The organism is Terribacillus saccharophilus, assembly GCF_000725365.1.
Classification (GTDB): Bacteria; Bacillota; Bacilli; order Bacillales; family Amphibacillaceae; genus Terribacillus; species Terribacillus saccharophilus.
Genome location: NZ_CP008876.1, coordinates 2,201,191 through 2,431,876, shown reverse-complemented (window position 1 = coordinate 2,431,876; position 230,686 = coordinate 2,201,191). Strand labels below are relative to the sequence as shown.

Below are 230,686 nucleotides of genomic sequence, written 5' to 3'. Positions count from 1 at the left end.
CTTGCTTTCTATAAGCTTGGCGGTTTTCATTTATCTCTAGTAAGGGAATAGTCCTACAAGAAAATTTTGGAGGACAGGTGATTAGATGGAGAAGAAGTACTGGAAGGAAAGTGTTATCTACGAATTGTACACTCGCAGCTTTAAAGACAGCAATGGGGATGGAATCGGCGATTTTGGCGGTATCCTAGATAAAATAGATTACTTAGAATATCTTGGTGTGGATACAGTATGGCTTCCCCCTATTTATGTATCCGCAGATGTTGACAACGGCTATGATGTAAAGGATTTCAGATCCATTCAGCCTGTGTTCGGGACAATGGAACAGTTTGAAAACATATTGGCAGAGTTTCATCGTCGCGGCATTAAGCTTGTACTCGATATCGTACCGAATCATACCTCCATTGAGCATGAATGGTTCCAGCAAGCGAGATCCTCTAAAGATAATCCTTATCATGATTATTATATTTGGGAACAAGGAAACCCCGACGGCACTCTGCCTTCGAATTGGCGCTCCCACCTTGGACGCCCTGCGTGGACGTGGAATGAGCAAACTGAGGAATATTATTTACATTTATACAGCGACAAACAGCCTGATTTGAATTGGGATAATCCGCAAGTCCGCCAAGAAATATATAACATTATGCGTTTCTGGCTGAAAAAAGGAATTGACGGCTTCCGTATTGATGCAGTAAATGTCATCTCGAAAGATCGGCGCTTCCCAGATTCTGATCAAGAGACATTACAGGCTAAAGGTGAGGAATACTTTAAAAACGGTCCACACATCCACGATTATCTCCATGAAATGAACAAAGAGCTGAAAAAGGATTTCGAATTCTTCACAGCAGGTGAAACCTCTGCCGTACATGATCATGATGTACTTCGGTATACAAAGCAAGAGCGAGAAGAATTGGATATGGTACTATCTGCAGAAGCTTCTGAGCTCGCTGATCAGGATGAAGATAAAAACAAAAGTAAGAAATGGACAGTACATGATTTTCGGGAAGTACTTCGCAAATGGCAGAAGGATGTCGGCGATGATGGCGGCTGGTTCGGCTTATACCTCAGCCACCATGATGCACCGCGAATGGTTTCTACCTTTGCCGATGATGGAGAATATAGGATTCCGTCGGCAAAGCTGCTAGCTACTATGCTGCATACTTTGAGAGGAACGCCGTTTATTTTTCAGGGAGAAGAGCTTGGTATGACCAATTATCCGCATTTCGATTCTATTGATTCAATAGATGATCAAGAGGCACTCAGCTACTATGATTTGAAAGTGAACGAGCAAGGTGCTTCTGAAACGACTATTATGGACCGGATACGCGAGAAGACCCGTGACCATGCTAGAACTCCAATGCAATGGGATACATCTGATCAAGCAGGATTCACAGATGGTACACCTTGGCTTCCGGTTAATCCAAATTATAAGGAAATAAACGTGCAGTCAGGTGTCGATAATCCAGATTCCGTTCTGCAGTTCTATCGGAAGTTGATTCGACTGCGTAAAGAAAATTCCATCATGGTGTATGGAGACTTTGAGATTATCCTAAATGACCACGAGCAAATCTTTGGATATATACGTCGTCTGGAAAATGAGGAGTGGGTTATCCTGCTGAATATGACGGATAAAGAAGCAAAATATGATATCCCCAGCGAGTGTGTGGATGATTGGGATAAAAAGCATTGTGTCATCAGCAATTATCCACATGTGGATAATGAAAATACATTACAACCATTCGAAGCAATTGTGTATAAGTATGAAAAATAATAGAACATTAAAGAGGAGTGTCTGCCAGGCACTTCTTTTTTAATATGAAGAATTTGCTAATAATGTGTCAATTTCTTGACTTATCTAGTGCAAAAGTTCATCATAAAGTTGTAGGATAATTTACCTAAACAAACTGGGGGTAACGCATATGTCAACAATCGAAGGAAAAGTAGCAATCGTTACAGGAGCAGCATCTGGTATCGGTCTTGCAACTGCAGAAGCTTATGTAAAAAAAGGCGGTAAAGTAGTTATTGCAGACTACAACGCTGAAGCAGGACAAAGAGAAACTGACAGACTGAAATCAGCTGGCGGAGACGTTCTATTCATCGAGTTCAACGCTGCTGAACAAGATTCTATTAAGAATTTGATTGATCAAACAGTTTCACACTACGGTCAAGTAGATATTCTTGTTAACAACGCTGGGATCGGCGGCATGGGCGCAACTCATGAGCTATCTTATGAAGATTACCGCAAAGTAATCGCAATCAACCAAGATGGTATTTTCTTGGCTTCCAAATATGCTATTCAAGAAATGCTGAAATCAGGCGGAGGTGTCATCATCAACACGTCTTCTGTACTAGGCTTCGTTGCACAGCCTGGCGCGTTCTCTTACAACGCCAGCAAAGGTGCTGTTAACACATTGACTAAATCTCTAGCTGTGGAATATGGCGATAAAAACATTCGTGTTAACGCTGTAAACCCAGGCTTCGTTGAATCAGGAATGGTAAACAAAGAAGCTCTTGGAGACTTCTATGACAGCCTTGTAGCGAAACATCCAATTGGCCGTCTTGGCAAAGCGGATGAAATCGCACACGCTATCGTATTCTTGACAGAAAACGACTTCGTAACAGGCGAAACGCTTGTAGTTGATGGCGGTTACCTAGCTCAGTAATATAAATAAAAGGAGAACAGCTAAGCTGTTCTCCTTTTTAATGGATTCCATTGAATTTGCTCTTTTATTAGAAAGTATATGTTTCGCCGTCTTCCGGGACTAGCACATTTGAGTCGATACCTTTTTCATGATTAAAGCTTTTCAATTCTTCTCTAGACAGCGTCCAATGATTGACCGCTTCCATATGCACTGCAATAATCTTTGCATTAGTAGCTGCTTTATACACTTCGTAGACGTCTTCTTTTCCCATTACTAGAGATCCGCCCTCTAAAAATTGATTATCACCAGCGTTAACTACAATAATCTCGGGCTTATAGGCATTAATAGTAATACTAACTTCCCCGTACCAAACTGTATCGCCAGCCACATATAATGTTTGTTCGCTCTCATGCTTAAATACAACACCACAAACAAGTCCAGCCATCTTCAATATTTCTCCTCTGCCATGTTCACCTTTTGTTTTGGTTAAATGAACACCTTCAAAGACAGTATCATTCGTAAGAACTTCAACATTTTTGAAGCCAGCTTTTCCAATTTCTTCTGCATCTTCTTCATTTTGAGAAAATACTTTTAGCTCTTTAGGTAATGCATCTTTAGCGGCATCATCCCAGTGATCTGTGTGAAGGTGCGTGACAATCACAGCATCAAGATCCTGAATTATACTCTCAATTGAAAGTGGTAAGCTTACGACAGGGTTCTTTTGATCCTGTCTTAGAGAATTTGGAAAGGGTGGAAATGTACCTTTATCTGCTAACATTGGATCTATTAGAAACTTTTTCCCTGCATATTCAACCACGATTGTCGCATTACGTATTTGGGTTATATTCATAATAGTTCGCTCCTCTTTTTTTGTACTTTCCTTGGCACTATGTATATTCTATATAATGACCTATTTAAGATACATACTCTGAGTAAAGTCTTTTGGCTAGATGACTTTATTAATGAAAGGAGTTAAACCATGTTAGATAATACGGATATTTTTATCCTAAAGGAACTTTCCAGGAACAGTCGCATTACCATGAAGGAATTAGGAGAAAAAGTCCATTTAACCGGACCCGCCACATCAGCTAGAGTGGCAAAATTAGAGGATAACGGCATTATTGAAGCTTATACAATAAAAATAAATGACGTCAAAATGGGATTTTACATACACGCTTTTATAACCATCTTTACACAAAACACGAATCACAAGCCTTATCTATCATTTTTAGGTACACAAAAAGAGTATGTTATCCAGAACTACAAAATTAGCGGGGATGGCTGCTACCTCTTAGAATGCAAATTTCAGTCTAACGAATCAATGAATACATTTTTGGATGCCTTAAATCAGCATGCTAACTATAAACTCTCTATTGTTATAAATAAAAACTCATAGTTTGCTCCCTCATGTATTGCACCCATAGAAAAAACACCTCCATGTTTGATTCGGACTTAATAAACTGTTTCCGACTTTGGAGGTGCTTTATCTGTCTCAGCTTGATGGTGGCCATCTCACCTATTTCAGTCTTTTTATTATTAAAGCATCCTTTTATGTTCTAAATAGCTTTCTTTGGTTCTCCAAAAAACTGATGGGCATATGTATTCCGAACAGACATAATAATTCCCAGCAGGATCATATTAGAAAATAAAGAGCTCCCTCCATATGTTAAAAACGGAAGAGCGATACCTTTAACTGGCAACATTCCCTCTACCATACCGATGTTCTGTACTATTTGTACAGTGAGACTCAAAGCTAAGCCTGCACATATATACGTTCCAAAGGGATCATTACTCTTAGATCCTATCTCTAGAATTCTAGTAATTAGCAGGAAAAAGAGCAAAATCACAACTGCCCCCGTCAGAAATCCTCCCTCTTCTGCAATAGAAGCAAAGATAAAATCTGTGTGCTTTTCAGGAACATACACATTTCCTCCTTCTATTCCTTTTCCCGTTAACCCTCCTGTCCCAACTGCCAAGACAGATCTTCGGCTTTGAAATGCTTGATTGCTGTTATCACTTGGATCCAGCCAACCTATGATTCTATCCTGCTGATGGGGTTTTAGCTTAGGTATTAGGTCATCATAAATAATCTCCGGCTTAAATAAGAACAGGCAAGTAATTATGCTAATAGCAAGTAAAGGCAATAGAATGCCAATACTCACTACAATCTTATTAAGCTTTACCATTCCTAACATTGCCACTATCTCAAACATGTAAAGCATAACCATACCTGTATCTGGCTGCTGATAGACAAGTAAGCTAGGAGGAACTGTCACGAGCAATATCTTACCCAATAGAAGTAAATCCTCCTGCATTGTTCTGTTTGGACGCTTTTCTTTAAGTTCTGCTATCAATTTAGCTACTATTACAATTAAGCTAATACGGAAAAACTCTGATGGCTGAATAGATCCTACGAAAGGAATACTAAACCATCTTTTCGCCCCAAGTATATTAGGCGCAATCGAGTCGGGTGCGATAGTTAGAAACAAAAGCGACGAAACTGAAATAATGTAGAATGACCAAGCTAGTAAACGAAGCTGATTTAAATCCAAGAGTCTGAACAATAACAATAAAGTAAAGCCAATTACATAATTGATAAATTGCTTCAACGCAAAATTTTGGCTACCGAATTGTCCTCCAGACTGTGTACTAAAAATAAACAAAATACTGATTCCGCTCAACAAACATAATATGATCAAGATTGGCTTATCCAGCTCGTCCAATCGTAATTTCCTTACAAACATAGTTAACGCCTTCTTTCCACGAAAGGAATGCGGATATGCTTGGCATTCCGAGATATCTGCAAAATAATTCCCATCGTAAACAAATTCACAATAAGAGAAGAACCGCCATAACTAATAAAGGGCAGTGGTATCCCCGTAATTGGCAAAAGACCGGCAACTGCTCCTAAGTTAAAAACTACTTGAACCATGATTTGAAACAAAAAACCAATCGTCAATAAAGTTCCGTATGAATTCTTTGCTCGCAATGCTATGTAAACTCCCTTTATAAGAAGCCCAAAATAAAGGAAGAACACTACAGCCAGCCCCAAAGTCCCCAGTTCCTCCAAAACGACAGCCATAATGAAATCGGTATGAGCTTCGGGGAGAAAACCGAGTTTCTGAACACTGCCTCCCACACCTTTTCCAAACACACCGCCTGAAGCAATAGCTTCATAACCATTAATCAGCTGATAGCCTTTCCCATTTGGATCACTGAATGGGTTTTGAAAGGATAGGATGCGAGCTAAACGATAAGGAGCAGATACAGCTAGATAAATAACAGCACACACACCCACTCCAGCGATTGCGAACAGATGACGTTTCTTGATTCCCGCACATAGCAAAATAAAGAAACAAGGTATTGCTATTGAAGTAGCAGTCCCTAGATCCGGCTGCATAAGAATGAGCAAGAATACAACACCTAATAGTAATAGCGGCGGTAATAATTCTTTTCTGAAACTTGTAAGTGCCTTATGTTTTTTTCCGCAAACAGATGCAAAATAGACGACCATTGTAAACTTCACGAATTCTGCCGGCTGAAGAACGAAAGGGCCTAACTGCAGCCAGCGCTGGGAGTTATTCCGAACTTCTCCAAACCAAGGTGTGAGAACAAGTATGAGTAGTATGATTGATCCTATAACAAGAAGCGGACTCCATTTTTGATATAGCTTGTAGGGCAGAAAAAAACCCATTGTCATAGCAAAGATACCGATCAAAAAAGATATCCATTGTCGATGAAAAAAGAAGTTTGAGGCATTATATTTTATTGAACCTAATGGATAGCTAGCGCTATACACCATGATCAATCCAAATAAACAAATACATATAACCAAAAAAAGTAACGTCTTATCTAGCTCTTTTATTTTCGATAACATATCGAGCATCTCCAATTAAGAAAACTAAGTCATTTAGAAAATTACCGGCTTTCGCCATGATAGCGGTAGTGTTGACGATATGTCAACACTACCGCTATATTTCTCCATTATCATTGACAAAACATCAACAATTCTATATGGTATCTTAGTGAGAAAAAAGTCAGAAACAAACAGTGAGGAAAATAATTATGGATTTTTGGATTTTGATCTTCAAATATCTCTTTTTAGGTCTTGTTCAAGGAATATCTGAACCAATTCCTATCAGTTCGAGCGGACATTTAATCATTGCCCAGCATCTATTAGGTATTGAAGTAAAGGATTTAAGCTTTGAAGTAGTCGTCAACACAGCTTCCCTTATTGCTGTGGTACTGGTTTATAAGAATCAAATAGCCAGATTATCTGTGTCCTCTTACCAATACATAGTGAAACGAGAAGAAACAAAAAAAGATGATTTTAATCTCGTCCTCTATCTTATTATTGGGACGATACCAGCCGCATTATTGGGACTATTATTTAATGATTTTATTGGGGAAAATCTGAAGAGTACATTTACAGTAGGCATCGCACTACTTTTAACTGCAATATCTTTATTCCTAATCAGAAACATCAAAGGAACGAAGGATATGAAAAAAATAGGCTGGAAAGAAGCTCTATTAGTTGGACTTGGGCAATCAATTGCGCTTATTCCTGGTGTGAGCCGCTCTGGAGCGACAGTGGTGACAGGCATGCTGACAGGGATGAATCGAGACACAGCATTAATGTTCTCCTTTTTACTATATATTCCGGTAAGCTTTGGAGCTAGTATCCTAGAGATTCCTGACATGTTCAGTCAAAATATTACTGCTGATTATTTAATCGCGTATGCTGTAGCATTTGTTGCATCTCTTATCGGTACTTATTTTGCTTTGAAATGGTTTATCGATGTTATGAAGAAAGGTAAATTAATATATTTCTCTATCTATTGCTTATTCTTAGCGATTATCACATTGTTTCTATTATAAAAATACCCCGTTCAAGCATCGCTTGAACGGGGTATTTTTTTAGATGAATATATCCAAAATCATCGTAAATACAAGACCTGAAACAGCTACAACAGTCGATAGTACCGTATAGGTTCCAAAGGCTTCTTTCAATGTCATTCCGAGGGATTCTTTTACCATCCAGAATCCAGCATCGTTGACGTGGGAAGCAATCGCACTGCCGGCGCCCGTTGCAAGAGCTACTAGCTCCAGATTTACATCCGGCATAGTACCTAGAGATGGAATAACTAGACCTGCTGTTGTCAGGGTAGCAACTGTTCCGGATCCAAGACAGATACGAAGTATTGCAGCTACCATCCAGGCGAAGAATACTGGTGACATCGAAGTGTCTGCAAAGATAGAAGCTACATAATCACCAACACCGCCATCGATAAGAACCTGCTTCAAGGCTCCGCCTCCACCGATGATCAATAGCAGCATACCAAGTGCGTTGATTGCTGATCCACAAGAATCCATCAGTGTTTTGATCGGGATATTTCTTCTTATCCCCATTGTGTATATCGCAACTAATAGGGAGATTACCATCGCTGTGGAGGAGTTACCCACAAAACGGATGATTTCTATCAACATATTGTCATTAAACTCTAGTGATGTTTGCAAGATATCCACAGCGGCACCGATTGCCATGAGGATAACTGGGAAAAGTGCAGTGAAAACACTGATACCGAAACTAGGCATTTCTTCTTCTTTGAATGTTTTCGCAACACCAAAGGATGCACTGCCTTCACGTGTCCAAGCAGATGGAACTATTTTTTTAGCTAGCTTCGGATACAAAATACCTGCAAGAATAACAGTAGGAATTGCTACAATTATTCCATAAATAAGCATAAGTCCAATATTTGCACCATATTCGGCTGCTACTGCAGTCGGACCTGGGTGCGGCGGCAGGAATGCGTGTGTTGCAAGTGCCGCTGTTACCATCGGCAAACCGAGATGCACGATAGATACTTTCAATTCTTTTGCGATTGAGAAGATGATCGGAATAAGCAAGACGATTGTTACTTCAAGGAACAAGGCAATACCAACGATGAATGAAGCAAATAAAACAGCCCACTGAATACGTTTTTCACCGAATTTATCAATAAGTGTAGTCGCAATTCTGTTAGCACCGCCAGCATCTGCAATCAGACGACCAAGCATAGCACCCATACCGAATATCAGTGCTATATGACCGAGCGTACCACCTAAACCGCTTTCAATTGAGCCAACTACATCTGACATAGGCATGCCTAGCAGCAATGCGACAATAAAGGAAACAATGATTAATGAAACAAATGTATTGAGCTTAAGTCCCATAATCATGATAAGCAATAAAAGTACACCTAAAGCTATGATCAATAATGGCATGATGATTTCCCCCAAATCTCCGTGTAAGTGTTTTCATTGTTGTCCGTTAGAAAGGAAGGACTGCTCATCCTTCCAATCATCAGGTATGTTGTTTTCTTAAAGCGTCGTACGAGTAAAGTTTGGTGCATATTGCGCTGCAACTTTGATACATTCTTCCATGCTGATGCTTTCCGCAATGTTTTTGCCAGCAATATCAAATGCTGTACCGTGGTCGACGGATGTACGCAAGAACGGCAGACCATTCGTGATGGAAACCGTACGGTGGAAGTCTGTCATCTTCGCAGCAATATGACCTTGATCATGGTACAAGGAAAGAACTGCATCGTACTTACCGTTTAGTGCTTGGAAGAAGACAGAGTCAGCAGGAACTGGTCCGACTGCATCGATACCATCTTTAACAGCAAGCTCGATACCAGGTTTGATTTGTTCTACTTCCTCCCAGCCGAACAAGCCGCCTTCACCGCTATGCGGGTTCAAACCTGCCACTGCAAAGCGGCGATTTTCTACGCCTAGACGCTGAAGTGCTCTGTCACAGCGAATCAAGTAATCTTGTACTCTTTCTTTCGTCATTTGTGCGATAGCATCTTTCAAGGAAAGGTGACGTGTAAGGAAGAAGATACGCATGCCGTTAACTTCGAACATTGTTAGTGGATCATCAGATCCTGCTAGATCTTCCAGCATTTCTGTATGTCCGATATAAGGAACTTTCGCTGCTTTCAAGGACTCTTTGTTGATTGGAGTTGTCGCAAGTGCTTGAACTTGACCATCCATTGCAAGCTCAACGGATTTTTTGATATATTCGAAAGCACCTTGGCCTCCTTGAGCGGAAACTTGGCCGTACTCTAATGCATCAATATCAATGTTGTCCAGATTGATTACATCAACTGTACCTAATTCGTATTTTCCTTCTGTCGGGGAAGATACTTCATTTACTTCCAGATTCGCTTCAACGATATCAATAGCTTTTTTGATTACTGCTGTATCACCAATTACAAGTGGTTTACATACATCGTAGATTTCCTGCTTTGTTAGTGACTTCATTGTGATTTCCGGTCCAATACCTGCTGGATCTCCCATTGGAATTGCGATAATTGCTCTTTCAGTCATTGTTTATTCCTCCTTAAAATTTAGCTTCCAAATATTTCACACTTGTATAAATAGCTTTCGTTCCGCCTGCTGTGCCACCTTTGGTTACGATTGGAATACCATCCAGGTAACCTCCCATAAATTTCCCATAAGCGATCAACGGCAGGATTTCATCCATCAGCTGAATTCCTTCTGCTCTGCTTATCGAGCACAGTGAAGCAGTTACATCTCCACCACTTGAGAAACAGCCTCCGATTTCAAACTTGCTCTCCTGGACAACCACTCTTGTAATTTTGCCCAGACCGTCAGCAATCCGTTTCGCTAACGCATCCTGACTCACGCCCTGCTGTGCTCCAAGCGTTTTCAGATCAAGAATCTCAGCTCCTGGTGCGTCGGTTGTAATCAACAGGATGTCTTGTTTCTCCATCTCCTGCTTTGCCAGTGCAATTACCCGATCTACCTCTTCATCCCAAACCCCATCTACTGTTGCCAGCTTTTTGGAGTCTACATAAATTGGTCGGAGATTCGTCTTATCCTTCAAGTATTGCAGCTGTTTCGAGCTATTCGATGTGACACTTCCAACAGTTACGATAATTTTCTTATCCTTCATTCGCTTCCGGCTGAACGCCCGAGCGAATGCTGCTGTCAGCGGACCTGGATCTGCCGGCACCATCTGGTAAGCTTCCAGCTCTGCCATGGCACCTGCAACTGCATCAATGTCTTCATTTGTGATAACATCTGGCACAAGGATTCTGGCACCAGCGTCGATTGCTTCCTGCATCTTGCTTTCGATCGCTTGCTTGCCTGCAAGGATTGTCTCAAGGCCGATGCTTGCTACAGTGAATTTACTCTGTTTTTCAACTAGTTTCGGTACATGCGATTCTGTTACTGGTTTAACTGGATCCTTACCGACATCTGACAATTGAACTGGTACGCCATGAACGAGTAAGTACCCACCAGACACGATTCGTCCGGAATCCGGGTAAGCCGGTACGACAACCGCAACTGCCTGTGTTCCCAGTTCATCGAGCAGTGTATCAATCTCAACGCCGATATTACCGCGAACTGTACTGTCGATTCGCTTGCAGACGATATCCGTTTCCCACTTCTTCAGATTCTCCGCAACCGTTTTCACACGACGGTGCGCGACCTCGCTCTTAACATACCGGCTATCGGTATCGACAATCACACCGTTAATCTGGTCTGAGGAAGGAAGATGGTCGTAGAAGACCATCGTCGCAACGTTATATCCAAGCTTCGTCAATTTAACGCCAGTTCCATTTCCACCAGTTAAATCATCTGCAATTACACCAATCTTCATCAGGCTTCCTCCTCTGCTGCTACGACCTCCAAAAGCTCCGGTAATTCTCTCGGATGATAAGCCTTAATACCGCTATCCGAAATGACACCGGATAATACTTCTAAGTCACAAACTTTCGCAAGTGCCTTCTGATCCAGCTTGCTCGAATCCGCTACCAGCCAAGTAGCCTGTGCTGATTCGACCATCAACTTCTTAATGGAAGCCTTCTCAAAAGTAGGCGCCGTTACCCCAACGTGCAGATGAACCGCATGCGCTCCCAGGAAAAACAGATCTACATGCAGGTTACGCAATGTCTGCTCTGTGAGCGGTCCAAATAGCGCCCCGATGTTATTCTGCATCTCTCCGCCAGTTAGGATCACCTTAACCTCACTGTCCATCAGCTCGGCTGCAATCTTGATATCATTCGTAACGACTGTCAAATTCTGCTTTTGTTTTAGCAGCTTCGCAATCTCAAGCGTCGTTGTTCCTGAATCAAGCAAGATTGTAAAGTGTTCCTGCACAAGCTCTACAGCTCGTTTAGCGATCTGACGCTTTTCATCAGCATGCTTGCCTTCTTTTGTCTGGAATGACGACTCCATTACGAGCTGCTTGTTGAGAATTGCACCACCCAGCGTTCGGATGATCTGCTCCTGTTCCTCCAAATAGTTCAAATCTCTTCGGATTGTCATAGCAGATACATTGAGTTCTTCGGCTAATGCATCAATATCTATCTTTTCATTCTTATTTAATTGTTCTAAAATCACATTTCTGCGTTCATTTGGCTGCATTTTGTATCACCCTTGTTAATCATGAACATCTTATGAGTTCATAATATGCTTATTGATGTTAATTGTCAACATAAATATGTTCTTAATTTTCATATACAGTATGATCTTTGTTAACAATTAACATTATACACTATCTTTCAATTCATTTATCACTACCATAAAGAAGCAACAAAAAACGCCGCCCCTTCATTAGGGCGGCGTTTCTTTAATTGGAGATGCTTTCTTCCAGCTGTTCGACCTGGGTTTGTTTGCGCATTTCCACTTCAACGATTTGATGATTCAGTGTCTCAGTTATTTCCCACTCATATCCATGAGCTTCTATTACGCTATGCTCTTCGATACTGCGAAGATTGGTGAGCATCCAGCCACCGATTGTATCGACTTCTGCTTCGTTTACGAAACGAATATTGAATTGCTCCTCAATTTCCTCAAGCAGAACGCGGCCATTGAGGCGGTACTTATTTTCTGTAACCTTTTGAATATCCGGTTTTTCATTTTCATCGAATTCGTCGCGAATTTCACCGACGATTTCTTCAAGCATATCCTCCATCGTTACGATACCAGCAGTTCCGCCGTACTCATCGACGACTAGCGCAATATGAACACGTCTTTTCTGCATTGTCAGAAGCGTATCATTCAGACTTGTTCCTTCATGAACTGTCGGGATTGGATGAATGAACGCATCCAAATTCTTATCCTCTTTTGACGTGAAGTCAGTGAGCATTTCTTTGACGTTAACAAAGCCGTAAATCCGGTCTTTATCACCGTCTTCTGTTACAGGATAGCGTGTATATTGATGCTCAACCATCACTTCCTGGATTTCTTGTCGTGTCATCGTATCAGAGATAGCAATTACCTGTGTCCGCGGGACAAGGATATCCTTGACGACGCGATCGTTGAATGTGAAGATGTTTTCCATATAATCCAGCTCAGTCTTGTTGATTTCACCGCTCTGGAAGCTTTGTGCCATGATGATCTTCAGTTCCTCTTCGGAGTGGGCCTGCTCATGCGCAACTGGCTTAACGCCAAACATGCGTAGGAATACGCGTGCAGATCCATTCAATGTGTAGATAAAAGGTGCCATCAGTTTTCCAAACCAGTACAGCGGACGCGCCAGAATGAGCGTCATCTTCTCTGTATATTGGATTGCCAATGTTTTCGGAGCCAGCTCACCGATAACGACGTGTAAGAATGTCACGACGGCAAAGGCAATGGCGAATGAAAGAATGGTAGAAAGAGATTCTGATAAACCGAAGTACTCGAATACTGGGTGTAATATCTTTTCGACAGTCGGTTCACCGAGTGCACCTAGAACCAGTGCAGTGACAGTGATACCTAGCTGGCAGGCAGATAAGTAGTAATCGAGATCACGGACAAGCTTCTGTACGACTAAGGCGGTCTTGTTCCCTTCCTCGATGAGCTGTTCGATTCGTGACATACGTACTTTCACGACTGCGAACTCGGCACCGACGAAGAATGCCGTCAGAATGATGAACAAGGCGACTAAAGCTAAATTAAGTGCTAATAATGGGTCCAAATTTTCCCCCTATACAGGGGTTCACCTCCGTATGATGTTGTATTTCTATATTGGTGTCTTCTTTCGCTGCGATAAAATGTTCAATACCTTCACCTTCCCAAGGGAATCGCCTCCTTTCAGTTTTGAAAAAAAGCCCCCATCTCGTTACCGGGATGGAGGCTTTTATCTCCGCTCTTTTATACTAGCTTATCGAGATTATAAGGTATATATGCTGTATTTTCAAATAAATCACCATGAAATATTTTAGAATTTTATTTCACTCATGTAGAATAATAGTAACCGCTAACATACAGGGGAACGATTATAGAAGCCTAGCAAGGAGGAGACGTATGAAAAAATTAAAGATTGCAAGCTTACCGGGAGATGGAGTTGGTAAAGAAGTAGTTCCAGCAGCGCAGAAAGTTTTGAAAGCGATTTCCGAGGTGCATGGCGGATTACAGTTTGAGTTCACTGAGTATCCATGGAGCTGTGAATATTATCTGGAACATAATCAAATGATGTCTGATGATGCATTGGATCGCTTACAGGATGCAGATGCTATTTTTCTTGGAGCTGTTGGGAATCAGAAGCTCGTACCAGACCATATCTCATTATGGGGAATGCTTATCAAAATACGGCGTGAATTCGAACAGGTTATCAATATTCGACCTGCCAAGCTACTAAAGGGCATCACATCTCCACTTACCAACCCTAAGGACTTTGATTTATTAGTTGTACGGGAGAATAGTGAAGGAGAATACAGTGAAGTTGGCGGCCGGATTTTCCGAGGTGAGGACGAGGTTGCAATTCAAAATGCGATATTCTCAAGACGCGGCACAGAACGCGCTATGCGCTATGCATTTGAACTTGCCGCAAAGCGCCGAAAGCATGTAACCAGCGCTACGAAGTCAAATGGAATTGTTCATTCTATGCCGTTTTGGGATGAAGTCTTTCAATCTGTGAAAAGTGATTATCCGAATATCGTAACAGACAGTCAGCACATCGATGCCCTCGCCGCTTTCTTTGTCACGCAGCCGCAGCGTTTTGATGTTATCGTCGCCAGCAATCTATTTGGTGATGTTCTTACCGATATCGGCGCTGCCATCATGGGAAGTATCGGTATTGCTCCTGCTGCCAATATCAATGTGAACGGTAAATTCCCTTCCATGTTCGAACCTGTCCACGGTTCTGCTCCAGATATCGTCGGTAAAGGTATCGCCAATCCGCTCGGGCAAATATGGACAGCGAAGTTAATGCTCGATCATTTTGGTGAGGAAGAGCTTGGAGTTAAACTGCTGGATATTATTGAAGATGTGACAGCAGCTGGGATTCTGACTCCTGATTTGGGCGGGAAATATGGTACGGCGGATGTCACGGCAGCAATTGTGGAAAGAGTACACAAACTATAGTTCAAGGAAAAAGAAGCTGCCGTCTGGCTGCTTCTTTTTTAAATATTGCTTTCGCTCTCAAATGAAACTGATTCCATGATCGTTTTGAAGACTTCTTTATCTTGTTCATAGTTCTCATCCATTGTATTAAAAGAGAAAATATATGCTGTTCCATCGTGGATGATGGTATTTTGCTGTAGTGTGAAGCCTTCCATCATGCTGATTAGTTCATTCGTTTCCATGCCATTAATCTCGTATGTTTCATCACTATTATACTCATAGCCAGTTTGCTGCTTTGCGAGTGCAATATACGTTTCCAGTGTAAGATCTGGGAATGTAGAAATATCCTCTGCTACGACACTGACCGTTGTAGAGCCATATTGATAGCCAACCATAGGTATGCCCATTTCTTCCATTTCACCTAAAGAAATATAATCTGACGGCAACTCAAATGTAACGCCTTCAAATGTTACTTTTCCATCTACAGGTTCAGCAGATGAGGTTTCAGATTCTAATGTGTCAGCTTCCAATACATCTGTACCTTCCTCTTGGACAGGAGGATCACTTTCGGGCAGTTCTGCACTATCCTCTTCTGTGGTAAAAAAATCATCTGGCTTTGCTGCTTCTTCGTCTTTGCTAGCATTTGTATCTAATTCCGCTGTTTCTTGATTCTCATTAGCAGATGATTCTGTTTCTGTTGCTTCGCTTTTAGCGTTTTCGTCGGTTGTGCTCGCCCCACAGCCACACAGGAATAGGAGTAATGCAGCAAATGGCGCAATCAGAAATTTTTTTCTCATTTCATCACCTCGGTAAGCTATACCACCAGCGATGAAGAAATAAGCAGATATTGTAATTGAATGTAAAATAAAGGTACTTTCTTCATAAATATGGATTTCCCACTGGTTCTGTTATACCAACACCTTTCCATATAACATCTGCCAATAGTCTGTGTACCCTATGTCGTCGACCTGTTCATACTTCCTTTTTACATAAAAGAAAAAGAGCGCAATATATGCGCTCTTAAACCAATTTCTGTGTAAGCTCTTTATTACGCTGCTTGAACAATACGTTATGAGAAGAAACCATACCCCAGCTGTCTGCAGCAGGCTCGATATACTGTTTCGCTTTATTGACAGCATTCGCTGCATCCTGGAAGCAGCCGGCAATCAACGTGACCTTTCCATCATGCTTCAGAATATCTCCTGCAGCAAATAGACCAGGTACAGAGGATTCACCGCTTGATGTTCCAGCGATATAGTAATTATCCAGTAACGTGATATCCACTTCACTGTTTTGGATCAGATCCATATCTCTTTCATAGCCATGATTCACAATTACCTCATCAATTGGCAAGAACGTAGTCTCATTCGTTTCATGATTCGTCAATTCAACACGTTCAATGTTTTGCTGGTTCGGACATGCCACGAGTTTCGTGATTGATGTACAAAGGAAACACTTGGCACCGCTGCACTGTAATCGCTCTACTGATGCTTCATGACCTTTCAGCGCCTCATTGCGATATGTAACGTATACCTGTTTCGCGATAGGCTCCAGCTCATTTGCCCAATCGACAGCAGAGTTACCGCCACCGGAGATGATGACAGTTTTATCCTTGAAGCGCTGCATGTCTTTCACTGTATAGTTAAGGTTCGCTACCTCAAACCGCTCACAGCCTTCGATAGACAGCTTTTGCGGATTTAGTATTCCGCCGCCAACTGCTACAATGATTGTCTTCGAATAGTGGACTGTTCCACTTGCAGCGTGAAGTTCAAAGATACCATCATCGTTCCTTTTAATGCTTGTTACTTTCTCGTTCAATACCACTTCCGGATCGAAGGTAAGCGCCTGCTCTGTCAGCTGGTCAATCAGCTTGCCTGCTGGAAGCGGCGGTAATCCGCCTACGTCCCAAATCATCTTTTCCGGATAAACATGCAGCTTCCCGCCCAAGTAAGGCTGAAACTCAATGATTTTCGTCTTCATTTGCCTTAACCCACTATAGAAAGCGGAATATAATCCCGCTGGACCTCCACCAATGATCGTTACATCATAGAGCAATTCTTCCTGCACACTGACTCCTCCTTTAATCCGATAGTGATAATCATTCTCATTCAAATATAACGGAAAAAATTCTCAAAATCAATGTTGACATACAAATTTTCTGCCTTTATGATGGAATCAAGCGAGATTGATAATCATTCTCATTCTCATCGTATAACCCTGGTGCCCTGTCCCCCTAACAGGGCACTCCCCCCTAAACATGAGGAGTGACATACATAATGAAAAAGCTATTCCCGGTATTATTTATTTTAATACTTGTATTAGCTGCTTGTGGCAGCAATACATCTAACTCTGAAGAGAAAGCGTCTTCATCCGGAAGCGAGAGCGACACCATTACGTACGAATCAGAAAATGGTTCAGTTGAGGTACCTGCTAAGCCACAGCGAGTTGTCGTTCTTTCCTCTTATGTGGGTGATTTGATTGATTTAGATGTACCAATCGTCGGAGCTGATGCTTGGTCCATGCAGAATCCACGCTTTGAGGATGCATTGAAGGATGCAGAAGAAGTAACTGAAGATGACCTGGAGAAGATCATCGAGCTCAAACCGGACTTGATCATAGGTCTTACCGGATTGAAAAATCTCGATAAGCTGAAAGAAATTGCCCCTACTGTTACGTTCACTTACGGCAAATTGGATTATCTTGATCAGCACGTTGAAATCGGTAAGCTCGTCAATAAAGAAGACGAGGCACAGACTTGGGCTGATGATTTCACAAAGCGTGCCACAGAAGCTGGTGAGCAGATTAAGGAACAAATCGGAGCTGACGCGACAGTATCTGTTGTCGAGAATTTTGATAAACAGCTGTACGTGTATGGTGATAACTGGGGACGCGGAACCGAAGTATTGTACCAGGCAATGGGCTTGAATATGCCTGAGAAAGTAAAACAGGATGCTCTGGAGGCAGGTTACTTCGCATTATCGACAGAAGTATTGCCTGAGTATATGGGTGACTATGTTATCTTCAGCAAATTCGATGATGCAGATACATCTGTCGAAGACTCCGAGTCCTTCCAGAATACGACTGCAGCAAAAAATAATCAGGTATATGAAGTCGATGGAAATGCCTTCTACTTTAACGATTCCAATACACTGGATTATCAGTTAGAATTTATCAAAGAGAGCTTCCTAGGAAAATAGGAAGCTCTTTCCCTTATCCTTACATAGAAAGATGGCTGGCCGATGAAGAACATACCTTTTGTTTTGAAACTTGTTATTGGAATCCTATTGTCTATTTCAGCATTTGCTGTGGCTTTGTCTCTTGGTGCTGCCGATATTTCCTTACGTGATATCTGGAATGCATTATTCAGCAGTCAAACCAATGAGGATATTCTAATCATCCGTGAAAACCGGCTGCCGCGTGAAGTTGGGGCCTTTTTTGTTGGAGCAGCTTTAGCTGTGGCGGGTGCCATTATGCAGGGGATGACACGTAATCCACTTGCAGATCCAGGTCTGCTCGGTTTGACAGCTGGAGCGAATGCAGCGCTGGCAGTTGCTATAGCGTTCATTCCTCAAGCAAATTACATTGTTATTATAATTGCCTGCTTTATCGGGGCTGCTGTTGGCGCCGGTCTTGTATTTGGGATTGGATCACTTCGTCTAGGCGGTCTTTCTCCGGTCAAAGTCGTACTGGCTGGTGCTGCTGTATCCGCCTTGTTATATGCAGTATCCGAAGCAATCGGCTTAAGCTTTAAGCTGTCCAAACAAGTTTCGGCTTGGACAGCCGGCGGTCTAGTCGGTGTTAACTGGACGCAGTTAAAGCTCGTTATTCCAATCATACTGGCAGGAATCATCTTGTCGTTATTTCTTTCACATCAGCTAACGCTTCTCAGCTTAAGTGATGAAGTAGCTGTAGGCCTTGGTCAGAAGACCTTTGCAATCAAGGCATTATTATTCCTTGTGACCATCCTGCTGGCAGGAGCATCTGTCGCATTGGTCGGTAATATGACATTCATCGGTCTGATGATTCCCCATATTGTCCGCTTTTTTGCTGGAACGGATTATCGATATATACTGCCATTGTCGTTTTTTGCCGGAGGAACATTCATGCTGCTAGCTGATACGGCTGCACGGACAATCAATGCACCTTATGAAACACCACTTGTGGCTATCGTCGCTGCACTTGGTCTGCCATTCTTCTTATTCATCGTCCACCGGGGAGGTCGCGCTTACTCATGAAAACAGCAAAAAAAGGCAAACAAGCGATCTTGATGATTTCTCTGGTTGCGTTGATCCTTGTTACAATCATTATCGGTATGGGACTTGGTCCTGCCTCGTTATCTTATAATCGTTTACTGCCAACATTATTTGGCAATGGAACTTTTCCTGAATCATTTGTTCTGTTTGATATTCGGCTTCCTCGTATCACAATTACACTGCTCGCAGGAATGGCACTAGCTCTGTCTGGTACAATTCTGCAAGGAATCACGAGGAATGATCTGACAGATCCCGGTATCATCGGTATAAATTCTGGGGCTGGATTAGGTATTGCAGTGTTCTTCCTATTCATGCCAATCGATGCAGGAAGCTTTGCATATGTCCTGCCGCTTGTAGGATTTGTTAGTGCACTTGCGACAGCAATGCTGATTTATCTTTTCTCCTACAGCAAACAGCACGGTCTCCAGCCGGTCCGCCTCGTATTGGTGGGTGTCGGTTTCTCTATGGCTTTATCCGGTATGATGATCGTCCTAATATCCTCTGCTGACAGGGAGAAAGTAGATTTCATCGCTAAGTGGCTGGCGGGAAATATTTGGGGCACAGACTGGCCGTTCGTCCTTGCGCTGCTGCCGTGGATCCTTATCATCCTGCCACTTACACTTTATATGGCAAATCGGCTCAATGTGTTGGCTCTAAGTGAAGAAGTCGGAGTTGGTATCGGTGTACAGCTGAATCGCGATCGTATCATTCTTATGATTGCAGCAGTAGCAATTGCTGCGGCGGCTGTTTCCGTTGCTGGGGGCATCAGCTTTGTTGGTTTGATGGCACCACATATCGCACGAGCACTTGTAGGTGCCAGACATCAATACGTGCTTCCTGTTGCCTCCTTGATCGGCGGCTGGCTCTTGCTGCTGGCAGATACAATCGGACGCAATATAACAACAGTTGATGGACTTCCTGCCGGCATTGTTGTTGCCTTCATCGGCGCTCCTTATTTTCTATATCTTTTGCTGAAAAAATAAGAGGTACTGCATATGCAGTACCTCTTTTCTTATTGAGCTGATGCCTCTTTTTCTTTTGCTTCTTTATGTTGCGTATTCAATAAGACGAGTCCGACAATAACCAATGCCAAGCCGATAAATTTCATCCAAGAAGCCGATTCTTCAAATACAGTGATACCAATCATTGCTGTCAGTGCTGTTCCTGCACCGGACCAGGTCGCATAGGCCGTAGATAATGACATGGATTTCAACGTGAAGGACAAAAATAGGAATGCGCCTAGATATCCGACTACTACTATTATTGATGGAAGCAAGATAGAAAAACCATCCGATACTTTCAGCATGGATGATGCTATCGTCTCCAGTACAATTGCTAATGCAAGAAAAATACCTGCTTTCATTTTACATCACCCTTCACTTCGATAAGTTCATCAATACAAGCCCAACCAACAGTATGGCGATGCCCAGAGCACCCTTTTTATTAACCTTCTCTTTGAAAAGCAATACACCGATCACAACAGTCAAAATGGTACCAATACCACTCCATGTCGCATAGACAACCCCCAGCGGAAGGGACTGCAATGTGATGGATAGCGCGTAGAAGCTGATGCCATACCCCACTACTATACCGATCACTGGCAGCAGACGTTTAAATCCATCTGAAAGTTTCAGCATTGTTGAACTGAAGACTTCAAAAAGAATGGATGCAGCCAAGAATAAATAAGACATATTAAACCCCCTCTTCTTTATCTATACGTTCAAGCAGCTTGTGCAATAAGTCGGCAGCGAAAGCGGATGTGCTTGTAGTTCCTGCCATTTCATTGAACCAAAGACCATCACAGACATAGCGAATAGTAGCAGCCTCTTCCCAATCCAATCCATCTTGATCAAACTGCTGCTGCCATCTCGCATAGCCTTCTTTCCAGATACCCATGATTTCCGGGTGGTCACTGAAAATAGAAATAAGTGCACTGCTGCGATGTGTGCCGCCTTTTTGGATATCTTCTATTGTTGCTAATGCATAAGCCCGGGCGTATGCTCCTCTTCCGTTTGGCTGTTCACTTAAATAACGAGATATGGCTTCTTCAAACTCTCGAATTGCGGCTGTATTCAGCTCCTGAAATAATGCTTCCTTTGTGCGGTAATGATACAGCAGACCGCCTTTGCTGATTTCTGCAAGCTTAGCTATTTTCTCAAGTGTGACGTTGCTGACGCCCTCTTCCAGAATGAGCACGGATGCTGCATCAAGGATTTTATCTTGTGTTTTCATATTTCCTCCCCTAACCGTCCAGACGGTACAGTAATAAAAATAACATTTACATTTGATCTTTGCAAATCAAATTACGAAGGAAAACAATAAGAAGACATCTTACACCATCTGCCTATCAACTTCTATATCGATTCGAAAATATGTCATAAGTCTATTAGAGACACCTGTCCTTTTTTACTTCAATAAGGACTTTTATCTAGTTAAAACAGAGACATCTATTCTACTTTCCGAAAAAATAGGTTTTTCATAGCTGTAATTTACCCACTACAAAATTACAAATCCTCATAGTCTACACTATACGAATGAAAAACTTATTAAAGAAGGAGGCTGGCCATTCATGGATGAGAATTTCAAGAAAAAGTTCATGGAAGCTGCTGGAAGCAATCCACAAGGATCCATTATGGATTTACTGCTGACGGATGTTCTAGCAAAGCATGGGGTATCCGATAATGCTCTACGTAACCTTTCCCCCGAAAGAAAAAATCAAATCAAGAAGATTTCTGATGAACTTCAGTTAGAGCTTAAACGAATACTAGATTAAGGAGGTGATATAGATGAGTGATGTTTGGCGTCCAGATAGAAACCAAAAGTGGAGTGCTCTAGATCCAAGAACAGCAGCGTCCTTTTCAGATCCAGATTTGAATCAAGAAGCTAGACAGAAATCCGTAACAGAACAGTTCTCTAAGGAAAGTATCTATGTTGTCGATTCTGTGGATGTAGAAGTATCAACAACTGACACGCAAGCGGCTCTAACTATTCAAGCGGCTTTGCAAGCAGCTATTGCAGTCATCTTGAATATCTCTATTGCTGATAGCAGCAGAGCTGATCAGATTGCCCAGGAACTATTCCAGAAAGCTACTATCAAACAGAAAAACGTTCAAAAGACTGTTGTAAAAAATTCCCGTAATGTTCGCGTAACAACAACAGATACCGATATAGCTGTAAATGTTCAATTGCTTGTTCAATTGCTAGTAGCACTACTTGTAAGAGTAGATATCTTGTAAGTCATTAAGGAGCCGGGTGCACTGCTCGGCTCTTTATCTTTACATAGTATAGAATTATTTCACATATTTTTTGTCATAAAATCCATACTTCTATTGCGATTGTTATTAATTTTCTTCAATCTTCGAAAAGAATTTCCTGCTAACATTTGCAGCAAGGCAGATATAGTTGATGTTTTTCTAGACTTATGTTCAAAGGACTTTCCAGTTATCCATTTCACTAAATAAAAAAGTGCTGCTTCTGCAGCACTCTATCGATTATTATTTATTCTTTTGATAGTGATTATTTTTTCTTATTCCTACCAGAAATAACGTTGTTGATAGCATACTTAATACGAGAAAAACTACTACTACTAAAACAAAGTCAAGGTTGCTTTCCAGCATAAAAATAAAACTGATGATAGTAACGAATTCAATAATGCCAGCAATCAAGAATATAGGCAATACACCAGGAGCAATAATGAATACCTCCTTTTTAAGCTGTTTTCACTTCTAGTTTATCAATTCCACATTATGGATAAAAGGAATAAAAGACCTATATTGCAGGAAAAGCATATAAGCTCACTAATTTGTCATGTAATTAAGATAATGCCGATTGTAATCGTTATCATTTTCCTATACTATATACCTAGATAGTTTATCCTTTCTAAGGAATAGGTGGTCCTGATGCAGATCAAGCAAGTGTTGAATAATAACGTCATCACCGTCTTGGGCGAGCAGGAGCAAGAGCTTGTCATCATGGGACGGGGAATTGCCTTTGGCTGTAAAGCTGGCGATGAAGTGGATGAAACAAGGATTGAAAAGACATTTAAGCTCGATGATAAGGAAATGAACAAACGATTGATGGAATTATTATCTGAGATTCCACTTTCCTTTGTCGAAGTATCCGAAGAGATTATCCAATATGCCAAGCAACACACAAATAAGAAGATACATGACAATATCTATGTCAGCCTGACTGATCATATCTACTACGCCGTTGAAAGATATAAGCAGGGAATCGATATAAAAAATGCACTGCTTTGGGAAACCAAACGATTTTATCCAGATGAATATCGCATCGGTCAGCATGCGCTTTCGATTATTGCGGAAAAAGTTGGCATTATTCTGCCTGAGGATGAAGCAGGCTTCATTGCCTTGCACATCGTCAATGCTCAAATGAATGAAGATATGCCAGTGATGATTAATATTACGAAGTTTATCCAAGATGTCCTTCATATCGTGAAATTCCATTTTGGTATTGAATACGATGAAGAGTCGCTGGCCTACTACCGTTTTGTTACACACTTAAAATTCTTTGCTCAAAGGATATTGAACCACCGGAAACAAAAGGACGAAGATAATAGCTTGTTTGAAATGGTAAAAACCAACTACAGTAAAGCCTATGCATGTGCACAGAAGGTTCAGTCCTATATCCAGAAAATGTACCAAGAGCAGCTGACTAATGAGGATCTGCTTTACCTGACAATCCATATTCACCGAATTGTACAGAAGAAAGAAGAATACAGATAGAGCCAGCCGTCACCGGCTGGCTCTATTGCTGTTCTTATAGATCATCGAATCCGTTCAGATCACTTGTTTTCGTATACTGACGGGATTTTTGTTCGAAGAAATCGGATTTCGTACCATTGAAGTTATCTGTGTAGGCACGAATCCATTTCATCGGATTCTTTTCGTAGCCTTCGTAAATTTCGCTCAGTCCAAGCATACGAAGCATTTTATTCGCACGATATTTCACGTAGCCTTCCATGTCATCAAGGTTGATACCATCGATACCGTCCAATACATAACGGCTCCAGCGTGTTTCTTGCTCTACTGAATGACGGAATTGATCATACACCCACTCAATGAATTCGTCGTTATTGTACTCTGGATTTTCCGCTAGTGTCGCGCGGAACAATTCACTGATAAAACGACCATGATGCAGTTCATCCCGGTTGATGTAGGAAATCATCGTAGATGTGCCGACCATTTTTTGATTACGCGCCAAATTATAGAAGAACGCGAAACCGCTGTAGAAGAATAATCCTTCCAACAATGTAGAGTACACCATTGCTTTAAGAACTGTCTCGATTGTCGGATTTTGCGCGAATTCGTTATAAACAGCTGCAATGCGTTCGTTCCGCTCTAACAAGACTTTATCCGTACGTCCTTCGTTAAAGGAAGCAATTTGGTTATCGTAATTTGTAACAGAAGCAAGTACATACGTATAGCTGTGGTTATGTTCGCTTTCCTGATCAGCAATAGTTGCTAAAATCGATTTGACACTTGGGTCTGTCGAATAAGCAGCTATTTTAGAGGCGATATCCGTTTGAGGACCGTCCAATGTCGCCAGCAAACCAATAATCTTCAGGAATGCTGTCCGCTCCTGATCGGATAAATTCGCAAATTGCTTCGTATCTGCCACCATATTCACTTCATTGGCAGTCCAGAACAAACCTCGAATTGTTTTGCGCAGTTCATAGAAATGCGGGTAAGCAACGTTATCCCAATGCAGGATTCCGCTTGCATCTCCGTTAAATAATGCAGTAGATTTATTTGGATTCGTCGGCTCCAGAACGGTAGCCTTCATCAATTTAGACATTTCAATACTCCTCTCGTCCATTCCAATACTTCTTCTTCCTGAGATCCTCTTGGTGATTGTTCTATTTTGAGCGGAGCAATTGGCGAATGATAGAACTTGGCAAGCTTGTCCGCTGCCATGCAAAACATATCATCACCGCCAAATTGCGTATCACCAGTGCCGAACACGAACACCTTCTCCGGCTTATATCCAACATCCGCCACAAAATCCTTCACATCGAATGGGGTATCACCTGATCCCCATGTATACGTACCAATCAGCATCGCATCATAATCTGGCACATGTGGAAACTGCTCATTGCCATTCATGCAATAAAGCGTTACATCCTGCTGCTTATGCGTCAGCTCTTCCGCAATAAGCTTGGCAACTTCCTTCGTATTACCGCTGACGGAAGCATAGGCGATGAGTAAGGTTTTTGTTTGGAGGGATTTCGGCATCGTCGCTAATCCTCTTTCAGAAAGTCCCATCGTATCAGTCCATTCTGTTCAATATTTTATCATATTCCGAGTCGATTCGATACTGTAAGCTGTTCCCTCTATTCTATCAGAGAAAACTATATATGGATATGATACTTCAGTTAAATTATATATGTAGTATTATTCAGTTAACTTTCTGTGTCTAATTAGAAACTAGCACACAAAAAAGCCGGACTTTGGCTGCCGGCCTATTTCTCAGACATTCTTTTCAACTTAAACCTACTCGCCCTTTAATTCCACTTCACTACTAAGGTAGCTTATAGCGACAGGAGCTCGGTTCATCTGTCGAGCCCAAATTGATAATTGCCCCATATGATGAACAGAATGAAAGATAATATGGTGCAGAATACTATCCACACTATACTTGCTGTCATCCCAACTGACGTTAATTTCTTTGTCTATTTGCAAATGTGGCAATTCCTCTCGTATGAACGTATCTGCCATCTCCATCGTTTGAGTAGAAATCTCTTCCACTGATGCTAGCGTATTATAATCTTGAATAGTTAGTGGTACATCATTCTTTCCTCTTATTGCGTTTATCCAGCTATTTTCTACGTCAATGATATGAAGTAATGTTTCCAATATACTACCTTGCCCTCCAGTACGGCTCTTGTTAAGTTCTGTAACCGGAATTGACTTACACCATTCCAGCCAACTATATCTAACATGCCAGCTGTACTGGAGGGAGGAGAGGTAATATTGTGGAAGTTCCGAACTTCTATTCATATTCATTCCTCTTTTGTTACCGAATGAATAACCCCTTCATCCACATAAGGCACGCCATTTCCAAGCAAATTCTCAATTCCGCCTGGATGATATGTCATCACTTTATCCACTTCATCATAAGACTTCCATGCAGCTTCAGATATTTTCTCCGTATCCTGTATTAGTATTTCGTCATTTAGCTGCTTAGCTTTAAACGTTACAAAGGTAGCGTGTTCATTGATAGCTTGTAATTTTGCCTCGTTTACAGCAACAATAGTCGTTACTTCTACATCCAAACCTGTTTCTTCCTTTGCTTCCCGTACTGCAGCTTCGGCCAAGGATTCACCTGCTTCGACTAAGCCGCCCGGTAATGTCCAACTGTCGTTCTTTTTGTTATGTACCATAAGAATTTGCTGTGTCTTTTCATTATGAATCAATGCGTAGGCTACTCGTACTTCTTTCATTTCCATACCTCCTCTATTCTTTATCTCCAGTATATACCAAATAGGAATTTCCCTGTTGACATCAATAAAATAAACCCATATAGTTTAGTTTAGTTAACTTAATTATGAGGTGCTTACAATGAAAGCTTTATTTAAGAACAAACAATTCAGCTGTCTGCTCTTTTCCGAGCTCTTTACGGTCTTGAGTTTCTCCATGTATATGATTACAGTGTCCTGGTATGTGGTTGATGTGCTGCATCATCCTCAGTATCTTGGCTTGGTAATGGCAGCTGCTTCGATACCACGTATGATCACAATGATAATTGGCGGCGTACTCGCTGATCGCATACAAAAATCTAAGATTTTGTTCAGCACGCAATTGCTAAAGGGTGTTTTATTAGGTATCCTGCTTTGGAGTGTAATGGACGATTCCTTAACTTTAGCTCTACTACTGATTGTGTCCTTTTTCATCGGCTGTTTGGACGGTTTTTTCTTCCCAGCTCTTTCGTCTTTAATCCCGAGCATTGTTTCTCAGAAACAACTGCAGCCTGCCAATACACTTATTCATAGCTCACAGGAATTGCTTTATTTAATTGGTCCTGTTGCTGCTGGCGCTATCTTGCATTATTACAATTTCAGTGCTACTTTTGCTGTCAGCATTGTTGCTACTTTAATAGGAGCCTGTTTTGTTTTCCCAGCTTTTATTAAGGATGCAAAGCCAGATAAGCACAAAGAAAAAACTTCATTTATTACGGAATTTAAAGAAGGATATCGTTATCTGCGATCCTCTTCTATATATATATCTGCAATAAGCATTATTATCATCGTGAATTTCTTTGTTTTCGGTCCGATGTTCCTTAGCTTGCCTATCCTGGCTGAAGAACTTGGCGGCAGCGCTTTGGATCTTAGCTTCCTAGAGGCTGGTTTCTCTATTGGTTCCCTGACGGCCACTATCTTCTTACTTTTTTTCACATTAAAAAAGAATCGTGGAAGGCTAATTCTTATATTCCTGATTGCCAGTGTTTTAGCTCTTGGAGTCTTTAGTCAAATCCCAAGTTTACATTGGCTGATCCCGGTTGCAGCAATGATTGGATTCTTCGGTTTTATAACGTACATTCCAACTGATGTCATCATTCAGGAGAAAACCGATCCGGCGATGATGGGAAGGGTCATGAGTATCGTATTCTTGGCTTCCACAGCATTCGACCCTATTTCTCAAACCCTATTCAGTTCCTTAATGAGCGTTGGTTTTTCTGCACGTATTCTTCTTGCCGCATTCGCTGGTACCGGATTACTTATGGCGGCTCTAGTATTTGCAAAAGCTAAAAAATGGCGTAATATGCAATAAAGAAGTTGTTTTGGAAGGAACGATGCACATGAGCCGTTCGTATAAGGAAATAATCCGAAGAATGAATGAAGCCTATGAGGAGTTTGGCATTCTTATCTCCCAAGAGACAAAGAAACTTGATGAGCTGGATTTAACGGTTCAGCAGGAATACATGCTGTCTTATATCCAGAGAAACAAGCAAACTACAGCCAACGATATTGCAGCAGATTTCGGCATCTCCAAAAGTGCTGTTAGCCAAGTACTATCTAAACTGGAGAAAAGAGACATGATCACAAAGCAAGCCAATCCCACAAATAAGCGGGAATACTTCTTGGCTCTTGGAAACAATGGCCGAGAGTACATGGATAGTCTCAAGCAATTAGACGAGATACTCATCGATAAATATTATTCCAAGATTGACCTTGAGGAATTGCATCAAATGACAAAAACAATGGTGCGCATTAATAACGTTATTCGGGAACAAAAGAAATAGAGGTGCAGCCAATTGGCTGCACCTCTATTTTTCTAGCTTAAACGGATGATTGTTAGTGATGCTCCAGTAGAGCCTCCGCCATTTAGCGTTGCCGTACCTACCAATCCGAATAATTGTAAAGCTACAGTATTTCCTGCTGTTAGATTGGTAATAACTTCGCCATAATAACTTGATATTGAGACAGCAGGACTTACTACTGTTCCCGCAACCTGCGCACCATTCACTACAATTCGCGAGGAGATTAAAAGCGCCGCAGTTACGTTTATTTGATAAGTGATATAATACCTTCCTGTTGCAGGTACAGTGAATGTTGCCGCTCCACCGTTATAAACAAAACCATCTAAGTTCTGCGCATTGGGAAGTGGTATATTAGTGCCTCCTAACAACACAGCTATAACGCTTCCGCTTGTATTAGCTGCATACATAGAACTGTCAGTGACGCCAGTACCAGTAGCTCCGGTTATTCCTGGTGTCCCGGTTGGGCCTGCTACTCCGGTTGCTCCCGCTGCTCCGGTTGGGCCTGCTACTCCGGTTGCTCCTACTGCTCCGGTTGGGCCTGCTATTCCCGTCGCTCCCGCTGGGCCGGTTGGACCTGCTACCCCAGTTGCTCCCGCCGCTCCGGTTGGACCCGCTATTCCTGTTGTTCCGGCTGGACCAGTTGGACCTGCTATTCCCGTCGCTCCTGCTGGACCAGTTGGACCTGCTGCTCCGGTTGGACCTGCTATTCCTGTTGCTCCTGCTACTCCAGTTGGACCTGCTATCCCGGTCGCTCCCGCTATTCCTGTTGCTCCTACTGCTCCGGTTGGGCCTGCTATTCCCGTCGCTCCCGCTGCTCCAGTTGGACCTGCTACTCCTGTTGGACCCGCTATTCCTGTTGTTCCGGCTGGACCAGTTGGACCTGCTATTCCCGTTGCTCCCGCTGCTCCGGTTGTACCCGCTATTCCTGTTGTTCCGGCTGGACCAGTTGGACCTGCTACTCCGGTCGCTCCCGCTGCTCCAGTTGGACCTGCTACTCCTGTTGCTCCCGCTGGGCCAGTTGGACCTGCTACTCCTGTTGCTCCCGCTGGGCCAGTTGGACCTACTACTCCGGTGGCTCCCGCTGCTCCAGTTGGACCTGCTACTCCTGTTGCTCCCGCTGGGCCAGTTGGACCTGCTACTCCTGTTGCTCCCGCTGGGCCAGTTGGACCTACTACTCCGGTGGCTCCTGATGGGCCAGTCGGGCCTGCTATTCCCGTCGCTCCCGCTGCTCCGGTTGGACCTACTGATCCTGTGGCTCCTGGCGCTCCAGTTGCTCCTGCTATTCCGGTCGCTCCCGCTGGGCCAGTTGGACCTGCTACTCCAGTTGGACCTGCTACTCCTGTTGCTCCCGCTGGGCCAGTTGGACCTGCTACTCCGGTGGCTCCTGATGGGCCAGTCGGGCCTGCTATTCCCGTCGCTCCCGCTGCTCCGGTTGGACCCGCTATTCCGGTTGTTCCGGCTGGACCAGTTGGACCTGCTATTCCTGTTGGGCCTGCTGGACCAGTTGGACCTGCTATTCCCGTTGCTCCCGCTGGACCAGTTGGGCCTGCTATTCCTGTTGCTCCCGCCGCTCCGGTTGGTCCTGCTATTCCTGTTGCTCCCGCTGCTCCAGTTGAACCTGCTATTCCTGTTGCTCCCGCTGGGCCGGTTGGGCCTGCTATTCCCGTCGCTCCCGCTGCTCCAGTTGGACCTACTACTCCGGTTGCTCCCGCTGGGCCAGTCGGACCCGCTACTCCGGTTGCTCCTGCTGGGCCAGTTGGACCCGCTATCCCGGTCGCTCCCGCTGCTCCAGTTGGGCCTGCTATTCCGGTCGATCCCGCTGCTCCAGTTGGACCTGCTACTCCTGTTGCTCCCGCTGGGCCAGTTGGACCCGCTACTCCGGTTGCTCCTGCTGGGCCAGTTGGACCCGCTATCCCGGTGGCTCCAGGCTCTCCGGTTGGTCCGGTGATACCAGTTAAAAGTACAGTGTAGTCTGCCGAGGTACCTGGTATTCCTGCAGGTGATGCTATATTGCTGATATATAAATCACCCTCGTAACTTACTACCTGACCCGCAGGATAGAACGGAGCAGCCGCTGCATCAAAGGGAACTATTCCTTCTAAGCCAATACCAGTCGCTCCTGTTATGCCTGTTGTACCAGTAATACCAGAGATCAAAAAGCTGTAATCCGGTGATATGCCAGGAATACCTGTTGGCGCAGCAACTTCAGTAATATAGAGTCCACCTTCGTAACTGACCACCTGATCTGCAGGATAAAATGGGGCAGCTGCTGTACTGAAAGGTACAACACCAGCCAGCCCTGCTCCGGTTGCTCCAGTCAATCCTGTTGTTCCCGTAGCTCCCGTAATGCCAGATAACAGCAAAGAATAATCAGGTGAGGCTCCCGGTAGTCCGGTTGGAGCTGCAACATTAGTTATATAAATACCGCCATCATAGCTGACAGTCTGACCTGCAGGGTAAAATGGAGCTGCTGCCGAATCGAATTCTACAATGCCGGTTAAACCGACTCCTGTAGCCCCAGTAATACCTGTTGTCCCTGTATTACCCGTTGCACCAGCCGAAACAAGTAATGTATAGTCTGGTGAACTGCCTGGTGTTCCGCTAGGCGAAGCTATATTGGCAATATAAAGACTCCCATCATAAGTAACAGCCTGACCAGCTAGATAAGACGGAGCTTCAGCTGGATCAAAAGGCAGTACACTTCCTCCACCAATACCTGTTGCACCAGTTGGTCCGGTTGGACCGATGGGCCCAGGTATGCCTGTAGCCCCTGCAGCTGCTAATAATGTGTAATCAGTTGAGCTGTCCGGCAACCCGCTTGGAGAAGGCACATTTGAAATATATAAGCTTCCGTTATACGTGACAATTTGCCAAACAGGATAAAATGGGGCAGCTGCCTCATTGAATGGGACCACCCCTTGCAACCCTACTCCTTGATCTCCTGTTGGACCTGTGGGTCCAGTCAATCCTGTAGCTCCAGTTGCTGCTGCATTAAACATATTTGGATAGAGGGTACCCTTGTTACATCCATTACCATTGTTCAAAGGAGTCAAATCTTCGCACCTCCAATTATTCGCTGCTGTCAGCATATGTTTCTAGCATCACAAAGGGAACAAACTTGAATTATATTTGGGGTGACCATATTCATAGCAGAATAATCGAATATTGCTCTTCTCCAAAATAAAAAGTATAGAGAAGAAAAATCTCTATACTTTTTCATTACGTATAGACTGCTGATCCGCAACAATATGAATGTCAATGTTGCACGTCTGTCGCATAATCGTATTTACAATAGATCCTTTCCAAATTTCTCCCCACCGTGTACGGGCAGACTGCCCCAATAGAATTTGAGTAATAAAATGTTTCTTTGCTTCCGAGACAATCGCGTTTGCTATACGCTTATTGGATTTATGCAGAAGAAAATGTGCATCGAACGTTGAGCAAAGCTGCCGAACATAGTCCACCTTCTCCTTTTCAGCCATTGCATCACGGGTCACGTGTAAAATATAAAGTTCCGCATTTAATCGATTTGCCATTCGATATCCGCGGCGTATCAGCCTTTCTGCAGTATCATTATGCTGCACGCAGATAAGTATCTTTTCATGTACACCTAAAGGTCCACGATAATCTGTTCCGTGCTGACGTTCCAGTTTCTCGTCCACTTCATCCGCAATCTCTCGAAGTGCCAATTCACGGAGCGCTGCAAGGTTGGATAGCTGAAAGTAATTTTGTAAGCTTTTCTGTATCCGATGAGACGGATAGATCTTTCCCTCCCGCAGCCGCTTTTGCAAGGTTTCAGGTGTTACATCAATCAGCTGAATTTCGTCTGCCTGCTGGACGAACAAGTCTGGCACACGTTCATTTACCCGAACTCCTGTAATCGTCTGGACGATGTCATGCACACTTTCCAAATGCTGAATGTTGACGGCAGCAAGTACATCGATGCCTTCATCCAGCAGTTCCATCACATCCTGATACCTCTTTGATTGCTTAGAACCTGGAATATTTGTATGCGCCAATTCATCTACTAAAACAACTTTTGGAGCACGTCGCAAAATCGCCTCTACATTCAACTCATAAAATGGGCGATCCTTATACACGATTTCCAACAAAGGGACTTGTTCCAAGTTTTCTATCTGCTCCGCTGTTTCCAACCTTCCATGCGTTTCAATAAAGCCGATAACAACGTCTGTCCCCTCTTTCTTCATCTGCCCGGCATCCGTCAGCATTTTATATGTCTTCCCGACACCAGGAGCGGCGCCGATGTATAACTTTAGACGTCCTCTCATATGAGTTGAAGCGGCGGCTAGGTATGCAGCTGCTTTATCATTGGTTTTCATTATTTCAACGCCCGCAGATCAATATTAAGCTGTAGTATGTTCACAGCTGGCGCTCCGAGCAGCTCTTCTACCTGTGATGTACGGTGTTGATCAATTAATTTGTATAGCTCCTCTTTTGGTATGCCACTAGCTTCCGCTATTCTCGGCACTTGAAATTCTGCTGCTTCCACCGATATATGAGGATCCAGACCAGAACCGGAATTTGTCACTAAATCCATTGGTACGATACCTCCATCTGGATTAGACGCTTGCTGTGTTCTTATTGCCTCTTCCGTTCGGGATATCAAATCTGGATTAGACGGTGCGTAGTTTGGTGTTCCAGACCCCGAAGCATCATTATCTATACTCGACACCCTGCCTTGGAATAACGCCGGATCAGTAAACGTTTGTCCTATCAGCTCTGAACCAATCACGCTGCCATTTTCACCCTCTATCAAACTGCCGTTAGCTTGATAAGGAAAGAATAGCTGACCGATACCCGTCACCGCCAAAGGGTAAAGAACACTGCACAAAACCAGGCATACTAATCCAAGCCGCAGTACAGGTACTATATTGGAAACTTGTTTATTCATATCTTTTGCCTCCTATAGAAACAGACTTAACAGCATATCAATCACTTTTATTCCGATAAACGGGACAACAACACCACCAAGTCCATATACAAACAGATTTTTCCTTAGTAGCTTATCTGCGGAAACGGGCTTATACGCAACACCTCTTACCGCCAGCGGTACTAGCGCAGGAATGATCAAGCCATTGAATAAAAGTGCTGACAGGATCGCTGTTGTCGGTGACTCGAGCTGCATAATATTTAAGACATTCATTTCCGGAATGCCAAGCACGAACAACGCTGGAATGATAGCAAAGTATTTGGCTACATCATTAGCTATACTGAAAGTTGTCAATGCTCCTCGAGTCATTAACAGCTGTTTGCCGATTGCTACTACTTCAATGATTTTCGTCGGATCAGAATCTAGATCAATCATATTGGCCGCTTCCTTCGCAGCCGTCGTTCCACTGTTCATCGCAAGCCCGACATCTGCTTGTGCCAATGCCGGAGCATCATTCGTTCCGTCTCCCGTCATCGCTACAAGCTTTCCTTGTGCTTGCTCCCGTTTGATTACGTCAATCTTGTCCTCTGGTGTGCTTTCTGCAATAAAATCATCAACACCGGCTTCTTTCGCTATGGTTGCTGCGGTAAGCGGATTGTCTCCGGTACACATAACTGTTTTGATACCCATCTTCCGCAGCTCGTCAAAGCGTTCCCTCATGCCTGGTTTGACGGTATCCTTTAAATAAATTAGTCCCAGGAGCTCCGTATCTACTGCAACGGCTAAAGGAGTGCCCCCCATTCTCGCGATATGATCGGCTTCTTCCTGCAAATCTTCCGGAATCTTACCACCGCGCTCCAGCACCCATGCTTTGACTGCTTCCACAGCACCTTTCCGATAACTGCCGCCATCAGCCAAATCCATGCCGCTCATTCTTGTTTGCGCTTGGAAAGGCACGAATGTCGCTTCTTCCCATTTCTCCCGATCCATTGCTATGCCCTGCTCTTCAGCCAAGCTAAGCACGGAACGTCCTTCTGGTGTTTCATCTTTCCAGGATGTAATAACTGCCGCTTGCATCAAAGCAGTCTTAGAGGCAGCTGCCACGGTTATGAAATCAGCGGCCATCCGGTTTCCGAAAGTAATGGTACCGGTCTTATCCAAGATGATTGTATCGATATCTCCGGCAGCTTCCACAGCTCGACCCGACATCGCCAAAACGTTAAAGCGTGTTACCCGGTCCATCCCGGCGATTCCGATTGCACTGAGCAGACCGCCAATCGTTGTTGGAATCAGACAGACAAGCAGCGCAACAAGCATGCCTGTATCAATGAAAAAGCCAATATAATTTGTGAAAAACGGCAACGTAATAACTACGAGCATGAAAATAATCGTCAAGCTAATCAACACCGTGTTTAAAGCTATTTCATTAGGTGTTTTCTTACGGTCTGCCCCTTCCACAAGTGCAATCATCCGATCAAGGAAGCTTTCCCCTGGCTGACTGGTGATTTCAATCGTAAGCTCATCACTGACTACTGTTGTACCGCCTGTTACTGAGCTAAAATCGCCTCCCGCTTCCTTTAGCACGGGAGCAGATTCACCGGTAATTGCTGATTCATCCACACTAGCCATACCTGCAATAATGGTTCCGTCCCCAGGGATGACCTCTCCTTCCTTTACAAGTACAACATCACCTTTTCGAAGATCAGCTGATGAGATGGTCTCCTCTTTTCCCCGGAGGAGACGTCTGGCAGCGGTATCCTGTTTGGTCTGCTTCAGCGTATTCGCTTGAGCCTTCCCTCTTCCTTCAGCCACCGCCTCCGCTATATTCGCGAACAGCACTGTCAGCAGCAGAATTGCTGAAACGCTCCAGTAAAACCCGCTACCCATTGTCCGGGAATGTTCGCCAGGAAAAACCGCGAGCATTAATGTCACTAAAAATCCTAGTTCAACGATGAAAAGAATCGGATTCCGAACCATATATGCAGGATGTAATTTCACTACTGCATCCACGCAAGCATCCTTCAAGATTTTCTTTGTAAATAAGCCTGTTGAGGGAATGTCATCTTTCCCTGCTGTATGTGCTAGCATATCAAGTCACTCTCCTATAAAGTTACGTATTCTGCAATCGGGCCAAGAACCAGGACAGGCAGGAATGTCAGTGCTCCGACCAGGAAGAAGGTACCGACTAATAAACTTGCGAATAGAGGGCTGTCTATCCGTAAACTTCCCTTGCTCTCTTGGACAGCTGTTTTCCTCGCTAGTGATGCTGCGACAGCGATAAGGGTGATGATAGAAATATAGCGTCCCAGAAACATAATAATCCCTGTAAGGACATTCCAGAATGTAGTAGCGTCCCCCAATCCTTCAAACCCTGAACCGTTGTTAGCTGCTGATGATGTAATCTCATACAGTACCTGCGTCAGACCATGATACCCAGGGTTTGATATTGCTTCGTTACCTGCTGGAAAGTACATTGCAATAGCTGTACCAAGCAGGATCAGTATTGGCTGGACGAGCAGTGTGATCGCTAGCAGTTTCATTTCAGCTCCCTCAAGCTTTTTACCAAGGAATGCTGGTGTGCGTCCTACCATTAAGCCAGCAATGAAGACTGCAATCATCACATAAAGGATGACATTCATAAATCCAGTCCCCCCCCCGCCGAAAACTGTATTTAATAGCATATTTCCAAGAGCGAGCATACCTGTAAGCGGGCTAAGTGTATCGTGCATCGTATTTACAGCACCGGTTTCTGCAGCGGTTGTGACAATGCTATAAAATACACTTCCGATAACTCCAAAGCGAGTTTCCTTTCCTTCCATCATCGCCCCCTGAAGCAAAGGATTGCCTTGCATCTCTGCCGCGATCCCAGCTGCAAGCATGACAAGAAATACAGCTGCCATTGCACCGAAAAGCATTACTCCCTGCTTCGGCTTTCCTGTCATTTTGCCGTATGTGAACGGCAAGGATGCGGGTAACAAAAGCATCAACCAGCATTGCAGCAGATTCGTATAGGCATTGGGATTCTCGAATGGGTGAGCAGAATTGACACCAAAGAATCCACCGCCGTTATTACCCAACTCCTTGATAGAAAGAAATGCTCCAATCGGTCCGCGCAGAATGCTTTGTTCTGCACCTGTTATCGTTGTTGCATGCACCGCTCCTGAGAATGTTTGCGGCACGCCAAGTGCAACGAATATGATTGCTGCGATGAAGGAAATCGGAAGCAGCACACGTACCAGCGCCCTTAAGAAATCCTCGAAGAAATTCCCGATCGGCTTACCTCCTAGGAGTCGGATGAATCCTATTGCGACCGCAAGCGCCGTAGAGGGTGCTGCGAACATCATGAACAAGATGGCAGTTAACTGTGAAAATAGAGATAAACCAGATTCCCCGCTATAATGCTGCAAATTAGTGTTTGTGATAAAACTGACAGCCGTATTAAAAGCTAAGGCTGGATCCATTCCCGCAATATCCAAAGGATTTAGCGGCAGAATACCTTGCAGGCGGAACACCGCATAAATGAACACTAGCAATACCATATTCAGCAAGAGCATCGAAAACACATATTGTTTCCACGTTTGCTTCTGTTTTTTGATGCCAGAAATGCTATATAAGATGTTTTCCACCGGCAGAAAAAACCGATCCAGCCGCGAATCTGAAAATACAGCGGCCATATATAAGCCCATAGGCTTCAGCGAAACTCCAATCAAAACGAGTACCAAAATCAGAGCAATTAGCGAAACGATCATCACGTGAACCTTCCTTCGTTAGAATTTTTCCGGATAAAACAAGGCGTAGACCAAATAACCGATGACCGCAACACTTAGTACAAGCAAGCCAATCTGAATCATTATCGTGTCCCTTCTTTCTCAGCAATCTGTGCGAAGGCTGCCAGTAACACAGCCATGCCTCCGAAAAGCGATAAACTCAATCCGATGTATAGTAAATCCATGCTAATCCTCCTTGATTCTCTGCTTACACCCTAAAAAAGTGCATAAAAAAGAAGTCACAGAAGAGGGCCCTCTTCTGTGACTTCTGGGCATAACGAAATAAACGTGTGCCTATCACATTTTTGGCTTCCTCTCGAACGCTTACGAAGTTAGCTGACGGATTCGGGCCAGAGAGTAGCCCTACTCTTTTCAGAGATTCACCCCATGTAACAAAAGTTACGGTTGGTTCCCCCGCTTCCTGGATTCAGGAATTAAGCGATTACGAAATCTATGCAATTTTGTTTGGTTACACTTGGAAGATGAACCTTATTCTACGCTCGTTGTGATGGATAGTAAATCTGCAGAAAATCTAAATAGCAGATGATTTGGCATCGTATTCAGTCAAACAGCCTGAAAAAGACGACTTAAAAGTAAGTTATCTTAAAAATTCACCGATTATCATCTATTTACAGGAGATATTAGATTGTAAATAATGTTTGATAATTCTGTTTATTTTAATGTCTAATCCTTTTTCTTCAAACAAAATTATTGTAATCACCTTATAAATACTTCTCTTCCAAATTACTGGCATTTAATTTTATAATGAAAGAAGAATACATAAATATAAGTAAGGAGATAGAAATGAAAACGAAAAAACTCACGCTTATGGCTATCCTAGTCGCAATCGGAGTGCTGGGAGCACAGTTTCTCTGGTTTCCGACAGGAGTTGCACGTGCTTTTCCTGTCCAGCATGCTGTTAACGTCATTACCGCTGTACTGCTCGGTCCTGGCCCCGCAGTTGTCGTTGCCTTCCTCATCGGGCTTGTCCGCAATATGCTCGGTCTTGGGAGTTTGCTAGCTTTTCCGGGAGGAATGCTAGGTGCCTTATTTGCTGGATTGTTTTACCGATTCTTCCGCCGGAAAGGTGCAGCTGCGATTGGGGAGATGATAGGCACTGGAGTACTTGGGTCATTGCTCTCGGTCCCAATCGCTAATATAATCATGGGCCAAAAAGCTGGAGCATTGGCATTTGTCCCAGGTTTTCTTGCCAGTTCCATTACTGGCTCCTTACTAGGTTGGTTAATCATCCGCCGGTTGAAAACACCTCAACAGCTCCAGAAAAAATAAGGGTCCTAATTGGACCCTTTTACAGAGAGATGAATTCTTTTTCATATACAGTTCTTACTTGGAAAAGTACTTGGGAAGCATGTTGTTTAAATTTGTACTCTGTTGGCTTGCCTTTTGTAAAATACAGCCCAGCATCATCTGGAGAACTTTCTAATCCTGCGTACAATCTGCCTGCTCCGACACTTGGATGCGGACCAAAGAGGCGGATGAATGGCTGGATAAGCAGCGGCAATCCCCCGTTTCTACCTTTTCGCATTGTATTGTTATTTCCTGGATCAACACTAACCATCGTGATGCCTTGTTTTTTCATTTCTGGCGCCAATGCATGCGTCCAAAGCGTAATAGCTAGCTTCGTTGATGTATATGGACCCGTAAGCTTCTGAAACTTTTTCGATTTTGCCAATTCGTCGGGTTCAAATGTTTTCCTGAATCTGAATGCATCTGAACTTGTCTGGATAACCATACCTGGTGATCCCTTTTTTAATAGCTCTAATAGCTCCATGGTAATAATGTATGGGACTACTGTTTGCACTTCGTAATGAAGCTCACGCCCCTGCGGTGAAAAGAGAAGCTCTGGAAAACTGCCTCCTGCATTATTGAAAAGCGCATCGAGCTTTGGTTCCTGCTCCTTTATTTGTCCCAACGAATATTTTAGCTTCGTGAAATCTGATAAATCGGTGCGATAGATCCTGATTTCACGCTGACGGATTTTCTGTTGAAGCTTTAATTCTTCTTCCGGGAATCCCGAACGAATCAATGCGACAACCTCCCAGCCATTTTCAATCAATTTCTTCGTCAGCTCCAAGCCTATCCCGCTATTTGCGCCTGTAACAAGTGCTACTTTTTTCTTTCTTTCTGTCATTTCTTTCTCCTCCATTCGTCAATGGCTGTAGTATATAAGATGGAGCTCACTCCAGGTCAACACAAAATATTTCTCTTGACCTGGAGTTAACTTCAGGTCTTACAATAAGCTTATATAAGAAGGAGGCGGACGTATGTATACGATCAAACAAGCAAGTACGCTTTCCGGTTTAAGTATCGATACAATTCGTTTTTATGAGAAAGCCGGATTACTTTCTGCGATTAATCGGCTGCCAAATGGTCATCGCTCTTTTTTGCCGACGGACATTGAACGAATGAAATTAATAATTTGTATGAAAAAAGCTGGGCTCACATTAGAAGAATTGAAATCTTATCTAGATATTGCCGAAACAAACAATATGCATGAACATCCTGAGTTAATTGCTGGTATGGTCCAACACAAGGAAAAGTTAAAAAATCAGATGGCTCAATTGCAAATTGTTTTAGACTTTATCGATCAAAAAATATCGGAGGGATCATGGCTGGAGAGGAAAGCTTAACTCCTGTATAGCAAGACTATAATACTTGGTATGTTTGATGCTTCTTCCGTCCATACTGCTTGCTAGTGAGGTGGTTAGGATGGATACAAAACCGAATCTATTATATTCCATGCTGGATGGCTATAAACCCATCCGCAATTTGCTAGGTTTAGGTGATCCGAGCGTACAAAAGATTGATGATCAGTGGTGGATGTTTTTCGGTGGGTTCCAGCGCAATTTTAAAAATAATCTATTCAGTGCAAGTCTTCCAAAAGGCGCTCCGCTGACGACAGCTAATGCCTGGAGAATTTCAACTTACCCAGGGAAGCCATACAAAGCGAAGCCCTTGCTGCCTCAGCCAAAGGAAGCCGCTTGGGATCGGTACGGATTGCATGAACCTTGTTATGTCGAGGGAGAAGTGGATGGAGAGCCTGTTCGCCGCATCTACTACACCGGTCGAAGCGCGAGCAATGTCTTAGGAAATGAATCTCCGTATTCGATCGGCTGTTTGGAAATGAGGCATGGCAGATGGTTTCGCTACCCAAAACCAGTGATGGTCGGCACTGTACGAAACGATAGTGTACTTGCCCCCAAAGTGATTTACGATGAAGGAAAATGGAAGATGTGGTTTGCGGCAACACCACATGAGCCCGGCAAAGGAGATATCCCGATGCACGAGGTATACGCTGCCGAAAGCAAGAATGGTCTTGATACATGGACGAAGCCACGTCTGTTTTTCACTCGAGAGGACGCCTTCACGCATGCAAGGCCGAAAAGAATTCATGATATGTACTACTTACTCGTCAGTCGCTGCGGCAATGCTTTTGGCGAGGATACTTATCAGCCACAGGACCTTTGGTTATTTAAAAGCAAAACAGCTAGCTTCACAAGAGCAGACTGGTCAGAAGAACCGAGGCTGCTGATTAAAGCAGACATCGGAGAATCCTGGTATCAGAATGGTATATTCGGATCCTGTCTTTGCGTAGACGATAGTGGCGAATTAGTCGTCTTTTTCTCGGCTATCAATAAATCTATCTATTGGCTCAATGAAGCGAGCACCAGGCTTAAAAGGGGAAAGAAACCTCCATTTCCGGCACCATTCTATTTTACGGTCGGTAATATGCAGGTGGATGAAACCAAAGCAAAATAAGAAGGAATGCATTATTTGCATCCCTTCTTATTTTTATTTAATTTAAATTTATAATGACTGCCATTTCTTTTCCGAATCTATCTCCGTTATCAACAAAACCAACGCTGGAGTATAAATGATGCGCAGCCTTATTATCAGGATGGTAACCGACAACCACCTTATCAGCATCTGGTAATTCTGCTATTTTTGAGATCATCAATTGTACTGCTATTTTCGCTATACCTTTGCTTTGATAGTCTTTATCGATCATTATTCGATAAATCCAATAGCCATCGAGTTCTTCCTTAACCGTATTAAACATTAGGAAACCTACGATCTTATCATTCAAACTAATGGCGTATGGACTTAACGTAGTTACAAATTTTGATTGTGCTATGGAAATTGCATTCGATTCTATGAATGCTTCCTGCTCCTCAGATACATTCAGCTGGCAGCATTCGTACCAGTTGTTTGCATCTAGTTCTGTAAGACTTACCTTATTTTGTTCCAAAATAATTCCCCTTCCAAGATTAGGGGAACGCTATGCGACTTTGTTAGTTGGACGCTCCCCTTTTTTATTTGCTCTGTCTGAATTCTTTCTAGTAATTTTCATAATGAACGCCCCCTTCAAAGTACAGCAGGAGATTTTATCCCCTTACTTTTCCATATATCTTATATTCTACCATGCTTTTAACGTTCTCTTCCGGTTAAATTACGTACTAATGCAGGGCCCCTTTTTATACCCTCTACTCCCGCCATACTGCAAATAGAAGCAATAATCACTCCTGATCCCAGTAGCTTTGCAGTCAGGTACAATCCCGTACCTGCGGCAATATCAATTATGACAAATGAATAAATAGCAGTTGCTTTCACAACAACGATTACAATTTCCCGCTTTTTTGCTGACACGAAGCAAGCCCCCTTCCTCCGTGTTCAGTTTATGTGCAAGGCAGCTTGACCCATGTTCAAATGTTCACACGATCTGCTTTTGCTTCTTTCACCTTTTGGATATACTGTTGTGCAATCGATGTAATTTTGTCATAGTCTCCCGTGCTTGCTGGTGCTACAAGATTGCCGCCGACTCCAACAGCCACCGCCCCATTCTTCAGCCAATCGCCGACATTCTCCAAGTCTACTCCGCCTGTTGGCATGATATTTGCCTGTGGAAGTGGAGCTTTGACCGCTTTGATAAAACTTGGACCAAAAGCACTTCCCGGGAAGAGCTTGATAATATCAGCTCCTGCTTCCATCGCCTGCTTTATTTCCCCGATTGTCATACACCCTGGCAAGTAAGGAACTTGATAAAGATTACATAACCTTGCAGTTTCAGCATCAAAGGTCGGACTCACAATGAAACTGGCTCCTGCGAGTATGGCTAAACGCGCTGTCGTACTATCCAGCACTGTCCCTGCACCTACGACCACATCAAGGTTTTCGCTATACTGGGCAGAGAGCTGTTTGATCACTTGATCTGCATCCTTAACAGTAAATGTCACTTCAATTCCTGTAAGACCACCCTCGATACATGCATCGGAAATTTGGATGGCCTGCTCCGGCGAATCCGCACGAACTACAGCTACGATAGCTTGATCAGTAAGCTTAGCTAAAACTTCTGCTTTCCTCATTTGGTTTCCCTCCATTTGTGTACTGAATTTACAAACTCCAGCCGTTCCCGTATCATAGAAGTAAGCAATGAATGCAATAGAAACGGAGTAATATCTATGTCTAATGTGCAATCACTCGAACGTGCCTTAACTATTTTGAATACGCTTTCCGATTATCCTGATGGCCTGCCGATTGCGAAGCTGACCAAGCTGGTAGATTTATCGAAGAGTACGACACATCGGCTTCTGGCAACACTTGTGGACATGAACTATGTGGCAAAGGATCTGGAATCAGACAAGTATAAAGTAGGTTTACAAACACTTTTTGTTGCTCGCAGTGTCTTGAATAACAACAACATCGCCAATGTAGCCAAGCCTTATCTGAAGCACCTGTGTGCAGATGTCAATGAGACTGTGCACCTTTGCATCGAAGATAAAGGTGAGATTGTCTACATTGATAAGCTTGAAAGCAACCAGACAATCCGCATGTACTCACGCATAGGCAATAGAGCGCCCATGTACTGTACAGCAGTCGGAAAGATCCTTTTATCAGGCATGGCGGCTGGCCGGCTGGAAGAAATAGCTGCTTCCACCACGTTTACACCGCGCACGCCGCGCACAATCACGTCGGCAGAAGAACTGCGTACTGAAGTGGACAAAGTCCGGCAACAGGGGTATGCACTCGACAATATCGAAAATGAAGAAGGCATTCGCTGTATTGCCGCTCCCATTTTCAGCCATGAACATCGGATTGTCGCGAGCTTCAGTATCTCCGGTCCAAGCAATCGTGTAACAATGGACAGGGTTAACACTGAATTGATAAATAAAATGAAAGCCTGCAGCCTGGAAATCTCCCATGCATTAGGCTATACCAAATAGAGGAGAAGACCTTCCGCTTGGAAGGTCTTCCTTTTTTTATCCGATCGGCTCTCGTTTCATAAAATGTATCAGCTCTTCACGATTCGGCAAGCCATCATTATCTCCAGGAGACATGACGGCAAGTGCACCGATAGCAGCTCCTCTTGCGATGCTGTCAGACAGCTCTAATCCTTCTAGCAGCCCGCTCACAACACCAACTGCAAAGCCATCCCCAGCACCAACCGTATCGACTACTTCTTTCACTGGGAATCCTTCTGTATAAAACTGCTTACCATTCATACAGCTCGTAAACGCTCCTTCTGCCCCCAGTTTCAACACAACAGTTGGCACACCAGCTTCATGATAATATGCGGCAATATCGAGCACATCGGTTTTTCCAGTCAATTGTCTTCCTTCATCTATTCCAGGGAAAATAATATCCGCTTGGCTGGCCAGTTCATTAATAACCAGAGCCATCTCCTGCTTATCAGGCCACAGACCTGGCCGAAGATTCGGGTCGAATGAGACCTGCAGTCCATTTTCCTTAGCTTCCTTCATCATCTGGTAAACCAATTCACGACAGCTTTTGGACAAAGCCGGCGGAATACCCGTCAGATGAAGATGATCGTAATCGGTCCATTTAATTTTTTTAATCAGCTTTATATCCATGTGAGAAGCTGCCGAGTTCTTCCGGGCCGAAAACACCTCCGGATCTCCGCTTTTTACTTTCTGTTTCCATTGCATTCCGGTCACAAAGGCAGGTTCATAGCTGACGTACGTCGTATCTATCTTATTTTTCCGTAAGAATTTATGAATGTTTCGACCGAATGGATCCAAGCCCAACTGGGTGACATACGTCACTTGGTGTCCAAGCCGAGACATTCCGATTGAAAAATTCACTTCTGCTCCTGCGATGAAACGAGAAAAGCGTTGGGCATCATCAAGCAGCCCTTCCTGCTCCGCAACAAACAGTGCCATCGGTTCTCCGATTGTTAAAATTCTGCTCATCTGTCAACGTCTCCTTTATGCAAAGAGAGACATACTGTATATGCCTCTCCGGTGGTTTTATACAGTATTTGAGTTGATATTTTTCGGATCGATATTTGTATCGTCTGTTTTCTGCTTTTCCTTCTTCTTCATATGCTGTGCCCAAAAAGCTGTCAGAATCGGGACGAGAATTGACGTAACAACTACAGATGCTGCAACAAGTGCAGTAGCTGCTTCTGCAATCGGCATGAATTCCGGAATCATTGTAGCAATGATCATTGGGTTGGCAACTGCTGCACCAGCAGTACTGGATGCTGCAATACCAGCAGTTCCATTTCCGCCTCCGATATATTTATCCGCAATCATTAGCGGGATACCAGTAACGACGATAACAAGTACACCAAGGATAATACCTGCAAGACCTGTCTCCAAGATGACACCCAAATCAATTGAGTTACCCAGCGCGAAACCGAAAAACGGAATCATAGTCTGTGTGGCTCTGCTGAAGAAGGCGCGAAGATCGCCATCCAAGTTACCAAGCAGGAATCCAACTAAGAATGGTAGTACTGCTCCAACAAATACTTGCGGTTCAAACGCAGCAAGGCCTGTAGAACCGAGAATGATCATCGTCATAAGCGGGCCGGATTCCAAAGACATTAGAACAAATGCCCCAGCTTCCTCCTTTGATCCGTACTGCTGCATGATCGATGCATACAAACCACCATTCGTCATATCCATGGCTGCAACGAGTGTCAGAACGGAAAAGCCTGCGAAAAGACCGGTTTGAATGCCTCCTTCAGGCAGGAATTGTGCTGCAATAATAGCTACAACCCAAGCAACAGCAATCTTCGTGATAACAAGTGTGCCGGATTTGCGCAAAATTGTACCAGTGGATTTCAGCTGGATGCCTGCACCCATACAGAAGAACCAGACTGCCAGAATCGGAATAGTGCCTGTCATGAGTCCGCCTGTGAAAGAACCAAAGTATTCCGCCGAACTCGGCGCGAAGGTATTAATGATTGCCCCTAAAAATAACGGTACAAGCATGAGCCCGCCTGGAATTCTCTCCATCGTTTTCATTATTTTCACTTTGCATCCCTTACCTTTCCTTATAGGTAATCGAGCAAAAGAAATTGAGATGTTTGAATCACTTTACGTGATATGCTATTTTTATAGTGATCGCCCAGATCATTGGAATGAGAGGGTGGCATACACAAAGATTCTCCAGATCTTTGGTCACCTTCCCAATCCTCTCAATCTCTCTTTCCCGTCAAACAACTCCGACGCAATTCTTACAACCTGCTTATCTCGCGAGCCAGCCACCATCAACAGCCAATACATGGCCATTCATATAATCAGAAGCACGACTTGCCAAAAATACGACTACTCCCATCAAATCAGACGGATCTGCCCAGCGGCCGCTTGGAATCCGAGACAAAATCTCCGCATTACGTTTTTCATCCGCACGGATCGGCGCCGTATTAGCAGTGGCTACGTACCCTGGTGCAATCGCATTCGTCTGGATATTATAAGCGCCCAGCTCGTTGGCGAAGGCTTTTGTCAACCCAGCGACAGCATGCTTGCTTGCTGTATAAGACGGGACGAATTTGCCACCCTGGAACGACAGCATCGAGGCAACATTGATTATTTTCCCTCCGCCCTGTTCTGCCATTACCTTAGCCGCTTCCTGCCCTAGCAGGTAAACAGCATGCAGGTTAACATCCATGACCTTATCCCAGTCTTCTTCCTTGTACTCAAGCAGCGGCGTCCGGATGATTGTACCAGCGTTATTCACGAGAATATCAACCTTGCCGAAGACATCCACACAGCTTGCTACAACTTGCTTCACTTTTTCTCTATCTGTCAGATCAGCTTGATGGAAATGCGCCTTGCCGCCAGCTTCCTCCACTAGTGCTTTCGTTTCCTCCCAATCATCTCGGTGTGTCACAACGAAGACATCAGCTCCTGCTTTTGCCAAAGCGACTGCATAGCCCTGGCCAAGTCCCTTGCTGCCGCCTGTCACAATCGCCACCTTGCCTGTCAAATCAAAATAACTCATGGAAAAGTCCGTTAGACTCATCTTTATCCCCCCTTAGCGAAGCTCATCCATCGACACTTGATCCATGTCGGTGTACGTCTTGTTTTCTCCAGCCATTGCCCAAATGAATGCATAGTTGCTTGTAGCACTTCCGCAATGGATTGACCAAGGCGGAGAAATGACAGCTTGTTCATTTTTCATGACAAGATGACGCGTTTCTGTCGGTTCTCCCATCAAGTGGAACATACGTGCTCTTTCATCCAAATCGATATACAGATATGCTTCCATCCGGCGGTTATGGGTATGTGTCGGCATGCTGTTCCAGACACTGCCGCTTTCCAAAATCGTGATTCCCATAGCAATCTGGCAGCTTTGAATACCTTCCAGATGAATGATGCGGCGGATCACGCGCTCATTCGCACTTTCCTTCGCACCCATCGCATCTCCAGGAACATCCTGGAATGAAACATGCTTAGTCGGATAAGTGGTATGTGCAGGTGCAGAAAACAGATAATACTTAGCTGGTTCTGTTTCATTAGTGCTGCTAAACAGTAACTCCTGATTGCCTTTGCCGATATAAATGCAATCCTTGTTCGCCATTTCGTACGTTTCTCCATCAACGGAAATTGTTCCGTTGCCGCCGATATTAAAAATCCCGACTTCTCTTCTTTCCAGGAAGTAATCCGCCTTGATTGCGTCATAGCTCTCCAAAGCGATTGAGCTGGCGGCTGGCTGAATACCGCCGATGATCGTACGGTCCTCCATGCTGTACACAAGCTTGATTTCACCGGGGACAAAAAGTTCCTCAATTAAGTAATGATTGCGCAATTCCTCAGTAGTGAATGTATTGGCGTGATCTGGATGAGTTGCGTATCGCAATTCCATTTCTATCATCTCCTTACCTTTTTTCGTGGCTCCCACAGATTAAATGAAACCCCTTACATTACTATTTAAAAATAATGGCATCCATCACCGATGCCCATACACATGTTCCACATAGTGGAACGACGTTTCATTATGTTAATTATAGCGCTTTCATTTCTATAAATCCAGCCTAATTATACATTATGACATATTATTTCCAAGCAGTATTTTTCATCAAATGAATCTATCATTTACCAATCTTTTTATAATCGCATCCATTCCCTTCCAGTCCAAATTTCTGATAAACTGTTATTACTAAAGGTGAAAGGGATTACAACTATGCATTCAACCTTGGAAATGATCATATCGATATTCGAGCGTGCTGCCTTGCTGCTCATTATCTTATTTTTCCTGACCAAAATTAAAGGTTTTAAAGAAATCCTTCAAAAAGAAAATCATTCGGTTCGGGAACTTAGCGTACTGACTGTCGTCTTCTGCAGTTTTGCCATATTCGGAACATATTCTGGGATTGAAGTAGAAGGCAGTCTCGTTAATATAAGGACAGTGGCTATCTTTTCTGGCGGTATTTTATTCGGACCATGGGTTGGTATCATTACCGGTATTGTATCCGGCTTGCATCGATATTTGATCGATATCGATGGTATCACTTCATTGCCCTGCTTGATTACTAGTATGACAGCAGGATTTGCGTCTGGATTTATCAATCGTAAGGTTAAAAAGCATCGTTGGTGGTATATCGGTATCGGCGCTGGTATTTTGAGCCAGACATTGACCATGCTGCTGATCATTGCACTTGGAGAACCAAGATCTCAAGGTATTTCGATTGTTGAACAAATAGCTGTTCCGATGATGATAGGTGAAATCAGCATCGGTTTACTCATCCTGCTCGTCCACAATATTGAAGGAGAAAAGAAACAGATTGCTGCAGCTCAGGCAAAGCTTGCGTTGGATATTGCCAATAAGACGCTTCCTTATTTCCGGTCCATCACGCCCGCTTCCTTGCAGCGTATCTGCCAAATCATTAAAGAAGAGATTGATGCAGATGCTGTTGCCATAACGGATACGAAAACCGTGGTTGCTTATTACGGTCTGGGGGCTGAGCGCTACCAGGATACATCATCGATTGTAAGCGAAATGACGAAACAAGCCATTAACAGTGGTCAAATTGTCATCCGGAATGAAGTTGATGATCATCATCTGCCGCAGATGCACTGTCTGCTTATCGTTCCTTTCCAAGAAGGCGACGAGGTAACAGGCGCATTGAAGATATATTATGAAAAGGAAAACCGGATAACAGACTCTTTGCAGACGCTTGGTATCGGACTGGCGCAGATCATCTCAAACCTAATGGAGATTTCCCGGATTGAACAGATCAAAGAGACCGCCAATAAAGCTGAGCTAAAAGCTCTGCAATCGAAGATCAACCCGCATTTCCTCTTCAACTCGCTGAATGCAATTGCATCGACTACAAGACGCGATCCGAATCGTGCCCGCGAGCTGATTCATAACTTATCTGGCTATTTGCGCTATAACTTGGAGCTACATGATGAAATGATCGCTATAGAAGAAGAACTGAAACAAGTACGAGATTATGTGGAGATTGAAAAATCCCGCTTCGGTGACAAACTCCAAATTATTTATGATATTGATCCAGTGCAGATAAAAGTGCCTAGTCTGCTGCTGCAGCCTTTGGTAGAGAATGCTATCCATCATGGTGTTCGGAAACGCAAATGGCAGGGTGCCGTCTATCTTTCTGTAAAAGCACGGGAAAAAGATATCCGCATCAGTATACGAGACACTGGAGTTGGGATCGACCCGGAGATTGTTGAAAAGCTGTATAAGGACGAAGCAAGTGTGAAAAATATTGGACTAGCCAACGTGCATCAGCGCGTCCGCCTGATTTACGGGAAGGGTCTGACCATCAATCGTCTTGATCCTGGTACGGAGATTTACTTTGATATACCAGTGAAGGAAGGAAAATAACCATGACACTACGTGCAATCATTGCAGAAGATGAATTACCTGCACAAGAGGAGCTGCAGTACTTAATTGATACATACAGTTCCATCGAGGTGACTGACCACTTCGATGATGGATTGGATGTGCTGAAGTATTTTCAGGAAAACACGACGGATGTACTGTTCCTCGATATCAACCTGCCTTCACTTGATGGCATGATGCTTGCTGGAAGCTTGGCTCAATTTAAACATAAACCAATAATCGTATTTACCACAGCTTATAAAGAACATGCAGCTAAAGCATTTGAGCTTGAAGCATTCGATTATATATTGAAGCCATACAGCGAGGAACGCGTTGCGGCAATGCTTAAGAAGCTTGAATCTCAGAAAACATCGGCAGATATTGATCGAATAGAACCGGCAGAAACACCAGCACGGCTCAATGTTTGGAAGGACGAAAAGATCTATGTAATCAATCTGAAGGAAATCGCCTATGCCGAGGCCGATGAAAAACAGACAACCGTACACACAAAAGATGAGGTATATACCTACCCCGGTTCTATCAGTACTTTCGAACAACAGCTGCCAGCAGATACATTTTTCCGCTGTCATCGTTCTTATATTGTAAACACAGAAAAAATACATGAGATTCTTCCTTGGTTTCATAATACGTATCTTGTCAAAATGAAAGGACTGGGTGAGCAAATTCCGGTCAGCCGAAGTAAAGCAAAAGAGTTTCGACAGATTATGCGCCTTTGAGGACCATTCATTCCTGAAATAGAGCAACTCATGAGAAAACGCTTTCAGATACATCTGCAACGGCTATGATAAAACTATCAAAACAACGTAGATGAAATGAGGGACAACTCATGAAAACAGGAACGAATCGCTGGCTGATTGTACTAGGTACGATCATAACCCAAATTGGTCTAGGTACTATTTATACATGGAGTCTATTTAACCAGCCATTGGCTGATGCCTATGGCTGGAGCGCATCTTCGGTAGCGATCACCTTCTCGATTACGAGTTTCGCACTGGCAGTAGCCACTCTTTTCGGCGGAAAGCTGCAGGATAAACTCGGAATTAAGAAGCTGGTCATCTTTGCTGGTATCCTGCTCGGTGCCGGGCTGATACTAAGCTCTTTTGCAACATCACTATGGCTCATCTATCTATTAGCAGGTGTAGTTGTCGGCTTTGCCAATGGTATTGCTTATATCACTACACTCTCGAACGTAATCAAATGGTTCCCGGAAAAGAAAGGCCTCATATCTGGTATATCAGTAGGTGCTTTCGGGACAGGAAGCTTAGTCTTCAAATATATTAACCAAGCATTGCTTTCATCGGCTGGAGTACAAAGCACATTCCTAATCTGGGGAATAGCTGCAATCATCCTAATCTGCGGAGGAGCCTTCTTCCTTAAGGACGCCATCCTTCCACAGGAAACTACTACTGGGGCAGCAACTAAAGACTTCAGTATCAAGGAAATGTTGCATACGAAACAAGCATACATTCTATTTGTCATCTTCCTTACTGCTTGCATGAGCGGCTTGTATTTAATCGGTATCGTTAAAGATGCCGGCATGGAACTTGCGGGTCTATCTGCCGCAACTGCAGCAAATGCCGTAGCTGTCGTAGCTATCTGTAATACGACTGGCAGAGTCGTGCTAGGTGCTCTATCCGATAAAGTGGAACGACTGTACTTGGTTGCAGCAGGACTTCTTGTCACTGCGGGTGCTGTTGGAGTATTAAGCATGGTGGAACTATCAACAACATTGTTCTTCGTCTGTGTGGCAGCCATTGCATTCTTCTTTGGCGGTAACATCACTGTCTTCCCGGCTATCGTCGCAGATTATTTCGGATTGAGAAATCAAAGTAAAAACTATGGTGTCATTTATCAGGGGTTTGGAATAGGTGCATTAGGAGGCTCATTCATCGCATCACTGCTTGGAGGTTTCCAGCCGACCTTCGTAGCCATCGCCGTACTTTGTGTCATTTCATTCTTCCTTGCGGTCACAGTCCACAGTCCGCAGCAGCCAGTTGCTGCTAAGAAGAATAATGAACGTCGGCACTCACGCCCAGTTCCATCCCAGCAGCATTAATGACTAACCCAGGAGCAATGAATGCTCCTGGGTTTTAGTTTGTGCGTGGATCAGTCGCCAGTATCGAATACTTATAATGATCCTCGAACTTGCCATCAATACGCAGCAAGTCGCGTTCCAAACCTTCTCGTTGGAACCCGCATTTCTCCAGTACCGCAACCGATCCTAGATTTCGCGGCATCACTCCCGCTTCAACCCTATGGAATTTCCCATCTCCAAAAGCAAAATCTAATACAAGCTGCACTGCTTCCGTCATATATCCTTTGCCATTATGTGCTCCATCCAGTGAATAACCGATCATGCATTTTTCTGCTGTATTCCGCTCGATAAAGAATAAAGAAGCTGTTCCAATCAGAACATCATCATGTTTAAGGAATATTCCGAATTCGTAGCGTTTATCTTCCTTCCAATCTTTCTGTGCCGCTTCAATATTCTTTTTGTATTTCTCCAGTGTATAATCCGAATCACTGCGTTCAACTGGTGAGATAGCTTCGAAAAGTTCTCTGTTTCGCATATTCAGATCGAGAAGATCACTGGCATGCTTTTTCTCTAATGGTTTGATTTGCAATCTTTCACTATCATACATACTAATCCACTCCCTTCTTACTCATTATAGCAATAAGAAAGAGGATCTGCGCATTACGCTACAGGTCCTCTCCTCGGTAAGCTGCTATCAGGTAGCTTGCACTAATCGGATGATAATCCGTTTTCGGGGAAGGGCTTTTAACCTCGTCCTCGACTTTATTATCGGCTGTGAGCCATTGATACCAAGCGCCATGTACCGGATCGATGAAATGTTCCTGTACATATTGGAAAAGCTCCTCATAATGCTCACTATATACATCATTTCCTGTCTGGCCATGCAGCAATGCTGATGCAGCTAGTGTTTCTGCTAAAACCCAATAAGATTTTCCTTTATCAATCAACTCTTTATCAGGGCTCATCACAAAGAATATGCCGCCTTGATTTTGATCGTGGTAATGATTCCAGCCAGTTTGATAAAGCTCTTCCGAACGTTCAAGCAGCCAGCTGTCTTGCTTGTGAATATATAGCCAAGCAAGGAGCTTGCTCCATTCAAATTGATGTCCTCCAACGAATCCATAAGCACGAAATTCATCCCTTGTTTCGCCATGATTGAATTGTTCATCCTTCATCCAAGCTTCATCGTAGTTCTCCCATATAAGTCCGTCACTTTGAGCCGCAAGTTTATTCGTTACTTGGACTGCAATGTTTAAAGCTTGATCCAGATATCTTTGTTGACCTGTTGTTTCATACGCAGTAATTGCTGACTCACATATGTGCATATTGCAATTCTGTCCGCGGTATTCTAAAAAGCTGGACCAATCACGAGATGCTTCATCTTTATATAGTTTTGCGGATGGTTCATAGAACCTCTCCTCCAGCACTTGATAGATGTCCGTGAGTAATTCCTCCGCCCTCTCTATCTCTGCTTCCACTGCAGCTACCGCAGCCCGGAATATGAATGCATGACCATATGTCAGCTTCTTATCATCTGTCACACTGCCATCTTTCATCTCTGTATAATAACCGCCATACTCTATATCCCGCAGAGTCTCTCGGAAAAAGGTTATACCATGTTCAGCCGCCTCTTTATATTCTGTTTTACCTGTAAGTTTGAAGCCGACACTGAAATTATACAAGTGACGCGCCTGTCCGACGATATGCTTGGTCGTATCCTCTGTGAGCGTTCCATCCATATAAAAGCCTTCATTATATCCTCCGTATGTGCTGTCTATTGCTGCAGGATAATAGAATGCAAGTGTCTCTTCCATATGCTGATAGAGTCCTTGTTTTGTATGAAAATCAAAAGTATTTTTCACGACTGCCCCTCCTTTGCATAGGTTACGTCACCTGTTTTCCCTTTTCTGACAGCTGCAAACAGTTGAAAAGCGGTTGTTTTCGTTCTATAACTGCTATATAATGAGTAACTATAAATTAACTACATATGCATTTTCCGGAGGAGCCTGCCACCCCAGGCCCCTCTGTGTCCATTTAGGCATATCCACAGTGAAAACTGGCGGATATGCCTTTTTTGCGGTCGAAAATGCATAAATACATTACAAAGGAGTAAGATATGGAATTCATTTTACACTTAGCCTTAATTTTGCTGTTCACTAAGATTGCTGGTCAGCTAGCTTTGAAGATTGGTCAGCCATCTGTACTGGGGGAGCTTCTTGCCGGTGTCATCCTCGGTCCGGCAGTTCTCGGCTGGATACAGCAAACTTCCTTCATTCATGAATTCTCCGAAATCGGAGTGCTTGTCCTCATGTTCATTGCCGGATTGGAAACAGATCTGCAGCAGCTGAAAGAAAATTGGAAATCTGCTTTTGCAGTTGCTGTTCTCGGTGTCCTGTTCCCATTCATCGGTGGTTACAGCCTTGCCCTTGCCTTTGGAATGAGTCAGGGACACGCACTGTTCTTGGCCTTACTCTTCTGCGCGACGAGTGTCAGTATTTCTGTACAGGCATTAAAGGAAATGAATAAGCTGAATTCACGAGAAGGTACAACAATCCTTGGAGCAGCTGTTGTTGACGATATTCTTGTTGTCGTCTTACTGGCAGTGCTAATGAGTGTGCTAGGTACAGGGGAATCAGTTAGTCTCGGTTCTTTAATTGGGAAGAAAGTACTCTTCTTTGGAGTCATCATTGTTGCTTGTATTTGGCTGATTCCACTTATAATGAAGTTTTTCGCTCGATTCAAAGTAAGTGAGACAATCGTTTCTGCTGGTATTCTTTTGGCGCTCGTATTTAGCTACTTTGCTGAATATATGGGCGTTGCCGGTATTATTGGCGCATTTGCAGCTGGTATTGCAATTTCCCAGACAAACTATAAAGAAACAGTGGAACATAAATTAGAGCCGATTGCATATGGTGTGTTCGTTCCTGTCTTCTTTGTCAGCATCGGTTTGAACATCAGCTTCGAAGGTGTCGGTTCACAGCTTCTGTTCATCGTGCTTATCAGCATTATGGCTATTGTGACGAAGCTATTTGGCGGAGCGCTTGGGGCAAGGATGACAGGTTTCAACGGAAGATCCTCCATGGCAATCGGAACTGGTATGATCTCCCGAGGAGAAGTGGCACTTATTATTGCCGGTACTGGCTTAAGCTCAGGCCTACTTGACCCAGAATATTATACAAGTATTATAATTATGGTTATTGTGACAACACTTGTAACACCATCCATGCTGAAATTTATCTTCTCCAAAACAGGAGATACCTCTCAGAAACGGTCTGTATCCTAAAACAAACAAAAAGAGACTGTCAGTCAAAGACAGTCTCTTCTTATTGGCTCAAAATACAGATGATGATGCAGCTGACAACCAGGGTTGAATGCTGCCTTACAGTCTGGACAATGGTCTGTGTCCATATACTGATTGATACTGAGCGTCGTTTTACATACTCCGCATAGTATCGCTTTTTCATTGAAATGGTCTTTCGGCCATACCTTAGCCTCGTGACCAGCCGTCTCTTCGTGGCATTTGTAGCAAGGATAAAATTGATTACAGCAGGCGAACTTGATTGCTATTACATCTAATGGAGAGTGATAATGCTCACATCTTGTTTCCTTATCTACTGTTTTTCCATGTACCTGACACATATTAATTACCTATGTGAAAATCAGAGAATGGATAGAAGGTCATCTTCACTTCTCCGATTACTTCTTTCTGTGAAATGAAACCGAACATGCGGCTGTCTTTACTGTTTGTGCGGTTATCACCCATGACAAACACTTCACCTTCAGGCACCTTTTCCTCACCGGTCAATTCCTTTAGTTTGAAATCACCAGTTACCATGTCTTCCGGCAAATACGACTGATCCTGCTCCTCGCCATTCACATACAGCACATTATCTATTACTTCAATTGTATCTCCAGGCAGACCAATCACCCGTTTGATATAGTGGGCATCTGCATCGGGTGCGTTAAATACTACGATATCATTTCGCTCTATTTTTGAAACTTTGCTGACAATGACGTGATCACTATCCTGGTACGTCGGCAGCATTGACTCTCCATGCACCGTTGACGGTGTAAAAAGAAAGTATCGGCAGCCAAAAGCAATAACGACGGCAATCCCAATTGCTCTCAACCAAGAAAATATCTCTTTTTTTGTATTATTATCTGACATAATTCTTTCTCCTAACCTATCTTTTTGTGAAGTATAGGGTACATGCTAAGTTTAGCAGTGTCAGAGATAGAAGCAAAGCGGAACCCCTTGCCTAGAACAGCTATCACTTTCGTTCAGCTATTATCAGCCCAGCTCTTGCAAACATCTACCCATTCTTTTCCCTTGCCATATTCAGCAAGTTCCTCACAAGTCAGTTCTATTGCCGAATTACTGCTGCCGCAGGCCGGAAACACCGTGGAAAAACGCTTTAAGGAGATATCCATATACACAGGCAAATCGTTTATTAACCCAAACGGACAAACCCCTCCAACAGCATGACCTGTTTGTTCCAACGTTTCATCAGCTGAAAGCATCCGTGCTTTTACGCCGAATAGCTCTTTAAACTTTTTATTATCAATCTTTGCATCTCCTGCAGCAACTATCAAAAGAGATTGTCCATCTTCTCTGCCTCTAAAGGCTAATGTCTTAGCAATTCGTGCAGGCTCCACACCAAGTGCTGCAGCAGCTAGATCTACAGTGGCACTAGATAAATCGAGCTCTATGATATCACTGCTTCGGTTGTAATTCGCTAGATAATCTTTTACGTTTTCGATACTCATTTTACCTACCACCTTTTTTGAGGCATTATAACATAACCATACTAAGCCGCATTTTTATTGCAGCCAAAATCTCTATCTCCATCTAGAGGTTAATCGCGGCCAGCGTGCCTTCCACCAGGAACGAGTATCCTTTTGCAGTTGAAGACCTGTTTGTCTGCCTATAGCCTCAACTACCTCGGTTATCGACATATTATCTGTTGGCACTGTATTTTCGAACATTGGATTTGAAAGACCTTGTATGCATCGCTGTATTTGCTGAACAGCCCAGGAATTCTGCTTGTTGCCCCGCTTGGCAAGCCTCACACGCAATGTTTCTTCCGAAGCGGCTAACACAAGATGATGAACTTGGTATCCATCTTTACGTAATTTTCCGATGATTTCTTCATAGTAAATTGGTTCCGTGATTGTCATCGGAACGATAATGACATCATCTGTATTTGCAGCCATATAAGCTAAATGCTCATATACGATAGTGCGCCAAAACTTATGCTGCTGGAAATCCGGTTTCTGCATGGAATCTGGTATATTACTCCTTATGTAAAACCCCGCTTTTTCCGGGTCATAAATGAAGGCATTCGGCAGCCGGTATCGTAGAGAAATTGCAGATTGCGTCTTTCCCGCACCGAATGCTCCATTAATCCAGATAATCATTTGAGCTGCTCACATACCATGACAATATTGCCATCAGGATCCTCAAAATTGAAGAATGCTACAGCTTCATCCTCCTCAAGCTCCCGGACAATCTTGCCTCCTTGTTCGTTCACACGTTTATAGGCAAGCTGAATATCTGTTGTCTCAAGCATAAAGGCCGGACGGATACCCGGCGTATTATTCCGGTTATCATCAATGACAAGCCCTCTTCCATCAGCGGTTTCCATGAACTGCACCGGTCCTGCCGTTGGCTGCGGTTCCGGTTTTCCTAAAAGATTTGCATACCAATTTGCTGCCTTATTCGCATCCTTCACATGTACAAACACACTGCCAATCTTGAAATCTGACACACTGCAGCACCTCTTCTTTTTTTGAATATTTTACCATAAGGAGTGAACTGGTAATATAGGCAATAGGTTAGAAGAGAATATAAAAAGGACAAGCACATTATATATGCTGTCCTTTCAGGCAGAACGCTATTTTTTCTGAACGAAGAGCTGAATGACGTTAATCAGCACGTCGAGCCATATCAGCTCAGTTCTTCCTCGAAGGCTAGATTAACCGGTTCATCCCGCATATGATACGTCACATCTATATTAGTAGTTGGAACGGATTCGTCCACTTCCTCAAACCGAAAACCATCCGCCCAGACCTTGCCCTTGCCGGATAAGATCACCCCAAAGGAAATGGCGGCACTATTGTCTGGTACATCTAGCACAATACGATATCGGGTCCAATTGGTCGTTCCCTGGATTGGACGGTTGCTCATATTATCGAATTGGACAATATCATCTGATGTATTGTCTACTCGCATCCACATGCTGGCAAAGCTTTGTACATTTTCCGTCTTGATGAAGCAAGTCAGCTGAAGTCTTTTACCTACGTAATTTACTGCCTTGAATTGCTGCATCATCGTGGCAAATTCATCCGCTCCTATAACCGTTTTCGACATCAGATAACCAGATGCTTTCCCTTGATGTACCTGTTTATAGTCATTTCCCATTTCGTAATTGTGGGGATCGGAACCGCTTAATATCCACCCTCTTACTTGTTTATCCTCCATCTTTTCCTCCTTCTGATGCAGCGCAGCTCGCATCATACGTCTGTATTTTCCTGGCGGAAGACTGTAATGCTTTTTGAAAGCTCTGGTAAATGCCTCTTGAGATTCAAAATGAAACATGAACGCGATATCGAGTATTCCTAGTTCAGTATGCAGCAGCGCAGATGAAGCTCCAGCCAATCTTCTTCGGCGGATATAATCAGTGAATGACAAACCGACAGAGGCCTGGAATAATCGATGGAAATGGAATTTGGAGAAACCTGCTTGACTAGCAACTTGCTCGGCCGTAAGAGGTTCATGTAAATTGTTTTCAATAAAAGAAATAGCTCTTTGTATAGTCGCTTCATGCACCTGCACTTGCTCACCTCCTTAGTTACAGCTTAACTTAAAAACATATTGTGTTTTTGATAATTTTTGCTGAGTTGTAAAAATTGCCCTGATATACTAAAAGCAAAGGAGTGATAGTAATGGATATGTTATATGAGGCAGCAATTGAGTTAATCAAGCAACGTTATCCGAGTGGCTGGGGTGGTGCTGCTGCGATGCGCACCAGTGAGGGCATTATTCTAACAAGTGTAGCTCCTGAAGTGCTGAATGCCGCGACCGAGCTATGCATGGAGGTTGGCTCTATTCTGGAAGCTCATAAATTGCAATCGTCAGTAACCCATTCCATTTGTGTTGCGCGCAATGATGAGAATAGTCCTTTTAAAATACTGACTCCATGCGGCATTTGCCAGGAGCGATTACTTTACTGGGGACGCGACGTGCAAGTAGCTGTGACACATAAAGAGGATAAGGTGAAGTATGTATCCTTACGGGAGCTGCAGCCGTTTCATTGGACTCATGCTTATCCAGAAGAAGAAATTTTCGGCAAATAAAAGAGCATACGCTGTCACGTCTGCTCTGGTCGTCTGATATAGGTTTTTACTTCCGGCGCTTCATATTGACGAAACTGCTCCAAAAGACTTTTAGGCTTCGTATCTGTTAGTGTCATCGTACGGTACTTTTCATGCATGAACTGCTCATCCGCCATGCGGTCAAATAAGCTTACCAGCAGATCATAATAGCCATTCACATTCAAAATACCGAGTGGCTTTTTATGCAATCCAAGTTGCGCCCATGTGAAGATCTCAAAAAACTCTTCCAGCGTGCCTGGTCCTCCAGGAAGTGCGATGAAGCCATCTGCCAGCTCTGCCATTTTCGCTTTTCGTTCATGCATAGAAGAAACGACGATCAGCTCAGATACATGTGAGTGAGCGATTTCCCGCTTCTCCAGAAATTCAGGCATTACCCCGATCACATGACCTCCTGCTTTCATAGCACCATTCGCAACTGCCCCCATCAAACCAACACTTGCTCCGCCATACACAAGCGTCAGTCCTTGGGTAGCTAACGTCCTCCCTAACTCTTCTGCTGCAGCGATGTATGCTGCTGATGCGCCTACGCTAGAACCGCAGAATACTGCAATACGTTTCATGTTTTCCACTCCTTTACTTGATCAGTTCCAGATCTGTATGAGCTACTGCCTTCCCATTAGCAAGCAGTACAATACGATGTATACCCGGATAATGGACCCTAGTGGTCAAGTCTTTCCAATTATGGACTCGTTCTTTCGTAACACTCTCTCCCGCTGTAAATATCCGATCCGAGAGAAGAAATTTCTTTTGGGAAATCCCTCGCTTCTTTACGAAGTCTATTGCATACTCTATACGCAGCTTCGCCTGTTTCTTTACATTAAAAGAATACGACATGGTTACCGATTCTCCAATGGTAACGCGCTGACGATCCGTGACTATCATAGCGTCAATTAGCTCAGCCGCTTCCTCATACCCGAATAAGACCATTACTTCTGGTTCTCCGCTCCGAAGCAGTGTACGACAGCCATGCCGGATAATCCAGTCTGTCTCCGGTGAAAAACCACTCCAGCGTTTTGCCGTCAAAATAACTTGTTTTGGATTATCCTTAGCAATATCATTTAAATTATTGGCAACACTTTTCCGAACATACAAAGAGGAATCTGCTTTCAATAATTCCAGGACTTCAAATATCGGATTTGGCTCTTCTTTAAACTGCCGAATTGCTTGTCCCCACGGCAGCCTCGGACGACAGCCTTCACTTGCCAGACGGCGGACATGATGATCATCTGATTGAGCCCATTCTAGCATTTTTTTCATAATCCGCTCAGGAGCCCTGATTAGAAATGGCCTGATGGCAAATTCAGCACTTGAACGCTTCGTGAATTGCTCCAATGCTTGCAGCGATATTTCTTCATGCTCTAGTTCCAGCCCGTACACCTCGACAAAGTCCGGAAAAAATAAATAAGGAAACCCTTCGCATTGGTCCTGGATAGCAAGAAGAATACCTAAAGCTTCAGGATAATTCTTCGGAAGAAAGAAACCGAGAACCTGACTGATCCGGCGTATCCGACCTTTCAATTCCAGCCCTTCCCATTCACCATCCATCACCTTATCAACGAACTCTCGTTCATCGAAATCATTATAGGCTTGTTTCACTTTGGAAGCGAAACCTTCCAGGAATTCTTTCGTATACATTGCTTTCAAGGGTTCTGCCACCACTACCGCCTCCAGGAGATTATATCTATATTCTACAGGAAAAAAGCGGTAAACTACAAATAGCCCTCGTCAGAGGATACGTTTCAAAAATTGGGTGAAGAAAAGGATTGCAAAGTAACTGAGCACTAATCCTGCTCCAATAGAAACCCATTTCACAAATGTCTCGTTGACGACCCTTCTTGTACCTGCGACGATACTCATCAAGCCGATATCATGCACTTGGATACCTGCCAGAATGCCGAGTCCAGCGACGATGAAGGAAAGCTCATTTCCTTCTGAAAAACTGCTTGATAAAAAGGTACCGAAAACACTTATCCAAAATACGAGGTTACTAGGTGAAATTGCTACAAGCAATCCGTTTTTGTAAGATGACAGCAGCTTTTTTGTCGTTTTTTCTCCGTTGATCATAATCTGCTTGTCCGCATTTTTGATACTGTCATAGGCAATATACAATAAGAAGATAGCACCAAGCAGCCACATGCCCGTTTGGATTGTAGGGGCTGCCAGGATAGGAGCAAGACCAAGAAATAGAGCGACCATCAGCAGAAAATCGATCGTCATTCCGCCAACTCCGACCATCCATCCATGTACGAAACCATTTTTTAAGCCTTGTTTGGTCATCTCAATCGTCACTGTACCAACCGGGAGAGCGATTGAGAGTCCTAAAAGCACGTTTGTCAGAAACAAAGATAACAAGAGCATCACCGCCTATCAGAATATATTAAATATACATAATATTGACTAATTATACAACGAGAGGAATATATAACTTGTCCAATCAACAACAAATTCATCTGCGTCCTATATCCGTTTCCGATGCACAAACTCTATACCATTTCTGGTCAGATCCAGATGTAACTGCTTTTATGAATATCACTCCAATGCAGACTGTAGAGCAAGCAGAAGAGATGATTTTATATATCACACAACTGGAACATGCTGATCGCTACACAATCCTGCTAGAAGATAACACGATTGTTGGTACGTGTGGGTTCAATTACATTGATGCTGTGAATCAACGTGGAGAAATTGGCTATGAGATAGGAAAGGATTTCTGGAGAAAAGGTTATATGACCCAAGCACTGCAAGCCTTGATAGAAGAAGGCTTTCAAACGTTAAATTTGAACAGAATAGAAGCAAAAGTAGAGCCAGGCAATGCACCTTCACGTCGTCTGCTCGAAAAAGCTGGCTTTCATGAAGAAGGTACTTTACGTCATTTTGAAAAATTGAATGGTGTTTTTTTAGATATGGTCATGTATAGCTTGCTTCGCTCTGACTATCCATCAATATGAAACTTTTAGATAGATTATTCGTATTAAGAATCAGAGTGAATGCATGAGGTGATGGCAGTGGCAACAGAGCAGCGTAAAGGTAAAAGAAACAGAGTATCAAAGATTTCCGTAACTCTAATTATATCCATACTACTAGGGTTTACGTTCGCATTCGTAGCTGCCCTCTACTATTTCGGATTTCTGGGTGCCTTAAGTATACTTGGTGCTGCTTATGAATCTCCCAAGCATTTGGCCGTATTTGTAGCTGTATATCTTCTTCTAAGTATTTTCGGTGAGTTATTTGCAAAAGCTTTTTATTATATTCTCACTAAGAATTTTAAAATACAGACACTTTATGATTTTATGGTTGCTTTTTCCTTGAACTTTGTAGTGAATTGGCTCGCCATCTCCATTGTGAACGGCTTATACGAACCTATACATTTAGCATGGCATATAGAGATTGTTGTCGCAGCTTTCATTGCCCTAACAGAGGTAACCTTTGATTATGAAAAGAAAAAGAAGAAAAGAAACCGCGGTAAATAACCGCGGTTTCTTTTAGCATTGCTTAGTAACCGTAGCCGCCTCCAACGTAAGAAGCACCGATGATGATCAACAAGATGAAAAGAACTACTAGAAGCGCGAAACCGCTACCGTATCCTTTACCGCCGCCGTAACTTTCAGACATGATATCCCTCCTTTTTGACTCAAGTCATTCTATGTAGGTAACAACAGATGCGTACCGAATAACATGAAAAGAAAGCACTACAAACAGTTAAAAACATTTTTGTTCCTTCATTTACTCGTACTGTTTAATTGTTTTGATGAAGGGTCACATATTTTAAAAAAAGCATAATGTTTCACATTACCTTCACTATAAATGAGGAGCACGAAAGCAAGTTACAGTGAAAAGGGCAGCACAAAAAAAAGAAGCAGGGATTGTTACAATCCTGCTTCCTTTGGAATTTATGCGGCACATTTCCAACTTTTATCGTGGCCTTTGCCTTTCCCTTTTCCTTTATCCGCACCTTTGTGTTTTCCGTTGTCAGTTTTACATGGTACCGGCTCTTCTGCTTGTGCTGACTTGACAATATTATCCGTCGCAACGGGTTTTAGCTGATACGTATCATTGAAGATAGATGAGATACCTGTAATATCAACTTTTTCTCCTTCTTGGAACTGTGCAGTGAAGGTATCGTGATTCAATCCGATTCGATTGTCGACCCGCACACGAGTCACATTACCATCAGCTGCTTGTGCATCAAACTCAAACGTACCATATGTGCCGACTGCTTCGATATTCTGGATTGTTACTTCATTAAGCTTAACAAGCTGTCCTTGATTCGTGTCATCAATCACTGAAACAGTTTTTGGTGCAGGAACCTCTGATTGTCCAATAACTTCGGACTTGATTACATCTGTAACTTCCACTTCTCCATTATAAGTAGTTTTTACAGCACTGATTTGAACAAGATCTCCAGTTTTGAAACTGTCACTGTCCTGAAAAACATAAATACCGGCAGTATCGTCTTGTACATAGAAACCTTTGCCACCAAAGCTGCCTGGAGCAGATGTAACAGTGCCCTCTATCGTAACAACTTCTCCATCCTGTACATTACGCGCTTCCTGAATAGCTACCTTCTGCGGAAGCTCCACTTCGTCTTCTGGTAAAGGCTCTGTATCAACGTTCCCGACTTGTACAGACTTCGTCAGAAGATTGCTGCCATCCTTACGAAGACGCAGGCTTGCTGTACCATCTGCAGTCGATGGATTCAATTGTGCAGGGATATCTGCTACAGCTCTTCCTGTCGCATCTGCCGTGACAGAGAAGTTACTGCTGTATCCATAGTTGCTCGGCCATGATCCGGTTGTATTGAACTTCCCGATCTGCTGTCCTCCTGGTAAATAGCTTCCCAACTGCAGCCCTGTCAGTGTCTCACCCGGCTGCAGATCTTCCACCACAACACGCACGGTAAATTCCTGCTGCGTCGGCAATGTAGCAGGTGTCACAACGTCATAAGTTGGATTTGATGCTACTTCATCGGAACCGTAAGATCCAGCTGCAAATGTACTCGGATTATACCATTGATATCCAGCTGGTGGATTTGACCAAGGCTCTGCTTCCGCTTCTGTAGTCAATTCCGGATTTTCATTGATTGTAGCTGTTTCCAGCAAAGGCGTCACTTCACTCAAAGAAATAGATGTTTCCTCAAAGCTGGAATAGCTTTCTTTTTCACTCAACCAATCCATAACATTAAGCAAATACTGACCGTTATTTCCTTCTCCTGTAAAACCATCATACGTCCGCTTAGTTCTGCCGCTGTCCTCACGAAGATACTTAGGAGTAGCATCTTCTACTGGTGAGGAATCACCAATGAACGCCGCTTTACCTTGCTCCAATTTGGATATTGCCGCAAAAGCTCCTTCATCAATGCCACCGCCAGCATACACCCCTTGGTCGACAGCATTCGGCCAAGCCGGGATATTTTCCGGGAAATAAATCAAGCCTTTGGATTTCGTCGGGTCGAGAATTGTCAATGTAGCTCCTGCATGAGATTCTACGACTTCAATACCTTCTGTGATCCCAAAAGAATCAGATGGTTCGACCACAGTTTGTCCAGATTCGATATCACCTACAGCATTGAAACGGAAACGAATACCGAAATTATCACCAAGCCAGTCGGAGCTTTCTACACCTTGCATCCGATCGGAATTCGCTTCATCAGCTGACATACCTTTGGTTGGATCTTCAAATGCACCTCGACGATAACCATTGAAGATTTCACCGGAATCCCAACGGTTGTAGTTACGATCCGCATTGTAGTGGTCACCAATGAAGAAGATACTGCCGCCTTCTTGAGTGTAGCGCAGCATTGCATCCTGCTCTGAAGTCTTGAATGGAATGTTTGGTTCTGGAATAACGAATACGTCATACTCACTTATATCCTCATATGTGATAGCAGACGTTTTCCGTAATTCCTTCACATAATAGCCTTCTTCAGCCAAGGCATCACCAAAATCAGAAAAAGCACCATCAATAACCCAGTCTGCCGCACCAGCAGTTTGTCCATGTGTATTATCAAATAAGACCTTTTTCCCGTTCGCCTCTCCCTTTGGCTGTATTTCCGGTGCAGGATCAGCTGCAGTTTCAGCCTGACTTTGAACTGCATAGCCGAAAACTGTAAAAGGAATAAGTAAAACAGCCAATACGAAGAACTTCCAATCCATCGCGCTTTTCACGAATAGATTCCTCCCTTGTTTTAATAGATAAAGCATAGCAAATACTCGTCTGTATTTGTATTCGTTTACAGAAACACTACAAAGATAAGAGAATATTTACGCAGCTGTAATCTTACTATCTAAAAGGAAGATACTTCGTCATTCCACAACCTTTAAGCAAAAAAACCTGCATGCTTAGCATGCAGGTTTTTCCTCAGTCTATTACTGCTTGTGCAGTGGTGCCTTCTTTTAAGGTGAAATCCTTACTGGAGACATCCATGTAATGCACTTCTATATATGCAGAATCCTCTTCTTGTCCGGTCGCTTCTTGATATTCCGCAAAATCGTTATATTCTTCCTGTTTCCAAACCCAGCTGTTTTCTCGGTTCTCTTCTTTATCGTAAACATTTCGTGTCATAGTATTGCTGCTATTTGATTTGAAATAATTAGATATGAAAAGTCCTGTTTTGCTGGAAGTGAACACATTATGTGAAATATCATTGCCGGTAATATCATGCTGCAGAAGGAGCTGTCCGCCATCAAGATCTTTTGTGTCATTTCGGAAGAGCACGTTATAAGTAATAGACGAATTTTTAGTGCCGCCTCGCTCCTCGTCATAACCGCCGATTGAAATACCTGTATAGTTATTTTCATACACATTGTTTTCAGTGATTTCAATGTTGTCTGCGTACTGTCCTTTGTGTTCAGACGTTGCTTCAATACCTAAATCATTTCGGAAAACTGTATTTGCTTTAATTTTAATATCCTTAGCACCATCGACGTAAATGCCACCTGCAGAATAATCTTCTCCATATGCTGGATTACCATAAGAAGAGTTATCATGCACCACATTGCCTTGAACTGTGCCGTTTCGTACATAATCTGCGTCAGGGTCTTCCGATGTACCCTCATAACCGATCAGATCAATTCCGATATTATTATTATGGCGAACGGTATTGCCCGTCACAGCAAAACCATCAATATTACCGTTCAAAACGACAGCTTCACTGAGGCCAAGGGTCAGATCCTCAACAATATTATCCATAACTCGGATCTGTTCCATTTTGCCGGTTCCATATACTGCAATACCATGGGCATTGCCTTCATCAGATGTGTTTCCTATATGGTGGATATGATTTTGAATGATATTAATATTAGAGCTGTTGCCCGTTATGAGAATTCCCATTACAGCAAAGTCTGGAGAATCTGCATTTAAATCCTGCACGGTTAGTCCTTGGATTGTAATGTATCGCTTACTGTCTACATTCACAAGTGCTGTATCTTCTTCCATTACCTTGTCTTTGCCGCTGATGACTACTTCTTCATCTTCAAAATTACGAATAATAACTGGTGCCTCTTTCGCTCCGCTATGCGCTACTTCAAATCCATCCGTATAAGTTCCGCCACGGATATAAACGGTCGTACCAGCTGTGGACTGATCCACTGCTGCTTGTATCGTACGAAGGGGTTTTTCTTTTGTTCCTTCATTCTCATCATCGCCATCTGTGGCGACAAATAGCTGTTTCGGAGCGGTTACTGCTTCCACTTCCTTCTTGTTGTTCGACGCAATCGAATAGATACCCACGCCAATCAAGCACAGTACGATTGCGGCCAGGATCGTTATTCTCATTAGCTGACTCTTTTCTATGCAATATTTGCCGTTCTTGGCTACTGCTAGTATGATACCGTTCCTCAGGCAATTTGTATAGGAGCTCTAGTGAATCTTCACAAAATCTTTATTCTCACAAAAATCGCTCTTTTAAATCGGGCGATGGCAGCATGCATTGATCTTGTCTACCGAACCACCGATAACGATTTCTAGCAACATATCGATAAATTATATCCCGAATTGGTCGCGGAATGAATAGAGCAGCAGCAGCCAGTTTCCATGCACCATCTAGATGACGAGCAATACGCAAAATTGCACTCGATTGCATATACACCTTGCCATTTTCCACAAGAATGATGCTGTCAACGTCATTCGGAATTTGCTTTGCTTCTTTCAACTGTCTGCCGAAGTCGCTTTGAAGGGAAGCGAATTTGAAGTAGGCATCTTTATCATGCCTAATGATGAATTGAACACTGTTATTACATAGATTGCAAACACCATCAAAGAGAATGATTGCCTGGTTGTCCATTCTATCCCTCCTTCTGTTATTCATTCACTCTATTGTGCAACATCATCTCATTTTCCTTCGTCAGATAGGTCGTCTTATATACTTCCTGTCTATCCAAATTCTTTTCTACCAAAGTGACATAATATGTTTCCTTTTCCCCCGGAACGTTTTCAATAACCGTTTCTCTCGTCAAATGTTCTCCGAATAGCTCCCATTCTACTACCTTATTTGTTTTCTCTGGGAAGCCGCCATTCTCTTCTTTACCATGCTGTTGTGTAACGAATGCAACAGCCTCTCTGGCAGAATAACCTGGATCAACGTCACCCACTTTATCAATCGGCGGCGGTACCGACTGCACTTGACCAATAATGTAGACTGTCAGATACGCTATAAAGGGTACACTGAGCACAAGCCATCCGATACGACCCCTCTTTGTTATATAACTCAGACCCAGTTCTATTAAAGCGAATAATATCGCCAAAAATGCACCCAATCCAGCAGTAAACAGAAAAGCTGCCGAACTTTGCGAAGAAAGACTCAATACTGCAAAAGGCAATCCACCTAAACCATGCAGTGCAATATAAAGCCCTATCTTTTCTGAATCAACTGGTTGTACTTTTCTGGTGATCAGCCAAGAAATCAAAATGCCATAGATAAAAATGAAGGGACTCATATAGATAGCGAAGACAAACGCGCCAGACATCCATATACTCCCCAACTGATTAACTGTTCCGATACCGAAGAAATCGCTGTAATAGAATCCCATACATAAAGAAAACATACTGACGAGCAAAAACCCTGCACCAAATTTATGCCCAATGCTCATTTACTTATCCTCCAAACCAAAATACTGCACGATCCGCTCGGCTGTTTTGGAGGCTGAGAGGTCATCGGTCTGAATCCGCAAATAATTTGTTTCTTTTATTTCTCCCTCTCTCGATTGAAGACGGCCAGTTTCCATCGTGCGCAGAAGATCAGCCTCAGAAAAAGCAATATTCCGTTTTGTTGGCTTATGCTCTAACCGGTTCTCGGTTACATTACGTTTCAATCGCGTATCGACACCAGCTTGCAGCTCGACGAAATAGACTGGTATATCCTGCTTTTTAAAGATTGCACACATTCTATCAACCGTCTCCCAATCCTCATGACTAGAAAAGTCCCACACGAATGTGAAGATGAAACCCGGGAGATTTGTTTTAGCAACAGATCGGTATATTTCTTCTCTAAAAAGTGTGGATAGGCGCCACATTTCATCACTAAAGCCAAAGAAAGGTACTAGCAAATCAATTGTCATATGATTGTGGAGCAGCCTATACCCCATCCGTTTCTCCAATTCCTGTCCAACTGTCATTTTCCCGACAGCCTGCGGTCCGAATAATAAGATGACGTTCATATAATCACCCCTTTTCCCTCATTGTAGCAAACCAGTTGGAATTATTGTAAATTATTGTTATAAACTTGATATTTTACCGACCGGTAAGTAAAATAATGTGTATAAACAAACTTATAAGGATGAGACCATGGCAAAAGGAGATACGTATCAGCATATAATCGATTCTGCATTAGCACTTGTAGCTGAATATGGGCTGGAGAAGGCAAGCTTATCAATGATAGCTAATAAAGCTGGTATATCAAAACCAGCCATTTATTATTATTTTTCTTCTAAAGAAGCATTGCTCGATCATTTATTTCATCTGTTGTTCGATGACTATCAATTTGATAACTATTTTCCTTTAGATACGTACACAAAGGATAATTTCTCCACCCTGCTTACAGACAATGGACTTCAGTTACTGCAGGAGTACGATGAAAATCCTGAGCTTTTGAAGATAATTAACCATTTTATTGTGTATGCCGGACAAAAACAGGCTTATGATGAAAAACTTAAACAAACACTGACAGAATTTCTCGACGGCTTTAAAAGACTGCTCATTCATGGCCAGCAGCTTGGTGTAATAAAGACTGGAGACGTAAGTGCTAAAGCTCAATTACTTGGGTTGGTTCTAGACAATATTAGCAGCTATCTTTTAATGGGTATTAAAGTGGAAAGTACTGCTGTATGGACCCAAGCTGTTTCTTATGTGATGGGAGATGATTGATTTGCGGGATATCGAATTCGGACTGACCAGAAACGAGAAATACGCTGTATACTTAGTGCCACCCATTCTTGGAGCAGTTGTTGGCTGGTATTTACCTGTTTTAGCTAGATGGATTTTAAAGCTTCCATGGCTCCCTTATCAAGGAGTCATTGAAAAAATAGCTTCTTATTCCGGAATGACGGCATCCGTCATCTTATGCATTGTGGGCATAATCGCTGGAATAGCTCTTTCTCAGTTCATTTTCTATGAAACATTAAGAGTTTTTATTAACGATGATTCCGTGACTGTTAAGATAAGAGATACAAAAGATAATTTCCGTAAAGAGGATCTTCAGTCCATCTATCTGGACGGGAAATCACTTGTATTTGTAGGGCAGCAAGAGAACGAAATGTTCAATGAAAAATATGATGGTAACAAAAAGAAAATCGCAAAAATATTTCTCTCGCTGGGTTATCCATGGTTCGACTCAGACCCATATCAAGCCGCTTACCGTCGCTGGGATGAGAATAATCACCAAATACCAGCAGCTGTGCATGCTTTATTACGAGCAAGAAAAGGTTGTTTGGAAAATAATCAGGAAACAATGGCCAGACAGTTACGATTGGATCTAGCAGGATTAGGAGTTGCAGTAAAAGATCGTAATGATAAACAATATGTCCGTCTTGACCAATCAACGATTGATCAAAAATTAAATCAATAAGAAAAAGAGCTGCAAGGAAAACCTTGCAGCTCTTCTATTTATAGGAGTTGGAATAGCTGAAATAACTTATGAGCAGCATCAAGTAGTTGGTTGCATGCAGTAGGGATGACAGTGAAGAGTGCGAGTAGAAGAGCCAGATTATCTTTTGGCTTTTTTGGATTGGTTGGGCATTCCTTCATGGCAGACATTCCTCCCTTCAAAATCTCATCGGGCAGGTCTGTTGCTGGGAAGTAAATGGGACCATTAGTACGATAAAGTTAGTATCCCTCTTATATTTTCTTTTATGCATGTTGTTGACAAATCGTCAACAACAGCGTACCTTGGAATGGTATGGGGGGTAGTACGAAAATGGAAAAACAACGTAAAACAAAACGTAAGCGTAAGCGACGAATAGGCAGGTATATCTTACTTATCCTTCTTGTCCTCGTGATTGGAGTTGGCTCCTTCCTCCTTCTTACCGCAAGGGATGTAAAACAGACAGTTGACGGTATCCAGAAGGAAACAAAAGCAATCGATGAGGGTGTGACATCTGAGAAAATCAAGAACAAAGAGAGAATAAATGTTCTTTTGCTTGGTATCGATGAAAGGGAATTTGACTCTGGGCGTTCAGATGCTTTGTTGCTTATGTCATTGGATCCATCCACTGAATCGATGGACTTGGTAAGTATTCCTCGTGATACCCGAACGGAAATCATTGGACACAATACAGTTGATAAAATCAATCATGCCTATGCTTTTGGCGGTGTTGACATGTCCTTAGAAACAGTAGAAAATCTGCTGGATGTTGATATCGATTATTTCGTAGAGATTAATATGCAAGGTCTAGCCGATCTTGTCGATGCTGTAGGCGGTGTGACGGTAGAAAACGACCTAGATTGGTATGATGAAGGCTTTTACAAAAAAGACTATCATTATAAAAAAGGGCAAATCGATTTAGATGGACAGCAAGCTTTGGGCTATGCAAGAATGCGTCACTTAGACCCTGATGGGGATTTTGGAAGAAATGCTAGACAGCGTCAAGTAATTGAAGCCGTACTCAATAAAGGCGCCAACATCAAATCTGTCGGCAAAATTGATGACTTATTAGCTGTATTGGGTAAAAACGTGCAGACAAATATAAACCTTGCTTCCATGCGTCATCTTTTAACAGATTACCGCAATGTCCGTAATTCTGTTCAAGAGCATGAAATGAGAGGTGAAGGCACGAAAATCAATGGAATTTACTACTTAGTAGTGCCTGAGGATGAGATAACTGCTATACATGATGTTATAAGCAAATAAAGAAGAAGATCCAAACGGATCTTCTTCTTTATCGTGCTCTATTTTTTTTACTTTGGAGCAATAGTACTGCCGCTAGCAACGCCACACCTATCCAAATAGTATGCAGCCCGATGAGTCTTTCACTTAAACTACCAGCCGCGGCTCCTAATAAGTAAAGGAGAATGGCACCGCCTCTAAGATAAGTATCAAGCGAAAGCTTTTGAGCATTTTTTTGCATAACCCCCATAACCCCTTCCACGAAGGCTGCAAGTGTACTCGTCAGCACCGTAGAGGAAAGACCAGCAATCTTGAGATTCCTTCCGGCTATAGTTTGCATTCCCATAGCAATACTTAAAATTAAAAGGATAATTGATGAAATGACTCCACCGACCGGTATGAGCAGAATTATTATTGCAGAAAGTAAAATCAAAATAAATTCCCAAGTTAGAATACTTCTTGATGTACCGCTCTTCCTTTGTATAAATACAGTAGCAATGATCCCTATGACGAAACCTACTAACGCTAAAGCTGCATTACTCAAAACAACCTGCCTTGCATCGCCAATACCAATACCTAGCAACACAATGTTTCCTGTCATGTTGGCAGTAAACACATGCGATAAACCAATATAACCTAATACATCAATCACTCCAGACACAGCACATAAGAGCAAGATGATAATGTGGTCACGCTTCATTTGCATTTTTCTTTCCTTCTTTCCTTCTTTCTTATTCCTTTCTACCGCATCTATTGACAAATTGTCAACATCCTTGTACGGTTAGAAAATAAAATCTAAAAGAGGAGATGTCTTCATTATGGACATTAACAAAGATAATTCCAATATAGAGAATCTTCTACGTTCCTTAATCAAAGAAAAAAAAATATCCATCCGGGAATTGAGCAGACGCACTGCTATTGATACTGCTATCATCTCCAAGATCCTGAACGGTAAACGCAAAGTGACCGTTAACCACCTTAAAAAGTTCAGTGAAGTTCTGGACGTTTCACACGAGGACTTGATGCGTTCAGCCGGTTTTCTTGATCAAACTGAAACTTTACAGACAGAGCATCATTTAGAAGCACTTTGCAAGCAGGCAGATCCTTCCTTCACAACAGAAAGAATGCTCAATCAACTTGCCGCATATGAGGAAATTTCACTTACCGATGGCGGGAAACAAATAATTGATGATAAATTCAATGAAAAAATTACATCCGTCGGAAGTGCAGGCAAATTAGTAAGCGACCTCAAGCACATGTTTTATAAATTTCAATCTGGTATCGGAACAAAACGAGAATTAATACTTTTTGGTGCAGCTTTACTTTATTTTATAAACCCTATAGATGTGCTGCCTGATTATATATTTCCATTCGGCTATCTAGATGATACCCTCGTTGTCCATACCGCTATGATGAATAGCAATAAGTAGCAAAAGGAGGCGCTAAATTGGAAACTTGGATGAATGAATTAATGGCTGCATATGGCTACCCTGCCATAGCCCTTTTAATGATGATTGAAATTATAGTTCCTCCGTTGCCTTCAGAAGTCACCCTTTTGTTCGGTGGATTCCTAGCGGCTACTACGAATTTGAACACAATATTCGTCATATTATCCGCTACACTCGGAGCGTTAATTGGCACCTCCATTTTATATTGGATTGGAACGTTATTTGATATAGACAAGCTTTCGAATTGGATAGATAAACAACCAAAATGGCTGCGGCTCAATTCAGCTCACCTGCACAAAGCAGCAGCATGGTTTGAAAAGTACGATGTGTGGGCTGTATTTATCTGCCGATTTATTCCGCTGGTCAGGAGCTTAATCTCCATTCCTGCTGGTATGGCTAAGATGAATTTTGGTGTATTCCTTTTATTTTCTTTTATCGGAACGTTAATTTGGAATTCAATAGTAGTCATGATGGGGGTATGGGTCGGAGCTTCGTGGACCCAAATGGAAGCATACCTTGATTACTACAAGTATGGTGTGCTTGGATTAATTATCATTGCGATTATCGGGGTTGTTGTCTGGAAACTCGGAAAAAGAAAAAAAGAACTTAAAGTTTAAAATTACGACAGTATATCAATTTTGGCTATTAACCGGAGAAGTATCTCCGGTTAATTGCAGCTTCTTGGTGAAATACTGTAAGCCAATAACTATGAATCTTTTAATGTATCTTGATTCTCAACGGAACCCTAATTCATCCTGCTGTTCTTCCCACCATTTTCCGGTCTTACTTTTCTTATGTTCCCGTTTCATATTCTTAATGATTTCCTTAACTGAAACAGTGTCTCCTTGATGCTTTGCCGCTGCAAGAAAAACAAAAAGCTCTTTCATTTGCGCAAACGAGAAGCCCTCAGACTTGTCCACGACCTTTTCCATTTCTTCTGCATCAAGCAGTCTCGAGAATCCAACCTTCTCTATGTATTGACTGCGCAAAGACGCATCCGGCAGTGTAATTTCATAACCACGGTCAAATCGTCCAGCGCGGTTGACCAAACCAGAATCGATTTGCTCCGGGTAGTTGGTTGTCCCGATTAGGAAGATACCTTCTTTGGACGTTGCACCGTCCAATGTATTCAAGAAATAGGAGCGTACTCCTTCCGGCATGGAGTCGATATCTTCGATGACCAGTACCATCGGTGCCAGCCTAGTAGCCGAGCTGAATACTTCCTCTATTGATTCACTGGAGGTATGTTCGGTGATCTGCCAGTAAGCAACCGGAGCTGCAACTGTATTGGCAATCGACTTTACAAGTGTCGTTTTACCGTTGCCAGGCGGTCCATACAAGAGAATGCCGCGGCGATACGGAATATCATAGGTAGTGAAGAAGGATCGATCTTCGGTGAAGAATTGATCAATCATACCGTAAATCTCTTTTTTCACAGTTTCATCTAATACTACATTTTCCCGCGTCACAGTGTTTGTCACTTGCTGCTGTTCCTGTGTGACTCCCTCCATACTATCTTTGAACACAAGAACTTCATCTCTGCTTTTCTTCCATACTCTATCTCTTAGCGTAGTCAGGAAATTCGTGATATTTTCTTTTCCGGTAGCGAGGACACATTGTATGTAGAGGATGCTCGCATCACTGAAATATGGAATCTTGGCAAAAGCCACACCAGCTTCAGGGTATGCATATACCTGGTTATTCAATGAGCGAAATACCTTATAAACAGGCACTGCTGCTTCTTCATCATATTCAAAGGAAGAGCTTTCCAATCGCTCAAATAGCTGCGCCACATGCTCAATTTCTGGATTCTCTTTTCGGATATCTTCCTCTACAATTGTCCATAATTCATAATGAACGTCATCTGTATTATAAACCGCGTAGAAATCCCCGTATTTTTCCTGAAGCTCGTCCTGCATGCCTTTCATTAAGCTCGCGAATGCAGGATACCCAGGCATTTCTTTACCAGTTTCCTTTACCATTTCTTCATATAGATAGCGCAATCAGTTTCCCCCTTATTATCACTTCCTTATCATCTTAACTGATAGCATCAACCAATAATAGATTTTTTTACCAGTTAATTCACTTTCGAATGAATCCACCTTCTGAATGTATTTCCTGACCTGTCACCCAATATCCATCTTCTCCGACTAGGAAACTAATAAGTCTCGCTGCATCATCCGGCTCCCCAATTCTCCCTTTCGGAAATTTGGGCAACAGATGCTGTCTTATATCGCCTGTCATCCATGTGCTGTCTGTCGGTCCAGGGTTTACTGCATTTACATTGATTCCAAGCGATGCTAAATCTGCTGCAAGTGATTGAGTGAAGGCGGTAATGGCACCTTTAGTTGCTATATATGCAAGTTCATCCGGCATAGGCCCTTGGCTCTGACCGGAAGTAAGATTAACGATACTCCCCCTGCTGTCAGTCTTTTTTTCTTTGAACAACCTCGCAAAACCTGTACAAAGCAAGAAAACACTTCTCATATTCACAGCATAGTGTCGGTCTAATTGAATAGCATCAAGCTCCGTATAATTGCCATTCTCGGAAAAAGCAGCGCAATTGATTAATACAGCCGGAACTCCAAGCTGCTGTTGTACTTCTTGCAGAATAGCTTCAGCTGCCTCTGATTGTTCTAAATCTGCTTCCAGTCCTTTGCACCTAACTCCCGTTTCTGTAATTTCGTTCATTAACTGATCTGGCCATGTTTCACCTGCCCGCCAATATGTAAAAAAGATATCCATTCCTTGTTCTGCTAATCGGCGGCAAACTGCCGTACCAATGGAACGAGGATACGAGACACCTGTGATAATTGCTATTTTAGCCATTTAGGAAACCTCCTATTTTTAACCATCTCCTAACATCATTCGTGTACACTTAAGGGAAATCCTATTAATAAGGAGATTTCTTTTTGAAAAAACATCTGTTGTTCACAATTGGCAGCGTCGTAATGACAATCCCTATTTACAGCCAGCTGCTTTATAAAGCTTTCTGGACTCGAACTTACGCAAAGTGATGTATGGACTTCTCTACTAGTTCCTCTTTTTGTAATGGGCTGGATGAGTAGCAAAAAGAAAGGTTACTCTGCATATGATCTCTTCTTGCTGACATCAGCAATTTGTACCGCACTTGAAATTCACTTGTCAGCTCATCCAAGTATTTTTCTCCTCACTACAACAATGATCGGAACGCTAATTCTGCCAGTGCAATATATTTGGACAACAAAAAAGCAGGAGTAATCCTCCTGCTTTACTTAATTATTTGGTACCAGATTTACGTGATCGACTTGAAGTGTCTCATCATTCACGATGAATTCCAGTTCGAAATCGCCGGTATCATATTGATATTTATGCTGGTTCGTCTGCGAGATAGAAGTAATAGCATCCGCCTTGCCAAGCTGATCCTCTAGCACAGCAGGTGTAATACTGCCTAGATTCGTCTGCCGCTCTACATTAGTTCCTAAATAACGAATTTCTTTCAACGTGCCATCTTGACTGTATGCGAAGCTGAATCCTGGATTACCCATCTCTGCATGATAGATATCAAAAGCATCGGACAGATAAGGTTCACCGAGACTATCTATGACATCCGCCCGAGTCGTTTTACCTATTAAGAAATTATCGGCCACTCCGATGGAAGACCCTTCAGATGCCTTCGTATAAATAGTTTGAAGTGTTTCAAGAGCTGCTTCATTCGTTTCGGAAGAATAGACTGCTTCCCCAGATTCGGCTTCTACTGGTGCCGCACCCGGAATCATGAAGCTTCCAGCCCCTAACACAGCTCCTGCGCAAACGACACTTAGCGCTGCCTTGTGTGCTGGATTCCTTCTTGCCATAAAGCATACCTCCTTTTGGTATAGTAATGATTACCGCGATAAAGCAGCTATTAAACATTAAGGAAATACCAGCTATTTGTTTCGAATTTCACGACTCTTGAATTCCGCAAATGCATACTTTTTTTCGACAATAACTCGAATAATTCTCAAACAGAAAAACCCCTCCCCATTTTCACAGGGAAGAAGTTTTTCTTTACTTCACTAAGCTTTCCACCGCATCGTCCACGATTTGCTCGTTTGCAATCGGGCCAGTGTACAGCCAGCTTGTATCTTTATCGTATTTATACACATTGCCATCTTTAATAGCTGGTACATTTGCAAGTAGTGGATCGTCTAGGATTTCAGATCCATCACCTTCATCACTGTTGATCAAGAATAGATGGTCGACATCCATTTCCGCCAATTGCTCTAGAGAAACTGGATTCCAGTTTGCTGTTGCGCTTTCGGAAATTTCTTTGACACCTTCTGGAACTGTGATTCCTAGGTCACCGTAAAGTACCGCACCGCTGGATAGGTTCTCACTCACGATGTAAAGCTGTCCGCCAACAAGCCAGATAGCTGCAGCGGATTCATCTCCGATTGCACCTTGAATCTGTTCTTTTGCATCGGCTGCTTTTGCATCATAATCATCCAGAACTTTTTGAGCTTCATCTTCTTTACCGAAGATTTCACCCATTGTTTGCAGTTCTTTGCGCCAGTCACCGTTTTCTTCTGTACCCATTACATAAGTAGGAGCAATCTTATTGTACTGCTCATATTTATCGCCTTCTACCATGGATGCAGAATCCATGATGATCAAGTCTGGTTTAACGCTTGCTACTGCCTCGAAAGGAAGTGTGGAATCAATCGTTTGTACATCTTTCAAGCTGTCCTGCAAGTATCCTTGTGGATCGCCATTATTGACAGACCATTGCGCTACTGGTGTAATATCTAGCGCTACAAGGTTGTCCTCCAAATAAGAAGCTAGTACATTTTTAGGATTTGCAGGAATCTCGACCTCATGACCCATTGCATCTGTCACAGTACGAGTTTCATTACTCTCCTTATCAGAAGAATTACTTTCGGCATTATCACTTGAATCGTTATTGCCGCAACCTGTTATAATGAATACAACACTGGCGAAGACTGCCAGAAGTAAAAACATACTCTTTCTTTTGAACAAGGGACTCACCTCTTGGTTTATGTTATAATCTCATATTAGATGATAACAATTCTCATTATCAATTACAAGCGTCATTTCATTATTTTGGCATAGATAGAGCGTAGAAAGCGGGATAACGATGCAAGCACGCAGACTCATTGGTACAATCATACTTATCGCAGGTATCGCCCTGCTGATTTTTTCGATAGGACTATCCATTGCATTCGGTGTAGCGGATATTTCACTCAGCACTGTCTGGAATAGTATTTTCCATTATGATGCTACAAATACATCTCACCAGATTATTCATCGGCTTCGTATGCCTCGTACTGTAGCGGCAGTTCTAATTGGCGCAATGCTTGCTGCATCCGGATCGATCATGCAAGGGATGACTCGTAACCCGCTTGCTTCTCCGCAAATCATGGGAGTAACTTCTGGTGCGACGTTTATGATTGCGATTGCACTTGTCTTCCTGCCTGGCATCTCCAATGTGAATCTGCTTCTATTCTCATTTCTGGGTGCAGGACTTGGCCTAGGTCTTGTTTTCGGAATCGGCCTGTTAGCAAGAACCGGATTAACACCAGTGAAGCTGGCATTGGCAGGAACTGCTATCACTGCTCTGCTCGGAGCCTTCTCCAACGCAATGGCAATTCATTTTGATGTAGCACGGGATTTGAGCTTCTGGTACGCAGGCGGTGTTGCAAATGTACAATGGGATACAGTGAAGCTGTTATTTCCTGCTGCCGCAATCGGCTTGGTACTGGCATTATTCATCAGCGGATCTATTACGACACTTAGTCTCGGAGAAGATGTGGCAACTGGACTTGGTTTGAAGACTGGCCTGGTGAAAGCAGCAGGAGTGCTTGTTGTGCTGATTTTAACGGGAGCTGCTGTTTCGGTCGGCGGTACAATCGGATTTGTAGGATTGGTTATTCCACATATCACCCGGTTCCTCGTCGGACCAGATTATCGCTGGATCATTCCATGTTCAGCTGTATTGGGCGGTATTCTGCTTAATTTTGCGGATATCGCATCCCGGATGATCAATCCGCCCTTCGAAACACCTGTTGGCGCCCTCACAGCTTTAATCGGCGTTCCATTCTTTATTTATCTAGCTCGCCGGGAGGGTAAAAACATATGATACACTCTGCGAAAAAGACAAGTCTGGTAGCTATCGGATTAATAGTTGCTATTCTCATTATATTTTTCATCAGCTTGAATACAGGAACAATCCCGATTGGACCTTCAGATGTTGTGAAAACTTTGCTTGGTACAGGCGATGGATCGTTTGATGTGATTCTGTTTGATTTCCGTCTGCCACGTATGGTGATTGCGCTACTGATAGGTATCGGTATGGGTATCGCTGGCGCCATTTTGCAAGGTGTATCCCAAAATGGACTGGCCGACCCAGGTATATTAGGAATTAATGCCGGTGCAGGTTTCGCTGTAGTTCTTTATATTTTCTTCCTGCAGGACAAGCTAGCTGGTACCGGCAGCCTGCAAGTATTCATCATGCCACTGTTCGCATTCGCTGGGGCATTCCTAGCAGCAAGCCTTATCTATGCACTGGCATGGAAGAAGGGTGTCACTCCAGTCCGGTTGATCCTTGTCGGTATTGGTGTTAACGCCGCTTTCGGCGGTCTGATTATCGTCTTTCAGCTTATGATGGAGCCTAAGGATTTCACGCAGGCTACCATCTGGCTGAACGGCAGCATCTGGCAGACAAGCTGGAATTATGTATTGGCACTTCTGCCTTGGATTATTCTACTCGTCCCATATGCTATCTTTAAGGCAAAAGCGTTGAACGTTTTAACACTTGGCGACCAAATCGCGGTTGGTGTTGGGGCTCCGGTGCAAAAAGAGCGCACAATCCTGCTGCTCCTTGCTGTTGCACTGGCGGGAGCTTGCGTAGCCGCTGGGGGAGCAATCACATTCCTCGGACTTGTCGCACCTCACTTAGCCCGCCGCATCGTCGGACCGAATCATAAGCATCTGCTTCCGATTTGTGCACTTATCGGAGCACTAATCATGCTCGTAGCAGACACTTTGTCTCGGACGATTCTGGCACCATCAGAAATTCCGATTGGTTTGGTTGTTTCAGCAATCGGCGCGCCATATTTTATCTATTTGTTGATTAAAGAATGAACCCTCGCATTAGCGAGGGTTCATTTGCTTACTATACCGATTATGAATTTAAAGGATTTCCGGTTCTTTTTTGTTTCTTCCATCCATCCTTTGTATCTAAAATGAATACAGATTGATTTATCCAAATAGGAAGATAAAGAGAGTAGAAATATATCGGAAAGTCTATCCCCTTCTTTTCATGCTCTGTACCATCTTCATTTTCATATTCTGTCCGGATCAGCCAGTGATTCCCCAAACCAAACTCTATGTATTTCACGTAAGTGCCATGTTCGTTTGTTCATCATTGAATTCCTTTAAGCAATCTACAATGCTCTGTTCGCAAACATCATCCAAAGGAATGGCTCTATGTGCATAGCGCGCTAATTCTTCATGGTCTCCAATCATCACCGCATACTTGGCATTGCGAAACATCTCAATATCATTCGCATCATTGCCAAAAGCAATATAATCATTTTCCCTGATTCCAATTTCTTGTATTGCACTCCATTTATCGATACCTGGCGGACTAATATCTACAATATCCTCACCGCGATGACGATGAACCCGCAGCCCTAATTTTTCTGCCTCTGAAGCTATTTTTTCCTGATCAGCTGAATGAAGGATAAGGACTTTTACTACCTGTCCCAAATCCTCCAATAGCACTTTTTCAGCCAGTCCATTTGGATCAAGGTTGGACCTTATCGGGTGCTCTGGATCTCCTGTATATGCATAGTTCCATTCTCCGTCTATTAAGTAAGCAGCGTTGTATATATCTATTAGATTTTTCATGGCGGCTAATTGGATGGATGAAAATGCTTTAGAGAAAATCACCTTTCCATTACTGGAAATGAGTGAGCCATTGCCTCCAATAAGAGTGGTGGAATGAAAGTGCTCATCAATAACAGGCAGCAGATCACGGATTGGGCGAGCTGAAGCAAAGATTACTTGATGGCCATTCTGCTCCAGTTCTTTCAATGTGTCGATTATATTCTTTGTAACAGGTCTGCCTTTGAAACAAAGGGTACCATCCAAATCAAAAATGAAATTCATCTGCTCTCCTCCAAAATCAAAGCCATATGTATTTCTGATATATATGTATCTCCAATCTTCAATGCATGCTTTTCTACACCAAACTGCTTGAACCCAGCTTGTTCGTAAACATGCTTGGCAACCGGATTTGTCACAGCGACAGCAAGATTTAGCTTCTCGATGCCTTTCCTGTTTTTAGCCACTTGGATCATATGCTCTATCAGCATTTTCCCATACCCTTTTCCACGTGTTTCTGGTGCCAGATAAACCGCCACTAAATTAGCTCGGTGACGGAGTTTTGCTGGTGTTTCGTAACTTAATGTCGCATTTCCTGCAAGCGCATCATCCATAAATATTCCATAGGTCTCAGCATCCGAACTCTCAAAATTTCCCCTTATCCGCTCTATCGGGTTTCTCTGTTTCACCGCATCCTCATAGGAGGTACCAAATGCGTCAGGATGTGCCTGCAAGGCTTGTAGTCTTAGTTCCCAGTATGCTTCTGCATCAGCTGCTGTCAATTTTCTTATTTTCATAGATTTCTCCCCCCTCAACCCAAGTAATATCCTTCGAATAGGCGACCACCGAATGGCTCCAAGCAATCATCTGCAAGCTGCACGATAGGTCGCTTATTGTGTTGCTTATAAAATGCTTCTAAGCTTTGTTCAAATTGATGTGCAAGATTTGAGTCCATGCTCCTTAATTCCCGGAACATCCATTTACCAGAACCAATCCAATGCTGTCTGGAGCGCAGCGAAAAGATAGCCAGATCATTGATGAGTGTATTTGCCAGGAAATATGCTTCCCCGCCAATCTCTTTATCCAGAAAATCATCGATCAGATTCGTAATCATATACCGATAATGATCGATCTTTTGTTTGTTCCAAGGTGAAGGTCCAGCAGCGAATATACTGCTTGCTTCGGATTTCATTTTGGTAACAACCGGCGCCTCTTTCAGTACAATCGCTTCACTCACCATCCTTGGCATGGAAGGGATTCCGCGTTCTGCGTCACTTGCAAAGAAATTTTGGTAAGCTTCTCCTGTGTATACAAACACCTCTACCGGCCAACCTTCAAAAAACAACGATTCTCTGTACGCACGATCTTCTCCTGTATACAAAATAATGATATCCAAATCTGAAGTTACTGTTGCTTCCCCTCTGGCACAGCTTCCTGCAAGCATTGCTCCTTCACATTCCGGATGATTGGTCTCAATGAATCTTTTAGCAGTATCTTTTGGGTCTCTCAAAAAAATCCCTCATTTCCATTTGACGGATATATCCAGCATCTGTATACTGAGCATACAACAAAACAAAAGCATTGATAAGGACAAGATGCGCGCGCCTCTTTCTTTCAGAGAGTGAAGGAATTGCTGGAACCTTCGCAGATAAGCACATGCATTACCGCCTTTGAGCTATTACGGGGAAACTCAAGTATCCGTAATCGGGAAGACCGTTATCGTATTTTGGAGCGTCAGCTGTATGCTGATGGAATTAGGGTGGAACCACGACCGCAATCGTCCCTTTAGGGAGATGAGTGCGGTCTTTTTGTTTACAATTTTATATCTTAAAAGCGATGCGAAGGACATGATTCAGATCATCCCTCTCCTGACAGAAAGCAGGGTCACCGGCTGAGAGCCCTGCAGGAGAAAGATTTGGATTACCACCTTCAAGCTATAGCGGGGAACTAGCAGTATCCGCTATCGGGAAATCCGTTATCACGAATGAAGCGCCAGCATTGGCGGAATTTTGGGTGGAACCACGACCACAATCGTCCCTATCACGGGAGGATTGTGGTCTTTTTTATATATAAAAGGAGGAATTATCATGAACAAACAAGCAGAAGCAGAAAAACGAAACCATCGGAAACTTGGTCAGCAGCTCGAACTTTTTCTTAGCATGGAGGAAGCACCAGGTATGCCTTTCTTCTTGCCAAAAGGAATGGTGTTACGCAATAAACTGGAGGAGCTGTGGAAAGAAAAACATGCACAGGCTGGATATGATGAAATCAAGACTCCGATCATGATGAAGCAGCAGCTCTGGGAGCAGTCCGGCCACTGGGATCACTATCACGAAAATATGTATTTCTCAGAAGTGGATGATCAGCGTTATGCTATTAAACCGATGAGCTGCCCAGGAGCAGTCCTCATCTACAACAGCAAGCTACGCAGTTATCGCGACCTTCCTTTACGTTATGCAGAATTAGGACTGGTACATCGGCACGAATTGTCCGGATCTCTAAACGGACTGCTGCGCGTCCGTTCATTCACACAAGATGACGCGCATCTGTTCGTTCGGGAAGATCAAATTGAACAAGAAGTGGAGAAAGTATTGCAGCTAATCGATACATTTTACAGCCTATTCGGCTTTTCTTATGAAGTAGAGCTTTCCACTCGTCCAGAGGACTTCATGGGTTCGCCAGCTGTTTGGGATAAAGCGGAGGCAGCCTTAGAGAATGTCCTAAAACGACAGGGAATTGCTTATAAAGTTAACGCTGGTGATGGTGCTTTCTACGGACCGAAAATTGATTTCCACATACTCGACAGCCTTGGCCGCAGCTGGCAATGCGGGACTGTTCAGCTAGATTTCCAGATGCCGGAGAAATTCGACTGCAGCTATATCGATCAAGAGAACAGCCGCAAACAGCCGATTATGATTCACCGGGCAATCTACGGTTCAATCGAGCGTTTTATGGCCATTCTCATCGAGCATTACGCAGGAGACTTCCCATTCTGGTTAGCACCAGTTCAAGCAAGCGTTCTTCCTATTAGCGACGCACATGCTGATTACGCACATGCAGTTTGTGAGGAATTGCGGAAGGCAGGGTACCGTGTGTCAGTGGATGACCGTTCAGAGAAAATAGGATTGAAGATACGGGAAGGGTCACAGCAGAAGATGCCTTATCTGTTAATAGTCGGAGACAGTGAGAAAGAAAACAAAACAGTTGCTGTCCGGAAACGGCCGGAAGGAAATATTGGAGAGATGTCTTTGGAAAGTCTTATCAAAGAGTTTGAAGGATAAGAGAAAAGCGGATGCTCCTCGGGTGCATCCGCTTAAAATATGCTGATCAATTCTTTCGTATATGCATGTCGGCTATTATCATAAATATCTTCCTTCTGAAAAATATCCAGCAGCTCGCCATCTTTCATGACTGCAATGCGCTGACAAAGCTGATAAACAGCTGCCAAATCATGTGAGATGAACAGATAGGACATGCCCAGCGTCTTTTGCAGGGACGAGAGAAGTTCGAGAACGGCTCCTTGGGAAAGTACATCAAGACTTGCTGTCGGTTCATCCAAAATAATGAGTTTTGGCTCGATGCTAATTGCGCGCGCAATGGTTACGCGTTGCTTTTGTCCGCCACTCAGCTCATGTGGATAACGGTCGCCAAGTTCTTTCGGCAGTTCCACCGCTTCGAGCAACTGCTCCACAAAACCTTGTTTTGAAGAGAATGTAAAGTGCTCCAGTTCAAGCTCCCACTGAAACTGTAAGTAAGGATCCAGCAAGGAGTCCTTGATTTTCAGTTTTGGATTAAGTGCTGCAGTTGGATTTTGAAAAACTGTCTGAACGTTTCGGCGATAGTCTCGAAACTCCTTACGATTTGCATTGGCTAGGGGCGTACTATTATAAATGATAGATCCGCCATCAATCTTTTCTACACCTAGCAGACAGCGAGCCAACGTACTTTTACCACATCCGCTTTCGCCTACTAATCCCAAGCTTTCCCCTTGTTGAATGGAAATTGAAACATCATTCACAGCCAGCTTGCCAGGAGTATAGCTCTTTTTCAAATTACTGATTTCCATAACAGTCATGACTTGCTCGCCTCCTTGATGCGCATTGGAAGCGTTGGTGCAGCTTGTATAAGCTGTTTGGTATACGCATGTTCAGGCTGATGGATGAGCTTCTGTTTTGATCCAGATTCAATGATTTTTCCATCTTTCATGACAGCGATCTTATCTGCATAACGCGCAACATGTCGCCAATCATGTGTGATGAAAAGAATCGCACAGCCTGTTTTTTGCTGGAGCTCTTGAAGCAAGGAAAGAATCCTATGCGCAGATACGCTATCAAGTGCAGTTGTTGCTTCATCTGCAATCAGAATATCAGGTTCTAAAAGAAGTGCTAGCGCGATAGACGCACGCTGCAGCTGGCCTCCGCTCAGCTGGAATGGGTATCTCTTAACTAAAGACGCATCCAGACCAACCGATTCAAATGCTTCTTTTATCATGTTTTTACGCTTCTTCTTCTCTTTCACTCCATGCGTTTGCAAATACTCATCCATATGCTGCTGAATCATCAGAAATGGGGTGAAAGAACCGTGATAATCTTGGAAAATGTAACTGATCGCTTTCCCTCTCAATTGGTTCATTTCTGTTTTTGGATGTTCGAGGATATTGCTGCCTTGGTAGCTTACGCTGCCAGAAGCTCTTAAATTAGGTCCAAGCAACTGTCCGATTGCTTGTGATAGCATCGTTTTCCCGCTGCCGCTTTGACCTACGAGGGCAAACCATTCTCCTTTATCGATTGTCAGACTGACACGGTCAACAATCATTTTCTCTCCATGTGATACGGTTAGATCATTAATCGATAAAATCATGGCTGCACCTCCTTTTTCACATCGAATTTATCTCGTAAATAGTCACCAAGAATATTTGCCACCAACACTACCACCACGATGGCCAGTCCAGGATAAATCATCATTTCCGGATTCGCTTGGAAATATGGTCTGGATTCGTTCAGCATAGCGCCCCACTCCGGAGTCGGAGGCTGTGCGCCAAGGCCAATATACGATAGCGAGGAAATGAGCAAGATGATCTTACCAAAATCCAAACTCGCTAAAACGAGTACATTTCCGATAATGTGAGGCATCAGATGTTTGCGCATGATCGTAAATGTGGAAAGACCATTGATTCTTGCAATGGTGATGTAGTCTTTTTGCACTTCTGTCAGCACTGTACTGCGTACCATACGGGCATAGTTAACCCACTTCACCAGCACGATGGCAAACAGCAAGTTACCAATACCTGGCCCTAGCAAACCACTAAGCACAATTGCAATCACTGTATCCGGGAAGGCAAGAAAGCCATCGGCAATTCGCATGAATAGCCGATCAACCCAGCCTCCTCTCAATCCAGCAAGCAAACCGAATGGAACACCAATGATAACTGCTGCTAGCAAAGCAATCATACTGTAGCCAACAGTCAGACGGAAGCCAAGTAAGAGCCGCGTCATTACATCCCGCCCTAAATGATCCGTCCCCATCGGATGCTCCCAGGACGGAGATGCCAGCCGGTTCCCAACATCAGTCATCGCAGCATCGTGCTTCAAGTAAAGAAACGTATATGCCACTGCTGCTAGCACAACAAGCAATAGTGCACTGATCAGCCAGAGCTTGGCTTTCTTTATTTTTTTAGGAGAAAAAGCCATAACACTCATCTAGCTGATGTTCCTTTCTTTAAACGAAGTTCAGGATTTACGTATCGATAAGATAAATCTACTAATGTATTCACGACAAAGACGATAGCCGCCATCAGAACGATATAGCCTTGAATCAACGGATAATCACGCTGACGGATAGAGTCAACGACAAGTTTTCCTACACCGGGATAAGCAAATAATACTTCCACCACAACTACGCCGCCAATCAAACTGCCGAGACTGACACCGAATACGGTGATGACTGGAGGCAGACTGTAACGGAAAGCATGCGAGAAAAAGATGCGTCTTTCCGCAATGCCGCGTGCTCTTGCCGCGCGGACGAATTCCTGCCCTAATGAGTCCAATAGACTGGAACGGAGCAGCCGAACGTAAACACCGGCAATAGCAAGTCCTAATGTTACAGCTGGCAACACAAGGGACAGCAAACTGTCACGTCCCATTGTCGGGAACCAGCTTAATTTCACCGCAAACACATCAATCAAGATTAGCCCGAGCCAAAAGCTTGGAACCGCAGCACCAATGATGGAGAAGTAACGTCCGATATGATCGATTAAGCTGCCTTTATATAATGCCGAAAGCGATCCTAAGGGTATAGCAATCAAAAGCATAACGATTAAGGAGCCGATTGTCAGTTCCAGCGTAGCCGGAAGTCCAGTCAGCAGCATCTCCGAAACAGGCTGGCTTGTAATATAGGAGTTACCGAAATCAAGTTGAATAAAATCTAACAGCCATTTTCCATATTGAACAAGCAATGGATCGTTGAAGCCCATGTCCTCCCTAAGTGCCTCAACCTGTTCTTGACTTACATTTAGCTCATCCACATTCAGTATCGTGAGCGCCGGATCCCCTGGCGCAAGGCGAAGGAAAAGGAAACTGAAGAAGGTGACGAATAAGATGAATAGCACAACCTCCAGCAGCCGTCTCCCGATAATACGAAACATCACTTCACATCCAATTGATTTGTAATCATATAATACTCACTTCTTGTCGTAACCCAATTCTTTACTTTCGTTTCATCATACGCAACGAGCGTGTCTGGATAAATCACAAACGAATTGATTTGATTTTCATCCACATAATTGGCAGCCGCTTCGGCGAGTTCTGCACGCTTGTCTGTATCTACTGTTACATTTAATTCATCGATGATCTTAGTCAGCTCTGGTTCATCTGCACCGCTGAAGTTTAAAGCTCCATCTGGATGATACGTAGCATTCAAGTAATACCCTGCATCACCACGAGGTGCTGTCAGGTTGCTGTATGTAGCCAGATCCCAATCACGATTTGCTGCCATGTATTCTTCCGGTATCTCAATTTGACGCAGTTCAACGTCAATGCCAAGTTTTTTTGCATCGGATTGGAATATCTGTGCAATCAGTGGAAGGTCAGCTCTGGCAGAGTACGTCAGCATTGTGAGTTCAAGAGGTACCCCGTCTTTTTGCATCTTGCCGTCCACCAGCGAATAACCGGCTTTCTCAAGATAGTCCTTTGCCACATCTTCTCCCGTTTCATGATCACTATAGCTTGGCGCAAATGGCAAGGAGTCAGGAAACGGTCCTTTTGCCGGCTGTGCATAGCCAAGCAATACAGATTTGGCAATTTCTACTCGATTAATCAAAGCATCCAATGCTTTACGGACATTCACATCTTTCAAGGCTTCCCTCTGCATATTCATAGTCAGCTGGTGAACACGGAAGGTCTCCGTTGATTCGACCTTCACACCATCTTTGGCTTCCAAACTTTCAATACTTTCTGTTTCCGGACGGAATACAACATCCGCGTTACCAGATTCCAATGCCAGAGAGCGTGCATTCGCATCTTCATTAAAGGAGAACGTCACAGAATCAAGTTTTGCTTTTTCATCCCAATAATCCTCATTACGCACAAGTTCCAATTTGCTGCCCGGGGTGAATGACTCCAGCTTGAAAGGGCCTGTCCCAATTGGATTATTTACAAAGTCTCCTGCTTCCACATCAATGATTGATACATTTGGGTTTACAAGTTCTGAAACGAATTCAGGAAACGCCTGTGTATTCGTGATATGCAATGTCCTATCATCTGTTGCTTCGATAGAATCAATTTTTAATGCGTTCTGGATGGCTACGTTATCCTTCAAAGATCTCTCCAACGATGCCTTCACCGCATCTGCATCCATCGGTTCACCATTTTGGAAGCTAATGCCTTCGCGGAGTGTGATAGTCCAATCTCTTCCTTCGTCTTTGCCTTCCCAACTCTCAGCCAGCCATGGTTCAATCGTTAATGTATCTTCATTCAATCGTACTAGTGTTTCTGTAATACCTGCACGTAAAGGTACATAGCTTGAATCTACATTCGGGTCCAAGGAATTTGTCGCGAAATTATAAACAAAGGTCAGATGCTTCTTGTCACCCTCTGAATCTGCATTATTCGTACAAGCTGCAAGCAGAAGTAACAATCCTGCTACCCCTAAAACCTTCATCCATAATTTCCTCATCCTTCTTCCTCCTCAAATTCTATATGTATGCGATAATTTCGTAATCATTACGTTTTGTATGTTATCGTAACCATTACGTTTTGTAAAGTTAAATTTTTATAAAAAAATAGCCCCACTATGGAGCTATTCTCTTAACTGTGCCAATTCTTCTTCCGTTAGCCACTTATGGTTTTTCACTTCTTCACCAGTTGCTATCGAAGTGTAGTCGACCATATATACTGTTGTATCCTCTACTTTTTCCACAATCGCGGTCGCGCCCTTCATCCCTTCCATATGGTCTGCCTCGAGCGTAGCTTCAATTCCAGGCTCAAGTGGATGCTCATTTGCTTCTTTCAATTCTTCCTGGATAACCCATCGATGATGATCAACATGCTTGCCACCGTTCGTTGGTGTATATGTCACTTCATATGCGTATGTATCGAATGCACCGACAATAGTCGCTTCGGCACCTTTCATTCCTTCCATATGGTCGGCCTGGATAATCGCTTTGCTACCTGGCGGAAATTCCGGATCATCTGCCTCTTGCAGACCCTCTGGTAATTTTCCGGATGCATCATGCTGCATATGTTCCGTATCATTAGCACCTTGGTTATCTTGCGTTTGCGATTCATCATTTCCGCATGCACTAAGCACGAAAACTGCTGTAAGCAGAATCATAAGTATTCTCATTTTGATTCTCCTCCTTTTCTAGCACTAGTATGTATCACACTCTCCTCTCCCTATACCCTTTCAACTTTCCCGTTAACGTAAGAATGCGACACGCAAAAAGGACAGTCTGTTGACTGTCCTTAAATATCTTTGCCATTATAAAGGGCTGCTGAGCAGCCCCGTAGTTTAAAGCGATTGTTTGATTACCTTGTTGTAATGGACTACAGAAAGAATGCCAAAGATCGAATACAAGAGTGTATAGATCACCATAACGACAATCATTGGTGTCAGCATGACGGATCCAAACAAGAACCAGCCAGATTGGACAGCAAAGTAGCTGTGCAAAAGTCCGATGACAAGTGGAATACCGAAGTTGAACAGTTGCTTACGCTGGATACCGCGGCGAAGATCCGTTGTTGTAAAGCCAAGCTTGCGTAGGATGGTGTAATTCGGTTTCTCACTTTCTGCTTCATCCATCTGCTTGAAGTAAAGAATGCAGCCTGATGTGATCAAAAATGTCAGACCTAGGAAACCGACGATAAATAACGTTAATCCGATTGTTGATTTCTGATCTTCAAGAATATCGATTCTAGATTCACTGTTATCTCTTGCTTCTAGATCCAGTCCATTGAATAAATAATTTGCTCTTTGCAGTTGAGCATCATCATCAATGGTATAACCAAAATACCAATGATAACCTTGATTCAAATCAGGATTGATATCCTGCTTCAGCTCTTGGAATAGAGCATCATCGACGATCATTGTCGGCAGACCGCCCATGGTGTAATAGTTAGAGATTGGATATTCGTCCTCTAGCCCTGTGTAATGCAGAGCTGTTTCTGTTTCTTTCCCATGAACAGTAACATCGCCTTCGTCCTTTAGTGACATAAAACGCTGTAGCAGCTCATTATATCCAGTCAATTTCAGTTCATCTGGGGCTACATCCACTCCTGCTGCTTTCTCGCTGATTACAGCTGTATCCATCATTGAGGCATTAAAGTTTAGTTCCAGCTCCGTTTGTAGAATGTCATCAATATTGAGCTGTACTGTGTACACTTCCGCTTTGTCTTCCGTAAAAGCGATATTATTATCATCCATTGCTTGACGGAAGGTATCAGCATCGCTTTCTGTCAGCAAGGAGAAATCTTCTCCTCCTGTATAGTTATAAGCTGTATCCTCCGCAGAATAAAACGTAATATAGCTCAAGGAAAGCAATCCTATTGCCAACGCAGATACAGTGGTGATGATCGTAAGCAGCATCGCGTTCGACTTCATGCGGAACATGATGGATGAAAGAGACAGTACCTGCTTGATATTTAGATAACCGCCTTTTTGCTTCCTAATAAGACTTACCAGGAACGCAACGGATCCTTTATAGAACAAGTAAGTACCCAAGATGACGCAAAACAGGATAAAGAACATAGCTCCGAACAATTCAATCATCGATGAGAAGTCACCATCGAACAACTTGCCCGAGACGACATATCCTACTGCAATGAGAGCTATCCCGAAAACCCCAATGATAACTTGGAAAACAGACAACTTTCGCGCAGTCATTTCTGTTTTTGATTTCACGTGAAACAATGAAAGAATCGTCTGGCGTTTGATGAACAGTATATTCATAAGCATGATGAGTGCATAGATACATACGAATACAATTAAAGTTTGAAGTAATGCCCTTGATGAAAAGGATAGTGATGCGATCCCTTCGACACCTGTTACTTTGAACAAAATCATGATTAATAGCTTTGAACCGGCAAATCCTAATGCAACGCCGATGATAAGACTGCCAAAATAAAGGATGGCATTTTCTGCACTTAATAATCTGAAAATCTTGTTTTTCGTCATACCAATCAGCTGAAACAAACCGATCTCCTTGCTGCGCTGTTTGATAAAAATTGTATTGGCATACAACAGGAACACAGCGACGATAAAAAGTAATAGAATGGAAGCCGTCGAAATTGCTGCTCCACCTTTTATCGAGCCTTCTACCGGGTCCATCGCCTTGTCATACCGCAAGGTAACAAAGGCGAAGTACAGACCCGAGCTAAAAATCAGAGCAAACACATACAGATAATAGTTGCGAAGATTTTTCTTTAGATTGCGGAGTATCAGACTATTAATGCTCATTTTGCACCCCGCTGAGTACACCTTGTGTGGACATGATGTCTTTGAAGAAGGCTTGGCGCTCTTGCTGACCTTTGTTCAGCTGTGTATAAATCTGACCGTCCTTTATGAAAATGACGCGGCTGCAATAGCTGGCTGCTGCCGGATCATGTGTGACCATGACGATTGTTGCTTTTCGATTTGCATTCAAGGAGCTAAGCTTATTCAACAAATCAGATGCTGATTTCGAATCAAGCGCACCTGTTGGCTCATCGGCGAAGATGATGCTTGGCTCGTGAATGAACGCACGTGCAGCTGATGTCCGCTGCTTTTGTCCGCCAGAGATTTCGCTTGGATATTTGTTCTGCAGTTCCATAATGCCCAGCTGACTAGCTACTTCTTCAAATTTGCGATCAGCTTCCTTTTTCGGTACTTTCTTTATGGATAACGGGAGCAGTATGTTCTCTTTCACTGTCAGCGTATCAAGCAGGTTATAGTCTTGGAACACAAAGCCAAGATGGTTCTTACGAAATTCGGCTAGCTGATTCTCTTTCATGTTTGTGATTTCGTTGTTTTGAATCAGGATTGTTCCGCCGCTTGCTCGGTCGATGGAAGAAAGCACGTTCAGCAGCGTCGTTTTACCGGATCCGGAAGAACCCATGATACCGACGAACTCGCCCTCTTCGATACTGAGATCCACACCCCGCAGCACTTCTTGTTTATTGAATTTATTTCCGTAATTCTTCTGGATTCTTGTCGCTTCTAGAATACCCATTGTTTCGCACCTCTTTGTCTGATTTGTTACCTCAAGTATACGGATGCTTCAGGATATGCTCCTGCTTTTCAGCTAACAAACGAATAAAAGCGTGTGACAATCCTGTCACACGCCAGTCATGCCGACCATATCGTTTCGTTTCGGGAAAGTGAGTGTAAAGCATGTGCCCTTACCAGGTTCGGAAGCTACATCCACTTTGATTTTCAGAGGTATTGCCGCCTTCTTGGTCAAATAAAGCCCCATTCCGGTGGCAGCTTTATTATGCTGGATAGTCGATGTGAACCCCTGATCAAATATACGCGGCAAGTCTTTTACATCAATTCCAATACCATTATCCTGAATACGAATCTGCACATGGCCATCGATATTCGCACTAGAAATATAAATATCACTGTTCTCACTATACTTTACTGCATTAGATAACAGCTGACGCAGGATGAAAGTGAGCCATTTTGTATCGCTCAGCACTAGCTCTGTTTGCAAATCCAGGTCGAATCCAATTCCCTTTTGCATACACCAAGAACGCAAGTTGCGGATTTCCTGACTGATGACAGTTTGTAGTTCGATTTCTTCTATATATAAATCATTCTCAATGAAGGTGATACGCTTCTGATGGATTTGTGTATCCAACAGCATGTGTACACGCAGCCATTCATATGTCAGCTGCTGCTTCAGTACATCATCTTCAATACGTTCAATAATTAGCTGCATAGCAGTCAGCGGTGTCTTTACTTCATGAATCCAGGAGAGCAGTTCATCCTTCTCCCGCTCTAATGACTCACGGCGATCAGAAGAAGTTCGATTCAAGAAATTGACCTGTTCTTGAAGACTCTCATGAACGATATATTCGTATGGCCGATCTGGTTCTGGTAATGTTGATGCGTCTAAACTCTTCTCCCAATCATTCAAACCACGGTAATAACGCGTTTCCCGGTGATAACGGAAGAAAAGGAATACCGCAAGCAGCAGCCAGAACAGCAAAAGTACATAGAAAATGGAATCAAATGGAATCGTCGTATCCACATACGCCACTAATAGCAGCAAACCAGAAAGCAGGACAAACATACCTATCCAGCTTGCTTTATCCCGAAGATACTTTCGGATCATAGCTGACTTGCCTCCAGCGCACAGTAGCCTTGCCCTACTTTTGTTTCAATCTGCTGCCCGAGTCCGATATCATCCAGCTTTTTCCTCAGTCTATTTACGTTAACAGTCAAAGTATTATCGCTGATGAAACGCTCGTCATCCCATAGACTTGTAATCAGCTTTTCTCGAGAAACAATTTTGTTTTTCTGTTCTACTAAAAGTTTCAGGATATACATTTCGTTCTTCGTCAACTCTACTTTACCCGTATCATTTTCCACTTCATTTTTCTCATAATCAACCGTTGCACCATTCCATGTTTTCAATGTAACGTTATCGGTATTATAGTTATAAACACGGCGAAGAATAGCCTGTATTTTTGCAATCAGCACTTCAAAATGAAACGGTTTTTGGACAAAATCATCTCCGCCAAGCTGCATTGCCATGACCATATCCATTGGATGGTCCCGAGACGACAGAAAGATGATCGGAACATTGGAATGTGCCCGTATCATACGGCACCAATGGAATCCGTCGTAGCTGGGGAGCTGGATATCAATCAGCACAAGCTCCGGCTGCACACTTGAGAACTCTTCCATCACCTGTCCAAAGTTTTCTATCCCATGCACTTCATAAGACCATTGCGTCAATCGCGTCCTGATTTCTTCGAACAGACTTTTGTCATCTTCGATTAATAGTATCTTAAACACGTTCGTCACCTCATTTGTCTTCCATAAAATTGTAACGAATATGCACTGTTTTTACTAGCATCCCAGGGTAAAGATTGTTTCTATATCAGCCTTGTGCTAGAGTTTTCTCATATAAACAAAGCGAGGTCCTGCACGATGTTCGATCCTACTGTATTCGATAACTTGAAAGTGGCTTTCGAGAATCAGCTTTACGATTTGGATAACTTAGACAAGGAAATCACCATTGTATCCCGCCATGACCGCATGGATTTGGCCTCCATGTCACGTGAATTCCGTCTCGGATTCACGTTGCAGGCAAATGCGAATGTGACCGCTGAAATCTGTCTGGAAGCTTCCTTACGTGATTTGGCAGATGAGATTTTGGAAGAGCCGGACAAAACTCCGGGCTGTACATTACGCCTCTTCTTCTATACGACAGTAGAAGATCCTGATACAGAATGTCCTCTGATCGAGTCTATCCTGACTCAGATTTGGACGCCGCCTAGCCGACCGGAACAAACGCTGCAATATACGTATGATAAACAGCAAAAGCACTATCAAAATACTGCTGAAGTCCGCTTTGACAGGAAAGTGAATGAAAATCAGATGGAGGATCTGCCGAATCTGATTGATCATATTCTGGACTCTCTTGAAGCACTGACAACTGAATAAGAACAGCCCGCAGTATTAGCTGCGGGCTGTTCTTTATTTTTTTTGTAGCTTTATGTGATCGACATTCAGCCAAGCGTTCGCTTGAGCTTTGTTGTAGATGCCAATCTCTATTTTACCGTCTGTGACTTTGACATTATCAAGTGTTATTTTTGTCCAATCCGAAGCAACACCAGGTATTGTCTGCTTCAGCTGTGTACTGCCATTCTTCGTATAGATCTCAGAAGTTGTATGTGTGCCGCCAGACTTTACCCAAGCAGATAGTTTATACGTACCATTCTGCAAACCAGTCAGCTGCTGGTAGACAGAAGCTTCATATGCTTTTGAATCCCAGAACGATAACTTGTAATTCCCATCAAGTGCATCGGCTTCTGTTTTGACAGCTGTGCTTGTTGTTCCAGAAGCAGTCCATTTTGTCCAATCCGCCGGAGTTCCAGAGGATCCGCCTGATTCAAAACTGGGATTCTTCGCATAATTTGTCTGGGCACCCGCATTTGGAGTACCAAAGATCTTCACAGCATCCAATGCATTTCCATTGAAATCAAAGATTGCTTGGTTATCCCACTCATTACCCGGTTCATCTGTAACACCAAGATAATTCATACCTGCGGTCGTTGCCCAGGATACTTTTCCATTATTCCATAGCGGCTCCCAATAGAAGAATCCTGTTCCCTTCTTATTCGGCACTTGCTGTATTGACGTTACCAGATCCTGCATGAAATTATGTTGTCCTTTCGGGGTTGCTGGATAACCGGCAGTTGCAGCTTCTTCCTGACCAAATGCATTTTCCTTTGCATCGGCGTTACCCGTAGTATGACCATAAGCTGTTTCGACAACAATGACATCTTTTCCGTAGCGCTTGGATATATTATTCATATTTGTTTCCAAGTCATCCAGCGTACCGTGCCAATAAGGATAATAGGAAATTCCAATTGTATCGTATTCCACATTGCGGGCTGTAATTTCATCGAACCACCATTTAAAGGTTTCATAATTACCGCCCTCTGCCAAGTGCAGCATCAAGGTAGTATCTTTCGGCTCTGTATCCTTCACCGCTTTAATACCGGACTTGAGGAAAGCTGCCAATCTGTCGAATTCACCGCCCCCTTCCCCCCCAGCTCTTACCATGAGGCCACAGCATGCCGCTATTTAATTCATTCCCTATCTGAACCATATCCGGGTAGACATTTTGTTTCTTCATTTCCGCAAGTACACTGTACGTATAATCATATACCTTCGTGTTTAGCTGTTCGAAGGATAATCCCTGCCAGCTTTTCGGCAGATTTTGCTTGCCAGGATCAACCCAGAAATCGCTGTAATGGAAATCAAGCAATACCTTCATGCCTTTCGCTTTAGCACGCTTGGCCAAATCGATTGTCGTTTTCAAATCATTTGTGCCTGCTCCATACGTATTGCCCGCAACATCTTTCGGATCATTCCAAATGCGCAGTCGGACATAGTTAGCTCCATTGTCCTTCAAGATTTGCAAGGGATCTTTCTGCACACCATCCTCATAATACTTCGCACCAGCCTTCTCCATATCCGCCAGCGTCGAAATATCTGCACCACGGATGAAGGAGCTGTCATAGCCAGCCGCCTCAGCTGGTTGAACTACTGCAAATACACCCGAGAAACTTAACAGTAAAACAAACAGCAATATGAGATTCTTTTTCAAAGGTTTCTCCCCCTGTTTATTTAAGCTGACCGATAACATAATCCACTGCTTTCTTCGGATCACGCGTCAAACTGATATATTCTGCCCCTTTTGTTGCAGCTAATTTAATACCGAGACGATCAGTATCTTCTTTTATATCCTCGAAGTAGGACCCTACCTGAGGTGCCAGGATGACCATATCGTAGTCTTGCATGATTTCATAATGCGAGCCGTATGCTCCAGCAGATGCAGAGATCGGTACGCTGAATTGTTCGGCTCCTTCTGTTAAAGCATTGGCTAGCATAGCACTTGTACCTGCACCAGCACAAAGGACGAGGACGTTTGTTGGTTTTACTTCATTCGAAACAGATTCTGTTTCTTCCAATTCTACTGCTGCTTGCGTTGCTGCAAAGCCGCTTACTGCTGAAGCCATTGCTGGCTGTGTTTTTGCCGCAGCTGCTTCCAGCTGGGCATTGCTTGCTTCCTGCATGACGAGCTCTTTGTCGTATACCTTACAGAACGGCAGATAAATCAAGAAGTCTACAACAATCAAGGTCAACACTAGCACGAACGACCATAATCCCATTCCGGTTCCGAGAACAAGACCGATTGGTGCTGGTGTGGCCCAAGGCAGGACATACATGAAACTATTCATGCCTATCACATCAACGAAGAATTTAAAGATACATACGTTGATCATCGGTGTTAGTAAGAAAGGAATGAAGAAATACGGATTCAGGATAATCGGCGCAGAGAATAATAATGGCTCGTTCACCGCAAAGCTAACTGGGATGAAAGACGCCTTACCAACTGCCTTCAGCTGCTTGGATTTTGCCAAGAGCATGAAGATGAACGGTACTACAAGCGTGGCACCTGTACCACCCATCGTACCTACAAAGTTACCAAGACCTACTGTCAAGACATTGGATGCCTGCTCCCCTGCATTATATAGCTGCAGATTGGCTTCTACATTGACATAGATGATGGCTGCAATCGCCGGTTCAACGATAGACGGTCCATGTACACCGACAAACCAGAAGAATGCCATCATACCCCAGATGATCATGATACCAAGATAGCCGTCTGCTGCAGTAAATAATGGGGAAAGCAGTTTGACGAGTGCTTCCGCAAATGGCACATTCAGCGTAGTACGAACAATCAAGTCGATTATGACCATAGCAAGAACCGAGAATGCGAATGGGAAAATATCCTTGAAGGTCTGAGAAATCGTTCCTGGCACTTCTTTTGGCATTTTAATCGTAATATTTTTCAGTACACAGAAACGATAGACATTAACCGTTATGAAAGCGGATACAAATGATGCCAGTAAACCTTTGGTTCCCATGTATTCGGCAGAGAAACCACCGTCGATCTGCGAAACACTTAGTAGCATGAATCCAACAATGGATGCAAGCATTGCCGATGTCGAGTTGATCACTTTGTTCTTCGGCATTTTTCGGTTAACCGATTCACTTAGACTTCTGGCTGTAGTAGCGGAAACCAGTAAGCCTACCACACCCATAGAATAGTTATATACTTTCCACAGCCATGTCGAAACACTTTCCGGCCAGGCGAATCCTAGTACTTCCGGCAAAGCTGCCAGAAGGATGAAAATACTTGCGAACAGAATTGCAGGCATTGCCGTCAGGAAACCATCACGGACTGCCCCAAGATAGATATTTCGGGAAACCTTTTCAAAGAACGGTTTCCCTTTCTCAATTTGTCCAATAATCCCTTTCATCCTACATCCTCCTCATTAACTCGTTTTGCGGTAGAGCTCGACGAAGTCCTGTACGAGCTCCCGAAGAAGCAATGTTGTCATCAGATGATCCTGGCCATGGATGAAAATGAAGCCGATATCCATATCCTTGCCGGCTGCTTCATCTGCCAATATCTGCGTTTGTGCATTGTGAGCCATTTTTAGGTTCTCATCCGCATTTTTCAGCTCTTCTTCTACATTCTCGAAGTTACCTGTACGTACTTCCCGCAGCAGTTTCATTAGCGAGCTGCGCGCATCCCCGGCATATGCAACAATCTCAAAACCTAGCATTTGTAATGATTCTTTTGTCATAATAACCCTCCTAAAATGCTTTCATAATGGTTTTTCATAAAAGCACGGCGAGCAGGACCCACCGTGCAGGAAATCAACTGATTGTCTTTGTTTCACTTAAACGCTTGTACCAGTAAGCAGAAGCTTTTGGATAACGCTTTTGTGTTTCAAAATCGACGTAGAATAATCCGTAACGCTTGTTGTAACCATTTGTCCAAGAAAACAGATCCATTAAGGACCAGAGGAAGTAACCTTTTACATTCACTCCATCTTCTATCGCCTTGCCAATCGCTTCAAGATAGACTTTTAGATAGTCGATACGCGCCTCATCCATAATGACACCATCCTCGAACTCATCTTTGTAGCCCATTCCATTTTCCGTGATGTAGATTTTGTTGTAATGAGGATAATCCTCTTTTATACGTACAAGGATATCGTACATACCTTCCGGATAGATCAGCCAATCCCAATCTGTCCGCTTCAGTCCTTCTTTATAAATCCGCTCCCCGATCCCTTTCACTTTGTAGACAGAAGTTCCTTTATCTCCTGTTCCATTGTGATGAATCTGCGTTTCGCCATCATATGCTTTGACGAAATGGCATTGATAGTGGTTGATTCCAAGATAGTCATTCCGCTGGGATGCCTTCTTCATTATCTCGAAATCTTCCTCTAGGAATTCGTAGATTGCGTCGTTTGCTTCGGCGATTTCTTCGAGTGCCTGCATTGTCTTATCTGAATAGTATCCGAGATATGTAGCATCCAATAAGAAGCGGATGGAAAGTGCATCATCCAAGAAGGCTGCATGCTGATCTTCCGGTAAGTCCGTTGCCGGATATTTCGTTTCTAAAGAATGTACAACCCCAATTTCCCCAGGGTATTTATTGTCTTTAAACAAGTTAACTGTCCGAGCATGGGCAACCATCATATTATGCAAGCACTGTATTATCATTGAAAAATCACTTTTCACTGACGGAGGGAATGTTCCTAGCAAGTACTGGTTCGTTGCAACAGGATAAATCTCGTTGAATGTGCTCCAGTAGTGAACTTCATGAAATTCCTTGAAACAGAATTCTGCGTAGTCGACGAAGGCGTCTAAGTTGTCCCGATTCAAGAAGTCTCCTTTATCGAACAGTGTTTTTGGAGTATCAAAATGATGTAAGGTGACAAAGGCCGTGATATTCCGCTTTTGACACTCTGCAAATAGATTATGGTAGAAGTCGACACCTTCCTGATTCACTTCACCAGTACCCTCTGGGAAAATTCTTGTCCATGCTATTGAAATACGGATACCGTTAACGCCGAATTTCTCACAAAGTCTAATGTCCTCTGGATATTGATGATAGAAATCACTCGCAGGATCAGGACTGAAGCGCCCTTGTTTCTCCAGAAATTCATCCCAGGCTACTGGTCCCTTACCGCCTTCCTTCGTCGCACCCTCCGCTTGATAGGCTGCTGTTGCTCCTCCAAATATGAAATCCTCTGGCAACTTATACATGATTGGATTCCTCCTTCAAAATGTTTGTTTGAATAGTTATTAATTGTTTGTTTTTGTTATCTTTCGTTCATTGTAAACGGATACAATATACCTGTCAACGAAAATATTTCTATAATTAGGTAATTTAATATAGATTTGATCAAATAAATGTTTGTTGTTGTTTATTTATATTGACTGTATAAAGTTGCATATGATAAGTTATGTTTAAAGTTTAGAGGTGAAAATATGTTGAAAAGAGAGCGCTTATTAAAAATAGTGGACATCGTCAACAAACAAGGAATCATAACAGTCAACGATATTATCCACGAATTGAACGTTTCAGATATGACAATTCGCAGAGATCTAGATGAATTGGATAAAGCAGGGAAGCTAGTGAGGATACATGGTGGCGCACAAAGCATTACCCATGCAATGGATCAGGAGCTGTCCCATGTAGAAAAGCTAGATGTTCAAGTAGAGGAAAAAACACAGATTGCTTCATTAGCCGCCTCTATCGTAAGCGACCGAGATACAGTATTTCTTGGTCCTGGAACAACGATTGAGCTGCTTGCCCGCCACTTACTTCATAAGAAAATCAGAATTATCACGAACAGCTATCCAGTGTTTGAAATCTTGACACAGAGTGATACAGCTGAGATTATGCTGATCGGTGGTGACTTCCGCAAAAATACCGGTACGTTTGTTGGTCCACTTGTAAATAGTAGCTTACAAAAGCTCAATTTTACGAAGGCCTTCATCAGCGCGAACGGGGTTCATAATGAAGAGATTTCTACCTACAGTATTGAAGAAGGTGAGGCGCATCAAATTGCGCTGAACAATTCACGCAGTAAATACTTGCTTGTGGATCACACGAAATTCAATCGGGAAGATTTCTATGTATTTTACAACCTGCATGATATGGATTATCTACTAACGGATGACAAGATACGATCAGACGTCCAGGCGCATTACGAGCAGTATGTTGAGTTGCAATTACCACAACAGGCATAAGGGGGAATAAAAATGAAGGGCATCATTTTTGATTTCAACGGCACCATGTTCCTGGATTCCCATTTACATGAACAGGCTTGGTTCCACATGATCCGCAAGTATACTGCAACAGGCATAACAGATGAAGAAATTTTCACCAATATCCACGGTCGTACGAATAGTGAGATTTTACGACACTTCATCAACAAGGACCTCACAAAGAAAGATATCCAGAAGTTATCCGATGAAAAGGAAGGTCTTTACCGGGATCTATGCCTGAAAAATGAAAAAGACCTTGTACTGACAAAAGGTTTGGCGGAGACTTTGGATCACTTGAAAGCACAAGGCATGCCTCGTACGATAGCTACAGCAACGGTGAAAGAGAATGTTGCCTTCTACTTCGAGGTATTCAAGCTAGATAGGTGGTTCGATTTTGAAACTGTCACATTCGATGATGGCAGTTTCCCTGGGAAACCCGCTCCCGATATCTTCTTGATAGCAGCTAAAAAACTAGGTCTGCAGCCAAACGAATGTCTTGTTATCGAAGACGCCTTTTCTGGTCTTACAGCTGCGAAAAAAGCCGGAATCGGTACAATTATTGCAATCGATCCTTTCGGTAAGAATTATGAAGCCTTTGAACAAAATGAGCTTGGTGCTGGAGGCATCATTCAAGATTTCACGACTTTCCAAGAACTTTTACTAGTTAAATAGAGGGACCCCTCATCATACAGATGAGGGGTTCTTCTTATGCTCGCGCTGTCTTACCTAATTCTTCTCCAAGTCCAAAGTAATGACGGAAGTTGTAAATAAGCGGACTCCACTTACTCGGATCGATATGCTTTCCGTCTTTTATAATGCTCTCCTGAGCATGGATGGCTACAGCTTGCACCTCTATAATAGCAATACCCTCCATATAGTCCGGTTCTCTAATATGTCTTACTTCTGCTTCAATTTGTAATGGACATTCTGCAATAGCCTCGGCACTCACAACCGAAGAGATTTTTCTCGTTAGACCGGCTGTGTGGAATTTATCTTTTACAGAGATGTATCCATATGCTGCTTTATCCGAGGGAACAATATCTTTTCCTGTGCAAGCAGCAAGACTTTCGACGTGCTGCCATAAATCAGGACTGGGAATATTCAGCACACATTCCCCTCTCCGCTGTAAATTCTCATATGCTTTACCGGTTGTACCGAGACCGATGACAAGAAAATGATCCAATGCCCAGGAAGAGGATATCGGACTGATGTTCGTCGTTCCATCTTCATTCACTGTCGTGAGAAGAACAACAGGGTTGCCGTAATATAAAATTTTAGGATTGATTGTTTTTGTTTCCATCATGCTTCTCCCCTCTCCATCTTTAGCTTAAAATAAAGATATTACGAGCGTCATCGAAATATGGATGTTAGGAAAGGAGAATATATTTGCACCCTCAACACGTCGCAGCAGCTGCTAGCCTGCTTAGTGATTCGTCACGAAGTATCATGCTCACTTATATGCTTGATGGCAGATACCACACTTCCGGGGAACTAGCCCGAGCTGCCGGTATCACACCGCAGACAGCCAGCTTTCATTTAAAAAAGCTGGAAGAAGCCGGGTTCCTTGATCAAACCAAACAGGGACGTCATCGTTATTACGGACTAAAAGATCCCGCTATTGCACAAATAATCGAATCTCTGCTAACAATCACACCAGCTGCTCCAGTTTCCTCCTTCAAGCAGGCAGCTGAAGACCAAGCTATCCGCTATGCCAGAACCTGCTATGATCATTTGGCTGGCTCACTCGGCATACAAGTTGCGAAAGCTCTGATTGATAGTGGTTATGTAGTTCAAGATCACGATCAATATGTCCTCACAACAAAGGGAGAAACATTTTTCACTAGTTTTGATATCAACTTGGAAACAACGCGACGAAAAAAGCGTTCATTCTGCCACTGCTGCCTAGACTGGAGCGAGCGAAAGCATCATCTCGCTGGCGCATTGGGACATGCAATGCTGGAACGTTTTCTGGAATTGGACTGGCTGAGAAAAAAATCAGATTCACGGGCACTCCTTCTTACTGAGGAAGGGAAATATGGGTTTACTGAGGTTTTCGGGTTAGACTTTTCAGACGTACATAAAACACATGACAACAAGGTTTATTTACGATAGAATGTGCATAAGATAAATAACGAAAAAAGACCGCCTGGTGCTGGTAACATCAAACGGTCAAGCAATAGCAAGGATTCCTCAAAGGAATCGACCCACAGAAGAGCGAAAAAATAACCTACCCATCATGAGCTGTCACTCAAGGGTGGTTATTTTTTTTGGTTTTTATCAGACATAATCGCAACAACCAGCGTACCGAAAGAAATCATCAGCGTCAGCGTTTCGAATACTGTCAGAGGCATCACCTCCCTCCCTGGAGGGATAAGTGAGCCGACCACCCTTGAGTCATCTATGCTATTGTCTGTCCATTATATCAAGCTCGTCTCTTGGCCACATCTTACTTTCGGTGGAATTTTTCATGCAACGCCCCTGCTCTATTGCTATAATTAGGAAAAAATGCACGTAAGGTGGGATGAGATATGAAATTACTAGACGTACCTTACATCAAACAGCGACCCGAGCTGCCTTCCGGCTGTGAAGTGACTGCGCTGGCAATGGCTCTTTCTTATTATGGAGAAGCTGCCGACAAACTATTATTAGCCCGTGAAATGCCTATGGATGATACGTCTGTAGAACGCAATGAAGATGGAACGATCCGCATATGGGGCGACCCAGAAGATGGATTTGTCGGTGATCCATTCGATAATGGCATTACAATTAATCCTAATCCCCTGAAACAAGTAGCAGATAAGTACCGGTCCGGCAGTCTGGCACTTTACGGAGAAGCATTTGACGTCATTGAAACCCATGTTGCAAATAAATGCCCTGTATTAGTCTGGTTTACAATTCATCACGAGATGCCCACTCCACGTATTTGGCACACTCCAGCCGGGAAGGTCGTTCAAGCACCCCGCCCGCTGCATTGCATCATTGTCACCGGCATGGATGACGACTACGTTTATTTTCATGACTGTGAATCAACTGATAAAAGCGGAGAGCATATAAAGATTGAAAAAGCCCATTTTACTAGAATTTATGATGCGATGGGAAGACGCGCACTCGTTATCACATGAAAAAACACGGTCTATGACCGTGTTTTATTTCATTGCCTCATATATTGCCTGGACAACTGGTCCATAATCTCCTGTTGCATATTCGTCACCAGCAAACAGATTACTGTTTTCTGCCGGATTGAGCACAGGCGTGTGCTTTTTGTTTGTCAGCAAAACAATACCAAGGTCATATTCTGGGTCGAGGATCGTAACTGTGCCGGTCCAGCCCGTATGACCATAAGCTGTGTCACTTGCTAACGAACCAAACATCCAATCCATCGTCCCTTCATCGCCATTTCTGCGCCAGCCAAGGCCATACGTTTCATTTGTAGGGGAAGCCTCTATAAATTCATCAATTACATCTTCATCGAAAAATTCCTGTCTGCCATACCCTCCGCCATTCAGCATGACTTGCAGCAAAACAGCCATATCATTCGTTGTTGAGAAAAGTCCCGCATGGCCGGATATTCCATCCATTGCATAATAGCTCTTCTCATCATGTACTTCTCCAATAATTGTTTCCGTCCTGATATTCGGGAAAGAGAAATACCCATCTCTTGTGTTCCCGAGCCGCTCGGTGGCAGCCACATCTTTCACCTTCACACCATTTTCCAATGGATTGAACATCGTATTCTTCAGACGGAGCGGCTCATAGAAGGTCTCGTCCACATAAGCATCCAGTCTTTCTCCTGTCACACGTTCCACTATGACACCCAAGAGCATATAATCGATGTCGCTATACAGATGGTCTGTTCTAGGTTCATATTGAAGCGGAACCTTAGGCAATAGTTCGATTGTACGCTCTCGATCCTGCGAATAAAATGCTCCTGCTGTATCTGGATTGTGAAACTCGATACTCGCCGGAAAACCTGCCTGGTGCTGCAACAGATCTTGTATCAAAATAGTATCCTTCCCTTTTATCTCTGCATTTGCCTCATCCTTGAATTCAGGAATAAAATCACTGACTTTATCCGTCAACCTGATTTCTCCCTCACTGACCAGATACTGCAGTGCAAAATTGGTGGCGTACATCTTTGTATTGGAAGCCAGATCATATAATGTATCTTTCTTCACTTTCTTAGGATGCTTCATCTCCTCCAGTCCGTCATACACCTGGCGGTAACCATACCGGGAATCCTTCACAATCTTTCCGTCTTTTATAATGATTAGTGATGCTCCTGGAAACCCATTTACAATATCAGTTTCAATTAATTCATCCACTTTCGCTAAACCTTTTTTCGTGAATCCAGCTTCTTCAACTTTCTTCACCTTTTCCAATGTTGGGTATTCATGGGTGTGTGCCAATGTTTCGGTAGGGACAAATAATAACAAGAACATAAGTGGGAAAATAGCAAGCTGCTGGCCAATACGTTTCATCCGTACTCCTCCTTTGTCTTGTCTACTGTTTCCCTTCAGCAAAAACAAATTCCTTTCTCTACCCAAAAAACACGAAAAAAGCACTGCGAGATGCAGTGCTTAGACAGGTAAATGATCTGGTCAGTCAATCAGTTCTCGGTTTTTCTGGTAGGACCTTTTTAGTGATACATAATTAGTTAAGAATAGCAGTAATGCTGCAATGAAGGTTACGATTAGACCCTCTATTAGAGGGACTGACATCGAGCCAAATGCATAGAATGACGACATGCTTACACACATAATAAGAAGAAATGACGTTGATTTAATTACAATTACTTTCCTCTCTCGTCGGTAAGCTTTTTCTGTCATGATTTCAGCAAACTCCATACCAGACAGTATGTAACGAATCCAGATGTAAGCTATTGTCCCGAAGAGCAAACACAACAATGCAATCTCACTATCTATAAGGGAAGGCTTGAGGCGAGAAGTAACAAGCAACACAATCATAGCTATCAGCTGCAGAATAGCCGCTTCCGCAAAATAAACAAGCATATTCCTCCGCTTATATTCATCATCCGGCAGCAAAAAACGAATCCATGTTTTCTCCATTCAGTCTACCTCCCAGAATAATTCATCCAATGTCTTCCCTAACGCCTTTGCGATTGCAACACAAAGCTGAAGCGTGGGATTGTACTCTCCTTTTTCGATCAAACCAATAGTCTGCCTGGTGACCCTCACTTGCCTGGCCAGTTGCTCCTGCGTCATTTTCTGTTCCATTCTTGTAAACTTCACTTTGTTTTTCATAAATAGGATTCTCCTATGCAATATATAAATTGCATTTGTTAGGTATATATTACATGCAAATCATTTTCCAGTCAATAAAAAAACGCATGCCACAGCATGCGTTAATCTTCTTTTTTATTTTGTATAAAGTACCATATCGTCATCGAAAGAGACAGAATAATAAAGATCGACATTAAAATGAAAAACTTACTTTCCTCATTTATATTAGTGTATCGCAAAATTATCTGAGGAATATAGAGAACTGCCGGTACTACGACAGAAATCCACGCTTTCCAGTATAATGCTGCAGCAATAAAAATGAGGCAAGCAGCAATGATTACAACTGTATTCATGAGCGGACTGATTGTTATCGCTGGTGTCTCTATAAAAAGATCTGTTAATAGTATTCCAATGAACATTGCAGTAGGCACTGTTCCCATTAGCAAATATAGAAATAATGTCACTTTCTTGGATACCTTATTTGCCGCTATGAACCGATATAAACTAAACAGTAATAGTATTGTGATCACAAATACGGCGGGACTTCCAATTAGAGCCAACAAGGAATAACTCCGATCATCTGCTATTGCTTTATTCATGATAAGATACGCAAAGCCATTCAACATGATTAGCGGAACAAATATAAGCCAAAACCGACTATCCTTTTCTACTTCTACTTCGATTTCCTTCATGTATGCTTTTGGTGACTTACCAATGATATGCTCGACACTTTTGCCATCTTGCTCTGCTTCATACAAGTGGTCCTCCAGTTCTTCCATTATCTCAATTACTTCTGCTTCCTTCCTGCTGCTGGCAAATAAATAAATCCGCAAGTTATCAAGAAACGTCTGACTTTCTTTAGATAATGTCACGATTGATGCCTCCTCAGAATATTATCTACACTGGACGAGACTGCCGCCCACCTTTCTTTAAAACCTTCTAATTCTGCTTGACCTTCTGTGGTTAACTGATAATACTTCCGCTTTGGTCCGCCTGATGGCAGTACTTTACTCGTCGTCGAGACAAGACCTTCTTTCTTCATGCGGAGCAATAGCGGATAAATACTGCCCTCACTAACCATGGTAAAGCCATATGAAGCTAGTTTTTCTACCATCTCATAACCGTACGTTTCACGCTCAGCAATGATGGCAAGCAGACAACCCTCCAGGATGCCTTTTAATAATTGGCTGGTTGACAAAGTTGACTTCCTCCTCAACTATATTGTTTTACAAGATAGTTGGACAAAAAAAGAACCCCACTACTTTGTTTTGCAAGATAGTTACACTTTAACATGTACTCCTCAAAATAACAACCATACTTTTCCATTAATGTATGGTATGCTCAATGCAGCACGAGACATATACATTAGAAAAAACGCTGGGGGACAAATATGTGATTGATAATCGTACTCTAAAACAGGATGCACTAGACAGTCTTAGCGGCAATTGGGGAAAAGGTGTACTTGCAGTCCTCCTCTTCTCCGTCATTTCATTTATCATAAAGATAATAACAGACTCTTGGTTTGGCTTTTCTACTGTAATTGGAGAAGAAATCACCGTAAAGAATGAGTCGCTCAGTTTTGTACGAGATACTCTTCTGGATTATGTGTTGCTTATGCCACTTTTTGTAGGAACAACTTGGCTATTTCAAAGCTTTGTTCAAGGAGATCGACCTTCGTTCAGTTTCATCTTTACACCTTTCAGACGTTTCTGGCGGTACATGCTGACAGGTTTAATTTTGACTGTCTTGCTGACTTTTTGGACCTTGTTATTGATTGTACCTGGTATCATCAAATATTTAAGTTATTCCCAGACGCTTTACATCTTGCGGGAGAATCCACACTATTCTATTTTCGAAGCTATTCGGGAAAGTAAAGAAAAAATGCGCGGCAATAAGGGCAGGTTATTCTTGCTACAGCTCAGCTTTATCGGATGGGCCTTATTAACAATATTAACTTTAGGCATCGGTGCATTTTGGCTGGAACCATACTTCCGGACAACTATGGCCAGTTTCTATGAACTAAAAATAAAGCAGGCATCCTGAAAATGCCTGCTTTTATTCTTACATAAAATCTCTAGTAATTTTTTCATTCCATTCCTTTGTAAATACTTCTTTTTCTCCCTCAAAGGCGTTAAGTTTATGCTTCAGATAAAAGTACTTCTCATCACACCACATATGACAGGACAAATCCAAATGCGTCTGCCAATCATCGCTCCCTATATCCATTGTCCAATCACATTGGACACTAGCAGAAAGCGGATCTCCTTCTTTAATTGTATAAACGTTGCGGTTTGTACTGCCATATTCCATTCCGTTATCCGCAAGCTTACGCGCACCTTCATCTGAATAATCATCCAGAATCCATGTTTTCTCCACCATGTCGTACTGTATCTGCCGCTTTCGACTTTCAGGTCGCAATACTTCCTTCTTCAACACCGGCGCTGTTTCAGGCTGCTGGAATGCTGGCAGCTGATCATCGATAGATTGTACTTTCCTGGTTGGCAGTATCAGTTTTGTCTTTTCACCAGGATAGATGGTAAGGGTTGCTTCTTTCGGGGAAGGCCAAGCATGCGGCCAATATGTCGGTGCAACGGCTACTTGCCAGCTGTGCCCCGCAGGAATAGCATGTGCAATATCATTAAGCTGTACGGTTACTTGTATCTTCTCTCCTGGTGTTATCTTTTCCGGAAATTCGTGACTGTTCCGGTGCGTTAAATTGAGCATTCCCCATGTTACACGGGTAACACTTCCATCAGGGGCAACATCATTTAATCGAACTGCCAACAGCGCCTGCTCCTGATCACTTGCTATCTCTACATGCAGTTTCGGAGCCCCGAGGATTTCCATTCTTTCTTCTAATGGTGCACTGGTGAATACTGTAGAAAATCCATTTTCTAAGCGTTGATCCGATGGCATATCCCCCGGCTGTCCAAATGGACAAAACACGCCCGCATAAAGTCCATGCTGCTGCATGCTTGAAACATTTATAGGCAACCCGCTTCTAGCTTCTTCCCCTAGTTCTTGATTGAACAAGTACAGTTGCTTCTGCTTGATAACTGGTGAGGGCCATTGTGTTTCTGCTATCCATCTGCCTGGTCTCTCTTCATATTCGACTTGCGGAGGTACACTTTCCTGCATCCAGGCTCGAAGCATCGGCTCTTTCATAATGCCTGTATCTTTCCCTTTCAGCCAGTGATCCCACCAACGCAAGCATTCTTGTAAGAATCCGATTGATGGCCCTGGTATGGCAACCTCCGGATATTCATGCGCCCAAGGTCCAATCAGCCCTTTTTTCGGTGATTTTAAACCTTCCAAAAGCCGAGGAATAGCATTTGTATAACCGTCTGCCCATCCTCCAACAGCAAATACAGGTACTTCTATATCCTGATAATCCTCATTTACGGAACCATGTTTCCAATATTCATCCCGTCGCTGGTGCCGGACCCATTCTTCTGCAAATGGCGGTGTCTCTTCCATGCGGCGAATCCAGTCCTCCCGCCACTTTTCCCCAACGATCTCGGGATCAGCAGGTCTTGCATTATACGCAAACATCGTTGACGCCCACCAAAGCATATCCGATGCGAGCAGTGCCCCGCCTTTATAATGGACATCATCTGCATAACGATCATCGGTCGAACAAAGTGTAATAACCGCTTGCAGCTCTGGAGGTCTTCTGGCAGCTACCTGCAGTCCATTGAATCCTCCCCATGATTTCCCGATCATACCTACTTTGCCCGTTGACCATGGCTGTTCAGCTATCCATTTTAGAACATCTTCAGCATCATCTTGCTCTTGCGGCAAATACTCATCATAAAGAATACCTTCTGAATCTCCGCTTCCGCGGATGTCTACTCGCACACTAGCATATCCATGACCTGCGAAGTAAGGATGGCGAATGCTATCACGCAACGCAGTAAAATCATCTTTTCGATACGGGATATATTCCAATATACCTGGTACCGGTGTTTCTTCTGCATCTTCAGGAAGCCAGATTCTCGCCGATAATTTCACACCATCTCTCATTGGAATCCAAACATGGGGTATTTCTTTTACCTGATGCGGATAAGTCGTCTTAATTTGCAGTTGATTATCACGTACATTGAATACCATCTCTATCTTCCCTCCTAGGTAAATTTGCATTGTTAAGCTTCTATGCTATACTTTATAATCATGATTACTTTTTAATCGAGATTATAATAACATACGCGATTACGACTTAACAACCATAGGGAGGCGAGCACGAACGCGTATGTAAAGGAGAAAAAAGCACTATGAACAAAAAGGAAATCCAAAAAAGCCGGATGTGGAAATATTTCGTGGAAGCGACAGCGGATATTATTCGCGAAGAGGGATTAGAAAAAGTAACAATCCGTAAAGTAGCGGATCGTGCGGGCTACAACAGTGCCACGATATACAATTACTTTTCTGATCTATCTCATCTCGTCTTCTTTGCATCCATGACATTCCTTAAAGATTACACCGACGAAGTCGTCGTCTATATGAACCGTTCCGATAAACCGTTAGAAAAGTATTTGCTGGCCTGGGAATGCTTTTGCACGTATTCCTTCCGTCATCCAAAGCTATTCCATGCGATTTTTATCATGGACCTAGGTGATAGTCCGGAAAATATGCTGGAGCGATATTACGCGAAGTTTCCCAGGGACTTAATTAACATTCCAGAGGAGCTACAGCCGACATTACTGGAACGCAATATGTCCAAGCGCGGCCGTTCTGCACTAGAGCTGGCATTGGAAGCTGGTGAAATCAGCGAGAGGAATGTAGATGCGATAAACGAATTGACTATCCTCATTTGGCAAGGGATGTTCAACAATGTGCTTAACCATCGCAGGACCTATGATCCTGAAATTGCGATGCAGAAAACGATGCGATATATTACGGAAATTGTCCGTAATGAAACATCATTTGATTTCACAGACAATAAATTTGCACCTTAAATAGGAGGTTATTTTTGTGCTGACGTTCGAGAATGTTACGAAAATCTACAGTGGCAGCAAGAAGGCTGTGAACAACCTAAACTTGCAGATCGAGAAAGGCGAATTCATTTGCTTTATCGGTCCAAGTGGCTGCGGTAAAACAACAAGTATGAAAATGGTCAATCGTCTTATCGAACCATCAGAAGGAAGAATTTTGATTGATGGCAAGGATATTATGAAGCAGAATCGAGTTCAGATGCGCAGAGAAATTGGCTATGTCATCCAACAAATCGGACTTTTCCCGCATATGACAATTAGTGAAAATATCACACTCGTCCCGAAACTGTTGCAATGGTCCAAGGAAAAGCGGCGTGAGCGAGCTGTAGAACTGATTAAATTGGTCAATTTGCCTGAGGAATATCTTGATCGTTATCCGCAGGAGCTAAGTGGCGGTCAGCAGCAGCGGATTGGTGTACTACGAGCTTTGGCATCCAATCCTCCTCTCATTCTGATGGATGAACCCTTCGGTGCATTAGATCCTATTACGAGAGATGGCTTACAAGAAGAGTTCAAAGATCTTCAAAAAAGATTAGGGAAGACGATTGTTTTCGTTACCCACGACATGGACGAAGCTATCAAACTCGCAGACCGTATTGTCATCATGAAGGATGGAGAAATCGTTCAAGTAGATACGCCAGATGAGATTCTGCGCAATCCTGCTAACGAATTCGTAGAATCCTTCATCGGAAAAGAACGGCTTATCCAGACAAAACCAGATGTCACGACAGTTGGTCAGATCATGAACAAGATACCTGCTACAGTTCATAAAGAAGAGACATTATCGACAGCGATTCAGCGCATGAAGGAAAAACGAGTGGATTCCTTACTTGTAATCGGGGACGACCAAACACTTGAAGGATACATTGACGTAGAGGACATAGAAGAGAATAGGAAGAAATCAACACTCGTTGGTGAAATCTATGAAACAGAACTTTACAAGGTGAAAGAAGACAGCCTCATACGTGACACAATCCAGAAAATGCTGCGAAGACATACTAAATATGTACCTGTCGTAGATGATCAAAACAAACTTAAAGGTATCGTTACGAGAGCAACACTCGCAGACCTTGTTTATGATTCTATTTGGGGTGATGAGGATGACAATTAAGAAGGAGGTCCAATTCACATGGATACATTGATTCAATTCTTCCAGGAACAAGGCAGCACACTTGCCCTGAAAACGTGGGAGCATTTATATATATCATTGATTGCCGTTTTGCTCGGCATCCTTGTCGCTGTACCGGTGGGCATCCTGCTAACGCGGATCAATCGGGCAGCAGATACAGTCATTCGTATTGTCAGTATCATTCAAACCTTTCCAAGCCTCGCCATCCTGGCATTCTTCATTCCAATCTTAGGTGTTGGCAAGGTCCCGGCAATTGTTGCATTATTCTTCTATTCCATGCTTCCAATTCTACGTAACACTTACATCGGTATCAAAAACACCGATAAAAATCTACTGGAAGCCGGCCGTGGGATGGGTATGACAAATACACAGCTTATCTTCAGCGTGGAACTGCCGCTCGCCATTCCCATCATCATGGCAGGAATCCGCGTTTCTACCGTCTACCTGATCGGCTGGGCCACACTTGCATCATTCGTAGGAGCTGGCGGTCTTGGTGATTTCATTTTTGATGGGTTAAATCTATATCAGCCTGAACTGATTTTAGCAGGAGCAATTCCTTCTACAATCCTAGCACTGCTTGCTGATTTCATCTTGGGCAAGGTAGAGAAGAAGCTTACTCCTACTACAAAGAGCACTCATTATGAAACAGCATAGAAAGGGGCGACAACAGGTATGAAAAAGCGAATCAAACTGGTCTTGGTTGGTATGATGACAGCCTTTCTTCTCGCTGGCTGTTCGCTTCCCGGCCTTGGTGGCGGCTCTGCCGATACGATAAAAATCGGAACCGTGACAACATCAGAAACACAGACTTTAGGCTATATTCAAAAATACATGATTGAGCATTATACCGATCTGCACGCAGAAATCGTCGGCAACTTGGGCTCCTCCATCGTGATGCATCAAGCAATGGTCAATGGTGATGTAGATATATCTGCAGCAAGATATACAGGTACTGATCTTAGCGGTGCCCTCCACATGGATCTGGTAAATGATCCAGATGAAGCGATGGAGATTGTGCAGCGTGAATTCAAGGAGCAATTCGACCAGAAATGGTATGACACTTACGGATTCGACAACACCTACGTTCTGTCTGTACGCCAGGATGTAGCTGACGAAGAAGGACTGGAGAAAGTCTCCGATCTTGAATCTGTCGCAGATAAATATCAATTTGGTGTGGATAATAGCTGGATTAATCGTGAAGGAATCGGCTATGACGAATTCATAAAAGAATATGGATTTGAATTTAACAAGATCTTCCCGATGCAGATTGGCCTTGTATACTCTGCCTTGAATAGCGGAAAAATGGACGCCGTATTAGCTTACTCCACAGATGCACGATTGAAGCAATTCAACTTAGCAACATTGGAAGATGATAAACATTTCTTCCCGCCTTACGACGCTTCTCCGGTAGCAACGAATAAAGTGCTGCAGCAGCATCCGGAGATTGATGATATTTTGCAAAAGTTAGTAGGAAAATTCGATAACGAAACGATCATTGAACTGAACTACCAGGCAGATATCGAGAAAAAGGAACCTAGTACAGTAGCAAGAGAATATTTAGAGGAACATAACTATTTTGAGGACAAATAAGGAGGTGCAGAGACAATGGATATTTTAAAAGAACTAATGACATATTATAGCGAAAACGGCGCTTACGTCTGGACAGAGTTCTATCGGCACTTCCTTATGTCTGCATACGGTGTATTGTTTGCTGGTATCGTGGGCATCCCTGTCGGTATATTGATTGCCCGCTACAGCAAGCTCAGTCCTTGGGTCATTTCCTTTGTAAATGTCATCCAAACAGTACCTGCACTTGCATTGCTAGCTGTTCTCATGCTGGTGATGGGTTTAGGGACAAACACAGTCATCCTTGCGTTATTCCTTTATTCACTTCTCCCGATTATTAAAAATACGTATACAGGAATACTTGGTGTGGATAAGACATTGAAAGAAGCAGGAAATGCGATGGGAATGACAAGATTCCAGATCTTGCGTATGGTTGAACTCCCTCTCTCACTATCTGTCATTATGGCCGGGATGCGTACTGCGCTTGTTATTGCGATTGGTATCGCAACAATCGGAACATTCATCGGCGCTGGCGGGTTAGGCTCTATTATCGTCCGAGGTACGAATGCAGCAGAAGGGGGCGCCATTATATTAGCAGGCGCTATTCCGACTGCACTCATGGCTGTAATGGCCGACTTTGTTATGGGTTGGTTCGAGAGATTGCTTTCTCCGGCCAACAGCAGAAAATTGAGTTAAACAGCAAAAATGCTCCGGTAGTCTCCGGAGCATTTTTTTTATTCAAAGCTAAAGCTTATTTCCCATTGTTTCCGAAGCTGATCCATAATCTTCATAACATCTTTTGTATAAGGCAATGTTACATGTGGAACATCCTTTTGAATGAGTTCCTTCATAGCTTTTACTTCATACTGCAATGCCTTCTCTGTCTCTCCAGCTTCTATTGTTTCTGTTTTATCTTGCTCTACATAACAAACAGTGGCATGTTGGGCCCGTGAGAATTTCTCAATATCAATAAATCCTTTTGTACCCATGACAGTAGCACGTTCTGGAGATTCCACCATAAAGGATAGTGTGATGGTAGCAAGCTGCCCTTGCTTGTTTTTCAGAATGATTCCTGCCTGCTGGTCTACCCCTGTTTCATGCTTCGTAACAGTACTGATCACTTCACTCGGCTCATCCTGGATAAACATCCGAACAAATGACAAGGCATAAACGCCTATATCCAATAGTGCTCCTCCCGCCAGATCGGGATTAAAGAAACGATTTTTCGGATCATTTTCTTTGATGCTGTTAAAGTTCACACTTAATGTCTGGATGTCCCCAATCTTCCCAGCATCGATCAACTGCTGTAGTTCTTTATAAATCGGCATATGATAAATAGTCATTGCTTCTGCCACAATCAGCTGCTTCTCTGCCGCCAACGCAGTGATTTCATCAAGCTGCTTGGAGTTTACTGTAATCGCCTTCTCAGCTAACACATGTTTTCCATGCTTCAAGGCTTCTATGATTGTTTCATAATGAAAGGCATGCGGCGTCGCTATGTATACAACATCTACTTCAGTATCATCCAGCACACCCTGGAATCCTTCATACACTCTAGGTATATCGAATTGCTCTGCAAATGCTTGTCCCTTTTCTTTGTTCCTCGCACCAACCGCCAGGATGGATTCTCCTTCATTCTGCAATGCTTCCGCAAAGTGATGGGCAATCGAGCCTGGTCCTAGAATTCCCCACTTAATCATTTGTTTCTCCCCATTTCTCTATTATGTTTAATTAGGTATACCCGAAAAAGCCATGGATGCAGCATACTTCCATGGCTTCTTTCTTAGTTGTATATTTTATTAGGTATTTTGATAACTTGATTACCGGAGACATATGGTGCAATATCGTATTGCTGGAAGACAAGCGCTATACCTTCATCTGTAAAAAAGAAGGCCGTATTTTCATTTAGGTGTATGTCCTCTTTTTTCAGATCAGGATAGAATATTTCTGGCCTTGCCTTAGCGTAGGTGAAGACGTAGTGCTGGACTTTCTTCACCTGACTGGGTGTTTGCAGGATATCTGTTAAATAAACGCGTTTCTTTTCTTTCAAATCGTAATTAAAGGATTCTACCGCAGTAGAACCATGCGCTCCACCGGTAAAAATATAGCTGCTCATCAGGATACTGAGCTTGCGATCTGTATTATATTTGACTTCAAAATCAGTTTGAAAATCCGGGTCATAATTATACTTTTTGCCAGCTTCAATATTCTCTTTGCGTGCTGCTGCAGCTTTCTCGATATACGCCTTGAAGTCTTTATTGATCAATCTCGTAAGCTTCGGTGTTCCGGCATGCTTCACTTGCGGGTATTTCAGCTCTTCGATGCCATCGTAGTACTCTGTTTCCACAATCACGTTCTTTTTAGGCTGTGCTTGCACTGGGTGCGTCAAAGCAGAAAAGACAAGCAGTAACGCAAACAATATTATCGCTTTTTTCATCAGTTTCCCTCCACTGTATCTTCTTGTCTACAGTGTGTGCAGGACACCAATTATTTATGAGCGATAAACCTTACAGCAAATTCCTCACATACAACAAGCATGTCAGGTGAAAAATCACGTCCGATTTCTACCATTTCCTTTGTAAAGAAAGGCTCGTGAACAGAACGCCAATAAGTAAGCGTACGATCGCCTTCTCCTTCTTTGAAGGCAAAGGTCTCATCAACCTCTTTATACGGTTTTACTTCTACTTGTATAATTTCAATCACCGCACGAGGATTTCCTGCTCTATCGAGAACAATACTATGAAGACCAGGTTCTGGGACAGGCTCATTTTCCAGTTCATATAGCAGATGATTAGAAGTTGTTGCTGTTTTAATTCCCTGAACGACCAGTTCAGCCAGTTCATCCGCTAACGCATCATCGCCGCCAAAGCTCCATGCTGTATAAGTTTGTGGTGCCTGTGGGTTTTGCTCTAAATACGCTCGATAAAAAGCTTTTATTTGTTCATTATAATTTGTCACTTGGCATCAATCCTTCCTCTGAAACATCTATTGTCCAGCAAACAAATGTACAGCTATCCCGCACAAAATGAGATTTCAAATCGGAAAGCAGCCGCTGCACAAACACATCATCATCCATTCTGGATAACAGATCATATAGTTTTTGACCATTCATATTCAATCCGGGACATTCCAGCAGCCCATCTGTCGTCATAAAAAGTCGATTCTTTCCTTTTCTTAGCTGCCGCGTACCAGTTGTATAGGAGGGGACTTGTAATGACCAAGCGTTCTGCTGACCAATCCATTCATAAAAATGTCGGGTATTTTGTTCAAACTCACCCATTTCCGCTAATTCATTATGGAAAAGATAAAAGAGACAATCTCCCGTGGATAGCCACCAGATGTACTCATCTTTACGAAAGACAAAAAGACATGCCGTCTCTCCTTTAACATCTCGGCATGCTTCCAGAAAAGAAGGTTGGGATAATTGATCTATAACGAATGCGGGTACTTGTCCAAATGCTGATGCTGCCTCGCAAGCTTTTCGTAACTCAGGCTCGGCCTGCAGAAAAGTTTCGGCAACCAGTCTAGCACTATCTGCTGAATGATGTGCATCCATCAGAAGGAGGAACTCCCAGTTCTCTCCGGTCAACAACACTGCCCCATCTTCGTTCTTCGTTTGTCCGGATTGGCTCATCCCGCCAAGTCTTCCTAACACAAGACCCCCTATTTGCGTAACATCGGGTGAATCCAAGAATGCGTGTTGATCGCCTGTCCAGCTAAACGTTTGCATGAAAATTCTCTTTCATAAAGCATTGTAGTTTTGCTGTGACTTCTTTTATTTCCGACTCTCCGCCAAAAGGTGCATCAGGCCAATCGTAAACATCCATCGGTCCCCAGTATGTTTCAGGAGTTCCTGTATACCTAGGAATGATATGCATGTGAACATGGGGCACAGCATTTCCGGAGACAAGTGTGTACACATGCTCTGCTTGCAGCGTTTCCTGCAATGCGAGTGCAGCTCTTTTCATCGCTATACCGAATGCAGCCGCTTCCTCTTCTGACATATCTCCGATTTGAGGAGCATGACGTTTCAGATCGAGCATGATATGACCTAAATATGTCGGTTTTCCCTTTTTATCGATGTGACTAAAATAAATATAATCATCTTCAATAATACAATCGCCGCTTACTTGTAAACGTCCAGCATGTTTGTCACAGATAAAGCAATCTTCCACAGTGCACTCCTCCTTATAAAAAAAATGCCCATCATCTCCTAAAGAGACAATGGACATTGTGGTACCACTCTTTTTCGGCCCCTCAAAAGCTGATAACGGCCGCCAGCCGACCAGGCATTTCCTCCTGGGCACTCCCAGATGAGTTCGGATGTTTCCCTGGCTGCCTTGCACCACCCGGCAGCTCGCTATAACAGTTCTCCATCCTACTACTTCTGTTCCCTGCGTCTATCTATTCCAACAATTGCTTGCGGTTGAACGTATTCCGGAACAAGAGATCACGCTGATGATTGTTAACGAACATCCTGACGATATCACTTACACCCTTGAGATGGATCAGACGATGGCTTGTTACATATTTTATATCTCCATTATTCATATGGATAGACAATTCGCCTTCCCCTGTACCTTCTGTATAAAGGATATAGTCGATGCTGTCGTAGCTCGTCGTATCCAGATAAGCTGGTTTCATCAACGGTTTGTGCGTAAACAGGATTCGGTTCTGCGTAACACCAAGGATGCCATTCCTCTCGTCGAGCTTACTTTGTACGTAGAGAAAAATCCGTTCGTCTTCTTCTAGGTACATGGACAATTCCTTCAGATCTCTTCTTTGCCCCATTTTCCGCGTTCTCCTCACTTAATGTACTTGCTTCCAATCCTGATTCATACTTTCTAAATATATATCGCACTTCGGAATTTATGCAATAAAAAAATGCGGCAGAGATAACTCTTTTCTGTTTGTTATAAATTTCTCACACTCTCCTACATTTTACCAGCCAAAAGGAAGAAATGATACCTCCCATCTCCAATTTTTCCAGCCCTTCCTAGACTTTCTTCTAGGAAATTAGGCTCTTTTCATTTCATTCCATATAGGGTTACGGTATGATATTTATGTCTTTATTTACTTATTTTCTAGAAGACGATCTCGTTAAAAGAGAGGATGAAAGAAGTATATGAAACTGTTCCGTATTCCAGCTGCAGCATTGTTGTTCGCGATTGTATTAACTTTATCAGCCTGCAGTAAGGACGAAAAAGCAGCCGAAGAGCCAAAAACACCGACGGCACAAGCAGCAGTTACAGAAGGAAACGAAGATACAGATCCATTGTCTGCCGATTTGACGGACACTGTGACAGCAGAGAACCCCTACTTCCCGGACCGCCTGACGAAAGATGCGGTTGCAGAAAAGGAAATGCTGGCTGAGCAGAACTTTGATCAGTCCAAAACTGATGACAAGCTGGAAGTGACCCTGAAAGGGATTCAATATACAAAGCTGAAACCAGCAGATTCCTATGAGGAATCCTTTACTGGTTTCAAGGATCCGGAGAAAATCGTTGCAGCGACAGCGAAGCTGGAAGTGAAAAATGATGGGGAAAGTGCGGTACCATTGAAGGAAATGGGTGCTTTTCTTGAAACTCCAACATACCGAATCCTGAACCATAATGTTTTGGAAGCAGATTCTGGTGTGATCGAACCCGGCCAGACTTCCACCAAATATGTTGTCTTCCTTATGGATCAGGCAGATTTCAAAGAAGAAGATTCCTTCTCATTGCGTATCTCCAGTATCACTGATAAAAAAGAAGACTTGCTAGCAGCTGATTTAACATTTGATCTGCCCGAAGAATAAAAGAAGGAGCACTCGCCTCAAGGCTTGTGCTCCTTCTTTTATTTATGATGCATGCAGATTTGAGATGAAACTGTAGAACCGGTTTATATCTGTTAGATTTCGATTACACTTGGCGCTATCTCTGCACACATAGTTCCCGCGTTTTACATACGTCCCTTGGCCGCGGCCAATTGGATCTGCCATGAATAATCCTACACTTTCTAGCTTATTGCAGATAGTGCAAATTCCTGGCTGAGAGGATGGCGTCATAGTGCCGCGAGCGGCCAGCATTCCGTCCTCATGAGGGGCGACCATGTATTTTGCCTGCTGACCAGAATCATTCCACCCTAGATAGGATGTCTTTTCCCAATCGACTTCATCAAGTTTCGGTACATGTAATTGCTTCACTTTCGGGAATAGCTTGCGCAGCTGCTGCTCCGTTAACGCAGGAAACGGCTTGATGGATGGACGCAGCTGAGCCAAAAAGAGCTCTGCATCGATTTCATCCTGCACACCCTGAATTCTTTTAAGCATCTCTGCCTCTTCCTCTGAGAGCTTCTCGAATCGATTCATGATCTTCTCTTCAGCTAATGAGCGGAGTCCAAAAATGATGTCTATATCTTTGACAGCAGCAGAACTATTCACGAGCTGCTGCACCTGTTCTTTAATATTGTTATATTGGTCGTTCCGGATAAAGGCTTGCATGTGGACATCCCTCCGTTTTGATTGCTTCCTCTCATTTTAGCAGATATCGAGCAGGAAACAAAAAACCAGATCAGCTGAAGAAATAGCGGAAGGCGCGACTCAGCGTGGCAGGAACGACTGACGCATGATTCTCCTCATCTGCAACATAGTATGCAGTCTTTTCATCCATAGCACTCGGTAAACGATGATAGAGTGCAAGCGAATCTTCCACCATGAAGCCTTCTTCTTCTCCTACAGCAATGAAGAGCTTAGAATCCTTGGCATCCTTCAAAAAGGAATAAATATGTTTCTCATTCCACCAAATCGAAGGACTGATAGCTAAATAGCATTGGAAAGCTTCTGGACACTTGAACATGCTGTACAATGCAAACAAACCACTCAAGGAATGACCGTACAGACATTGCTTATCCCGCTGAACTTGGTAGTTCTCCAAGATTTTAGGCTGAAGCTCATCTATGAGCCAATCCAGGAAAATTTCTGCTCCTCCATGCTTCCCAGTCGTTTTCCATTTCATTCTATCTGGAAATTTATAAGCTGATGCTGGCGGTGTGAAATCATAGAAACGTCTTTCTCTGATAACCGACTCCTCTGCATCTAGTGATATCCCTACAACTATTGCTGGATCCACTCCTGTTTTGAGCATGTTATGCGATTGATTACGTATGACATCTTTACCCAATCCAAAATAAGCATTTCCATCCAGCATATAGATAACCGGATAGCCTTCTTCTGATTGCGGGGGCTGATCTGGTATATATATTTGAACACGATAATTCACTCCCGGCTCTTTCCCCGAAAGAATCCATTCCTCTGACATATGTCAACCTCCTCTATTTGCTTTTACCAGTAAGTACAAGAAATAAGGTACACCTATTATTGATACAACAATACCTACCGCCAGTTCTGCCGGAGCAAAAACAGTTTTAGCAATATAATCTGAAAAGACGAGCAGTACCATGCCGGTTAATGCACTGATTGGCATGTTATAGCGGTAATCATTTCCGACAAGACGCCTGCTAATATGTGGTGCAATCAAGCCTACAAACGCAATCCCTCCAGAAACAGACACGCAGGCACTCACTAGACCAATACTTGCCAGCAGCAGTATCGCCTTTTCGCGTTCATTTCGGATACCTAAGCTCCGAATGGAGTCATCGCTTAACTGAAAATAATTGAGCAGATAAGATTTCCGGTAAAGCAAGGCACCAAGGATGATGATCCATGGCAGCATCGCATAGATATAAATCCAATTCGCATTATAAATGCTGCCTGTCGTCCATACAGTGGCCATTTCAAAATCATTTGCATTCATTTTCAACGATATGTACAGTGACAACGCTCCAAATCCTGTTCCAAGGGCAATACCCGTCAGGATTAGTCGTTGCATATCAAGTGTACCCTGCCGCCAGGAGAAAGCAAAAATGAGCAACGCCACCAGCAGACCACCAATGAAGCCGAATATCGGCATCATCAAGACGGCCAGCCAACCGCCAATCGACTCGGATTGAATCATCCCCTGGAAAAAGAAGATATATATAACAATGGCGGTTCCAGCACCAGCATTGATGCCGAGTATTCCTGGATCGGCTAGTCCATTGCGCGTGACTCCCTGCATAACTGCTCCAGCTATGCCCAAGCCTGCACCTACCAATGCTCCGATTACAATCCGAGGCAGGCGAAACTGAAAGATGACCAGTTCAAGCTTGCGACCATCATTTAATCCAAATAATGTTCGGGCAATGTCTCCCACAGTCATGGTATAGCTGCCATTCGTTAAATGCAGGTAGATAGAAAGCAACAGCAGCAAGCTAATAATCAATCCACTTAGAATTAATTTGGAACCGATTCTAAGCCGCATATTGCTTTCCTCCCTTTCTCCAAATGAGATACAGGAAGAATGGAACACCAATAAAAGCTGTCACAACGCCAATTGGAGTTTCGAACGGTGTGTTGATAAAGCGGCTGACCACATCTGATAAGCAAAGGAAGATTCCGCCAATCACTGCAGAGCAAGGAATGAGCAGACGGTAATCAACCCCGATTAGAAACCGGGTGATATGCGGGACAACAAGTCCGACAAAAGCTATCTTTCCGACAAGGGCGACAGCCGTACCAGTCAGACAGACAACACTGAGCATACTGATTAGTTTAATATAAACTGTCTTTTGCCCAAGACCCGCAGCAACTTCCTCACCTAGCGCCATGACTGTAACTGACTTAGAAACGGACATAGCCAGAATTAAACCAATCAGGCCAATCGGCACAGCCAATTTCAGCATATGGACATCCACACTGTCCATTCTCGCGTTATACCAAATGCTTACGTGCTGTGACACCTGATAATAGGAGGCGAAAGCCGCTGCACAACCGCTGAGGAAGGTTCCGATGACTGTCCCGATAATAGCCAATTGAACAGGCGCCATCCCATTTTTCAACAGTGACGCGAAGCCGAACACAATACCGGCACCGACTGCAGAACCTGCCATGGAGTAAAGAATCATCATATGACCAGATAGACCGGGAGCAAGCACCATGCACAATGTAATTACTAGTGCAGAACCATCATTGACCCCCATGATAGATGGAGAGGCGAGATAATTACGTGTGATTCCCTGCATAATTGACCCAGCTATAGCTAGGAACGCACCTACCAGCAAGGCCGCCAAAGCTCTTGGCAGTCTCGCAGTCAGCAAGATGGTATGGTCTACATTGGCAGAGTCATAATGAAAAATCGCATCCCAAATCGTACTGACTGGCATATCCTTCACGCCATACAAGACTGAAATCAATACAACAATCACTCCTGTCAAAGGAGCAGTAAGCAGCACTATCCAAGCAATTCTATTCCTCGTGCCATACATTGCTTATTCAGCCAGCTTTTCAGTTGCTGCTTTCAGGAATTCTGTCTTACTCCATGCCGTTCCGCCCTGTGCCAATGGATCAATAGCATTCACGAATACATGATCTTCCTTAGCTGCATTAGTAGACTTGAATATGTCGTTATTTTGCAGGTCTTCCAAAGCACTAGCATTTTCAGGATTTTCAGTTGTTTCAAATTGAAGGAACAGGTAATCTGGATTTACTTCTGCCAGCTTCTCCAAGGAAATTTCTGCCTGTGCTTCTGCTTCGTTGATAACGTCAGGTACCTGCAAGCCTAGATCTCCGTATAATACCGGATTCAAATATACATTTTGTGGATACACGTACAAACTGCCTGCCCGGATTCTGACTACTAACACCTGCTTGTCCTCAAGCTTTTCACCAAGTTCCGTTTTAGCTTCTTCCGAATCCAGTTCATAACCTGAAATGATCTGTTCTGCTTCGTCCTCTTTACCTGTCAAAGAACCGAGCAGCTCCAAATTCGCTTCCCAGTTCTCTGAAATATGGGAGTATGGAATAGTCGCAGCTATGTCATTCAGTGATTTGCTTACATCCTCAGGAAACTTAGAGGATCCTAGAATCACATCTGGTTCCAGCGAGAGAATTGTTTCATAATTTGGCTGCATTTTCTCGCCGATCAATTCCACCCCTGATAAATCCTCTTCTAAATATGCAGGAGTTTCACCACCAACAGATAATGCCCCCGCAGGCTTCACTCCCAATGCAGCTGCATCCTCCATTGACTCAAGACTTGCTGCCACGATTGTATCCGTCTCTTTTGGAAGTGTGTATTCCTTATCCAAATATGTAATCTGCTGTTCCTTCTTATCTGAAGATTCACCAGATGCTGTATCCTCGCTATTTCCGCAAGCTGCCAAAGAAAAGCTCAAGGCTGCTGCAAGACCAATACCACTCACTGTTTTCCACTTCATTTTGCTCTTCTCCTTTTCGTACTTTAGCGTGATCAGGACTAAAGCAATCTTCTAATTGATAATGATTATCATAATCAACTATAACAAAACAGGGATTTTATGCAATAAAAAAATGGAAATTAGCTGTATAGAAAAACTGAATAGGCTGCAGAAAACTCAAGCTGCAACCTTGATAAATACGAATCTATTCTGTCTCATATCAGTAACAAAAAAAGCCCATCCATCAGGATGAGCTTTCTGTTATCTTGTTTGGCCATTGCCTTTCATAACGTACTTATACGTTGTTAACGCAGGTAACCCCATAGGTCCGCGAGCATGAAGTTTCTGTGTTGAAATACCGATCTCAGCTCCGAATCCAAGAGCATGACCATCTGTAAAACGTGTCGATGCATTATGGTAAATTGCTGCTGCGTCGACCGCCTTCATGAATTTGTTTACTGCTTCGTCATCTTCAGAAATGATTGCCTCTGAATGCTTTGTACCATAACGGTCGATGTGGTCAATTGCTTCTTCTACGGAATCAACGACACGCACTGCAACGTCCAGGCTTAGATATTCATTAGCCCAGTCCGCTTCTACAGCAGGTTTACAATCAGGTAAAAGCTGAACCGCAATGTCATCTCCATGTGTTTGAATACCATTTTCACGTAATGCTTGTACTAGTGCATCTTTATTTGTCTCCAGCCATTCCCGCTGAACAATTAATGTCTCCAATGCGTTACATACTGCCGGACGATCTGTCTTGGCGTTCAAAAATGTCGAGATTGCCATATCAACTTGTGCAGTATTATCCACGTACATATGGCAGTTTCCTACACCAGTTTCCAAAACAGGAACAGTTGCAGAATCAATCACAGCTTGGATGAGTGATGCACCGCCGCGAGGAATAAGAACGTCGATGTGCTCCTTCATCGTAAAGAGCTTCGCCGTCTCCTTCCGATCAGTCGATTGGATAAGCTGCACAGCCTCAGCTGGAACTTTTGTCTGCTGAAGGGCTTTTTTGATGACCTCTACGATTGCTGTATTTGTATGAATAGCAGATGATCCGCCTTTCAGAACGATTGCATTGCCCGACTTAAGTGCCAAACCGGTCGCATCTGCTGTTACGTTAGGACGAGCTTCATAAATCATACCGATGACGCCTAATGGCACCGTGATACGGCTAACATGCAAGCCGTTTTCCAGTGTCCATTCGCTGACCACATGATCAGTTGGATCATCAAGTTCAACTACTTCCTTCAAACCATTTGCAAAATCCTCAATACGTTCGCGAGTGAGCTTCAAACGATCAAGAAAAGCAGCATCAAAGCCTTTTTCTTCACCCGCTTGCATATCTTTATCGTTCGCAGTCAGAATAACTTCATATTCCTTTTCTAAATACGCTGCGACTGCAAGCAGTGCCTCATTTTTTTCCGCTGTTGTCAGGAGTGCAAGCTTCTTAGCCGCTGCTTTTGCTGCAATTGCTTGCTCTTCTACTGTTACTACTTCTTTTATATGCTCCATGATGTTCCTCCTTCTGTCATTGAATAGGTACGGTGTGCTCCAGTTCGCAAACAAATGCTTCCTGATCGACTATCGTCTCTTCTATATTCCTTACCGGACTCGCCAAAGCCTGCCAAAGGTCGGACGCAGCTTGATTCACGATGCCTAAACCGATCCGAGCGCCTGTTTCGTCCAGAATGCGCACAACGTCGCCTTTTTTGAAATTGCCCTTGATGGTGCTGATATTCTGAAATTCAACGGAATCTGGTGTCTGTTCAGCTCTCTTCAAGATGATTTCACCTACGGGTCCTGAATTGAACGCAATCCACTGCTTCTTGCGATTCAAATAATCCATATCTTGATCCGCTTCGAAATAAGTTCCTTCTGCTTCACCCAACACAGAATGATAGATAATATCCTCTGCTGTTGCATTGCCTAGAAAACCTTTAATACCAGATGCCATCGCAATCTTGAATGCATCCAGCTTGGACTTCATGCCGCCGGTTCCGACTGCACTTCCTGCATCACCTGCAGCCGCCTCTATTTCTGGTGTGATGGCTTTTACCAACTCGATGCGTGTTGCTTCCGGATTTTTGACTGGGTTATCAGTATACAAACCATCAATATCAGAAAGGACTGCCAGAAAATCTGCACCGACCAATCCGGCTACCTTTGCTGAAAGTGTGTCATTATCTCCAAAGCGCAGTCTGTCGACTGTCACTGTATCGTTTTCGTTTATGATCGGAATGATGCCGCGATCAACTAATACATTTATTGTATTTCTAACATTATTATAGCGGGTTTCGTCCGAGAAGTCGCCACGTGTAATTAAAATCTGCGATGCTACATAGCCATGCGACAGGAACAAGTCCGAATAGGCTTCCATCAGCAGACCCTGCCCAATAGATGCAGCGGCTTGTTTTTCCGGCAGTGACTTCGGTCTTTCCAGGAAACCGAGCTTGCGATAGCCGGCTGCCACAGCTCCCGAAGATACAAGCAATACCTCATAGCCATTGTCTTTCAGCTTCACGAGCTGCTCCACTAGTTTCTCCAGCTTCTTACGGCTGATTTCTCCATGCAGGCTGGTCAATGAACTGCTTCCGATCTTGACGACAATACGTTTCGGTTTTGTTGCTTGAATAGAAATAATAACGTCCTCCAGTTTTCATTTTTTCACTATCATGCATTAGCGTGTCAAAAGCTGTTTTTTAAGCTCTTCACTGATTTCATTGGATCGTTCCGCTGCAGAAAGAATCGCTTTTGTCATCGCTTCTCCCGCTCCAGCATCATTAAGTGCTTCAAGTCCGGCTGCAGTTGTTCCATTCGGAGAGGTTACTTTCTTCCGCAGAATAGCCGGCTCTTCTTCTGTTTCCACTAGCATTCTGGCTGCTCCAAGCATAGTTTGCGTTCCAATCTTTCTTGCTGTATCTCGGTCAAAGCCTGCAGCTACACCTGTTTCCTCGAAATGCTCCATCAGCTTATAGAAATAGGCAGGTCCGCTACCAGCCATTCCTGTGAAGACATCCATCTGTTCCTCCGCAATGACAAAAGCCTCACCAAATGTCTTTACCAGCTCTGTGACAAGTGTAAGCTGTTCGACGGATACATGTGTTCCAGGTGCAATAGCCGTAGCCGATTCACCTATGGTACTGGAAGTGTTAGGCATAATACGAACAACGGGTTGGTTCTCTGGCAGATAATGCTCGATTTGTTCATTCTGGATGCCTGCAGCTACCGATATAATCAGCTGTCCTTCTTGAACCTTATCTTGCAGATCGATTAATGAAGCAGTTAGATCCTTCGGTTTCATCGCGAGTATGATAATATCCATACTGCTCCAATCCACCTCAGCCTGAGGAATTCCGGTAATAGCATAGCGCTCCTGCAGCTCATAGAGACGCTCCGAATTTGTTCGATTCGTCACGTATATCTGCTCGTGATGCATGCTATCTGACCCATCCATCCCAGCAATCATTCCTTCTGCCATCGATCCTGCTCCGACATACAAAATCCGTTTGTTAGTTAAGATACCTAATCGCTCCTTTTGAGAAAGTATTTCGTTCCTTGTTAACAGTTATCTATGCTAACACTATAGGACACCATGTCAAGGAATGTCACGACACCAAAGCCCGTCCCATCAACGTTTCATCCCCATGAGCTAAGTATTGTAAACGCTTCATAAATTATTATCCATCACGTTCAAGGAATGGTCATAATATCCTTCATTTCCCTACTTGTAAGGATGTGAAATTTGTCCTAAGCTTAGGCTTGTACTACTTCGCCTATTATTACTTTTACTATAGAAGAAAAGGAGTTGTCCTATATGGAGGCACAAAAAGAGCCGTCGGTGTCGAAGAAGAAACAACTAAAGCGTCGGTCACTTTATCAGTCTGTCTGGCGCTGGCATTTCTATGCAGGTCTTATTATCATGCCGTTTCTCATTATTTTGGCTATCACAGGCGGCGTTTACCTATTTAAACCTCAAATCGAAGCATCTCTTTACAAAGACTATTATGAAGTTACTCCGCAAACTACTATCACAACTCCATCTGAGCAAATTAATACAGTGGAAGCTGTGAACCCGAATGCAGCAGTGACGTCTTACCGTCCAAGTGACAGTCCGGACCGTTCAGCAGAGGTTGGTATTACAGAAAACGGTAAAGCTTATACCGTTTATGTTGACCCTTATGAAAATGTCATACTCGGTAAATTAGAAGACTCCTTCAAGCTCGTCAACGTTTTTGAAAAAATCCATGGTGAGCTGCTGATGGGCACCTTCGGGGATCGCGTTGTCGAGTGGGCTGCTTGCTGGGCGCTGATCTTAATCATTACTGGCGTTTACTTGGGCTGGCCTAAAATGAAAGGAAAATCGAAAATCTTTGGAGTCCTTATTCCCCGCCTGAACAAAGGGAAAAAACTGCGGGCACGTGACTTGCATGTGGTACCTGCATTCTGGATTTCGTTAGGTCTGCTGTTTCTGATTCTTACAGGATTGCCTTGGTCAGGATTATGGGGAAACAATTTCCAAACGATTACTACAAATGCAGGCGTCGGCTATCCGCCTTCTGTGTGGGTTGGTGATGCTCCTGCTTCCGACGTGAAAACAAAGGAAATCGCAGATGTGCCTTGGTCAGCGGAGAATCTACCAGTCCCTATTTCTACAAATCAGCAATATACACAGCTTTCCGTCGATGATGTTGTGTCGATAGCTGATGAAGAAGGTGTAAAACCTGGCTATAATATTATGATTCCGCAAACACAGGATGGTGTATTCACTTTATCTGCTTTCCCGCCGAATGCTCGTGATGAAGTGACGATGCATATTGATCAGTATACTGGTGCTGTTTTGGCAGATTACCGCTATGATAATTATCATACACTTGGAAAGGTAATTGCTTATGGTATTACCATTCATAAAGGAACAGAATTCGGTATCTGGAATCAGATTATCGGATTGCTTGTCTTGATTGGCATTATCGGTATTGCTGTGAGCGGCTTTATCCTATGGCTCTCCCGGAAACCAGAAGGAAAGCTGGGCTCACCGAAAGCGCCATCCGACAAAGTCATGAAGGGTGTTATTGTACTGATAATCATACTTGGCATTATCTTCCCGCTTGTCGGAATTTCGATTATACTCGTATGGCTGTTTGACCGATTCGTCATTCCGCGGGTGCCTGCACTGAAGAGGTTCTTCAATGCTTAAGAAAGGGGGGAAAACAAATGCGACTTATTAAATTTTCACCATTGTTACTGACGTTCTTCCTCCTTGCTGCATGCTCGGCGGACCCTGAAGCGGCGGATCAATATGCCCAACGGGAAGAAGTGAATGTGAACATCGAAGCTCCTGAGTCCATCGAAGCTGATTCTGCTCCGGTAATTGATGTGAAACTATCACAAGATGGAAAAGCACTTGAACAGGAAGCTACTGTTAACTTCCTTGTATGGAAAGATGAGAACAAAGCAGATGCAGAAGAAATTCCAGCAGCACTGGATGCAGATGGAACGTATCATCTAGAATATACCTTCCCATCAGATGGTGTATATTTTGTAAAAGCAGATGTGAAGGTCGATAATATCCATTTGATGCCGACAAAGCAAATTCGCGTCGGTGAATTAACTCAAGAAGAGATAGAAAAGATAGAACAGGAACAAGAACAGAAAAAACAGAATGATAGTGGAAGTCACCACCATCATTAATAGGAAAAAGCCGTATTTCTCGAGAATACGGCTTTTTTAATTGGAAATTTCTGTTACGATAGAATAGTAGCTTATACTTATGATGAAATGGTGACAAGCATGCAAAAACTGCAAACATATCTAGAAAAATTCGATTATATCTATTTCGCACTTATCATACTGCTCGGACTGGCAAGCCTAGTCAGTTTATATCAAGTACAGCTGCTGCAAGGGGAATATTTTGTCCTGCAGCAAGTCGTTTGGTATGTGATTGGTTTAGGTGGCTGTTTTGTCGTGTCTTATTTTCTTGATCTCGATATACTGAAGCGATTGTCTCTCTTTGTTTATTTGTTTTTCCTGTTGTTGTTAGTAGGTATCTTAATTGCACCTTCCAGCATCTCCAAGGAAATCAACAATGCATACGGCTGGTACACAATCGGCGGGTTTTCATTCCAGCCTGCAGAATCGATGAAAATCGGATTGATCTTATATCTGGCACAAGTTATTAGTAAAGGGACGGATAGCTCTCCTACACTAAAAGAGGAAATGCTGCTTGTCGGCAAACTGACAGTTATCACTTTAATCCCTGTTGCTGTCGTGATGCAATTTCCGGACTTCGGTAACGCGATGGTATACCTTGCTATATACGGGGCAATGCTGCTTGTTTCCCGTGTCCGAATAAAAACGATACTGCTCATCTTCTCTGTTCCATTAACGATCATTCTTGCATTAACAATTACATACTTCGTTGCAACTGACTTCTTCCTAGATCGGATACTCGGTATGCTGCCAAGCTATCAGGCAAGCCGATTTTATGGCTGGCTGCAGCCAGAGAAGTATACTATTTCCGGCTATCAGCTGAATCAATCGATCATGGCGATTGGATCTGGTAATGTGAGCGGCTATGAGCATATGCCGCATGTACCATATGCCTATTCAGACTTGATATTTGCCGTCATAGGCGGTGTTTTCGGCTTCGTCGGAACAAGTATCGTCTTGCTGTTGTACTTTATGCTCATCTATAAAATCGTCATGATTTCTCAGCGCTATCATGATTCCTTTGGTACCTTGATTGGCGCAGGAATTGCTGGTTTCCTGACCTTTCAGATATTCCAAAATGTCGGTATGAGTATTGGATTAATGCCCGTTACTGGACTGGGATTGCCGCTTATTAGCTACGGAGGCAGTGCACTCGTGATTACACTCGCTTCTCTCGGATTAATACTTAATATGCGCGTTAATACGATGACCTTTATGTTCGGAAACAAATAGCGTTTACTTCTGCGAATATGTGCGGTATATTATATCGTAATTACTACTATTAAGGTGAGTGTATGCAGCATAAACAATATTTAGCGCTGGCTCTTCCGCTGACTTTATCGACGATTACAACGCCGCTTCTTGGTGTTGTTGATACAGCGGTTGTCGGCCAGCTTTCTAATGCTTCTTTTATTGGCGGAGTCGCCATCGGTACGATCATATTTAATACGATGTACTGGCTTTTCGGATTTCTTCGGGTGAGCACCTCCGGGTTCGCTGCTCAAGCATCTGCAAGTCTTGATAAAGATGAACATGTAATGGCACTAATGCGTCCTTTCCTGGTCGCTTTTATTGTCGGCCTGCTATTCGTTCTCATACAGCAGCCGATTTTGCACTATTCCCTCTCCTTCTTAGGAGCAAGTGATGCAGTGAATAACAGTGCTTCGGCTTACTTTTCAATCCGGATTTGGGGTGCGCCATTTGCACTTGCCAACTATGTCATTCTTGGCTGGCTGATTGGCATGTCCTATATCAAAGCAACGCTTGTTCTTCAGATAAGCACGAACGTACTGAATATCATTCTTTGTATTCTTTCCGTTCATGTGTGGGATTTGGGCGTGGCTGGTGTAGGTGCTTCTACACTGATTGCTGAGATATTCTCTTGTGTATTCGGCATAGTCCTGCTGCGGAAATATGCCGGCAGCATCTGGCAGCACCCATTTCTACAGGTTTTACGACGCGCCGTCGACCCTAAACCGATGTGGCGGATGATGAAGGTAAATCGCGATTTATTCATCCGGACGATATGCTTGCTTGTTGTATTTAACTTATTTACAGCAAAGGGCGCTGCGTTTGGGGAAGATATGCTGGCAGCCAATGCCATTCTGATCCAGATTCACTATATGATGGCTTATTTCTTTGATGGCTTTGCTAATGCATCCAGTATTGTAGCTGGTCGGGCGCTTGGAGAACGCAATGAGAAACTTTTTTCGCAGTCTCTGCGTCTATCACTGCAGTGGGGGCTTGGTATCGGGGTGATACTTGCACTTCTGTTCCTTGCTGCCCAGAGGTGGATTTATCCGTTGTTCTCTGATCAGCAGCATATTATCGAGCTAACTGGCTCCTATGCCAACTGGCTTGTTCTGTTTCCGATTGTCGCTAGCCTTGGCCTTGTATACTATGGTGTTTTCACCGGTGTGACGGAAGTACGCTTTGTCCGTAACTCCATGATCCTTGCTGTCCTGCTTTACTTAGCTGCACTTTATGCGCTGCAGCCGCTCGGCAATCATGGACTCTGGATCGCTTTCCTCCTTTTCAGTCTTGGGCGGTCCGTCTTTCTTATCATGTATGTACCAAAGCTGCGCCGGCTGTTCAAACAGACGGCAGCAGCATAAGTCAGGCTTGATGGCCTCCGATTTTCGTACTGCGTTCAATTGTCATTCCGGCAGCTGTATGGCTGCTGGCACGCAGAATGGCGGTCGTACCAAAGCGCGCCCGGATCTGATCCATCGTCCGACTGAGATCCTTCTGCTTGCTTTTGTCCTCAAACAAGCTGAGCTGCGTTGCTTCTTCCTCGTATAAATTGGTCAGGGAGACAGACACCCGTCTGACTTCGTGGCCTTTTTGGTAGTGCTCATGAAATAGTTCAAGGCAAAGCTTATACATATCCGTCGTCAGATTCGAAGGGCTCGTAAAGGAACGGGACCGGCTGAATCCGCCTCCATGCTGACTGGCATACCCAACGGCCAAATGGACTGTATTGCCTTCCTTCCTATCTCGTCTTGCCCGTCTGCAGGCCTCCTCACACAGCTCTAGAATAATGGTCGGGATTTCTTCTCCCCGATAATTGCGCAGCAGTGTGATGCCGTGTCCGTAGCTTTTCTGCTCCTGCTTGACGAAATCACCGAGCACCTCACTCTCATCAATTCCCCACGCATGCCAGTATAATTGCTCACCCATCACACCATACCGTTTCTTGAGTTGTTCCAAGGAAGTGTGAGCCAGATGCCCAAGCGTAACAATACCCATTCGGTTCAAATTACGCTGCATGCGTCGGCCAATCCCCCAAATATCCTGTATCGGAACTGGCCACAATAAACGCGGCACATCCTGATAATGACAAACGGCAATACCAGAGGTCTGCTTCTTTGCATGAATATCCATCACAACCTTGGCCAGAAACTTGTTATCTCCGATTCCAATTGCTGCGGTAACACCGAATTGCTCCAAGATATCTGCCTGCAGCTTGGCCGCCGTCTCTTCCGCATTTCCGTGCAGCTTTTCTGTACCATCAAGTGTTACCCAAAATTCATCGACTGAATAAACATGGATCGCTTCCATCGGGACATACTCATGCACAAGCTCGGTAATTGCTACCGAAACCTCCAAGTAATCCTTCATATGCGCTTCGGCAATGACGATTTCCGGATCTTCCGGCAGTTCAAAATAACGGCTCACATTGCTGACACCATGCTTCTTCTTCAACGCTGGGCTTGCAGCAAGCACGATACTGCCTGGCCGCTTCGTATCCCCGACCACTGCAAGCAGTGTTGTCATCGGATCAAGGCCACGTTTCACACATTCCACACTTGCATAAAAGCTCCGCATATCCACACACAATACCTCATGCTGCTGAAATCCGCTGTAATCCATTCTCTCCACCTCCAAAGGGAACAAACGTTCTTACTTTAGATTACCCGATTTGAGGCAGTTATAGTAGCTGTAATTTTTGGATGGGGAGGAAAAATGAAAAAAGATTGCTCTAAACAAACAATTTTATTCTTTCTATTTGGTAATACAGTTATATAAAGGATACCAATTAGTTCAGAGGAGTTCATTATGAGGATTTGGTTGATTTTCATCATATAGTATGAATCTTAATACAGCACAGCTTCCTTATGATTTGGTTCTAGAGGGACATATTGATTGGTTTTACCTAGCTATATTTATTAGTCAGCTGGGTGCTATATATTCAATGAAAGAGGGTCAAAAAGACCAATCAGCACATTAACGGTTCTGTTAATAAATGAACTGCGTCCCAAGTAACCCTCAACTTTTGGGACGCAAAGAATTAACCGGTTTTTTCTAGGTTTACTACTTTTATCAAATAAAGAAATGTTGCAGCGTCGTCCGGATACCGGCTGCGTAAGGTGTTCCGCATACCTGACTATGCTTCTGTTTCGCCTCCTCTGTTGCATTAGCAACAAGGAAACCATTTCCTGCATATCGCAGCATTTCAAGGTCATTTCCACTGTCTCCAAAAGCATAGATCTGCGACGGCTCCACCATGCAATGGTTTGCCAAGAACTGAACGGCCGCTCGTTTTCCAGTCCTTAACGGAATGAAATCCACATCATATGCCCCGTCTGGGTCTCCTGCCAGTGGATTGCATGCGTTCACATTCAATCCTACCTTAGCTGCAGCGGCTGCCTGCCTTATACGATGCATTACCTCAGCCAAATCATCTTCATTAGGAAAGTAATAATAGTTCTTTTTGTATGAGCTCTGCCCATGCATCGTCTGTGGCTGTAATGCTATCCCATCCAAAGAGAGCATATGAATCAAATCCTCTACAAGCTGATTGAATTCTTCTTGAACAGGTAAATGCTTTTTCCAATCGTATATCTGCTTTAGTTCTCCACCAGCTGTTAGTTGGTACAGTTCGGTTCCCAGATTAGCTGCAATGAAATGGGGCATATAAGTCAGACGTGCACGCTCCATTTTTCCAGCCAGGGAATTACAATCACTTCCGGTAACCCATGCAATTTTCACGTGATGCTGCCTGGAAATCCGATTTAGATAAAGCTCCATAGCATGCAGATCCTCCAGCTGCCCTTTCTCGCAAGCATGAGGAAAATAAGTCTCATCAAAATCAAAACAAATAAGTGCCTTTGTGCTGTCGGTACTAGCAAAGCATTTTTTCACAATCATTATTGGAACCACCTCCCTTCCTACCATAAGAGATGGGAACGTTCCCAGGTCAACAAGAAAAGAGGTATGCTATGATAAAGCTACATTCACTGACCAAGGAGCTGGTTGAATGCCTACTATAAACGACATTGCAAAGATATGCGGTGTTTCCAAAAGTACTGTCTCTCGCGTATTAAATGGGCATCCATATGTATCTGAACAGAAGCGGCAAGAGATACTTTCTGCTATCGAGGAATCCGGATTCACCCCGAATAGCTTGGCTGTTCAATTTCGTAAGCGAAAAACCTCCGCCATAGGTATTCTCACACCTCAAGTCGATCATCCTTATTTCGCAGCACTGGTGCAATCATTATCGAATGCCTGTACAGCAAAAGGATGGAAACCCGTTATCTTTCAGACATTCGGTGATAAGAAACGTGAACTGGATGTATTCGCCAAGCTGAAACAGCGTGAACTGGACGCTATAATCGCAACTTCATCCGCACTGGAAGCTCACCTTTTAGCCCGTTGCCTAGAAAACGGTCCAATACTTATTTGCAATGAGAAATATGAAATTGACACAACTGTATGCAGTCTAGATGAAGAGAGTGCCGCCTATAAATTGACCATGCATATGCTGCAAACAGGTAAGAAGCGACTCTTATTCTGCCTCGACCACACTTCCCCATCCCAAGAAGCTAGATATAAAGGGTTTCTAAATGCCTTAGCTGCGAGAAATCTAAAGGAAGGCGGGAAACGCATAGAAGGAATGGTATCAATTGAGGATGGTATTCGTTTGGGTACTTATTTATTTCATGATAAACAATTGCTCATAGATGGCATATTTGCAGGAAGTGACTTCGTTGCCGCTGGGATTCTGCATGCTGCCAAGCAGCATCAAATCGCTGTGCCAGAAAATTGTGCAGTTACTGGGTTTGATAACCATCCTATCTCTCAGATTACCGATCCTCCGCTGACCACCTATGATAATGAGATAGAGGCCATGGCACGAAAGACTGCAGAACAATTAGATATGCAGCTATCTGGTAACATTAATGTACCCAAACTATTTCAATGGCAAGGATATCTTGTACCGAGGCATTCCACGTAAAAAAGACCCGTGCTCTCTGCACGGGTCATCTTTTTATGCTTCTATCTTTTTAAAGAACTTTGGCAAATGCTCTTTATGAGCCTCCAACATTTCATCCATTATCTTCTTCGCTATCTCATCCGAAGGTACAAGCGGGTTGATTGTCATCGCAAGCAAAGCAGTATTGTAATCACCTGTTACAGCTGCTTCTGCTCCAACACGCTCGAATGATTTGATTTGCTGCACTAGTCCGCGCACTGGTACTGGCAGATCACCGATACCGATTGGTTTTGGACCGTCTTTTGTGATGACACAATTGATCTCAATGGCAGAGTCATTCGGGATGCTCTGGATAGCGCCATTATTGATTGTGTTTACAGTCTGGATATCGCGTTTGTCGTTGTAAATAGAATTGATCAGGCTGCAAGCCGCGTCACTGTAGTACGCACCGCCACGCTTGGACAACTGCTCCGGCTTATGAGCCAAATTAGGGTCTTTGTAAAGCTCGAACAAATCACGTTCCACGCCTTGAACGACCTCGGCACGCGTACCTTCGTTATCTGCTTCCTCAAGCTCTGCTTCCAGCATTTGTGAAGTCTTGTAGTAGTAACGATGGTATGGACATGGGATAGCTTTCAAACCTTTGATAAAGTTAGGTTCCCAGTCGAGGTTCTTGATATTTCTCATCGTCATTTCTTTTTTATCGGCACTTGTCATTTTATCTAGGACAGTGTCCGTCACATTTTCTCCGTCCAAGTATACATTCAAGCCGAATACCATGTGATTCAGACCAGCAAAGTCGATGTGCACACGATCTCCATCGGCACCAAGCAGCTCTGCTACTTGCATTTTCATCATGATTGGCACGTTACACAAGCCAACTACATTTTTAATATTGGAATAACGAAGCACTGCTTCTGTTACCATACCAGCTGGGTTTGTGAAGTTTACGAGCCAAGCATTCGGGCAAAGCTCCTCCATGTCTTTACAAATATCTAAGATAACCGGAATAGTACGAAGACCTTTGAATAATCCGCCTGGTCCGTTTGTTTCCTGTCCAATTACATTATATTTCAATGGTATTCTTTCGTCTTTCGCTCGTGCATCCAATAGTCCAACACGGAATTGTGTTGTAACAAAGTCTGCATCCTTTAAAGCTTCCCGGCGATCCAACGTCAAATGCACGTCAATTGGCAGGCCTGCTTTTTCTACCATACGTTTTGCCATATTTCCTACAATTTCAAGCTTTTCTTTTCCTGCTTCTACGTCTACGAGCCAAAGCTCTGTAATTGGCAATTCATCATAGCGTTTAATGAACCCTTCAACGATTTCCGGTGTGTAACTTGATCCTCCGCCGATTGTAACGATCTTCAATTTTCCCATGATTAGTGCCTCCTATATGGTTACATTTTTGATCTACAACCACAGCTTAAATGCTGGAATGCATCCCAGGTCAAGAACAAATTCGTAAGGAATTTGTAAAGAGGAAGTCCAAAGCTTACAAAAAGTTCATTTTCCGCTAAAATAAAGGTAAGAAAGCGATTTCTAATGAGGTGATGTACATGAGTAATATTAAGCAAATTGCACAGATGGCTGGCGTTTCCCGCAGCACTGTTTCACGTGTCCTCAATCACCATCCCCACGTCCATGAAGATACTCGGCGTAAAGTTCAGCAAGTCATTGATAAGCTCGACTACATTCAAAACAGCAATGCAGTGCAGCTGAAAAAAGGCAGAACGAATACCATCGGTGTCGTTTCGCCTTCCATCAGCCATTATTTCATGCAAATTGTTCAAGGTATCGCCGAAGCTGGTACTACCTGCCATTACCAAACACTGCTTTACCAAACAAATGAGAAAGCCGATCAAGAATTGCAGGCATTGGAAATGCTGCGTCAAAAGCGCCTTGACGGATTAATCATCCTGCGCTGCGGATTAGATTGGGAGAAAGTTGCCACCTATACAAAGTACGGTCCGATTATGACATGTGAGCCCCTGCAGCATCCAAAGATCCAATCTATATATATGAATCATTACGAAGGGTTCCAGCTCGGGCTGGAGCATTTGATCGAAAAAGGCTATAACCGTATTGCCTGTACAATTGGTAGAGCTGAAAGCCGAAACAGTCTGGAACGGAAGAAGGCATTTGAGGATATATTGCAAACACATAATCTTCCCGTTCATCCTGAATGGATTTTAGATGAGACATTCACTGTCAATGACGGACGCACGGCTCTGCAGAAACTTTTAAACGGTAACCATATGCCTGATGCGGTGATCCATGCCAGTGATTATGTTGCAGCCGGCATGGCAGCCGAAGCACGGGCACAAGGAATCAGTATTCCAGACGAATTAGGATTAGTTGGATTCGAGTCCGATCAAAGCGATGTAGCTGGACTGATGGAACTCACTCATGTTCGCAATCCGCTCAAGCAGATGGGCGCAGAAGCATTCCACCGTATGTACGCAGCGCTGACGGAAACGCCTTATACAGCAGTCGATCTTTCCTTCTCTCTGACAGAGCGTCAGTCTACCGCAAGAGGTGTTAAACAAGTCCAGTTATGATCAGGCTATAAAGAAGTTTTATATAAGTAAAATCGTTCCGCATGCTAGGATAGGGCTATAGGAGTGATGAACATGTTGATTTTAAGGCGAACAGCCAATTACTCGTTATGTGCTGTCCATCTTAGTATACTCGCATTTTGGCTGGCAGCATGGGAGCAGCTTTTCACTAAAACGGGTTTTATCATTTGGGGAGGGTCTGCGATACTCGGTGTCTTATTTTTCATTTTATGGAGACGCCAGCACGAAAAAATACTCGATAAAAGTGATTGGATATTAGGTATATCCACCGTATTTATCATCGTGCTCGCACTCGTTTCTGTGCTAATTGAATATACGGTATCCTCCATGCCATGAGTAGTTAGAGTAGCAACTATCATAGTAGAAAGGAATAGCTGATTAGCTACTCCTTTTCGCTGAAATCTTTTATAAATCGGCGGTGGCTTCTGACCATCTTTTCCGGCAGTTCATCAAGAGGGAAAAAGGCCAGCTGCATAGATTCTGCTTCATCAAGTATTAGTTCTCCATAAAATTGACTCGTCTGGTAAACAATCGTCACATTATAAAATTCATCACCATTAGCAGCGACGGCAAAATTATCCTTACCCGAATACACATCGACCAGCTTCAATTCATCCACTGTCAGTCCTGTTTCTTCAAGGACTTCCCTGGCAGCAGTCTGTTCAGCTGACTCACCAAGTTCCATTAATCCCCCAGGTAAGCCCCATGTTTCGGGCGGATGAACTCGTTTCTGTAATAGGATATGCTGCTTTTCATCTAAAAGAAGGCATAATGCTCCAACTAAAATGACAGGCTGATGTCCGACGTACTTCCGAAGATTCTCTACATAGTTCACAAGCACATCCCCCTTTCTCTCAACCAGTTTACCAAATCTTCCATATAGCTGATAGAATTCTTTAATCTTAATATGATACAGTAAATATATCAGAACAAACTAGGAGTGATTATATGGAAAAAATCATGTTCATCCAAACAGGCTTTGGTGTCGATGTTCACGGTCAGGACGTCACAAAAGCAGCGGTACGCTCAGTAGTCAATGCTATACATACAAACTCCATGCCTGGTATTACGAGTGTACTGCCAGAAAACGATTTGCATAATATGAAGGTTAATGTCCGTTTGGCTGTTCCTGCAGATAAGGACAAGCTGGATATAGAGCAAGTGAAGGCCCGTATTCCTTACGGTACTGTAACAGTAGAAGTAATAGACGGCGGTATGCTGACTTCCAGCGCAATCTATTTGGAGGATAAACAGGATAAAAACGATTTGATGTATATCGTGAATGCGTCCGTCGAGACAGGATACTGATATGGTTGAGCACAAAATCTATAATATGGTGATGGTTCATAACGAAGATCAAGTGCTTCTGCTGGACCGTCAGCATGATGATTTCAGCGGCTTCATCCCGCCTGGCGGGAAGGTGGATTTCCCTGAGAGCCTCACCGCAAGTGCCATTCGCGAAGTAAAGGAAGAGACAGGACTGGACGTTTGGAATTTGGAATATAAAGGTGTACAGCATTATGTGAATGAAGAACAAAATGTCCGTTATCTGATCTTCTATTATGTAACGGACTCTTTCACTGGCACACTGCTGGCAGATTCCAGAGAAGGCAATCCATCATGGTTCCAGAAGTCCGAAGCAATGGAACTGCCGATGCAGGATGTAGTCCGAACTGTCTTTCCGTTATTCTTTCAAGAAGGTACATTTGAATTGTACCTGCATGCGGAAGTTGAAGCTTCTGATTACACGGAAGAAATACTGCATACCTAAATAAGGGGAAGCATGTCAGCTTCCTCCTCCTTTTAAAATGTACAACATTACAAAGCAAAAGCCTCCGAAAACGGCAATGCTAAATGGGTAAAGGTATAGCGATTTTGAGATAAAGATGAATTGTTCCACAACTTGCAGGGTGAATAACTGGAGAATTGCGATGATAAAAGCTATGATTCCAAGTTTAATCCACATAATTATCCTCCTTTAATATTTACAATATATATCGTTATTCCATTTATTGTAAATATATTTCTATTAAACAAGATTAATAGATAGGTCTATTCGCTCATTTTTCTAGTAATTGTAATATTTTCTGATTGTCCCCACTTTCCCAACTTTCCTCACCCTTCTACAAGTTTCCATATGTTTACGTTATTTTCCACTCTATTGTTTCCCAACTTCTTTGCCAACCTTGTCGGATTATGTGAACACATCTCACAAAAACCGCATCATTACGGGGTATATACAAATTGCTTCCTTCCAAAGTACCATTGTAAATCTAGCAGACTAGTCGCTATACTACCCTTTAAGGAAAACTTTACCTACATATCTTAATTGTTTTCCGACTATTTAAACTATTAGCACAGGGAGAGTGACTTGCTTGAAGAAGAATAAATGGATGGCTTCTGCAATGGCAGCTGTTATCGGATTTAGCACTTTTACATTATCATTTGTGCCAGCGCAGGAAGCCCATGCCGAAGCAACTGTTGAAAAAACACCAGCTGTGACGTACTCGCCGAAAGCCGCACAAAGTGGCGGACCTTTCGACAGTGCAATTGCCAATGAAGATAAATTGATTGAATTGCTTAAAGAAGAAGGAAAGATCAGTGAAGATGCTACTGAGGCTGAAGCTCAAGAAGCATTGAATGCTTACCTCAAGGAACGGGAAGAAAAAAGCGCAGAAGCTGCTAAACAGCCTCTGCCGGATGAGCTGAAAGAAGCAGCAATTGATGAGTCAGTAGTAAGTGACACTGACAAACAAAATGGCAATGCCGACAATGCAGCAAGTGCTTCTAAAGAGGCATCAAAGAAAGGCAAAGATAAGGACAAAGATAAAGGCAAGGACAAAGGAAAAGACAAGAAAAAAAATAAGAAAGTAGAGAACGTGAAAGAAGAGGAGTATGACGGAGAAGTACGCGAAGACAAAGTACTCGTTCTTGCAATTGACTTCCCTGATTACCAAAACAGCTCCATCACACCGGAAGAAACGGATATGTGGTATGAGGATTATACACATGACCACTTCCAAAACATGATCTTCGGTGAAGATGGCTATACTGGTCCGGACGGTCAGGATTTCACTTCTATGAAGCAGTACTATGAAGCGCAATCCGGTGGCAGCTATACTGTTGACGGAGAAATTGCCGGATGGTATACAGCTGATCATCCTGCAGCTTACTATGGCGCCAACGACCCTGCTCCAGACGGCAGTGATGCGGCAGCAAGGGAATTGGTGTATGAAGCCCTAACGAAAGCTGGAGAAGACCCTAATATCGACTTGAGCGAATACGATCAGTGGGATCGCGATGACTATGATGGCGACGGCGTATACAATGAGCCAGATGGTATCATTGATCACCTGATGGTCATTCATGCGGGTGTTGGTGAGGAAGCTGGCGGCGGAAGCCTTGGCGGCGATGCAATCTGGTCTCACCGCTGGAATCTTGGCGGACTTGTTGCAGTTCCGGGCGGAAGCTCCACTAGTGACCGCTTTGACGGACAGCTTGCTGCTTATGACTATACAATCGAGCCGGAAGACGGAGCTATGGGAGTATTCGCTCATGAATACGGACATGATCTAGGCTTGCCGGATGAGTATGATACAAACTATACCGGCCAAGGGGAAGCTGTTGCTTATTGGTCCATAATGGCAAGCGGAAGCTGGGCTGGTGATGTTCCTGGAACCGAGCCGTCAGGTTTTAGTGCTTATGCGAAGGAATATTTGCAAAACGCACATGGCGGTAACTGGCTGAGCGGTACGACGATTGAAGCTGAGGACTTGGATGGAGATAAAGTAGAACTGCTTTTGGATGAAGCTGTAACAAAAGGTACGAACAACGATGTAATTCGTGTAAACCTACCGGATAAAGAAACAGAAGTCACAAAGCCTGCCAGCGGCACGTATGCTTACTTCAGCGGTAAAGGCAATAATGTTGATAACAGCATGACAACGACTGTTGATTTGACCAGTGCCTCTTCTGCTGAACTGACATTCAAAACGTGGTATGATATCGAACAAGATTGGGATTATGCTTCTGTCAAAGTGAACGGGGAAACCGTTCCTGGTAGCATCACGACAACAGAAAACCCTAACGAACAAAACCCAGGTGACGGTATCACTGGTACATCTGATGGCTGGGTAGATGCTACATTCGATTTAAGTGCCTATGCAGGCCAAGAAATCGATCTGTCCTTGAACTATTGGACGGATGTAGCTGTAAACAATGCCGGGTTCTATGTGGATGACATTCAAGTATCAGCTGACGGCAGCTCTGTCCTAACGGATGATGCAGAAAGCGACAGCGCTTTTGAATTGACTGGATTCGCTCAAGATAAAGGCGTCTCCCTTTCTGAGCACTACTACTTGCTAGAATGGCGTACACATAATGGCGTTGATATCGGCCTTGACCGTATCCGCCGTGGTGACAGCTTGATGAGCTACAACACTGGTCTTCTAGTCTGGTATGTCGACAATTCTTATGACAACAACTGGACTGGCACGCATCCAGGCGAAGGCTTCCTAGGTGTGGTCGATGCTGATCGGAAGGCACTATACTGGAGCGATAAATCCGTCGCATCCACTCGTTATCAAATTCATGATGCAGCCTTCAGCAAAGATAAATCTGAGAAGATGTTCCTCGATTATCGCGCTACTAATGGCTTGACACTGAAAGATAATCACACGAAGAGCTATGATAAGTTCAAGGATGATAAAGATTATATGAACAAAGCCCTTCCTGAGGCTGGACGTAACGTTCCGGAGTATGGACTTGAGTTTGAGGTCAAAGAAGACAGCAAAGATGGTTCAGTTGGTAAGATTGAAATCTCCCGCTAAGATTAATAGCAAAGAAGGAACCCGTTCATTTACGGGTTCCTTCTTTTTTAGGTAATAACACTCGGAATATAGTTCCTTTGCCTTCTTCACTCTCTACCTCTATCGTGCCGTTGTGCGCCTTAATGATGGAATGGCTAATGGAAAGACCAAGACCAGCGCCGCCTTGCTTACGCGCTCGTGAACTATCGCTTCGATAAAATCGGTCAAATACATGTGGAAGATGAGCTTCCGGGATACCGGATCCATTATCTTTTACAATGATTTCAGCAGCATGTTCTGACCCACCAAGGATTATACCGATTTCTCCTTGCTCAGGATCTGTATGCTGGACTGCATTGTAAAATAGATTCAATAGTACTTGTTTCAATTTATCTTTATCCGCAGCTATTGTCAGATTTTCATCCACCGAAAATCGCACTTTCCTGCTGCCTGCAAGCATATCAAAATGCGGCTTCATTTCCTCCAGAACAGGACTTACTTCTAGTTCCTGCAGATGCATATCCTCGGCCTGATCCAACTTTGTGAGTAAAAGCAAATCCTCGACCAACTTCTTAATCCGCTTCGATTCCTTGAGCATGCTTTCAAGCGCTGGATAGAGCTGTGCCGGATTATCCGCAGCTCCTCGCAGCAACACTTCCAAAAATCCGTGAATGGATGTAAGCGGGGTCCGCAGTTCATGGGATGCATCCGCAATGAACTGCTGCATTTGTTCCTTTGCTTCTCTTTCTGACTGGAAAGAGCTGTCGATTCTTTCTACCATTTGGTTGAAAGCGACTGTAAGCCGTTTAATTTCAATCTGCTCTGAGTCTTCATCCATCCGTTCGGACAAATTCTCTGCACTCGTCCGCTCTACCTTCCGGATTATCCGGTGCAGTGGATCGAGCGCTTTTTTAATCACTCGTGTGTAAAGCAGGATGCCTGCAGCTAATGCAACGATAGCCAAAAGGATGAATACTTGCAGCTGCCCTTTGATGACGTCGTTAATGGATGCAGTCTCTGTTCCTGCCTGTAGGTAACCATTTATTTCACCGAACCTTCTATCAGCAACAATGACAACGAGCTGCTCTTTTCCATCTTCATCCTCCATTACAATGTACCTGGCGGACTTATCATCTCGGCTATTCATATACTTGTGAAGCTCTTCCTGGCTAAGGCGCGGACTGGAGAGTCCGTTTTCCTCTGATATATCTGTGTAGTTTCCAGACGTATCGATTCTGGCCAAGGAACGATCAAATAGCAGTGGCTGATGCATATTATCATTTTGTTCAAGCAGTGCTGGCGGAAGCGAATGCAGCTGTGACTGCATTGCATCTGCTTCATTCTGGTATAGGAAATCTTTCATCAAGAAGTATTGCAGGATACCGACGACTATCAGGATAATGGCAAGAATAAGACAGGATAAAGCAACGATCTGCTTATTTAACGTTCTCGGCTTTAATTTACGTAATCGTTTCATCTCACATCCAGGCGATAGCCCGCCCCCCGAATTGTACGGATCAGCTGACGATCTTTATCGTGGAGTTTTTCCCGTAAGGAGCGTATATACACTTCTACAATGTTTTCTTCTCCGCCAAACCCATATCCCCACACTTTATCGAGGATAAGTGCCTTACTCAGTACAATTCCTTGGTTCATAGCAAGATACTTTAACAGCTCGTACTCTGTCGGAGAAAGCTGCAGCAGCTCTTGCTCCAAGTAGATTTCCTTGCGGCGGTCATCTATTCGTAAAGGACCTGCTACAAGTGAATCGCCCAGTTCCGGAAATTGATTGCGCATCCGTGCCTGCATTCTGGCAAGCAGTTCCTCAAAACTGAACGGTTTGACTAAATAATCATCCGCACCGCCATTCAGCCCTTTAATACGATCATCTACTTGATCCCGTGCTGTTAACATAATAATAGATAGTTTCCGGCCTTTCTTTTTCAGCATCCGGCACACTTCAAAGCCATCCATCCCTGGCATCATGACATCTAATATGACGATATGAGGCTCAAACTGATCTGCTTTGGCAATAGCTTGCATACCATCAGCTGCGCTCTCAACAATATAGCCTTCGTTTTGTAAGCCAAGCATCAGGAACTGTGTGATTGTCTGTTCATCATCGACGACCAATACTTTTATGTTTTCCATCCTGTCATCCATTCTTCTTTTTTCTTTATTATGGAACAACTAGCTGAAAACCAGCTGAAGATTCCCGATTTTTTCACTTTCAGCAAATCTTCAGCTAGCTTTCAAGTGCACTTCAGCACATGCCCCCATACTAGCAATTAACCGAAGCGGGTGTGGCTCAGAAGCATTATAGCATGCCCGGAAATAGTAAAGGAGATGGCAAGATGAATTTCTTGAAACGTGCTTTCTGGAGCATGAAAGCAAAAAAAGGAAAGACCTTATTACAATTGGTGATCTTCACCGTCATATGTGTTTTCGTCCTATCAGGACTTACGATTCAATCAGCAGCCAAAGCATCAAGTGAATTGGCGAGACAGGAGCTTGGAGGATCTGTCACCTTACAAGTTGACCGAGAAGCAGCGATGGAGAAACAGCAGAGTGAGCAAAGCGAGTCAGACGGCCCGCCGCAGTTCACCAGCACGCCAATCAGCTTGGATGACGCAGAGTCTATCGCAGCTTTAGATCATGTGAAGAGCTACAACTATTCTGTATCAGCTTCTGCTAATGCGGAAGACTTCGACATTATCGAAAGCAGCACATCCACAGATGACAGCAGTGACACAGAAAGTGAGCAGGCTCCTGGCGGTGACCAAGGTCGGGGCGGAATGGTACAAGCTGACCTTACTGTAAATGGTACGTTAACTAGTGATGAAGCAGAAAGCTTCAGTGATGGAGAAGCCGAAATCGTAGACGGACGTGGCATTGAAGAATCTGATGCTGGCAGCAACGTTGCGGTTATCGAGCAGACGCTTGCTGAAGAGAATGACTTAGAAGTTGGAGATACAATCAATATCAGCTCAGCAAGTGATGAAGATACGACACAAGAGCTGGAGATTGTCGGTATTTACGAAACAAGTTCTGCTGGAAGCGACCAAGCGATGAACTTCTCCTTCCTGAATCCATATAACACGATTTATGTTCCATATACAGCAGCCAACACGCTAAAAGGTGAAGACTACACAGATACAGTTGAATCTGTGACGTACCAAATGGACGATGCAGAAAATATCGATGCATTCATTGCTGCAGCGGAGAAAACTGATGTCGACTTTGACGTGTATCAACTGGATGCAAACGATGATCTTTACCAGCAGATGGTAGGACCAATCGAAAACGTTGCTAGTTTTGCCAAAAACATCGTCTATCTTGTAACTATTGCAGGGGCGATCATTCTTGCATTGATCGTTATGCTTTCCATTCGTGAACGTAAATATGAGATGGGTGTCCTTATGGCCATCGGTGAGAAGAAATGGAAGCTAGCAGGACAATTCATTACAGAGATCGTTGTAATTGCCATTGTCGCGGTAGGATTGTCTTCGATATTCGGAAATCCGATTGCGAACGTACTAGGAAATCAGCTATTGGATCAACAAACAACAGCATCTGCTGAAACTACAACTACGTCCATGCAGCAAGGTCCTAGCGGTGGCGGTGGCGGCGGTCCAATGGGCGGCGGTGGCCCAGGACAAGCAGTGTCTGATGCGTTCAGCCAGCCAAGTGAAGCAATCAGCAGTCTGAATATTAATGTAACATGGGAGAACATCTTGATACTTGGCGGTATCGGATTAGCTGTAGCAATTATAGCAGCGCTTATCCCATCCATCTCGATTCTTCGACTGCAGCCGAAAAACATTTTGACGAAACAAGAATAGAAAGCAGGGGTAAACATGACAGCACCACTATTAGCATTCAAAAACGTTGGCTATTGGTACACCGATAAACAAAACCCGTTATTCCAATCTGTGAATATCGACTTTTATAAAAACACATTCTATACGATCACTGGTACATCTGGATCGGGCAAGACCACCTTCCTGTCTTTGGCAGGAGGGCTGGACAAAGCCAAGGAAGGCGACATCGAATATGATGGAAAATCGATCCGCAAGATGGGTCTTGGCAATTTCCGCCACGATTATGTTTCGATCATTTTCCAGTCTTATAATCTGATTCCGTACATGACAGCTTATCAAAATATTGCTTCAGCAATGGCTATCACTGGTAAAAAAGTAGAGAACCAGGAAGACTACATCTTAAAGATGCTGGCTAAAGTCGGCATCTCCGAAGAGCAAGCAAAACAGCGCGTTCTGACACTTAGTGGCGGGCAGCAGCAGCGTGTGGCTATCACAAGGGCATTCTGCTGTGACACCGATTTGATAGTAGCAGATGAGCCTACAGGTAACCTGGATGATAAGACTTCCAAGGAAATTGTAAAGCTCTTCACCGACCTCGCTCACCAGGAGAATAAATGTGTCATCATGGTTACCCATGATCCGCAAATCGCAGCACAATCTGATGTAACGATTCAGCTATCCAACGGCAGCTTCCGTATGCTGCAGCATGTGTAAAACGCAAAAAATGCGTATCCAATAAAGGATACGCATTTTTTTATTTCCGTTTCAGCTTGTAACCGATTGAAAGGATAATTACCCAAATCGGCAAGATAACAAGCGCCAATCGGTAATCCGGGATGAAGCCCATAATAACAATTACTGCTACTAAGAATAGCAAGACCACATAATTGGCAATCGGATATAACGGCATTTTGAAAGATAGCTTACTTACTGCAGTCTTTCCTATCCGCTTCCGAAAAGCTAAATGGATGATGACAATCATGATCCAGTTGATAATTACAGCAATTGTCGCAATCGCCATCAAATAACTGAACACTTTTTCAGGGAACAGGTAGTTTACGATGACTGCTATCGCTGCTACCCCTGATGATACAAAGATCGCCGCTACCGGAGCCCCTGTCCGTTTACCAACTTTACCCAGGAACTTTGGTGCATTCCCTTGCTTAGCCAAGGAGTGCAGCATACGTCCGTTACTGTAAAGACTGCTGTTATGCGCAGATACCGCGGCAGTGAGAACTACTAAATTAAGGATACCTGCAGCAGCCGGAATTCCGACACCGTCAAATATCTGTACAAACGGACTGCTTTGACCATCGATTTCATTCCAAGGAAAGACGGACATGATTACAAGCAATGCGCCTACATAAAAAATCAATATCCGATAAACAACTTGATTGATTGCTTTTGGTATCGTCTTCTTTGGTGTATCCACTTCACCTGCTGTAATTCCCACCAATTCGACTCCGCCAAAACTGAACATGACAAGGACAAGCGATAAGATCACACCAGTCCAGCCATTCGGCATGAAGCCGCCCTCATCAAACAAGTTAGAGAAGCCGGTCGGTACGCCGCCGTTCCCAATACCAGTGAAGATAATAAGCAAGCCAAGAACTATCATCCCGATAATTGCGATAACTTTGATGATGGCAAAATAAAATTCGAACTCACCATACAATTTGACACTCAAAAGATTGATAAATGTAATCAAGACCAGAAAACCGAATGCCGTGACCCAAGTAGGAATACTCGGGAACCAATACTGTACATAGATACCGACGACTGTCAGTTCCGCCATGCTTACGGCAACATAATTGAACCAATAATTCCAGCCGGAAACAAATCCGAAGAAATCGCCTAAGTTTTGATAAGCGTAATAACTGATAGATCCAGAGTTCGGTGAATCTACAGAGAGCTCACCCAGTGCACGCATAATGAAGAAAATCATAATACCGCCGACTAAGTACGCAAGTGCAATTGCAGGTCCAGCCAGTCCGATCGAGGAAGCAGAACCATAAAACAAGCCTGTTCCTATTGCTCCGCCAAGCGCAATCATCTGCACATGACGATTTTTCAAACCTTTGTGTAAATCATTAGATGCTCGATCATTTCTTGCCATGTCTTTGCCCCTTGCTAACTATCTCTTCCTTGTTCTAGTCTTTTTTTGTGAAGACTCCGAATGCTTTTCCGATCGGAAGGACGGTTTGTCCATAATGACCGTTCAGCACTGCAGCAGCAGAACCATAGAAAGATAATAGTGAAATAATTAATTCCGCAACGCCCGCAAGCGTATGTGTTATTTCATATGCTATATTAAATGAACTTAAAGATAAACCGATAAATAGAAAATCAATAGCTACGAATATAAAGAATAATACTTTATGTGTCCCCATAGCTCCAACCGTCATGAAGAGACTGAATATAAGATATCCAATAAAAGCTACACCTAATTGGCGGCTGTCTGAAGCGGCTTGTAGGTTTTCCCCGAAAGCACCAAGCTGGATGAGCCAGCTCATGCCGACACCGAACCAGAACAAACCAAAAGCACCAAAAGCTGTTGCCCCAAAGATATTATTGTGTTTGAAGTCCTGTGCGGAAGCAATCAGCTGTGCAATGCCTCCTAAGAAGAATGCCCATGGTAGAATCATGGAAAGTCCCTCTGTTAAACCAAGTTTTTGCGAAGATGCTACTAGTGTGACCATTGCAAGGCCGAATAATCCTAATGCACTAGGATCAGCAGTCAGCACCTTGACTGTCTTTGTTGTTTCCAAATCTTTTTCCCCTTTCTGGATGCTTCTGTATAAATGAAAAGTCGGGATCCCCTAGAAGTTTATTGCAAGAAAATTTAGTATAATTAATAAGTCCGACTTGTCTAAATACAGAAGATTTTCTAATCATACACATTTTACAGGGGAGAATCTAGTCTATGAATATTTTTACAATTAAAGAAATGACGATTACATCCTTACAAGCTGAATTAGCATCTGGAAACACAACATCGGTTGAGTTAGTTCAAACTTATCTAGAGCGCATTAGCGTAGCTGATTCCAATGATGGCGGGACAAATAGTGTATTGGAAATCAATCCAGATGCCTTATTTATTGCGGAACAAATGGATATAGAAAGAAAAGAAGAAAAACTGCGCGGGCCGCTTCACGGTATTCCTGTTTTGATCAAAGACAATATAGATACTGCAGATGGTATGCATACAAGTGCAGGCACAATCGTTCTTGCTGATAATTTTGCTAAACAGGATGCCTTCATCGTAAGAAAGCTGCGGGAAGCAGGTGCCATCATTTTAGGTAAAGTCAATATGACAGAATGGGCGAACTTTATGTCAGAGCCGATGCCGAATGGTTTCAGCGGCCGCGGAGGCCAAGTACGAAACCCATATGGCAGCTTTGATGTCGGTGGTTCCAGTTCCGGCACTGGTGCAGCTATCGCTAATAACTTAGCTGTGGTCGGCATCGGAACAGAAACAAGCGGCTCGATTCTCAGTCCGTCAAGCAACAATTCGCTTGTTGGAATTAAGCCTACAGTCGGACTGCTCTCCCGCAATGGAATCATTCCGATCGCTCATAGTCAGGATACTGCTGGACCAATGACAAGGACTGTCCAAGATGCAGCTACCCTGCTGCAAGTTGTGGCCGGCCGTGATGAAGCAGATCCAGCCACCCTTTCCGCTCCACCTCTTCCGGATTATACGGAATTTCTTCAAAAGGATGGACTGAACGGAAAACGGCTTGGTATAGATGCACAAACATTGAATAACCTTGCCCCTGAAAAACGCGAACTAATGGAGAAAGCTTTTACTGCATTGCGCGAGCAAGGTGCAGAACTTATCGAAGTAAAAGTCCCGGAGATTACGAGAGAATCCAGTGTGCTTTACCATGAATTCAAGCATGGTGTGAATCGATACTTACGCACAGTCGCTGCGCATCTGCCCGCTCATACATTAAAAGAAGTGATTGATTGGAACCGTATCAACACCGACACTGCTCTTTTGCACGGTCAAGATATTCTTGAAGCAGCAGAGAAGACAGATGGGACATTAAAACAGACAGATTATCTGCAGGACCGGTTAGCTGACATACGGGAATCCCGTACAGAAGGTCTTGATCAAGTCATGATAGATGCAGAACTCGATGCGATCATCTTCCCTAGCTATTATGGATGCGATATTGCTGCTAAAGCAGGCTATCCTTCCATCACAGTACCTGCAGGCTACACGGAGGCTGGTGAACCATTCGGAATCACGTTTACGGCTGGTGCTTTTGAGGAATCTACCTTAATAGAAATCGGCTACAGCTACGAGTGCGCTACACAGCACCGTAAAGCTCCAAATTAATCCATTCTAGAATACAGTTGAAATCTGCCCCCTTGTATAGTAAAGTTAGGAAGGTTTTCAATTGCATAAGAACTCATTGATTTGCATAGGCACTCATTAATCAATGAGAATAGTACGCAGCTTGTACAAAAGCTGCATCTGACCCGAATAGGTTCAGAACGATCACGTGAGCTAACATACACGTGCTGCGCTATCTTAATTATTTTAGAATGATGCTGTTGTTTATAATAAGCCGTTCAGATAGAGCAATTCTATCTGATACGGCTTTTTTTAGTAAGTCCAGAACAACATGCCATACTATAGACGAGGTGAAAGAAGTGAGCAACAAACATAACAACACAGAGCCCCGCCTGCAAAGAAAGCTAAAAGCCCGTCATTTAGGGATGATCTCCCTTGGAGGTACAATCGGTACCGGCCTGTTCCTTGCCAGTGGCGGCGCAATTAGTGAAGCTGGTCCTGGCGGTGCACTGCTGGCATACGCCCTCATCGGCTGTATGGTCTTCTTCCTAATGACCAGCCTTGCAGAAATGGCTGCCTTTATGCCTGTTTCCGGCAGCTTCAGCACATATGCGACCAAGTTTGTTGATGAATCACTTGGCTTTGCACTAGGATGGAACTATTGGTTCAGCTGGGCATCAACTATCGCAGCAGAACTAGTTGCCGTGACACTGATTATGGATTTCTGGTTCCCGAATTCTCCATCTTGGATTTGGAGTGCAATCAGTCTAGTCATCATGTTTCTCTTGAATTATATTTCAGTTAAAGGCTTCGGGGAATCTGAATACTGGTTTGCATTGATTAAAGTAATCACTGTAATTATCTTCATTATTGTTGGTCTACTTATGATTATCGGTATTTTGGGCGGGGAATCTCCGGGATTCTCGAATTTCACGACAGGTGACGCTCCATTCAATGGCGGATTTCTTGCCTTGATTGGTGTGTTCATGGCTGCCGGCTTTTCCTTCCAAGGTACAGAATTGCTTGGTGCCGCTGCTGGAGAAGCTGATAATCCGAGAGAATCCATTCCAAAAGCGATTCGATCTGTTTTCTGGCGTATCCTGTTGTTCTATATTCTGGCTATCTTCGTTATCGGGATGCTCATTCCGTATACAACAGAGAGCTTGGCAAGTGAAGATGTCCAACTTAGTCCGTTCACGCTTGTCTTTGAGAAAGCTGGTATCGCTTTTGCTGCGTCCGTTATGAATGCTGTCATCCTGACAGCTGTCTTATCTGCTGGAAACTCCGGTATGTATGCGAGCACTCGTATGCTTTGGAACCTTGCCAAAGAAGGCAAAGCTCCGCGTTTCCTTGGAAAATTGAACAAAAACGGCGTTCCTGTAAATGCCTTGATAGGTACCGCAGTTGTAGGGTGTGCAGCATTTCTTACTTCCTTCTTCGGTAACGGTGTAGTTTATACATGGCTATTGAATGTAGCTGGTATGACCGGCTTCATTATTTGGATCGGGATTGCAGTCAGTCATTATCGCTTCCGTAAAGCGTATGTAGCACAAGGCTATGATATCAAGGACTTGCCATATACAGCGAAGTTCTATCCATTTGCACCAATATTCGCACTTACATTGAGTATCATTGTTGTAGTCGGACAAAGCGTATCTGCCTTTTCCGAAGACGGCTTCGATCTTGGTGGATTCATCGCTTCTTATATCGGCATCCCGATATTCCTGCTATGCTGGCTTATCTATAAAGTGAAATATAAAACCAAGATGCATAAACTGGAGGATGTCGATTTGACTACTCCTGAACACGAAACAGCCCCGGACTGAGTCCGAGGCTGTTTTTTAATAATAATACCCTGGCATTGCCAAGATCATAGTGATTATGAAAATGAAATAGATGATGATAAATGCCTGATAGCATAAACCGATGATTCCGCATACTCTTCCTGCCAAATACAATGCCTTTGCAGCTTCTGTGTCTTCTGTTGTCTTGATACTTTTATTTGCAAATATAAGTGCAAGAATACCTGTTATAATTCCGATCACCGGAAGTGTAATCGACAGAATACCAAGTGCCAGCGTGCCTGATGGTGAATAGCGTTTTTTCTCCATCCCTTCAGCTCCTTCCTTTATTTATCATTTATATTCCCTTCCAACATGCTATTATAGCTTATTTTTTTGATATAGAAAAAGCGCGCGGAACCCGCACGCTTTTCCTTATTTGAGGACGTTCTTCACTTTTTCGACAGTATAGTGGCTGCCGCCTTTATCTTGGACACCCTCTACCATCATGCTGATCAGCATGTCCTGCTTATCGTAATCATAAGCAACGAACCAGCCATTTTCTGTGCCGTTCTTATCATCCTGGCTTTGCTTCAATTCTGCAGTACCAGTTTTACCTGCAAGAGTCAGACCATCGACTACAGGGTTATGTGCTGAGCCGCGTTCGTCTTCTACAACACCGCGCAGACCTTCGGTGATAGCATCTGCTCCATCTTTCGGAAGCACACCTTCATGCCATACGACAGCTTCCTCTGCTTCTGACTTCAGTAATGTTGGCTTGATTAAGTTACCATCATTGATGAACGGTGTATACGATGCTGCTAAATGAAGCGGAGACATAAGCACTTGCCCTTGGCCATAACCAGAATCCGCAAGAAGTGTCTCGTTATCAAGACCTTCATTGGAAATTGATGATGTTGCTGTCGGGAATGCATAATCCAATTCCTCATCAAAACCGAAAGACTTCAAGCCTTTTTCAAAGTTTTCTGCTCCTGTATCTACTGCTGTCATCGCAAAGTAGATATTATCAGATGTAATGAGTGCATCCTCGAGATCCACATCCGATAAGCTCTCAGAAACACGTGTCACACTGTAATTACCGAACTTGCCGTCATTGTCCCACTTAAGCCCTTCGATATGCTTCTTCTCATCCGGCGTAATGACTCCATTTTCCAATCCAATAGCTGCTGTAAGCGGCTTTATCGTGGAACCTGGCGCATAAGCTTTATTGAATTTAGCTGAAAACGGACTGTTTTCATCATTGGACAACTTCTCGTATTCTTCATCATCCCAGCCAAAAATGAAATTATTCGGATCATAAGATGGCGCACTCACCAATGCCAAAGTAGCTCCGGTTTTCGGATCCAAGGCAACAGAAGCACCGCTGTCATCCTTCAGCTGATCATAAATCTTCTCTTGCGTATTGATATCAATTGTTAGCTCGACATCTTCACCATTTTTTACATCTGTCTCAGCAATCACTTCTTGCTCATCGCTGTCTTCTGAAACTGTGTAGATTTTCCATCCTAATGTACCGCGAAGCTTTTCCTCATAGACTGATTCCAAGCCTGTTGAACCAACAGAGGAATTAGCATCATAATTGGAAGCATTGTCATCCTTCTCAAGGAATTCTGCATCTACTTTCTTCACATACCCGGTCAAATGTGCTGCTGCTTCTCCATATGGATAATACCTTGAAGTAGTATCAGTATTTTGCACACCTGGTAGTGCTGTTACTTCCGCAGCTAAATCACGCTGATCTGGGCGCAATGTTTTGATTGGAACATCTACTTCATCCGTCACCCAACTCTGTTCCAGCAAGCTGTCAATATCTTCTCGATCTATATCAAGAAGTTCAGCCACTTGATCCAGCGTCTCGTCCCGTGTCATCCCTTCACCTTCCAGCTGACCAGGAATGATGCCGATAGAAGGAACAGTTGCATTGAATGCAAGCTCCTCTCCATTTGTATCCAAAATCCGGCCGCGTTCTGGTTCGACAGAAGTGATACGGACACTTTCATTGTCATTAAGCTGTGCAAAGATGTAGGAAGGATCCCAATTCACTTTCCATGTTGCGCCGTCTTCTCCATCTACTTTGACAAGCTCTGCGTCTTTGTCGAAGTTAACTTCTCCAGCAACTGTCTGCATAGCTACTGATAAAGGCAGCTGCTGCGTATCCGAATCTGACTTCTCTTCATCCTCGGAAACATCACCAGCAGTGACTTTTAAATCGGACACGCCAGATTGATCATAGATATCTGTATAGCGTTTAACGAAATCTTCCTTAGATATCTCCTTCTGCGACTCTTCTGTCAGCTGCTCGTACATTTTATCGAAATCCTGCGCGTTCCAATTGTCGACAAACTGATCCAGACCATCCTTTGCTGTCTGATCATCCGAACAAGCAGAAAGCAGGAACATCATACTAAGCCCAAACAACACTGCTGCTAATCGTTTCATAGTTCACCTTTCCTGTCTTTTTAAACTGTGTCCCAATTATAGCATAGGGAAGGAAAAACTTTGCAGAAATAACCCAACTATTTCCCAGGAAATAGACGAATGCTGTCGAAAAAAAGAGCAAGTTATCACTTGCTCTTACACATGAGAAACAATCGCTTCGAGCTGTCCGTTCAATGTATAATTGTTGATGTGAACTGGCAGTACGAAATGATCTCCTTTATTCAATTGATAGGATTTACCATCCAATATAATTTCTCCGTTTCCTTCAATAATGCTCACTTGCAGAAACGACTCTGGAGCTTTCAGCTCAGTCTGACCAGATAGCTGCCAATGATAGACTGTAAAATACTCACTTTTTACGAGCTGCTGCTCTGTAAGTGCACCATTCGTCACAGGTGCTTTTTTTGTTTCAGTTGCTGCATGCGGAACAGTCGATACAGCTTTGGCGGAGTCCAGATGCAGCTCCCGATCATTCCCTTGATCATCTTTCCGTCCGTAGTCATACACACGATACGTAATGTCTGAGCTTTGCTGCGTTTCCAAAATGACGATCCCTGCTCCAATAGCGTGAATAGCACCACTTGGAACATAAACGAAATCACCTTTAGTCACTGGAATCCTTCGCAGCAGCTGATCCCATTCTCCTTGATCAATCATCTGCTCCAGCTGCTCTTTCGTTTGTGCATGGTGACCAAAAACAATTTCAGCCCCAGGCTCTGCATCGACTACATACCAGCATTCCGTCTTTCCATACGGTACGTTCTCTACTTCCTGCGCGAAAGCATCAGCAGGGTGCACTTGTACAGATAAGTCTGTTTTAGCATCGAGGAGTTTCACAAGCAATGGATAATCTTCATTTTCATGTTCCCCGAATAATTCACGATGGTTTTGCCATGCGTCTAATAATGTCTTCCCAGCTAATGCACCATTCCGTATCTTGCTCGGTCCGTTTGGATGAGCAGAAATAACCCACGCTTCACCAGTTTGATTGGAAGGCAAATGATAACCGAATACATCAGCAAGCTTAGTACCTCCCCAGATCCGCTCTTGCAAAGCGGGCTCCAGAAAGATGGGCTCTTGTTTATACATAAAGAATCTCCTCACTTTTAGACACTATCTTCTCTCCATTATTTTACCAATAGTTCCCTTCACCGACTATATATAATTGTTGTACGGCCCTACAAGTTTTTATATGATGTACGTTAACTAGCTATGAGTCTTCCTGCTGCCGAGAATTATGGCGTTTAGAATGCATGAAATAAGGAATCTATAAGAATACAATCTTATTCAGGAAGGAAAGGATATTATGGAAAAAGAAATCCACTATTCCACCAAAATAAACGATGCCTTCTTTCGTCAAGTCATCGATTATGTAGGTGCCGGCGTTGTCATTACTGACCCATCGCTGCCGGATAATCCGATCATCTATACTAATAAAGCATTCGAGAAGGTTACAGGCTACACGACAAAAGAGATCATTGGCCAGAACTGCCGGTTCCTACAAGGAGAAAAAACTTCTAGACAAGAAGTTGCCAGAGTTCGCAAGGCGATAGAAGAAGAACAATCTGTTATCGTAGAATTGCTGAATTATCGAAGAGATGGAAAGCCTTTCTGGAATGAGCTTTCCATGTATCCTATATATGTTCCAAGCGAAGACAAATTATATTTTGTTGGCGTCCAACAAGATATCTCTGACCGCAAAAACCAAGAAATTAGAGCAGATGACTATAAACATGAGGCTTCCCTGCTGTCGACTCCATTTGTTCCAATTTCCGAGAAGGTTTGCATACTCCCTCTTGTCGGAAATATCAATGCGGAACGCTGGGAAGAGATTTACCAACGAATTTCAGTCCATGTTCATGATCATGATGAGGAAACATTTATTATGGATCTGCAAGGTGTTCAGGAATTGAATGAAGACGTGCATGAGGGAATTCTGCGACTTCACCAATTGCTGCAATTGATGGGAGCTCGACTCATCGTTACAGGAATTGAACCGAGAACAGCAAAAGCAAGTGTGAAACTGGCAGATTTCCGTAAAAAGCAAATTTATTTCTACGCAAATGTTCAACAAGCATTAGAAGCAATGCGCGCCAGCCAATAAAAAATCCGCTGCATAATTTGCAGCGGATTTTTTATTGAATTTGTGCTCTAATGATTTCTGAAATTGTTTCCTTCGGCAGCGGTTCGTGCTGGCGCTCCCAATCAGAAATGAGCGCAATATATGTTTTATAAACTAAAAAGGCAAGCAGCTCAGGATCATGTTTTGTATCGATACCTTTTGCCTTCTCTTTCATGATAACTGACTTGATATAATCAAGAATCTGTCTCTCTACTTGGGTAAGAATCTCTAAAACTTCTGCTGTACCCAATTCCTTTGCTTCTTGCCCCATCTTGATCAGCAGCTGATGATTTTCACGGAATCCAAGAATCGCATCTAACATAGCTTGGATGTTTTCATGAAAAGCCGCTTCTTCCTGTATCGCTGTATCAGCTGCTTGTTGCAACTGCCTCATTGTCCGTTCAAGGATGGTGGAGAACAATGACTCTTTGCTATCAAAGAACGTATAGATCGTGCCCTTTGCTACTTTGGCTATTTTCGCAACAGAAGCCATAGTCGTCGCTTTGAAACCAAATTGACTAAAAGACAAAGCTGCTGCTTCGATGACTCGTTCTTTTTTATCTGTAATCATTGTTCTCTACCCCTTTTTCTTTTACATAGAAACTGCAGACTCTTCTTCATTATTCTTTTTGAATTTACGATTCTGCAATATATATACGAGAATTGTCAAGCTCAAGAATATCACAGAAAAGATGCTCAAGTAACCTGCTTGCTGCCATAGATAGCTCCAGTCAACCCCGATAGAAATAATTTCTCGGAACCCATTGATTGCATATGTCATCGGGACAAACTTATGAACAACTTGGAAGAATTCCGGAAGCAATGCTACCGGATAAGTTCCTGCTCCTGCACCTATCTGGATCAGCAATACAATGATACCTAAGAAGCGACCCACATTATCTAATGCAACTGTGAGCAGTTGGATTAGCAGGAAGCTTGTTATGCTGAATAGGATGGCGAATAGCAGCAGCCGCCATTCACTATGCACCTGTAAGTGAACCACATGGACGAGCATAATGACTGCAAATAGTGATTGAAGCACACTGACAAACAATACAATACTGAATTTGCTCAGGAACCAAGCAAAGCCGGATGTCGGTTTACTTGCTGGATCACGGAGCGGGAAGATATTTGTGAATACAAGCGCTCCAACAAATAGTCCAAGAGAAAGGATGTATGGCGCGAGGCCTTCTCCATAGGTATGCACAGTACTCAATTTTTCATCCTTCACATCAGTTGGACTGGCAAACATCGTATCTGTTTTATCACTTGTACTAATATTTGCATCTTCGGCACCTTTAGCCAGCTCATCATACAATTCGTTACTACCATCTGTCACACTTTGTGTACCATCAGACAGAGTTTGAGAACCTTCTGTAAGTTTCTGCGCCCCATCAGATAACTGCGGACCATTCGCGTTCAATTGATCAAGTCCAGCAGTGAGCTGCGTGCTGCCTGATTGCAGCTGATTCAATCCATCGTTTACTGATTGTGAACCTGATACTAGTGCAGGGGATCCATCAGCTAATTGACTAACCCCGTCGGTATACGAATTAATTCCATCATTTAAATCTGTCTGTCCAGATTGAATAGCTGCAGCACCAGCTGAAAGCTTGCCTGTGGCATCATTAATGCCATTCAAGGCTGTTTGCGTCTGCTGTGCACCTTCAGCCAGCTGATTGATTTGACCAAGTTGTGTGGTTACTTCTGTAAGCTGCTGCTTGATCGTTTCTGGATCGATATTCGGAATCTGTATATCTAGATCCGGTGCTGCACCCTCCAGTTGTTGTATCTGCTTTTGCAGTTCTTGCTGTTTTTCATCTGCTGAGAGGTCGTCATTTGTTAGAATATCCTCCAGCTGTTGTATTTGATTCTCTTGCTGATCCCTAATTTTCTCTTGTGACTGCTGCAGTTGTTGTGCAAAGTCACCTAGATCTGCCAAGCTATTTTGTACTGTTTCTATACCTGATTTGATTGATTGTGCCTTTTCATTTGCCGCAGCAATTCCGTTATTCAACTCTGGATAACTACCTGCCAGTTGATCGGTAGCCTGTTGCAGCTGCTCTAAACCAGACGATAAATCATTAGTGGCTGAAACCAATTGATCAGATCCGCTTGCCAGATTATCACTATTTCCATTCAATGTTTGAAGACCATCATTTACCTTAGCAATACCTTGATCAAGTTCTGGATATTGAGAAGCAAGATCCTGAACACCTTTATCTAATTCCTGCATTCCTTGATCTGCTTCACCGACCTTTTCTGTATAGGTCGCTGTGCTAGTTGAAAGGCTCGCCATGTTTTTGCTTAAGTTTTTGGCGCCTTCATTTACTTCGCTCGAACCATCTGCAAGTTCTTTGGAACCATCACTAGCCTTTTTAAGTCCATCTGCTACATCGGAAAGACTGGCAAAGACTGAATGGGCGTACTCCTCCGTTACTTGTTCAGCCACTTCTTTTTCCAACTGCTGCATCGCAGTGTCTGTTATCTTAGAGGCTGGATAGTTCTTTCCTGGGTTGGAATAGTAATCAATATTCATCTGTTTTGGGTCTTCATCTAGCAATGTAGCCGCATTTGCGGAAAAATTTTCTGGAATTTTGACAACCATATAATAATTCTCAGACTTCAGTCCATCCATTGCTTTCGATTCATCAACGAACTGCCAGTCGAATTTATCATTGTCTTTCAGATTATCCACAAAATCGTCTCCAACATGGAGCTCTTTGCCTTCAAACGTTGATCCTTTATCTTTATTCACAACAGCAACTGCTAAGTTATCAGTTTTATTATACGGATCCCAGTTGGCTGCCAGGAAAATAGTACTGTAAAGCAGCGGAACGACTAAAATACCGCAAATGGCCAGCAGCATTTTCCGGTCTTTCCATATGCGAAGCCATTCCTTTTTCAACATGTTCATTACTTTTCCTCCTATATTGTCTCACCGAGTTGTCCACACAGACCGAATGACCAAAATCGATTTATGGTCAATTTACTAGATAATAATAGCAGAAAAAGCCTATGACGGCAATGGATAGACCCAATAAAAAGTATGTAGTCGCTTACAATGTTTTATCCACTTTAATTGTGCATAACTTGTGCATAACCTCTTTATGCACAACATTCCACACGCTATGAACAACTTATCAACAAACTTATCCACATATACACAAAACCAATTCTTTATTTAGTAATAAGAATATTTGTTCGCTACAAAATAGAGTATGTTATCCTCACACGCATCCACAGGTTGTGCATAACTAAAAAAGGCAACCTATTAGGCTGCCTCATTGCTGTTCACTTAATGTTACGGTCGTTTCGTTCTTCTCACCATCGCGGTAATACGTTACCTTCATTTGATCTCCGATTTGTTTATCTTCATAAAGATGTTTTCGCAAAGATGTCATATCATCGATTGGCTGACCATCCAGCTCTGTAATCACATCCAACTCCCTTAATCCTGCATTTTCCGCAGGAGATAGGGCTTCAAGACTCCAAATATAGACACCATTTTCCATGTCATTTGGCAAACCAAGATGTTCTGTCCGTTCAGATGCCGGAATTTCATTCAATGAATAAGCTTCTACTCCTAGGTATGGACGCTCGACTTGCCCATTCTGTTCAAGCTGTTCCATGATAGGTACTGCGCTATCAACAGGTATTGCAAAACCAATTCCTTCAACAGACGATTCAGCAATTTTCATCGAATTGATACCAATCAGCTGTCCTGCCATATTAATAAGGGCGCCGCCACTGTTACCAGGGTTGATTGCAGCATCTGTCTGCATAACATCTGCCTGCCAATCCGCTCTGCCATCTCCATTAAAATCCTGGGGAACAGTACGATTGACTCCGCTGATGATACCTTGTGTCACTGATCCTGAGAACCCTAGCGGATCTCCGATTGCGATTACAGGCTCACCCGTTTTAACAGTAGAAGATGTTCCGACTTCAATTACCTGCTCCACTCGGGAAGCATCCATTTCCAAAACTGCTAAATCAGTGAAAACGTCACTGCCTAACAGCTTTGCGGAAACTTCCACCCCGTTATGGAGGATAACATCCACATCTGTAGCTCCTTCGACAACATGGTGATTGGTCACCACATAGGCTTTATCGCCTTCTTGTTTATAAATGACACCAGAACCGCTTCCTGCAGTACTCTCCTCCTGTGAGAAAAGTGCATCACCCTGCTGCAGGTTTACAACGCCAACGACTGCTGGTGCAGTTTTATCAACGATATCTGTAATGCCCGATTGAACATCCACACTAACATTCTGTAAATTGGGGTTCTGATTCGAATCCGAAGCGAGCTGCGTAGCCTCTCCTTGCTGTGACTGTGATTGGTCATTCGGCGTTAGACTGTCTCGATCAAGGCCATAAGCGACAAGCAATACGATACCGGCACCGATGATACCGCCCAATATAGCTGGCAGCAGCCAGCTTGCGCGCTTCGGTTTTTCCGGTTCCTTGTGGTGATCATCAAAATAGTCCATGTTAGCCTCCGTTCCAATTCTTTTCGATATAGCTATCTTTCCACCATTTCGGAAAATTAAACTATCTGGAAAATCGGTGTCGGTGTTTTTGGATCTGTATCGTGCAATTCAATGTGTTTATTCAAATCAAAGCCTCGCTCCTGCAGAATATTCCCTACAGCAAGCCGTGCGAGATCTTTCATGTTGTTATCGCGACTCAAATGCGCAAGATAGATGCGCTTTGTATTATTATCAATCAAGTCTGTAAGAGCAAGCGCACTGTCTTCATTGGATACGTGGCCAAGATCACCTAATATCCTTCGTTTCACATTCCATGGATAGGCGCCCATCTGCAGCATACTTACATCATGGTTTGCTTCAAAAATATAGGCATCTGCTTTCTCAACGATTTTCTTCACTCGATCGGATACATAACCAGTATCGGTCACTAAAGCTACTTTTTTACCTTCGTGATGGAAAGCATAAAACATTGGCTCCGCCGCATCATGGGATACACCAAATGATTGCACATCCATATCTCCAAATGTTTTTGTCTCTTCCATGTTAAAAATAAATTTATGATCCAAAGAAATTTTTCCGATGCTGTTCTCCATCGCTTTCCATGTCTTTTCGTTTGCATAAATCGGCAAATCAAATTTCCTTGCCGCCACGCCTAATCCTTTTATATGGTCACTATGTTCATGTGTGACTAGGATTTTCGTCAGTGACGCCGGATCAATTCCTGACTCTTCCAATAAACGCTGCAGCTCCTTGCCTGTCAAACCAGCATCAACCAGGATACGCTCTTTCTCCGTTCCGATGAAGAACGCATTCCCTGAACTGCCGGAAGCAAGTACGCTAAAGCTTAACGTCATGCTGTTTCACCTCTTATTGTGTTTCTTCTGTCTCTGGCTGTAAACTGTTTAAAAATACTGACTCGGTCGGCGCATACACATATGGATAATCCGGAAGCAGCAAATAGAAATAATGCTTTTCATTATTCACTGTTATCATGTACGCAGGTGCATAATTAGGCTTCGAAGATAGCTCAATGGTTGGGTAAAAGCCTTTTTCAACTTTTATCGTGTCATTGCTTTCGATCAGCTGTTGACTTTGCAGTGCCTTAACCGCCTGCACCTCTGAATATTCCTTCAGATCCTGATCCTCATTCTCTTCAAGCTTTTTGAAGTTTTTAATATATGTTTGTTCATATTCTACAACTTCGTAATCCTCATTTATGGTGACAAGTAATAAACTGTCCGGGCTGAAATATGTTTGTCCTTGATCTATCTTCTGGAAAAACAGTAGCTGATTACCTTGTCTGCCCCAGTACGTGTACTCTGGTCCAAACAAGACATGGTCGGCGACGAAACTATTTAAGTCTCCGATTGCCTGTTCATTGTCATCATCAATGGGGAATTCAACAGGTAATTTCTGCGGTTCCTTAAAATTCACCACAAGCTGCGTATTTGAGCTGATATCAAGGTCCATATTATCGTTATTCGGAACCTTATCCAAATCGTCTTCGGTAAAGTGCAGCTTGGTTGCTTCGTACTGCTGATTCGTTTCTGTTTTTTGATCAGACAGTTCTTTGTACCCTTTTACACTGCCCAAGACGGCATCTTGACTTTCTGTTTCCAGCACCGTCTGTTCCGTTTCTTCCTGTGGGAACAGTTGAAAAACGAGGTACACATTTAAAATTAGGAAGGCAAGGATGAACGTTAGCTTTATCTTGTTCCATTGCATCAGTCCTTCCCTCCTGTCGTACTGCTTTCAACTTCCAGCCAGTTTCCTTGATATTTCACATACCAGCATGGTTTCATATGGTACTTGAAAATTTCGGATTCTTCATATTCCTCTAATTTATAACCAATAACAACGTCATCAATATCGCGTCGACTGTATTGATTATCCTCTATCCAATCCTGTACTTCCTTGGACTCTAACGAATAATTACCTTCCGAGTTGCCTGTAGTTCCAATATTAAGCAAGGTTCTATCATAGCTAACCGGATCCGGAAGGTTGTTTTGCATTCGGATCGACATAAGCGATAGACCATTTGCTTGGAACACTGGATACCCGTTACGTACCATACGGAACTGGAAAGTATAGCTTCCTTCACCGCTTACTGCATATAAACTAAAATCATTCGTCCATCCTTTATGGGAATTGATCGTACTAATAGCTGCTTGCAGCTGATCAGCCCTTGTAACCGTCCCTATACTTGAAGAAGATGGATTTGAATAGCTATAAGAAGCAAATTGTCCACTATTACTGAATTGCACTGACTCTAATCGGTTCGTATCAATATATTGATCGGATCCTTGAATAGAGGGATCTTCCATATAGATATCAGCAAATGCATTCCTGGAAATCGTCTCGCTCCGAACAATACTGTCACTCACATTAATTTTTTCAGGTAAATAAATCTGATTCCATGCATTCGTTTCTGACAAAGGTACAGCTGCTGTTAGATACTCATTATTGAGGATCTCATCAATACTATTTGTTACAGTTGCTGTTACCACATTTTCCAACGGATTCTCCTGGTGTTCATTTAAAAAGACAAGTCCAGTTGAACCATTTTCATTAGGTGATAGATAGATCCTTGTAAACCCGCTATTACCGAGTCTGTTTGTTACGTTTTCTGCTCCTTCTACTTGGAACAAATTGTTCAGCTGGGAAAACGAAACTGCAACCGGATATACAAGCTCTATACTTGTATCAGGCAGTTCAGGCAGATCCTTTCGCTCTATTTCCGTTAAATTCCATTCAGACAATCCATTTAAAAATGTCTGTTCATTAGTCTTTGAGTAAAAGACAAAGTGATTATCATTTTTATTAACGTACGTATGTGACGGTCGGACCACATCTGCTAGTTGCTTCTCCACACCAGCCAGGGTCTTGGGTTCCTCGGTTCCAATTCCCTCCGACTTCAAGCTATTTGGCTGAAAAGTCCAGACATAAGCTGTTAAAACTAAGCTTAACGCTACAAGTATAATTAGAAGAATCGTATTAAAAGTCTCCATCTTCATCGCACCTCACCCCTTTTCCGGTTAAGCGGAATGGTGAAGAGCACGGTCGTGCCTCTTCCTTCTTTGCTTTCAGCCCAAATCACTCCATGATGTGCTTCGATAAGATCTTTGGCTATTGCCAGACCAAGACCTGTACCACCAAGTTTTCGTGTACGAGCCTTGTCCGTGCGGTAAAATCGTTCGAATATCTTATCTAGTTTTTCATATGCGATACCCATCCCCTCATCGGAGATGCTCACCAACAGCTTCTGGCTATCTTTTCGGACACGGAATCTGATCGTACCGCCGTCTGGAGAATATTTAATAGCATTACTGATCACATTATCCAGAACCTGCATAATTTTATCCTTATCAATCGTTGCGAGTGCTTCCTCCTTCGGCAAATAGCGCTCAAAGTGCATATCCTCTCTCTTGTTCATTTCAAAACGATCAATTACATGATGGAAGAAATCAACGAAATTGATTCGGTCCCATTCCATCGTATAATTGCTGCTATCCATACGAGAAAGCTGCAGCAGATCATTGACAAGACGAATCATCCTGTCTGTTTCCTGCTGGGTCACATCAAGGAAATGCGGTGCGATTGATTCATCTTTCCACGCTCCATCTGTCAGTGCCTCCAAATAACTTCGCATTGTTGTCAGCGGAGTTCGGAGCTCGTGAGATACGTTTGAGACGAATTCCCGACGTTCCTGATCTATCTGTTCCTGTTCGGTGACATCACTGATCACCGTAATAAAGCCGCTGATTTGCTCGTATTCATCCTGTACGATAGAGAAATTACAGCGCAGCAGCAAGTACTGATCATCGTCACTCATATCAATGATAATTGATCCAGTTTCCTGGATTTCCGTAATATCGACGATCTTTTCATTCAAGTTCAGTACTTCAATCAGGAATTGACCGCGTACTTCGTCAGCACTTCGACCAATCAAGCTCTCTGCTGGAGCATTCATCAATGTAATAGCACCATTTCTGTCGGTCGCGATAACACCATCTGACATGTGAGAAAGTACGGAACTCAACTTACGGCGTTCTCCTTCCGTCCTCATATGGGCTTGTCGGAGTTCATCGTTCATGTGATTGAAAGTACGGGCAAGCTGACCAATTTCATCCTCACCATAAACATTCACTCGTTTGGAGAAATCTCCTGTCGCCATGACACGGGCTTGCTTTTGCATTTCCTTGATCGGCTTCGTTATTGCCCGGGCAATGAGTATTCCTAAAATGGCAGCAAAAATAAGGGCAATGAACGTTGCTTGAAGGAAGATGATATTCGTGCTTTTCAGCTGGCTATACACTGGTTCAATAGATGTACGTACGTAGATTAAGCCAAGTAATTCACTTTCTCCATTGCTGTCTGTTCCCATGATGTTGTAAAACGATTTTAGTGTTCGGTCACCAGAATCTTCATCGATGACGATATTCGTTTTTTCAGTGGAGGGAAATCCATTGTTGGTTATAGCCTGTATGATGTTGTTGTCCGTCACACGGGCACCAACAGAGTTTTGATCACCAAGTTCGCTCGTTCCTACAAGCTGTCGCTGGGTATCTATGACTTGGATTTTTGTTTCTTCTCCCTCAGAGTAATTCTCGAGCAAATCCGCAATATCTTCCTCTAATGTTGGATCAGTTGGGGACCGTTCGTCCTCAAACTCCTGCACCAATGACTGTTCCAGCCATTCCATATTGGAAGTGAGAGAAGTTTGCGTGTTTTTAATCAGCTGATTCTCTAAACTGTTCGTAAAAAAGACACCGATCAACAAAAGAGCGATGATCAGCAGCAAAATGTAAACGACAACTAGTTTTAGGCTCACAGAACGGAAAAAGCCTATTTTATTCATAGATGTTACTCCTGTTCAGGGCTGCGAAGATAATATCCTACACCCCTTCGTGTAATGATCCAGAGCGGACTGCTCGGATTGTCTTCTATTTTTTCACGGAGACGGCGGACGGTAACATCAACTGTTCGGACATCGCCGAAGTAGTCATATCCCCATACTGTCTCTAGCAAGTGTTCACGCGTCATAACTTGTCCGCTATGACGGGCAAGATAATGAAGTAATTCAAATTCGCGATGTGTCAGTTCTACCTGTACACCATCATTTGTTACAGTATAGGCTTCTGGGTGAATGACAAGTTTACCTATTTCGATATCTTTGTTCTCTTTGCTATCATCCTCTGGAATCTGCGCTTGTCTGCGAAGATTCGCTTTAACACGTGCGATTACTTCCCGGTTGCTGAATGGCTTTGTGACATAGTCATCGGCACCGAGTTCAAGACCAAGGACCTTATCGATCTCTGCATCCTTTGCAGTCAGCATGATGATTGGCATATTATGTGTTTTCCGCACTTCACGGCAAACTTCATTGCCGTCTTTATTTGGCAGCATAATATCCAAAAGAATCAAATCAGGGTTCTCTTGCTGCACTAATTCGACAGCTGCATCTCCGTCATAGGCACAGATTACCTCATATCCTTCTTTTTCTAAGTTGAATTTCAATATATCAGCGATTGGTTTTTCGTCGTCCACCACTAAGATCTTATGGTTCATCGTATTCCCACGCTTTCTAGTGTTTTTTATCTAAAGTGTTTTATTTTTATATTACTAGATCAGTATTTGCATACCCTTCCTATTTTACAGCAATTTCGGTCAAATGTCTTTGGAAGGGGTATATTCGGTATTTTTTGGAAGATAAAAGAAAAAATCGCCCATATGGACGATTTTTTACTTATTGGCTGTATACGCTTCTTACTTCGTTTGTTTGTGTACGATCTGGCCCAACGGAGAAGATGCTCAAAGGAATTCCTGTCAGCTGGGAAATACGCTCAAGATAGTGGCGCGCATTCGCTGGTAGTTCACTCAAGTTGCGAACACCTGTGATGTCTTCTGTCCAGCCTGGCAGTTCTTCATAAACTGGCTCACATTGTGCCAATTCTTTCAGGCTTGCTGGGAAATGCTCCATGATTTCACCGTTGTAACGGTAAGCAACACAGATTTTCAATGTTTCGATACCTGTCAGTACATCGATCGAGTTCAAGGAAAGATCTGTAATACCGCTCACGCGCTGCGCGTGACGGACAACAACGCTATCGAACCAGCCCACACGGCGCGGACGGCCTGTCGTTGTACCATATTCACGGCCAACTTCACGAATCTGATCCCCAATCTCATCATGCAATTCTGTTGGGAATGGACCATCACCAACACGTGTAGTGTACGCCTTGGAAACACCAACAACGTGATTGATTTTCGTCGGTCCTACACCGGAACCGATCGTAACTCCGCCTGCAATCGGGTTAGAGCTTGTAACGAATGGGTACGTACCTTGGTCGATATCAAGCATAACACCTTGCGCACCTTCGAATAATACGCGACGACCTTGATCCAATGCATTGTTCAGCTCAACGGATGTATCAGTTACATACTTCGCAATTTGCTGCCCATATTCATAATACTCCTCAAGGATTTCTTCTACTGTGAAGGATTTGCTTTCATATACTTTTTCGAACAGACGGTTTTTCTCTTCCAAGTTCTGCTCAAGTTTTTCACGGAAAGCATCCTTGTCCAGCAAATCAGCAATTCGGATACCCATGCGTGCTGCTTTATCCATGTAAGCAGGTCCGATACCTTTTTTAGTTGTACCGATTTTATTAACGCCTTTTGCTTCTTCCTGAAGCTCATCCAATTTCAGATGATATGGAAGAATGACGTGTGCACGGTTGGAAATGACAAGATTATCTGTGCTGACATTACGTTCGTGCAAATATTCCAATTCTTCAAGCAATGCTTTCGGATCAATTACCATACCATTGCCTAATACACATTTCTTTTCCGGGAAGAAAATACCGGATGGAATCAAATGAAGCTTATATGTGACATTATCGAATTTAATTGTGTGGCCAGCATTGTTCCCGCCTTGATAACGAGCAACAACCTCGGCATTTTGTGAAAGGAAATCAGTGATCTTCCCTTTACCTTCATCTCCCCATTGGGTTCCTACTACTACTACTGAGGACATCTGTGTGGCACCTCCGCCAAATAAACTATTTTTAACACCTCTAAAGTGTATCAATCCCCAAAACACATGTCAATGATACAACCGAACATTTAATGATGAAGTCCTATATTTGTTCGTTAAAAAACACCCTATCAATTGATAGGGTGCTTTTATCATGCTGGCGGAACATCGCTTTCCGAATATCTATGATCCAAATCTACGAATTTATTATACTCTTTCACGAACGCAAGCTCGACTGTTCCTACCGGGCCGTTACGCTGCTTAGCCAGAATGATCTCAATGATATTCTGTTTTTCCGATTCTTTATCGTAATAATCATCACGATATAGGAAGCCGACGATATCGGCATCCTGCTCGATACTTCCTGATTCACGTAAATCGGACATCATCGGGCGTTTGTCCTGTCGTTGCTCTACTCCACGAGAAAGCTGTGATAGAGCGATAACTGGCACTTCCAGTTCACGGGCTAATGCTTTTAAGGAACGAGAGATTTCCGATACTTCTTGCTGACGGTTTTCTCCTTTTCCCGAGCTTGAACCCATAATGAGCTGCAGGTAATCAATCAAAATCATTCCTAATCCGCCTTCTTGCTTCAGACGGCGGCATTTGGAACGAATATCACTTACGCGGATACCTGGTGTATCGTCGATATAAACCCCTGCATTAGACAAGCTGCCCATCGCCATCGTAAGCTTAGCCCAGTCTTCCGCTTGAAGACTTCCTGTCCGCAGACGCTGTGCATCGATATTCCCCTCTGCACAAAGCATACGCGAGACAAGCTGTGAGGCACCCATCTCCAAACTGAAGATAGCTACATTTTCCCCTGCATGTATCGATACATTTTGAGCAATGTTCAAGGCAAATGCCGTCTTCCCTACAGAAGGACGGGCAGCAATGATAATCAAATCATTACGCTGGAATCCGGAGGTCATTTTATCTAAATCACGATAACCAGTCGGAATACCCGTAATAGAAGCATTTTGATGATGTAATTTCTCGATATTATCGTAGACATCGATCAAAACGTCCTTTATGTTCTGAAAAGCTCCGGAATTTTTACGTCCGGATACTTCCATAATTGATTTCTCTGCTTCATTGAGCACATCATCCACAGCATCTTCTTTAGCGAAGCTCGATGTGACAATATCCGTAGCAGAACGTATAAGTCGGCGCAGCAGCGCCTTTTCAGCTACGATTTTACTGTAGTATTCAATATTTGCTGCAGTTGGAACGGCGTTAGCAAGATCGCTCAAATACGAAACGCCACCGACCTCCTCCAACAGTTTTGCATTAGCAAGTGCCGTGGTGACGGTTACCAGGTCAACTGGTTCTCCTCTATCGGATAGGCGCATCATCGCATCAAAGATACGCTGGTGGCTTGCTCGGTAGAAATCGTCAGCTATTACCTGTTCCGATGCTCTCGATAATGCTTCAGGCTCCAGGAAAATAGCACCAATTACAGCTTGCTCTGCTTCTATATTATGTGGAGGGGTCCGATCATTCCAGACTTCTTCCATCATGATTCCCCCATTTCTGGCATACTGCTACCATTGTACCGAAATATCCCCCTTTTGTGTCAAAAGGGGGATGGAAAACTGCTAGTATTTTGTTGGAAAAAAATTATTGCTCGCTGATATGGACTTTCACCTTACCCGTTACTTCTGGATGCAGCTTCACATCCAAGTCACGGTAGCCAAGTGCCCGAATCGGTTCGCTCAATTCAATTTTCCGTTTATCCAACTTAATTTTATGCGTTTTTTTCAGCTCATCAGCGATTTGTTTGCTTGTGATCGAACCGAAAAGACGGCCGCCTTCTCCGGATTTCGCTTTCACTTCTACTGTAAGATTAGCAAGCGTGTCACGCAATTTCTTCGCATCCTCCACTTCTTGGAGTTCAAGCTGATGCTGCTTATTATCTTTTGCTTCCTGTACCTTCACATTACCAGTTGTAGCTGGTACAGCTAATTTATTTTTAAGTAAGTAATTCCGTGCATAACCATCTGGCACTTCTTTAACTTGTCCTTTTTTCCCTTTACCTTTTACATCTTCCGTAAAAATTACTTTCATTCTTCTTTTCTCCCTTCAACATATTCATCAATGATCTGCTGCAGCTCTTGTTTGGCTGCCTCTACAGTTGTATCAGAAATCTGCGTCGCGGCATTGGTCAAATGACCGCCGCCGTTCATTCTCTCCATGACCACCTGCACATTGACTTGCCCAAGTGATCTGGCACTGATTCCGATACGGCCATCTTCCCGCTCAGATATGACAAAGCTTGCACTCACACCATCCATCGTCAGCAGCGTATCTGCCGCCTGGGCGATGACAACCGGACCGAATACCTGCCCCTTTTCCCCCGCAGATATTGCGATGCCTTCCCGGTAAATCTCTGTATGTTCAATTAAGTGTGCCCGTTTCACATACGTATCCAGATCCTCTTTCATAAAACGCTGTACAAGGACGGTATCGGCACCTTTGGAGCGTAGATAAGATGCCGCATCGAATGTTCGAGAACCAGTACGAAGCGTGAAGCTTTTCGTATCCACGATGATGCCTGCAAGCAAGGCACTTGCTTCCAAGGTGGACAATCGCAGCTTCTTAGGCTGATAGTCCAATAGCTCTGTCACAAGCTCTGCTGTCGAAGAAGCATATGGCTCCATATAGACGAGCGTCGGCTTTTCAATGAATTCCTCTGCCCGGCGATGGTGATCGATCACCACAACATGCTCCGTTTTACTGAGCAGTCTATCATCAGCTACCATTGCAGGCTTGTGTGTATCGACAACGACAACAAGTGTGTTTTTCGTTACCCGATCGAGCGCTTCTTCCGGACTGATGAATTGCTCCCAAAGCTCTTCTTCCTTTTGGATGGCGGACATCAGCTTAGAAACTCCTGTAATATCCTGCTTATCAAGCACGATATGCCCGACAATATCATTTGCTTCTGCTATTTTCAAGATTCCGATGGCAGCTCCGACAGAATCCATATCCGGTGTTTTATGCCCCATGATGAGCACCTGCTCACTCTGCTTGACCAATTCCTTCAATGCATGTGATATAACACGCGCCCGAACCCTGGTCCGTTTCTCCATTGGATTCGTCTTGCCGCCATAGAAACGCACCTTGCCCGCTTCACCTTTGATCGCAACCTGGTCTCCGCCGCGACCTAGTGCCAAATCTAGACTGGATTGCGCAAGTTCTCCGAGCTCCGGTAATGTCTGCCCGCCAGCGCCGACACCAATACTAAGTGTGATCGGTATATTTTGATCTGTTATCAATCCACGAATCTCGTCAAGAATCTCAAATTTTGTCTTCTCAAGTTCTTTCAAAATGCGCTGATTGAGTACCGCTAGAAATCTTTCCTGAGATGTACGCTTTAAGTAAAGACCTTTTTGGCGTGACCAATCATTTAATTGAGCTGTTACGCGGGAATTGATCTGACTCTTCGCTGTGTCATCAAGATTCTGGGTCATTTCTTCATAGTTATCTAGAAAAATGATAGCTAGAACTGTTTGTTCTTCATTATATAGGTTCTGGATTTCCAGCTGCTTCGTCCGATCGAATAAATATAGAAGCCGCTCTTCTTTTTTGATTACAGTCAGGAAATCAAAATCATCAAGCGTAATCCAAACCTCGTTTTTTTCATCTTTGATTGCTGGTATCAAAGCACCAGACAAGTCATCCAGCGGGGCACCAACAAGTGTGTCCTCTGCAAACCTGTTCATATAAGGTGTTGTCCATTCAATCTGGTAATTTTCGCTGTACAGTACGATCCCGATCGGCATCTCCAAGAGCGCTTCCTCGCCGACCTTCTTCACACGGTGGGACATTGTTGAAATGTACTCCTCCGTCTGGTCCTGCATCTTCTGTTCAGTGAGTATACTGTAGAAGAAAGACAGAGCCAGTAGCACTGTCAGCGGCAGCCCAAGCTTCCATTCATAAAACCACACACAAATAAGCAGGATCACAGCAAGTACATATGTCACGATCAAATGCTTACTTAATGCTGGTTTCTTAAATATCTCTGGCATATATGTCAGCTCCTAAACCTAAATTCCGCGACCATGCTACTTTTTGCTGCTCATCCGTTCCCGCAGCCTGAATCCTACATCAATTATACCCAAAATACGCACAAGATACAGCAGTACTGTCCCGAAAAGGATCGATAGTACGACTGCAAGAATCGGCAGTACCTTCGGCAACTTCCGGTGATGAGCAAAATAGAAGAAGAATGAAAATCCTTGCAGTACAAGCAGGATTCCGGCAAGCTCCGTGACATTGGCAACAATCGGATAGAACCATCCATTCGGATCTATATCGAACCAGCGAGCGAAAGAACCGATAAAATAGATGAACAATACGATAACCGGCAGGTTGAACCGGCGGAATGGCGGATAAAGGATCTTATCTTTACTCTGACGATTATGGATCTTCTGGGCCAGCCACTGCGTGATAAAAGCATACAATAGAGAGAAGACAGCGATCATTGTCGGGATCAGCACCATGATATAATCAAACATAGCATTGACCTGTTCCCACTGAGCATCAGTTACGCCTACTCCAACTGTATCCATCTCGGATTGGAGCGACTGAAGCGTAGCCTGATAGCTGTTTTGAATTTCATCAATCATGTTTATTCCTGAAACAAATTGCGTCCCAGCTAAGAATATAGTGAATCCAAGTGCATATCCTGCTGCTCCTTTTAACAAAGCTTCATATGTCGATTGCTTATGATGAAGGGAATAACCCGTCGCTGCCGCTCCAATCACGATTGAAATCGTTAAGAAGAAGCCAGCAAGCGTTCCTATGAAGGATAGGAGCAGGATGACGATAGAAAAGTAAATACCTGGCTTAAAACCATGGCGAATCCAATAGAGGATAATCGGCACCGGCATTGCAAGCATCGCCAGCAAGCTGATTACTGGTGCAAATATTGCGATAAGCAGAAGAACCAGATAAATCCCAGCTAACATAGCCCCTTCCGTCAATTGTCGAGCATTGTTCATGAATCGTGACACCCCATTTAAATATGTAATCTTGCACTTGTAGAAAAAGCACAGCTGCATAGGCTGTGCTTTTAGTTCGTTTGTAATAGATGAAGGCGTATAAAAAGCCATACATCTGAAAAATTGCTACCCCACGATTATACCCGAAAGAAAGTCTTCAAACAAATGATTCGCCATGAAGATAGTCCCATCAGCTGCTTAGTTTGTGAATATCTTAATTTACCTGTTTATTTTTCTGAAATGAGCCTTTATAATAGTGAGACAACCTTACAACAGGTTTAGCACTACATACTACATACCTCATTATCCACTAATGAGACGAACCTCAAAATCGGCTGCATCGCGATAAGCATGCAGTCGATTTTTCTATTCCACACTTTTTACACAATTTTTCTACTGAATCATGAAGAAGTACAAGAATCCTGCATGCTATGATTAATCCAAGATCAGAACAGGTTATAAACACAACGAAACGGGTAAATAAACAACAATTCAATCTACGGAAAGGACAGGAACACCATGAAAAATAGTCACTTCAATGCGATTCTCGCAGCAACTCTTTTAATCAGCAGCATCGGCGGTTACTTGCACTCTATCTTCTAATCCCATATCCCAGGCAAGCTCTTCCTGTAAAGGCGGAGCTTTTTTTATTTTGCAAAAGTTCAAGGATAAGCCCTCTAGAATGCAGGGTGTGAAATCTTTTCTTGGAACATTCTGCAGAATATGTCACACTATTTTTAACTTTAACTGTTAGGAGTGGGACGTTATGTTGACAGATTATCATGTACATATGGCAGAAACAGGTTCGTTCACTTTGGACTATATCCGCGAATATCTGGGTGTGGCTAAAGAAAAAGGAATACAGGAATTCGGCATTTCTGAGCATGCTTACTTCTTTCAGGAAACAAATAAAATCCTATCCAATCCGTGGGTAGAAAACCGCAGGACACTTCATTTCAAGGATTATCTCGCTTTTTTCAATGAAATCAAACAAGCTGGGCTACCCGTCAAGATGGGGATCGAAATGGATTATACACCTGGTAAGGAAGCCGAAATGGCTGAATTCCTTAATCAGCATCCTTTCGACTATGTTGTCGGTTCCGTGCACTGGATTCGTGAGTGGGGAATCGATCTGGATATTTTCAAAGATGAATATGAAAAACGTGATTTAAAGCAGGCATATCGTGATTATTACGACCAAATCATTACACTCGCTCAGTCCAAGCTATTCAGCTTTGTCGGCCATATTGATTTGATTAAGATTTTCGGCTATAAACCTGACGATCAAGCATTTGTCGAAGGAGAATATGATCGAGTTGTCAAAGCGCTCGCTGAGAATGATACGTGTATCGAAATTAGTACAGCTGGACTGCGGAAGCCGGTCGGAGAAATATATCCGGATCCTGTTTTATTGCAGAAATGCTATGATGCTGGTGTTGGCATTGTGATAAACTCTGATGCTCATGCACCAAAGCATGTAGGTTATGCATACCAACAGGCAGTCGAGCTTGCCAAACAGGTCGGCTACACAGAGATTCAAACGTTCGAAAAGTGCCAGCGCAAAGCAATGCCGCTAGGCTGAACAATCGTATAATTACCCATCAAATGAAGATACTATCCAAAGGAGCTGCAGATTGCTGCAAGCTCCTTATTTTTATGATAAAACCCTTACAAGTCAGAATACTTTTTCTAGTTTCTATTTGCAGGCACATTTCCTATAATGAACTACATATCTTCATTACTACACTAAAGGAATGCAGTATGCTGCGTCGATAAGGAGTGACATCATGAAACAACCAGAGAACACAGCATTAAAGAAAGAAATCGGACTATTTCTAGGTTTATCCATTGTAGTAGGAACCATCATCGGCTCTGGAGTGTTTATGAAACCAGGACCTGTGCTGAGTCATGCTGGCAGTTCTGAAATTGCCATGCTCGCTTGGTTAATCGGCGGTCTGCTGACACTTGCAGGTGGTCTGACCATTGCTGAAGTAGGTGTACAAATTCCAAAGACTGGTGGTTTGTACGCATATTTAGAGGAAACATACGGCGAACTATGGGGCTTCTTATGCGGCTGGGTGCAAACGATTCTTTATGGACCAGCCATCATCGGAGCGCTCGGACTTTACTTCGGAACGCTCATGGTTAATTTGTTCGGCTGGAACACAAAATGGACAGCTGCAGTTGGTATCGCAAGTGTCGTGTTCCTTTGTATCATTAATATACTAGGCACAAAACTAGGCGGTGCTGTACAGCTTGTTACAACAATCGGCAAGCTGCTTCCAATTCTGCTTATTGTTGTCTTTGGTTTTTGGAAAGGCGATGCAGACTTTTTCAGTGCAGTACCAGAAGCAATTTCCGATATAAACTTTGGTGCTGCCATACTCGCCACCTTGTTCGCTTATGATGGCTGGATCATGCTTGCTTCCATGGGCGGCGAAATGAAGAATCCGGAAAAGACATTACCTAAAGCGATGATCGGCGGAATCTTGATCGTGACAGCTTGTTATCTGTTTATCAACGCTGCCATGCTTTATATTCTGCCAGCAGCAGAGATTGTCAGCCTAAACACAAATGCAGCAAGTACAGCTGCTAAGCTTGTTCTAGGTGATGCTGGTGAAATCATCGTAAGCTTGGGTATCATCGTCAGTATTTTTGGCTGCCTAAATGGTAAGATCCTGACGTTCCCGCGTATTCCATTTGCGATGGCTGAACGCGGACAGCTGCCGTTTTCTAACCTGCTCAAAAAAGTACATCCTACCTTGCATACACCTTGGGTAGCAGTCATTTTGCAGCTTGTGCTTTCTGTCATCTTCATGCTTGTCAGCAATCCTGATAAGCTGTCGGAAATCAGTATTTTCACGATCTACATGTTCTATGTTCTCGCTTTTTATGCTGTTTTCATCTTACGAAAACGTAATAAAGGAAAAGAACGCGCTTATAGTGTGCCGCTTTATCCATTCATCCCGATTGCAGCGATTGCAGGCTCTCTGTTTGTCTTGATCAGTACATTGTTCACAGACTTCCTAAGCTGCCTCCTCTCAATTGGAATAGCAGTCATCGGACTTCCGATATTTTATATGTTGAAAGCTAAACGGCGCTAAAAAAAGCGAGCAGACTATATCTGCTCGCTTTTTTATTATATCGTGATAGCTGTCACATCAAAGATGTCATCCAGCTGTTTTAACCCTTCTACTTCTTCTTTCTGCGGCTCTTTATCGACCGTAAGCATCATGATCGCGTCGCCGCCCTCATTTGAGCGTCCTACCTGCATCGTTGCGATATTGACTTCGTATTTGGCAAGTAATGTACCTACACGACCTATTGCCCCTGGCTGGTCTTTATGTCGGACAAGCAGCATGTGACCGGCAGGTGTAACATCGACATAATAGTCATCCACCTTCACAATTCGGGCTCCTAACCCATTAACAAGTGTTCCTGCTACTTGATGTGTCACAGTCGCCGATTTTGCTTCTACTGTTACCAAACTAGTAAAGCCTCGTGTTGTAGATGTTTTTTGCTCATTAATCGTAATACCGCGTTTTTTGGCTAAATGCGTCGCGTTGACGTCATTCACATTGCCTAAGTAACGCTGCAGCAGTCCTTTGACCGTATTTCGAGTCAATGGAGCAACCTCCTGGTCTGCCAAGTCACCTGCATAATAGACGGTCAATTCCTCGATTGCATCAGGCATTGTCCGAGCCAGGAAGGCTCCGAGCTTTTCAGCAAGATCAAAGTAAGGCTGAATTTTTCGCATGACTTCTGGAGAAATGGAGGAGAAGTTAACCGGATGTATCGCCTGCCCTCCCTGAAGAATCTGCATCACGTCCTTGCTTACATCGATCGCAACGTTTTCCTGTGCTTCCACTGTGCTTGCGCCTAGATGTGGTGTGGCAATAACCTGCGGCAGCTCCAGCAGCTTATGATGAACGGCAGGCTCTTCTTCGAAAACATCCAATGCTGCACCAGCAACTTTACCGCTGATAATTGCTTCATACAAAGCATCTTCATCAATGATTCCGCCTCTGGCACAGTTCATGATTTGCACACCATCTTTCATCTGAGCAAACGCCTCAGTGGAGATCATATGATGCGTTTCTTTCAGCAACGGTGTATGAACTGTCAGGAAATCACTCGCAGCGAAAACCTCTTCCAATGTTCCATAGCCAATTCCCATCTTATCCGCACGGTCTTTCGTCAGGAATGGATCATAGGCGATCACATTCATTCGCTGACCCTTCGCCCGATAAGCCACCTCTGCTCCAATTCGACCCATGCCGACAATTCCTAAAGTTTTGCCCTTCAATTCCACACCGATATGCTGTTTGCGCTCCCAGCGTTCATCCTTTAAAGCTAGGAAAGCCTGTGGGATGTTGCGCGCAAGTGACATCATCATTGCCACTGTATGTTCCGCAGCCGAGTTTGTATTCCCATCTGGTGCGTTGACAACGACTATGCCAAGCTCTGTCGCTGCTTCCAAATCGATATTATCAACTCCAACACCGGCACGCCCGATTACTTTAAGATTCGGTGCTGCTTCCATGATCGCCCGTGTAACAGTTGTTTGGCTGCGAACAAGCAGTGCATGAAATTTACCGATTTTTTGGATTACCTCTGCTTCGGTCAGGCCAGTATCTACTGTGACAGCAAAGTCATCTGCTTGTGTTAATGGTGCCATGCCTTCTTCACTTAACGGATCACTGATTAGTACGTGGTAAGTCATGTTCAATTCGCTCCTTGTTCCAAGTAGATTTGCTGTGCTGCTGCCGTTCCTGCACCTAATGTTATTTGTTTGCCAATCTTCACAAGACCGATTTCTACTGCGCCAATCACTTGCAGCACATCTGCCGGAGAGCAATATCCCATATGACCGATCCGGAAAATTTCACCCTTCATATGCGCTTGGCCGCCTGCAAATGCCAAGTTGAAGTCCTGCTTCACTTGCTTACGCAGCTGTTCGGCATCAAAATCTGCTGGTTTGATAGCCGTAACTGTCGGAGAAGCATACGCATCCTCTACAAGCAGCGGTATATCTAAAGCACGGAAAGCAGCTCGTGTCATATCCCGCATCAGACGATGTCTTGCATACACCTGCTCCAGACCTTCTTCCTCAAGCAATGTGAGTACTTGTTCCAGTCCGAACAAAATAGATAGGGCTGGCGTGAAAGGCGTGCTGTCTTTTTCCAGACCATCACGATATTTTGTCAGATCCAGATAGAATTTTGGCTGCGTATTGGCTTCAATCACTTTCCATGCCCGGTCACTTACTACTGCAAAGAACATACCCCCAGGCAGCATGAATGCCTTCTGTGTGCCTGTCACCAAAATATCAATTCCCCATTTATCAAATTCGGTCTCCACACCTGCAACACAGGATACGCCATCAACAATGACCAAAGCTTCCGATACTTCATGCACCGCTTCAGCGATTTCTTTGATTGGGTTCAGCACTCCTGTGGATGTTTCACAATACGTAACAAAGACAGAACTGATTTCCGGATGTTCTTTCAAGAATGTCTTAATATCCTCCGGATTTGCTGCTTCTCCCCATGTCACATCTAAGCGATGGACTTGAAGCTGATATGCTTGGGCTATCTTTACAAACCGATCACCAAATGCTCCTACAACTACAATCAGCACTTCATCTCCTGGCTTGGAAGTGTTGGCAACTGCTGCCTCCAGTCCAGCAGTTCCACTGCCAGTCACAAGCAGTACGTCCTGTTCTGTTCCGAATACGGGCTTCAATTTTGGCTTAATACGCTGCAGCAAAGCAGTTGTCTCCGCACCGCGATGGCCGATCATTGGCTGGCTCATTGCGCGCTGTACACTTGGCGGAATTGGTGATGGTCCTGGAATCCGTAGTAAAAGTTGATCTGGTAACATAATTTCTTTTCCTCCTTGGATTGTAAGATATCTTCACAGGTAAAAGAGCCCATAAGAAAAGCCTTCCGCTCCCTTACCTGATAAGTAAGGGGCGAAAAGCTTGGATCTACTCACGCGGTGCCACCCTTTTTCACTGTCTGCTTACACACGACAGCCTTCGTTGAAGCTATGCATAACGGGCATATGCCGGACAAACCTACTCAATTCAGTCTGCCTATTCAGAAGTGCTGCCCTTTGATGAATTATGCTAGTTCACACCAGCCACTAGCTCTCTTGGATAATCACAATCAAAGGTATGATCTTCATCAATATAGTTGTGTTTTGGTTCAATTTTTTATTTATCATAGCAGACACACAGCTATTGTCAATATGTTTTCTAATAATTATAGCAAATCCGATTGTTCGGTTTTCGCTGTAATCTGCTTCCTTCTGGCTTTTTTGCTATACTTGAAAAAATAATAATTTTGCTGGAGGTATGAACTATGCATTTGGAAACAGCCGCCAAAATGATCGCAGATGCCTCGTCGGTTGCAGTCCTGACCGGAGCCGGCGTATCCACCGCCAGCGGTATTCCTGACTTCCGCTCCACCACAGGTCTTTGGACTGCTGATGAAGCCCGAGAATACTATATTTCCAATCACTATTTTTATAAGGATCCGGTAGATTTCTGGCAAAAATACAAGGATATTTTCCGAGTGAAGCTGCTTAAGGATTATGGTCCGAACCATGTACATCGCTATCTCAAAGAATTAGAGGTACACGGAAAACAAATCACTGTCATCACCCAGAATGTTGATGGTCTTCATACCATTGCCGGCAACGAGCATGTCATTGAATACCATGGCACGCTGAATAGCGCCACATGCCCAAACTGCGGCAGTTCTTATGACTTGCCTTACTTATTGGCAGCAGAAACCCCTGTTTGCGAGAAATGCGAGCATGTGCTGAAGCCAGACGTTGTCTTATTTGGTGATCCGATTACCGAGCATGACAAAGCAGAACACGCGATTCATCAAAGCGAGCTTGTTCTAGTACTAGGAACGTCCCTGCTCGTCAGTCCATTCAACATTCTTCCTGAATACAGCAACTCACTAGGAAAGCCATCTATCCTGATTAACCGGGAACCTACGGTGATGGATGATCTATTTGATATTGTCATTCATGATGATCTTTCCAAAATCGTACAGCAGCTGCAAAAATAGCGAGCCCCTTTAAGGAGCTCGCTATTTTTTATTCGTATTGATAATGGTGAATAGGCTTGGATTGTTTGACTAACAGTACGAATACGACCGCTGCTACAGCGAAAGCTCCAGCAATGGTAAATGCAAACTGTAAACCAGCTGTCATCGCCTGATCGGCACTATGAGAAGTTACAGCTTGGCTGCCACCGCTCATCAAGGTGATAAACAATGCTGGACCAATTGCACCAGAAATTTGGTTGAAAGCATTCAGAGAAGCACTGCCGTGCGAATAGAGTTCCTCCGTCAATTGGTTTAGTCCCAGTGTCGTCATCGGTGTCAAAATTAACCCAATTGCAAACGTAAAGCCAACATACAGCAACGTGAATTGCAGCATCGTCGTATCAGTTGAAATTGTCGTCATCAACCCGATCATTGCTACTAAAAGTACTGTTCCTGTGATAGCAAATGGCTTCGGTCCGAATCGATCGGAAAGCCGGCCAGTGAGCAAGGCCATTATTGCGATCATGATACCGCCCGGGAACAGCACAATACCAGAATCAAATGCACTAATTCCTAATGCGTCCTGCATGAATATAGGCAGAAGAATCATCGCTGCAAAGAAACACATCATAACTGTAATTGTCACAAGAATCGCCATCAAGAAATTTTTATTTTTGTATGGACGCAGATCTAGCATCGGCGTCTCCAAGTTGAATTGACGATAAGCGAAATATGCAATCGCAGCAAGTCCAATTATTAAAGCACCTAGCACTAGAGGGCTTGTCCATCCTTCTGCGCCAGCACTGCTGAATCCAATAACGATTGAGCCAAAACCGATCACTGCCAATACAACAGATAGAATATCGATTTTTGTACGTTTCGTCTCCAGCACATTGCGGACAAAATAAGCAGCAAAGCCAAGTAAAACGAGTGTTACTGGCAATACACTGATAAATACATATCGCCAAGAAGCCTGTTCTACAACAAGACCAGAAAATACAGGACCAATCGCCGGTGCAAACAGAATTACCACCATTAGCAAACCGAGCATTGACCCGCGCTTAGCTAGTGGTGTGATCGTAATGATCACCGTTGTTACAAGCGGGATAATAATCCCTGAACCAGAAGCTTGAATCACACGTCCGAGCAACAGAATTGGGAAGTTAGGAGCAAAACCGGCAATCAGCGTTCCTATAAAGAAAAACGATAGTGCAGTAAGCAATAATTGACGCGTTGTAAAACGCTGCATTAGATAAGCACTGATCGGAATAAGAATACCAATCGTCAGCATATACCCTGTAGAAAGCCAATGCGCAGTCGTCGTTTGGATTCCAAGGGTTTCTTCTATATTGGGCAACGCGACATTCATAACAGTTTCATTAATCAATGCAATGAAATTCCCCACCATTAAGACGATGATCAACGGAATACGGTTTTCCACTTGCACGTGCTTGTCGATTGTTTGTGTAGTAGCAGCCATATAGATGCTCCTTTCCTTCTGTCAGATTAAGAATCAACTTTTTCCATTATAGAAGTTCTGCTATGAGATTCAAGCATCTTGTTCGTAATAGGCGCATATTATCAAATTAATTTAATTCTGAAAACTTAACATAAAAAAAGACCCTTTATTTAGGGTCTCTTGATATTTATATAACTATTAAAATATATAAAAAAGGCATCATCCATCAGGATGATGCCTTCTTCCTTATTACTCGCTCACGTATGGCAATAGAGCCATTTGACGAGAACGTTTGATAGCGATTGTCAATTTACGTTGGTATTTTGCAGAAGTTCCAGTCACACGGCGAGGAAGAATTTTTCCACGCTCGGAGATGAAACGTCTAAGCAAATCAACGTCTTTGTAATCGATGTAAGTGATGCCATTTGCTGTGAAATAACATACTTTTCTGCGCTTAGCGCGACCACGACGTGCTGCCATATCAGATTGCCTCCCTTAGATTAGAATGGTAGATCATCATCAGAAATATCGATCGGTTCACCTTTATCACGGAAAGGATCTTGGTCGTTATTTCGATTATTATTGTTGTTGCTATTGAAGTTATTGTTATTGTTGTTGTTGAAGTTCGAGTTCTGATTTTGGTATCCAGAAGAACCTTGTCCGCCTCCTTGAGAGCCACCTTTGGTCTCGAGGAATTGTACGCTATCCGCAACAATTTCCGTTATATATACACGGTTACCCTCTTGATTATCGAAGCTTCTCGTTTGGACACGGCCATCTACGCCAACCAGACTTCCTTTGCTCATGAAGTTCGCCAGATTTTCAGCTGGACGTCTCCATACAACACAGTTGATGAAATCTGCCTCACGTTCGCCTGACTGATTAGAGAAAGGACGGTTTACTGCTAAGGTAAAGTTGGCAACTGCCACTCCATTTGGTGTGTAACGCAGGTCCGGATCCTTGGTTAATCTGCCGACAAGTACGACACGATTTAACATCAGAACCCCTCCTTATTTCTCGTCTAGACGAATAGCCATCTGACGAATAATATCATCAGAGAACTTCGCTTGACGGTCGAATTCATTAATAGCGGCTTCATTGCCTTTTAGATTAATGATGAAGTAGTAGCCATCACGGTAATCGTTGATTTCGTAAGCAAGGCGTTTCTTGCCTTTCTCGTCAACTTTCACGATTTCCGCACCGTTATCAGTTAGGATTCCGTTGAAACGCTCAACTAGAGCAGTTTTAGCTTCTTCCTCGATATCTGGGCGGACGATGTACATAATTTCGTATTCTCTCATCCGTTTGCACCTCCTTTTGGACTTAACGGCTCTTATCTTTCATAAGAGCAAGGAGTAATCTTAATTACTCACAATGATGAATTATAGCAAATTATCTGTCGTTAAGCAAGTTTATTCCGCATATTTACAAATTGAGGATCCGACCTTACACGTTGAAACGGAAATGCATAACATCTCCATCTTTCACCAAATACTCTTTTCCTTCTAAGCGAACTTTCCCTCGTTCTTTTGCAACACTCATAGAACCAGCATCAACCAGATCATCGTAGGAAACAGTTTCAGCGCGAATGAATCCTTTTTCAAAGTCACTATGGATGATACCAGCTGTCTGAGGAGCTTTATAGCCCATAGGGAACGTCCAAGCACGAACTTCCTGTTCACCAGCCGTAAAGTAAGTTGCTAGTCCAAGCAGGCTGTATGACGCCTTAATCAGCTGATCCAAACCAGACTCAGGAATACCTAGCTCTTCGAGGAACATTTCTTTTTCCTCTCCATCAAGTTCTGCAATTTCAGATTCAATCTTCGCACAAACAACAATAACCTGCGCACCTTCGTTTGCCGCGAACTCCTGTACTTTTACAAGGTTTTCGTTTGCAGATGGATCTGCTACTTCTTCTTCGCTCACGTTAGCAGCATACAAAACTGGTTTGCTTGTCAACAAATGCAAGCCTTTCACAATCTTACTTTGTTCATCTGTGAATTCCAGCGCACGTGCTGGTTGTTCATTCTCTAGTCCATCCTTGATTTTGGACAGTATTTCTTGCTCTACAACAGCTTCTTTGTCTTTCTGACGCGCAAGCTTTTCTACACGCTGCAGACGCTTGTTGACAGAATCAAGATCTGCAAAAATCAATTCTAGATTGATTGTCTCAATGTCATCGATAGGATCTACTTTACCGGATACATGCGTAATATTTTCATCATCAAAGCAACGCACTACATGAACGATTGCATCTACTTGTCTGATGTGTGATAGGAACTGGTTTCCTAGTCCTTCCCCTTTACTTGCACCTTTCACGATACCAGCGATATCCGTGAACTCAAATGCTGTAGGGATAGTTTTTTTCGGTTTGACCAGTTCAGTCAATTTATTTAAACGTGAATCCGGAACTTCTACAATGCCGACATTCGGATCAATCGTACAGAACGGATAGTTTGCAGATTCCGCTCCTGCCTGTGTGATCGCATTGAACAATGTGGATTTACCGACGTTTGGTAATCCAACAATACCTGCTGTTAAAGCCATGTAATCTTCCACTCCTTAAGTGTCCTGGCCGCTTTTATCGTACAGCCGGCCAAAATAGATCTGCTTACTGAACACTCCGCCCAAAGGCTGGGAAGATGGGGCAGTACCGGTAACTGACTTACATAAAATCATGCCAGCTTGCCCTTACTTTGTCCAAGTAAACATACGTACTTCTAGAGTACACTATTCTCTATAAAACAGCAAAATTATGTGTGTATTTCTACCATTTCTATACTTTATTTGTATTTAAAAATTGATTTCTCACATAAAAAAAAGAAGCCCTACTGATGACAACATCAGACAGACTTCTATGTTTCACGTGAAACGCATATTTTAGTTTGTCGGTTCTTCAGCATGCTCCAAAACTTTTTTCATTTTTGTCTCGAATTTTTTCCGAGGAATAAGCACGCTATGACCGCAGCCTTCACATTTGATCCGGATATCCATTCCTAACCGGATAATCCTCCAGCGATTCTCGCCACATGGATGGGCTTTTTTCATTTGTACCACATCATTAAGCTGATAGACTTTGTCACTCACGAGCATTCCCCCTTACAACACTTTCCTGCATAAGCTCTTCTGCTTCTTGTTTATTATACATGACAAGCCTTGGAGCTGGAATACTGATATTACGTTCTAATAGTTTTGTTTTAATACGATTTCTAGCTTCCCTTGCTACACCAAAATGCTGCATTGGTAAAGTCTCGATGATAGCTCGCAAAACGATGTGGGAAGTCGATAATGTCTCGACGCCTAACAGCTGCGGAGTTGCTTGTATCTCAGGATATTCAGCTGGCATCTCCAGCAGCACCTGCATGATGACCTCTTCTGCTACTTGCAAATTCGCTTCGTAAGGTACATTGATATCCAATACTCCCAAACTGTTGTGCACAGAAAAGTTAGTTACTTGTGTAATATTTCCATTCGGTATAATGTGCAGTTCACCTGTCCAGTTACGAATCTTACATGTGCGTAATCCAATCTCTTCTACATCTCCTCGTACTCCAGCTGTCTGAACATTATCTCCTACTGAGAACTGGTTTTCGAAAATGATGAAGAAACCGCTGATAACATCCTTCACTAAGTTTTGCGCTCCGAAGCCGATAGCTAAGCCAGCAACTCCGGCACTCGCAATCAATGCTCCAATGTTTAATCCCAGCTGCGATAACACCATTACCACAGCAGTGAAATACACCACATATGTGATTACATTTTGGATTAGCTTTTTCAGCGTATTCTCCCGGCGTTCTGATACAATGGGAGACTTGATTTTCGCCTTCTCCCTAAAGGAATTATTGAAAGTCCTTTCCACTATATTATTGGCTACACGAGCAACAACCATTGATAATATTATGATCATAACAATTTTAAAAGCTGCTAATCCGAGGCCGGTCCAAAGCTCGGCACTTGTCAAAAAGTCATAAATACTGGTCCACTGCTCCTCTACATTCATGATGTGCGTATCTCCTCGTCCACTTGTTTTCTTTTTATATTATCAAATTTCTATTTCATTTTGTAACGATTTAGTATTGGATATACAAGAATAGCGGAGAGGATATAAAGATTAGCAAAGCCGAAAATCGGGTACATCAAAGCTATCAAGTCTGTAAAACCAAGCTGTGTGAGCGGCAGCATAAGTAATACAAGCACAGCAGCTTGCAGCCAAAGCGGTCCCTTCCATTTTGTTTGAAATCGTGAAACAATGCCCAGAACCCCGGAAACAGCTGAAGTATAGATAGCAAGCCACAACACAATACTGATGCCGATAAGCACAATAGAGGGATAGTTCTTCAATATATAGAACAATGGGATATCATAATGTGGAATTGCATGACTGATATGCATCAAATCATTATTGTATAAGTACGTAAGCGCACCGATGATAAGTCCGCTTCCGATACTCGCAATCCATAACTCCCCTTTCCCTTTCATTTGCTTCCCAATCGCACCGATTACTGCGACAACAGGAAGAATGTTCAGTGCAGTAAACGGAAATGCCGATTGCCAATTTGCTTGTTCACGCCAATCCTGCAGCAGATTTATCTGTTCATGCCGTGTATAGATGACAAGAACAAGAACAAGACCTCCGACTAAGATAGGAAGAATATAACTATTCATCGAAACGACACCTTCTACATTGGATGTGAAAATTAGAATAATCATTAACGTAATGAAGAGGATGCCCAACCAATTTGGAATCTGGTACATCGTTCCGGTAGCACCGCCAGCTGCAATCATAACAACTGTAACTGTAAATAAATAGAAAACAATCAGCACATCATACACAGCAGCTAACTTTTTGCCGACAAGCCGTTCCAATACCGGAAAGTAATGCGTACTTCTTTCGGTGAAGCTAATATGCAGGATTACATAACTGCATATTGTAAATAGAATGGTGAAAATGATGATAGCCAGTCCACTTTCATAGCCGAAAAATTGCCAGATCTCTCTTCCCGAAGCATATCCAGCTCCTATTAATGTCGCCAATATTAAAAACATCCATTTCAGCCCTGCAGCCCACATCACAGTCCCTCCAATTTCATATGAACACGTATAGAAAAAGTAGAAAAGCTATATACTATTACCAATATGTGTATGGAGGATAAGCTATGAGCCTGAAGAGAATATTTACGAAAAAAAAGGAGTTCCGCTGCGACTATCAAGACCCCCTTCTTATGAGTAAAGCCTATGAAACAATCAGCTCATGGATTCCTGATGACCGAGAGATTGTTGTCCTTTGCATCGGTACGGACCGTTCGACTGGTGATGCTTTAGGACCTATTATAGGTTCATTTTTGACGGAGAAACCATTAAATAGGCTTCATGTTTATGGGACGCTGGAATCGCCTGTGCATGCAGTCAATCTGGTTGAACGTATGCAAATGATAGCGGAAAAACATCCGAATGCTTATATAATTGCTATTGATGCCTGCTTAGGCAGGACCACTTCTATAGGTTCCATTATCGTTTCTCCTACACCTCTTCGTCCGGGTGCTGCATTGAAAAAAAATCTTCCAGCAGTTGGAGATGCCCAAATAACTGGAATAGTAAATGCCAGCGGTGATATGGAGTATTTTGTGTTACAAAATACTCGCTTGCATCTTGTGATGCAAATTGCTTATAAAATCAGTGCCCTATTGCTAGCCGTCGACCGCAAACAAGTTCCTATACTATCACCCGACACAACAGCTGCTGAAAATTGACATGTTTCACGTGGAACAAACAAAAAAGCCAACAGAAGCATAAGCTTCCGTTGGCTTTTATTTATTTAATACATTTAATATTCTCTCTAAGTCTTCATCAGAAAAGAATTGTATTTCAATCTTGCCTTTTCGCTTACCACGATGAATTGTTACATCTGTTCCAAATTGGTTCCGCAGCTGCGATTCCGTCTGAACAAGAAAGATATCCTTTATAGCTTTCTTTTTCTCAGGTTCCGGAAGGTTATTGTTCATCTTGATAATGAGCTGCTCTACTTGCCGGACATTCAGCGATTCATTGCGTATTTTCTCGACTAGCGGCTGCAATCTCTTTTTATCTTTTAATCCCAATAAGGCGCGTCCGTGCCCCATTGATAGTTCACCGTAATTGATTAAATCACTTATTTCAGGAGGCAGCGTCAATAGACGAACAAGATTCGCTATGTGAGAGCGGCTCTTTCCTAAGCGTTTCGCTAAGATTTCCTGTGTAATATCTAATTCCTTCATCAGATTGGAATAAGCTTGTGCTTCTTCAATCGGCGTGAGATCTTCTCTCTGAAGGTTTTCCAGCAGAGCAAGCTCCATCATCTTTTCATCATCTAATGACTTAACGATGACAGGTACTTTTTTCAGACCCGCTGCTTTTGCGGCACGGAATCTTCTTTCTCCCGCTACAATTTCATAGCCTTTTATACTCTTACGGACGATGAGTGGCTGCAGGATGCCATATTCCTGAATCGATTGCGACAATTCCTCAATTGCATCTGCAGAAAAGACTTTGCGCGGTTGATATGGATTCGCCCGGCATTCCTTGATTGCAATTTCCTGAATCTGATCTTCTTCCTTCATTTCCAATTCTGGAAAGAAAGCATTAAGACCTTTCCCCAACCCTTTGGCCATGCGCCATCACTTCCTTTGCTAAGTCTAAATAAACTTCTGCACCACGCGACTTCGGATCGTAAATAATGATTGGCTGACCATAACTAGGTGCTTCTCCCAACCGAACATTTCTTGGAATGATCGACTGGTACACTTTATCTTGAAAATATTTCTTTACTTCTTCAATAACTTGAATACCAAGATTCGTACGGGCATCCAGCATCGTTAGCAATACGCCTTCAATCATTAGATGCTTGTTCAAATGCTTTTGTACAAGGCGAATTGTATTCAATAGCTGACTTAGTCCTTCTAATGCATAATATTCGCATTGAACTGGAATAAGGACAGTATCTGCCGCTGTCAGCGAATTCAAAGTCAACAATCCTAAAGAAGGCGGACAATCGATGATGACATAATCATAATTGTCTTTTACACTATCAATTGCCTTTTTCAGACGGACTTCTCTTGAGATCGTAGGTACTAGCTCGATCTCGGCTCCTGCAAGCTGAATAGTAGCCGGAATAACATCCAAATTATCAACAGCAGTTGATACAAGGACTTTTTCGGCTTCCATATCTTCAACTAGGACGTTATATACACAATTTTCGACATCTGCTTTGTTTACACCAACACCGCTTGTAGCATTTCCTTGCGGATCAATGTCTACTAGCAAAACTTTATTTCCTAAAAAAGCCAGGCAAGCACTCAAATTGACGCTGGAAGTTGTCTTCCCTACGCCGCCTTTTTGATTTGCTATTGCGATTACTTTGCCCATGGTGTCACCTACCTCAAACTCAATACATTTATTCTATCATTTTTTCATAGAAACCGACGGATAAATTCAAGATTTTGAAAAGTTAGCTCCCTTTTCCTATATAAAAACCCATCTTTGTACAAGATGGGGATACTATTAGAGCTTTATTTAAGATTTTTTCGGTATTTTGATCGTAATTTGGTAGTAATCGTCTTTATCCTCTTCCTCTGTTTCCAAGTTGATACCGGTATCGGAAACCATGGAAAGTGATTGACGGATTGTATTCATGGCAATGCGCATATCCTTGTTGATACCCTTCAGCTTCGGACGTTTCTTTTTCGGCTGGGCGTTCACAATACGGGCGATGCGTGCCTCTGTCTCTTTTACATTTAATTCTTTATCTATGATTTCCTGCAAAATCAATTCTTGTTTCTCTGCATCTTTTAAAGCAATAAGCGCACGAGCATGCCTCTCTGTGATCTTCTTTGCCAATAATGCTTGCTGCACAGATTCTGGCAGTTTTAATAGTCGCATCTTATTGGCGATAGTTGATTGGCTTTTTCCGAGACGCTGCGCCAATGCTTCCTGAGTCAAAGAATGCAACTCTAATAAACGCTCATATGCGAGTGCTTCTTCGATAACAGTCAGCTCTTCACGCTGCAGATTTTCAATCAATGCTACAGAAGCCGTCTCTGTATCCGACATTTCACGGATGATGGCAGGGACTGTTTCCCATTCTAATGACTGCACTGCACGCCAGCGACGCTCTCCTGCAATCAATTCATAGCTGCCTTCAGAATTTTTTCGTACAACAATTGGCTGGATGATGCCATGTGTGCGAATTGTCTGTGCGAGCTCTTTGATTTTATCCTCTTGGAAAACAGTTCTTGGTTGGTATTGGTTCGGGACAATATCCTGTACCCGAAGGTTTAATACTTCATCCTGATGCGCATCGTTTTCCGTTTCTGTTGAATCAGATTTATCACCTAGCCCAAAAATACGGCTGAACGGGTGTAACATCCTCAGACACCACCTTTTTTTACAATCCTAATCTAGCAAGCAGGTACATAAGGAATAGTAAATGTTTCACGTGAAACATGTATAAAAAGGCGCAGCAGTTCTACAGTAGAAGCTGCTGCGCTTACATAAGCCGAGCCAGTTCCTTATCTACTATTTTATCATAGATTGGTTGAGAATGGTAAGCTTGTATGGTACTTCATTCACTAATTTTCTTCTGTTTTAAACGATCGGCTCGCGGTTTGGAACCCCTGCTTTACGTGGATATTTCTTCGGTGTCTTTCGACGTTTGGCAATAATGGCTATATTTCGCTCTCCGCCTTCTTCTGGCAGATCGAAGGTAAAGCTTTCAACCAATTCACCGCCCAGCAATTGAATTGCTGGTTCCGCATCTCGAAGCTCTGTTTCCAGATTAGGTCCTTTCATAGCGATAAAATGACCTTTTGTCCGGCAAAGCGGCAGACACAACTCTGACAGTACGGACATCCGAGCTACTGCTCTCGCCGTGACCAAATCATAAGATTCTCGGAAAGCATCATTTTTCCCGAAATTCTCTGCTCGGTCATGATAAAAAGCGACATTGGATAAGCCAAGCTTCTTTGCCAGCTCATTGAGGAAGGTAATTCTCTTTTTCAATGAGTCGACAATCGTCACTTTCAGCTCCGGAAAGACAATTTTTAGCGGGATAGATGGAAATCCAGCTCCTGCTCCGACATCACAAATACTTTCATCTCCTTTGAAATCAAAGAAGAAAGCAGCGGAAATGGAATCATAGAAGTGCTTTAAATACACTTCTCCCTTTTCCGTAATTGCTGTTAAATTCATCTTTTCATTCCATTCAACCAATAGATGGAAATAATCCTCCAGCTGCTTTAGCTGCTTATCAGATAATGTAATTCCTTGCTCATCCAATTGTTGTAGAAAATCTGCTTGGTTCATCCTGTACCTCTTTTCGACAGATTATTGATTTGCTGCTTTCGTGTGACCACCTTGTTCAATAAATACGAGCAGGATGGAAACATCCGCTGGGTTTACACCGGAAATTCGGGAAGCTTGACCAACAGATAGCGGGCGAACTTTTTTCAGTTTCTCACGTGCTTCTGTTGCAAGTCCGCTGACATCATCATAATTGATGATATCTGGTATTTTCTTATCTTCCATACGCTTCATACGTTCTACTTGCTGCATGGATTTCTTAATATAGCCTTCATACTTCGTTTGGATTTCAACTTGCTCTTTTACATCTGCAGGCAGTTCTTTATCTGCAGGAACGATTTTCTCCAGCAAGCTGTATTTAATCTCAGGACGCTTCAAAAGATCAGATGCACGCTGTGCTTCCTTCATGACAGATTCTGCTTCTTCCATCAGCTCTAGCACATGTGGCTCTGTTTTAATAATGATTCCTTCTAAGCGGTTCCGTTCTTCTTCAATCAGGCGTTTTTTCTCTAGGAAGCGCGCGTAGCGTTCTTCATTGATCATGCCGATTTGATGTCCAATTTCAGTTAGACGCATATCTGCATTATCATGACGAAGCAGCAAACGATATTCCGCACGTGATGTTAGCAGACGGTAAGGTTCATTTGTTCCTTTTGTTACCAAGTCATCAATCATAACACCGATGTAAGCTTGGGAACGGTCCAGGATGACTGGTTCTTTGCCTAATGCTTTCGCAGCGGCATTGATACCTGCCATGATACCTTGTCCAGATGCTTCTTCATAGCCGGATGTACCGTTTATTTGTCCCGCTGTGTAAAGACCAGGAATTTTTTTCGTTTCCAGTGTAGGCCATAGCTGTGTTGGTACCATTGCATCATACTCGATTGCGTAGCCGGCACGCATGATTTCAGCGTTTTCCAAACCAGGGATCGTTTGAAGCATTTTCTTTTGAACGTATTCTGGTAAGGAAGTAGATAAACCTTGTACGTAAACCTCTTCTGTATTGCGTCCTTCTGGCTCCAAGAAAATCTGGTGGCGCGGCTTATCATTGAAACGGACAACTTTATCCTCGATAGAAGGACAGTAGCGCGGTCCAGTTCCTTTGATCATACCGGAATACATAGCAGATAGACCTAAGTTTTCGTTGATAATATTGTGTGTAAATTCGTTTGTATAAGTCAGCCAGCAAGGGATCTGATCGGTAATGAATTCTGTTGTTTCATAAGAGAACCCAAGCGGTTCTTCGTCTCCTGGCTGAATTTCTGTTTTGGAATAATCAATAGAACGGCTGTTTACACGTGGCGGTGTGCCAGTTTTGAACCGTACCATTTCCAAACCAAGTTCTTCAAGATGCTCTGACAACGTAACAGATGCACGCTGGTTGTTCGGGCCGCTTTCATAGGAAACATCTCCGATGATAACGCGTCCGCGCATGAATGTTCCAGTCGTGATTACTACTGTTTTTGCGTAGTAAGCTGCTTTCGTTTCAGTGATAACGCCTTTACAGACTCCATCTTCAATGATTAAACGGTCTACCATTGCTTGACGCATCGTCAGGTTTTCTTGGCTTTCCAATGTTTTTTTCATTTCTGTAATATATAGCGGTTTATCCGCTTGAGCTCGCAATGCACGAACGGCAGGACCTTTTCCTGTGTTTAGCATACGCATTTGAATATACGTTTTATCAATTACTTTTCCCATCACGCCGCCAAGTGCATCGATTTCGCGTACAACGACACCTTTTGCAGGTCCGCCGACGGATGGATTACATGGCATGAATCCTGTCATGTCTAGGTTCATGGACAGCATTAAGGTATTAGCACCCATTTTCGCTGCTGCTACACCAGCTTCACAGCCGGCGTGTCCTGCACCTATGACGATGACATCATAATGCCCAGCATCGTATGTCATGTTCATTCTCTCCTTTTTTATTTTCCTAAGCAAAACTGTGAAAACAGTTGGTCGATTAAACTTTCGTGCACAGTATCTCCGATGATTTCACCGAGCAATTCCCATGTTCTTGTTACATCTATTTGGACGATATCCATCGGCATCTGCATTTCAATGCCATTCATCGCTTCACGAAGCGATGACAATGACTGCTTCAAAAGCTGGATATGCCGTACATTTGATATATAGCTCAAGTCGCCGCCATCAATCTCCCCTGCAAAGAAGGTATCCTTGATAGCAAGCTCCAATTCGTCGATTCCTTTTTCTTCAATCAAAGCAGTCGTAATTACCGGACGGCCGCTTGCAAGCTTATGAACTTCTTCCAAATCAATTTGTTGGGAGAGATCCGTTTTGTTGACGATGACAATGACATCAAGGCCGGAAACTGCCTCGAATAATTGACGATCCTCGTCAGACAATGCTTCTCCATAGTTCAGCACAAGCAAAATAAGGTCACTTTGCTTCAAAACCTGACGGGAGCGCTCCACTCCGATTCGTTCTACGATATCTTCCGTTTCACGAATTCCGGCTGTATCCACCAGCTTCAATGGTACGCCGCGTACATTGACATATTCCTCAATAATATCGCGTGTTGTACCTGCTATTTCGGTAACAATAGCTTTATTTTCATGCACAAGTGCATTCATCAAGGAAGATTTTCCGACGTTCGGACGGCCGATAATTGCTGTAGCCAGCCCTTCCCGCAGGATTTTTCCTTGCTTAGCCATTTCGAGCAGCTTCTCTATTTCTTCATATACATATTGTGTCTTCTCGATCATCATATTGTGGGACATCTCTTCCACATCATCATACTCTGGGTAATCGATGTTCACTTCCACATGCGCTACAGTTTCTAATAATTCCTGACGCAGCTTTTGAATTAAACGGGATAGTCTGCCTTCCATCTGATTGAGAGCAACATTCATTGCTCGATCAGTTTTAGCACGGATCAAATCCATAACAGCTTCTGCTTGTGAAAGGTCGATCCGTCCATTAAGAAAGGCTCTCTTAGTGAACTCACCAGGCTCTGCCAAACGCGCACCCTCCTGCAATGCTAATTCCAGTACACGGTTCACGGAGACAAGACCGCCGTGGCAATTTATTTCAACAACGTCTTCCCGTGTGAATGTTTTCGGTGCCTTCATAACAGACACCATCACTTCCTCTGCAACCTCATTAGTTGTCGGGTCGATGAGTTTACCATAATGGATTGTATGACTTGGTACATCTGTCAGCTTTTTCCCATCAAAAAGGCTTGCAGCGATTTCCACCGCTTCAGCCCCACTAAGTCGAACAATGGCAATCGCTCCTTCTCCAACAGGAGTCGATATTGCGGCTATTGTATCGTTCTGCATTTCTTCACCTCTTTCTATCTTTTTTTATCTATTTATCCACAGCATATCGCTATGATTAAGTTTGTACTCACTAACTTATAAGAATAGCACAGGTATCTATCAAAAAGAAAGATATCCACATGAAAATTTAGTGACAACTAATAGGTTAGGGTTATCCACATGTGCATAGAGAGCACAAAAAAAGTCTTGGCATCATTGCCAAGACTTTTCCTTTACTGGTTGGATGACTATATACCGATTCGGTTCTTTACCTTTCGAAACGGTTTCAACATCCTTTTGCTTTTGAGCTGCAGCATGGATGATTTTCCGTTCGCTAGCCGGCATTGGATCAAGAGGAATTGCTTTTTGCAGCGCTAATGCCTTGCTGGCAGCCTGGACAGCTAGCATTTCAAGCGTTTCCCGTCTTCTTGACCGATATCCTTCCGCATCGACGGTAACGGTAAAGTGATATGCTTTTTGCTGATGCAGAAATTGTTCGACCAGCTGTTCCAGCGCATTGAGCGTTTGTCCTCTTTTTCCAATCAACATGCCGAGATTTTCTCCGCTAAGTGTAAACATCACATGCTTTTTCTTACGGGCAGTGATCTCCACCTCTGTACCTGGGTGCAGATGGCGAATGACACTTTCCAAATAATCTTTTGCTGCTTGTACATTATCGGTCTTCACGACCACTTTAACTACTGCCGGTTTAGCACCGAACAGATTGAGGAAGCCTTTGCTTCCTTCATCGATTACAGTGACTTCGACTTTTTCCTTAGAAATACGTAACTGCTGTAAAGCTGATTGAATCGCATCATCTACGGTTTTGCCGCGAGCAGTCAGCTGTTTCATTATTTCTTGCTGTCTGCCTGTGCTTTGTTTTTCGACATCATCGGTTTATTGATAAGTAATGTCTGTGCCACCATGAAGATGTTACCGACTACCCAATACAATGCCAAAGCTGAAGGAAGGAATAGCGCAAATACAGTAATCATGACCGGCATGATATATAGCATCATTGTCATTTGCGGATTAGCAGCCATAGCTGTGTTTCCTGCCATCATCAGTTTCTGCTGCAGGAATGTTGCAAGACCTGCTACGATTGGCAAAATGAAGTATGGATCCGGAGCTCCAAGCTGTACCCAAAGGAAGTTATGTTCCTTGATTGCTTCTGTACGGCTGATCGCTTGATAGAAAGCAAGCAAAATCGGCATCTGTACGATGATCGGCAGACATCCTGCCAACGGATTCACACCGTGACGCTGGAAGAGCTGCATTGTTTCCTGCTGTAATTTCTGTTGTGTGTTTGCATCTTTGGAGCTGTATTTCTTCTGAAGTTCTTTCAATTCAGGCTGAACTTCCTGCATTGCACGAGAACTTCTCAGCTGCTTGATGTTCAATGGCAGCAATACTAAACGGATGATCACTGTTACGATGATGATCCCAAGACCAAAGTTCTCGCCTGTAAGATCAGCGAAATACGCAATCAACCAAGATAGCGGGTAGATGAAATACTGATTCCAGAACCCAGTACTTTCCGAAGTGATTGGATCGGTGTTCGGCGCACAGCCTGCTAAGGCAGCGACGAGCAGCACGAGTGCCAATACTAATAAACCTTTTTTACGCACCATGTTTCCTCCTTAACTTCCTTGCATAAGACTTTCCCTATTGCTTCTCTTTATTTTTCCTGTTTGGCTGTTTCAGCAGATGTGATTTCCAAAGCACATGAATCAAGCTTTTTTTCAGTTCCTGGTAAGCCATATCCTTCGCTGGCTGTCTGGCAATGACGATAAAGTCGTAGCCTGGAGCAACCTGCTCATCAAGTTCATGGAAAGCTTGTCTCAAGTAGCGCTTTATCTTGTTCCGCATAACAGCGTTTCCAAGTTTCTTGCTGACAGAAAGACCGATACGAAAATGCGCATCAGCTGCATCCTGCTTCTTATAATATAGAACGAGTTGACGGTTCGCAAAAGAGTTCCCCTTTTGGAAAACTTCCTGGAATGCCTCATTCTTTTTGATTCGGTATTCTTTCTTCATAGAGGGTCCCCTCAAGCATGCCTATTTGCAGAAATAGTCTTTAATTTGAAAGAAGGAGAATAAACGCGGCATTTAAGCTTGTAGTTTATTCTCCTTCTCCACTCATGTAAAAGCACAACGTAAACGCTGTGTCAGTACACTGATCAAGTATATAAAGTCAAAAAGACCACTACATACGTAAGTGGCCTTATGCAGACAATACTTTTCTTCCTTTACGACGACGACGAGCTAGAACATTACGTCCGTTGCTTGTGCTCATACGTTGACGGAAGCCGTGTACTTTTTTTCTTTTACGGTTATTAGGTTGGAATGTACGTTTCATATATAAAACACCTCCCTTGAGGATATATCAAAAATATAGCGAAAGGTCATAGACAGTCTTGAACATTATACGTATAGAAAGGCCAACATGTCAACCTATCATTTTTTGCTGGATCATCTCTTTCTTTTATCCACAGCCCATGTTAATCTAATAACCCTGTGCATAACTTTTTCCACACAGGTTTTCGACAACTTACTCACATAACCGCATGCTGTGGATATTTTTTGTCTACACACGCCGGCATTTGTGGATAACTGTCGATTAAGCATTGCAAGACAAGGATTATTCTGGTATCATATCTGTGTTTTACTGATTGGATAACATCATCACTAAAATCCTTTATCCACAGAGTGTGGATAAGCTGTGGACATCTATTCACAGGTCTGTAGATGCAGTTATCAACAGCAACGTGGACAACTGAAGAAGTCGCTTCATTGCCCTTTATTATGCGGATTTTCTATCCACATCCATATATATATGTGCACGGTCTTTTTGCATGCGTGATCCTTTTTTCGTATGTTTCGAAAAGGCCTTTTAATACCTATCATGATGCAGTTCTTAGAGAAAGTGACTGCTTCTTTCATTTTTTCAGAAAGGGGGATGCCTGTTGGAGAATATTCAGGATTTATGGAAAAAAACATTACAAGCAATTGAGAAACGAATCAGTAAGCCGAGCTTCGATACTTGGCTGAAAAATACACAAGCCTATGCAATTGAAGAAGATACACTTGTGATTGAAGCCCCCAACGAATTCGCCAGAGATTGGCTGGAAAGCAGCTACTCCTCTTTGATCGGAGATACACTTTATGAAGTGACTGGCAATCGGCTGCAGACGAAATTCATCATTCCAGAATTTCAGCAGGAAGAAGAAGTCATCCGCCAGCCGATGCCTAAGAAAGCTGCCGCAAAGGATGCGTTGGCAGAATCACCAAAAAGCATGCTAAATAGCAAGTACACATTTGATACATTCGTTATCGGCTCAGGTAACCGGTTCGCACACGCTGCTTCACTTGCTGTTGCAGAAGCACCGGCTAAAGCCTATAACCCGCTATTCATCTATGGTGGTGTCGGGCTCGGTAAAACCCATTTAATGCATGGAATCGGACATTATGTCTTGGATCATAATCCGAATGCAAAAGTCGTTTACTTATCCTCCGAAAAGTTCACGAATGAATTCATCAATGCCATTAGGGATAATAAGACAGCGGAATTTCGGGCTAAATACCGTAATATCGACGTCCTTCTTATAGATGATATTCAATTCTTGGCTGGAAAAGAACAAACGCAGGAAGAGTTCTTCCATACATTTAATGCATTACATGAAGAAAATAAACAAATCATCATCTCCAGTGACCGTCCGCCAAAAGAAATACCTACATTGGAGGATCGGCTGAGGTCCCGCTTTGAATGGGGATTGATTACAGATATTACGCCTCCGGATCTGGAGACGCGGATTGCCATCCTTCGCAAGAAAGCAAAAGCAGAAGGCCTGGACATCCCAAATGAAGTCATGCTGTACATTGCCAATCAAATAGACACCAATATCCGAGAGCTGGAAGGTGCTCTTATACGTGTTGTTGCTTATTCATCCCTTATCAACTCGGATATTGATGCTTCCTTAGCAGCAGATGCACTGAAAAATATCATTCCTAGCTCAAAGCCAAAGGTTATTACGATCCATGCGATCCAGGAACAAGTCGGCGAGCGCTACAATGTCCGCTTGGAAGAATTCACTGCGAAGAAACGTACGAAGGCTATCGCTTTCCCTCGCCAAATCGCTATGTTCCTATCACGGGAACTGACTGATTTCTCTTTACCGAAAATTGGAGAAGAATTCGGCGGCAGAGACCATACAACCGTTATTCACGCGCATGAAAAAATCTCTAAGCTATTAAGTGTAGATCAGGATTTACAGCGCGACATCGATGACATAAAAGAAAGACTCAAATCTTTCTGACGATTGGACCCTGTTGATAAACGTGCATAAAGTCTTTTTTTATTCACATATTATCCACAGGGTATTTTTATTGGTATTACTGGTCTTTTTCGTACTTATCCACATAATCACAGGCCCTATTACTACTACTGTATTTTTATAAATAATAATTAATAAGAAGAACCCCCCATAGGAGGAACGCAATTATCATGAAATTTGTCATACAACGTGATCGGCTTTTAGCAAGTATCCAGGATGTTGTGAAAGCAATCTCTTCCAGAACAGCAATTCCAATCCTTACAGGGATGAAAATCGAAGCAAAAGAAGATGGCATTACCTTAACAGGAAGTGATTCTGATATTTCTATCGAATCTTTCATTCCAAAAGAAGAAGATGGTATTGTCTATGTAGAACAGATAGAACCAGGCAGCATTGTACTGCAAGCAAAGTATTTCCCGGAAATCGTTAGAAAAGTTCCGATGAATGCAGTAGAGATTGAATCTGATGCACAATTGAACGTAACAATCCGATCCGGAAGTGCAGAATTTAAATTAAATGGCCAAGATGCAGAGGAATATCCACAGCTGCCGAAGCTTCATAGTGAAGATAGCTTTGAACTTCCTGCTGATCTATTGAAAAATGTCATCAAAGAAACAGTATTTGCTGTATCAACTCAAGAAACTCGACCGCTTCTAACTGGAGTAAATGTTCGTGTTCAGGAAGATCAGCTGCATTTTGTTGCGACAGATAGTCATCGTTTAGCATCCCGTCAGATTCCAGTTTCGACAAATGAAACTGCGTTAGGATTCCAAAATGTTGTCATCCCTGGGAAAAGCTTGACTGAATTGAACAAAATCCTTGATGAAAATCAAGATCCTGTCGAAATCCGGATCACAAATAACCAAATTTTGTTCCGTACTAAGCATTTATACTTCCTATCCCGTTTGCTAGAAGGAAATTATCCGGATACATCCCGTTTGATTCCATCAGAAAGCAAGACATCATTGCAGATCGACACGAAGGAACTGCTCCGCTCTATCGACCGGGCATCCTTATTGGCGAAAGAAAATAGAAATAATGTCGTGAAACTGGTAACTCAGGATTCTGGCCAGCTGGAAATCAGCAGTAATTCCCCTGAAGTTGGACGTGTAGTAGAAGAAGTGACTGTTCAGGAAATTTCAGGAGAAGAATTGCGAATCAGCTTTAGTGCGAAATATATGATGGATGCACTGAAGGTCATTGAAAGTGAGCAAGTGAAGATTGAATTCACAGGAGCGATGCGTCCATTCCTTATCCGTCCAACTGATGATGAGGACTTGCTGCAGCTGATTACACCAGTCCGTACGTACTAAGTTATACACATGTGGATAAAGGCACTGCCCATACGGCGGTGCTTTTTTTCTGTGCATAACATGACGGCATGGAGGATTGGGCATAATGAAAATAACTTTCAAAGTTGTGGATACTTTAGTAAAATAATAAGAAGGCAACATAAAGTAAGGAGAGCGGAAATGAACGAAGAAATTCAAATCAACACCGAATATATTCAGCTTGGGAAATTCCTGAAGCTAGTAAATGCTGTCGAGAGCGGCGGAATGGTCAAGCTGTATTTAGCTGATTATCCAGTGCTGGTCAATGGCGAGGAAGAAAACAGACGCGGCAGGAAGCTGTATCCGGAGGATCGTGTAGAGCTGCCGGCGACATCCGAAGCATTCATTGTCAAAAAGGCATAGCAGTCTGCCGGATACAGAAAGGACCTGAGCATGCATATCCAAGAGCTAACGCTTACGCATTATCGGAATTACGATAAGCTGCAGCTTCAATTCGACGATAAAGTGAATGTAATCATCGGTGAGAATGCACAAGGAAAGACGAACCTGATGGAAGCCATCTACGTGTTAGCCTTCTCCAAATCGCATCGAACTCCTAAAGATAAAGAACTTATCCAATGGGATCAAGATTATGCTAAAATAGAAGGGAACATCCTCAAGCGGAAACAGCGGTTTCCGCTTGAGATCGTCCTATCGTCCAAAGGGAAAAAAGCAAAACTGAATCATCTGGAACAAAAACGCCTAAGTGATTATATCGGGGCGCTCAATGTCGTCATGTTCGCTCCTGAGGATCTGAACTTGGTGAAAGGCAGTCCGCAAATTCGCAGGCGTTTTATTGATATGGAGATCGGCCAGATTCAGCCGGTCTATATTTACCACCTTGGACAATACCAAAAAGTTTTGAAGCAGCGGAATCATCTGCTGAAGCTTATGCAGCGGCGCCAGGCTGATCCGACAATGCTTGATGTGCTGACGGAGCAGCTGATTGAGCATGCTGCCATCATATTAGAGAAACGTTTCCTCTTCCTCGGACTGCTCCGCAAATGGGCACAGCCCATCCACCAGAGCATCACGACGAAGCTTGAGACGCTTGATATAGAATATCTTTCCAACTTGCACGTATCAGAAGAATCCGATAAGGAAACGCTGAAAGTAGCTTATGAGGAGAAATTCTCTGAATTACGGACACGTGAAGTGGAAAGAGGGACAACTTTAGCAGGCCCCCATCGTGATGACCTGTCTTTTTATGTGAACGGGAAAGATGTACAAGCTTTCGGTTCACAAGGTCAGCAGCGTACGACAGCTTTGTCACTGAAGCTGGCTGAGATAGAACTAATCTATAACGAGGTCGGAGATTATCCGATTCTATTGCTGGATGATGTCTTAAGCGAGCTGGATGACAGCAGGCAATCGCATCTGCTTGAAACGATACAGGGGAAAGTTCAAACCTTTGTCTCGACGACGAATGTATCAGGTATCCAGCATGAAACTCTGAAACAGGCAGAACTGTTCACAATAAAATCAGGGAAGCTTGTCAGTGAGTCAGGAGGATCCTGATGTTCATCTCGATCGGTTGGAATAATGTCGTCAGAGCTGAAGAAGTTGTGGCCATCTTGGAATACGATCAAGCTGCTAAAACAGTTGATCCCACTTTGGCAGAAAACGATGAAGCGGATCATGTATCAGCCAAATCTATCATTGTCACCACTGATCGGATTTATTCTAGTCCTTTATCAGTGCAGACATTGAAGAAACGGGCTGATAGCACGGTTCCGAGAATGATAGAAGAAGATAACCTTTAGAGAAATGCAGGTGATTTAAATGGCAATGGAAGATAAAATGCCTGAAGAACAGTTGTATGATGCAGATCAGATACAGGTACTGGAAGGATTGGAAGCAGTCCGAAAACGTCCAGGAATGTACATCGGGTCTACGAGTGAACGCGGTCTGCACCATCTTGTATGGGAGATTGTCGATAATAGTATCGATGAGGCGCTTGCTGGCTATTGTGACCATATCCAAGTAATCATCGAAAAAGATAACAGCATCACTGTTGAAGATAATGGACGTGGAATCCCGGTAGGCACACATGAGAAGACTGGCCGCCCAGCGGTGGAAGTTATCATGACAGTACTTCATGCCGGCGGTAAATTCGGTGGCGGAGGCTATAAAGTATCCGGCGGATTGCACGGGGTAGGTGCGTCAGTTGTAAATGCTTTGTCCACGCAGCTTGATGTCATGGTACACCGTGATGGTAAGATTCACGAACAAAGCTTCCAGCGAGGAATTCCAACAGGAGACTTACAAGTCACTGGGGAATCCGATAGAACTGGTACAATTACACACTTCAAGCCGGATCCGGAGATTTTCACGGAAACGACTGAATATAACAAAGAGACATTACTAGTCCGTATCCGGGAACTTGCTTTCTTGAACAAAGGATTGGCAATCAGCCTGGAAGATAGACGTGAAGAGAATCCAGAGCCTGTCACTTTCCATTACGAAGGTGGTATCCGTTCTTATGTAGAGCATCTCAATCGCTCCAAGGAAGTACTGCATGAGCCGTTTTATGCAGAGAATACGGATTCTGAAATTACTGTGGAAGTCGCTTTGCAATACAATGATGGCTACACAAGCAGTATCTACTCTTTTGCGAATAATATCCACACGTATGAAGGCGGAACGCACGAAGCTGGATTCAAATCCGGTCTGACACGTGTTATCAATGACTATGCCCGTAAAAACAATATGTTCAAAGAGGCAGATCCAAATCTTTCTGGGGATGATGTACGCGAAGGATTGACTGCAATCATTTCCATCAAGCATCCGGACCCGCAGTTCGAAGGTCAGACGAAGACGAAGCTTGGTAACAGTGAAGCGCGTCAAGTAACTGATGCAGCGTTCACAGAGCTATTTTCCAAGTTCTTATTTGAAAACCCTGATACTGCACGAATCGTCGTTGAAAAAGGTTTAATGGCATCCCGTGCTCGTATCGCAGCCAAACGTGCGCGTGAACTAACTCGCCGTAAGGGTGCACTGGAAGTGAGCAGCTTACCTGGTAAATTGGCTGACTGTTCTTCCAAGGACGCTACGATTAGTGAATTGTACGTCGTAGAGGGAGACTCTGCCGGCGGTTCTGCCAAACAGGGACGCGATCGACATTTCCAAGCAATCTTGCCTTTGCGCGGAAAGATCATCAACGTGGAAAAAGCGAGATTGGATAAGATTTTAGCTAATAACGAAATCCGTGCCATGATTACAGCACTTGGTACCGGTATTGGCGAAGACTTTGATATTTCCAAAGCTCGCTATCATAAACTGGTCATCATGACTGATGCGGATGTCGACGGCGCTCATATTCGGACATTGCTGTTGACGTTCTTCTATCGTTACATGCGTCCATTGATCGAGAATGGCTACGTTTATATTGCACAGCCACCACTCTACAAAGTACAGCAAGGGAAAGCTGCTTATTACGCTTATAATGATCGGGAACTTGAGCGTGTAATGAGTGAGATTCCTAAAATACCAAAACCGGGTCTGCAGCGTTATAAAGGTCTTGGAGAAATGAATGCAGCACAGCTTTGGGAGACGACAATGGATCCAGAGAACCGTACACTGCTTCAAGTCAGCTTGGCTGATGCAATCGATGCGGACCAGATTTTTGATATCCTGATGGGCGACAAAGTTGAGCCAAGACGGAATTTCATTCAAGATAACGCTGAGAATGTACAGAATTTAGATATCTAACCAATAGAGTATTGGTTCCGGCAATTTGACAGGAGGTTTTCGCATGGCGGATGAATTACGTCCAAGTGTGCAAGAAAGAGATATAAGTCAGGAAATGCGTACCTCATTCCTTGACTATGCAATGAGCGTTATCGTAGCGCGTGCATTGCCTGATGCAAGAGACGGCTTGAAGCCGGTGCATCGCAGAATCCTTTATGCTTTGCATGATTTGGGTATGCATGCTGATAAGGCATATAAGAAATCAGCCCGTATCGTCGGGGAAGTAATCGGTAAGTATCACCCGCATGGTGACACAGCTGTGTACGAAGCGATGGTTCGTATGGCGCAGGATTTCAGCTATCGTTATATGCTCGTAGACGGACATGGAAACTTCGGTTCTGTGGACGGCGATTCAGCAGCAGCAATGCGTTATACAGAAGCACGGATGTCCAAGATATCCATGGAGCTATTGCGTGATATCAACAAGGACACGATTGATTATGGCGACAACTATGACGGCTCTGAGAAACAGCCGCTTGTAATGCCAGCTCGATTCCCGAACTTGCTTGTGAATGGAGCTTCGGGTATTGCGGTAGGTATGGCGACGAATATCCCGCCTCATAACCTGAATGAAACAATAAATGCGGTTTTGGCACTTAGTAAAAATCCGGATATTACTATCGAGGAATTGATGGATGATTATATATTCGGTCCGGATTTCCCTACTGCTGCTGAAATTTTAGGTCGAAGCGGTATTCGGAAAGCGTATGAAACTGGCCGCGGTTCGATTACGATTCGCGCTAAGACTGAAATTATCGAGCATGATAACGGCAAATCGACTATTCTTGTGCACGAATTGCCATATCAGGTGAATAAGGCACGTCTTGTCGAGAAAATAGCAGAACTAGTTCGTGATAAGCGTATTGAAGGAATTACTGACCTGCGGGATGAATCCGACCGTAACGGTATGCGCGTCGTTGTCGAAGTTCGCCGTGATGCGAACCCGAATGTCATTCTTAACAATTTGTACAAGCATACTGCTCTGCAGACAAGTTTCGGAATCAATATGCTTGCCCTTGTGGATGATAAACCGCAGATTCTGAACTTAAAACAGGCATTGTCACATTATCTTGATCACCAGCAAGTCGTCATCCGCCGTAGAACAGAATTCGAATTGCGTAAAGCAGAAGCAAGAGCACATATCCTGGAAGGTTTACGGATTGCCCTGGATAATCTCGATGAGATCATCAGCTTGATCCGTGGCTCTCAGACAACAGATATTGCTCGTGAAGGATTGATGGAGCGCTTCAAGCTTTCTGACAAGCAAGCACAAGCCATTCTGGATATGCGTCTGCAGCGTCTGACAGGACTTGAGCGTGACAAGATCGAAGATGAGTACCAGGAACTTGTCAAAGTGATCGCGGAGCTTAAGGCAATTCTTGCGGATGAAGAGAAGGTGCTTGAAATCATTCGAGAAGAATTGACTGAGATTAAGGAACGTTTCGGTGATGAACGCCGTACGGAAATCGTTATTGGCGGTATTGACTTCATAGAGGATGAAGCACTTATTCCTGTAGAGAATGTCGTTATCACATTGACGCACCAAGGTTATATCAAACGCCTGCCTTCAAACACTTACCGCAGTCAAGGACGCGGCGGCCGAGGAATTCAAGGTATGGGAACGAACGAAGATGACTTCGTCGAACATCTTATTTCTACCAGCACACATGATACGATTCTGTTCTTTACGAACAAAGGAAAAGTATATCGTGCGAAAGGGTATGAGGTACCGGAATTTAGCCGTACAGCGAAAGGTATTCCGATCATCAATATGCTTGAAATAGAAAAAGGCGAATGGATTAATGCTTTGATTCCAGTCAAAGAGTTCGCAGATGATTGGTATTTGATATTCACTACCAAACAAGGGGTTTCCAAACGGACGACTCTATCTCAATTCGCCAATATTCGTAAGGGCGGTCTTATCGCATTGAACTTGCGTGAGGACGATGAATTGATTTCAGTTCGTATGACAGATGGTCATAAACATATCATGATCGCGACGAAGAATGGTTATCTGATTCGATTCCCAGAGGAGCAAATTCGACCAATGGGCCGTACAGCTGCTGGGGTTAAAGGGATAACACTGCGCGGAGACGATGATTCGGTCGTGTCCATGGATATAATCGATGAAGGTGTCGATATCCTGAATGTTACCGAAAAAGGATTCGGAAAACGGACACCAGAGTCAGAGTATCGCATCACGAACCGTGGCGGTAAGGGAATTCTTACATCCAAGATCACGGATAAAACAGGACAGATGGTATCAGCTAAGCCGGTTACCGGTGAAGAAGATATTATGATCATTACAGTCTCTGGTGTATTGATTCGGATGCCTGTTTCAAGTATTTCGTCTACTGGCCGGAATACACAGGGTGTTATTCTGATTCGTATTCAGGAGAATGAAGCGGTAGCTACTGTTGCTCGTATTGATAAAGAGCAAGAGGAAGAAATCGAGGATGTTTCAGATGATATGCTGGAAGAACCAGTAGTATCAGAGACAGATAATACAGAAGAAGATTGATGATTGTTATAGAGCATTCCCGCTCCCATAGTGGGAATGCTTTTTTTACATAACCTTTGGATGAAAGGATGCAGGATATGATCGTCTCAGCCAATCAGCTCGTCGCTGGCTGTATCGTAACAGCCGATGTTATCGGTAAAAGCGGTATGCCGCTCGTAAAAAGCAAGACAGTACTCACAGATACGGAGATCTTTTATTTGCAAAAGATGCTCGTAAAAGAAGTAACAGTTGCCGGTCATTTAGAAGATGGCAGCAGTTTTGTTCCTGAAAAGGATTCTGTAAGTGTTCGACCTGCCATCATACAAGTGCATTTCCTGGATGCTTATGCAGCAGCAGCTGAAGGTTACCAAAAGCAATTCAATGCATGGCAGCATGGCTCCACTGTTGATATAGCTGTACTTCGCAAACATATTCTTCCTGTACTGGAGAAGGTCAGTGAATGGGAAGGAAATGTGTTCAATTTGCCTGCATACCGTAGACAGATTGATTATTTGCCGGAACACGCAGCAGGTACGGCTGCACTTGTAGCTGCTGTCTTACAAAAAGCAGGTTTTTCTGAGGCGGACATCAAGCAAATTGGTTTGGCTGCTTACCTGGCAGATTGCGGAATGGCCAAACTGAAGCAGCCGTATCACATCCAGAAACGCCGTTTACATGATAGTGAATGGGAAGATGTCCAAAAGCATCCTACCTTCTCCTATCGTATGGTTGAGCAGGCTCCTCTCCTTTCTTCAAAAGCGAAGCTTGCCATCCTCCAGCATCATGAACGGGCAGATGGAGCTGGTTACCCACTGCGATTACCGAAGGAAAAGATTCATTCATTTGCGAGTCTCCTCTCCATTTGTGATACTTATCATGCTTTGATATCCGAACGTGCTTATCGAGCTGCTGTATCACCATATGAAGCAGTGGACATCATCCTGGAGGAGCAATTCAGACGATTTGACCCAGCAATGATTCAGCACTTTATCCAGGCATTTGTCGATGCTCAGCAAAACACAAAAGTCAGATTATCATCTGGGGATATTGCTGAGGTTGTCTTTACTGATACTAACCATCCAACCAGGCCGATGGTACGTGAGCAAGAATCAGGGCAAGTGAAAGCATTGACTGAAATACCACATATACGCATTGAACAGATCATCTATGAAGCACGCTAATCAGCGTGCTTTTTTTATATCCTGAAAATGCTTTAGCATGTAAGATCCAATCAATAAAGGGAATTTTTCAGCAGTAATCTCCAAAAATCGGACAATGAGCGGATATTCGTTACGCCGGTTAACATGGAGCAGATCTGTCCACCACTCTGCTTCATAGCGGCAAATCATGCTTAAGTTATATAGCAGGGCATAATGAGCCATGCATTCATGAAAGCTGCTCCAATAGCTTTGCCGAACAAAATAGTGTTTTTGGGTTAATGGATTACAATAAAGCGGTCCGGCTGTTTGCCACAGCGAATCAGGAAGCTGAATTGCAAGCTTATCTTGCTCCATTATGTTAAAAGAGAAAGATTGCAGGAATTCTAAAAAGCGGCGTTTTGTATATTGAAATTCGTCTAGTAAGCACTCCGGCAGAATAAGCGCATCTTTTTTTCGGCTTGCTTCTGTTAGATTACGCTTCCCCTGCTGCATTGAAAGAAGATTATGAAGCTCTGGGACTAATCCGAACATATCCCCCATAGAAACTTTTTTAATGCTATGAAGTTCCCTTTTACAAACGTGACGTGAAAAATACGGGAATAAGCCGCGCTGCTGGGATAATACTTCATCCGAGCAGAATTGATAGTCACGTTTCTTACGCTTGCGAGTCGACAAACCATGTGCAAGATCAGCTGTGGATTCTGGGTAATCAGGACGTGTCAGCAGCAAACTCGCCTTCATAAAATGGGTCATTCCGTAAAATAATAAGACAGGCTTCATTAATAGCGGGGCATCTTTGCCATAGGAATAATAAGACTTACCATGTTCCAGATAAGCAAGAAAGGCGGAAATGTTTTGATAGCTCCGTGTTTCTGCATCAAGAATACCGAGATGCTGGTAGCTTTTTTGCAGGAAGGAAAGAGCTGCATCCTCTGCTTCAAGGAAGGAAAGAAAGGTGGATACGTTTTCATCATGCATACAGAATCCTCCAATGATTTTTACGTGCTCATATAGTTGAAAAACCGCGCATCTTGGCGTATTGTAAGTAACAATAGGTTTTAATAGCAGTATTTTAACCATATATAAACATTTCATGATAAAAGGAGGATAAACATGCGGGAAGATAAGTTTACAAAAGAGGGTTTAACATTTGATGATGTCTTGCTTGTGCCAGCAAAATCAGAGGTTCTGCCACGTGATGTGAAATTCCAAACAGCATTGACGAAAAATATCACTTTGAACATTCCATTGATCAGTGCAGGAATGGACACAGTAACAGAAGCAAGCATGGCGATTGCAATGGCTAGACAGGGTGGACTTGGTATTATCCACAAAAATATGTCCATTGAAGAGCAAGCAGAGCAGGTGGATCGCGTCAAACGTTCGGAAAGCGGCGTTATCACAGACCCATTCTTCTTATGCCCGGAAAACCAAGTGTTCGATGCAGAGCATCTGATGGGTAAATTCCGCATTTCAGGTGTACCAATCGTTAACAACAGAGAAGAGCAGAAACTGATCGGTATCCTGACAAATCGCGATCTTCGTTTCGTACAGGATTATTCCATCGCGATCTCCGATGTCATGACAAAAGAAAACTTGGTGACAGCACCTGTTGGAACTACATTGGATGATGCAGAGAAAATCCTTCAGAAACATAAAATCGAAAAGCTGCCGCTTGTCGATGAAAATGGTGTGCTGAAAGGCTTGATCACGATCAAAGATATCGAGAAAGTGATTGAGTTCCCGAATTCTGCTAAAGATAAACATGGACGTTTGTTAGTAGGAGCTGCTGTTGGGGTCACTGGTGATGCAATGACTCGTATCAGTAAGTTGGTAGACGCAGGTGTGGACGTACTTGTTGTTGATACAGCTCATGGTCACTCCAAAGGCGTTTTAGAGCAGGTTAAAGCGATCAAAGACAAGTTCCCTGAAGTTGACTTGATTGCTGGTAACGTAGCGACAGCAGAAGGTACGCGTGCGTTGATTGAAGCTGGTGCTGACGTCGTAAAAGTTGGTATTGGACCAGGTTCTATTTGTACAACACGTGTTGTAGCTGGTGTAGGTGTACCGCAAATCACTGCTGTGCACGATTGTGCAGCGGAAGCAGAAAAGCATGGCGTCTCCATCATTGCTGACGGCGGAATCAAGTATTCCGGTGATATCGCTAAAGCGATCGCAGCAGGCGGACATGCTGTTATGCTCGGCAGTATGTTTGCAGGTACAACAGAAAGCCCTGGTGAGACTGAAATCTTCCAAGGACGTCAATATAAAGTGTATCGCGGTATGGGATCTGTCGGTGCAATGAAATCTGGCTCCAAAGACCGCTACTTCCAAGGTGAAACAGAAGAAGCGAAGAAACTGGTTCCAGAAGGTATCGAAGGCCGTGTTGCATATAAAGGATCACTTTCTGATACAGTTCACCAGCTGCTTGGCGGCTTGCGCGCGAGCATGGGCTACTGTGGTGCTCCTGATATTGATTACTTCCGTGAGAATGCACAGTTCATTCGTATGACTGGTGCAGGATTGCGTGAGAGCCATCCGCATGATATTCAAATTACAAAAGAAGCACCGAACTATTCCGTTAACTAATTATATTTTGAAACGACGCCAAATTCGGCGTCGTTTCTTTTTTATAGTACATAATCTAACAAATAAACAGATTTTTTGCAATATAAATAATATTGTAAATATGGAAAGGGTTTGCTAACGTTATGGAGAATTATTAATCTCAAGGGGGAGATGAACGAATGAAAATGAAAAAATCACTTTCAGCAGTAGTCCTTATGACGTTGTTAGCACTCATACTCAGCGCTTGCGGAGGAGGAACAACCGGGGGATCAGGGGATTCCGGCGGTGATGAAGAAGGCGGACAGCAATTCATCACGTTGCTCACAGGAGGAACGGAGGGTACATATTATCCACTTGGCGGAAGTATTGCGGAAATTCTCAATTCCAATGTGGATGATGTAAAAGCGACAGCTACTTCGACTGGTGCATCAGTCGAGAATATGAATACATTGAGCGAAGGAAATGATGACATCGTTGCTTTTACTCAGACTGATATCGCTGCCTATGCAACAGACGGTAAGCTGATGTTTGATGGCAAATCGATCGATAGCATCCGTGCCATCGGCTCTCTTTACCCAGAAACAATTCAAATCGTAGCGACAGAATCAAGCGGAATTAAAACAGTGGAAGACTTGAAAGGAAAGACGGTTTCCATTGGCGCGCCTGGTTCCGGAACGAATGCCAGTGCCGAGGATATCCTCAAGCTTTACGGTATGACAGTGGATGATGTGGATGTACAGAATCTCGATTTCGGAGAATCCACAGCTGGAATGCAGGATGGAAACATCGATGCAGCATTCATCACAGCAGGTACACCAACAGGTGCAATCGAGAGCTTAGCAGCTACAACGCCGGTAACAATTGTAGGACTTGAACAGGATAAAATCGATCAGTTATTAGAGGAATTACCTTACTATGCGGCCTATACGATCGAGGCAGGAACTTATGATCTAGAAGAGCCGGTAGAAACGGTCTCCGTCAATGCAATGCTTGTCACGTCAGAAGGTATGGATGAAGAGCTTGTCTATAACATGACAAAGGCATTGTATGAGAATACAGGAGATATTGGCCATCAAAAAGCAGAGTTCATCAAAGCTGAAACAGCTGCCGATGGTGTTAGTATCCCGTTCCATCCAGGTGCCCAGAGATATTTGGAGGAAGCAGGAGTAGAACTGCCTTCTTCCTGATATATTACGGAAACGCCGGTAGCTTGGTTACCGGCGTTTTTTACAAAAAGCAGGTGTGCAGATTTGCGGTTTCGCATCATTCTTTTAATCGGTCTTCTGGTCATGACACTGATTACGTTGTACATATTTGTTCCCTTCCGGCATATACTCGCCTGTAAAGATTTGCAGAGTGATCGTCTTCTTGCTTATTTGCCTGTCGAGGATGAATCACATGTGAGTATCCGATACACCCATTCCATCCATCGTTCTGATGTGATGGAAGAATACACAATCAAACAAATGAAATTATACCCGTATCAGCTTGTTTACGAAGATACTGCAGTCGGCATGCCAGCAAATGCAAAACCAGGTGAAACATTCGAGATGAAGGATGGAAAATATTATATACGGAATATGAAGGGCTATCAGGATAGCCTTAATCTGACTATCGGAGAAGTGGTGGCAAATCACCAACTGGTCTATCAGAAGCATAGCTATTCTCTCCAAGACAACATCGGACCAGGTGTCTCCATTAGAATCCAATTAGAATACACGAGTTTATGGAACTTATGGAAAGGAGAGCTGCTGGAATGAATGAAAAAGCTACGAAGTTAGATATCATGTCAGAACAGGAACAACAGCAGCTGATTGAGAAATATGATAGTGAATCAAATTTCAGGAAACTTGCAGGCATCATGGGTGCCATCGTCTTTTTCCTTCTGCTTGCGTTTTCCTTATACCAGCTGTATACCGCTACTTTTGGAAATGTACCTACCCAGATTCACAGATCTATCCATTTGGGATTCGGTCTGGTCCTGATTTATCTGTTGTTCCCGGCTAATCGGAAAAGCAAAGATAAAAAAATTGCCTGGTATGATTATCTATTAGCCACACTCGGGTTTTATGTGGGTGCTTATTGGCCGGTCATGTACGACAATATCATTGCTCAAGGCGGACAGATGACGACCATGGATTTCATTACTGGAGCTATAGCTGTTCTTCTCGTTTTGGAAGCAACAAGACGTACTGTCGGTCTGCCGATTGTCATTATTGCCATTCTATTTATGGCATACGCTTACTGGGGCCGCCAGTTGCCTGATTTCATTGTCCATCCAGGTGTGGATGTGGATACACTCGTATACTCGCTGTTCTTTACAACAGAAGGTATGCTAGGTACACCAATCGGAGTTTCATCCACGTACATCTTCTTATTCCTTCTGTTTGGTGCCTTTTTGGTGAAGACAGGAGTGGGGCAGTATTTCAATGATCTTGCCTTGCTCGTTGCCGGAAGAAGAATCGGAGGTCCAGCGAAAGTGGCCATCTTCTCCAGTGCGCTGCAAGGAACAGTAAGCGGCAGCTCTGTGGCAAACGTGGTGACGTCAGGATCATTCACTATTCCAATGATGAAGAGACTTGGCTATTCTAAGAATTTCGCAGGAGCTGTAGAGGCGTCATCTTCTACCGGAGGTCAGATTATGCCACCGGTCATGGGCGCTGCCGCCTTCTTAATGGTTGAATTCATCGGGGTTAGCTACTGGACGATTGCCAAAGCAGCCATCATCCCAGCCATCCTTTATTTTGCCGGCATTTGGATCATGACTCATTTCGAGGCGAAGCGAACTGGATTGAGAGGACTCAAAAAAGAAGAACTTCCAAATAAGAAAGAAGTACTTAGCAAACTGTATCTGCTGCTTCCGATACTCGCTATGGTGTTTTATTTGAGTTCGGGGCTCAGCATTATGCGAGCAGCATTATATGGGATCGTCACATGTGTGCTTGTTGCGTTAATCAGAAAGGAAGTTTACCGTCATCTCTATCCAATCACATTCGGAGTTGTACTGGTTGCTTATTTGATTTACAGCGGTGTAACAGGCAGTATGTCCATTCAAAATGGATTGATCATCGCAGCCATTGCTACGGTAATTGTCAGCTATTTCTTTGACCGTAACTTCCTTGAGACGATCGAAGCAATGGTAGACGGTGCAAGGTCGGCTCTCGCTGTAATCGCAGCGACTGCGGCAGCCGGAATCATCGTCGCAGTCGTTACCAAAACAGGACTTGGTCTAAGCCTTGCTAACAGCTTGGTTGGCCTTGCAAATGAACAATTGTTTTGGACGTTGTTCTTTACGATGATTGCATCCCTGATCCTTGGTATGGGTGCACCAACAACAGCCAACTATATCATTACATCGACGATTGCAGCACCGGCAATCATATTGCTTGGAATCAGTGATCTGCAAGCGCATATGTTTGTTTTTTATTTCGGTATCATGGCTGATATTACGCCTCCAGTTGCTTTGGCTGCATTTGCAGCAGCTGGTATGTCAGGAGGCCGGCCAATCGCTACGGGGGTTATATCGACGAAGCTGGCAATTGCGGCTTTCGTCATCCCGTATATGTTCGTCTTCGCTCCAGAACTGCTGCTGGTTGGCACAAGCAATTATCTGCAAATGGCTTGGATATTCGTTACAGCCTTCCTAGGGATGATTGCCATTGGAGCTGGAATGATCGGCTATTGGTTCCGCAGACTGTACTGGCCAGAGCGTTTTGTGGCACTGGCTGCTGGTCTTGCTTTGATTTACCCTGGAGTTTGGACCAGTATTGCTGGTATAGTTGTTTTCGCAGCTCTAATCGCATTCCAATACATGTATAAGAGATCTGAAATGAATCAGCCGGTTACAAGCTGATTTAGAAGCTGCCCTTTTCATAAGGGTGGCTTTTTTTCGTTATTCATAACGGGTATAGGTCTGATACAATGTCCTGGAGGTGGAGTAGTATGGCTAAACAACTAATTGATAATGACTGGCAGGATATTCTGCAGGATGAATTCGACAAGGACTATTACAAAGAACTGCGAAGCTTTTTAAAAGAAGCATATCAGGAACGGACAATCTATCCGGAGATGCACCACATTTACGAAGCATTGCAAGTAACATCATTTGCGAATACAAAGGTGGTCATATTAGGACAAGATCCTTATCATGGACCAAATCAGGCACATGGTCTTAGTTTTTCGGTACAGCCCGAGGTGGCTATTCCGAGATCACTAGTCAATATCTACAAAGAGCTGGCAGATGATATTGGCTGCTCGATTCCGAAACATGGTTATTTGAAGCGCTGGGCTGAACAAGGTGTGCTGCTTTTGAATACAGCTTTGACTGTAGAAGCTCATCAGGCAGCATCTCATCGAGGCAAAGGCTGGGAGCACTTCACGGACCGTGTCATTGAATCATTGAATGAGAAGCAGGATCCTGTTGTATTCATTCTTTGGGGAAAGCATGCGCAAGAAAAGCAAAAGCTGATTGATACGGAGAAGCACTATACACTTACTTCTGTCCATCCAAGTCCTTTATCAGCAAGGCGTGGATTCTTTGGCAGCAAGCCATTTTCCAAGACAAACGAGATATTAGAAAATAATGGATTGAAGCCAATTGACTGGTGTCTTCCAGACCTGTGAACAAAATGTAGAATCGGTACAAAGTACGTTCCCCTCTGCCTATCGTCTATGGTAAAATAGCGGGGATGCACAGTAACGATTCTATTTTTTGTGGAGGTAGGAAGACTTTGAAACATCTTTTTAAAGCATCGATGATCGGTTTGCTCGCGATGCTGATTACGTTTAACACTTTTCTAGCGAAGCCACTAGACACACAAGCTGCGGAAGGCTTGGATATTGAAGCGGAATCCGCAATTCTAATAGACGCCAACTCTGGTGAAATATTATATGCGAAGCAGGCAGATCTCACTTTACCTCCAGCAAGTATGACGAAGATGATGTCCGAATATCTCATCTTGGATGCAATTGCAGCAGGGGATATCTCCTGGGATACGACAACACAAGTAAGCGACTATGCGTACAGCATTTCCTCTAATACGGATTTTTCCGGTACAGGACTCACGCAAAACAAAGATTATACGGTTCGCGATCTTTATAATGGAATGGCTATTAACTCCGACAACGCCGCAACAATAGTACTTGCAGAACTTGTCGGCGGCAGTGAGACAGAATTCGTCAAGATGATGAATGAAAAAGCTGAAGAAATCGGAATGAAGGATTATAAATTCGTTAACTCATCCGGTCTTTCCAACTCTGACTTAGGCGATAACCGAGCAGAGGGAACGAACATCAACGACGAAAACCTGATGACTGCAAAGTCTACTGGTATCCTGGCTTATAACTTGATTAAGGATCACCCAGAAGCACTTGAGGTTTCCAGCGTTACACAAACAGATTTCGACGGTAAACAAATCACGAACTGGAACTGGATGCTACCAAACATGCCTGGATACTTAGAAGCATATGGCTATGAAGGCATGGATGGCTTGAAAACAGGTCATACAGACGTAGCAGGCTACTGCTTCACAGGTACTGCTGAACGTGATGGACAGCGTTATATAACTGTTATCATGAAGTCAGCTAGTGAAGAAGCACGCTTCCAGGAAACAGCAAAATTGCTTGATTACGGTTTCAATCAATTCGAGCAAGCTGAACTTTACAAAGCAGGAACAGAAATCAAGGACCATGCTTCTGTACCAGTTGCAAAAGGAAAAGAAGATAGTGTAGCCATCTCAACAAAAGATGCAGTTACTACTTCTGTAAAGAATGGTGAAGAAGATAAATACCACTTGGAATACAAAGTCGACAAGGACAAGCTGGATGCAGATGGCGAACTGGTTGCTCCTGTGAAAAAAGGCGACAAAGTAGGAACTGCGACACTCGTCTATGACGGAGATGACCAAGGCAACATCAACGGCGGCTCCTATACTGTTGACGTTGTAGCATCCGAAGACGTAGAAAAATCAAACTGGTTCATGCTCTCCCTAGGCGCAATCGGAGATTTCTTCGCAGGAATCTTCACTAGCGTCTCTGATACAGTTAAAGGCTGGTTTTAATTAAGAAAGGCGGAAAAGAACGCTTAGAAACGTAGGAATAGGTGAGAAAGCCCGGAATGAGGTGCATTTCCTCGTGCAGGGATTTCTCGCCTATACCGCAGTTTCTGTTCTTTGGAGCTAGACAACAAAGAAAAGCGGAGAAAGCCGTTTAGGAACGTAAGGATAAGCAAGGGAGCCCGGAGTGGGATGCTTTTCCCCACGCAGGGATTCATTGCTTATCCTCTAGTTCCTGGCTTTCGCAGCTAGACAACATCGAACCAGAACCTACAAAACCGGAAAAGACCCAGTCTTCTCCGGTTTTTTTGTATAAAATCCTATAAGGATGTAGAAGCTAGAGCTGGAATTGCATATCATACTTGCATATTTACCTGGAATTAGCTATTCTGTAGGAAGAATAACAACAACGTGATGATAGGAACTAGTAACTTACAGCATGCTTAAGAGAGTCGATGGCTGGTGAAAATCGATGCAGCGCTGTGAGTGAATCCATCCTGGAATGGTATGGAAACATACCCGGTACAAACCGTTACCTTGCCGAGCCGGAAGACTTCTTTGTCTTCAACCAGGGTGGTATCGCGGGTGAAACATCTCGTCCCTTTTTCTATAGGGATGGGATGTTTTTTTGTTTAAGAAAAAAGGAGGAAGCACATATGCTGGATTTAAAATATTTACGTTCAAATTTTGAAGAAGTAAAGCAGAAGCTGAACAATCTCGGTGCAGATTTGACTGTCTTAGATAAATTTGGAGATTTAGATGATCGCCGCCGAAAGCTGATTAATGAAACAGAGGAAATGAAAGCAAAACGTAATGAGGCTTCCAAGCAAATTGCTGTTCTTAAAAAAGAAAAGCAAGATGCTGACGCCCAAATCAAAGAAATGCGCGAAGTAGGCGATCAAATCAAAGCCAATGATGAGGAGCTGCGTGACGTAGAGGTTGAACTGGATACGCTATTGCTCTCTATCCCTAATCTTGCGCATGAGAGCGTGCCTGTAGGTAATTCCGAGGACGATAATGTTGAAGCTCGTAAATGGGGAGAAGTGCAGCAGAAAGACTTTGAGGAAAAAGCCCATTGGGATATTGCAGCTGACCTAGGAATTCTCGATTTTGAACGTGCTGCGAAAGTAACAGGAAGCCGTTTCGTATTTTACACAGGATTGGGAGCTCGCCTGGAACGTGCTTTAATCAACTTTATGATGGATCTTCACGCTGATGAACATGGTTATCAGGAAATGCTGCCTCCTTATATGGTGAACAGAGCAAGTATGACTGGAACTGGTCAGCTGCCGAAGTTTGAAGAAGATGCCTTCAAGGTTGAGGGCTGGGATTACTTCCTTGTTCCGACGGCTGAGGTTCCTGTAACAAACTATTACCGTGAAGAAATATTAAAAGATGAACAGCTGCCGCAGAAATTCACTGCATTCAGCGCTTCCTTCCGTTCTGAAGCAGGATCTGCCGGTCGTGACACACGTGGTTTGATTCGTCAGCATCAATTCAACAAAGTAGAGCTTGTACAATTTGTTAAGCCAGAAGAATCTTATAACGTACTGGAAGAAATCACAGGACATGCAGAGAAAGTCCTGCAGCTTCTTAATCTTCCACACCGTGTAGTTACACTATGTACAGGAGATCTTGGTTTCTCATCTGCAAAAACATATGATATCGAGGTGTGGCTACCTAGCGGCGGTACGTATCGTGAAATTTCTTCTGTATCCAACTTCGAAGATTTCCAAGCGCGTCGTGCTGGCATCCGTTTCAGACGCGATGACAAGAGCAAGCCTGAATTTGTTCATACGTTGAATGGATCTGGTTTGGCACTTGGCCGTACAGTTGCTGCTATCTTAGAGAACTATCAGCAGGCCGATGGTTCTGTGAAGGTTCCAGAAGTATTGGTACCTTACATGGGCGGTAAGACAGAAATTCGCTAAAGCTGACAGTAGGCTTGTGATATGGTGAAAAAGTATGGAGGGGTATCCAAGTCCGGTGGAAGGGATAAGTCTCGAAAACCGACAGGGGTTTAACGGCTCGTGGGGGTTCGAATTCCCCCTCCTTCACTTTTTTTTATATTCTGTTGACATATGGACATAGTACATGATATATTAGTACTTGTCTTACGGAGGAATACCCAAGTTTGGCTGAAGGGATCGGTCTTGAAAACCGACAGGGGCTTCATCGCTCGCGGGGGTTCGAATCCCTCTTCCTCCTCCATTTTTACAAACATATAAAATTAAAATACATAAATCGTTACGGTTAACCCGTAACGATTTTTTTATTGACTTCTGAAAAGAAGCATCAGATAATACTACAAACTTGTTTCACGTGGAACGGAGGCATTTATGAAGAAAATAGCATTTGTAGGTGCAGGTGCAATGGCGGAAGCGCTCGTTAAAGGATTAATCGCAGCAGAGCATCTCCCAGCGAAAGGTATATGGCTGACGAATCATGCTAATGATGCGAGGCTACAAGAATTGCATGATGCATATGGAGTAACAATTACGCGGAATCAGACAGCTCTCTTGAAAGATGCAGATGTCATCATCTTATCGATGAAACCGAAAGATGCTGAAGTAGCGTTAACTTCTTTGAAGGCATCCAAGCTGGAGCCAGGACAAATTGTCGTATCTATATTGGCTGGGATCCATACTTCTTTTCTGGAAAGCTATTTGCCATCCAATCAGCCGGTAGTTCGGGCGATGCCTAATACGTCCGCTACGATTCTTGAGGCAGCGACAGCTGTCGCGGCAGGAGTACATGCAGGCAGTGAGGATATGAAGGTCGTTAGCAGTTTGTTCAAGACCGTTGGAGAGTCTGTAGAGGTAGATGAAGAGGATATGGATGCAGTGACTGCCATTTCAGGCAGCGGGCCTGCTTATCTTTATTACATGATGGAAGCGTTGGAGGAAGCAAGCTCTCAAGTCGGTCTTGATGAGACTGTTGGCAAACAACTGTTGATTCAGACTTTCAAAGGAGCTGCACGAATGCTGGAACAGTCAGAGCTAACCCCGGCTCAGCTTCGCGCGAACATCACCAGTGCTGGTGGCACGACTGCAGCAGGTATCAGTGTGCTCGAAGAACGAGGTGTAAAAGCTGCCATTCAAGCATGTGTAAAAGCTGCAGCAGCCCGATCGAAAGAAATGGGACAAGCATTCAGCAAATAAAAAAACCGCCTATGATGGCGGTTTTTTTATTTGGAAGGCTGGCGGGAGGTCCATTTACGGGAATGCTCGATAAAATGGCCAACCTTCTCTAAGATCGGTTCAATTGATGTATTCGGGTTGTATAAATCATAGTCAGCTATATTTACTCGCAGCACAGGACAAGCATTAAAGTCGTTAATCCATTTCTCATAGCGATGGAACATCTCTTCCCAATAGCTGATTGGTGTTTGCTGTTCCATCTCCCGGCCGCGCTGTTTAATGCGGCTGATGATATGATCAAAGGATCCTTCCAAGTAGATCAATAAATCAGGATGAGGGAAGTAAGGCGTCATAACCATCGCATCAAAGAGAGAACGATATGTTTCATAATCTACTTTGGACATATTACCTTCTTCAAACGCCATTTTAGCAAAAATTCCTGTATCTTCATAAATAGAACGGTCCTGGATGAATCCGCCGCCGTATTCGAAGATTCGTTTTTGTTCCTTGAAGCGTTCTGCTAGGAAGTAAACTTGAAGGTGGAAACTCCAGCGTTCAAAGTCAGCGTAATATTTATCCAAGTAAGGATTTCCGTCCACTTTCTCGAAGCTTGTACGAAAGTCCAGTGCCTCTGCTAATGCATTCGTCATTGTCGATTTTCCGACACCTACTGTACCTGCGATGGTAATCACACTGTCCGCAGGTATATGGTATTTCTCTCTAAAATTCATGATGATGTTACTCCTTTATCCAAGTGAGAGGAGATCCTGTCACAAATATACTTCCAATCCTGCTCGTTCTTTACAAAATCCAACTCGTCTCCGCTTAATCGAAGTACAGGTATGTCTGGATTGTCTTGTTCGAAAAGATCCATAAATGTCTGGTAATCAGCAGACAATTGCTTTAGATAATCCGGCTGGATATGCTGTTCTGCTTTTCGGTCACGCATTTCGATCCGTTCAAGCAATGTTTCCAAACTGGCATCCAAATAGATGACCATATTAGGTAGCGCGATATCCTCTGTCAAAATTGAGAAGATCTTGCTGTATTTATCAAACTCCGGTTCAGCAAGTGTACGCTGGGCAAAAATCATATTCTTTGCGATATGATAATCTGCGACTACCGGCTGATTCTGGGAAAGATAATCCTTGCGAATATCATTCAGCTGTTTGTAACGGTTCGTCAAAAAGAACATTTCCAGCTGAAAGCTCCATTCCTCGATATTCTCATAGAACTTGCCTAGGAATGGGTTTTCTTCTACGATCTCTTTTAGCAGCGCATACTGAAAGTGATCCGCTATTTTCTTAGCCAATGATGTCTTTCCGACACCAATCGGACCTTCCACTGCAATAAAGGGCAGCTCGTGCATGATGTATCCTCCAAACTCAAACGTTGTATGGCAAATAAATATAGTTTACCATAGAAGGACATTTGCTTCGATATAGTGACGGAAGAAACTAGTGGAAAAAGCGACAGACTTTGCAAGCTTTATCGATTCAGTTATAATATAGTATGTCGTGGCTCCGTAGCTCAGGGGATAGAGCATCGGTTTCCTAAACCGTGTGTCGCAAGTTCGAATCTTGCCGGGGCCGCTTTGATTAAAAACCCACAGCCTGGAGGCTGTGGGTTTTTACGTTAAGTAAAGTATGATAGAGCTTGTAATTAGGATGATGATCAAACAAACAACAGCTATCATCCCTTTTTTATTGCTATCTTTATGAAGGGAGTAAGCGAATAATCCAGAATAAATGGAAATGGCTAAGTTCAGCAGGACTAAATAAAACATTGGCATTAGTCTCGTACCTTTCCTATGTTGGATTGACGCAGCGTTTTACCAAATTCAATACTTTTCACATCAACGTGCAGATGTACATCAGCATTCGGATAAATTTTATTGGACCAGTCTGCTTTTTCATAATCCTTAATGGTTAGGAACTTACTACGTATGTGCAAAGACCAATAGAAGGGGTCCGCTTTATATTTCTCTTGTGATTTTCTCACTATTTCTTCGGCGTTCTGATACATCTGCTTTTGAATAGAAGCATACAGAATTCTTCTTTTCTTCGGATTAAGCATGTAGTCTTCTGTGCTTGGAATGGCGAATACATTCAAATGAGCATTAACATGAACATCAATGACTGATCTGCCGTGTTTCTTGTAATCGATTTTCACTTTAACTCTGTCGATCTGCACTTTGGCTGAGATCTCGAATTCGGGTCTTAACGGATCCTTATAGGTGGCAAGTATATCTTGCTGAGGAAGTGTTGTATCCAGCATAAGCACATAACGGGTTTCTTGACCTGTCAGGGTGTCAATCATTTGCCCTTCTTTGAATACAGCAGCTCCTATAAATTGAGTGGGATTTCCGCCGTTGATATCGATTTCCCCTGCTTTATATTTATCCTCTGCTCCATATTTATCCGTGGGCTCTCTTTCTGTACTAGCAAAAGGGGCTATAAACAAATCAGCATCGCCTTCCGTAATTTGAAAGAAGCGGACCAAAGGTGCATCTGGAATTACGCCAGTCTCTCTGGCGCGGTCGAGCATGTACTGAAAATATTTATGCGGTCTTGATTCCAGTCTTGGTTTATTATGCCGGATGAAGTCTTCAGCCTTCTCTTTGCTAATAACCATCTGTGCGTTTAATTTTAAATCTACGGTACTAGGTGCTGCTTGTATAACATGTATGAATTCTTTGGAGCGAGCTAATTTTTCTGAAAAAATAACAACTCTTACTTGATCCAAGGTGATTTCCTTTGCGACTGCAGTATTAGCGGTACTAGTCGCGGAAAGGAAGTCGGTACCTAATACACTAACAACTTCTTGAGCTGGCTCCTTTGTGGAGACATTGGATACGGAGCTGCCTACTTCCGGATTTGCAATCTCGAAAGTAAACCGGAAGATATTATCTTTGTCTGTCTTATCAACTCCGATACTTATGACATATGCTTGTTCTTCCAACTCTTTCCGGTCAAAACATCCTGTCAGAATAAGAGCGATTTGCAAAAACAATAAAACTAGAATAAGCCTTCTCATGTTTTCCCTCTATTCTTCCAGCCATATGTACCCCATAACAAGAATGGAAAGATGAGAAACAAAGGAGTAATAATCTGCAAACTTGTTTCCCTTATGACGAGTTCATTTAAAGAGAAACTAGGGGGAATGAGTGACAGAATCATGGACAAGACACCTATAGGGAGAAGCAACCCTTCAAATCGCTTAATTTCAAATATAGCTCCAAAAATCCAGCATAAAATATAAAGAAAAATGATGAATCGGAGGAAGGTCGAAAATAGCCAGCCAATCATGAAGAATGTACTTATATTTGTAAAGAAATGACCAAGTGACACAATCTCCGTCGATTCTTGATAAAGAAAAGCTATGTTATTGATGGTGTTGTAGTCGAATACCATTGCATATATAGCATAAAAAGTAACGATTAAGATACAAGAAAGTATCCCGCCTGTGTATATTCCAATGCGAAAGTCTTTAGTCTGGTGAAATGCCTGATAGGCAATTGTAAGTAAAAATATTTCTAAGAAAGCGGAAGATTTACTGATGCCGTCTACAAGGATAGTTTTCGGTCCGTCTCCTAAAATAGGGAAGATACGCTGCCAAACGGCGTCTCTTAAATCCACCGTCATCACTGCCAGGATGGTAAGGATGATAATAGGGATGAGCGCCCAGGTCAGGCTTCCAATCGTTTCAAGACCCTTGTTAGCTATGATGATACAAATACCTAGAAAGATGGCATAAATCATAATAGTGGGAGATTCCGGGAAGTACAGATAATTGAGTTCTTCCATAACATTACGCATGTCTACAGACATGGAAACAAATCCACCTATGAAAAGTAATAAGCTAAGTACTGTACCTAATTTCTTGCCTAATAAGTGAAAAATCAGCTCAACCAAATTATATTTCTCATGCTTTTTTAGCAGATACATTAAAATTAAAAAGGGAGGCAGCAGGCAAAGAAAAGAAACAACGGGTACAAGCCAAATGGCATTTTGGGCATGATCCGCAAAAAGTGCTGGAGTCGTGTCTCCGCCCTTGAGTCCAATAACCATGAAAACAATAACGACCATTTCACGAATACGCAAAGGTTTCTTTGTCAATTGCATGTTTGTCACTCCTTTATTTTTTATCCCAGTCCTTCGGATTTATAAAGCCTGGTCTCCACCGTTCTTTTTTCAAAATCATCCTAAAGAATGTATCATGTGATGATTTCGTAGACGGTGTAGCAGGGGAAAAGTAGCTGACGCCAAAAGATGATATGGATACTACATATGCAGCCCATAACAATATGGCTCCTAGCAGGCTAAGCAGCCCATAAAAGCTTGCTGCCACAATGAAAATGAAACGGGAAATACGCAAAGTATGGTTGATACTATAGTTTGCGGCTGCAAATGAAGACAAGCCGCTTAAAGCTACAATAATGACGACGATAGGACTTACAATATTTGCTTCAACGGCTGCCTGTCCAAGTATCAATGCACCGACAATACCAATTGTTGGTCCGAGTGGAGATGGTATTCGTACTCCAGCTTCACGTATTAACTCAAAGGCTATTTCCATAAGCAGAACCTCAAAAATTATAGGCAGGGGAACACGCTCTCTGCTGCTTGCAATAGCCAGCAGCAAATCAATTGGAATCAACTGGCTGTGATAATTCGTGACAGCTACATAGGTTGCAGATACGAAAAGAGTAATAAAATAGGCAAGGGCTCGTATCAATCTGCTGAAGTTAGCAAAAGCCCAACGTAAATATCGATCCTCTGGTGAATGGAAGAAAGACCAAATCGTGATTGGAGCAATCAAGCATGATGAGGAATTGTCCATCATAATAGCTATATAGCCTTCTGATACAAAGTTGGACACATTGTCTGGTCTTTCCGTATAAAGCAGCGTCGGAAAGAGCGACCTTGGTCGTTCTTCGATGAACTGTTCCAATATCTCGATATTTCGGATGTTATCGACTGTGATACTGCTGATACGATTCTTGATATTTTCCAGTACTTTCTCATTTGCTAAATCTCTTTCATAGATGAGGGTGACAGGTACTGCAGGCCGAGTTCCCACGCTGATATTTTCGGCTATCAAGTCTTTTGAGGGGATTTTCTTCCGCAGCATAGAGATATTTGTCGGCAAAGACTCTGTAAAAGATTCCTTCGGTCCTTTTACTGTTTTCTCATTTTCTGCTTTTTCCACTGCACGATGTTTAAAATCTTGAAGATTTACCTCAAATCCTTCAGCGATGCCTTGTTTGAAAATGATTACACTGCCATCATTTAACCCTTTCTCTACATCCCCCATATTCGTGATAGGGCTGATGTTCGGCACGGAAACGATTCGATCAACTGGAATATCCTTTTTCATTTCTAATAATGGTGCAACAATATGGTCACTTAATTGCTTTGTATCGACTGTGGTGGAATAAAAGAAAAGATGATATCTGCCTGAAGGTCCTTGGATTGTTCTCGACTCAAAATCGTAGTTTAATCCATAAGAGTACTGTTCTTCTATATACTTGACATTATCTTTTAAGTTCTTCGATATCTTTCTAGCTTTCCGCTTTTCTATCGCTTCTGTTTTTTGTTTCTGCCAAGGAAACATAGCCGTTCACCTCTTCTGTCGTTCTCTTAGTGTGGCTAACTGACTAACTTTTATGACACGAATCATCTCTATCCTTCGATACTAATTTCAGAATGGGTTGTGAAATAGTGACACCAACCGCTTTTATCTAGTACAAGGCTGCATAAGGTACTATAAGCAGTCAAAAAAAGAAAGGGAGATGGTCGAATGGTGAAAATTTATGTAGATCCAGGTCACGGAGGGTCAGATCCAGGGGCATCAGCAAATGGAATTCAGGAGAAGAATGTGGTGTTGGCAATTGGAACATCGATTCGGAATATCCTGCAGCTGGAATATGAAAATGCAGAGGTACGTATGTCTCGTACGGGGGATACGTTCCCATCTCTTACGCAGCGTACAAATGATGCTAACGCTTGGGGAGCCGATTTCTTCCTCAGCATCCATATCAATGCTGGTGGTGGGACTGGATACGAGGATTTCATTTATTCCACTTTATCTGATAGCTCTGCAACAGGAGTAATGCGAGCACGTATTCACGAGGAAGTAATGAAGCTGAATGGAATGTCGGATCGCGGCAGGAAAAAGGCGAATTTCCACGTACTTCGGGAGACAAATATGCCTGCTGTCCTGACGGAGAATGGCTTTATTGATAATAGTGCTGATGCGGCGAAGATGAAATCTAATTCATGGATTCAGAATGTGGCGCGAGGTCATGTAAATGGTTTGGAAAAAGCACTTGGATTAACGAAGAAATCGGGTTCAGGTTCAACCTTTTTGATTCGAGTAAAGGCAGCATCTCTATACTATTATGATGCACCAGATTGGAATGCACGCGCTGGTACAGTCAGCCAAGGAGAAGTATTCACTGTAGTGGAGACACTAACTGTCGATGGTTCTACTATGTATAAGCTGAAGAGCGGAAACTATATTACAGCAAATCCGCAATATGTAGAAATTGTCTAAAACAAAAATGGCTGCCATTTGGCAGCCATTTTGCGTTAGAAATTTAGGGGAAATCTTGAATTAAGTGTAGCACGAAATTTGCCGAAATTGGGTGCTGTTCTTACTTTCCCAAGTCCCCCTCGTTTCCTGTCAGTTTATCTGACAATTGATTGTGTTCTTTCTTAACAACGGTCAGGATCCTCTTTCAATTTACCTGCAGTATCTTGAAGATTTCCTTTTGCTTTATCTTTTTTACCGTCTGCTTGCATACCTTTATCATTTTTCGCATTACCGATTTGATCTTTTGCTTCACCTTTTGCTTTTGATACGGCACCTTTTACTTTGTCACCTAAACTTTGTTTGTTTTCAGCCATTTGTAATCCACTCCTTAAATGAAATTTGCTATACTATGCTGTTCCCGCTATAAAAAAGTTATAAACTTTTTCATAATAATGTTTATATAATGTGTGGCTGGGTATATTGATGTTAGGTATCCCCCATACCACTAATCTGCTAAGTGTAAGAAAAGGCCTGCTCTTTAAAAGAGCGGGCCTTTTTGTGTTTGTATCTTCCTTTATGGTGGAAAACAACTACCAGGAATGAAAAAAGAGGAGGATGATTGTGGAGACACATCAGCTTTATATCAACGGACGTTTTATTACTTCACAGGCAGAAGAAACAATCGATATCTTGAATCCAGCGACAGAAGAGGTCATATCTAAGATTCCTAAATCGACAGAGGATGAAGTGAACCAAGCAGTGGATGGTGCTGCTGCAGCTCAAAAAGAGTGGGAGCAGACACCGGCGATTGAGCGGGCTAAAATTGTGCGCCAGCTTGGTGATGAACTGGAAAAACGAAAAGATACTTTCGTTTCCTTGCTGCAGGAAGAGCAAGGAAAGAATTATGAGCTTGCCACAGGCGAAGTGGATATGGCGATTGATTTCTTCCGCTACACATCTGAATGGGCACGTCGCATTGAAGGTGACATCGTCCCGAGTGATCGTCCAAATGAAAATATCTTTATCTATAAGAAGCCGATCGGGGTTGTAGCAGGTATTGTACCGTGGAACTTCCCTGTCTTTATTTTGGCACGGAAGGTTGCCCAGGCGCTCACCACAGGCTGTACACTTATACTGAAGCCAAGTCAGCAGACACCGAATACAGCTTACGAATTTACCAAGATGGTTGATGAACTGGGTATCTTACCAGACGGCGTCTATCAGTATGTTACAGGGACAGGGTCTGCTCTCGGAAATCAGCTTGCTTCCCATCCAAAAGTGGACATGATCTCTATTACGGGCAGTGTGACAGCAGGAACAAAAGTAATGGAAGCTGCGGCACAAAATATTACCAAAGTAAATCTAGAGCTTGGCGGCAAGGCACCTGCCATTGTAACAGCAAACGCAGATTTAGATTTGGCAGTGGAGCAGATCAAAGCATCCCGCCTGCTGAACAACGGGCAAACTTGTACGAATGCTGAGCGCGTTTATGTACATGAAAGTGTAGCCGAAACGTTCACAGAAAAACTCAAGCAGTCGTTTGAAGGAGTCTCTTATGGGGATCCTGCGAAAGACCATAATGTAGAGATGGGACCGCTTGTCAGCAAGGATCGTTTAGAAACTGTCGAAGAAATGGTAGCGGCGGCTAAAGAGGAAGGTGCCAATTGTATTATTGGTGGTAAAAGACCAGATGCAGAGTCTGGCTACTTCTATGAGCCAACCATCCTGACAAATGTTCAGCACGACTCGTCCATTATTAAAGAAGAGATTTTTGGTCCGGTCGTTCCTATCGTTACATTTACTAATTTAGAAGAAGCCATCGAGATGGGTAATGACACAGAGTATGGACTTTCTTCTTCTATCTATACAGAAGATCTAAATGAAGCGATGAAAGTAATCAATGAACTTAAGTTCGGGGAAACATATGTGAACCGTGAGAATCAGGAAGCCGTCCAAGGATATCACGCCGGCATCCGTAAGTCAGGACTTGGCGGTACAGACGGTAAGTATGGGGTTGAGGACTTCTTAGTTACACAGGCAGTATATATGCAATATAAAAAATAACAACCATGAACACCCGTGTATATAGCGGGTGTTCATTTTTATGATTTCACTTTGATTGGTAAGGAAAACAAGGTACAATGGAAATAACCTACTTGCTTTGCTGATGCAGACAGAGGCTTTTTTATTCGTATTTATTGTAAACGCTTACAAATTAAAGGGAAGGATGTCGAATCATGAAAATGTTAGCACCTCTCAGTGGAAAGCACAATGTAACGGATTTTGAAGCACTACGTCAATCGTTTGAGTGGAGTCAGATGGAGCGTGATTTTTCCTGGTTCCATACGGGCAAATTGAATGCTGCTTATGAAGCAGTGGACCGCCATGCAGAAAACCCAGCTAAAGCAAATCAGCTTGCTCTAATTTATCAGGATAGCCAAACAGAGGAGAAGTGGACATTCACTCAACTGAAGGAACGCAGCAATCAGGCCGCCAATATGCTGAAAGCTCTCGGAGCAGCAAAAGGAGACCGTATCTTTTTGTTCATGCCCCGCTGTCCTGATTTTTACGCAAGCTTTTTTGGTATTCTCAAAATTGGCGCTGTAGCTGGACCCTTATTCGAGGCATTCATGGAACAGGCAGTAGAAGATCGGCTAAAGGACAGCGGTGCTAGTATATTGATTACCACTGCAGAACTGCTGCCCCGTGTTAATAGAGACAATCTGCCTGAATTGAAGGAAGTCATTGTACTGAAATCCGAAACAGATGGAGTACATGACTATACAGAACTGATGGACCAGGCATCATCCGAGTTCGAGCCTGTATGGCTGGATAAAGAGGATGGTATGCTGCTGCATTATACCTCTGGATCCACTGGTAAACCAAAAGGTGTCTATCACGCGCATCGAGCAATGATACAGCATTATGCTACTGGTAAATGGATTTTAGATTTGCAGGAGGATGATGTGTACTGGTGTACAGCTGATCCAGGCTGGGTGACAGGTACAAGTTATGGCATATTCGGACCATGGCTGAATGGTGCAACTAATGTGATTGCTGGCGGCCGTTTCACTCCGGAAGCTTGGTATAAGATCATTGAGAAGCATAAGGTAACGGTCTGGTATACAGCTCCAACTGCATTGCGGAAGCTGGCAGCTGCTGGTGATGAAGTTGCTCATGCACATGATTTGTCCTCGCTTCGCCATGTCCTCAGTGTCGGGGAGCCTCTGAACCCGGAGATCATTTATTGGGCGGAAGAAGTTTACGGCAAACGCATCCATGATACATGGTGGATGACTGAAACTGGCGCGATGCTCATCGTCAATCATCCAACGCTGTCGATCAAACCGGGAGCAATGGGTAAACCAATACCAGGTGTCGAAGCTGCTATTATTGATGATGCGGGGAATGTACTGCCAACGCATACGAGCGGGAACCTTGCGGTAAGAGCGGGATGGCCATCGATGATGAAAACAATTTGGGGCAATCAAGAGAAGTTCGATAGCTACTTTATCAACGGCTGGTACGTATCAGGTGATAGCGCCAAAATGGATGAAGAAGGCTATTTCTGGTTTGAAGGGCGTTTGGACGATGTGATAAACACTTCTGGGAAATTGGTCGGACCATTTGAAGTGGAAAGCAAGCTGATTGAGCATTATGCAGTTACCGAGGCGGCGGTGATTGGGAAACCGGATGAAGAGCGTGGGGAAATCATTAAAGCTTTCATCACCTTAGATAAAGGGCATAAAGATTCCATAGAGTTGCGTGAAGAAATTCGCCAGTTTATTAAAAAAGGACTAAGTGCGCATGCTGCACCAAGGGAAATTGAGATTGTCACCTCGATTCCAAAGACAAGAAGCGGCAAGATCATGCGCCGTCTGCTTCGTGCCAAAGAGCTTGGACTGCCGCTGGG

The 230,686-nt window shown here is 43.3% G+C and carries 226 protein-coding genes, 2 tRNA genes, 2 pseudogenes, 1 riboswitch and 4 other annotated features (1 of these 235 cut by a window edge); of the genes and pseudogenes, 84 read left to right on the top strand and 146 right to left on the bottom strand.

The genetic code is table 11. From position 1 onward, the window contains the following. Window positions 1-85: 85 nt before the first annotated feature. A complete protein-coding gene (locus GZ22_RS12320; protein ID WP_038562977.1) occupies window positions 86-1,768 on the top strand; it encodes a glycoside hydrolase family 13 protein in 1,683 nt (560 codons plus the stop codon). A gap of 148 nt (window positions 1,769-1,916) precedes the next feature. After that, the gene (locus GZ22_RS12315; protein WP_038562974.1) at window positions 1,917-2,660 is read left to right on the top strand and encodes an SDR family NAD(P)-dependent oxidoreductase; all 744 of its coding nucleotides are present in this window, start codon (window positions 1,917-1,919) and stop codon (window positions 2,658-2,660) included. Window positions 2,661-2,727: 67 nt separating this feature from the next. Here GZ22_RS12315 and GZ22_RS12310 read toward each other — a convergent pair whose 3' ends face one another. Then, window positions 2,728-3,489, bottom strand: coding sequence for an MBL fold metallo-hydrolase (locus GZ22_RS12310; protein WP_038562971.1), 762 nt, complete (start codon window positions 3,487-3,489; stop codon window positions 2,728-2,730). A gap of 129 nt (window positions 3,490-3,618) precedes the next feature. Here GZ22_RS12310 and GZ22_RS12305 point away from each other — a divergent pair, with 129 nt between their 5' ends. Next, complete coding sequence (locus GZ22_RS12305) at window positions 3,619-4,035, top strand: Lrp/AsnC family transcriptional regulator (RefSeq protein ID WP_038562968.1); 417 nt, start codon at window positions 3,619-3,621, stop codon at window positions 4,033-4,035. 160 nt (window positions 4,036-4,195) lie between these two features. Here the strand turns inward: GZ22_RS12305 and GZ22_RS12300 are convergent, their stop codons facing one another. Both GZ22_RS12300 and ftsW read right to left on the bottom strand, forming a co-directional pair. After that, window positions 4,196-5,383: an FtsW/RodA/SpoVE family cell cycle protein gene (locus GZ22_RS12300; RefSeq protein WP_038562966.1), complete on the bottom strand. Its 1,188-nt coding sequence runs from the start codon at window positions 5,381-5,383 to the stop codon at window positions 4,196-4,198. Window positions 5,384-5,385: 2 nt separating this feature from the next. After that, a complete protein-coding gene (gene ftsW, locus GZ22_RS12295; protein ID WP_038562964.1) occupies window positions 5,386-6,516 on the bottom strand; it encodes a putative lipid II flippase FtsW in 1,131 nt (376 codons plus the stop codon). A 188-nt stretch (window positions 6,517-6,704) separates the two neighbouring features. Here ftsW and GZ22_RS12290 point away from each other — a divergent pair, with 188 nt between their 5' ends. Then, window positions 6,705-7,517, top strand: coding sequence for an undecaprenyl-diphosphate phosphatase (locus tag GZ22_RS12290; protein ID WP_038562961.1), 813 nt, complete (start codon window positions 6,705-6,707; stop codon window positions 7,515-7,517). 39 nt (window positions 7,518-7,556) lie between these two features. Here GZ22_RS12290 and GZ22_RS12285 read toward each other — a convergent pair whose 3' ends face one another. The 5 genes from GZ22_RS12285 to GZ22_RS12265 all read right to left on the bottom strand — a co-directional run bounded on the left by GZ22_RS12285 (window position 7,557) and on the right by GZ22_RS12265 (window position 13,614). Next, window positions 7,557-8,903, bottom strand: coding sequence for a gluconate:H+ symporter (locus GZ22_RS12285; protein WP_038562958.1), 1,347 nt, complete (start codon window positions 8,901-8,903; stop codon window positions 7,557-7,559). 96 nt (window positions 8,904-8,999) lie between these two features. Next, window positions 9,000-10,010 carry a 4-hydroxythreonine-4-phosphate dehydrogenase PdxA gene (gene pdxA, locus GZ22_RS12280; RefSeq protein ID WP_038562955.1) on the bottom strand — a complete coding sequence of 337 codons (1,011 nt, stop codon included), beginning with the start codon at window positions 10,008-10,010 and terminating at the stop codon, window positions 9,000-9,002. Window positions 10,011-10,023: 13 nt separating this feature from the next. Further along, window positions 10,024-11,310 (bottom strand): four-carbon acid sugar kinase family protein, encoded by a 1,287-nt coding sequence (locus tag GZ22_RS12275; protein ID WP_038562952.1) that lies wholly within the window; start codon window positions 11,308-11,310, stop codon window positions 10,024-10,026. Then, window positions 11,310-12,077 carry a DeoR/GlpR family DNA-binding transcription regulator gene (locus GZ22_RS12270; RefSeq protein ID WP_038562950.1) on the bottom strand — a complete coding sequence of 256 codons (768 nt, stop codon included), beginning with the start codon at window positions 12,075-12,077 and terminating at the stop codon, window positions 11,310-11,312. The genes GZ22_RS12275 and GZ22_RS12270 overlap by 1 nt, the downstream gene beginning before the upstream one ends. A 205-nt stretch (window positions 12,078-12,282) precedes the next feature. Continuing rightward, a complete protein-coding gene (locus GZ22_RS12265) occupies window positions 12,283-13,614 on the bottom strand; it encodes a hemolysin family protein (protein ID WP_038562947.1) in 1,332 nt (443 codons plus the stop codon). A 329-nt stretch (window positions 13,615-13,943) separates the two neighbouring features. Here GZ22_RS12265 and GZ22_RS12260 point away from each other — a divergent pair, with 329 nt between their 5' ends. Further along, the gene (locus GZ22_RS12260; protein ID WP_038562944.1) at window positions 13,944-15,002 is read left to right on the top strand and encodes a tartrate dehydrogenase; all 1,059 of its coding nucleotides are present in this window, start codon (window positions 13,944-13,946) and stop codon (window positions 15,000-15,002) included. 38 nt (window positions 15,003-15,040) lie between these two features. Here GZ22_RS12260 and GZ22_RS12255 read toward each other — a convergent pair whose 3' ends face one another. Further along, the gene (locus GZ22_RS12255) at window positions 15,041-15,778 is read right to left on the bottom strand and encodes a hypothetical protein (protein WP_038562941.1); all 738 of its coding nucleotides are present in this window, start codon (window positions 15,776-15,778) and stop codon (window positions 15,041-15,043) included. Between the two features lie 223 nt (window positions 15,779-16,001). Further along, on the bottom strand, window positions 16,002-17,048 hold the full coding sequence (locus GZ22_RS12250) for an NAD(P)/FAD-dependent oxidoreductase (RefSeq protein WP_038562938.1): 1,047 nt from the start codon (window positions 17,046-17,048) through the stop codon (window positions 16,002-16,004). 209 nt (window positions 17,049-17,257) lie between these two features. Here GZ22_RS12250 and GZ22_RS12245 point away from each other — a divergent pair, with 209 nt between their 5' ends. The 3 genes from GZ22_RS12245 to GZ22_RS12235 are packed head-to-tail and all read left to right on the top strand — an operon-like array spanning window position 17,258 to window position 20,217. After that, window positions 17,258-18,178, top strand: coding sequence for an iron-hydroxamate ABC transporter substrate-binding protein (locus GZ22_RS12245; RefSeq protein WP_038562935.1), 921 nt, complete (start codon window positions 17,258-17,260; stop codon window positions 18,176-18,178). 42 nt (window positions 18,179-18,220) lie between these two features. Then, window positions 18,221-19,216, top strand: coding sequence for a FecCD family ABC transporter permease (locus GZ22_RS12240; protein WP_038562933.1), 996 nt, complete (start codon window positions 18,221-18,223; stop codon window positions 19,214-19,216). Continuing rightward, window positions 19,213-20,217: a FecCD family ABC transporter permease gene (locus GZ22_RS12235; RefSeq protein WP_038562930.1), complete on the top strand. Its 1,005-nt coding sequence runs from the start codon at window positions 19,213-19,215 to the stop codon at window positions 20,215-20,217. The genes GZ22_RS12240 and GZ22_RS12235 overlap by 4 nt, the downstream gene beginning before the upstream one ends. Window positions 20,218-20,246: 29 nt before the next feature. Here the strand turns inward: GZ22_RS12235 and GZ22_RS12230 are convergent, their stop codons facing one another. The 3 genes from GZ22_RS12230 to GZ22_RS12220 are packed head-to-tail and all read right to left on the bottom strand — an operon-like array spanning window position 20,247 to window position 21,466. Then, window positions 20,247-20,597 (bottom strand): DMT family transporter, encoded by a 351-nt coding sequence (locus GZ22_RS12230; RefSeq protein WP_038562927.1) that lies wholly within the window; start codon window positions 20,595-20,597, stop codon window positions 20,247-20,249. Between the two features lie 13 nt (window positions 20,598-20,610). Beyond that, window positions 20,611-20,925 (bottom strand): DMT family transporter, encoded by a 315-nt coding sequence (locus GZ22_RS12225; protein ID WP_038562925.1) that lies wholly within the window; start codon window positions 20,923-20,925, stop codon window positions 20,611-20,613. Window position 20,926: 1 nt separating this feature from the next. Then, complete coding sequence (locus GZ22_RS12220) at window positions 20,927-21,466, bottom strand: TetR/AcrR family transcriptional regulator (RefSeq protein ID WP_038562922.1); 540 nt, start codon at window positions 21,464-21,466, stop codon at window positions 20,927-20,929. Window positions 21,467-21,803: 337 nt separating this feature from the next. Between GZ22_RS12220 and GZ22_RS12215 the strand changes: the two genes are divergently transcribed. The 3 genes from GZ22_RS12215 to licT all read left to right on the top strand — a co-directional run bounded on the left by GZ22_RS12215 (window position 21,804) and on the right by licT (window position 23,979). Continuing rightward, window positions 21,804-22,007, top strand: a complete 204-nt coding sequence (locus GZ22_RS12215) for a hypothetical protein (protein WP_038562919.1) — start codon at window positions 21,804-21,806, stop codon at window positions 22,005-22,007. Between the two features lie 13 nt (window positions 22,008-22,020). Further along, complete coding sequence (locus GZ22_RS12210) at window positions 22,021-22,470, top strand: spore coat protein (RefSeq protein WP_038562916.1); 450 nt, start codon at window positions 22,021-22,023, stop codon at window positions 22,468-22,470. Between the two features lie 663 nt (window positions 22,471-23,133). Further along, window positions 23,134-23,979, top strand: a complete 846-nt coding sequence (licT, locus tag GZ22_RS12200; protein ID WP_038562912.1) for a BglG family transcription antiterminator LicT — start codon at window positions 23,134-23,136, stop codon at window positions 23,977-23,979. Between the two features lie 34 nt (window positions 23,980-24,013). On the opposite strand, the gene GZ22_RS12195 is transcribed toward licT, so the two are convergent. The 4 genes from GZ22_RS12195 to GZ22_RS12180 form a co-directional block, all read right to left on the bottom strand. Then, a complete protein-coding gene (locus GZ22_RS12195; RefSeq protein ID WP_038562910.1) occupies window positions 24,014-25,051 on the bottom strand; it encodes a ribonucleotide-diphosphate reductase subunit beta in 1,038 nt (345 codons plus the stop codon). After that, window positions 25,039-25,488, bottom strand: a complete 450-nt coding sequence (locus GZ22_RS12190; RefSeq protein WP_038562908.1) for a flavodoxin — start codon at window positions 25,486-25,488, stop codon at window positions 25,039-25,041. The genes GZ22_RS12195 and GZ22_RS12190 overlap by 13 nt, the downstream gene beginning before the upstream one ends. Before the next feature lie 258 nt (window positions 25,489-25,746). Next, window positions 25,747-26,253 carry a DinB family protein gene (locus GZ22_RS12185; protein WP_038562906.1) on the bottom strand — a complete coding sequence of 169 codons (507 nt, stop codon included), beginning with the start codon at window positions 26,251-26,253 and terminating at the stop codon, window positions 25,747-25,749. Window positions 26,254-26,255: 2 nt separating this feature from the next. Beyond that, on the bottom strand, window positions 26,256-26,696 hold the full coding sequence (locus GZ22_RS12180) for an NUDIX hydrolase (protein ID WP_038562904.1): 441 nt from the start codon (window positions 26,694-26,696) through the stop codon (window positions 26,256-26,258). Window positions 26,697-26,814: 118 nt separating this feature from the next. On the opposite strand from GZ22_RS12180, the gene GZ22_RS12175 reads away from it, so the two are divergent. Together GZ22_RS12175 and GZ22_RS12170 are read left to right on the top strand one after the other, a co-directional pair. Then, window positions 26,815-28,023, top strand: coding sequence for an MFS transporter (locus GZ22_RS12175; protein WP_038562903.1), 1,209 nt, complete (start codon window positions 26,815-26,817; stop codon window positions 28,021-28,023). 28 nt (window positions 28,024-28,051) lie between these two features. Beyond that, on the top strand, window positions 28,052-28,495 hold the full coding sequence (locus GZ22_RS12170) for a MarR family winged helix-turn-helix transcriptional regulator (protein ID WP_038565985.1): 444 nt from the start codon (window positions 28,052-28,054) through the stop codon (window positions 28,493-28,495). A 32-nt stretch (window positions 28,496-28,527) separates the two neighbouring features. Here the strand turns inward: GZ22_RS12170 and GZ22_RS18995 are convergent, their stop codons facing one another. From GZ22_RS18995 to kdpF, 6 genes are all read right to left on the bottom strand, one after another. Then, window positions 28,528-31,566, bottom strand: a complete 3,039-nt coding sequence (locus tag GZ22_RS18995; protein ID WP_051748255.1) for a collagen-like protein — start codon at window positions 31,564-31,566, stop codon at window positions 28,528-28,530. Window positions 31,567-31,719: 153 nt separating this feature from the next. After that, window positions 31,720-32,853, bottom strand: coding sequence for a KdpD-like non-kinase potassium sensor (gene kdpDN, locus GZ22_RS12160; protein WP_051748253.1), 1,134 nt, complete (start codon window positions 32,851-32,853; stop codon window positions 31,720-31,722). Then, window positions 32,853-33,425: a potassium-transporting ATPase subunit KdpC gene (gene kdpC / locus GZ22_RS12155; protein WP_038562900.1), complete on the bottom strand. Its 573-nt coding sequence runs from the start codon at window positions 33,423-33,425 to the stop codon at window positions 32,853-32,855. Before kdpC ends, kdpDN begins: the two co-directional genes overlap by 1 nt. A 12-nt stretch (window positions 33,426-33,437) precedes the next feature. Continuing rightward, window positions 33,438-35,492, bottom strand: a complete 2,055-nt coding sequence (kdpB, locus tag GZ22_RS12150) for a potassium-transporting ATPase subunit KdpB (RefSeq protein ID WP_051748251.1) — start codon at window positions 35,490-35,492, stop codon at window positions 33,438-33,440. 14 nt (window positions 35,493-35,506) lie between these two features. Then, the gene (gene kdpA, locus GZ22_RS12145; RefSeq protein WP_038562897.1) at window positions 35,507-37,153 is read right to left on the bottom strand and encodes a potassium-transporting ATPase subunit KdpA; all 1,647 of its coding nucleotides are present in this window, start codon (window positions 37,151-37,153) and stop codon (window positions 35,507-35,509) included. 18 nt (window positions 37,154-37,171) lie between these two features. Next, the gene (gene kdpF / locus GZ22_RS19115; protein WP_084160739.1) at window positions 37,172-37,255 is read right to left on the bottom strand and encodes a K(+)-transporting ATPase subunit F; all 84 of its coding nucleotides are present in this window, start codon (window positions 37,253-37,255) and stop codon (window positions 37,172-37,174) included. A 222-nt stretch (window positions 37,256-37,477) separates the two neighbouring features. Then, a riboswitch (cyclic di-AMP (ydaO/yuaA leader) is annotated at window positions 37,478-37,622 on the bottom strand. A 353-nt stretch (window positions 37,623-37,975) separates the two neighbouring features. On the opposite strand from kdpF, the gene thiW reads away from it, so the two are divergent. Continuing rightward, on the top strand, window positions 37,976-38,461 hold the full coding sequence (gene thiW / locus GZ22_RS12140; protein ID WP_038562894.1) for an energy coupling factor transporter S component ThiW: 486 nt from the start codon (window positions 37,976-37,978) through the stop codon (window positions 38,459-38,461). Between the two features lie 19 nt (window positions 38,462-38,480). Here the strand turns inward: thiW and GZ22_RS12135 are convergent, their stop codons facing one another. Then, window positions 38,481-39,323 carry an SDR family NAD(P)-dependent oxidoreductase gene (locus tag GZ22_RS12135; protein WP_038562892.1) on the bottom strand — a complete coding sequence of 281 codons (843 nt, stop codon included), beginning with the start codon at window positions 39,321-39,323 and terminating at the stop codon, window positions 38,481-38,483. A 133-nt stretch (window positions 39,324-39,456) separates the two neighbouring features. On the opposite strand from GZ22_RS12135, the gene GZ22_RS12130 reads away from it, so the two are divergent. Both GZ22_RS12130 and GZ22_RS12125 read left to right on the top strand, forming a co-directional pair. Further along, entirely contained in the window at window positions 39,457-39,822 is a 366-nt protein-coding gene (locus GZ22_RS12130; RefSeq protein ID WP_038562890.1) for a MerR family transcriptional regulator, read from the top strand. A gap of 79 nt (window positions 39,823-39,901) precedes the next feature. Continuing rightward, window positions 39,902-40,951: a hypothetical protein gene (locus GZ22_RS12125; RefSeq protein WP_038562888.1), complete on the top strand. Its 1,050-nt coding sequence runs from the start codon at window positions 39,902-39,904 to the stop codon at window positions 40,949-40,951. Window positions 40,952-40,988: 37 nt separating this feature from the next. On the opposite strand, the gene GZ22_RS12120 is transcribed toward GZ22_RS12125, so the two are convergent. The 3 genes from GZ22_RS12120 to GZ22_RS12110 all read right to left on the bottom strand — a co-directional run bounded on the left by GZ22_RS12120 (window position 40,989) and on the right by GZ22_RS12110 (window position 42,555). Further along, window positions 40,989-41,441 (bottom strand): GNAT family N-acetyltransferase, encoded by a 453-nt coding sequence (locus GZ22_RS12120; protein ID WP_038562885.1) that lies wholly within the window; start codon window positions 41,439-41,441, stop codon window positions 40,989-40,991. Window positions 41,442-41,620: 179 nt separating this feature from the next. Next, window positions 41,621-41,839, bottom strand: coding sequence for a hypothetical protein (locus GZ22_RS12115; protein ID WP_051748250.1), 219 nt, complete (start codon window positions 41,837-41,839; stop codon window positions 41,621-41,623). 56 nt (window positions 41,840-41,895) lie between these two features. Further along, complete coding sequence (locus GZ22_RS12110; protein WP_038562882.1) at window positions 41,896-42,555, bottom strand: bifunctional 4-hydroxy-2-oxoglutarate aldolase/2-dehydro-3-deoxy-phosphogluconate aldolase; 660 nt, start codon at window positions 42,553-42,555, stop codon at window positions 41,896-41,898. A 15-nt stretch (window positions 42,556-42,570) separates the two neighbouring features. Between GZ22_RS12110 and GZ22_RS12105 the strand changes: the two genes are divergently transcribed. Continuing rightward, a complete protein-coding gene (locus tag GZ22_RS12105; protein ID WP_245609662.1) occupies window positions 42,571-43,413 on the top strand; it encodes an IclR family transcriptional regulator in 843 nt (280 codons plus the stop codon). Between the two features lie 36 nt (window positions 43,414-43,449). Here the strand turns inward: GZ22_RS12105 and GZ22_RS12100 are convergent, their stop codons facing one another. From GZ22_RS12100 to kduI, 4 genes are all read right to left on the bottom strand, one after another. Then, on the bottom strand, window positions 43,450-44,400 hold the full coding sequence (locus GZ22_RS12100; RefSeq protein ID WP_038562877.1) for a sugar kinase: 951 nt from the start codon (window positions 44,398-44,400) through the stop codon (window positions 43,450-43,452). A 57-nt stretch (window positions 44,401-44,457) separates the two neighbouring features. Continuing rightward, a complete protein-coding gene (gene kdgT / locus GZ22_RS12095; RefSeq protein WP_051748248.1) occupies window positions 44,458-45,468 on the bottom strand; it encodes a 2-keto-3-deoxygluconate transporter in 1,011 nt (336 codons plus the stop codon). A gap of 214 nt (window positions 45,469-45,682) precedes the next feature. Then, window positions 45,683-46,459: a 2-dehydro-3-deoxy-D-gluconate 5-dehydrogenase KduD gene (gene kduD / locus GZ22_RS12090; protein ID WP_038562874.1), complete on the bottom strand. Its 777-nt coding sequence runs from the start codon at window positions 46,457-46,459 to the stop codon at window positions 45,683-45,685. 12 nt (window positions 46,460-46,471) lie between these two features. Then, window positions 46,472-47,302, bottom strand: coding sequence for a 5-dehydro-4-deoxy-D-glucuronate isomerase (gene kduI / locus GZ22_RS12085; RefSeq protein WP_038562872.1), 831 nt, complete (start codon window positions 47,300-47,302; stop codon window positions 46,472-46,474). A gap of 318 nt (window positions 47,303-47,620) precedes the next feature. On the opposite strand from kduI, the gene GZ22_RS12080 reads away from it, so the two are divergent. The 3 genes from GZ22_RS12080 to GZ22_RS12070 all read left to right on the top strand — a co-directional run bounded on the left by GZ22_RS12080 (window position 47,621) and on the right by GZ22_RS12070 (window position 51,359). Beyond that, window positions 47,621-49,285, top strand: a complete 1,665-nt coding sequence (locus GZ22_RS12080; RefSeq protein ID WP_084160738.1) for a sensor histidine kinase — start codon at window positions 47,621-47,623, stop codon at window positions 49,283-49,285. Between the two features lie 2 nt (window positions 49,286-49,287). Further along, a complete protein-coding gene (locus GZ22_RS12075) occupies window positions 49,288-50,019 on the top strand; it encodes a LytR/AlgR family response regulator transcription factor (protein ID WP_038562869.1) in 732 nt (243 codons plus the stop codon). 110 nt (window positions 50,020-50,129) lie between these two features. Beyond that, window positions 50,130-51,359 (top strand): L-lactate MFS transporter, encoded by a 1,230-nt coding sequence (locus tag GZ22_RS12070; protein WP_038562866.1) that lies wholly within the window; start codon window positions 50,130-50,132, stop codon window positions 51,357-51,359. Between the two features lie 34 nt (window positions 51,360-51,393). Here the strand turns inward: GZ22_RS12070 and GZ22_RS12065 are convergent, their stop codons facing one another. Then, on the bottom strand, window positions 51,394-51,945 hold the full coding sequence (locus GZ22_RS12065; RefSeq protein ID WP_038562863.1) for a GNAT family N-acetyltransferase: 552 nt from the start codon (window positions 51,943-51,945) through the stop codon (window positions 51,394-51,396). Window positions 51,946-52,003: 58 nt separating this feature from the next. Continuing rightward, entirely contained in the window at window positions 52,004-53,200 is a 1,197-nt protein-coding gene (locus GZ22_RS12060; RefSeq protein WP_038562859.1) for an AGE family epimerase/isomerase, read from the bottom strand. Between the two features lie 254 nt (window positions 53,201-53,454). Between GZ22_RS12060 and GZ22_RS12055 the strand changes: the two genes are divergently transcribed. Then, entirely contained in the window at window positions 53,455-54,621 is a 1,167-nt protein-coding gene (locus GZ22_RS12055; protein WP_038562856.1) for a cation:proton antiporter, read from the top strand. Window positions 54,622-54,644: 23 nt separating this feature from the next. Here GZ22_RS12055 and GZ22_RS18275 read toward each other — a convergent pair whose 3' ends face one another. From GZ22_RS18275 to GZ22_RS12030, 6 genes are all read right to left on the bottom strand, one after another. Beyond that, window positions 54,645-54,977, bottom strand: a complete 333-nt coding sequence (locus GZ22_RS18275; protein WP_084160737.1) for a CHY zinc finger protein — start codon at window positions 54,975-54,977, stop codon at window positions 54,645-54,647. Between the two features lies 1 nt (window position 54,978). Continuing rightward, the gene (gene lepB / locus GZ22_RS12050) at window positions 54,979-55,506 is read right to left on the bottom strand and encodes a signal peptidase I (protein WP_038562853.1); all 528 of its coding nucleotides are present in this window, start codon (window positions 55,504-55,506) and stop codon (window positions 54,979-54,981) included. Between the two features lie 113 nt (window positions 55,507-55,619). Continuing rightward, the gene (locus tag GZ22_RS12045; protein WP_038562850.1) at window positions 55,620-56,105 is read right to left on the bottom strand and encodes a YbaK/EbsC family protein; all 486 of its coding nucleotides are present in this window, start codon (window positions 56,103-56,105) and stop codon (window positions 55,620-55,622) included. Between the two features lie 72 nt (window positions 56,106-56,177). Continuing rightward, window positions 56,178-56,756 (bottom strand): AAA family ATPase, encoded by a 579-nt coding sequence (locus GZ22_RS12040; RefSeq protein ID WP_038562847.1) that lies wholly within the window; start codon window positions 56,754-56,756, stop codon window positions 56,178-56,180. Then, window positions 56,753-57,106 (bottom strand): VOC family protein, encoded by a 354-nt coding sequence (locus GZ22_RS12035; RefSeq protein ID WP_038562843.1) that lies wholly within the window; start codon window positions 57,104-57,106, stop codon window positions 56,753-56,755. Before GZ22_RS12035 ends, GZ22_RS12040 begins: the two co-directional genes overlap by 4 nt. A 179-nt stretch (window positions 57,107-57,285) precedes the next feature. Beyond that, window positions 57,286-58,173: a helix-turn-helix domain-containing protein gene (locus GZ22_RS12030; protein WP_099046367.1), complete on the bottom strand. Its 888-nt coding sequence runs from the start codon at window positions 58,171-58,173 to the stop codon at window positions 57,286-57,288. Between the two features lie 101 nt (window positions 58,174-58,274). On the opposite strand from GZ22_RS12030, the gene GZ22_RS12025 reads away from it, so the two are divergent. Continuing rightward, window positions 58,275-58,694, top strand: coding sequence for a cytidine deaminase (locus GZ22_RS12025; protein ID WP_038562840.1), 420 nt, complete (start codon window positions 58,275-58,277; stop codon window positions 58,692-58,694). Between the two features lie 14 nt (window positions 58,695-58,708). Here the strand turns inward: GZ22_RS12025 and GZ22_RS12020 are convergent, their stop codons facing one another. The 3 genes from GZ22_RS12020 to GZ22_RS12010 form a co-directional block, all read right to left on the bottom strand. Continuing rightward, window positions 58,709-59,293 (bottom strand): LOG family protein, encoded by a 585-nt coding sequence (locus GZ22_RS12020; protein WP_038562838.1) that lies wholly within the window; start codon window positions 59,291-59,293, stop codon window positions 58,709-58,711. Between the two features lie 13 nt (window positions 59,294-59,306). Next, window positions 59,307-60,389, bottom strand: a complete 1,083-nt coding sequence (locus tag GZ22_RS12015; RefSeq protein WP_038562835.1) for a DNA alkylation repair protein — start codon at window positions 60,387-60,389, stop codon at window positions 59,307-59,309. A 69-nt stretch (window positions 60,390-60,458) separates the two neighbouring features. Beyond that, window positions 60,459-61,085 (bottom strand): LysE family translocator, encoded by a 627-nt coding sequence (locus tag GZ22_RS12010; RefSeq protein ID WP_245609661.1) that lies wholly within the window; start codon window positions 61,083-61,085, stop codon window positions 60,459-60,461. A 74-nt stretch (window positions 61,086-61,159) separates the two neighbouring features. Between GZ22_RS12010 and GZ22_RS12005 the strand changes: the two genes are divergently transcribed. Beyond that, window positions 61,160-61,681 carry a GNAT family N-acetyltransferase gene (locus GZ22_RS12005; RefSeq protein ID WP_051748246.1) on the top strand — a complete coding sequence of 174 codons (522 nt, stop codon included), beginning with the start codon at window positions 61,160-61,162 and terminating at the stop codon, window positions 61,679-61,681. Between the two features lie 57 nt (window positions 61,682-61,738). Continuing rightward, window positions 61,739-62,203 carry a YrvL family regulatory protein gene (locus tag GZ22_RS12000; protein WP_164072075.1) on the top strand — a complete coding sequence of 155 codons (465 nt, stop codon included), beginning with the start codon at window positions 61,739-61,741 and terminating at the stop codon, window positions 62,201-62,203. 22 nt (window positions 62,204-62,225) lie between these two features. On the opposite strand, the gene GZ22_RS18270 is transcribed toward GZ22_RS12000, so the two are convergent. From GZ22_RS18270 to GZ22_RS11975, 6 genes and pseudogenes are all read right to left on the bottom strand, one after another. Further along, window positions 62,226-62,345, bottom strand: a complete 120-nt coding sequence (locus GZ22_RS18270) for a YjcZ family sporulation protein (protein WP_084160736.1) — start codon at window positions 62,343-62,345, stop codon at window positions 62,226-62,228. Window positions 62,346-62,767: 422 nt separating this feature from the next. Then, a pseudogene (locus GZ22_RS11995) lies at window positions 62,768-64,885 on the bottom strand (DUF5689 domain-containing protein); the annotation flags it as partial. A 205-nt stretch (window positions 64,886-65,090) separates the two neighbouring features. After that, a complete protein-coding gene (locus GZ22_RS11990) occupies window positions 65,091-66,506 on the bottom strand; it encodes a right-handed parallel beta-helix repeat-containing protein (RefSeq protein ID WP_038562825.1) in 1,416 nt (471 codons plus the stop codon). A 112-nt stretch (window positions 66,507-66,618) separates the two neighbouring features. After that, entirely contained in the window at window positions 66,619-67,014 is a 396-nt protein-coding gene (locus tag GZ22_RS11985; RefSeq protein ID WP_038562822.1) for a thiol-disulfide oxidoreductase DCC family protein, read from the bottom strand. 16 nt (window positions 67,015-67,030) lie between these two features. Next, window positions 67,031-67,819, bottom strand: a complete 789-nt coding sequence (locus GZ22_RS11980; RefSeq protein ID WP_038562819.1) for a hypothetical protein — start codon at window positions 67,817-67,819, stop codon at window positions 67,031-67,033. Continuing rightward, window positions 67,820-68,386 carry a DEAD/DEAH box helicase family protein gene (locus GZ22_RS11975; RefSeq protein ID WP_038562817.1) on the bottom strand — a complete coding sequence of 189 codons (567 nt, stop codon included), beginning with the start codon at window positions 68,384-68,386 and terminating at the stop codon, window positions 67,820-67,822. Window positions 68,387-68,513: 127 nt separating this feature from the next. Between GZ22_RS11975 and GZ22_RS11970 the strand changes: the two genes are divergently transcribed. From GZ22_RS11970 to GZ22_RS11960, 3 genes are all read left to right on the top strand, one after another. Next, window positions 68,514-69,092 (top strand): TetR/AcrR family transcriptional regulator, encoded by a 579-nt coding sequence (locus tag GZ22_RS11970; RefSeq protein ID WP_038562813.1) that lies wholly within the window; start codon window positions 68,514-68,516, stop codon window positions 69,090-69,092. 1 nt (window position 69,093) lies between these two features. Then, window positions 69,094-69,792, top strand: a complete 699-nt coding sequence (locus GZ22_RS11965) for a YqeB family protein (RefSeq protein WP_038562811.1) — start codon at window positions 69,094-69,096, stop codon at window positions 69,790-69,792. Between the two features lie 348 nt (window positions 69,793-70,140). Next, window positions 70,141-71,073, top strand: coding sequence for an LCP family glycopolymer transferase (locus tag GZ22_RS11960; RefSeq protein WP_038562809.1), 933 nt, complete (start codon window positions 70,141-70,143; stop codon window positions 71,071-71,073). Window positions 71,074-71,101: 28 nt separating this feature from the next. Here GZ22_RS11960 and GZ22_RS11955 read toward each other — a convergent pair whose 3' ends face one another. After that, window positions 71,102-71,809, bottom strand: coding sequence for a YoaK family protein (locus GZ22_RS11955; protein WP_051748242.1), 708 nt, complete (start codon window positions 71,807-71,809; stop codon window positions 71,102-71,104). 58 nt (window positions 71,810-71,867) lie between these two features. On the opposite strand from GZ22_RS11955, the gene GZ22_RS11950 reads away from it, so the two are divergent. Together GZ22_RS11950 and GZ22_RS11945 are read left to right on the top strand one after the other, a co-directional pair. Continuing rightward, on the top strand, window positions 71,868-72,479 hold the full coding sequence (locus tag GZ22_RS11950; RefSeq protein WP_038562806.1) for a helix-turn-helix domain-containing protein: 612 nt from the start codon (window positions 71,868-71,870) through the stop codon (window positions 72,477-72,479). Between the two features lie 17 nt (window positions 72,480-72,496). Next, window positions 72,497-73,114, top strand: coding sequence for a DedA family protein (locus GZ22_RS11945; RefSeq protein ID WP_038562803.1), 618 nt, complete (start codon window positions 72,497-72,499; stop codon window positions 73,112-73,114). A 117-nt stretch (window positions 73,115-73,231) separates the two neighbouring features. Here GZ22_RS11945 and GZ22_RS11940 read toward each other — a convergent pair whose 3' ends face one another. From GZ22_RS11940 to GZ22_RS11925, 4 genes are all read right to left on the bottom strand, one after another. Continuing rightward, window positions 73,232-74,479, bottom strand: a complete 1,248-nt coding sequence (locus GZ22_RS11940) for an ATP-binding protein (RefSeq protein WP_051748516.1) — start codon at window positions 74,477-74,479, stop codon at window positions 73,232-73,234. Between the two features lie 100 nt (window positions 74,480-74,579). Continuing rightward, on the bottom strand, window positions 74,580-75,326 hold the full coding sequence (locus GZ22_RS11935; RefSeq protein ID WP_038562797.1) for an SDR family oxidoreductase: 747 nt from the start codon (window positions 75,324-75,326) through the stop codon (window positions 74,580-74,582). Between the two features lie 425 nt (window positions 75,327-75,751). Beyond that, on the bottom strand, window positions 75,752-76,333 hold the full coding sequence (locus GZ22_RS11930; RefSeq protein WP_038562795.1) for a YjgB family protein: 582 nt from the start codon (window positions 76,331-76,333) through the stop codon (window positions 75,752-75,754). A 193-nt stretch (window positions 76,334-76,526) separates the two neighbouring features. Then, on the bottom strand, window positions 76,527-77,495 hold the full coding sequence (locus tag GZ22_RS11925) for an ABC transporter substrate-binding protein (protein WP_425427772.1): 969 nt from the start codon (window positions 77,493-77,495) through the stop codon (window positions 76,527-76,529). 118 nt (window positions 77,496-77,613) lie between these two features. Between GZ22_RS11925 and GZ22_RS11920 the strand changes: the two genes are divergently transcribed. Then, a complete protein-coding gene (locus GZ22_RS11920; RefSeq protein ID WP_051748240.1) occupies window positions 77,614-78,615 on the top strand; it encodes a FecCD family ABC transporter permease in 1,002 nt (333 codons plus the stop codon). Further along, window positions 78,612-79,619: a FecCD family ABC transporter permease gene (locus GZ22_RS11915; RefSeq protein WP_051748238.1), complete on the top strand. Its 1,008-nt coding sequence runs from the start codon at window positions 78,612-78,614 to the stop codon at window positions 79,617-79,619. Before GZ22_RS11920 ends, GZ22_RS11915 begins: the two co-directional genes overlap by 4 nt. 20 nt (window positions 79,620-79,639) lie before the next feature. On the opposite strand, the pseudogene GZ22_RS11910 reads toward GZ22_RS11915, so the two are convergent. The 4 genes and pseudogenes from GZ22_RS11910 to GZ22_RS11895 all read right to left on the bottom strand — a co-directional run bounded on the left by GZ22_RS11910 (window position 79,640) and on the right by GZ22_RS11895 (window position 81,873). Continuing rightward, window positions 79,640-79,875 (bottom strand): annotated as a pseudogene (locus GZ22_RS11910) (DUF3977 family protein). Then, window positions 79,872-80,648, bottom strand: a complete 777-nt coding sequence (locus GZ22_RS11905; RefSeq protein WP_038562789.1) for an HAD-IIB family hydrolase — start codon at window positions 80,646-80,648, stop codon at window positions 79,872-79,874. The pseudogene GZ22_RS11910 and the gene GZ22_RS11905 overlap by 4 nt, the downstream one beginning before the upstream one ends. Beyond that, on the bottom strand, window positions 80,645-81,160 hold the full coding sequence (locus tag GZ22_RS11900) for a GNAT family N-acetyltransferase (RefSeq protein ID WP_038562787.1): 516 nt from the start codon (window positions 81,158-81,160) through the stop codon (window positions 80,645-80,647). Before GZ22_RS11900 ends, GZ22_RS11905 begins: the two co-directional genes overlap by 4 nt. A 14-nt stretch (window positions 81,161-81,174) precedes the next feature. After that, a complete protein-coding gene (locus GZ22_RS11895; protein ID WP_038562786.1) occupies window positions 81,175-81,873 on the bottom strand; it encodes a nucleotidyltransferase domain-containing protein in 699 nt (232 codons plus the stop codon). A gap of 62 nt (window positions 81,874-81,935) precedes the next feature. Next, window positions 81,936-82,151 (top strand) — a binding site (T-box leader). 299 nt (window positions 82,152-82,450) lie between these two features. On the opposite strand from GZ22_RS11895, the gene thrS reads away from it, so the two are divergent. Further along, window positions 82,451-83,644, top strand: a complete 1,194-nt coding sequence (gene thrS / locus GZ22_RS11890; RefSeq protein WP_051748235.1) for a threonine--tRNA ligase — start codon at window positions 82,451-82,453, stop codon at window positions 83,642-83,644. 32 nt (window positions 83,645-83,676) lie between these two features. Here thrS and GZ22_RS11885 read toward each other — a convergent pair whose 3' ends face one another. From GZ22_RS11885 to GZ22_RS11840, 10 genes are all read right to left on the bottom strand, one after another. After that, window positions 83,677-84,438 carry an ABC transporter ATP-binding protein gene (locus tag GZ22_RS11885; RefSeq protein ID WP_038562783.1) on the bottom strand — a complete coding sequence of 254 codons (762 nt, stop codon included), beginning with the start codon at window positions 84,436-84,438 and terminating at the stop codon, window positions 83,677-83,679. Continuing rightward, window positions 84,435-85,223 carry an ABC transporter ATP-binding protein gene (locus tag GZ22_RS11880; protein WP_038562781.1) on the bottom strand — a complete coding sequence of 263 codons (789 nt, stop codon included), beginning with the start codon at window positions 85,221-85,223 and terminating at the stop codon, window positions 84,435-84,437. Before GZ22_RS11880 ends, GZ22_RS11885 begins: the two co-directional genes overlap by 4 nt. Next, window positions 85,220-86,053 carry a nickel transporter permease gene (nikC, locus tag GZ22_RS11875; RefSeq protein ID WP_404819853.1) on the bottom strand — a complete coding sequence of 278 codons (834 nt, stop codon included), beginning with the start codon at window positions 86,051-86,053 and terminating at the stop codon, window positions 85,220-85,222. Before nikC ends, GZ22_RS11880 begins: the two co-directional genes overlap by 4 nt. Before the next feature lie 5 nt (window positions 86,054-86,058). Beyond that, window positions 86,059-87,006 carry a nickel ABC transporter permease gene (gene nikB / locus GZ22_RS11870; RefSeq protein ID WP_038562776.1) on the bottom strand — a complete coding sequence of 316 codons (948 nt, stop codon included), beginning with the start codon at window positions 87,004-87,006 and terminating at the stop codon, window positions 86,059-86,061. Next, a complete protein-coding gene (gene nikA / locus GZ22_RS11865; protein WP_038562775.1) occupies window positions 87,006-88,535 on the bottom strand; it encodes a nickel ABC transporter substrate-binding protein in 1,530 nt (509 codons plus the stop codon). The genes nikB and nikA overlap by 1 nt, the downstream gene beginning before the upstream one ends. Window positions 88,536-88,658: 123 nt before the next feature. Beyond that, entirely contained in the window at window positions 88,659-89,204 is a 546-nt protein-coding gene (locus GZ22_RS11860; protein WP_038562772.1) for a YdhK family protein, read from the bottom strand. Window positions 89,205-89,369: 165 nt separating this feature from the next. Next, a complete protein-coding gene (locus tag GZ22_RS11855) occupies window positions 89,370-91,313 on the bottom strand; it encodes an ABC transporter permease (RefSeq protein ID WP_038562769.1) in 1,944 nt (647 codons plus the stop codon). Beyond that, window positions 91,303-92,064, bottom strand: a complete 762-nt coding sequence (locus GZ22_RS11850) for an ABC transporter ATP-binding protein (RefSeq protein WP_038562767.1) — start codon at window positions 92,062-92,064, stop codon at window positions 91,303-91,305. Before GZ22_RS11850 ends, GZ22_RS11855 begins: the two co-directional genes overlap by 11 nt. Window positions 92,065-92,169: 105 nt before the next feature. After that, window positions 92,170-93,171, bottom strand: coding sequence for a sensor histidine kinase (locus GZ22_RS11845; RefSeq protein ID WP_038562764.1), 1,002 nt, complete (start codon window positions 93,169-93,171; stop codon window positions 92,170-92,172). Next, window positions 93,168-93,857, bottom strand: coding sequence for a response regulator transcription factor (locus GZ22_RS11840; RefSeq protein ID WP_038562762.1), 690 nt, complete (start codon window positions 93,855-93,857; stop codon window positions 93,168-93,170). Before GZ22_RS11840 ends, GZ22_RS11845 begins: the two co-directional genes overlap by 4 nt. 135 nt (window positions 93,858-93,992) lie before the next feature. On the opposite strand from GZ22_RS11840, the gene GZ22_RS11835 reads away from it, so the two are divergent. Beyond that, on the top strand, window positions 93,993-94,508 hold the full coding sequence (locus GZ22_RS11835; protein WP_038562760.1) for a hypothetical protein: 516 nt from the start codon (window positions 93,993-93,995) through the stop codon (window positions 94,506-94,508). A gap of 33 nt (window positions 94,509-94,541) precedes the next feature. Here GZ22_RS11835 and GZ22_RS11830 read toward each other — a convergent pair whose 3' ends face one another. The 5 genes from GZ22_RS11830 to lacG all read right to left on the bottom strand — a co-directional run bounded on the left by GZ22_RS11830 (window position 94,542) and on the right by lacG (window position 99,704). Further along, the gene (locus tag GZ22_RS11830; RefSeq protein ID WP_217258982.1) at window positions 94,542-95,633 is read right to left on the bottom strand and encodes a glycosyl hydrolase 53 family protein; all 1,092 of its coding nucleotides are present in this window, start codon (window positions 95,631-95,633) and stop codon (window positions 94,542-94,544) included. After that, entirely contained in the window at window positions 95,602-96,180 is a 579-nt protein-coding gene (locus GZ22_RS18775; RefSeq protein ID WP_217258981.1) for a glycosyl hydrolase 53 family protein, read from the bottom strand. Before GZ22_RS18775 ends, GZ22_RS11830 begins: the two co-directional genes overlap by 32 nt. 16 nt (window positions 96,181-96,196) lie before the next feature. Then, entirely contained in the window at window positions 96,197-97,900 is a 1,704-nt protein-coding gene (locus tag GZ22_RS11825) for a PTS lactose transporter subunit IIBC (protein WP_038562757.1), read from the bottom strand. 15 nt (window positions 97,901-97,915) lie between these two features. Further along, a complete protein-coding gene (locus tag GZ22_RS11820; RefSeq protein ID WP_038562755.1) occupies window positions 97,916-98,230 on the bottom strand; it encodes a PTS lactose/cellobiose transporter subunit IIA in 315 nt (104 codons plus the stop codon). A gap of 73 nt (window positions 98,231-98,303) precedes the next feature. Next, the gene (gene lacG, locus GZ22_RS11815; protein ID WP_038562753.1) at window positions 98,304-99,704 is read right to left on the bottom strand and encodes a 6-phospho-beta-galactosidase; all 1,401 of its coding nucleotides are present in this window, start codon (window positions 99,702-99,704) and stop codon (window positions 98,304-98,306) included. A 225-nt stretch (window positions 99,705-99,929) separates the two neighbouring features. On the opposite strand from lacG, the gene GZ22_RS11810 reads away from it, so the two are divergent. Beyond that, the gene (locus GZ22_RS11810; RefSeq protein WP_038562750.1) at window positions 99,930-100,694 is read left to right on the top strand and encodes a DeoR/GlpR family DNA-binding transcription regulator; all 765 of its coding nucleotides are present in this window, start codon (window positions 99,930-99,932) and stop codon (window positions 100,692-100,694) included. Between the two features lie 12 nt (window positions 100,695-100,706). After that, complete coding sequence (locus GZ22_RS11805) at window positions 100,707-101,384, top strand: HAD family hydrolase (protein WP_038562747.1); 678 nt, start codon at window positions 100,707-100,709, stop codon at window positions 101,382-101,384. A 34-nt stretch (window positions 101,385-101,418) separates the two neighbouring features. Here GZ22_RS11805 and GZ22_RS11800 read toward each other — a convergent pair whose 3' ends face one another. Further along, a complete protein-coding gene (locus GZ22_RS11800) occupies window positions 101,419-102,015 on the bottom strand; it encodes a flavin reductase family protein (protein WP_038562745.1) in 597 nt (198 codons plus the stop codon). Between the two features lie 83 nt (window positions 102,016-102,098). On the opposite strand from GZ22_RS11800, the gene GZ22_RS11795 reads away from it, so the two are divergent. Then, window positions 102,099-102,824, top strand: coding sequence for an ArsR/SmtB family transcription factor (locus tag GZ22_RS11795; RefSeq protein ID WP_038562744.1), 726 nt, complete (start codon window positions 102,099-102,101; stop codon window positions 102,822-102,824). A gap of 146 nt (window positions 102,825-102,970) precedes the next feature. Here GZ22_RS11795 and GZ22_RS18875 read toward each other — a convergent pair whose 3' ends face one another. Further along, complete coding sequence (locus tag GZ22_RS18875) at window positions 102,971-103,063, bottom strand: putative holin-like toxin (RefSeq protein WP_245609660.1); 93 nt, start codon at window positions 103,061-103,063, stop codon at window positions 102,971-102,973. 177 nt (window positions 103,064-103,240) lie between these two features. Between GZ22_RS18875 and GZ22_RS11790 the strand changes: the two genes are divergently transcribed. After that, the gene (locus tag GZ22_RS11790) at window positions 103,241-103,834 is read left to right on the top strand and encodes a C39 family peptidase (RefSeq protein ID WP_038562742.1); all 594 of its coding nucleotides are present in this window, start codon (window positions 103,241-103,243) and stop codon (window positions 103,832-103,834) included. A gap of 24 nt (window positions 103,835-103,858) precedes the next feature. On the opposite strand, the gene pbp4b is transcribed toward GZ22_RS11790, so the two are convergent. The 5 genes from pbp4b to GZ22_RS11765 form a co-directional block, all read right to left on the bottom strand. After that, on the bottom strand, window positions 103,859-105,151 hold the full coding sequence (gene pbp4b, locus GZ22_RS11785; RefSeq protein ID WP_281176686.1) for a penicillin binding protein PBP4B: 1,293 nt from the start codon (window positions 105,149-105,151) through the stop codon (window positions 103,859-103,861). Window positions 105,152-105,310: 159 nt separating this feature from the next. Next, window positions 105,311-105,778, bottom strand: a complete 468-nt coding sequence (locus tag GZ22_RS11780; RefSeq protein WP_038562737.1) for a hypothetical protein — start codon at window positions 105,776-105,778, stop codon at window positions 105,311-105,313. Then, entirely contained in the window at window positions 105,779-105,973 is a 195-nt protein-coding gene (locus GZ22_RS11775) for a helix-turn-helix transcriptional regulator (protein ID WP_038562735.1), read from the bottom strand. A 101-nt stretch (window positions 105,974-106,074) separates the two neighbouring features. Further along, on the bottom strand, window positions 106,075-106,824 hold the full coding sequence (locus tag GZ22_RS18045) for a DUF1129 domain-containing protein (RefSeq protein WP_051748234.1): 750 nt from the start codon (window positions 106,822-106,824) through the stop codon (window positions 106,075-106,077). Further along, window positions 106,821-107,150, bottom strand: a complete 330-nt coding sequence (locus tag GZ22_RS11765; RefSeq protein WP_038562732.1) for a PadR family transcriptional regulator — start codon at window positions 107,148-107,150, stop codon at window positions 106,821-106,823. The genes GZ22_RS18045 and GZ22_RS11765 overlap by 4 nt, the downstream gene beginning before the upstream one ends. Window positions 107,151-107,344: 194 nt before the next feature. On the opposite strand from GZ22_RS11765, the gene GZ22_RS11760 reads away from it, so the two are divergent. Further along, window positions 107,345-107,995, top strand: coding sequence for a DUF975 family protein (locus GZ22_RS11760; RefSeq protein WP_038562729.1), 651 nt, complete (start codon window positions 107,345-107,347; stop codon window positions 107,993-107,995). Window positions 107,996-108,013: 18 nt separating this feature from the next. On the opposite strand, the gene GZ22_RS11755 is transcribed toward GZ22_RS11760, so the two are convergent. Next, window positions 108,014-110,062, bottom strand: coding sequence for a CocE/NonD family hydrolase (locus GZ22_RS11755; RefSeq protein ID WP_174416615.1), 2,049 nt, complete (start codon window positions 110,060-110,062; stop codon window positions 108,014-108,016). A gap of 161 nt (window positions 110,063-110,223) precedes the next feature. On the opposite strand from GZ22_RS11755, the gene GZ22_RS11750 reads away from it, so the two are divergent. From GZ22_RS11750 to GZ22_RS11730, 5 genes are read left to right on the top strand one after another with little or no spacing between them, the layout of a single operon-like run. Further along, window positions 110,224-110,907 carry a TetR/AcrR family transcriptional regulator gene (locus GZ22_RS11750; protein WP_038562727.1) on the top strand — a complete coding sequence of 228 codons (684 nt, stop codon included), beginning with the start codon at window positions 110,224-110,226 and terminating at the stop codon, window positions 110,905-110,907. Between the two features lie 16 nt (window positions 110,908-110,923). Next, window positions 110,924-112,054 carry a betaine/proline/choline family ABC transporter ATP-binding protein gene (locus tag GZ22_RS11745; protein WP_038562725.1) on the top strand — a complete coding sequence of 377 codons (1,131 nt, stop codon included), beginning with the start codon at window positions 110,924-110,926 and terminating at the stop codon, window positions 112,052-112,054. An 18-nt stretch (window positions 112,055-112,072) separates the two neighbouring features. Continuing rightward, window positions 112,073-112,726, top strand: a complete 654-nt coding sequence (locus tag GZ22_RS11740) for an ABC transporter permease (RefSeq protein WP_038562723.1) — start codon at window positions 112,073-112,075, stop codon at window positions 112,724-112,726. An 18-nt stretch (window positions 112,727-112,744) separates the two neighbouring features. Next, on the top strand, window positions 112,745-113,662 hold the full coding sequence (locus GZ22_RS11735; protein WP_038562720.1) for an osmoprotectant ABC transporter substrate-binding protein: 918 nt from the start codon (window positions 112,745-112,747) through the stop codon (window positions 113,660-113,662). Between the two features lie 15 nt (window positions 113,663-113,677). Further along, complete coding sequence (locus GZ22_RS11730) at window positions 113,678-114,334, top strand: ABC transporter permease (protein ID WP_038562719.1); 657 nt, start codon at window positions 113,678-113,680, stop codon at window positions 114,332-114,334. Between the two features lie 38 nt (window positions 114,335-114,372). Here the strand turns inward: GZ22_RS11730 and GZ22_RS11725 are convergent, their stop codons facing one another. From GZ22_RS11725 to GZ22_RS11700, 6 genes are all read right to left on the bottom strand, one after another. After that, window positions 114,373-115,338, bottom strand: coding sequence for a Gfo/Idh/MocA family protein (locus tag GZ22_RS11725; RefSeq protein WP_038562718.1), 966 nt, complete (start codon window positions 115,336-115,338; stop codon window positions 114,373-114,375). 83 nt (window positions 115,339-115,421) lie between these two features. After that, entirely contained in the window at window positions 115,422-116,075 is a 654-nt protein-coding gene (locus GZ22_RS11720) for a DUF3298 and DUF4163 domain-containing protein (protein ID WP_038562715.1), read from the bottom strand. 50 nt (window positions 116,076-116,125) lie between these two features. Beyond that, window positions 116,126-116,596: an ASCH domain-containing protein gene (locus GZ22_RS11715; protein ID WP_038562713.1), complete on the bottom strand. Its 471-nt coding sequence runs from the start codon at window positions 116,594-116,596 to the stop codon at window positions 116,126-116,128. Beyond that, the gene (locus tag GZ22_RS11710) at window positions 116,583-117,368 is read right to left on the bottom strand and encodes a PP2C family serine/threonine-protein phosphatase (RefSeq protein ID WP_051748231.1); all 786 of its coding nucleotides are present in this window, start codon (window positions 117,366-117,368) and stop codon (window positions 116,583-116,585) included. Before GZ22_RS11710 ends, GZ22_RS11715 begins: the two co-directional genes overlap by 14 nt. After that, the gene (locus GZ22_RS11705; RefSeq protein WP_038562708.1) at window positions 117,355-117,813 is read right to left on the bottom strand and encodes an HIT family protein; all 459 of its coding nucleotides are present in this window, start codon (window positions 117,811-117,813) and stop codon (window positions 117,355-117,357) included. The genes GZ22_RS11710 and GZ22_RS11705 overlap by 14 nt, the downstream gene beginning before the upstream one ends. A 39-nt stretch (window positions 117,814-117,852) precedes the next feature. Beyond that, window positions 117,853-118,042 (bottom strand) — a binding site (T-box leader). Next, window positions 118,043-118,429 carry a PH domain-containing protein gene (locus tag GZ22_RS11700; protein WP_038562706.1) on the bottom strand — a complete coding sequence of 129 codons (387 nt, stop codon included), beginning with the start codon at window positions 118,427-118,429 and terminating at the stop codon, window positions 118,043-118,045. It abuts the feature before it with no gap. A gap of 334 nt (window positions 118,430-118,763) precedes the next feature. Here GZ22_RS11700 and GZ22_RS11695 point away from each other — a divergent pair, with 334 nt between their 5' ends. Then, window positions 118,764-119,435, top strand: a complete 672-nt coding sequence (locus GZ22_RS11695) for a hypothetical protein (protein ID WP_038562703.1) — start codon at window positions 118,764-118,766, stop codon at window positions 119,433-119,435. 42 nt (window positions 119,436-119,477) lie between these two features. On the opposite strand, the gene GZ22_RS11690 is transcribed toward GZ22_RS11695, so the two are convergent. The 8 genes from GZ22_RS11690 to proC (GZ22_RS11655) form a co-directional block, all read right to left on the bottom strand. Next, window positions 119,478-120,119, bottom strand: coding sequence for a FusB/FusC family EF-G-binding protein (locus GZ22_RS11690; protein ID WP_038562702.1), 642 nt, complete (start codon window positions 120,117-120,119; stop codon window positions 119,478-119,480). Between the two features lie 70 nt (window positions 120,120-120,189). After that, window positions 120,190-120,936: an alpha/beta hydrolase gene (locus tag GZ22_RS11685; protein ID WP_051748229.1), complete on the bottom strand. Its 747-nt coding sequence runs from the start codon at window positions 120,934-120,936 to the stop codon at window positions 120,190-120,192. Window positions 120,937-120,939: 3 nt separating this feature from the next. Further along, entirely contained in the window at window positions 120,940-121,977 is a 1,038-nt protein-coding gene (locus GZ22_RS11680; RefSeq protein WP_038562700.1) for a FecCD family ABC transporter permease, read from the bottom strand. Beyond that, entirely contained in the window at window positions 121,967-122,980 is a 1,014-nt protein-coding gene (locus GZ22_RS11675) for a FecCD family ABC transporter permease (protein WP_038562698.1), read from the bottom strand. The genes GZ22_RS11680 and GZ22_RS11675 overlap by 11 nt, the downstream gene beginning before the upstream one ends. 3 nt (window positions 122,981-122,983) lie before the next feature. Then, the gene (locus GZ22_RS11670) at window positions 122,984-123,931 is read right to left on the bottom strand and encodes an iron-hydroxamate ABC transporter substrate-binding protein (RefSeq protein ID WP_038562696.1); all 948 of its coding nucleotides are present in this window, start codon (window positions 123,929-123,931) and stop codon (window positions 122,984-122,986) included. 240 nt (window positions 123,932-124,171) lie between these two features. Then, window positions 124,172-125,434, bottom strand: coding sequence for a glutamate-5-semialdehyde dehydrogenase (locus GZ22_RS11665; protein ID WP_038562695.1), 1,263 nt, complete (start codon window positions 125,432-125,434; stop codon window positions 124,172-124,174). 16 nt (window positions 125,435-125,450) lie between these two features. Continuing rightward, window positions 125,451-126,554 carry a glutamate 5-kinase gene (gene proB / locus GZ22_RS11660; RefSeq protein ID WP_038562692.1) on the bottom strand — a complete coding sequence of 368 codons (1,104 nt, stop codon included), beginning with the start codon at window positions 126,552-126,554 and terminating at the stop codon, window positions 125,451-125,453. A 45-nt stretch (window positions 126,555-126,599) separates the two neighbouring features. Then, window positions 126,600-127,469 (bottom strand): pyrroline-5-carboxylate reductase, encoded by an 870-nt coding sequence (gene proC, locus GZ22_RS11655; RefSeq protein ID WP_425427807.1) that lies wholly within the window; start codon window positions 127,467-127,469, stop codon window positions 126,600-126,602. A gap of 267 nt (window positions 127,470-127,736) precedes the next feature. Between proC (GZ22_RS11655) and GZ22_RS11650 the strand changes: the two genes are divergently transcribed. The 4 genes from GZ22_RS11650 (at window position 127,737) to GZ22_RS11635 (ending at window position 132,243) form a co-directional block, all read left to right on the top strand. Then, complete coding sequence (locus GZ22_RS11650; RefSeq protein WP_038562688.1) at window positions 127,737-129,116, top strand: PepSY-associated TM helix domain-containing protein; 1,380 nt, start codon at window positions 127,737-127,739, stop codon at window positions 129,114-129,116. Between the two features lie 17 nt (window positions 129,117-129,133). Continuing rightward, window positions 129,134-129,610 (top strand): FixH family protein, encoded by a 477-nt coding sequence (locus GZ22_RS18040; RefSeq protein ID WP_051748227.1) that lies wholly within the window; start codon window positions 129,134-129,136, stop codon window positions 129,608-129,610. 99 nt (window positions 129,611-129,709) lie between these two features. Next, window positions 129,710-130,861 (top strand): FtsW/RodA/SpoVE family cell cycle protein, encoded by a 1,152-nt coding sequence (locus GZ22_RS11640; RefSeq protein ID WP_038562687.1) that lies wholly within the window; start codon window positions 129,710-129,712, stop codon window positions 130,859-130,861. A gap of 62 nt (window positions 130,862-130,923) precedes the next feature. Further along, window positions 130,924-132,243 carry an MATE family efflux transporter gene (locus GZ22_RS11635; protein WP_038562686.1) on the top strand — a complete coding sequence of 440 codons (1,320 nt, stop codon included), beginning with the start codon at window positions 130,924-130,926 and terminating at the stop codon, window positions 132,241-132,243. Between the two features lies 1 nt (window position 132,244). On the opposite strand, the gene GZ22_RS11630 is transcribed toward GZ22_RS11635, so the two are convergent. Beyond that, entirely contained in the window at window positions 132,245-133,501 is a 1,257-nt protein-coding gene (locus GZ22_RS11630) for a DNA polymerase IV (protein WP_038562684.1), read from the bottom strand. Between the two features lie 450 nt (window positions 133,502-133,951). Further along, window positions 133,952-134,779, bottom strand: a complete 828-nt coding sequence (locus tag GZ22_RS11625; protein WP_051748225.1) for an HAD-IIB family hydrolase — start codon at window positions 134,777-134,779, stop codon at window positions 133,952-133,954. A 109-nt stretch (window positions 134,780-134,888) separates the two neighbouring features. On the opposite strand from GZ22_RS11625, the gene GZ22_RS11620 reads away from it, so the two are divergent. Further along, window positions 134,889-135,869: a LacI family DNA-binding transcriptional regulator gene (locus GZ22_RS11620; RefSeq protein WP_038562683.1), complete on the top strand. Its 981-nt coding sequence runs from the start codon at window positions 134,889-134,891 to the stop codon at window positions 135,867-135,869. A gap of 33 nt (window positions 135,870-135,902) precedes the next feature. Here the strand turns inward: GZ22_RS11620 and GZ22_RS11615 are convergent, their stop codons facing one another. After that, window positions 135,903-137,231, bottom strand: a complete 1,329-nt coding sequence (locus tag GZ22_RS11615; RefSeq protein WP_038562681.1) for a 6-phospho-beta-glucosidase — start codon at window positions 137,229-137,231, stop codon at window positions 135,903-135,905. Between the two features lie 179 nt (window positions 137,232-137,410). Here GZ22_RS11615 and GZ22_RS11610 point away from each other — a divergent pair, with 179 nt between their 5' ends. Together GZ22_RS11610 and GZ22_RS11605 are read left to right on the top strand one after the other, a co-directional pair. Then, a complete protein-coding gene (locus GZ22_RS11610; RefSeq protein ID WP_038562680.1) occupies window positions 137,411-138,412 on the top strand; it encodes a LacI family DNA-binding transcriptional regulator in 1,002 nt (333 codons plus the stop codon). A 72-nt stretch (window positions 138,413-138,484) separates the two neighbouring features. Next, window positions 138,485-138,766, top strand: coding sequence for a hypothetical protein (locus GZ22_RS11605; protein WP_051748223.1), 282 nt, complete (start codon window positions 138,485-138,487; stop codon window positions 138,764-138,766). Between the two features lie 46 nt (window positions 138,767-138,812). Here the strand turns inward: GZ22_RS11605 and GZ22_RS11600 are convergent, their stop codons facing one another. Further along, a complete protein-coding gene (locus GZ22_RS11600; RefSeq protein ID WP_038562678.1) occupies window positions 138,813-139,265 on the bottom strand; it encodes an NUDIX hydrolase in 453 nt (150 codons plus the stop codon). Between the two features lie 113 nt (window positions 139,266-139,378). Here GZ22_RS11600 and GZ22_RS11595 point away from each other — a divergent pair, with 113 nt between their 5' ends. Next, entirely contained in the window at window positions 139,379-139,738 is a 360-nt protein-coding gene (locus tag GZ22_RS11595) for a Lin0512 family protein (RefSeq protein WP_038562677.1), read from the top strand. A gap of 1 nt (window position 139,739) precedes the next feature. Next, entirely contained in the window at window positions 139,740-140,201 is a 462-nt protein-coding gene (locus tag GZ22_RS11590) for an 8-oxo-dGTP diphosphatase (protein WP_038562675.1), read from the top strand. A 15-nt stretch (window positions 140,202-140,216) separates the two neighbouring features. Here GZ22_RS11590 and GZ22_RS11585 read toward each other — a convergent pair whose 3' ends face one another. Next, window positions 140,217-140,396, bottom strand: coding sequence for a hypothetical protein (locus GZ22_RS11585; protein WP_038562674.1), 180 nt, complete (start codon window positions 140,394-140,396; stop codon window positions 140,217-140,219). 427 nt (window positions 140,397-140,823) lie between these two features. Here GZ22_RS11585 and GZ22_RS11580 point away from each other — a divergent pair, with 427 nt between their 5' ends. Then, entirely contained in the window at window positions 140,824-143,259 is a 2,436-nt protein-coding gene (locus tag GZ22_RS11580) for an immune inhibitor A domain-containing protein (RefSeq protein WP_409373574.1), read from the top strand. A gap of 25 nt (window positions 143,260-143,284) precedes the next feature. Here the strand turns inward: GZ22_RS11580 and GZ22_RS11575 are convergent, their stop codons facing one another. Both GZ22_RS11575 and GZ22_RS11570 read right to left on the bottom strand, forming a co-directional pair. After that, window positions 143,285-144,715 carry a sensor histidine kinase gene (locus GZ22_RS11575; protein ID WP_038562671.1) on the bottom strand — a complete coding sequence of 477 codons (1,431 nt, stop codon included), beginning with the start codon at window positions 144,713-144,715 and terminating at the stop codon, window positions 143,285-143,287. Continuing rightward, a complete protein-coding gene (locus GZ22_RS11570; protein WP_217258980.1) occupies window positions 144,712-145,389 on the bottom strand; it encodes a response regulator transcription factor in 678 nt (225 codons plus the stop codon). The genes GZ22_RS11575 and GZ22_RS11570 overlap by 4 nt, the downstream gene beginning before the upstream one ends. Window positions 145,390-145,592: 203 nt before the next feature. Here GZ22_RS11570 and GZ22_RS11565 point away from each other — a divergent pair, with 203 nt between their 5' ends. Both GZ22_RS11565 and GZ22_RS11560 read left to right on the top strand, forming a co-directional pair. Then, window positions 145,593-147,080: an ABC transporter permease gene (locus tag GZ22_RS11565; protein ID WP_038562667.1), complete on the top strand. Its 1,488-nt coding sequence runs from the start codon at window positions 145,593-145,595 to the stop codon at window positions 147,078-147,080. Window positions 147,081-147,095: 15 nt separating this feature from the next. Further along, window positions 147,096-147,773, top strand: a complete 678-nt coding sequence (locus tag GZ22_RS11560; protein WP_038562666.1) for an ABC transporter ATP-binding protein — start codon at window positions 147,096-147,098, stop codon at window positions 147,771-147,773. A 40-nt stretch (window positions 147,774-147,813) separates the two neighbouring features. Here GZ22_RS11560 and GZ22_RS11555 read toward each other — a convergent pair whose 3' ends face one another. Next, on the bottom strand, window positions 147,814-149,175 hold the full coding sequence (locus GZ22_RS11555) for an amino acid permease (protein ID WP_038562664.1): 1,362 nt from the start codon (window positions 149,173-149,175) through the stop codon (window positions 147,814-147,816). A 34-nt stretch (window positions 149,176-149,209) separates the two neighbouring features. Further along, window positions 149,210-149,827 (bottom strand): acetate uptake transporter, encoded by a 618-nt coding sequence (locus GZ22_RS11550; protein WP_038562662.1) that lies wholly within the window; start codon window positions 149,825-149,827, stop codon window positions 149,210-149,212. A gap of 155 nt (window positions 149,828-149,982) precedes the next feature. On the opposite strand from GZ22_RS11550, the gene GZ22_RS11545 reads away from it, so the two are divergent. Together GZ22_RS11545 and GZ22_RS11540 are read left to right on the top strand one after the other, a co-directional pair. Further along, window positions 149,983-151,404: an amidase family protein gene (locus GZ22_RS11545; protein ID WP_038562661.1), complete on the top strand. Its 1,422-nt coding sequence runs from the start codon at window positions 149,983-149,985 to the stop codon at window positions 151,402-151,404. Between the two features lie 299 nt (window positions 151,405-151,703). After that, on the top strand, window positions 151,704-153,188 hold the full coding sequence (locus GZ22_RS11540) for an amino acid permease (protein ID WP_425427806.1): 1,485 nt from the start codon (window positions 151,704-151,706) through the stop codon (window positions 153,186-153,188). A gap of 15 nt (window positions 153,189-153,203) precedes the next feature. Here the strand turns inward: GZ22_RS11540 and GZ22_RS11535 are convergent, their stop codons facing one another. The 3 genes from GZ22_RS11535 to manA form a co-directional block, all read right to left on the bottom strand. After that, window positions 153,204-153,473: a hypothetical protein gene (locus GZ22_RS11535; RefSeq protein WP_051748222.1), complete on the bottom strand. Its 270-nt coding sequence runs from the start codon at window positions 153,471-153,473 to the stop codon at window positions 153,204-153,206. A gap of 105 nt (window positions 153,474-153,578) precedes the next feature. Beyond that, window positions 153,579-155,603, bottom strand: coding sequence for a penicillin-binding transpeptidase domain-containing protein (locus GZ22_RS11530; RefSeq protein ID WP_084160730.1), 2,025 nt, complete (start codon window positions 155,601-155,603; stop codon window positions 153,579-153,581). A 135-nt stretch (window positions 155,604-155,738) separates the two neighbouring features. Next, window positions 155,739-156,692 (bottom strand): mannose-6-phosphate isomerase, class I, encoded by a 954-nt coding sequence (gene manA, locus GZ22_RS11525; RefSeq protein ID WP_038562657.1) that lies wholly within the window; start codon window positions 156,690-156,692, stop codon window positions 155,739-155,741. Window positions 156,693-156,909: 217 nt separating this feature from the next. On the opposite strand from manA, the gene ytvA reads away from it, so the two are divergent. Continuing rightward, the gene (ytvA, locus tag GZ22_RS11520) at window positions 156,910-157,707 is read left to right on the top strand and encodes a YtvA family blue-light photoreceptor (protein WP_051748220.1); all 798 of its coding nucleotides are present in this window, start codon (window positions 156,910-156,912) and stop codon (window positions 157,705-157,707) included. A gap of 31 nt (window positions 157,708-157,738) precedes the next feature. Here ytvA and GZ22_RS11515 read toward each other — a convergent pair whose 3' ends face one another. The 13 genes from GZ22_RS11515 to GZ22_RS11455 form a co-directional block, all read right to left on the bottom strand. After that, complete coding sequence (locus GZ22_RS11515; protein ID WP_038562655.1) at window positions 157,739-158,296, bottom strand: TetR/AcrR family transcriptional regulator; 558 nt, start codon at window positions 158,294-158,296, stop codon at window positions 157,739-157,741. A gap of 21 nt (window positions 158,297-158,317) precedes the next feature. Further along, window positions 158,318-160,642: a YhgE/Pip domain-containing protein gene (locus tag GZ22_RS11510; RefSeq protein WP_038562654.1), complete on the bottom strand. Its 2,325-nt coding sequence runs from the start codon at window positions 160,640-160,642 to the stop codon at window positions 158,318-158,320. Between the two features lie 367 nt (window positions 160,643-161,009). Further along, window positions 161,010-162,218, bottom strand: a complete 1,209-nt coding sequence (locus GZ22_RS11505; RefSeq protein ID WP_038562652.1) for a S1C family serine protease — start codon at window positions 162,216-162,218, stop codon at window positions 161,010-161,012. A gap of 56 nt (window positions 162,219-162,274) precedes the next feature. Then, entirely contained in the window at window positions 162,275-163,072 is a 798-nt protein-coding gene (locus tag GZ22_RS11500; RefSeq protein ID WP_038562650.1) for an MBL fold metallo-hydrolase, read from the bottom strand. A gap of 13 nt (window positions 163,073-163,085) precedes the next feature. Next, a complete protein-coding gene (locus GZ22_RS11495; protein ID WP_038562648.1) occupies window positions 163,086-163,943 on the bottom strand; it encodes a two-component system regulatory protein YycI in 858 nt (285 codons plus the stop codon). Continuing rightward, window positions 163,943-165,232: a YycH family regulatory protein gene (locus GZ22_RS11490; RefSeq protein WP_038562647.1), complete on the bottom strand. Its 1,290-nt coding sequence runs from the start codon at window positions 165,230-165,232 to the stop codon at window positions 163,943-163,945. The genes GZ22_RS11495 and GZ22_RS11490 overlap by 1 nt, the downstream gene beginning before the upstream one ends. Beyond that, window positions 165,229-167,076 carry a cell wall metabolism sensor histidine kinase WalK gene (gene walK, locus GZ22_RS11485; protein ID WP_038562645.1) on the bottom strand — a complete coding sequence of 616 codons (1,848 nt, stop codon included), beginning with the start codon at window positions 167,074-167,076 and terminating at the stop codon, window positions 165,229-165,231. Before walK ends, GZ22_RS11490 begins: the two co-directional genes overlap by 4 nt. Before the next feature lie 5 nt (window positions 167,077-167,081). Continuing rightward, complete coding sequence (gene yycF / locus GZ22_RS11480) at window positions 167,082-167,786, bottom strand: response regulator YycF (RefSeq protein ID WP_038562644.1); 705 nt, start codon at window positions 167,784-167,786, stop codon at window positions 167,082-167,084. A gap of 178 nt (window positions 167,787-167,964) precedes the next feature. Further along, window positions 167,965-169,254, bottom strand: coding sequence for an adenylosuccinate synthase (locus tag GZ22_RS11475; protein WP_038562642.1), 1,290 nt, complete (start codon window positions 169,252-169,254; stop codon window positions 167,965-167,967). A 152-nt stretch (window positions 169,255-169,406) separates the two neighbouring features. Next, a complete protein-coding gene (gene dnaB, locus GZ22_RS11470; protein WP_038562641.1) occupies window positions 169,407-170,771 on the bottom strand; it encodes a replicative DNA helicase in 1,365 nt (454 codons plus the stop codon). A gap of 103 nt (window positions 170,772-170,874) precedes the next feature. Then, window positions 170,875-171,321: a 50S ribosomal protein L9 gene (rplI, locus tag GZ22_RS11465; protein WP_038562639.1), complete on the bottom strand. Its 447-nt coding sequence runs from the start codon at window positions 171,319-171,321 to the stop codon at window positions 170,875-170,877. Continuing rightward, window positions 171,318-173,285, bottom strand: coding sequence for a DHH family phosphoesterase (locus GZ22_RS11460; RefSeq protein ID WP_038562638.1), 1,968 nt, complete (start codon window positions 173,283-173,285; stop codon window positions 171,318-171,320). The genes rplI and GZ22_RS11460 overlap by 4 nt, the downstream gene beginning before the upstream one ends. 36 nt (window positions 173,286-173,321) lie before the next feature. Beyond that, on the bottom strand, window positions 173,322-174,260 hold the full coding sequence (locus GZ22_RS11455; protein ID WP_038562636.1) for a YybS family protein: 939 nt from the start codon (window positions 174,258-174,260) through the stop codon (window positions 173,322-173,324). A gap of 766 nt (window positions 174,261-175,026) precedes the next feature. Here GZ22_RS11455 and GZ22_RS11450 point away from each other — a divergent pair. After that, complete coding sequence (locus GZ22_RS11450; protein ID WP_038562635.1) at window positions 175,027-175,842, top strand: histidinol-phosphatase; 816 nt, start codon at window positions 175,027-175,029, stop codon at window positions 175,840-175,842. Between the two features lie 205 nt (window positions 175,843-176,047). Further along, a complete protein-coding gene (locus tag GZ22_RS11445; RefSeq protein WP_038562633.1) occupies window positions 176,048-177,364 on the top strand; it encodes an APC family permease in 1,317 nt (438 codons plus the stop codon). Window positions 177,365-177,399: 35 nt separating this feature from the next. Here the strand turns inward: GZ22_RS11445 and serA are convergent, their stop codons facing one another. Together serA and GZ22_RS11435 are read right to left on the bottom strand one after the other, a co-directional pair. Beyond that, window positions 177,400-178,983, bottom strand: coding sequence for a phosphoglycerate dehydrogenase (serA, locus tag GZ22_RS11440; protein ID WP_038562631.1), 1,584 nt, complete (start codon window positions 178,981-178,983; stop codon window positions 177,400-177,402). 2 nt (window positions 178,984-178,985) lie between these two features. Continuing rightward, window positions 178,986-180,143: a pyridoxal-phosphate-dependent aminotransferase family protein gene (locus GZ22_RS11435; RefSeq protein WP_038562629.1), complete on the bottom strand. Its 1,158-nt coding sequence runs from the start codon at window positions 180,141-180,143 to the stop codon at window positions 178,986-178,988. Between the two features lie 84 nt (window positions 180,144-180,227). Then, window positions 180,228-180,461, bottom strand: a binding site (T-box leader). A 164-nt stretch (window positions 180,462-180,625) separates the two neighbouring features. Here GZ22_RS11435 and GZ22_RS11430 point away from each other — a divergent pair. After that, on the top strand, window positions 180,626-181,345 hold the full coding sequence (locus tag GZ22_RS11430; protein WP_038562627.1) for an NAD-dependent protein deacylase: 720 nt from the start codon (window positions 180,626-180,628) through the stop codon (window positions 181,343-181,345). A gap of 28 nt (window positions 181,346-181,373) precedes the next feature. Here the strand turns inward: GZ22_RS11430 and GZ22_RS11425 are convergent, their stop codons facing one another. From GZ22_RS11425 to GZ22_RS11390, 8 genes are all read right to left on the bottom strand, one after another. Next, window positions 181,374-182,804 carry an MDR family MFS transporter gene (locus tag GZ22_RS11425; RefSeq protein WP_038562625.1) on the bottom strand — a complete coding sequence of 477 codons (1,431 nt, stop codon included), beginning with the start codon at window positions 182,802-182,804 and terminating at the stop codon, window positions 181,374-181,376. 228 nt (window positions 182,805-183,032) lie between these two features. After that, window positions 183,033-183,263, bottom strand: coding sequence for a 30S ribosomal protein S18 (rpsR, locus tag GZ22_RS11420; RefSeq protein ID WP_038562624.1), 231 nt, complete (start codon window positions 183,261-183,263; stop codon window positions 183,033-183,035). A 20-nt stretch (window positions 183,264-183,283) separates the two neighbouring features. Continuing rightward, window positions 183,284-183,781, bottom strand: coding sequence for a single-stranded DNA-binding protein (ssb, locus tag GZ22_RS11415; protein WP_038562622.1), 498 nt, complete (start codon window positions 183,779-183,781; stop codon window positions 183,284-183,286). Window positions 183,782-183,793: 12 nt separating this feature from the next. Beyond that, window positions 183,794-184,084, bottom strand: coding sequence for a 30S ribosomal protein S6 (gene rpsF / locus GZ22_RS11410; RefSeq protein WP_038562619.1), 291 nt, complete (start codon window positions 184,082-184,084; stop codon window positions 183,794-183,796). 145 nt (window positions 184,085-184,229) lie between these two features. Continuing rightward, complete coding sequence (gene ychF, locus GZ22_RS11405) at window positions 184,230-185,330, bottom strand: redox-regulated ATPase YchF (RefSeq protein ID WP_038562617.1); 1,101 nt, start codon at window positions 185,328-185,330, stop codon at window positions 184,230-184,232. Between the two features lie 333 nt (window positions 185,331-185,663). Continuing rightward, the gene (locus GZ22_RS11400) at window positions 185,664-185,870 is read right to left on the bottom strand and encodes a DUF951 domain-containing protein (RefSeq protein ID WP_038562615.1); all 207 of its coding nucleotides are present in this window, start codon (window positions 185,868-185,870) and stop codon (window positions 185,664-185,666) included. After that, window positions 185,863-186,783 carry a mechanosensitive ion channel family protein gene (locus GZ22_RS11395; protein ID WP_038562613.1) on the bottom strand — a complete coding sequence of 307 codons (921 nt, stop codon included), beginning with the start codon at window positions 186,781-186,783 and terminating at the stop codon, window positions 185,863-185,865. The genes GZ22_RS11400 and GZ22_RS11395 overlap by 8 nt, the downstream gene beginning before the upstream one ends. Before the next feature lie 50 nt (window positions 186,784-186,833). Further along, window positions 186,834-187,853: a YkvI family membrane protein gene (locus GZ22_RS11390; protein WP_038562611.1), complete on the bottom strand. Its 1,020-nt coding sequence runs from the start codon at window positions 187,851-187,853 to the stop codon at window positions 186,834-186,836. Window positions 187,854-187,939: 86 nt separating this feature from the next. Between GZ22_RS11390 and yyaC the strand changes: the two genes are divergently transcribed. Beyond that, window positions 187,940-188,533, top strand: coding sequence for a spore protease YyaC (yyaC, locus tag GZ22_RS11385; RefSeq protein WP_051748219.1), 594 nt, complete (start codon window positions 187,940-187,942; stop codon window positions 188,531-188,533). A gap of 57 nt (window positions 188,534-188,590) precedes the next feature. Here yyaC and GZ22_RS11380 read toward each other — a convergent pair whose 3' ends face one another. From GZ22_RS11380 to rpmH, 10 genes are all read right to left on the bottom strand, one after another. Continuing rightward, complete coding sequence (locus GZ22_RS11380; RefSeq protein ID WP_038562609.1) at window positions 188,591-189,430, bottom strand: ParB/RepB/Spo0J family partition protein; 840 nt, start codon at window positions 189,428-189,430, stop codon at window positions 188,591-188,593. Beyond that, complete coding sequence (locus GZ22_RS11375) at window positions 189,402-190,184, bottom strand: ParA family protein (protein ID WP_038562607.1); 783 nt, start codon at window positions 190,182-190,184, stop codon at window positions 189,402-189,404. The genes GZ22_RS11380 and GZ22_RS11375 overlap by 29 nt, the downstream gene beginning before the upstream one ends. A 147-nt stretch (window positions 190,185-190,331) precedes the next feature. Further along, window positions 190,332-191,183 (bottom strand): nucleoid occlusion protein, encoded by an 852-nt coding sequence (noc, locus tag GZ22_RS11370; RefSeq protein WP_038562605.1) that lies wholly within the window; start codon window positions 191,181-191,183, stop codon window positions 190,332-190,334. A gap of 219 nt (window positions 191,184-191,402) precedes the next feature. Further along, entirely contained in the window at window positions 191,403-192,119 is a 717-nt protein-coding gene (gene rsmG, locus GZ22_RS11365; protein WP_038562603.1) for a 16S rRNA (guanine(527)-N(7))-methyltransferase RsmG, read from the bottom strand. Window positions 192,120-192,140: 21 nt separating this feature from the next. Next, window positions 192,141-194,027: a tRNA uridine-5-carboxymethylaminomethyl(34) synthesis enzyme MnmG gene (mnmG, locus tag GZ22_RS11360; protein WP_038562601.1), complete on the bottom strand. Its 1,887-nt coding sequence runs from the start codon at window positions 194,025-194,027 to the stop codon at window positions 192,141-192,143. 17 nt (window positions 194,028-194,044) lie between these two features. Further along, entirely contained in the window at window positions 194,045-195,421 is a 1,377-nt protein-coding gene (mnmE, locus tag GZ22_RS11355; protein WP_038562599.1) for a tRNA uridine-5-carboxymethylaminomethyl(34) synthesis GTPase MnmE, read from the bottom strand. Window positions 195,422-195,613: 192 nt separating this feature from the next. Beyond that, entirely contained in the window at window positions 195,614-196,252 is a 639-nt protein-coding gene (gene jag / locus GZ22_RS11350; RefSeq protein ID WP_038562597.1) for an RNA-binding cell elongation regulator Jag/EloR, read from the bottom strand. Next, window positions 196,252-197,028, bottom strand: coding sequence for a YidC family membrane integrase SpoIIIJ (spoIIIJ, locus tag GZ22_RS11345; protein WP_038565936.1), 777 nt, complete (start codon window positions 197,026-197,028; stop codon window positions 196,252-196,254). Before spoIIIJ ends, jag begins: the two co-directional genes overlap by 1 nt. 37 nt (window positions 197,029-197,065) lie before the next feature. After that, window positions 197,066-197,437: a ribonuclease P protein component gene (gene rnpA / locus GZ22_RS11340; protein WP_038562595.1), complete on the bottom strand. Its 372-nt coding sequence runs from the start codon at window positions 197,435-197,437 to the stop codon at window positions 197,066-197,068. Between the two features lie 187 nt (window positions 197,438-197,624). Then, window positions 197,625-197,759: a 50S ribosomal protein L34 gene (gene rpmH, locus GZ22_RS11335; RefSeq protein ID WP_038562594.1), complete on the bottom strand. Its 135-nt coding sequence runs from the start codon at window positions 197,757-197,759 to the stop codon at window positions 197,625-197,627. A gap of 607 nt (window positions 197,760-198,366) precedes the next feature. Here rpmH and dnaA point away from each other — a divergent pair. The 8 genes from dnaA to GZ22_RS11295 all read left to right on the top strand — a co-directional run bounded on the left by dnaA (window position 198,367) and on the right by GZ22_RS11295 (window position 208,496). Further along, entirely contained in the window at window positions 198,367-199,716 is a 1,350-nt protein-coding gene (gene dnaA, locus GZ22_RS11330; RefSeq protein WP_038562593.1) for a chromosomal replication initiator protein DnaA, read from the top strand. Window positions 199,717-199,904: 188 nt separating this feature from the next. Beyond that, entirely contained in the window at window positions 199,905-201,047 is a 1,143-nt protein-coding gene (dnaN, locus tag GZ22_RS11325; RefSeq protein ID WP_038562591.1) for a DNA polymerase III subunit beta, read from the top strand. A gap of 159 nt (window positions 201,048-201,206) precedes the next feature. Further along, complete coding sequence (gene yaaA / locus GZ22_RS11320; protein ID WP_038562590.1) at window positions 201,207-201,428, top strand: S4 domain-containing protein YaaA; 222 nt, start codon at window positions 201,207-201,209, stop codon at window positions 201,426-201,428. 30 nt (window positions 201,429-201,458) lie between these two features. After that, window positions 201,459-202,583 (top strand): DNA replication/repair protein RecF, encoded by a 1,125-nt coding sequence (recF, locus tag GZ22_RS11315; RefSeq protein ID WP_038562588.1) that lies wholly within the window; start codon window positions 201,459-201,461, stop codon window positions 202,581-202,583. After that, complete coding sequence (gene remB, locus GZ22_RS11310) at window positions 202,583-202,828, top strand: extracellular matrix regulator RemB (RefSeq protein WP_051748216.1); 246 nt, start codon at window positions 202,583-202,585, stop codon at window positions 202,826-202,828. Before recF ends, remB begins: the two co-directional genes overlap by 1 nt. Before the next feature lie 19 nt (window positions 202,829-202,847). Beyond that, window positions 202,848-204,776, top strand: a complete 1,929-nt coding sequence (gyrB, locus tag GZ22_RS11305) for a DNA topoisomerase (ATP-hydrolyzing) subunit B (RefSeq protein ID WP_038562587.1) — start codon at window positions 202,848-202,850, stop codon at window positions 204,774-204,776. 43 nt (window positions 204,777-204,819) lie between these two features. Continuing rightward, entirely contained in the window at window positions 204,820-207,336 is a 2,517-nt protein-coding gene (gyrA, locus tag GZ22_RS11300) for a DNA gyrase subunit A (protein ID WP_038562585.1), read from the top strand. A 68-nt stretch (window positions 207,337-207,404) separates the two neighbouring features. After that, window positions 207,405-208,496, top strand: coding sequence for an HD-GYP domain-containing protein (locus GZ22_RS11295; protein ID WP_084160728.1), 1,092 nt, complete (start codon window positions 207,405-207,407; stop codon window positions 208,494-208,496). Here GZ22_RS11295 and GZ22_RS11290 read toward each other — a convergent pair whose 3' ends face one another. After that, window positions 208,497-209,453, bottom strand: a complete 957-nt coding sequence (locus tag GZ22_RS11290) for a YaaC family protein (RefSeq protein WP_038562583.1) — start codon at window positions 209,451-209,453, stop codon at window positions 208,497-208,499. 135 nt (window positions 209,454-209,588) lie between these two features. Here GZ22_RS11290 and guaB point away from each other — a divergent pair, with 135 nt between their 5' ends. The 9 genes from guaB to proC (GZ22_RS11240) all read left to right on the top strand — a co-directional run bounded on the left by guaB (window position 209,589) and on the right by proC (GZ22_RS11240) (window position 220,257). After that, complete coding sequence (guaB, locus tag GZ22_RS11285) at window positions 209,589-211,064, top strand: IMP dehydrogenase (RefSeq protein ID WP_038562581.1); 1,476 nt, start codon at window positions 209,589-209,591, stop codon at window positions 211,062-211,064. Between the two features lie 158 nt (window positions 211,065-211,222). Next, window positions 211,223-212,230: a TAXI family TRAP transporter solute-binding subunit gene (locus GZ22_RS11280; RefSeq protein WP_038562580.1), complete on the top strand. Its 1,008-nt coding sequence runs from the start codon at window positions 211,223-211,225 to the stop codon at window positions 212,228-212,230. Between the two features lie 63 nt (window positions 212,231-212,293). Then, entirely contained in the window at window positions 212,294-212,803 is a 510-nt protein-coding gene (locus GZ22_RS11275) for a DUF1850 domain-containing protein (RefSeq protein WP_038562578.1), read from the top strand. After that, window positions 212,800-214,896: a TRAP transporter permease gene (locus tag GZ22_RS18035; protein ID WP_084160726.1), complete on the top strand. Its 2,097-nt coding sequence runs from the start codon at window positions 212,800-212,802 to the stop codon at window positions 214,894-214,896. Before GZ22_RS11275 ends, GZ22_RS18035 begins: the two co-directional genes overlap by 4 nt. Before the next feature lie 89 nt (window positions 214,897-214,985). Next, on the top strand, window positions 214,986-215,666 hold the full coding sequence (locus GZ22_RS11265) for a uracil-DNA glycosylase (RefSeq protein WP_038562577.1): 681 nt from the start codon (window positions 214,986-214,988) through the stop codon (window positions 215,664-215,666). A gap of 107 nt (window positions 215,667-215,773) precedes the next feature. Beyond that, complete coding sequence (locus tag GZ22_RS11260) at window positions 215,774-217,102, top strand: serine hydrolase (RefSeq protein WP_245609659.1); 1,329 nt, start codon at window positions 215,774-215,776, stop codon at window positions 217,100-217,102. A 399-nt stretch (window positions 217,103-217,501) separates the two neighbouring features. Continuing rightward, window positions 217,502-217,702 (top strand) — a binding site (T-box leader). 50 nt (window positions 217,703-217,752) lie between these two features. Continuing rightward, window positions 217,753-219,027 carry a serine--tRNA ligase gene (gene serS, locus GZ22_RS11255; RefSeq protein ID WP_038565927.1) on the top strand — a complete coding sequence of 425 codons (1,275 nt, stop codon included), beginning with the start codon at window positions 217,753-217,755 and terminating at the stop codon, window positions 219,025-219,027. Window positions 219,028-219,214: 187 nt separating this feature from the next. Then, window positions 219,215-219,307, top strand: a tRNA-Ser gene (locus GZ22_RS11245). A gap of 128 nt (window positions 219,308-219,435) precedes the next feature. After that, entirely contained in the window at window positions 219,436-220,257 is an 822-nt protein-coding gene (gene proC / locus GZ22_RS11240; protein WP_038562575.1) for a pyrroline-5-carboxylate reductase, read from the top strand. Window positions 220,258-220,283: 26 nt separating this feature from the next. Here proC (GZ22_RS11240) and GZ22_RS11235 read toward each other — a convergent pair whose 3' ends face one another. Both GZ22_RS11235 and GZ22_RS11230 read right to left on the bottom strand, forming a co-directional pair. Further along, window positions 220,284-220,967 carry a deoxynucleoside kinase gene (locus tag GZ22_RS11235; RefSeq protein WP_038562574.1) on the bottom strand — a complete coding sequence of 228 codons (684 nt, stop codon included), beginning with the start codon at window positions 220,965-220,967 and terminating at the stop codon, window positions 220,284-220,286. After that, the gene (locus GZ22_RS11230; protein ID WP_038562572.1) at window positions 220,964-221,605 is read right to left on the bottom strand and encodes a deoxynucleoside kinase; all 642 of its coding nucleotides are present in this window, start codon (window positions 221,603-221,605) and stop codon (window positions 220,964-220,966) included. The genes GZ22_RS11235 and GZ22_RS11230 overlap by 4 nt, the downstream gene beginning before the upstream one ends. Window positions 221,606-221,755: 150 nt before the next feature. On the opposite strand from GZ22_RS11230, the gene GZ22_RS11225 reads away from it, so the two are divergent. Continuing rightward, window positions 221,756-221,828 (top strand) — tRNA-Arg (locus GZ22_RS11225). Between the two features lie 199 nt (window positions 221,829-222,027). Here the strand turns inward: GZ22_RS11225 and GZ22_RS11220 are convergent. The 3 genes from GZ22_RS11220 to GZ22_RS11210 are packed head-to-tail and all read right to left on the bottom strand — an operon-like array spanning window position 222,028 to window position 225,852. Then, a complete protein-coding gene (locus GZ22_RS11220) occupies window positions 222,028-223,272 on the bottom strand; it encodes a Ger(x)C family spore germination protein (protein ID WP_038562570.1) in 1,245 nt (414 codons plus the stop codon). Beyond that, window positions 223,269-224,360, bottom strand: a complete 1,092-nt coding sequence (locus GZ22_RS11215) for a GerAB/ArcD/ProY family transporter (protein ID WP_038562567.1) — start codon at window positions 224,358-224,360, stop codon at window positions 223,269-223,271. The genes GZ22_RS11220 and GZ22_RS11215 overlap by 4 nt, the downstream gene beginning before the upstream one ends. A 13-nt stretch (window positions 224,361-224,373) precedes the next feature. After that, window positions 224,374-225,852 carry a spore germination protein gene (locus GZ22_RS11210; RefSeq protein ID WP_038562564.1) on the bottom strand — a complete coding sequence of 493 codons (1,479 nt, stop codon included), beginning with the start codon at window positions 225,850-225,852 and terminating at the stop codon, window positions 224,374-224,376. Window positions 225,853-226,038: 186 nt separating this feature from the next. Here GZ22_RS11210 and GZ22_RS11205 point away from each other — a divergent pair, with 186 nt between their 5' ends. After that, window positions 226,039-226,794 (top strand): N-acetylmuramoyl-L-alanine amidase, encoded by a 756-nt coding sequence (locus GZ22_RS11205; RefSeq protein ID WP_038562561.1) that lies wholly within the window; start codon window positions 226,039-226,041, stop codon window positions 226,792-226,794. 161 nt (window positions 226,795-226,955) lie between these two features. Here the strand turns inward: GZ22_RS11205 and GZ22_RS11200 are convergent, their stop codons facing one another. After that, window positions 226,956-227,147: a CsbD family protein gene (locus tag GZ22_RS11200; protein WP_038562557.1), complete on the bottom strand. Its 192-nt coding sequence runs from the start codon at window positions 227,145-227,147 to the stop codon at window positions 226,956-226,958. A 247-nt stretch (window positions 227,148-227,394) separates the two neighbouring features. On the opposite strand from GZ22_RS11200, the gene aldA reads away from it, so the two are divergent. Both aldA and acsA read left to right on the top strand, forming a co-directional pair. Continuing rightward, window positions 227,395-228,837, top strand: coding sequence for an aldehyde dehydrogenase (aldA, locus tag GZ22_RS11195; RefSeq protein ID WP_038562554.1), 1,443 nt, complete (start codon window positions 227,395-227,397; stop codon window positions 228,835-228,837). Between the two features lie 173 nt (window positions 228,838-229,010). Next, window positions 229,011-230,686: the 5' portion of an acetate--CoA ligase gene (gene acsA / locus GZ22_RS11190; protein ID WP_038562551.1), read on the top strand. It continues 25 nt past the right edge of the window; only the first 1,676 of its 1,701 coding nucleotides appear in the window; it begins with the start codon at window positions 229,011-229,013; its stop codon lies beyond the right edge, outside the window.

What these genes read in the sequence shown, in the direction of transcription:
- GZ22_RS12320 (WP_038562977.1), top strand. Translation starts at nt 86, where the DNA reads ATGGAGAAGAAGTACTGGAAGGAAAGTGTTATCTACGAATTGTACACT.
- GZ22_RS12315 (WP_038562974.1), top strand. Translation starts at nt 1,917, where the DNA reads ATGTCAACAATCGAAGGAAAAGTAGCAATCGTTACAGGAGCAGCATCT.
- GZ22_RS12310 (WP_038562971.1), bottom strand. Translation starts at nt 3,489, where the DNA reads ATGAATATAACCCAAATACGTAATGCGACAATCGTGGTTGAATATGCA.
- GZ22_RS12305 (WP_038562968.1), top strand. Translation starts at nt 3,619, where the DNA reads ATGTTAGATAATACGGATATTTTTATCCTAAAGGAACTTTCCAGGAAC.
- GZ22_RS12300 (WP_038562966.1), bottom strand. Translation starts at nt 5,383, where the DNA reads ATGTTTGTAAGGAAATTACGATTGGACGAGCTGGATAAGCCAATCTTG.
- ftsW (WP_038562964.1), bottom strand. Translation starts at nt 6,516, where the DNA reads ATGTTATCGAAAATAAAAGAGCTAGATAAGACGTTACTTTTTTTGGTT.
- GZ22_RS12290 (WP_038562961.1), top strand. Translation starts at nt 6,705, where the DNA reads ATGGATTTTTGGATTTTGATCTTCAAATATCTCTTTTTAGGTCTTGTT.
- GZ22_RS12285 (WP_038562958.1), bottom strand. Translation starts at nt 8,903, where the DNA reads ATGCCATTATTGATCATAGCTTTAGGTGTACTTTTATTGCTTATCATG.
- pdxA (WP_038562955.1), bottom strand. Translation starts at nt 10,010, where the DNA reads ATGACTGAAAGAGCAATTATCGCAATTCCAATGGGAGATCCAGCAGGT.
- GZ22_RS12275 (WP_038562952.1), bottom strand. Translation starts at nt 11,310, where the DNA reads ATGAAGATTGGTGTAATTGCAGATGATTTAACTGGTGGAAATGGAACT.
- GZ22_RS12270 (WP_038562950.1), bottom strand. Translation starts at nt 12,077, where the DNA reads ATGCAGCCAAATGAACGCAGAAATGTGATTTTAGAACAATTAAATAAG.
- GZ22_RS12260 (WP_038562944.1), top strand. Translation starts at nt 13,944, where the DNA reads ATGAAAAAATTAAAGATTGCAAGCTTACCGGGAGATGGAGTTGGTAAA.
- GZ22_RS12255 (WP_038562941.1), bottom strand. Translation starts at nt 15,778, where the DNA reads ATGAGAAAAAAATTTCTGATTGCGCCATTTGCTGCATTACTCCTATTC.
- GZ22_RS12245 (WP_038562935.1), top strand. Translation starts at nt 17,258, where the DNA reads ATGAAAAAGCTATTCCCGGTATTATTTATTTTAATACTTGTATTAGCT.
- GZ22_RS12240 (WP_038562933.1), top strand. Translation starts at nt 18,221, where the DNA reads ATGAAGAACATACCTTTTGTTTTGAAACTTGTTATTGGAATCCTATTG.
- GZ22_RS12235 (WP_038562930.1), top strand. Translation starts at nt 19,213, where the DNA reads ATGAAAACAGCAAAAAAAGGCAAACAAGCGATCTTGATGATTTCTCTG.
- GZ22_RS12230 (WP_038562927.1), bottom strand. Translation starts at nt 20,597, where the DNA reads ATGAAAGCAGGTATTTTTCTTGCATTAGCAATTGTACTGGAGACGATA.
- GZ22_RS12225 (WP_038562925.1), bottom strand. Translation starts at nt 20,925, where the DNA reads ATGTCTTATTTATTCTTGGCTGCATCCATTCTTTTTGAAGTCTTCAGT.
- GZ22_RS12220 (WP_038562922.1), bottom strand. Translation starts at nt 21,466, where the DNA reads ATGAAAACACAAGATAAAATCCTTGATGCAGCATCCGTGCTCATTCTG.
- GZ22_RS12215 (WP_038562919.1), top strand. Translation starts at nt 21,804, where the DNA reads ATGGATGAGAATTTCAAGAAAAAGTTCATGGAAGCTGCTGGAAGCAAT.
- GZ22_RS12210 (WP_038562916.1), top strand. Translation starts at nt 22,021, where the DNA reads ATGAGTGATGTTTGGCGTCCAGATAGAAACCAAAAGTGGAGTGCTCTA.
- licT (WP_038562912.1), top strand. Translation starts at nt 23,134, where the DNA reads ATGCAGATCAAGCAAGTGTTGAATAATAACGTCATCACCGTCTTGGGC.
- GZ22_RS12195 (WP_038562910.1), bottom strand. Translation starts at nt 25,051, where the DNA reads ATGTCTAAATTGATGAAGGCTACCGTTCTGGAGCCGACGAATCCAAAT.
- GZ22_RS12190 (WP_038562908.1), bottom strand. Translation starts at nt 25,488, where the DNA reads ATGCCGAAATCCCTCCAAACAAAAACCTTACTCATCGCCTATGCTTCC.
- GZ22_RS12185 (WP_038562906.1), bottom strand. Translation starts at nt 26,253, where the DNA reads ATGAATAGAAGTTCGGAACTTCCACAATATTACCTCTCCTCCCTCCAG.
- GZ22_RS12180 (WP_038562904.1), bottom strand. Translation starts at nt 26,696, where the DNA reads ATGAAAGAAGTACGAGTAGCCTACGCATTGATTCATAATGAAAAGACA.
- GZ22_RS12175 (WP_038562903.1), top strand. Translation starts at nt 26,815, where the DNA reads ATGAAAGCTTTATTTAAGAACAAACAATTCAGCTGTCTGCTCTTTTCC.
- GZ22_RS12170 (WP_038565985.1), top strand. Translation starts at nt 28,052, where the DNA reads ATGAGCCGTTCGTATAAGGAAATAATCCGAAGAATGAATGAAGCCTAT.
- kdpDN (WP_051748253.1), bottom strand. Translation starts at nt 32,853, where the DNA reads ATGAAAACCAATGATAAAGCAGCTGCATACCTAGCCGCCGCTTCAACT.
- kdpC (WP_038562900.1), bottom strand. Translation starts at nt 33,425, where the DNA reads ATGAATAAACAAGTTTCCAATATAGTACCTGTACTGCGGCTTGGATTA.
- kdpB (WP_051748251.1), bottom strand. Translation starts at nt 35,492, where the DNA reads ATGCTAGCACATACAGCAGGGAAAGATGACATTCCCTCAACAGGCTTA.
- kdpA (WP_038562897.1), bottom strand. Translation starts at nt 37,153, where the DNA reads ATGATCGTTTCGCTAATTGCTCTGATTTTGGTACTCGTTTTGATTGGA.
- kdpF (WP_084160739.1), bottom strand. Translation starts at nt 37,255, where the DNA reads ATGATTCAGATTGGCTTGCTTGTACTAAGTGTTGCGGTCATCGGTTAT.
- thiW (WP_038562894.1), top strand. Translation starts at nt 37,976, where the DNA reads ATGAAAACGAAAAAACTCACGCTTATGGCTATCCTAGTCGCAATCGGA.
- GZ22_RS12135 (WP_038562892.1), bottom strand. Translation starts at nt 39,323, where the DNA reads ATGACAGAAAGAAAGAAAAAAGTAGCACTTGTTACAGGCGCAAATAGC.
- GZ22_RS12130 (WP_038562890.1), top strand. Translation starts at nt 39,457, where the DNA reads ATGTATACGATCAAACAAGCAAGTACGCTTTCCGGTTTAAGTATCGAT.
- GZ22_RS12125 (WP_038562888.1), top strand. Translation starts at nt 39,902, where the DNA reads ATGGATACAAAACCGAATCTATTATATTCCATGCTGGATGGCTATAAA.
- GZ22_RS12110 (WP_038562882.1), bottom strand. Translation starts at nt 42,555, where the DNA reads ATGAGGAAAGCAGAAGTTTTAGCTAAGCTTACTGATCAAGCTATCGTA.
- GZ22_RS12100 (WP_038562877.1), bottom strand. Translation starts at nt 44,400, where the DNA reads ATGAGCAGAATTTTAACAATCGGAGAACCGATGGCACTGTTTGTTGCG.
- kduD (WP_038562874.1), bottom strand. Translation starts at nt 46,459, where the DNA reads ATGAGTCTAACGGACTTTTCCATGAGTTATTTTGATTTGACAGGCAAG.
- kduI (WP_038562872.1), bottom strand. Translation starts at nt 47,302, where the DNA reads ATGGAATTGCGATACGCAACTCATCCAGATCACGCCAATACATTCACT.
- GZ22_RS12080 (WP_084160738.1), top strand. Translation starts at nt 47,621, where the DNA reads ATGCATTCAACCTTGGAAATGATCATATCGATATTCGAGCGTGCTGCC.
- GZ22_RS12075 (WP_038562869.1), top strand. Translation starts at nt 49,288, where the DNA reads ATGACACTACGTGCAATCATTGCAGAAGATGAATTACCTGCACAAGAG.
- GZ22_RS12070 (WP_038562866.1), top strand. Translation starts at nt 50,130, where the DNA reads ATGAAAACAGGAACGAATCGCTGGCTGATTGTACTAGGTACGATCATA.
- GZ22_RS12065 (WP_038562863.1), bottom strand. Translation starts at nt 51,945, where the DNA reads ATGTATGATAGTGAAAGATTGCAAATCAAACCATTAGAGAAAAAGCAT.
- GZ22_RS12055 (WP_038562856.1), top strand. Translation starts at nt 53,455, where the DNA reads ATGGAATTCATTTTACACTTAGCCTTAATTTTGCTGTTCACTAAGATT.
- GZ22_RS18275 (WP_084160737.1), bottom strand. Translation starts at nt 54,977, where the DNA reads ATGTGTCAGGTACATGGAAAAACAGTAGATAAGGAAACAAGATGTGAG.
- lepB (WP_038562853.1), bottom strand. Translation starts at nt 55,506, where the DNA reads ATGTCAGATAATAATACAAAAAAAGAGATATTTTCTTGGTTGAGAGCA.
- GZ22_RS12045 (WP_038562850.1), bottom strand. Translation starts at nt 56,105, where the DNA reads ATGAGTATCGAAAACGTAAAAGATTATCTAGCGAATTACAACCGAAGC.
- GZ22_RS12040 (WP_038562847.1), bottom strand. Translation starts at nt 56,756, where the DNA reads ATGATTATCTGGATTAATGGAGCATTCGGTGCGGGAAAGACGCAATCT.
- GZ22_RS12020 (WP_038562838.1), bottom strand. Translation starts at nt 59,293, where the DNA reads ATGAAACGTATTGCAGTATTCTGCGGTTCTAGCGTAGGCGCATCAGCA.
- GZ22_RS18270 (WP_084160736.1), bottom strand. Translation starts at nt 62,345, where the DNA reads ATGTCTGAAAGTTACGGCGGCGGTAAAGGATACGGTAGCGGTTTCGCG.
- GZ22_RS11990 (WP_038562825.1), bottom strand. Translation starts at nt 66,506, where the DNA reads ATGAGAATAACGATCCTGGCCGCAATCGTACTGTGCTTGATTGGCGTG.
- GZ22_RS11985 (WP_038562822.1), bottom strand. Translation starts at nt 67,014, where the DNA reads ATGGACAACCAGGCAATCATTCTCTTTGATGGTGTTTGCAATCTATGT.
- GZ22_RS11980 (WP_038562819.1), bottom strand. Translation starts at nt 67,819, where the DNA reads ATGAGCATTGGGCATAAATTTGGTGCAGGGTTTTTGCTCGTCAGTATG.
- GZ22_RS11975 (WP_038562817.1), bottom strand. Translation starts at nt 68,386, where the DNA reads ATGAACGTCATCTTATTATTCGGACCGCAGGCTGTCGGGAAAATGACA.
- GZ22_RS11970 (WP_038562813.1), top strand. Translation starts at nt 68,514, where the DNA reads ATGGCAAAAGGAGATACGTATCAGCATATAATCGATTCTGCATTAGCA.
- GZ22_RS11960 (WP_038562809.1), top strand. Translation starts at nt 70,141, where the DNA reads ATGGAAAAACAACGTAAAACAAAACGTAAGCGTAAGCGACGAATAGGC.
- GZ22_RS11950 (WP_038562806.1), top strand. Translation starts at nt 71,868, where the DNA reads ATGGACATTAACAAAGATAATTCCAATATAGAGAATCTTCTACGTTCC.
- GZ22_RS11940 (WP_051748516.1), bottom strand. Translation starts at nt 74,479, where the DNA reads ATGGTAAAGGAAACTGGTAAAGAAATGCCTGGGTATCCTGCATTCGCG.
- GZ22_RS11935 (WP_038562797.1), bottom strand. Translation starts at nt 75,326, where the DNA reads ATGGCTAAAATAGCAATTATCACAGGTGTCTCGTATCCTCGTTCCATT.
- GZ22_RS11930 (WP_038562795.1), bottom strand. Translation starts at nt 76,333, where the DNA reads ATGGCAAGAAGGAATCCAGCACACAAGGCAGCGCTAAGTGTCGTTTGC.
- GZ22_RS11920 (WP_051748240.1), top strand. Translation starts at nt 77,614, where the DNA reads ATGCAAGCACGCAGACTCATTGGTACAATCATACTTATCGCAGGTATC.
- GZ22_RS11915 (WP_051748238.1), top strand. Translation starts at nt 78,612, where the DNA reads ATGATACACTCTGCGAAAAAGACAAGTCTGGTAGCTATCGGATTAATA.
- GZ22_RS11905 (WP_038562789.1), bottom strand. Translation starts at nt 80,648, where the DNA reads ATGAATTTCATTTTTGATTTGGATGGTACCCTTTGTTTCAAAGGCAGA.
- GZ22_RS11900 (WP_038562787.1), bottom strand. Translation starts at nt 81,160, where the DNA reads ATGAAAATAAGAAAATTGACAGCAGCTGATGCAGAAGCATACTGGGAA.
- thrS (WP_051748235.1), top strand. Translation starts at nt 82,451, where the DNA reads ATGAACAAACAAGCAGAAGCAGAAAAACGAAACCATCGGAAACTTGGT.
- GZ22_RS11885 (WP_038562783.1), bottom strand. Translation starts at nt 84,438, where the DNA reads ATGACTGTTATGGAAATCAGTAATTTGAAAAAGAGCTATACTCCTGGC.
- GZ22_RS11880 (WP_038562781.1), bottom strand. Translation starts at nt 85,223, where the DNA reads ATGATTTTATCGATTAATGATCTAACCGTATCACATGGAGAGAAAATG.
- nikC (WP_404819853.1), bottom strand. Translation starts at nt 86,053, where the DNA reads ATGGCTTTTTCTCCTAAAAAAATAAAGAAAGCCAAGCTCTGGCTGATC.
- nikB (WP_038562776.1), bottom strand. Translation starts at nt 87,006, where the DNA reads ATGTTTCGTATTATCGGGAGACGGCTGCTGGAGGTTGTGCTATTCATC.
- nikA (WP_038562775.1), bottom strand. Translation starts at nt 88,535, where the DNA reads ATGAGGAAATTATGGATGAAGGTTTTAGGGGTAGCAGGATTGTTACTT.
- GZ22_RS11860 (WP_038562772.1), bottom strand. Translation starts at nt 89,204, where the DNA reads ATGAGAATACTTATGATTCTGCTTACAGCAGTTTTCGTGCTTAGTGCA.
- GZ22_RS11855 (WP_038562769.1), bottom strand. Translation starts at nt 91,313, where the DNA reads ATGAGCATTAATAGTCTGATACTCCGCAATCTAAAGAAAAATCTTCGC.
- GZ22_RS11850 (WP_038562767.1), bottom strand. Translation starts at nt 92,064, where the DNA reads ATGGGTATTCTAGAAGCGACAAGAATCCAGAAGAATTACGGAAATAAA.
- GZ22_RS11845 (WP_038562764.1), bottom strand. Translation starts at nt 93,171, where the DNA reads ATGATCCGAAAGTATCTTCGGGATAAAGCAAGCTGGATAGGTATGTTT.
- GZ22_RS11835 (WP_038562760.1), top strand. Translation starts at nt 93,993, where the DNA reads ATGTTCGATCCTACTGTATTCGATAACTTGAAAGTGGCTTTCGAGAAT.
- GZ22_RS11830 (WP_217258982.1), bottom strand. Translation starts at nt 95,633, where the DNA reads ATGGTAAGAGCTGGGGGGGAAGGGGGCGGTGAATTCGACAGATTGGCA.
- GZ22_RS11825 (WP_038562757.1), bottom strand. Translation starts at nt 97,900, where the DNA reads ATGAAAGGGATTATTGGACAAATTGAGAAAGGGAAACCGTTCTTTGAA.
- GZ22_RS11820 (WP_038562755.1), bottom strand. Translation starts at nt 98,230, where the DNA reads ATGACAAAAGAATCATTACAAATGCTAGGTTTTGAGATTGTTGCATAT.
- lacG (WP_038562753.1), bottom strand. Translation starts at nt 99,704, where the DNA reads ATGTATAAGTTGCCAGAGGATTTCATATTTGGAGGAGCAACAGCAGCC.
- GZ22_RS11810 (WP_038562750.1), top strand. Translation starts at nt 99,930, where the DNA reads ATGTTGAAAAGAGAGCGCTTATTAAAAATAGTGGACATCGTCAACAAA.
- GZ22_RS11805 (WP_038562747.1), top strand. Translation starts at nt 100,707, where the DNA reads ATGAAGGGCATCATTTTTGATTTCAACGGCACCATGTTCCTGGATTCC.
- GZ22_RS11800 (WP_038562745.1), bottom strand. Translation starts at nt 102,015, where the DNA reads ATGATGGAAACAAAAACAATCAATCCTAAAATTTTATATTACGGCAAC.
- GZ22_RS18875 (WP_245609660.1), bottom strand. Translation starts at nt 103,063, where the DNA reads ATGCCTCTGACAGTATTCGAAACGCTGACGCTGATGATTTCTTTCGGT.
- GZ22_RS11790 (WP_038562742.1), top strand. Translation starts at nt 103,241, where the DNA reads ATGAAATTACTAGACGTACCTTACATCAAACAGCGACCCGAGCTGCCT.
- pbp4b (WP_281176686.1), bottom strand. Translation starts at nt 105,151, where the DNA reads ATGTTCTTGTTATTATTTGTCCCTACCGAAACATTGGCACACACCCAT.
- GZ22_RS11780 (WP_038562737.1), bottom strand. Translation starts at nt 105,778, where the DNA reads ATGGAGAAAACATGGATTCGTTTTTTGCTGCCGGATGATGAATATAAG.
- GZ22_RS11775 (WP_038562735.1), bottom strand. Translation starts at nt 105,973, where the DNA reads ATGAAAAACAAAGTGAAGTTTACAAGAATGGAACAGAAAATGACGCAG.
- GZ22_RS11755 (WP_174416615.1), bottom strand. Translation starts at nt 110,062, where the DNA reads ATGGTATTCAATGTACGTGATAATCAACTGCAAATTAAGACGACTTAT.
- GZ22_RS11750 (WP_038562727.1), top strand. Translation starts at nt 110,224, where the DNA reads ATGAACAAAAAGGAAATCCAAAAAAGCCGGATGTGGAAATATTTCGTG.
- GZ22_RS11740 (WP_038562723.1), top strand. Translation starts at nt 112,073, where the DNA reads ATGGATACATTGATTCAATTCTTCCAGGAACAAGGCAGCACACTTGCC.
- GZ22_RS11735 (WP_038562720.1), top strand. Translation starts at nt 112,745, where the DNA reads ATGAAAAAGCGAATCAAACTGGTCTTGGTTGGTATGATGACAGCCTTT.
- GZ22_RS11730 (WP_038562719.1), top strand. Translation starts at nt 113,678, where the DNA reads ATGGATATTTTAAAAGAACTAATGACATATTATAGCGAAAACGGCGCT.
- GZ22_RS11725 (WP_038562718.1), bottom strand. Translation starts at nt 115,338, where the DNA reads ATGATTAAGTGGGGAATTCTAGGACCAGGCTCGATTGCCCATCACTTT.
- GZ22_RS11720 (WP_038562715.1), bottom strand. Translation starts at nt 116,075, where the DNA reads ATGAAAAAAGCGATAATATTGTTTGCGTTACTGCTTGTCTTTTCTGCT.
- GZ22_RS11710 (WP_051748231.1), bottom strand. Translation starts at nt 117,368, where the DNA reads ATGCAAACGTTTAGCTGGACAGGCGATCAACACGCATTCTTGGATTCA.
- GZ22_RS11700 (WP_038562706.1), bottom strand. Translation starts at nt 118,429, where the DNA reads ATGGGGCAAAGAAGAGATCTGAAGGAATTGTCCATGTACCTAGAAGAA.
- GZ22_RS11695 (WP_038562703.1), top strand. Translation starts at nt 118,764, where the DNA reads ATGAAACTGTTCCGTATTCCAGCTGCAGCATTGTTGTTCGCGATTGTA.
- GZ22_RS11690 (WP_038562702.1), bottom strand. Translation starts at nt 120,119, where the DNA reads ATGCAAGCCTTTATCCGGAACGACCAATATAACAATATTAAAGAACAG.
- GZ22_RS11685 (WP_051748229.1), bottom strand. Translation starts at nt 120,936, where the DNA reads ATGTCAGAGGAATGGATTCTTTCGGGGAAAGAGCCGGGAGTGAATTAT.
- GZ22_RS11680 (WP_038562700.1), bottom strand. Translation starts at nt 121,977, where the DNA reads ATGCGGCTTAGAATCGGTTCCAAATTAATTCTAAGTGGATTGATTATT.
- GZ22_RS11675 (WP_038562698.1), bottom strand. Translation starts at nt 122,980, where the DNA reads ATGTATGGCACGAGGAATAGAATTGCTTGGATAGTGCTGCTTACTGCT.
- GZ22_RS11670 (WP_038562696.1), bottom strand. Translation starts at nt 123,931, where the DNA reads ATGAAGTGGAAAACAGTGAGTGGTATTGGTCTTGCAGCAGCCTTGAGC.
- GZ22_RS11665 (WP_038562695.1), bottom strand. Translation starts at nt 125,434, where the DNA reads ATGGAGCATATAAAAGAAGTAGTAACAGTAGAAGAGCAAGCAATTGCA.
- GZ22_RS11650 (WP_038562688.1), top strand. Translation starts at nt 127,737, where the DNA reads ATGGAGGCACAAAAAGAGCCGTCGGTGTCGAAGAAGAAACAACTAAAG.
- GZ22_RS18040 (WP_051748227.1), top strand. Translation starts at nt 129,134, where the DNA reads ATGCGACTTATTAAATTTTCACCATTGTTACTGACGTTCTTCCTCCTT.
- GZ22_RS11640 (WP_038562687.1), top strand. Translation starts at nt 129,710, where the DNA reads ATGCAAAAACTGCAAACATATCTAGAAAAATTCGATTATATCTATTTC.
- GZ22_RS11635 (WP_038562686.1), top strand. Translation starts at nt 130,924, where the DNA reads ATGCAGCATAAACAATATTTAGCGCTGGCTCTTCCGCTGACTTTATCG.
- GZ22_RS11630 (WP_038562684.1), bottom strand. Translation starts at nt 133,501, where the DNA reads ATGGATTACAGCGGATTTCAGCAGCATGAGGTATTGTGTGTGGATATG.
- GZ22_RS11625 (WP_051748225.1), bottom strand. Translation starts at nt 134,779, where the DNA reads ATGATTGTGAAAAAATGCTTTGCTAGTACCGACAGCACAAAGGCACTT.
- GZ22_RS11620 (WP_038562683.1), top strand. Translation starts at nt 134,889, where the DNA reads ATGCCTACTATAAACGACATTGCAAAGATATGCGGTGTTTCCAAAAGT.
- GZ22_RS11615 (WP_038562681.1), bottom strand. Translation starts at nt 137,231, where the DNA reads ATGGGAAAATTGAAGATCGTTACAATCGGCGGAGGATCAAGTTACACA.
- GZ22_RS11610 (WP_038562680.1), top strand. Translation starts at nt 137,411, where the DNA reads ATGAGTAATATTAAGCAAATTGCACAGATGGCTGGCGTTTCCCGCAGC.
- GZ22_RS11605 (WP_051748223.1), top strand. Translation starts at nt 138,485, where the DNA reads ATGTTGATTTTAAGGCGAACAGCCAATTACTCGTTATGTGCTGTCCAT.
- GZ22_RS11595 (WP_038562677.1), top strand. Translation starts at nt 139,379, where the DNA reads ATGGAAAAAATCATGTTCATCCAAACAGGCTTTGGTGTCGATGTTCAC.
- GZ22_RS11590 (WP_038562675.1), top strand. Translation starts at nt 139,740, where the DNA reads ATGGTTGAGCACAAAATCTATAATATGGTGATGGTTCATAACGAAGAT.
- GZ22_RS11585 (WP_038562674.1), bottom strand. Translation starts at nt 140,396, where the DNA reads ATGTGGATTAAACTTGGAATCATAGCTTTTATCATCGCAATTCTCCAG.
- GZ22_RS11580 (WP_409373574.1), top strand. Translation starts at nt 140,824, where the DNA reads ATGGCTTCTGCAATGGCAGCTGTTATCGGATTTAGCACTTTTACATTA.
- GZ22_RS11575 (WP_038562671.1), bottom strand. Translation starts at nt 144,715, where the DNA reads ATGAAACGATTACGTAAATTAAAGCCGAGAACGTTAAATAAGCAGATC.
- GZ22_RS11570 (WP_217258980.1), bottom strand. Translation starts at nt 145,389, where the DNA reads ATGGAAAACATAAAAGTATTGGTCGTCGATGATGAACAGACAATCACA.
- GZ22_RS11565 (WP_038562667.1), top strand. Translation starts at nt 145,593, where the DNA reads ATGAATTTCTTGAAACGTGCTTTCTGGAGCATGAAAGCAAAAAAAGGA.
- GZ22_RS11560 (WP_038562666.1), top strand. Translation starts at nt 147,096, where the DNA reads ATGACAGCACCACTATTAGCATTCAAAAACGTTGGCTATTGGTACACC.
- GZ22_RS11555 (WP_038562664.1), bottom strand. Translation starts at nt 149,175, where the DNA reads ATGGCAAGAAATGATCGAGCATCTAATGATTTACACAAAGGTTTGAAA.
- GZ22_RS11545 (WP_038562661.1), top strand. Translation starts at nt 149,983, where the DNA reads ATGAATATTTTTACAATTAAAGAAATGACGATTACATCCTTACAAGCT.
- GZ22_RS11535 (WP_051748222.1), bottom strand. Translation starts at nt 153,473, where the DNA reads ATGGAGAAAAAACGCTATTCACCATCAGGCACGCTGGCACTTGGTATT.
- GZ22_RS11530 (WP_084160730.1), bottom strand. Translation starts at nt 155,603, where the DNA reads ATGAAACGATTAGCAGCAGTGTTGTTTGGGCTTAGTATGATGTTCCTG.
- manA (WP_038562657.1), bottom strand. Translation starts at nt 156,692, where the DNA reads ATGTATAAACAAGAGCCCATCTTTCTGGAGCCCGCTTTGCAAGAGCGG.
- ytvA (WP_051748220.1), top strand. Translation starts at nt 156,910, where the DNA reads ATGGAAAAAGAAATCCACTATTCCACCAAAATAAACGATGCCTTCTTT.
- GZ22_RS11515 (WP_038562655.1), bottom strand. Translation starts at nt 158,296, where the DNA reads ATGATTACAGATAAAAAAGAACGAGTCATCGAAGCAGCAGCTTTGTCT.
- GZ22_RS11510 (WP_038562654.1), bottom strand. Translation starts at nt 160,642, where the DNA reads ATGAACATGTTGAAAAAGGAATGGCTTCGCATATGGAAAGACCGGAAA.
- GZ22_RS11505 (WP_038562652.1), bottom strand. Translation starts at nt 162,218, where the DNA reads ATGGACTATTTTGATGATCACCACAAGGAACCGGAAAAACCGAAGCGC.
- GZ22_RS11500 (WP_038562650.1), bottom strand. Translation starts at nt 163,072, where the DNA reads ATGACGTTAAGCTTTAGCGTACTTGCTTCCGGCAGTTCAGGGAATGCG.
- GZ22_RS11495 (WP_038562648.1), bottom strand. Translation starts at nt 163,943, where the DNA reads ATGCAATGGAACAAGATAAAGCTAACGTTCATCCTTGCCTTCCTAATT.
- GZ22_RS11490 (WP_038562647.1), bottom strand. Translation starts at nt 165,232, where the DNA reads ATGAAGATGGAGACTTTTAATACGATTCTTCTAATTATACTTGTAGCG.
- walK (WP_038562645.1), bottom strand. Translation starts at nt 167,076, where the DNA reads ATGAATAAAATAGGCTTTTTCCGTTCTGTGAGCCTAAAACTAGTTGTC.
- yycF (WP_038562644.1), bottom strand. Translation starts at nt 167,786, where the DNA reads ATGAACCATAAGATCTTAGTGGTGGACGACGAAAAACCAATCGCTGAT.
- GZ22_RS11475 (WP_038562642.1), bottom strand. Translation starts at nt 169,254, where the DNA reads ATGTCCTCAGTAGTAGTAGTAGGAACCCAATGGGGAGATGAAGGTAAA.
- dnaB (WP_038562641.1), bottom strand. Translation starts at nt 170,771, where the DNA reads ATGGAAGAAGTCTGGAATGATCGGACCCCTCCACATAATATAGAAGCA.
- rplI (WP_038562639.1), bottom strand. Translation starts at nt 171,321, where the DNA reads ATGAAAGTAATTTTTACGGAAGATGTAAAAGGTAAAGGGAAAAAAGGA.
- GZ22_RS11460 (WP_038562638.1), bottom strand. Translation starts at nt 173,285, where the DNA reads ATGCCAGAGATATTTAAGAAACCAGCATTAAGTAAGCATTTGATCGTG.
- GZ22_RS11455 (WP_038562636.1), bottom strand. Translation starts at nt 174,260, where the DNA reads ATGAACAATGCTCGACAATTGACGGAAGGGGCTATGTTAGCTGGGATT.
- GZ22_RS11450 (WP_038562635.1), top strand. Translation starts at nt 175,027, where the DNA reads ATGTTGACAGATTATCATGTACATATGGCAGAAACAGGTTCGTTCACT.
- GZ22_RS11445 (WP_038562633.1), top strand. Translation starts at nt 176,048, where the DNA reads ATGAAACAACCAGAGAACACAGCATTAAAGAAAGAAATCGGACTATTT.
- serA (WP_038562631.1), bottom strand. Translation starts at nt 178,983, where the DNA reads ATGACTTACCACGTACTAATCAGTGATCCGTTAAGTGAAGAAGGCATG.
- GZ22_RS11435 (WP_038562629.1), bottom strand. Translation starts at nt 180,143, where the DNA reads ATGTTACCAGATCAACTTTTACTACGGATTCCAGGACCATCACCAATT.
- GZ22_RS11430 (WP_038562627.1), top strand. Translation starts at nt 180,626, where the DNA reads ATGCATTTGGAAACAGCCGCCAAAATGATCGCAGATGCCTCGTCGGTT.
- GZ22_RS11425 (WP_038562625.1), bottom strand. Translation starts at nt 182,804, where the DNA reads ATGGCTGCTACTACACAAACAATCGACAAGCACGTGCAAGTGGAAAAC.
- rpsR (WP_038562624.1), bottom strand. Translation starts at nt 183,263, where the DNA reads ATGGCAGCACGTCGTGGTCGCGCTAAGCGCAGAAAAGTATGTTATTTC.
- ssb (WP_038562622.1), bottom strand. Translation starts at nt 183,781, where the DNA reads ATGTTAAATCGTGTCGTACTTGTCGGCAGATTAACCAAGGATCCGGAC.
- rpsF (WP_038562619.1), bottom strand. Translation starts at nt 184,084, where the DNA reads ATGAGAGAATACGAAATTATGTACATCGTCCGCCCAGATATCGAGGAA.
- ychF (WP_038562617.1), bottom strand. Translation starts at nt 185,330, where the DNA reads ATGGCTTTAACAGCAGGTATTGTTGGATTACCAAACGTCGGTAAATCC.
- GZ22_RS11395 (WP_038562613.1), bottom strand. Translation starts at nt 186,783, where the DNA reads ATGAATGTAGAGGAGCAGTGGACCAGTATTTATGACTTTTTGACAAGT.
- GZ22_RS11390 (WP_038562611.1), bottom strand. Translation starts at nt 187,853, where the DNA reads ATGTGGGCTGCAGGGCTGAAATGGATGTTTTTAATATTGGCGACATTA.
- yyaC (WP_051748219.1), top strand. Translation starts at nt 187,940, where the DNA reads ATGAGCCTGAAGAGAATATTTACGAAAAAAAAGGAGTTCCGCTGCGAC.
- GZ22_RS11380 (WP_038562609.1), bottom strand. Translation starts at nt 189,430, where the DNA reads ATGGCCAAAGGGTTGGGGAAAGGTCTTAATGCTTTCTTTCCAGAATTG.
- GZ22_RS11375 (WP_038562607.1), bottom strand. Translation starts at nt 190,184, where the DNA reads ATGGGCAAAGTAATCGCAATAGCAAATCAAAAAGGCGGCGTAGGGAAG.
- noc (WP_038562605.1), bottom strand. Translation starts at nt 191,183, where the DNA reads ATGTTACACCCGTTCAGCCGTATTTTTGGGCTAGGTGATAAATCTGAT.
- rsmG (WP_038562603.1), bottom strand. Translation starts at nt 192,119, where the DNA reads ATGAACCAAGCAGATTTTCTACAACAATTGGATGAGCAAGGAATTACA.
- mnmG (WP_038562601.1), bottom strand. Translation starts at nt 194,027, where the DNA reads ATGACATACGATGCTGGGCATTATGATGTCATCGTCATAGGTGCAGGA.
- mnmE (WP_038562599.1), bottom strand. Translation starts at nt 195,421, where the DNA reads ATGCAGAACGATACAATAGCCGCAATATCGACTCCTGTTGGAGAAGGA.
- jag (WP_038562597.1), bottom strand. Translation starts at nt 196,252, where the DNA reads ATGAAACAGCTGACTGCTCGCGGCAAAACCGTAGATGATGCGATTCAA.
- rnpA (WP_038562595.1), bottom strand. Translation starts at nt 197,437, where the DNA reads ATGAAGAAAGAATACCGAATCAAAAAGAATGAGGCATTCCAGGAAGTT.
- rpmH (WP_038562594.1), bottom strand. Translation starts at nt 197,759, where the DNA reads ATGAAACGTACATTCCAACCTAATAACCGTAAAAGAAAAAAAGTACAC.
- dnaN (WP_038562591.1), top strand. Translation starts at nt 199,905, where the DNA reads ATGAAATTTGTCATACAACGTGATCGGCTTTTAGCAAGTATCCAGGAT.
- yaaA (WP_038562590.1), top strand. Translation starts at nt 201,207, where the DNA reads ATGAACGAAGAAATTCAAATCAACACCGAATATATTCAGCTTGGGAAA.
- recF (WP_038562588.1), top strand. Translation starts at nt 201,459, where the DNA reads ATGCATATCCAAGAGCTAACGCTTACGCATTATCGGAATTACGATAAG.
- remB (WP_051748216.1), top strand. Translation starts at nt 202,583, where the DNA reads ATGTTCATCTCGATCGGTTGGAATAATGTCGTCAGAGCTGAAGAAGTT.
- gyrB (WP_038562587.1), top strand. Translation starts at nt 202,848, where the DNA reads ATGGCAATGGAAGATAAAATGCCTGAAGAACAGTTGTATGATGCAGAT.
- gyrA (WP_038562585.1), top strand. Translation starts at nt 204,820, where the DNA reads ATGGCGGATGAATTACGTCCAAGTGTGCAAGAAAGAGATATAAGTCAG.
- GZ22_RS11295 (WP_084160728.1), top strand. Translation starts at nt 207,405, where the DNA reads ATGCAGGATATGATCGTCTCAGCCAATCAGCTCGTCGCTGGCTGTATC.
- GZ22_RS11290 (WP_038562583.1), bottom strand. Translation starts at nt 209,453, where the DNA reads ATGCATGATGAAAACGTATCCACCTTTCTTTCCTTCCTTGAAGCAGAG.
- guaB (WP_038562581.1), top strand. Translation starts at nt 209,589, where the DNA reads ATGCGGGAAGATAAGTTTACAAAAGAGGGTTTAACATTTGATGATGTC.
- GZ22_RS11280 (WP_038562580.1), top strand. Translation starts at nt 211,223, where the DNA reads ATGAAAATGAAAAAATCACTTTCAGCAGTAGTCCTTATGACGTTGTTA.
- GZ22_RS18035 (WP_084160726.1), top strand. Translation starts at nt 212,800, where the DNA reads ATGAATGAAAAAGCTACGAAGTTAGATATCATGTCAGAACAGGAACAA.
- GZ22_RS11265 (WP_038562577.1), top strand. Translation starts at nt 214,986, where the DNA reads ATGGCTAAACAACTAATTGATAATGACTGGCAGGATATTCTGCAGGAT.
- serS (WP_038565927.1), top strand. Translation starts at nt 217,753, where the DNA reads ATGCTGGATTTAAAATATTTACGTTCAAATTTTGAAGAAGTAAAGCAG.
- proC (WP_038562575.1), top strand. Translation starts at nt 219,436, where the DNA reads ATGAAGAAAATAGCATTTGTAGGTGCAGGTGCAATGGCGGAAGCGCTC.
- GZ22_RS11235 (WP_038562574.1), bottom strand. Translation starts at nt 220,967, where the DNA reads ATGAATTTTAGAGAGAAATACCATATACCTGCGGACAGTGTGATTACC.
- GZ22_RS11230 (WP_038562572.1), bottom strand. Translation starts at nt 221,605, where the DNA reads ATGCACGAGCTGCCCTTTATTGCAGTGGAAGGTCCGATTGGTGTCGGA.
- GZ22_RS11220 (WP_038562570.1), bottom strand. Translation starts at nt 223,272, where the DNA reads ATGAGAAGGCTTATTCTAGTTTTATTGTTTTTGCAAATCGCTCTTATT.
- GZ22_RS11215 (WP_038562567.1), bottom strand. Translation starts at nt 224,360, where the DNA reads ATGCAATTGACAAAGAAACCTTTGCGTATTCGTGAAATGGTCGTTATT.
- GZ22_RS11210 (WP_038562564.1), bottom strand. Translation starts at nt 225,852, where the DNA reads ATGTTTCCTTGGCAGAAACAAAAAACAGAAGCGATAGAAAAGCGGAAA.
- GZ22_RS11205 (WP_038562561.1), top strand. Translation starts at nt 226,039, where the DNA reads ATGGTGAAAATTTATGTAGATCCAGGTCACGGAGGGTCAGATCCAGGG.
- GZ22_RS11200 (WP_038562557.1), bottom strand. Translation starts at nt 227,147, where the DNA reads ATGGCTGAAAACAAACAAAGTTTAGGTGACAAAGTAAAAGGTGCCGTA.